Origin of the sequence: Devosia beringensis (assembly GCF_014926585.1) — a bacterium.
Taxonomy (GTDB): Bacteria; Pseudomonadota; Alphaproteobacteria; order Rhizobiales; family Devosiaceae; genus Devosia; species Devosia beringensis.
The window spans coordinates 1201962-1429873 of sequence record NZ_CP045422.1; the positions used below are offsets into that span (position 1 = coordinate 1201962).

The following is a 227912-nucleotide window of genomic DNA, read 5'->3' on the forward strand; positions in this document are numbered from 1 at the left end:
GCCGACGCCTTAGCCACCGCCGAGATACTGGTCGACACGATGCTCGATGAGTTCGCGCAGAATTGGCAGGCGCAGACGCTGGTCAAGTTTGACCAGCCCGATGGCGCACCGTCCTATTGCGGCATGCGCATTCCTGCCGATGGCCGTATCGATTGGACCTGGCCGGCCAAGCGCGTGCATGACTTCATCCGGGCGCAGACCAAACCCTATCCTGGCGCTTTCACGACCCTGCCCGATGGCCGCAAGCTGACGATCTGGTCAGCTCATATAGAGCCGCGGCAGTTCTGGGGAACGGCCGGCGCGGTTGTTGAAGTGTCCTCCGGCAAAGTTGTGATAGCCTGCGGGTCGGGGGCCATGGTGCTGGACGAGTGCCAAGTCGAAGGCGAAGTGTCCATATCGGCCGATACCCTTCTCAGGTCGATGAAAGTGCGATTGCTCTGACATGCAGGAAAAGAACGTCGTCACGGTAATCGACTACGGCGCCGGCAATACGGGCTCGGTTGTCAACATGATCAAAAAGGTCGGCGGCACCCCGGCCCTTGCTCGCACACCGACCGAAGTCGCCGAGGCCGGAAAGTTGATACTGCCCGGTGTGGGCAGTTTCGACAATGCGATGCGCCGACTGAGCGAACTGGATTTGATCGCACCGATCAAGCACCACGCCGCCAGTGGGGCACCGCTCTTGGGAATTTGCCTGGGCATGCAACTGCTGGCTGATAGCAGTGAGGAAGGCCTGCTGCCCGGACTGGGCATGATCGCCGGTACGGTTCGCCACTTCAACTTCGACCGTCACAATGCCGACCTCAAAATCCCGCATATGGGCTGGAATCGGATTTCTCGTGCCGCGGAACACCCGTTGACCCGCGGTCTTGAGGACGGCGTACGCTTCTACTTCGTTCATTCTTACTATTTCGACCCGCAGGACCCGGCGGAAATACTCCTAGAGGCGCGTTATGGTATAGACTTTGCGGCCGGCGTGCATCGCGACAACGTCATGGGTGTTCAATTTCATCCCGAGAAAAGCCATCGCTTTGGCATGCAATTGCTGAAGAACTATATCGAGCTTTGAGCATGCTGGACCCCCGCCTTATACCGTGCCTCTTGATGAGCAACGGCGCATTGGTCAAGACCGTGCGGTTCAAGGACTTCACCTATGTGGGGGACCCGGGCAACGCGGTCCGCATCTTCAATCAGAAAGAAGTCGACGAGCTCATCCTGCTCGATATTCACGCGACGACCAGGAATGCTGGTATAGACTTCGAGACGATCGAGAAGTTGGTCACCGAGTGTTTCATGCCCATCTGTTATGGCGGGGGGATAAGGTCCATCGAGGACATGCGCCGGCTCTTCGCGATCGGCATCGAGAAGATTTCCCTCGGCGCAGCAGCGTTCGAAGTTCCAGGACTGGTTCGACAGGCAGCGGCCGAATTCGGCACGCAGGCCATCGTGGTGACGCTGGACGTCAAGAAATCCATGCTCGGGCGCTACTCGGTCAAGATCCGGAATGGAGACAAAGACACCGGCTATTCGGCAGTTGACGCTGCGAGATTTTTCGTAGACGAGGGCGCTGGTGAGTTACTGCTCTACTCGGTGGACCGAGACGGAACCTGGTCCGGCTTCGATCTCAAGCTCCTGGGAGATGTGACCAACACGGTCAATGTGCCCGTGATTGCCACGGGCGGCGCCGGGTCGCTCGATGATGTCAGCGCTGCAGTAAAGCAAGGTGGCGCGTCTGCAGTGGCTATCGGCAGCATGGCGGTTTTTCAAGGCAAGGACCTGGGCGTCCTGATCAAGTTTCCGTCCCGCAAGGATCAGGAAGCCGCATTCGCATAAGGATTTGAAGATGCAAGTCTGCTCCCGCTGCATTTACGACGAGACTGTGCCGAATATCGCTTTCGACCCCAATGATGGAGTCTGTAGCTATTGTCGCCAGATCGAGGGAATGGAACTTGAATACCCGACAGGTGAGAAAGGCCAGGCGCGACTCGACCAAATGATCGAGGAAATTCGCGCCTCGGGCAGGGGAAAAAAGTATGACGCTGTGATCGGCGTCAGCGGCGGCTGCGACTCTTCCTATCTTGTCCACGAGATGAAGGAAAAATATGGCCTGCGTCTGCTTGCCGCTCATTTCGACAATACATGGAATTCAACGATTGCCACAGAGAACATTCACAATGTTCTTGAAAAGCTCAATGTGGACCTCTTCACAATCGTGGTGGACAACAAGGAATATGACGATCTCTACCGATCTTTCTTCGAGGCCGGTGTCAAAGATCTCGAGACTCCGACCGATATAGGGCTGGCCACCACCCTCTATCGCGCCGCCGAGAAGTTCGGCATCAAATACATGATCGAGGGCCACTCTTTCCGCACCGAGGGCATCGCACCACTCGGCTGGATTTATATGGACGGGAAATACATCCAGTCCGTGCACAACCAGTTCGGCAAGGTCCCGATGAAGACTTTCCCCAACCTGTGGTTGAGCGATCAGCTTCGATGGATGCTGACAAGTCGGATCAAGAAGGTTCGGCCGCTGTACTACATGGACTATGACAAGGAAGCAGCCAAGAAGCTGCTGGCCGAGAAATATGGCTGGCAGTGGTATGGCGGCCATCACCTGGAAAATCGGTTCACCGCATTCTATCACAGTTACTTCCTGCCGACGCGCTGGGACATCGACTTCCGGATTGCCGGCTATTCGGCCTACTGCCGCAACGGCTGGATGACGCGCGAGGAAGCGTTGGACCTGATGCAGCAGCCGCCCCATATCGAGGATGACCTCGTCGACTTTACCGTCAAGCGCCTAGGCTACTCGAAATCCGATTTCGAGCGTGTGATGAACCTACCGAAAAAATCCTATAAGGATTACGTCACCTACAAGAAGACCTTTGAGCGGATGCGTCCGTTCTTCTGGGCAATGTATAAGGCGGACCTGATCCCCAAGAGCTTCTACATGAAGTACACCGCCAAGACGTGACCCAACCGGTGTTCAACAATCCGATTTTGCAATATGGCAGCCTGGCGGCCTGGCCCTACTGGCTCGCCGAGGGGCTGACGGCGATCGGCCAGCCGTCGGTCAATGTCATTCCCGAGGACACCGACGTCTTCGACCTCGACCGCCGATTGCCGCATCATGTTGCGCTGGCAAAGAAGACCGATTCCCGCTTGTCGCGATTTGCCAGCCGTGCCGGATTCCTGGCTCGCGTGCCGGACCGTTATTCGCTGGTGCACTATCATGGCAGTCACTTGCTGCGCGGCAGCATGCACCATCTGCTCGAAGGCCCGTATCTCGCAGCCCGCAAGATACCTATGCTCGTCAGCTTTGGCGGCGGCGACGCCCGCATAGTTAGCATGGCGCGGCGCAACAACCCCTATTTTTATCGGGAAGAAGATCCGGCCCGGGACGAGTCGATCCGGCGATATCTCAAATCTATCTCGCGCTACATCCGCTATGCAGCCACTGACTGCGAAATGGCTGAGTATGTGGCGCCATATTTCGACAAGGTTTTCACCTTCCGCCAGCCGGTGGACATGGGGCGTTTCTCCTATGTGGCCCCTGACGCGCCACGCCGTCCCGTCTTGTTGCATGTTCCCACCGAGCCTCATGTGAAAGGAACCGAGCAGATTGTAGCGGCCATAGAGGCGCTGCGGTCCGAAGGGCTGGATTTCGACTTCCGCATGGTCCGCCAGCTGACGCAGAAGGAATTTTATGCGGAGCTGGCCAGTTGCGACGTCTATATTGACGAGCTGCGCTGCGGCTCACATGGAGTGACCGCCGTCGAAGCTATGGCTTGCGGCAAGTGCACCGTAACCTACATTCGCCCCGACCTGGTGGACAGATATCCGGCCGACCTGCCCCTGGTGAACGCCAACCCAGACACGATTACCGCCGTGCTGCGCGACCTCATCGGGGATGCGGATCGTCGCCGGGATATCGCCGCGAGGAGCCGAGCCTACGCGCTGCGATATCATGATGCCCGCGTGGTGGCCCAAGACATGCTGGCCGCCTACGAAGAGATTGGCCTTGCAGTAGGCGGACAATGACAAGCATACGGCAAAAGGCATTGGCCGCCTCGGAATCTCTGGCGCCTCTGTTGGTGCACCTGCCTGACCGTTTCCGGGTGGGCCGTGGCTATGCCGCAGCAGTGCGGCAAGTTCGCCGTTTTGAGACGTACGAACAGGAGCGGGCTCGCAGCGAGACATTCGTCAGACTTCAGGGCATGGTCGCCTTTGCCTATAACAACGTGCCCTTCTATCGACAATTTTACGGCGATCAGGGCTTTCATCCCACACAGTTGGCAAGCCTTGAGGATTGGGACGCCGTCCCCGTCGTCCGCAAGGAGGATTTCCAGACAGTCCCCGTCGAACAGCGATGTGTACCGGGGGCAGGCAGCGTACTCTCCAATACCGGCGGCACATCGGGGCGTCCTCTGGTCTTCCAACTACCGAAGGATGCTCCCTCGGTAGAATGGGCCCATATGCATGAGTTGTGGAAGGCCCGTGGCTATCGCACGTCAGCGATGAAGTTGCGTATTGGCGGCACGCATTATGACCGGGCAGAGCCTTTCCGCTATCATCCTAGGCACAATGAACTCATCGTCAACGCAAATTGCCCTCTGTCCGAGGTCGTGGCTGCGCTGCTAGCGCTGATCGAACGCTACTGTGTCCGATGGGTGCACGGCTATCCCAGCCTAGTCGCCGAATTCGCGCATTCGCTGGCCGCCTCCTCGGACGGCGAAGCCGCTCGGTTTCGCAGCCGACTGCACGGTGTGCTGCTGGGCTCGGAATTCCCGGCCCGGGTCTATCGTGAGCCAATCGGACAGATCCTCAGCACCAATATACTGAGCTGGTACGGGCACAGCGAAATGGCGCTGCTGGCCGGCGAGACGGCGGCAGGCATTTACCAGTCCATGCCCACTTATGGCTATGCGGAAGCGGTCCCTGTTGGGTCGGGTCCTAGCCACCGCCTTGTCTCAACGTCACTGCACAATCGCGTCCATCCATTCATTCGATACGACACCGGCGATCTTGTTGAACCGGTGGCCCGCGTTGGAGCATCCTTAGCCTTCCGTATCGCCCAGGGACGGATCGGAGATTTCGTCGTGGACCGCTCGGGTGCCCGACACGCCCTCACAGCTATTATTTTCGGGCGGCACCACGGATCCTTCGACGACGTGCAGCACCTTCAGGTCCGACAGACCGTGCCGGGCCATATGACGCTGCTCGTGGTACCAACCCCCGGCAAGCAGGATCAGGCTGCGCTCGCGGCAGGCTTCGACTTTTCTGGCCTTGACCTCGACTGGAGCCTCGAACTGGTAAATGCACCGATCCGCTCGTCCGGCGGCAAGATCAAGCTGAAGATCGATGGCTAGTCGAACGGCAAAGGAGCCGGCACCGCCCCAGTCAGGCAGGCTCGGCCAACTGAGGGCTTTGATCCCGCGCGGGCTCCCGCACGTGATGGTAGCCAACGTTGCCCAGCAGGGCCTGGCCTTTGCCGGCGTGATCCTGGTCGCCCGTCTGCTGCCACCCGATGAATTCGCCCTGATACGCATTTCCATTGCCTATGCGGCCATTGCGACAATTCTTGGGGTTGGCGGCTTGACGGCGCCGATCCTTCGCTACTGCGCCGACATATCGGCGTCTCCCGAGCAGCGAAGGGCATGGCTGGGCGTCGCGCTACGCTGGCTGGGCGCCATCTCTGCCAGCGTATCCATTCTGGCTTTACTGATCATCTTTCTGTCGGGCCGCAGCGGCAACGAGGGGATGATCCTGTCGGCTTATGCGCTGCAGGTCCCTGCCCTAGCCGCCACCAGCCTGTGCCTGGTTTACCTGCAGGCCGAGCAGCGCTTCCGCTTCCTGGCCTACTCCCAGATCCTCATCCGCTGCCTGTCCCTGGTGCTGACCGTGCTGGGCCTCTGGTTTTTTGGAGTGGCAGGCTTTCTCGTCGCCACGATCGCATCCGTGGCCGCTGGAACCATTCCTCTGCTCCTGGCCTCTCGACCCAGTCGCGATCCTGTTGCACTTCCCGCAGACTTCGCCACCTTGGCGCGGTACAGCCTGGCCGGGATGCTCGTCACCACTGTTGGCCAGTATGCAGACCTTATGCTGCTGGACTGGGCGTCAACCGACCTACACCTTGTGGCCGTCTATTCCCTGGGCACAATCTTCTTTTTCGCCATCAGCGGCCTGGCTGGCTCAGTGCAAAGCGTGGCGACACCGCATTTTACCGGGCTGATGCAGGACCGCACCAAATTCGTCGCGGAATTGCGCCGTTGGACCATTGGCCTGATCGTGGCCGGCGCCCTGGCTGCCATCGGGGTCTGCACTCTGGCTTGGGGCCTCGAACGGTGGCTGCTAGGCCCGCGCTATGCCGGGCTTGGCTTGATGGTGGGCGTATTGATGCTGCGATTCTGGATTTGGTGCAGCTATGCGATCGCTGGCGCTGCCATGCTGGGTATCGGCGCGATCCGCCAGGGCACCTGGATTGCCGTGGTGACGACCACCACCGCCTTTCTGGTTGGTCTTCCCATGGTACTGTGGATCGGCATATGGGGAGCCGCGCTCACGCAGATCGTCGTTGCACTGGTTTCGGCGGTTCTGGTGTGGCAGGTGGTTCGTAGCGAGGTTGCACGGCTTCCGGTAGCTTCTGGACAGACAGGGCTCTCCGCCAATGCCGCTTCTTGACCTGCAGCGTCGCGTAGGCCGAAGGGTAAAACGCATTATTGTCCAGGCCGGACAGCAGGCCATGGCCCGGCTGCGCCCGACCTTTGTCCGATCGGGACAGGCGAGAAGCGCCAGCGGACGCTTCGGCTTCGCCAATGCAGCATTCATGGACCAGGTTTGGCGAAAGACGCCTTGGCACCGAACGCTTGTGGTCGAACTTGCCAGGGAGGCCGTTGCCCACCGGTTTGATCTGCTGGGGTCGGGCCGGGTAACCCTCTCTTACGACATGACATGCAAAGGGCTGGCCGGCATTCGGTTCGCCCGTCCGGCGGCACCGGCCATCGATGAAGCCGGTCATTGGCTGGCCGGGCGGATCAATTCAAGCAACCTCGCGGAAGCGCAGCGCATCTGGCGCTTGATCGATCCGGCCTACGTGCCAATCGATTGGCAGCTGGATTTCAAATCCGGCTATCGCTGGAGCGAATCCACTTGGCACGGCGCCATCCGCTTTGGCCATCATCTCGGGGCGGATGTAAAAGTGCCTTGGGAACTCGCGCGGCTGCAGCACCTTCCGATGTTAGCGCTTGCTGCTTGCGATGCCGACAGCGACGCCCCAGAATTCACGCGAGAAGTACGCAATCAACTGCTGGACTTCATCGCGACCAATCCTCCAGGCTTCGGGGTCAACTGGGCCTGCGCCATGGATGTGGGGATCAGAGTGGCCAATATGGTGGTTGCCCATGATTTGCTGCTGGCTGCCGGCGCGAACCTTGATGTCGATTTCGAGACAATCTTCGATGCCAGTGTGCTTGCCCATGCGCGACACATCGCCGGCAACCTCGAATGGTCGCCGCTCTATCGGGGTAATCACTACCTTGCCGACCTCGCCGGCCTGCTCTTTGCTGCAACCGACCTTCCGCAAAGCCAGGAGACCGATGGCTGGTTGGCCTTTGCGACCCGAGAATTGCTCGGCGAGGTCGGCTATCAGTTCCATGCGGATGGAAGTAACTTCGAGGCCAGCACCTGCTATCACCGCCTATCTGCTGAGATTGTGCTCTGGGCGTGCGCCTTGCTGGACAACCTGACTGAAACCCGGTTGGAGGCTCTTGCTCGACCCCATAGCTGGAACGGGACGGTGCCGCCGCGCCGTCCTCTGCCGCCCTTGCCCATGCACAACGTGCCATCCTCGTGCAAGCCGACGCCGATTTCGCCGCAGATGCGTCAACAGCTCGCCGCCATGGCGCGTTTTACTCGTTGCGTCACACGCCCGGACGGGCTCGCCGTGCAGTTCGGCGACAATGACAGCGGCCGGTTCCTGATTCTGGGATCGCAGGAACAGCGGGCTTGGCGAGACGGCGTCAATCCGGCTACGTCTCTTGACCACCGAGGCCTCTGCGAGGGTACAGACAGTTTTTTGGGCAAGCCCTCAGCCGATGCCGCGTCCAGTATCCTGGCGACGTTTGCCGGACGAACAGGGGACGCCCCTGCAATGGATTACGATCCCCAGCCCTGTGGCAATCGGGGCGACGATGTCCGCTGGGACGAGCTGACCGCCCTCGGTCAGTCGGCTCCGCCTGGCAGCATCTGGCGCTGCGAGATCCCGGGCGGCCCAGGCTTGCGCGGCCAGCTCGAATATCAAGGCTTTGATGGAATGGGCTGCTATGTGCTGCGCAGCACCCGCCTGTTCGTGGCCATTCGCTGTGGGGAGATCGGTGTTGGCGGCTTGGGCCCGCATGCCCACTGCGATCAGTTGGCCATTGAAGTGATGGTGGATGGCCGATCGCTGATCCGTGACCCTGGCAGCTATATCTACACCGCCCTGCCCGACATGCGGAACCGCTACCGGTCGGTGAAGTCGCATCATGCGCCCCGCCATGGCGACGCGGAGCCGGCCAACCTGACGCTCGGCATCTTCGACCTGCGCGGCGCTTCCGCAGGCGAATGCCTTTATTTCGGGGCAAGAGGCTTTGTGGGGCGCCACCGCGGCTATGGTTTCGACGTCTACCGACGCGTCGAGGTGGAGGATGATCGGATCATCGTCATCGACTTCAGTCCCGATGGCCACACAATTTCCGATCCAACCGCCGACCCCATTGATTTCTCCCCGGGCTACGGGCAGATCGAGCGCATGAGCCCGTCATGAAGATATTGATCATCACGCATTCTTTCCCGCCAGACCTCACACCGCGGGCCTTCCGGTTAGCCGCCATTGCCGAGGAACTTGCGGCCCAAGGGCACGACGTGCATGTCCTTTGTGCAACGGGAGCCGACGCGCCCTATGCCGGCAGGGCAAGGATTCACCGGGTGGCCGACCCGATCCTGGGACGGCGCAACCAGCGGCCCTCATCTCCCGCCGCTGACCGGGCACCCCTGGCAGTAAAGAGGAGCATGGTACGCCGCTTCAAATCCATGCTCGTCCAGGCCTGGCGCAAGGTCTACTGGCCCGACTATGCCTGCGGCTGGATCATTCCTGCTAGCGCGGCGGCAGACAGACTGCAGGCGGAGCATGGTTTTGACTGGGTGATCTCCACCTCGCACCCGTTCTCCGGGCATGTCGTGTGGTTGCGCGCTGGCGCTAGGGCAACCGGCACCGGCTGGCTGGTGGATATTGGCGACCCCTATTCGCAGATGGACGAGCCGGCGCCCTATAACCGCCTGCTCTATCAAGGTCTCGGTCGATGGACCGAAGGTCGCGTCCTGCGGCGTGCCGACAGGATCACCGTAACAACGGAAGCGACGCGGCGACTCTATGAAGGAGGGTTCCCGGTCACGCGTGGAAAGCTGGCAGTCATCGGCCCCCTGTTGTCCCTGCCGCCCAGCCCTGTCCGCACGCGCCCGCGTGGTGGCGCCATCAGGATCGTCTTTGTCGGCACGCTCTATCGCACCATACGCAATCCCGCCTACTTCCTGGACCGCTACCAAGCCCTGCGGGCAGCGCGCCCCGACAAGACCTATGAAATGCACTTCTACGGAGCGGTGAACGATTGCCACGACATCCTGCAGCGGCACCTGGTGGCAGCGCCCGGCTCTATCGTGGTGCATGGCCTGGTTGAACGCGAGGAAGTGACGCGTGCCATGGCCGAAGCCGATGCCGTGCTGAATATCGGCAACCATTCCACGTCGCAGCTGGGCAGCAAGGTCATTGAATATATGGCTGTGGGGCGGCCGATCATCAATGTCGTGACCCTGCCGGACGATACGTCCCTCACCGCGCTTGAGGATCATCCGGCCACCTTGCTGCTGTCGGGATCAGACGGTAAACCTGTAGGCGATGACATTGCCCGCCTGGCTGCGTTCCTGGACAATCCTCCACCGATACCGCAGGCCTACACGGCATCAGTTATCGCGCGGCACTCGCCACAAACCATCACCAGAGAATATTCCGCGCTATTGGGCAGGACAGCCGAGGCACGCTGACAGCCGGAAGCTGTTGACGGGGCAATTCAAGCCAAGACAACAAGCGCGCCAATTGCTACTGGTCCTGCCTACGGCCTCTCCGGGCGGATGGGGCACCCGTCATTTGCCGCAACGAGGATCAATGACCGTGACCACTCCAGACCCGACACTGGACCGCTACCTCAATGGTGATTATGCGGAAAAAAACCCTGACTGGGATTCGGGGGACTCGCCCTGGAAAGCAGGCAAGATAGCGCAGATTTTGCGGGATCACTCCATCCGGCCGCAACGCATCGCCGAAGTTGGCTGCGGCTCGGGAGCCGTGCTGGTGGCCTTGCGTAGCGCTTTCCCCGAGGCTGCTATGGAAGGCTATGATATCGCGCCAGACGCCCAGCGTTTCTGGCCCGAGAGCCGCAAGGCTGGCATTGCCTTCACCCTGGGCGACTATCTCGAACTGGATACGCCGGTGCCGGATGCACTGCTGATCGTCGACGTTCTGGAGCATCTCGGCAATCCCTGGGAGTTTCTCGCCCGCCTCAAAAGCCGCGCGAAACTGATCGTTTGCCATATTCCGCTGGACCTATCCGCCTCGAGTGTGCTGCGGGAGAAGCCGCTTCTGCTGGTGCGTGACAAGGTGGGCCACCTCCATTATTTCACCAAGACCCTAGCAGTGTCACTGCTGGAAGAGTCGGGCTACGAGGTCATCGAAGCGCGCTACACCAACGCCTCGCTCGATGCGCCGCAACTCTCGCTCAAGACGCGCCTTGCCGGCCTGCTTCGACGTGTGGTCTATGCCCTCAACAAGGACCTGGGTGTCCGTCTGCTCGGCGGCGAAACACTCATGGTCCTGGCTCGCCCGCGGAGCGGCGATTGAGCCTGTTCATCCAGGCGTCGAATATTCACGTCGGCGGAGGCAAGACCTTGTTGCTCCCGCTGTTGCAGGCCCTGCAGGGGCCTGCGACGGTCTATATTGACGAACGCCTGTCCGACCTGCCGCCGCTCCATCCCGATGTGGCGATCTTCCGGGTCAAGCCAACCATTTTAGGCCGGTGGCTTGGCGAGCGGGACCTCGCCCGGCGAGCCTCGGCCGGAGATGTCCTGTTGTGCTTCGGCAATCTGCCACCGCTCTTTCCCAGCAAGGCTGCGGTCCGAGTCTACTTGCACAACCGGTACCTCGCCGAAAACCTGTCCACCAGCGGCCTGCCGCTCCGAGTGCGCCTACGCATTGCCGTGGAGCGGATGTTACTCCGTTTGGGCCTGCGTGATGCCGAACTGGTAGTGCAGACACAGACAATGGCCACTGCAGCGCAAGCCAAGTTTGGTCGCACACCACGCGTCATCGGCTTTGCCCCGGCGCTGCCGGCGCCCGCATTTGATGGCAATGCCATCCGAAAGTTCGACTTCGTCTACGTCGCCTCTGGCGAAGCGCACAAGAACCACCGCCGCCTGGTCGAGGCTTGGACCTATCTCGCCAAGATGGATATCCGCCCCTCGCTCTGCCTGACATTGACGGAGCAGCGCGACGGCGCGCTCTGGCGCTGGGTCAAGGACGAGGCGGAGGACCAGGGCCTCGACATTCACCTGCGGGCTGTTTCGAACCCCGGTGAAGTTGCGCGCCTCTTGGCCGAGAGCGGTACTCTGATCTATCCGTCGCTGTTCGAGGCTTTTGGCATTCCCATGCTCGAAGCGCAGACTGCGGGTCTTGCGGTCCTCGCACCCGAACGTGACTATGTGCGAGACCTGCTGGCGCCGCAGCAGACTTTCGACCCTCTCTCGGCGCGGTCGATCGCCCGGGCGGCGATGCGCCATCTCGGTCAGACCCAATCTTCCGCGCCGGTTCTCGATCCAGCCACCTTCCTCGACCTGATAAAGAAGGCACCGTGAGTGCGGATACTCGTTTCCACCCAGTATTATTGGCCTGAGGCCTTCGTCATCAACGACTTGACGAAGCTGCTGACCGACCGGGGGCATGTGGTCACGGTGCTGACCGGCAAGCCCAACTACCCGCAAGGTAACATCTACTCTGGATACCGGGCCTGGGGCGTTACCCGGGAGCAGCACCAGGGGGTAGAGGTGGTCCGTGTACCTCTTGTTGCGCGCGGGCAGCAATCGCGGCTGCGCCTGGCACTCAACTACCTGTCGTTCCTGGCCGCTGCCGCCACGCTGGGGCCATGGGCATTGCGCAAGCACACATTCGATATCATCCTGGTCTATGGGGTCTCGCCCCTGTTGCAGGCTCTGCCTGCGGTGCTGTTGGCCAAAATGCACAAAGTGCCTCTGGTCGTCTGGGTGCAGGATCTTTGGCCGGAGAGCCTTTCTGCCACTGGCTATATGCGCAATCGCTGGGCCCTGAAGCTGATTTCGTCCGTGGTCCGGATCATCTACCGCGCATCGGACAGAGTTCTTGTGCCTTCTGAGGCCTTCCGAACGCCCGTGGAACACTATGCGTCGCCAGACAGGATTTTCTACTATCCCAATGCGTATGTCGACCAACCGGTCGGCGAGGCAAGCTTTGGCGCCCAAACACTGGCCCAGCGGCTGGAGCGGGTTTTCTCTGTCGTCTTCGCCGGCAATCTGGGTTCCGCCCAAGCGCTGGATACGGTGATCAATGCCGCTGCAACGTTGGCGCATCGCAAGGATATTGCTTTCTTCCTTGTCGGCAGCGGCAGTGAGGCGGAGCGTGTCCGCGGCGAGATCGAGCGCTTGGGGCTCCTGAATATTGTCCTGTGCGGCCGCTTTGCGCCCGAGGACATGGGCGCCATCCTGCCCGCAGCCGGGTGCCTGTTGGTGACGCTTAAGGCCGAGCCGATCTTTTCCTATACGATCCCCAGCAAGGTCCAGGCCTATCTAGCGGCCGGCCGGCCGATAATCGCGGCACTAGACGGGGAAGGTGCGCGCATCATCGAGCAGGCGGGTGCAGGCCTGACCGTGGCGGCCGAAAACGCACCTGCGCTGGCCCGTGCCATCGAAAAAATGGCCGACACCCCCGAAGTTGTTCGCAATGCCATGGGCAAGAGCGGCCGCTCATACTATGAGCAACACTTCACCGCGGACGAACTGGCAGACGCGCTGGTCGCCCATCTGGGAGCGGCACGGCAACAAGCGAGGCAATAACCATGAAAGTACTCGTCCTGGGGGCCTCTGGCATGCTGGGCAATGCGATGATCCGTGTGCTGCTTCAGCACCCGAATTTGGAAGTGTACGGGACCCTGCGGTCCGAAAGTGCACGGCGCTTCTTTGGGCCTGAATTGCAGTCTCGGCTATTGACCGGAGTGGACGTACAGGATCACGATGGACTGGTTCGCCTGCTTACCCAGACGAGGCCGAACGTTGTCGTCAACTGCGTTGGTCTCGTCAAACAGCTGGCCGAGGCAGATGATCCGTTGCTGGCACTGCCGATCAACGCCATGTTGCCGCACCGTCTGGCGCGGCTCTGCGCCCTTTCGAATGCGCGCCTCGTCCATGTCAGCACCGACTGCGTCTTCACGGGGCGCCAAGGGCTCTATACGGAAACAGATGAGCCAGATGCACAGGATCTCTATGGGCGCTCCAAACTGCTCGGCGAAGTGGCCGCTCCCAATGCGATTACCCTGCGCACCTCCATCATCGGGCATGAGCTCAGCAGCCGACACGGCCTGGTGGAGTGGTTCCTCGCCCAAGAGGGATCCGCGCGTGGTTTCACCCGCGCGATTTTCTCCGGCCTGCCGACCTGCGAGCTTGCGCGCGTGACGCGGGACTTCGTGCTGACACGCCCTGAACTGTCAGGCGTCTACCACGTCGCCTCGGCGCCGATCGCCAAATACGACTTGTTGAAACTCATCAACGAGCAATATGGCACATCGATCGTCCTCGAACCCGACGACAAGCTGGTCATCGACCGTTCCCTGGTGGCCGCGCGCTTCAACGCGGCGACAGGCTACCACCCCCCGGACTGGCCCCTCCTGGTGGCCTCGATGAATTCGTTCAGATAAGGAATACAACATGTTTTCCAACGGCGTCCTGATGATTACAGGCGGCACGGGCTCGTTCGGCAACGCTGTTCTCAAGCGTTTCCTCGACACCGATGTTCGCGAAATCCGCATCTTCAGCCGTGACGAGAAGAAACAAGAAGACATGCGGATCGCCATGAACAACAGCAAGTTGCGTTTCCATATTGGCGATGTCCGCGATGTCGACAGCGTACGCCAAGCGATGCGTGGTGTGGATTTCGTCTTTCACGCGGCGGCCCTCAAACAGGTGCCGTCCTGCGAGTTCTACCCCATGGAAGCCGTGCGTACGAACGTGCTGGGGGCCGAGAATGTCCTCAACGCGGCAGTCGACGCCGGGGTCAAACGGCTGGTGGTGCTCAGCACCGATAAGGCCGTCTATCCGATCAATGCCATGGGCATATCGAAAGCCATGATGGAAAAGCTCATGGTGGCGAAATCGCGCATGCTTGCGAGCAGCGATACGGTGGTCTGCGCCACGCGCTACGGAAATGTCATGGCGTCCCGCGGCTCGGTTATTCCCCTGTTCATCGATCAGATCCGCAGCGGTAAGCCACTGACGCTCACCGATCCCAATATGACGCGCTTCCTCATGTCGCTCGACGACTCCGTCGATCTGGTGGTCCACGCCTTCCAGAACTCCGAACAGGGCGACATCTTTGTGCAGAAGGCGCCGGCCTCCACTCTGGGCGATCTGGCCGAGGCGCTACTGACCCTGTTCAATAGTCGCAACGAAGTCAAAATCATCGGTACCCGGCACGGTGAGAAGCTCTATGAATCACTTCTGTCCCGCGAGGAAATGTCGCGAGCCGAGGACATGGGACGCTATTATCGGGTGCCGGCGGACGGCCGTGACCTTAACTACAACAAGTATTTTGTCGAGGGCGAGGAGAAAGTTTCCGCCTTCGAGGACTATACCTCGCATAACACAACTCGGCTTGACGTCGATGGTGTCACGAGCCTGCTCGCCAAACTCGACTATGTACGGGAACTGCTCAGTGCGTAAGGTCATGACCATTGTCGGGACGCGGCCCGAACTAATCAAGATGTCCCGCGTCATCGCCGCTCTCGACGAGCATACCGACCACGTCCTGGTCCATAGCGGCCAAAATTACGACTACGAGCTTAACCAGATTTTCTTCGACGATCTCGGCATTCGAAAGCCCGACCACTTCCTCGACGCGGCCGGCGGTAACGCGGCGTCGACCATCGCTCGTGTCATCGAGCGCTCCGACGAGTTGATGGGCCGGGTCGAGCCGGAAGCCGTGATGCTTTATGGCGACACCAATTCCTGCCTCTCCGTCATTTCCGCCAAACGACGCAAGATCCCGGTATTTCACATGGAGGCTGGCAATCGCTGTTTCGACCAGCGTGTCCCTGAGGAGCTTAATCGTAAGGTTCTCGATCATCTCAGCGACATCAATATGGTGCTGACGGAACATGCACGACGCTACCTGATCGCCGAGGGCCTGCGACCGGAGACGATCATCAAGACGGGCTCGCACATGGACGAAGTTCTAACCTTCTATCGCGGGCGCATCGACGCGTCCGACGCCTTGGCGAGGCTCGATCTCGAGCAGAAACGCTATTTCGTCGTCAGCATGCATCGGGAAGAAAATGTCGACGACCCTGCGCGACTGAGCCAGATATTGGACACGCTCAACGGGCTGGCGCAAGGCTACCAGATGCCCGTGATCGTTTCGGTTCATCCGCGCACGCGCAACCGTATCGAGGCCATAGGCAACCTCGCATTGGACGAGCGCATTCGCTTCCTCAAGCCGTTCGGCTTCACCGACTATATCCAGCTGCAGCGCAACGCATTCTGCACGATCTCCGACAGCGGCACGATAACCGAGGAAAGCGCTTTGCTCGGTTTTCCAGCAGTCACCATCAGGCCAGCCCATGAACGGCCCGAAGGCATGGACGCCGGTGTACTGATCATGAGTGGGGCCAGTAGAGATCGCGTCATTGAAGCCGTTCGGGTGGTTACCAGCGGCTCTGCCGGACCGGTGCGCCCTGTTGACGATTACATGAACCCCGCAGTGTCCCAACAAGTGTTGCGGGTCGTTCTGAGCTATATCGACTATGTGAATCGAACGGTCTGGTCAAAGTCTCCCTAAGTCCAGCCGGCGATTTACCTTATGGCTTCGAACAGGACCTTGCGGGCCTCGGTCTCGTCCTCGCTCTGCAGGGTGGCCAGCAGACGGGGCATCAGGCGATCCAGATCAGAATGGTCGCTCTGAGCAGCTCGCAGAATCTTTGGGTGCCGCGTCTGCAGCACGTTGGTCCCGTCGTAAAATAGTTCCTCGTAGAGCTTCTCCCCCGGCCGCTTGCCGGTTACCACGATTTCGATATCGCCATCCGGATTGGCCGCATCCTTGAGCTTGAAGCCTGCCAGGCGGATCATGTTCTCCGCCAAATCCTTGATCAGGACCGGCATCCCCATCTCCAAGAGAAAAACGTCGGCGCCTTCGGAAAGTTGACCTGCCTGGACGATGAGCTCCGCTGCTTCATGGATCGACATGAAGTACCGCGTCATGGTCGGATCTGTCAGGGTCAACGGGCCACGATGGGCGATCTGCTCTTTGAACAAAGGGACCACCGAACCATTCGATCCCAGCACATTGCCGAAGCGCACCGCGGAAAACCGCTGTGCGGATTGCCGCTCGGTCGCCATTGCCGACATCTGGTGAACGATCAGCTCAGCCCAGCGCTTGGTCGCACCCATGACGTTGGTCGGCCGGACTGCCTTGTCCGACGAGATCAGGACGAAGTTCTCGACGCCCTGTTCCAGCGCGACGCTCGCGACGTTCTGCGTGCCGAGCACATTGTTGCGGATCCCCTCGAGCGAATTGGCCTCCACCAGCGGCACGTGCTTGTACGCGGCGGCGTGAAACACCACCTGCACCGAGAACTTCTCCATCGCCCGCTCCAACGATCGCCGGTCGGTGATTGAACCAAGGATGGAAGCCACCGACAGTCCGCTTACGCCAGCGAGTTCGCGGTCGATATTGTAAAGCGCAAACTCATTGCTTTCGAACAGCACGAGCCGCTGCGGATGCCATTTGGAGATAAGCCGGCACAACTCCGAGCCGATGGAACCACCGGCACCCGTAACCATTATCGAACGTCCTTCGATCATGCTCCGCACGAGGTCCAGGTCGGGCGGCACGGAAGAGCGCCCGAGCAGTTCGTCGATCTCGATCTCGCGAATTTGGCTGACCAGATACTTGCCGCTGACCAGCTCGGAAATCGGCGGCAGTGTCCGCAGCTTCACGCCATGGCCTGCAACCATGGCAATGATCTCCTTTTTGCGCTCGGGACTCAAAGTGGGGATGGAGAGAATGACCTCTTCGACGCCATACTGGTCAACCAACCACTCGAAGTGGGTCGGCGAAAACACGCGCACTCCTGCCACGTCCCGCCCGTGCAAGCCTGGATTATCGTCGATGAAGCCAACAATTCTCTCGCCGGGATGCCGACGGAGTGCATCGACCAGTTGGGCGCCCGATTGGCCGGCGCCGTAGACCAGCAATTGTCGATTCTTCGCCAAGACGGGCCCTGCTGACCACAACAGTTTCTTGACCACAAGACGGCTGCTACCGATGATCAGCGTGGCAATGGCCCAGTACAGGATCGGCACCGAACGCGGGATGGTCATGTAGCCGGTCATGGCCGAGAGGAACATCAGAAACAGCCAGGACAGGACGGCCAGCGTCGTCGCCTGAAGAATAGTCCAGAGCGCACGCTCTGGCAGGTAGCGGATGACGGCCCGGTAGAGGCCCAGGCGCACGAAGATGGGCACCGCGACCAATGGCGCCAGAGCGATGACGAAGAACTGCGACCCTCTGTCTGGCGGCGCCCAGGCGCCGAAACGCAGCGAGAAGCTGGCCCATAAGGCGAATGACAAAGCCACCACGTCGAAGGTGATGATGATCACGCGCTTCCAGATGCGAGGGAGATTTCCGATCCGGTTGACCAGAGTTGTACCCATAGAGAGATGACGTCTTGGCATTGTGCCTGCCTCCGGCGGCGCAAGGTTTGGGGATCGGTGCTCCCAAAATGCGAATATCTCAGCAACTCCCCAGCCTCCTAATCAATTACGCCAACCATGCCAATGGTGTCGCCCTATTCTCCCACCAACAATCGCTCCGGAGGCGCCCCGAGCAGGCTTTGGCACTAGCATTGCACCGCTATCTCTGATTGATCTGTCCGCGCCCGCCCGAGCTGCAGGAGGATCGGCATGAAGATCGTCATAACTGGAGCCTCCGGCTTCGTCGGTTCCATGCTGGTTCCGCTACTGGCCGCCGGAGGGACGGAACTGGTCCTTGCCGGGCGGTCACCGGAGCGGCTGAAAAGCTCATATCCTGGCCATATCTGCGTTTCTTACGAGAGTCTGCCGGCCCATTGCTACAATGCCGACCTTTTGATCAATTTGGCAGTGATGAATTCTGACCAGGCAGGAGAGTTCGCCGATTTCGAGGCCGTCAACGTCCAGTTTGCGCTTCAACTGGCGCGCCTGGCCGCCACCGCCGGGATACGCCGGTTCGTCAACGTCTCCTCATTGCACGCCATCGACCCCGGTCACCAGCACTCCTATGCTGCAACAAAGCGACTGGCGGCGGAGCACCTCAAGGCAATCGACGACGTCGAGGTTTTGAACCTCTACCTGCCCGCCATCTATGGAGATCGCTGGGCGGGCCGCTGGCAGTTCATCAACAGTCTGCCTGCATTTGTCAGGCCGGCGATCAGTGACGTGCTCAGAGGCCTCAAGCCGACCCTGAATGTCGATCGCTTGGCCGCTTTCCTGCGCTTGGCGGCCGATGGCGGGGTCGAAGCCAAAGACGTCATCCTGACCGACGGTCAGGCCCGTAACAACTTCTATAGTATTTCCAAGAGAACAATTGATATCGCGGTCTTTCTTGGCATCGCGGTGTTATTTTGGTGGTTGCTGCTCATCATTTGGATCATGGTCAAGGCACAATCTCCCGGCCCCGGCATTTTCAGACAGGAGCGTATCGGCCGTGATGGACGCCCTTTTGTCTGCTACAAGTTCCGAACTATGGAGGTCGGAACCCGGCAAGCGGCCACCCACGAGGTTTCTGGCAGTTCGGTGACCCGTCTCGGCCATAGCCTGCGCCGGTACAAACTGGATGAATTGCCGCAGATTCTCAATCTTGCAAAAGGCGACATGAGTCTGGTCGGGCCACGCCCATGCCTGCCGGTACAGGCGGAACTCATAAAGGCACGCCGGTCGAACGGCGTCCTCCAGATTACCCCCGGGATCACCGGCCTGTCTCAAGTCCAGGGTATCGACATGAGCCACCCCGCTCGGCTCGCCCAGGAAGACCGCAAATATCTTGATCTGCGGTGTCTGCCTTTGGATCTGAAGATCGCTGTACGGACTATTTTCGGCAGTGGGCGCGGTGATCGCGTCATTCCATAGACAAAGCTCCGCTCGTTGTGCTCTGGCAAGGGCCATCCAGATAGCGGTCTCAATTGGCCGTACGGGCGTCGATAAGGCTCCAAAGCCGATTTTTACTGTCGCACCGTCGACTAGTTGGAGATTCAGCTCCTGAGGCGGGCCACTACGAGTGACAGCCGGAAAGCCCACCGTAGTTCTTTAAAGCTTCAGCTATATCAGTAGTCTCTGAAGTTCGCATGCTTTGGCACCCGTTGGTGCACAGGTGTGAAAGAAACAAATCGAGTCGCCCTTGAGTCAAAACGAGTCAACCTGAGTCGGTTTGCGCAGTCCCAGTCGACTTAACCTGCATTATCATTTCTCTGGTTCCATGGCGTTCCTCCCTCGAACCTCAAGATGGCTATGTACGACGTAGTTAACCATGCCGAGGATCTCAGCGTGACTTTTCGCGAACACCTGTCACGCTGATTGTAGGATTCCACCCGGATTCTTTGGTTGCCCATCAAGGCGGCCGCCAGCGTTGCGTCAACAACGCCAGCGACCTGACCAGGCAGCCACCATCCTGCACTCACAGGAGAAGCCGCCATGGCTGATCACTTCTATTGCCGCGATCAGATTCGCCGCAACATTTTCCTCGACAGTTCTGACCCGCTTGGGATCATCGGATGTTTTGGCGTCGCCGCCTCGTGCGACGCCTGCCTGGTAGTGCGCGCGCTTTAGCGCCCTGCCCCGCCCGATTGCCACCGGACTTTGACCTCGCGCTGACAGCGCGAGCCTGAGCCCCTGCGCGATTGATCCTTTGTCCGAGCTTGCCGCTGCACCTGACCGTGCCACGGACCCGCTCGCCCTCAGAAATTCGAGATCATGAAAAACTGGAAAATGACGTCCGGTCCCGGCCCGGAGCCCGACGCGGACGACGAAGAAGACCTGCGTAAACTTATGAACAGCGACTTCGTGTTCGAAGCCGAGGCTCGCACGAACCTCGGTAAGCCGCGCTTGCTGGCGCTCAAGGGCTATGACCGTCCATTCGTCCGTATTGCCCCGCAGATGTCCATGGATGAGCACAATGCCCGCCGTGGTGCCGACGACCGGCGCGACCGCCATGCCGTGCGGCGGCTGATCGAGGGCCTTGGCGAAATCAAAGACCTCAAGGGTCCCGCCACATCCGACGCCGTGGACGCGTTTGCGGCCAAGGTGTTTGCCGAGGCACCCAATTTCGGCCGGGCCATTGAGGCCATTCGGCAGTCAGCCCAGGTGCATATTCGCCGCGGGGCGCGCTGGCTGCAGATCCGGCCCCTGGTGATTGAAAGCGGGCCGGGCAGCGGCAAGACCAGGCTTGTTCACCTTCTGGCTGAGGCCAGCAGTCTGCCACTGGTCTACCTGGACTGCGCCACGATGACCACCCTGACCCCGATCCTGTCTCAGGACGGCAGCTGGAGCAATTCGCGGCAGAGCGACATCATGCAGGCGCTGGCGAATTCTGCCTCGGCCAATGTCATCGTGGTCCTCGACGAGCTCGACAAGCTGCGCGACATGAGCCGCAACGGCTCGCCCAAGCCCAGCGAGGCTCTTGTGGGCCTGCTCGAGAAGCGCAGCGCCGCGGCGCATATGGACAACTATCTCCAGCTCGCCGTGGACCTGAGTTTCATCAACTGGATCATCTTGGTGAACGATGCGACGCGGCTGTCCCAGCCGTTTCTCGACCGCTGCCAGATCATTCGGATGGCGCCGCCGACGCCCCAGGAAATCGCTGACATCGCCGCCCGAGAAATCGAGCGCCGCGGGCTCGAACCGGAGCTCGTCACCACCATCGCCAAAGCCGTGCGCTCGGGCAAAATCACCAGCCTGCGCACCCTCCACAAGCTGCTCGACTCGGCCAACGCCGCGTCCTCGCGCTCCACCCTCAACTGATTTCTTCAATAATTGCAAAAACCAAAAAAGGACGCTTCTCTCATGACTGACAACACCAATATCCCGGCCCGTACCTTGCTCGCCGCTGATGGCCAGACTGACGGCAATGGCGATTATCGCGCCATTGCCATGGTCATCGACACCAGTTTCCCTGCCGGCGAGCAGCTGCGCACCACGCAGAGCGTGCTCGATCCGCTGACGCCGGTGGGACTGGCCGAACTGCGCGCCGAGGTGCACGCTGCTAAGGCAGCCGGAACCCCGCGCTTTCTCTGCGCCGTGTGCCAGCGCCCGGTCCATCTGGCTCAGCGCCCGGCCGGCCCCGGCGTCACTCGCAATGGCCTAGCGGCCTTCTTCCGCCATGTTGCCGATACGGATGCACCGCCCTGCCCCTGCCGCACCGTGCCGGGTGTGCACAATGTCGGGGCTGTCCAGTTTGCTGGTTTGCAGGAAGGTCTTGATCACCATACCCTCAAACACGCTCTGGCCGACTGCCTGTGCCACGACCCGCGCTTTTCCGATGTGCAGGTGGAAAAGCGGCTCAGCGCCGATGGCAGCTGGCGCGTCCCCGACGTCTGCGCGCTCTTCGAGGGCAAGCAGATCGCCTTCGATCTGCAGCTCGCCACCCTGCCGATTTCCACCATCCGGGAGCGGGAGAACCACTATGCCGCTATGGGCGTGCACCACGTCTGGCTGACCGGCGCCGCCGACCTGTCGCGCTTGTCCCACCAGGGTTTCTGCGATCTGCACCTCAACATGGCGGGGCGGATTTTCGCCATCGACGACACCTCGATCGGGCGCTCCCTCCGGGATGGGCAGTTCCAGTTGCAGGAGCTCAGCATCCTGCCCCGCCTGGTCAAAGATCGGCCGATCCACAACATCTGGGAGACGGCGCCGGTCGGGACCGGCGTCATCATGATGGCCCCCAATCTGCGCAAGGCAGAGGGGGAGCGCCGCTATCGCCGCGAACTCGCGGCCCAGGTCAGTGCCAGCTTGGGCGCCGAGCGCCAGGCCATCTGCAGGGCCGCGGCAATGAATCAGGGTCTGGCGCCCGTGGGACTGCAGTGGACGCGCCTGGCGCGCTTCATCTGTGGGCCCGGTATCGACGGCTCCATCACCAGCGATGTCGGCAAGGTGCTGGCTTTCCTGGCGCAGGTGGAGGTCTTCGTCACCCACCAGTCCGGCTCGCGTCCCAGCATCGAACGCGAGCTGCAGCGCCGACTCGGCACGCTGCTGGCCGGCCGCCATGCTCTGCACTGGGCGCCGCTGGTGCTGATGGTGTTCAGCACCCTGCCCTCGATCAAGGCGGCGGTGGATCCCACCACCATGGCCCGTCTCAACACCCTCCTCACCAGCACGGGGAAGGTGCGCCCCTTGCTCCGCATGCACGCCGGGATGATTGCGGCACTTTATCCCTGGCTCGGACGTCGGCTGCTGATGAAAGCCCCAAGGTTCGGCCCGAAGATGCGCCTGCCGGCAAGCCGCGCTTAGTCGCAAGAAAGCGAGGCATGGATGGGCCATCCGAGGCCCATCCATGCCGGCGTCCACTTACTCCACTCGCAAGAGCTCGGGGTAAGTGCTCCGCCAAGTGGCCGCCCAACGGCGGCCAATCTCAGGGACTGTAAGAAAGAGAGAAGAAAGGAAGACAGGGGGCTGCTGTAGGTGTTGGGGACAGCCCTTCATTCAGATCCAGACAACCGAGCCCGAGGTTGACGCAGAAGCAGGCCGCCTAACATCACATCCCCCAGTGCCACCGGCACTGGGGCAACGCCGCAGGCGTCCGCGGCCTGCTTCTGGGTCAAGGCCACCGCCAGGCTCCCTTCTCCAATGCGCGCGCAGCGCAGCGATCGCAGTTCTGGCTTCACCGACCCAGCACTAGCGGGTCGGTGTCAAAGTCAGCGGCATTTGAGAGGGGATGCGGTGGCCGGACTGAGTGGCGGCAGATACAGATTTGTCACTCAACGCTTTGACCTTGAGTACCTGTCGCTTCATGTGAGTGTTCACGCAGAAAGCATAACTGCGGGATGCATGACCGTGCTTTGACATGCCGCCAACGCCCAGTTCACCGCTGAACAAACAGAGGAGTCTCTCTGTTGCTTGGTACGGGGAAATTATCTCTGCAGAAGCGCTAGCCCGAAATCGGATACTGCGTTAGTCAGCTCTAATCGTTGGCGCCCAAACCATGCGGCGCGCACTTCTTTAGAATTGAGAGGCTCATGCCTCGCCGTCTGAACTGGAGAGCAGATGCTGATCACCGCCGTGACCGGTTTTTACGATATTGGACGGGCCCGCTATGACAATCGGTCCGCCGACAAGTATGTAAGCTGGCTGAATCAGACGCTGCAGACGCGGCTGCCCTTCCTGGTTTTCCTTGACCCGGCCTTTGACGCCAGCGGTGTCGTGCTCAAGCCGGAGGATCGCATCGTCCGGGTGGCGAGAGATGATCTGACCATGTTCCGCCATGGCGAACGGATCAGGGAGATCGTCTCCACCAGCCAGACGGTCAATCGACGCGACATTTCCTTCCACGTCGCGGAGTACGGCATGATCGTCATGTCCAAGCTCGAGATGATGAAGCGCGCTGCCAGTGAAACCGATGCCGACTACCTGATCTGGATCGATGCCGGGCACTGCCGGATGATCCCGGACCTGGGCGATGGCACGATCAAGCTGACGGCGGCCGATCTCGATGGCATCAAGTTCGGCCTCTATACCACCTATCACCTGAGCCAGCGCATGCGCATCGGCAAGTTCCCGCGCCGCATGGTGGGGACCACCCTGGCCATGATGAGCGCGGCCGATTTCATCGTCGCCCGCGACTTTGCTGAAGAACTCTCCGACCGAATGGATTTCATGGTCGAGCAGGAATGGCTGCCGGCAGGCAAGTGGGACAATGAGCAGATGGCCATCGGCACCCTGCTATTCCGTGGCGGCCTGCCCGGCGCACGTGTGCTGCGCACCCATGTCGGGGGCGGCTCTAATGCCGTCAGCTGGCTGTTTGGCGCGCCGCTCGACGGCCGCAAGACGCCGCTCTATGTGCGCTGGCGGCTGCTGCTGGACGAATTCCGCACCCGCTTGGCGCCGCCGGAAGACTGCTATCTGCCGGGCGACTTTCCCGAGGCGGCCTTTCAGGCCTGGCGGCAGAGCCGGCGGTAAATTGAGTGACCGGGCTGACGTGGTTGGCCATAGCACCTCTAGTTCGGCTAGCCATCATCCCGACGGACTAACACTTTGAAAACTTCGGGTTTTTGGCCGCGCGCTTTCTCTTAGAGCTCTTTTGGACGGCTGGTGGCTCGGAGGCGAAAGCATTTACTGAGACGAATTACGAGCTCTCCAATCCGAGTTTTCGCGCCAGTTGAATCATCTCCTTGGACTTGTCATGTCCCAGCTTGATCAGGATGGCATTTCCAGTTAGCTCCCCCTCGTATCGAATCGTGTCAAACTCCCGATTTGTCAAAAAACGAGAGTAGTGCTGAAGATCGAGTTCGCTTCGTATGCATCGCTCAGGGAAATATGCTCTCATGAATACGAGGGTAGCCGACGCGATGCGGGTCAAAGTGAGGTAATAGCCGGGCAGCAGCGGCGTAACGGTCTGTTCAAAGCGATTGTCGCCCTCAAAACGCATTCGCAATGTCAACAATGCGACCAGCACTTCCGCCCAGGCGCTGGGATCCTTGCAGTACTCAACTAGATAGTCCTTATCCACGATGGCAACGTTTGCGCCGACTGGACCGGGTGGACACTTCCAGATGCGGGCATCAACGGGCTTTCGAAACTGAACAATGTAGCCTTTTTGGACCTCCCGCTGCAGGCTACCCAGCAGCTCGATACGGGAGATGTTTTCCCAATACAAACGAGAGTGAAAATCGACCTCCGATGGACGGGCGTCCATTCCCGGCCATATATATCGAATGCCGAAATTGTCCGGCGTAATTTTCAAAACCTGGGTCCACCAGTGCTCTGAACCGATACGAGTCATGGCATAGCGCAAAAACTGCTCGCGGGTGAACGTCGGTGGAACTTGCTTCCGCGATACTTGTTTCGCAGTCGGTGTCGGCAGTTCGAGCAGCTTGGCCAGACGCTCGGCGGTCCTGATGTCAATTCTTGCCACCTGGTGGCGGGAAAGCTCACCCAAAGCGGCAGCTGCTTCAAAGTCAGGAAAATAGAAGTGATGAATTGGGAACACTCGATAGGCGTCCGGGAGCTTGAAATATGCCAGAGCAACAAGATCGGCTGGCGACACCTGACTCTTGGTAACGCCGAGGAACTGCATTTGGTCGGCGCGGGCGACCGGCTTCATTGTTTTGAGCGCCTCGCTTATGGGCCTCTGCGCCGAAGCCTGTTCACCGTCATGGAGGTTGCAGCGCAGCAGTCCAGCAGCGACGCTATACCAGAATTGCCTCTCAAGATCCTGCGCCTCGTCGCTTTTCTTGGCAGCAAGTACGTCCTCTTTGATTATTTTTTCAAAGGCGTCGGGCTTCATGAACAGCGCCCGGCAGGCTGAAAGAACCCCAGTTCTATGCAGTTCCATAAGCGGGAGGAAGCGCTCCTTTAAAAGCCTAATCTGACGCTCTTCCATTGTCGGGGCAGAGCTCTGCTCGATAGGCGGCCTTGGGCGCTTTTTCTTGCGCTTTTCCGAGGGCTTTTTCGCCTTGAGCCGGCCAGCCTGCGGCCACCATTCAACCGAAATCAATGCCGCTGCATCCCGGACCACGCCATCGACAGTTTTGGTAAGTGCTACGTCCGGCTCTGCCATATAGCGGCCGAGGTACTGCAGGGCCTGCGCCATCCCGAACGATATGCTATCTCGCACGCGATTTTGCAGATCCGAGTTCTTGCGCTTTATGGACAATTCAAACTGCCGCTCCACGTAGCACATCATGATGATCGGCTTGCCGAGCTTCAGCGCCTGCAGCTGTTCAGGCGTCAAATATTGATAAAATTCTTCGTCATATGGCGTTTCGGGAGCTGCCTTTCCATGCAAGTCGATGATCGCCAATCGGCACCGCTCTAGCTCCTGCATATCGACGTCGCCAGTTGGCAAAATAAGCCCAGGGGCGCCGCCATTCAGTACCTCGATCCAGGCGAGGTTGATCCCAACCTTGAGTTGATGCCTCAAAAGGTCGTCGCGACTTGCCTCGACATAGGCGTCGTCATTGCGGTGGCGGTACAGACGATGCTCATGTTCAGTCATACTTAGGCTTTCTGGATGTGATTGTCAGGGCGAGTTGAGCGGACAAACGCGATGGCTCACCCGGTGAAATAGGATGCTGAGCCGTTTCCACCGACTGATGCCGGGTAGCCGGTGGCTGTTGCACGAGGAGGGCAGCTTGCGACGGTTCAGCAATTGCTGGGCGCGGTTTTTGCTTGGCCCGAATTCGAGAGACGGCACCACGAAGCTGATCAGCGGAAATTGCAGTGCCGTCCTTTTGTGTCCAGGAAGGCAGGCCGAGGGCTATCTGACGCCAGGTCAGTCCCCACGTCCGGAGCGCCTCTATCTGCGGCAATCCAAGCCTCAGGCGCCGCTCTAGAGGCAGGCGCACGTCCGCTGATACATCCGCAGTCCCATTGAGACGCTTTAGGATTTTCTGAATTTTTGCAGGCGTCGTCATGGTGGCCTTCCGCAGCAATACGATGTCGGAGGATGTCCGCTTGTCTTTGGACACATTCCCTCTAAAATAAACCAGATATCTAGATGAACCACGATCCTGGGTTAATGAGGTGTGAATGTTTTTCTTTTTTATGAACCCCGCAGAGATGCCCGTTTTCAGCGCTGGTTTGAGGAAACTGGAACGATCGCTGGATCTGCTCAGATCTGTCGACCCAGGAATGCCGATTGGAGCGGCGGCCGCTCTCATTCGCATTGGGCGCCAAATGCCCCAATTGGCCACAGGGCAGGAAACTCTGAAGAGTATTGGCGCCCAGATGGAGGTCCCTTATTCAAGCTTTTTGCGCCATACGGATCTCCTGTCCGAAGGCGCGCCTGGCACCAAGGCACTGCGGCTAATTGAAAAAGGGATCCATCCAGAAGACCGGCGCGCGCGCCAGGTGCGTCTCACGCCCGATGGATTGAATCTTCTGCTCAATTTGGACAGCATTTGTAGCGAGCAGTGATGCGCTCATTGAGGATTTGGCGGCTTGTAGAGCCAGCGAAACGACACCACACCCGACGCAGCCGCCAGAAAGCAGAGGACGATCCTTATCCCGAGCCGGGGCGCAAATGCGAAAATTTCGCCAATTCCTGCAATGCAGCGAGCCGGCTCACGCGCCTCGAAACATACCGAGGTCTTTAGCACGAAATCCAAGTCGAGGATCAACCAAACGGCCGGTGATTGCCCGATCGAGGGAAACCCCTGCACCTTTATCGGCACAAGAACAAATGACAAAACTGCGGCTTGCAACAGACAGACGGTGGCGACAGTCCACAGCAGCCGCCTCATAACATGCCGCCAGCTGCTGCCACCATCAAACACACGACGGCGATGGTGACACTAATGCAGAATGCGGTAGCGGCCGCGCCCAAGGGGCGCAGCCTTTCGATGCATTTGCCGATTCTGACCTCAAGTTCGGTGCGCCGTATGGTTTCCAGAAAAGGCGTTAGCTGGTGGTCCAGCATGCCAATTGCGCGAATGTCGTCGCGCGTGATCTTCTTCTTTTTCGGCAATTCGGTTGCGAGAGCATGTGCTTTCTCGGCGCGCGCATCGTTGCCGTCGTGAATTGCCTGCAGGATTTCTTTGCCACTCAGCCTAGGCTTCATGGTCGCCTCCCACAAAAAGGTCGTCGAGCTGCTGGAACATGGATCCCAGGAAAAACGCGACGTCACCACGACAAATTTTGGCATCGGCGCGCGGCAGACCGGTGACAGCAGTAATTTCCGACGGCGTCATCTGGACGACCTTGGAGAACGACAGCCGATGCGGCTCAAAGCGGGCATAGCTGTCTCCAGCAATCTTGGGCATGACGATGTAGGACGCCGACGGCGCGGCCGCCATTAGCCGCTCGAACGCCTGCCGGGCTGAACTCGCAGGATGCAACTGGTCGATAGCATTGAAACGCTGATTCTCGACCAGCACCACGTGACCCATTGGAAGCGCACGCTGAGCCGCCCGCACGGCGTCGACCGCCTTCTCGATGGCCTCCTGCTCGGCCGTGAACACAACGAAAATTACCGGCTGATACCCAAATTCTTCGAGATCGGCGGAGAACTCACATTGCTGCGCCCAGAAGGCAAAATTCAAATCCTCGTTGGCGCCGATGTCTACCAGAACGGGCTGGCTGGCCTTGCCACCTGCCTCCGCCTTATCCGTAATGACAGCAAACCGGGAGAGCTGCTCGGCGGGATTGGCGCGCATCAGTTCGGGGGTGGACGCGACGCTGGTGATCTCGAAGCTATTGAGTTCCGAAAGCCTAGCCTGAGCATCGACCTGAACAACGAGAGGGTGCAGCATTTTGAAGAGCCACCACTCGATGAGAATTTGAGCCAGCGTCGACTTTCCGACCCCGCCTTTGCCGTTCATGACGGCGGCGAAGATTTCGTAGATTGCGATTTTGCGAGAAGTAATTGGCCACATTTTTGCGTCCCCTGTTCACACGATGCGAGCAGCATGACCCAAATCGAAATCCTTGAAGGTGAAATTGCTCCGTTTCATCAACGTGTTGTAATGCAAGGGTTTGTTGCGCTTTTTTCTTGGTCGCGCACATTTTGAGCCAGCCAAGAGTGTCGCCATTTTACCTGTAAAACGACGCGGGTCGCCCCGACTGAGCAATTTCACCTTCAGCGGAACTGGGTAGCGATAACTGGGAGGCCTCCTCAATGAGCGGAGGCCTTAAATGGTCGTCACATTCAACAAATCTGCACCAGGATCCTACTACCGTCAGGCCCTTGCCTACTACTCAAACGGAGCTGCAAGCTTCTGGTTCGCACCCAACAGTCGCTTGGGTGTTACCGATGGCGAACCCGTCGACTTCACCGCCTTTGAGCATCTTTACGGTGGGGCAGATGCCAATGGTCTACCCCTCAGCCGCAACACTGGCGGTCACATTGTCGATCGCGTCCCCGCGTTCGACATGACCCTTTCGATCTTCAAAACGCTGAGCATGATACTGGCTCTTGCACCCCCGGAGCTCAAAGAGCCAATCTTGCAGGCTATCAGGGAGGCTGCCGTCGAAACCCTCGAAGTCGGCCAGGATCTGGCGGGCTATCGTCGCCGCGGCAGGGGCGGCATGCAGCTTGAGAAAGTGTCTCTCACGGCCGCTGTCTTTCTTCATCCCGACAGTCGTCCCGCGCCCCATAGTGATGGCCACGTGTTCAGCGACATGAACTCGCATTTCCATGCGGTGTTCTTCAATACCGGCGTCAGTGATGATGGCACGGCTGGCTCATTGCACTCGATGTTGCTGCGCAGCGCCAAAATGCCGATGGGCGCCACCCTTCATGCGGCTCTCGCGTACCAGTTCATGAAGCTCGGTTTTTCCATCGAGGTGACCGGTCCAAACGGCATGTTTGAGGTCACGGGCATCAGTCCAGAACTGATCGAGTATTTCTCCGCGCGTCGCAACGAGATCAAGAATGAACTCGAAGTCGCTGGAACAACGAGCACCGCGTCTCCGGCCCTTGCGGCAAAGACCGCCGCACGCACGCGCTCGACCAAACTCGATCAGACACAGGACGAGCGTCTGGAGATCTGGCGAGCAGCCTGTATTCGCCAGGATTTTGATCCGAACGATATCGTTCCGGCGGCTTTGGCCGTTGGTCAGGAGCCCGACGAACTTGCCGGTGAAACCCTCTATCGCCAGCGTCTCGAAGCCTTGGCGCAGGAATTGGTCGAGAATGAAGCTGTGTTCAACCGCTTCGAACTGGTGCGGGCCAGCATGGCCGCTCTGGTCGGAACCGGACTGCCTGTAAACCGCGCCCGTACCGCAGAAGCTGAGCTCGCAGAGTTCGGGGTCTTGCAGATTGGGGCAGACTCCCTCGGCTTGCCCCTGTACTCGACCAGAGAGATGATCCGCACTGAAATGGCGGTCGTCTCCCTGGCCCAGGACTTGGCCGCAGCTTCCGGCTTCGGCTTGGACGCGGCAACCGTAAATGCTGCCTGTGGCGCCAAAGGCTTGTCTGCAGAGCAGGCCGATGCGGCACTTGCCGCGACCGCAACTGGACGCCTCTGCGTCATCGAAGGCGGCCCGGGGACCGGCAAATCCACGACGCTGACGGTGCCGGTCCGGTGTTACCAGGATGCCGGCTACAACGTCATTGCGGCTGCGACGGCCTGGAAGATCGCCAAGGGTTTGGGTGCCGATCTTGGCGTGGAGGCCAGGGCAACCGCCGCATGGCTGGCTGCACTGAAGCGCGGCGAGAAGGTATTCGATGCAAAGACCGTGCTGGTGGTCGACGAAACCGGGCTGCAGTCGGCAGCCGATACCGAAGCCCTGCTGGCAGCAGCCAAGGCGGCCGGCGCCAAGGTCATTTTGGTCGGCGACCGCCAGCAGCTCAAGCCCATTGGTGCTGGCTCCGGACTGGACCTGGTGGCGCGCGCCGTCGACACGCACAGGATCGACACCATTGTGCGACAGCGCAGCGAATGGGGCCGCCAGACGGTTCGCGACTTTGGTGCTGGCCGCGCCGACGCGGCGTTGACGGCATTGGACGAACACGACGACCTTCGCTTCACCGACAATACAAAAACGGCTGTGCAAGACATCGTCGAACACTGGCGCAGCCGTGTCGATGCCGGGGTCGAGCCGCTGATACTGGCGCGCTCCAACGCCCAGATCCGCCAGATTGCCCTGTCCATTCGTGACGACTGCCGCAATGCCGGGGAACTGGGCGACGATCTGGTCAGCTTCACCGGCTATGCCAATGACAGGGTCTTTGCCATGTCGTTGGGGCTGGGGGACCGCATTCGGTTCACCGTCAAGAACTCTGGCCTTGAAGTGGTGAACGGCAGCACGGCCCTTGTCACCGCTATCCTGCCCGCCCCCGAGCCGATGAACACAGTGATTACCGCGCTCATCGGCAATCGGGAAATCCGCTTCAAGCTGGCCGATCTTGCCAACGAAAAGGGCCAGGTGGGTCTGAGCTGGTCCTATGCCAGCACCATCTTTTCTGCGCAGGGCTTAACGGTCGAGGAAACCCTGGTGCTCGCCGACGCCGGCTTTGACCGCAGTGCGGCCTATGTCGCGTGCAGCCGGGCGCGCGAACGCACCACGCTGTTTGTCGACCGCAGTTCGCTCGAAGGCCTCGAACAGTTCGAGCGGGGCCTACCGGAAACGCTGCGCGTACGACTGAAAGCGGCTCTGGCGGGCCGTTGGGCGCGCAATCCCAAAAAGACGTCGACGCTGGACTTTATCTCGCCGGACGACTGGCAGGCTCTGAAACGGCCCGCAGAACCTGCCCCCCTGACTTATGAACCTGTGCGTCTGGATAGTTTCAAGTCTTCCCATGACCTTATCGAGACGGCGCCCGGTGCTCCGCGCACTCGTTCAGCTGACGTGGACTTCGATCATGAATAGGCAGACCTGCCTGAAACGGACCGCGCTGCGCGCCACCTCTCATGGAAGGAGCAGCGATGAGGTCGACGTGATGTGTGATCTCATCCCTAACCAAGACATTTCAGAAGCAGAACTCTCAGCGATTGAGCTGCTTGTTACTTGGGATTGGCTTGAGCGGCTGCTTCGAACCTGTGGAGGCAGCAACCCAGACGTTTGAATTTTCGCCTAGTTGCGCGACGGTGCTGGCTGAACCAGTAAGTGCGAGTAAGAACGATGGACCTCTTGACGCTTGGAAGCGCCATCCAAGCAGAATTGACCGCGGCAAAACCGATGCGCGTTGCCGCTTATCTGCGTGTCAGCACTGTGCGCCAGGCAGAAGGGGACGTGTCGTTGCCCAGCCAGCAGCATCAGATCGAACTCTTCTGCCAAAGCCGTGGCTGGGAAATGGCAACCATATTTGTGGACGCTGGTGCATCAGGTACCAACCCGGCTCGCGCAGAACTCAACCGCATGCTGGATCTGGCTTGCAGTGCTGAGCGGCCGTTCGACGCGATTGTCGTCCACTCTTATAGCCGTCTCTACCGCGACCTGATCGGTATGGAGATTGCAGCGAAGCGCCTACAAAAAGCGGGTGTCGATCTGATTTCAGCTACACAGCCTTCTGGCACCGACCCCACCCAGCAGTTGGTTCGGCAGTTCTTGGCCTTGTTTGACCAGCACACCTCGGTTGAGAACGCCAAAAATGTTACGCGCGCCATGCGCGAAAATGCGCAGCAGGGATTTTGGAACGGGTCGAGGCCTCCCTTGGGCTATAAGGCGGTGGCAGCAGAACTGCGGGGCACGAAGATCAAGAAAGTGTTGGCTGTCGACGAGGTCGAGGCGGACACGGTCCGGCTGATCTTTGATCTTTACCTTAACGGCGATCCCGCCAGCGGCACTCCGCCCCTTGGTGTCACGGCAACAGCGGCCTGGCTGAACAAGCGGGGCTACCAAACTCGCAAGGGATGCCACTTCGGAGTCGGCCCGCTCCACAAGCTGTTGACCAACCCGGTCTATGTCGGCCGCGGCCGTTATTTGATCCGTAACTCTACCCAAGGTCCACAGACTTCCAAAGGCGAACTCATCGAGTTCAAGGTTCCAGCCATCATCGAGCAAAGCCAGTTCGACGCGGTCCAGCAAAGATTAGTGGATAATAATCCTAAGGTAACGCCACCGCGTGTAGTCACAGGCCCGGTACTGCTAACCGGGCTTGCCACTTGTGAACATTGTGGGGGCGGCATGACCATGAGCACGGGCACCTCCAAGAACGGCAAGATTTATGCCTATTATGCCTGCGCGAACCGGACCCAAAAAGGGATCAGCGTGTGTAAAGGCAACCGTATAGCGATGCCCCACCTCGACTGCATGATCCTCGACGCCGTCGAAGATCAAATCCTGCCGCCCGAGCGCGTCAAAGCTATGCTCGAGAAGTTGATTGCTCGGAGGACCGAATTCGCCAGCAGCGTCGACGCTCGTCTGACCACTCTGCGGACTGAGCGCGAAAGGCTCGATACCGCCATCAGCAACCTGTACCGGCTCGCCGAAACAGGTGACCTTGGTATCGATGAAGGCCTGTCTGCCCGAATTCAGGAACTGCGGTCCCAAAAAGCCAAGGTCGAGCGTACGATCATACGAGCCGAAGCGCAGGCCGCTCCGGTTGCCCAGCTCCACCCCGAAAAGGTGGAAGCTTTCTCGCGGGCCCTAAAGGACAAGCTGCGCAACGGCGAGCCCATCCTGCGCCGCAATTATTTGCGCAGTGTCGTTGGCAGGGTCATTGTTGGGGACAAGCGCGTTATGATCGTAGGCAGTACGCACAGCCTACACCGCTCGATCGCTGAGGGGACATTTTCAGCGAATGGTGTTCGCAGTTTTATACAAGAATGGCGCGCCCTAAGAGATTCGAACTCCTGACCCCCAGATTCGTAGTCTGGTGTAATTCATTGTAAAATATGGAACTTTTTGCAAACCCAGGTCATTTAGGGGTATTGTAGATCAATGACTTAAGACGCCTTTGCAAACCGTCTCGGGCGCGAAATCTCGCGAGTTGGCGTTCATCGCGGCATCGACGTAGCCCTCGAACCCCTCAGCTACGATGAGCTTATCCTCAAGTTATAAGATCCGACCTATATCAAGGTGGATTGCGTATCGAAAAACAACCATACAGCGGCGGTCGAGAATCTATGATCAGCGTCGAAAAACAGCTCGGATGATAAAATAACGTCCAAAATTACGCTTCGCCTATCTTAGATTGAAGCGCGGCACCAACCAGAACAGCAATGCTGCCGCCAACCTCGTTGGCATACATCGCCGAAGACGCGCGGTCGATATCATTGAGTGGGGTAATTCGAACACTCGCCCCCCTGCTCCCATAGCAGGCTGCGAAGAACGAAATTCTAGTTAACCGAGCTTTTGTTTACAGAAATGGCACGCCCAGGATGTTTGGCTGCTTCGTAGCCATCTTATCAGTCAGTCTAGCGGCGCCAAATCCCATAGGTCTGTCAGGTGATCGAACAGGGGTCGCGCGCTGAGGGTCGAGACCGTAGCATCGACGGCTTGTTCTATCGAAGCCCTATGTGCCTGGGGAAGCTTGCTGAGCAAGTCGTCACTTCGAAATCGATCACAACTTTTCTTCGCCGCTTCCAACAATATGTAGTCGAGTGATCGGCTTCCTGATACCGGCCAGAATCTTGCAAGGAGGGTTTCGTCCAATTGCCTTGAAGCTGTGTTGAATCTGAGATCGTCCAGTTTCGCGTAAAAAGCCTTCATGCGATTGAGAGTATCGCCGCTGTTCGGAACTCCGAGCCCATCGGCAGCCAAGGCATCGTAGACGGTCCAACCAGATGAACGCAAAAACCAAAGTAACTTAGTTGCACCGGACGCAAACGTCACGTTAGTGACTTGCTCCGCCTTCCAACTTTCAATCAATTTTGACAGCTCCGCTGATATTGAAGTCAGCGATATTGTGGCGTCGAGAGACGGTGCCAGCCGGTTCAAATCGTCTGCTATTCTTTGAGCTCGTGAGTCTGAATCGTCATTGCTTGCGCACTTGGGTATTGCTCTTACCACAGAGTATCTAGAGGAAATTCTTCTTACGGATCTAGCGTTTAATTGGCCCATATCAGAATGGATTCTCGACTTTTCAGGCCCGTCAAAGAACCACCACCAGCCATATGCAGCGATCGTTGCCGATTTTATAATGTTTCGCATGCCCACCCCCATCAACTATCTCAGCTTCGCCACTGTAAATGGCAAAACGCCTGCACATACAGAGATCGCGATGGCAACTGTATTGCCTATCTGACCTCAATATTTTGATTGGATTTGGAGCGCCCTCACCTTGCCAACTGGGGTTATCCGGACTTGATCGCAATAATTTGGCGTGTTTCATATGAATACAAAGGGACAAGGGGAACAAGTAGGTCATGGCTGAGGAGGACGAGTTATTTCCATTCGAAATGTTGGTTCAGGCCACCCCTATCTCGTTGCAGGCGAGCGCAAATTCGAAACAGCAGTGGATGGAGCATCTAAAACAGATTGCTCTCGCCCGCCGTGAGGAAACATATGAACTCGGATTTCTAGATCACAGAGCGCTGGCGGTCACAATTCTCTACTTCACCGCGGCCCCCATGGAGGGGGACATCGACAACATAATCAAGCCCATTCTAGATAGTCTGATACCCGTTGTGTATCTGGACGACAAAGTCATCGAGCGCATCGTCGCACAGAAGCTTGAGCCTGATGTGGATTGGCAGCTGACTTCGCCAACTGACCAACTGGCTGCAGCGCTAGATCTAACCCCACCAGTGGTCTACATTCGGGTGGACGACGACTTTGGCTGGAGGACGCTCCAATGAACTCTTCAACGGAAGACGATCCTCACGAGACCGAACGTCAATTCCTTGAAACTCTGCGATCACAATATGAGTCTAGCGGCTTCATATTCACACCTAATCCTCGGGGTGAGGATCTGCCGGAATTTCTTGGTTCGTATCGCCCTGATGCAGTTGCACGAAAATCTGGGATGAACTTGGCGATTGAGGTTAAAGGGGTTCAGGGCGCTAACACTGAGCGAAAAATTCAGGAGATAAGGCGGCTATTCTCTGAGCACTCAGACTGGCAGCTGAAAGTTGTCTATATGGGCAGGAGGCCCCTACAGAATGTTCAGGTTCCCAAAGCTCAGCCAGAAAAGATCCGATCAAGAAAGCTAGAGCTAGAGACTTTAGTAGCCCAGGGCCATGCTCGCGAGGCGTTTGTTATGGCTTGGCCTCTTCTTGAGGCACTCGCCCACGCTTTTGCGCCAAGCACAACTTCAAAGCCTCTGACCCCCGGCACCGCTGTGCAGTCCTTGGCCATGAACGCACTTATTGGACACGATGTAGAAATACGTCTGAGGGAATTAATAAATACGCGAAACCTCATTATCCACGGTGATTTAGGGGTAGAAGTCTCCGCGGCTGATGTCGAACTTATCCTGTCCGCCGTGGATCAGGCTCTTGCCACGGTCGTTGGTTGAACGAAGAGCCTACGTGGGTTTCCGTGAGCTTGGTGGTTTAGATTGATTTACGCGGACGGGGAATGACCCTATATGGCGAGCAAATTCGCTTAACGTTTCAGTAGGCCGTGACAGCTTTTTTCCACTCGGAAAACGCTGTTTAGTAGGATTTCGCTTCTCAACATGCCCAGAAAGCCTTGGGTTGTTCCAACCTCACGATCATGGCTCTAATAACTTGTAATACATAGAGTCCCGCACGCTCCCCCTACCTTGAGACTCTCTCACCCAGGTGCCTCAAGGCAGTCTCGACCAACTTGTTAAGCTCAGCGAAAGCCATCGTCGTCCCTGATGTGCCAGTCCCTCTTCGCAATTGGCGCGGCACTCGGCGGCCTACGAGACGGAATTGCTCTATGAGATCGGCGCGAGTGTCCGCCCGCTTAGTGCTGCGAACGGTGTCTCGTCCAGCCAACCCGAGAAATCCACCAACCAAAAACTTCTTTGCTCTGAGTAGCTCGATGGCGTCAGATATCGCCTTCAACCTCCCTGGTGGGCGAGCCTCGAAAGTGGCTAGTTTGAAGTTGAAGAATTTCCGCTGAAGCCGGGCGAAGTCCATCTCCGGCAGGTCTCCGAGTGTGTTCACACCTACTTTTCTCAGAGCTTCCTCCTTAAACGTCACTTCAATCCGAGTGCGCCAGTCAACCTCGGGCAGGGCGACAAAGGTTCCCGCACCGATATTTTGCTTGTCCTTGACCTTGTCCATAACGCTCCACTGGACGGAAGACTCCTCAGCGCCCACGTAATAGGTGGCGTCCACAGGAGGCTGCCTGTCGTGTTCTGAGGTCAACATGTTCTTCTCGAACGAGTTGGTAGTCTTGCGATCGCCAAAAACAAAACTCGAATTGCCTTTGCCACGTGCCCAGGCATATCGGGGTCGACCCCTGCTCTCTTCAAAAATATTGATTTCCGGCAGGTGGTGTCGAACCAGAACGCCGAACATTAAGTCACGTGCCGCCTGATCCGGGGTTACGGGCCTAAAGTCCACGCTGATCTCAAGCTCGCTGATCGCCGGCTCAGCTTCGAGCCCAAACACAGCGCGCAACGCAGATACGACGAGTCTTAGCTCCTCGATTACGGGCTCCTGGAGACGAACTGTGAACGTTTGCGACACGGTGCGTGAGGGGACTGACTCTACAAAGCAGTTGCCGCCCAAGGCCTTGTCGACTTCAAATTTCACCCACTTCCATTGTGTGGGCTTTGTAAGATCGATCCTCAGCTCAATCAGGTCGATGACCGCTCGGCACGAGTAACAGGACAGATCGATCTTTGGACGCAGAACCACCCGTCCATTGAAGCGAGCTTGCGCCATTCCGGTCGGAGCGGAGACGTAATGCAGAACGGTGACCGGACGGGCCTTATCCACGGCAGTGAGGGCTACTTCTAGGCGCACTGTGTGACCTTGCTGCAGAATCAAGTGCGCACCATAGAGGTGCTGGGTCGATTCGAAAGCATGATGCACGAGCATAGCTTTCGGGCTGACCAGCCGACGATTTCCTGCCGCTCATTCCCGTGCGCGTGTTCGCTATAAACTAATCAAGCACAGACACTTAACTCGATTGATAGGAATGACATGCCGGCCAACAAACCATACGCAGGCACCCGCCTGACGATTTTTCTGCAGAAACGCATTCTCGAGCTCCGCTCAATCAGGACGCAGGCCGAGATCGCTAACGAGACCGGCTTCATCAATACGAACATGCTGTCGCTGATCAAGACTGGCAGCAATCGTCTGCCTATCGATCGCGTCCCCGCCCTCGCCAAGGCGCTCAAGACAGACCCGCGGCGGCTCCTGCAGCTGGCCCTTGAGCAGTGGGTGGGGGGCACCGCAGCCAGGACGTTCGATGAGATCTTCGGCACGATCGTCACGCTGAACGAGATCGCCTGGTTGAATGAGATACGCGACGCCGCCGGGAACACCGACCCGACACTGACCACCCGCGCCCGTTCGTCCGTTCGCGCCATCTTTGGGAAATAGGCGATGCACGCTGATAAGCTGACACGCTCCACTCACCGGCCGGGTGATCGGCTCACCGAACGGCTCTGGTTCAAGGCGCTCGGGTCAGGCGGTCGGCTGCCGATGCCCACGGTTGAACGCATCCATGCGCTCAAGTGCCTTGTAGCCAGCTGGGAGGTCGCTGATGGGCGTGATGTATCAGGCACTGACTAGGCTCAGGGCCCTGGCGACCGAGATCGTGGGTCTCTCTGTTCCTCGACGTCCAAGATTGGCGATCTTCATCGATGGCGACAGTGTGGCGCCGAAGGAAGCAAAGAAGGTTTTGGACGATCTCTCAAGCCAGGGACGGCTCTGTGTTCTGCGTGCCTATGGCAACTACACCGGACGAGCGGCCGAGGGCTGGACCAGACTGATCCGCCATCGTGGGATTGTCGCGCGGCACATGCCATCGATAGTGCCTGGCAAGAATGCCGCGGACATCGCCCTCGCCATCGACGCTGTGGAACTGCTGCTCACCCGCAATATCGACACCTACGTGCTTGTCGTGAGCGACGCCGACTTTACCCCGCTTGTGCGGCGCCTGGGTGAGAGCGGCAAAGACGTCATCGTCTATGGCAACAGGTCGACGCCAGAAGCCCTCAGGAGGGCGTGCGCAGCCTTTCATGACATTGCGTCACTCGCGCCGCCAGCAGCTCCTAAAGCGCCCTCAGCACCCCTCTGGAGTCTTTCACCGATCGACGCAGAAGACATTGTCCTGGCAGCGCTGTCTGATCTGGCGCCGGGCGACGACCCAGTCAGCATGCAAGCGCTAGGTGACCAGATAGCACTGCGCCAGCCGGGGTTCGACAGTAGGACCTATAGGCGGCGGACCCTGAGTGCGCTCTTAGGTGATTTATCGTCTGTCACATTGGTGCATCAGAATGGAAATCGATATGCAAGCCGCCTACGTCTAGGGGATTAGGACGGGCTGACTTTCTAAAGAGGGAGCCGCCGGTCCATACAGACATAGGGAACAGCGAAGTCCTAGATGGGCAGCGGGTGGGTGATGGGGATCTACTGGGTGTCCACCGTCACCGGCACGCCTATCCTCCTCTGCCGCTGACCGACGGGACGTCTGAAGGAAGGCATTTCAAGCGACTTATGAAGGCATCCAATGTAACATTGGGGCCAAAAAATGTAACATTACGAATGATTTATGTAACATTAGCGGCCAAGACGGAGAACTAACGGTCCAAAATGTAACGTTAGCGATCCAATATAAGGCCAATATGACCTCATAAACCGTCAAAATCGGCCCTAATGTTACCTGTTGTTGTCGCTACGTTGACAGATTGCCCCAATTTTCGCTTTTTTCTGGAAATGACAACTTATTCCGCATACCAAATCGGCGAAGAAATCAGCGTTCGGCCGTCGTTTTTCATCCAAAGAATCATGCCGTGAGCCAAATACCTAAATAGCTATTTGCGTCTTTAGCTCACTCATTCGCTGTGCGACCTGGTAGCGCTGGTCGGCTTGGGGAAATAGCTATTTTGCTGACGACCAATTTCTCGCACCATTGCGGTGAAGCCGTTCGAGTTAGCTAACTAACTGTCCGGCCTGGCAGCGCATCAGTGATAACCGAGTCAGGTATCCTGAGGTCACGCTTCTATCCGAGCCGACTGTGGACGACAGCAGCAATTGCAGTTCTAGGCAGTGCGGGGCGTGGATGATGCCGGCAGACCTCCGCACTCACATGGGAGCCAGCGAGATTTTCTTCACACGGCTCAGCTGGCACTGGACACCCATCGATGCCAAGGCTGCCTCGATGGAGCGTCACGTCGACAAGGCGTCTTCGGTCCTCTAGTGAAAAGCCCATATGGGTATCGACCAATGTGGGGCTGCTACCTCGCCACTAAGCGCATGGCTTAGTTCAGACCGAGAGGAATACTCAGGCAACGGGGAACAGGTCACGACCGATGGATATTCAGCAGCCGGCCAACCACGTGCCACCATCCCAGCAACGTCTTATAGAACTCAAACCACGCTAAAAACTACGGAGCACAACATCAACCTCTTCACCATGATCGTTATCGTGTCCTCAAGCCAACTTACTGGCGGCTCATCATCCCTCAGCGACATCGGCTTTCTTACTATGGAGCGATGCTTGCTCGCCAAACACCAGCTTATGATCAATACCCAGCCGGTGAGTGATGAGGTTGCCGCCGGCATACAGCGTGAAGCTGAGAGGCTTCATTACCGCTACCAGCGCCTGCCGGGCGTGATTAATGCCATCTGCGTCAAAAATTGAGGTCCACGATATGAGTGCGACTGCGATCCTAATTATCATCGCAACCTCGGCGCACGGCATTGCCATCGAGCATGTGCCAATGCGGAACATGGACTACTGTGTGGTAGCGCGCTCGTCGGTGATGGGCATGTCCGAGATTACAGATCCCGAGCGCCTGGCCGAGACTTATGAGCTGGCGCTTGAGATGGGCGTCGTTCTGAACCTGGCCCACGCCGACATCACCGCCACCTGCGAATACAATTAGGATCACGCCACCACCCAGCAGGCTCAATAGCGCCAAGCCTCAACAGCCGGCTTGCGACCATGGAAAAGCCTTGAGCCGTTCGATCTCGGGTCCGACGGATGAACTAAGCCCTCGCCGTCCAATCCGTCCGCGTCATGATCCGTTGATCAAGCCCGAGCAGGGCTGACGATGCGGGTGGTGTCGCCTTAGGCACCCATTGTGTGATCAAACTGAACTGCGACGGTGCGTCCTACAAGAACCCACAATACCGGCGCCACATTGCATCGCGCAGATGCCGCGACTCCAAAGCTCCGCACAGTGCATTATGTAACCATCGTGTTGAAACCAATCCGAGATCACCAACCCAAGCGCGTTAAAGAGGGACTGGGCGCATGGTCGAGCGATAACAAGAGGTCGGGCTAGATCTCGCCATATCCGGTCTAATGACGCCCCCCGATTTTTGCTCTAAACCATTCATCGACAGAGAATTTCTCGGAGGGCTTATGGCGCGGGTTTGGTTAGTTCGTCTCGGCAAGTTTGGCGAGCAGGAGAATGACGCACTGACTAGCGGTGTGCTGGCCACGGGTTGGATAATGCCCAACTTCCCCGCCGATCATGCCAAAGAGAATATCGGTCCTGCTGTCGAAGAAGCCTATCCGGAGCAAAAAGCCGGCACTCTACAAAATTGGGCAGTCCAGCTGAACCAGCTCGCTAATGTCGTCAGTGAAGGCGATTTGACCATCACGCCGCTAAAAACGACAGGCCAAATTGCGATAGGCCAGATCATCGGCAAATTTGCTATCGATAGCGAAGGCAGGCCGACCAGGCGCGTGAAATGGTTGCGCACCGATCTACCAAGGGACGCGATCAAACAGGACCTACTTTTCAGTCTTGGTGCCTCGCAAACCATCTGCGAAATTTCCCGCAATGAAGCCGCAGAGCGTTTTGCCGCACTCGTGGCAACGGGCCGAGACCCAGGTCCCCGAAGCGGCCCTGGTCCAATTGATGTGAGCAATTCGGCATCAATGGACACGGCAGAGAGCGAACCGGACTTTGCGATCAGTGCTCGCGACCAGATTGAACGACACATCGCCGCAAACTTTGCAGGTCACGCGTTTACTGAGTTGATCGCCGCTATACTGCGCGCCCAAGGCTACCAAACACGTGTAAGCCCTCCCGGTGCAGATCGAGGAGTGGACATTGTCGCGGGACAGGGTGCACTTGGCTTTGACGGACCACGGCTTGTCGTGCAGGTAAAGTCAGGTGGTGTTGTGGCTGATCAACCCACCTTGCAGGGTCTTTTGGGCACCATCCAGGACACCCATGCTGAGCACGGTCTTTTGGTGAGCTGGTCCGGTTTTACAGGGGCTGTGAAACAGCGAACAAACGATCTGTATTTCAGGGTGCGCCTCTGGGGAAGAGACGAGATCATGGAAGCGCTTTTTTCGGTCTATGACCGCTTGCCTGAGACTTTGCGAGCCGAGCTGCCGCTCAAGCGGATTTGGAGCTTGGTCTCAGAGGACTGACCGTCCAGGTTAAAAATCGCAGCGCTTCTTGGTTAAGCATCATGGCAGGTTTGTAGTGGCTCTATCGCAGGTCCAGATCATTCAGTCGTTGGCCGAGGCGCTCTCCTGGTTCGAGAAAGAACTGAGCTGGGGTGTGGCGCCGGCCGAGCTCAATCATCTGACCGGCCGTATCGGCGAACTTTATGCGGCGATGATCACCCGCGGGCAGATGGCCCTGGAGACAAACCAGCGCGGCTACGACGTCATCAGTGCGGAGAACGAACGCATCTCCGTCAAGACGATCACGTCGAGCTCGCATGTCTCATTCAATGCCAAAACATTTGAGCTCGTTGATCGTGTCATGGTGTTGCGGGTGAACATAGACGACGACAACGGTGTCTCAGTCGAAACGCTTCTAGACAACAGTGCGGCTGAGGCAATGGCACTTTGTCGCGACTTGGGCGATCGGCTGTCTTTCGGTATTCAAACGCGCTCAAGGCCCATCAAGCCGCTAGAAGACCTCATAGTATCGGCCGAAGCTCAGTTCGAAAATCTTCTGGTCAGACAATATGAGAACGGGACGATCACCGTGCTGATCGAAGGTCACACCCAGGCAGTAGCAAAACCATTCCTTCGCAAGATTGCGGCCTCCGTCGGTGTCGATCTGCTCAATGGCAATTCCCAGCCCAAAAACACACGTCAGCTTGGGGCCGACATCATCAAGACGATCAATGCGATGACATCCTAATCAAGAATATGCCGCCACAAGCTGCCAAGGCAAGGACGGAGGCCCATTCCTGTATAAGCCATCCATTTCACTGCAGGGGTTGCTGGACAACCTGTCACGCATAAACCTATCGTCCCGCACATTGATTTGGTGATTTTAATCAAACGTGCCCGGCACCAGCGTCTCAAGAACGTAGGCGAGCGCCGGTAAAGCTGAATTCGACTTGGGGGACTTCATGGATCAGGCGCTCGCAGCGATCCTCGACCACTACCGGCAATCAGCGAAAACCGAGCGTGAAAAGGGCACCTATTTCGAGCGGCTGTGCGTCGCCTATCTGAAGAATGATCCGCTCCAGACGGCACAATATGACGAGGTGTGGCCCTTTTCAGACTGGGCCCAAGCGCATGGTATTGATCGTCGCGACACTGGCATCGACCTGGTGGCGCGCATGCGTGACAGCGGCGGCTTCTGTGCCATTCAATGCAAATTCTACGACGAGGATAAGCGCATCTCGAAGAGCGAGATCGACTCCTTCTTCACAGCATCCGGCAAGGCGCCATTTGCCCGCCGTCTGATCATCGACACCACTGACGCTGAGTGGAGCGAGCACGCCGAGGCGGCACTACGTGATCAGCAGATTGAGACCATGCGCATTGGTTTGAGCGATCTCTCGGCCAGCGCGATCGACTGGAGTGTCTATCAGCGCGATGAGCGTGTGGTGCTGGCTCCAAAGAAGGTGCCATTCCCCTATCAGGCCGAAGCCCTAGATGAAGTGGAAGCGGGCCTGGAAACCGCCGATCGTGGCAAGCTGCTTATGGCGTGCGGCACTGGCAAGACCTTCACAGCTCTCAAGATTGCCGAACGGATGGCCGGCAAAGGTAAGCGCGTTCTGTTCCTGGTGCCGTCCTTGGCTCTGATGTCACAGACCGTGCGCGAGTGGACGATTGATACGCAAACGCCGCTACGCGCCTTCGCAGTGTGTTCCGATAGCCAGGTTGGCAAGCGTCGGGCTAGCGAGGATGTCGCTGATCTCGAAATTCATGACTTGGCCTTCCCGGCGACCACCGATCCACGCAAGCTGGCTCAGAAGTTCGACCACGAGACGCCCGATGAGATGACGGTGGTCTTCTCCACCTATCAATCCATCCAGGTCATCTCGGATGCGCAGCAGCGGCACGGCCTTCCCGACTTTGACCTAATCATTTGTGATGAAGCCCATCGCACGACCGGTGCGACGTTCGCTGAGGGCGAAGAGTCCAACTTCGTCAAGGTGCACCGCCAGGAGTTCATCCGCGGCAACAAGCGTCTCTATATGACCGCGACGCCACGCATCTACGGCGATGGTGTGAAGACCAAAGCGGCTGAGGCTTCCGTCGAGATTTGCTCAATGGATGATGAGGAGCTGTATGGTGCGGTGCTGTTCCAGCGCGGGTTCTCCTGGGCGGTCCAGAACGGCCTGCTGACCGACTACAAGGTCATTGTGCTTGCGGTGGACGAGCAGATGGTAAGCACCAGTGTGCAGCGTCGGCTGATGGATGCGGACAGCTCTTTGCTGCTCGATGACGCGACCAAGATCATCGGGTGTTACAAGGCCCTGACAAAGATCGACCTGAAGCCAGACGTGCTTTCGGATCCGCACCCGATGCGGCGCGCCATCGCCTTCTGCAAGGACATCAAGAGTTCGAAGTTGATCACAGGCGAGTTCGCCAGGGTGGTCAATGAGTATCTCGGTAACGTGGAGCTAGCCGATGGTGAGATAGCCCTCGACTGCGAACTGAACCATGTTGACGGCACCTTCAATGCGAAGAGCCGGACAATGCTGCTCAACTGGCTCAAGGACGAGACTGAGGATAACACCTGCCGTATCCTGTCGAACGCACGGTGCCTGTCTGAAGGCGTCGACGTGCCAGCGCTCGATGCCATCATGTTCCTGCATCCCCGCAAGTCGCAGATCGACGTCGTGCAGTCCGTCGGCCGCGTGATGCGGCGGGCTGCAGGCAAGAAGATGGGCTACGTCATCTTGCCTGTCGGCATTCCGGCGGGGATGTCGCCCGAGGAAGCTCTCAACAATAATGAGAAGTATAAGGTCGTCTGGCAGATCCTCAACGCGCTGCGCGCCCACGATGATCGGTTTGACGCGACCATCAACAAGATGGAATTGGGCGCTGATGTCAGCGCTCATATCGAAATCATCGCAGTGACCAATGACATGCCTCAACAGGCGGCCAAGGCTGAGGCGGCCGGAATTGGCAGCGCTGGTCGCAATGGCGACGAGGACTATGTTGACGGTCCGCTGATCGCCCGAGACGTTGCCACTCAGACGGCGTTTGTTTTCGACGAGTTCGCTACGGCCATTATGGCGAAGATCGTCAAGAAGTGTGGGCGCGGGACCTATTGGGAAGACTGGGCCGGCGACATCGCCAAGATCGCCCAGACACATATCACGCGGATCAAGGCCCTGGTCGCACAACCGGACACAAAAGAGCGCGCTGCATTCGAGAGTTTCGTGGCCGAGCTCCGGGATGACCTGAACGACAGCATCACCGAGGACGAAGCCATCGAAATGCTGGCGCAGCACCTCATCACCAAACCGGTGTTCGAAGCCCTGTTTGAGGGGCACAGCTTCACTTCCGAGAACCCCGTCTCGAAGGCCATGCAGTCGGTGCTCAATGTGCTTGAAAAGCAGAACATCGAGAAGGAGTCCCAGAGCCTCCAGAAATTCTATGACAGCGTTCGGTTCCGCGCCTCCGGCATCGATAATGCAGAAGGCAAGCAGAGGATTGTCGTCGAGCTCTATGATAAGTTCTTTAGTAAAGCTTTCCCACGCTTGAGAGAAAAGCTCGGAATTGTCTACACACCGGTCGAGGTAGTAGACTTCATCATTCACTCGGTGAACGAAGTGCTGCAATCGGAGTTTGGCACAACAATCGGCTCGAAGGGTGTGCACATCATTGACCCATTCACTGGCACGGGAACCTTCATAACCCGTCTGCTTCAATCCGGTTTGATCAAGCCTGAAGAACTCGAGCACAAGTTTCGGCACGAGATCCACGCTAACGAGATTGTGCTGCTTGCGTATTACATAGCGGCGATCAATATCGAGGCAGTGTTCCACGACTTGAGTGAACGGGATGACTATGTGCCGTTTGAGGGTATTTGCCTGACGGATACCTTTCAAATGTATGAGGGCGAGGATCTGGTAGCCCAGCTGATGCCGGACAATTCTGACCGCCGAAAACGGCAAAAGGAGTTGGATCTGCGGGTTATTATCGGAAATCCACCTTACTCCGCCGGACAAACAAGCGCGAACGACGACGCGGCAAATGTCATCTATCCAACATTGGACGCACGCATTCGCGACACCTACGCAGCGCACACTTCGATGACAAACAAGCGCGCTATTTATGACAGCTACATTCGGGCCATCCGTTGGGGAAGCGACCGGCTTAAGAGTAGCGGCGGTGTCATGGCCTATGTCTCGAACGCAGGCTGGGTAGATGGGGCCGCGCTTGACGGACTCCGCAAATGTCTTCGGGAAGAATTTAGCTCACTTCATGTTTTCCATCTTCGAGGGAACGCACGCACCTCTGGCGAGCAGCGCCGTAGAGAAAAAGGAAACGTCTTCGGAGAGGGCACTCGCACGCCCATTGCCATCAGCATATTCACGAAAAATCCTAGTGCTGAGAAACATGGTGAGATTTTCTTTCATGATATTGGGGACTATCTCGACCAGAAACAGAAACTCGCCATAATAAAGGATTTCGGGAGTATTGGCGGCATAACTCGTTCAAACGCCTGGTCGCGGGTCGAGCCAGACGAGCATCACGATTGGATAGATCAACGAACCAAAGGTTTTGCAGAATACAACAGCATCACTGCGAAGGGCGGGGATGCCAATGGTGTTTTTGAAACGCATTCCGCAGGTTTGAAAACCAACCGAGATGTCTGGGTTTACGATTTCTCGAGATCAGCCCTGGAACGGCGTGTTCGGTCTTCGATCGATTTCTTCAACAGCGAGATTGATCGAGCTGGCGGGGAGAAGGGATACAAACCGGATCCAAACCCGACCAGATTCAAGTGGTGCCAAGCTACTCTTAAAAATTTTGAAAGAGGCGTGAAGCTCCAGTATCACCCCGAAGCGGTCCAAGAAGCAATGTATCGGCCATTCCAAAGGATGTGGGTCTACAAGCATCGATCCCTGAACTGGAGCAGTTATCTAATGCCTCGGTTCTTTCCCGAATCCGATACGAAGAACGTCGCGATTTGCCTCTCAGGGCCAGGTGGTAGAGGTCAGTTTTCAGCGCTTATAGTTAATGCTGTGCCGAGCATTCATTTTGCTGATGTAGATGGCGCGCAGTGCTTCCCTTTGGCGCTTTTCACGGGGAAAGGTGATGATGTCGGCGCTGAATTATTTAGCAGCGCCAATGAATTTCACACGCACAGCGGCATAACTGACCAAGGTCTCCGCAACTTTAAAAACGCATACATGGGAGAGAAAATATCCAAAGAAGATATTTTCTACTATGTATATGGTTTACTTCATTCTGAGGCGTATCGGACCAGCTTCGCGGACAATCTCTCAAAGGAATTGCCGCGTATCCCGAACGTGAAGAAAGCTGAAGACTTTTGGGCTTTCAGCGGTGCCGGGCGAGCGCTCGCTGACCTGCATGTGAATTTTGAGACCGTGGATCCCTACCCAACGACTATCAAACAGGGTGATCTGCGTCTCGCAAATATCCCTGACCCCAAAAAGTTCTACCGCGTCGAGAAGATGAAGTTCGGAGGAACGCGCCCTAGTCTCGACAAGTCTACCGTGGTCTACAACGCCAACATCACCATGACGGGCATCCCGTTGGAGGCTTATGACTATGTCGTCAATGGCAAGCCGGCACTGGAATGGGTGATGGAGCGACAAGCCGTAGTGAAAGACACATATAATCCAACAACCAAGAAGGGCAGTGATATTGTCAACGATGCCAACTGCTACGCCATCGAGACTGTCGGCAACCCTGCCTACCCACTGGAGCTGTTCCAACGTGTGATCACGGTCAGCCTCGAAACTATGAAGATTGTCCGATCACTGCCCGCCTTGGACATCGACTGATGCCTGATCTATTGGATTGTTGTTTTGGCTAGCCGCCCTTTTCTGACAATAGGCATCGAGGATCTTGAAAAGGCATTTGACGCCCAGCGCGATGATCCTGCGTTCCTCAAGACGCTGGTCGCCGAACTAAAGAACCGCAAAACACAACGCGCCGCCCAACTCCGCGACCGTGCAGTGCAAGCGCTGGGTGTGTCGCCCAAGGGCAAACCCGCGCAACCTGCTGCAACGCCTGCGCGCCCTAAACAGACACCACCAGCGGCTCAGGTGCCCGAGCCTGCTCTGCCGCGCCAAATTCCGCCTACACCCGCGCCTGGCAATACAGGAAGCGCGCCCGCACTTTCACGCCCGCCTTCAGTGCAATTGGGCCGACCTCCGACTTCACCTGCGCGGGCTTCGGCCGATGTCGCTGGCCTCTCGCAGCCAGAGCGGGTCATGCTCACGTGGACAGCACTTGAGGTGCTGTCGCCACAGAGCTTTCGACGGCCCGAGGACTTAGCTAGTGGGGATCGTCAACGGGTTGCTCGGTTCAATGAGCGTGGACTGCCATGGGAAAACGGCGGTGAAAAATCAAAGCCGAGCTATCGGCTTTATTATCAGGTGGTGCTCGGTTCCATCGATATGGAGAAGGCTATCGGCCAACTGCTTTCGGTTTACACCGACAAGCGTGCTGAGCGGCCACCAAGCTCCGGTGAGAGCATTCTCGCGACCATTCTCGTCGACAGGGAAGGGCGCCCAGTCGAGGAAGATGCTGTAGCGCTCTCAAGCTTTGCTTGGGGCGTGCCCGTGGCGCTGAACGGCGATCTGAAGGCGCTCGGGGATTGGCCGGCCGCAGAGCGGACGTTGCTTGAAGCATTGGACAAGCGTGTTCGACGGACAGATGACTCCGGTAAGCCGGAACCCTTGACCTTAGGTGACATTTCTAGCGCACACGACTGGCTAGTAGGGCAGTTGGGTCTGCCGCTGGACATGGTCAGCCCGCCATCATTCTGCGTGCGGACATACCAATGGTTCAAGCTCGACGATACGCCCGAGACGTTGCTGCTCAATTCGTTCTTCCTGTCCGACTTGGACCGGGCGCGCCAACTGTTCCAATCGGGAAGAGCCACATCAAATCTCAAGCGCTACATCGGACAGACAGTCCCCGACACACGTCGCGACCTGCTGCACGATCAAGACGCTATTGCCGACGCGCTAGACCCTGCAAAGATGCCATTGGGACGGTGGCCGGCGGCCGGACGCTACCCTCTTGTGGCGCTGCAGCAAGCCGCGGTGAACCTGACGGCACATCACTTGAAGGAAGACGGCATTCTCGCCGTGAATGGCCCTCCAGGGACTGGCAAGACCACCCTGTTGCGAGATGTAGTCGCTCATGTCGTCACCGAGCGTGCACGCGTGATGGCGACTTACACTGACCCGGAAATGGCGTTCACCAACTCAAAACTAAGGGTCAAGAAAGGTCAGGCTTTTCTCTGGATGTATGAGCTCGATGCGAAGCTGCGCGGGTTCGAAGTCGTTGTTGCCTCGTCGAACAACAAAGCCGTTGAGAATGTCAGCGCCGAGCTGCCTGGTCTGGCGGCAGTAGCGGACGACGCTTTCCCCAATGGCTATTTCAAGACGGTATCTGATGCACTGCTTGAGCGGGATAGCTGGGGCATAGTTGCCGCAGTTCTTGGCAATGCTGGTAACCGCTTCAAGTTCAGTCAGCGCTTCTGGTGGGACCAGGACTACGGCATGTCCAACTACCTAAAGCATGCGACGGGAACGCCAACGGTCATTGTTGAGGAAACTGATGACGGTGAGAAGACCAAGCGGCCACCCATAGTCGTAACCAGGGAAGACCCGCCGGCCGACAAAGACGAGGCGCTGAAGCGCTGGCGAAAGGCACGCAAGCGATTTCAGGAGGCCGAGGCGGCCGCAAGAAAAGTGCTTGATGGCGCTTCACGTCTAGCCGCGCTGCCCAATCAGATCGCCGAAACCGATGCACTGATAGCGCAATTGGTCCCGGCGCTTAGTGCTACCAACGACCGTGTCAATCAGCTCGCATTGGGGAGGCCGAACGCAGAGGTCGAACTTCAAAATGCCAGGGCGGAGTATCTCAATAACCATGATGCACAAGCCCGTTTGAAAGAAGCGAGACCCTCGTTCCTGAGTGGGCTTTTCAATCGTGAGGGCCTCAGGCGCTGGCACGCGAAATACGTTGAGGTTGCAAGGATCACACAACAAGCACGGGACACTTTGGAAAGCCGCGAAAAGTTCCGCGACCAAATTGTCGCTGACCACGATCACGAGGTGGCTAGCTTGGCGGCAATGGTCTCCCGGCTTCAAACGCAAACGGCACAGCGCGAAGAGTTCGTCAGGCGTGCGGAGGCGCTGGAGACTGCCCTTGGCGGGACTGCGATTGACCAGTCCCACTTCCTGCGTGGCCATAAGGAGCGGCAGTTGGCTGCTCCGTGGCTGGCCGGCCAGGCAGCGTTAAAACGGGACGACCTATTTGAAGCGGCGATCAATCTTCATCGCGCTTTTGTAGACGCAGCCGCACGTCCCCTACGACACAACCTCAATTTGCTGATGGATAGCTTCGGCACAAGGTCGTTCGGCAGCGAGGAAAAAGACCGCCTAATCCCGCACCTTTGGTCGAGCCTGTTTTTGGTAGTGCCTGTAGTCTCGACCACGTTCGCCTCGGTCGCTCGAATGTTCTCCAATATCGGCGCCGAGGACATCGGCTGGCTGCTCATAGATGAAGCTGGCCAGGCGCTCCCACAGGCAGCAGTTGGCGCTATCATGCGTTCACGACGAGCTGTTGTGGTAGGCGATCCGCTTCAGATCGAGCCAGTCGTAGTGCTGCCCGACACTCTCACCGACGCGGTCTGCAAAGAGTTCAAAGTGGACGAAACTGTCTACAATGCCCCCGCGGCGTCAGCGCAAACACTTGCTGACGCCGCCACTCCCTATTTCGCGTCGTTCGAAACACGGATCGGGTCGAGAGATGTCGGCGTGCCATTGCTCGTGCATCGGCGCTGCGCCGATCCGATGTTCGGCATTTCCAATGCCATCGCCTATGAGAATCTAATGGTGCAGGCGAAGGCGACGAAACAATCGCCAATTGTCGACGCGCTAGGCCCGTCGCGTTGGATTAATGTGGAAGGATCGGGCCAGGACAAGTGGTGTGCCGCTGAGGGCGACGAGGTCATTAGCCTGCTACGAATGATACGCGAAAGTGGGGCTAGCCCTGACCTATACATCGTCACGCCATTCGTTGTGGTTCAGGATCGCATGCGCGACCTAGTCAGAACCAGTGGTGTCTTGACTGGGTGGGTCGATGACGTGGCTCGTTGGCCCTACGACCGCATCGGAACGGTGCACACGGTTCAAGGGCGGGAGGCCGAGGCTGTGATCTTCCTACTGGGCGCTCCGATGCCTCAGCAGAAGGGCGCGCGGAACTGGGCAGGTGCAAGGCCCAACATTCTGAACGTGGCCGTCTCACGGGCCCAAGAGGCGCTCTATGTTGTCGGCAATAGAGCCCTATGGGGACAGGCCGGTGTCTTCTCGGAACTGGATAGAATGTTATAGAAGCGGGCCCGCAGTTGCTGGTCAGAGTGACTGCAGCGCTTTCGTCTCAGTAAAAGTGCGCCAGTTGAGGCGCTTGCACAAGCTCAAATCTGACCAGTTCCGGCTCGAGTTGAAGTGCTGGCCTTCCGGCGTAAGTAGCACCATCGTCGTCTGCTTGCCCGTGTAGCCGCCCATTTGGTTCTTGGCATTTCCATTGACGCAGATCAGGTGGAATACCGACCCATCTCGCCGAGTTTTGGTCATCACCGTTGAAATGGTGACGTCCCTTACCGAATAGGGATCATAGAGATATTCTCGCATTGCTTGCAGCACGCCGGCTATCTCCGCGCTGTTAGCAGGTCGCTGACCAGCAACCATTTCGTCATGGCTCTGCGCCATCGCGCTGCCCGTCATAGCCATGGCGCAGACCAGCGCTAAAAGAGTTCTTGTCATCTAATCCCCCGATGATTGTGTCTGCCTTTTCCACGAGAACACAGCAAGGGAAAGGTGCGGCTCCATGTGTTTCCAAACGTATCATTTGGATGCCACTTCCCCACATCGTTCGCATCCCTGCTTGCAACTTTAACGCGTTAGTGTTATATGTTAAATCATCAGGAGGCGATGAGATGCGCAAGACGCCAGCGGAATACCAACGAGAATACCGAGAGCGGAAAAAGGCGGCCCGTAAAGCTGCACCCGATCTGGCTATGGAATTTATCAGGACGCCGTTCAGCGAAACCACGCCGAGTGATAGCGACGATCCGTTTGAATTCGTGGAATACTTCGTTCCGTTCGGCCTTCAATTCCCCGAAGGCTTCTTTGATGAAAATGCGCAATACGACGTCGACGACCTTGTTGGCACAGACGTCAGCCTAAGCAGCGAATCGTTGCTGGAGCGTATGGAGGGGTTGGCTGGTGTCTTCCTCACGGCGGCAGATGAGCTCTATCGCAAGATCAACGATTTCAAGTTGGCCGAAATCGACGCGAGAATTGCTGAGGTAGAGCAGTCAGAGCTGTCGGACCCAGCCGCGAAAGCTAAGGCGTTGCGAGACATTGTGACCTTGCAGGACATCAGATCGCAGCTCTCGGGAAAAACCTTCCGACGCTCATTTGCTGAGATCAACGTCAAGGGCAGCGCGTCCGACTGAAATTATCGCCGGGAAGGGGCTCTGTTTGGCGACACCAGCCCCATCCCAGGCGAAATAGAGCGGCCAAGGCGTTCTTAAAACCAACCCCGGCACCCCTTTGTGACTATGGAGAAAATCACGTGACCACAAATATCATGACATGCTCGGCACCGGCAACAGAAGTGACAGCTAACGAGCGCTTCCTGAACTTCATGGCAGGAGGTGAAGCTAGTTACCTTTTGGATAACGTTGCCTGCAGTGTTGAACTGTTTGGCACCGTTGACGACGTGGTGGAGACTATTAGCGACGCTGGATCAGCGCTTGATGCATATGAGGAGCAGCTGTTCTTTCTTGAGGAAGCGCTCGAGGCGGCAACGAGCGTATTGGAGCGGTATATCGATTGCAGTGGCTTTCGGGCTGATATGCGTGTCGCTGCACGGATGGTGATCGACGGCGCCCCTAACGGCTGGAATGACGTTCTTACCAGTGCCCATAATTGCCACCGGTCCGACAGGGTAGTGCCCAACGAAACCCGCAAAATTCTGCGCAAGCTCGGGGTTAAGGGCATGACCTACAGGTGGGTAAATTACCACATGCAGGGGGTATATCGCGCGCACATGATCGACAAGAGGAGCGCCAGTCGCGGTCCGCTTATCTCAGAGGGCATGATTAGTGGTGAGACGTTCGAGGTGCGTGGTGACACCCACCCAGTGCTCCATGTCTACCGTAAGGTAGATGGACAGTATATCGAGAAATCCCGCCATCTGGACGGGATGGATGCAATGAGCCTCGCCGTGCAGCTGTTCGCCGATCTGTCGGTGGCAGCATGACCGTTGTCTCAGTCCTGAATTACTTGCCAAACCTGCCCGAACGCCAGGTGGTCATGGTTATGACCATGTTGGAAAGTGCGGTCTCCAACAACAAGCCGATTAATACCGGCGATCTTGCCATCCGTATTGTCGGAGAAGCGCGACAGTTGGCCACCGTCGATATGGAGTCACATGCGGAAAACGACCTCGAACGCCTCCGTATCTTCATTACCTCGGCGGTCTGCTCGGAACTGGAAAAGGCAGGGATGATGGCGCCTGGTGAATTCTACAAATATGGGTCGGAGGACTGGGCTGCAAGCTTCGCCATTGACGTCCGGGATGAAGTCGCTCGCGGGCCGGAATTTTGGCGTGACGATCTTGGCCGTGCCAGGGACGGCGTGACGTGAGCCCTTAGATCTCCTCCAAAAATGAGTAGAGTCCGTCCATTAAAGGAGACGGACAATGAAGGCTTCGCGGTTCAGCGAGGAACAGATTATCGGCATGATCAAGGAGCAGGAGGCCGGGATGCCGACTGCCGATGTGTGCCGCAAGCATGGCGTGAGCAGCGCGACGTTTTACAAGTACAAGGCCAAGTTCGGCGGCATGGACGTCAGCGAGGCACGGCGGCTCAAGGTCCTGGAAGACGAGAACGCCCGGCTCAAGAAGCTGTTGGCCGAGGCGATGCTGGACAACGCCATGCTCAAGGATCTCAGCACAAAAAAATGGTAACGCCCGCCGTCAGGCGAGAAGCCGTGGCTTACCTCTGCGAGGCCTTCGCGGTGAGCCAGCGTCGGGCGTGTTCGGTGATCGGGGTTGATCGAACATCGGTGCGTCATGTGAGCACGCGATCCGATGATCAGGCCGTTCGGGCACGGCTGCGCGAACTGGCGGCCGTGCGCCGCCGGTTCGGCTATCGCCGGCTGCATGTGCTGTTGGATCGGGAGGGGATCATGCTCAACCACAAGAAGCTGCGTCGGATCTATGCCGAGGAACGGCTGCAGGTTCGCCGTCGCGGCGGCCGCAAAAGAGCCTTGGGTACACGGGCGCCCATGGTCCTGCCGTCAGGTCCGAACCAGCGTTGGTCCCTCGATTTTGTCAGCGATGCGCTGACCGATGGTCGACGCTTCCGCATCCTGTGCATTGTCGATGACTATACCAGGGAATGCCTCTGCCTGATCGCCGATACATCGCTGTCCGGGCTTCGGGTGGCGCGAGAACTGGATCTGCTCATGGTCCAGCGTGGCCGACCGCACACTGTGGTCAGTGACAACGGGACGGAACTGACCAGTATGGCAATCCTGCGCTGGAGCCAGGATCGGCGGATTGAATGGCACTACACCGCGCCCGGCAAGCCGACACAGAACGCGTTCGTGGAGAGCTTCAACGGCCGGCTGCGTGACGAACTGCTCAACGAGACCCTGTTCACCTCATTGGCACACGCCAGGTTCAACCTGGCGGCCTGGAAGGAGGACTACAACACAGTCAGACCACATGGCAGCCTTGGCAATCTGCCGCCGGCCATCTACGCAAAACTCAACGCTCCCGGCATGCAATGGGACGGAGCGCTTGAGCAACTGGGGAGCACCGCGCTCCCTCCCATTGCACCACCGAGCCCGAAAGGCTCAAACGACGAAAGGACTCTGCTCTCGGCTGGATGAAGTCGGGGGCTCACGTCAGGCGAACGCAGCTCATAAGACGGTGACCAAAGCCACATTCCCTCGGCCTTATAGGTCGGGGGCGTGGTGCTTCAGTGTGACTCTGTGTGAATAACGCGCAGGCTTTGTGGCGAGATAAGTGACGCGCGCTTGCCCTTACAGCCCATCCAAAGCGAGAAGCCTTGGCTTATCAGGGCTGCCGCTTCATCCAGCGTAGCCGCATAAACCGCATGCGCCTCGTGGTGCTTGCGATTGCCGAACGAGGGATCGCCTAGCCCCTAGCCGTTGGTGGTCACTTCGGGCACTTCACCGCTACCCTTGCGTGGAGACGTCCGTTCAATCCTCAAAACCCGGTTGATCTAATTATCTCCCACTGCCCCCAGAGCGAGCACGTCGAACTATAACTCAAGGTAATATTGGCTAGAGGCAATGCCGAAAAGCGCCAGATCTGACCTGCGTAATTCCACGCTTCGTTTCGCTATAAGCAAGATACGTGAGCCGAACAAATATTGGCTAAGCATCTCAATAATTAGACTCTTCGAAATTTCGGCCGATCATCAACTGACCCTGCAGGACACGTGTCTGAATGGACGCGAGCGCGATAATTTAGCAATTATGAAAGAGATCGTATCATGGCGCTGACCGCCGCCCTTATTCATGCCCTCGCGCCTAACGACCGCAGGGTGCTGAGCCGTGCCGAAGCCGCGAGTTATGTTGGCGTCAGTCCTGGCCACTTTTCTAAGCTTGTGGAGGCTAGCACCATGCCCAACTCCCTGCCCACATACGGACGGACCCGTAGGTGGGATAGGAACGCCATAGACCAGGCGCTCGACAGAGCAAGCGGCACCACCACCTCGACCAAAGATGCGCTAACCGCATATGACGCTTGGAGTAGTGCCCGTGGTCAGGGCTAATCTCAAGGGCGTGAACACCGTTCGAAAACTGCTTAATGACGGCACAGTCAGGATCCATTTCTATCACCGTGCCACTGGCAGCCCTCTTCGCGGCGCCCCCGGATCCGCAGAATTCCTACACGACTACGCCATGGCAGAGCAGAGCCGGGTCACGAAGCTCAAAGGGACGCTTGTCGGCCTCATTCGCGACTACACACTTTCGCCGGAGTTCGCGAAGCGGGCGGAAAGCACACAGAAGGAATACCGGCGTATGCTGACCAAGGTGGAGGTCCGGTTCGGCACCATGCCACTGGAAGTGCTCGAAGACCCACGAGTCCGCAGCGACTTTCTCAAATGGCGCGCAGATGTAGCGAGTAGCTCCGGAGAACGTGAGGCCGATAACCGGCTGAGCGTGGTTTCGGCTATGCTCTCGTGGGGCATCGACAATGGCCAGGTGTTCAGCAACCACGTGCTGGGGTTCAAGCGCCTTCACAAGGTCGATCGTTCCGAGAAGCTTTGGCTTCCAGAACACATTGAAGCCTTCATGAAAGTCGCTCCCCTCGAGATGCAACGTGCACTGATCCTGGCACTTCATACCGGTCAGCGGCAGGGCGACCTGCTAAAGCTGGTCTGGACCAATTACCATGAGGGCAAGATCAGCTTGCGGCAGAACAAGGGCGCGCAGCGTGTCATTGTGCCCTGCACCCAGGCTCTGGCGCGCATGCTGGACGGCATGGAGCGATCCGCCTTGGTCATTCTCAACACCAAGACCGGACGACCGTGGAAGGCCCGCTACTTCAAGGGGCAGTGGGAAGAGGCCAGCAAGGCCGCTGGCATCACCGACCTGCACTTCCACGACCTTCGCGGCACGGCCGTGACAATGCTCGCCGAGGCCGGCTGCAGCGTCCCGGAGATTGCCTCGATTACCGGCCACAGCTTGAAGTCGGTTCACGGCATTATCGAGCGCTATCTGGCCCGCACGGCGACGCTCGCCACAGCAGCAATGGATAAGTTCCAGAACGCAAGCAGCACGAATTTTGCAAACCAGTTGCAAACCACCGACCGCGGCGGCAGCAACAATATTGCTAAGTCTTTGAAGTGAATGGCGCGCCCTAAGAGATTCGAACTCCTGACCCCCAGATTCGTAGTCTGGTGCTCTATCCAGCTGAGCTAAGGGCGCGCACGGCCGTCTCTTTTTGAAACGGCAATTTCAGGAAGCGGCGAGTACGCCTGTCTGCCTGAAGCGGCGCAACCCATACAGGGGCGTTTCTGGCTTGGCAAGCGTCGATGAAGGTTTTTCTACACGCCCTGGTTTTTCACCAGCAGGGTGTTGGGCAGCGCCAGATCAAAGCGGGTACCGACGGGCTGATCGACGAAGCTGAGCTGGCCGCCATGGGCGTCGGCGATCTCGCGGGCAATGGCCAGGCCCAGGCCGGTGCCACCGGCACGGGCCGAGCCCTCGAAGGCGACAAACAGGTTATCGCGGGCGCGCGGCGGCAGGCCGGGGCCGTTATCGGCAACCGACAGGGTAATGCCCTGGGGACCGGTGAGGAGCGAAACCGACACCGTCGGCGCCTCGACCTTGCCGGCGGCCGCCTCGAGGGCCTCGCGGGCGTTCTTGAGCAGGTTGAGCAGGACGCGGCCGAGCTGGCCCGCATCGACCCGGAGCGTGAGACTGTCGGGGATGGCATTGGTGAAGGTGATGGCAGGATGACCGGAGAGGCGCGCGTCAAAGGCCGCCTCCTCGACCAGCGGCCTGATGGCGGTGGGCGCCAGCACCGGCGGCACCGAGGTCTCGCGGCCATAGTCGAGCACGGACTGGGCAAAGCCGATGGCGCGGTCGAGCGTGGTGACAAGGCGCGGCGCCAGGCGCTGCACCTTGGGATCGTCGAGCGTGGCCACCTGATCGGACAGCAATTGCGCCGAGGTCAGGGTATTGCGCAGGTCATGATTGATCTTGGCAACGGCCAGGCCCAGATCGGCCAGGTGGCGGCGCTGGCGCAGCAGGGTGAAAATGTCGGTTTCCATGGCCGCCAGCTCGCGCTCGGCAATGCCGATCTCGTCGCGCCGGGCCGAGGGGGTGATGATCAGGCTGCCATTTTCGGGGGCCTGGCGGAAGGCCAGCATGTTTTCGGTCAGGCGCCGGACCGGATGGATGAAAAGGTAGCTGGCCAGCAGATAGAGCGCCAGGGCGGTCAGAATCGCCAGGGCCAGCGAGATGCCGACGACCTGGCCGGAATAGTCGAGCAGTTCCTGGCGCAGCGGCCGCTCGGGCAGGAGGATTTCCACCATGGTCTGGTCGAGATCGCCAGGCCCGATAATGCGCAGGGTGCGGCCGGGGCCGGCCAAAAGGGTATCGACGGCCCCCATGATCAGGGTGGGCAGGTCGCGCTGGCGCATGTCGGCGGTGACCACGATATCGGGCGTCACCGGATCGGCCAGCTCGATGAGCTGACTCTGGCCCTCGCGGCGATAGACGATGGCATAGGCCCCCGCCGAGGTCAGCAGCCGGTCGGTCAGGCTGCGCGGCAGGGCCATGACATCGGGCACGGCGTCGAGCACGCGGGCGCCCACGACGCCGACGCGCAGGCGGTCATCGAGCCAGTTGGCGCGGAAATTGGCCAGCGAGGGCAGATAGACGACGATTTCGACCAGAAGTATCACCGCGCTGATGGTGGCGATGAGCTTGATCGAGAGGCCGGCAAAGCGGCTGGGCAAGGCGCTGCGGAGAGGTGTCATTGCGCGCACTATAAGCCAACGCGAGCACGGCGTAAGCCCCTGCGGCACGCATCTCAGGGCAGCAGGCGGCGCAGGACGGCCCACCGTCGGGCCCAGGCCGAGGGGGGATGGAGGGCCCGGTATTGCCGGCCGAGATCGACCAGCAATGCCGCGAGGCTAGCCGGGGGCAGCAGCAGATCGGCCAGGTCCGCCGCGCCGAGGTCGCGATCGATGGCCAAAGCCAGCATGGCGGCCAGCTCGGCGGCGCCATCGCCCAGTATGGTGGTGCCCAGAACTGTGCCATTGGCCGCCACCAGCAGGCTGGCGCCGCCGATCAGCCTGCCCGTCGCGCGGGCGGCGTCTGTTTCGCTGGCGCTGGCGCGCAGCAGCAGCTGGCCGGGACGGACCGGCAGCAGCGCCCCTGCCCCGCCGAGCTGGGCCAGAGCCGGCCTGGTATTGGCCAGGCGCGGCAGGCGCTGCAGGTCAATGCGCCCGGGCGCCGCGCCGCTGGCGCGGGCCAAAACATGGGCGGCCTGACGCAAGGCATGGGGCGCGTCGAACACGCCAGCGGCGCCGCCAATGGCGGTGATGCGGGCAGAAGAGGTCTGGCCTTCGGGCGTCACCTGCAGATGATCGGGACGCTGGCGATCACGCCGGAGCCGGAGCGCGGCGAGCACGGCCGGATCGAGATCGGGCACGCGGCCGGCGGCGACCAGGATATGGGAGACGTCGAGGGTGGCGAGGCTGCCATCGGCATGGGCCAGAGCAATGCCGGTGCCCTGGCTGCGCGGCAGCACGGCGGTGACCTGGGCCCCCTCAAGAATGTCGACACCCTCCTCGCGCAGCGCGCGCAGCAGCACGGCCACGGGCTCGGGATCAAAGCCGGGCAGCACGGGGCCCTGCGGCACCAGGGTCACCATGGCGCCGAGCCGGGCATAGGCCTGGGCCAGTTCAAAGGCCGCCGCATCGCCGCCGATGACCAGCAGGTGGCTGAGCTTGCGCAGATTGTCCAGGATGGTGTCGGGGGTAAAGAATGGCACCTGGTCGAGCCCGGGCAGATCGGGCAGGCGCGGCGTGCTGCCGGTGGCCAGCACGAACTGGCCGGCGCGAATGAGACTATCGCCCAGCCGCAGCGTGCGCGAATCGGCAAATTCGGCCGGGCCGGTCAGCATGGTAATGCCCTGGGCGACCAGATGGGCGGGGGCCGCGGCTGGTGCGGCGGCCTCGGCCAGCGCGGCGGCCCGCTCGCCGATGGCGCGGAAACCGGGCTTGGGCGCGGCTTTGGCGAGGCCCAAAGCGGCGGCGGAGGCTGCGGCCTGGGCGTGGTTGGCACTGGCCAGAAAGGCCGCGCGCTGCACGGCGGCGCTGGTGGTCTGGCCGGCAAGCTCGGTGGGCCGCTGCACCAGGATGACATTGAGGCCACGGGCCCGCGCGTCAATGGCCAGCATCCGCCCGAGCGCGCCGGCCCCGATAATGCACAGATCGGCTTTGAGGATTTCGGCCATGTCCGCCAGGCATAAAGTGCTAGAGGCTGGACTTATGGGGCGCGCCGCACGAGAAAACAACGGGGCATAGGGCGTCAGGAAGTCTCGTCTGGCGCGTTGACTTGGGGTCGAGTTTTCCCTATAGACGCCACCAACCCGCACCGTGGGCGCCCAGCGCTTGATGTGTGTCCGATATTCTTGCTCAAGAGCAGCAATCCAGAGGAACCGCGTCCGCGCGGTTTGATGTCATGAAGCGTACTTATCAGCCGTCGCAGCTCGTGCGTGCCCGCCGTCACGGTTTCCGTGCCCGCATGGCCACCAAGGACGGCCGTGCCATCATCAACAAGCGCCGTCGTGACGGTCGCAAGAAGCTCACGGCCTAAGGCCATCTGGCCGGATGACGGCCATGGCGCCCAAGCCTGATGCCCTGCGTCGGCTGACCAAGCGCTCCCAGTTTCAAAGGGCTGCCCGGGGCAATCGCGCCGGGCGCTCTGCGTTTGGGCTGCAGGCGATTGCCGCACCCCAGCCGGAAGCAGGCATCGGCTTTACCGTCACCAAGAAGACGGGCAATTCTCCCGAACGCAACCGAATTAAACGTCGCCTGCGCGCCGCTGTGACAGCATGTGCGCGTGACTTTGTGCCCGCCCACGATTATGTGCTGGTGGGACGGCGCGAAGCGCTGAGCGAACCCTTTGCCAAGCTGGTTGCCGATCTGGGCGCCTTGATCGTGCGCGTGCACGCACCCAGATCGAATGAACAGCGCACCTCTTCCGGCCGCGGCCCACGGAAACCAAAACAATGACCGATAATCGCAATGTGATCCTGGCCATCGTGCTCAGCATGATCGTGCTGTTCGGCTGGCAGTTCTTCATTGCCGGTCCGCAGCTCGAGCGGGCCCAGCAGCAGGCCCAGATTGCCGCCGAGCAGGCCCAGAGCGAGGCCACGCCGGCCGCAACGGCCGTTGCCGCGGGCACGCCAGGAACCGTAGCCGCCGACGGCACCGTGTTCTACGCCGACCGCGCCGAGGCCATTGGCGCCAGCGAGCGCGTCACCATCGACACCCCCGACCTGCACGGCTCGATCAACCTGACCGGCGCGCGTCTCGACGACCTCGAGCTCAAGCAGTATCAGGAGACGGTTGATCCGGACTCCCCGATCATCACCCTGCTGACCCCCGCGGGCGTGCCGAATGCCTATTTCGCCGAGCAGGGCTTCGTGCCGGCCGCCGGCACCACTGTGGCCGTGCCGGACAGCAAGAGCGTCTGGACAGTCGAGGGCGGCGCCAGCACGCTGACCGCCACGACCCCGGTAACGCTGCGCTGGGACAATGGCGCGGGCCTGGTGTTCCGCCGGACCTTTGCGGTCGATGAATTCTACCTGTTCACCGTCACCCAGTCGGTGACCAATAATGGCAGCGGCGATGTCGCGCTGTTCCCCTATGCCCGCGTCGCCCGCCACGGCACGCCCAAGGTGGCCAACTTCTTCATCCAGCATGAAGGCCCGCATGGCGTGCTGGGCTCGAACAACATGGTGTCCAAGAAGTACACCGACATGCAGAAGGACCAGCAGGTCCGCTTCGACAATACCAGCGGCTGGCTGGGTTTCTCGGACAAGTACTGGGCCACGGCCGTGCTGCCCAAGCCGGCAACGGCGATCAATGCGCTGTTCTCGTGGAAGAATACCGGCAGCTATGACGACTACCAGACCAGCTTTGTGGAAACCACGCCGCTGGTGGTGGCCGCCGGCGCAACGGCGACCCATGAGAGCTACCTGTTTGCCGGCGCCAAGGAAGAATCGGTCATCAACAGCTATCAGCAGTCCTATGGCTTTGACCGGATCGACCTGCTGATCGACTGGGGCTGGTTCGGCTTTTTGACCAAGCCGATGTATTACCTGCTGACCTTCCTCAATGGCATTATCGGCAATTTCGGCGTCGCCGTGCTGGCCGTGACCGTCATCGTCAAGGCGCTGTTCTTCCCGCTGGCCAGCCGCTCCTATGCCTCGATGGCCGCCATGCGCCGCGTGCAGCCTGAAATGAAAGCCATCCAGGAACGCTTCAAGGAAGACCGCCCGGCCCAGCAGCAGGCGATGATGGAGCTGTACAAGACCGAAAAGATCAATCCGCTCAGCGGTTGCTGGCCGGTGCTGATCCAGATTCCGGTTTTCTTTGCGCTCTATACCGTCATCTTCATCAGCCTCGACATGCGCCATGCGCCGTTCTTCGGCTGGATCCAGGATCTGGCGGCGCCAGATCCCACCAATATCTTCACCCTGTTCGGCCTGATCCCCTGGGAGCCGACGACGTTGCCGCTGATCGGCAGCTTCCTGCACCTGGGCGTGTGGCCGGTGATCATGGGCATCACCATGTGGGTCCAGATGAAGCTGAACCCGCCGCCACCAGATCCGACCCAGGCGATGATCTTCAACTGGATGCCGGTGATCTTCACCTTCATGCTGGGCACCTTCCCGGCGGGTCTGGTGATCTACTGGGCCTGGAACAATACGCTGTCGGTAACGCAGCAGTGGTTCATCATGAAGCGCCATGGCGTGGAAGTGAACCTGATCGGCAACATCCTGGACGCCTTCAAGCGCAAGCCCAAGGCGGACGCGACACCCAAAGCCTGATCGCCATCACCGATCAGTCATGCTACATGCCCGCCGGGACCCTCCGGCGGGCACCTTGTTTTTGAAGGCCAAGCACGATGACCACTATCGATTACGCCCCCGACATGATCGAACGCGGCCGCCTGCTGTTCGCCCGGCCGTTCCTGTTCGTCAAAGGCTGCGTCAGCATTGCCGACCTGCCCGAGATGGACCGGGTGGAAATCTCCTTTGCGGGGCGCTCCAATGTGGGCAAGTCCAGCCTGATCAATGCGCTGGTCGGCATGTCGGGTCTGGCCCGCACCTCCAATACGCCGGGCCGCACGCAGGAGCTCAATATCTTCGAGAGCCAGAGCGAGAACCTGCGCATCGTTGACATGCCCGGCTATGGCTATGCCCGTGCGCCGGAAGACAAGGTGCGGCAGTGGACCAAGCTGATCCACCGCTATCTGGTCGGCCGCGCCACGCTGCGCCGCGTCTATGTGCTGGTGGATGGCCGCCACGGCCCCAAGGACACCGACCTGACGGTGATGAACGAGCTCGACCATGCCGCCGTGAGCTATCAGGTGGTGCTGACCAAGGCCGACAAGCCCAGCAAGGAAGAGCTCGACAAGGTCATCATCGCCACCAAGGCGGCGATCGCCAAGCGGCCGGCCGCGCATCCCCATGTGATCCTGACCTCATCGGTCAAGGGCGACGGCCTGCGCGAGCTGCGCACCGAAATCGCGATGCTGCTCGAGAGCTAGGCTGCCCGAGAACTGCCCGGCCGGATACTGGCGTCGGCGAGGGTGAAGACGTCGACAATGCGGTCGAGTTCGGCGGCCTGGGCCTCGGTCTGCTCGATGGCCGCATTGGTCTCTTCCACCAGCGCCGCATTGTGCTGGGTGATCTCATCCATCTGCCGCACCGCAACGGCCACTTCCTCGATGGCCAAAGCCTGGCTCTGGCTGGCGTCGGCAATCTCCCCGATCAGCGTGGCGCTCTGGGTCACCGAGCCGTTGAGCGCAACGATGCGCTGGGCAATGTCCATGACCAGCTGCGTGCCGCCGGCCACCTCGCCGGCAGAGACATCGATAAGCTGCTTGATCTCGGCCGAGGCACTGGCAGCGGACTGGGCCAGGCGGCGGACTTCCACCGCCACCACGGCAAAGCCCTTGCCGGCATCGCCGGCCCGGGCGGCTTCCACCGACGCATTGAGCGCCAGCAGATTGGTCTGGAAGGCGATATCGTCGATCAGCCCGATAATGCTGGAGATCCTGGCCGAGGAGGTGGTGATGGCCGACATGGCGGCGGTGGCCGATTCCATGGCCTTGCCGCTTTCCACCGCGATGGCCGAGGCCGCCGAGACGGCCTGGTTGGCCTCGCGGGCGCGGCTGGCATTGGCGCCGACAGTGCGCGACAGCTGCTCGATGGTGGCCGAGGTTTCTTCCACCGTCGCCGCCTGGCGGGTGGTGCGATCGGACAGGTCATTGGCGCCGGCCAGGATCTCGCCGGTGGCGGTCTTGAGGGCGCGCGAGGTCACGCGCAGATCGGTCACCACGCTGGAGAGCTTTTCGGCCACGGCATTGGTATTGTCGCGCAGCTCGGCAAAGGCACCGGTAAAGGCGCCAGTGACGCGCGCCGTGAGGTCCGCCCGGGCCAGGGCTGACAGCACCAGGCCGGTGCCGGTGAGGCCTTTGTCGACGGCCTCGAGCAGCGCATTGACCTCGGTGGCCAGTTGGCCGAGCTCGGCCTGCTCATAGGCGACATCGACGCGCCGGCCGAGATCACCTGCCATGACGGCGCGCAGCGTCGCCTGCAGGTCATCGGTCAGCCGGTCGGCCGCCCGCCGGCGCAGGCTGGCTTCGGTCTCGCGCTGGCGTTCGCTCTGCTGCAGCGCCGCCTGTTCCACCAGCGCGGCGCGGAAGGCCTCCAGCGCATCAAACATGACGGTGAGTTCGTCGCTGACCTTCTGGGGCGGAATGGCCAGATCGGTGTGGCCGGCGGCCAGTTCGCCGGTCAGGGCCACCAGGGTCCGGAGCCGGCTCGACACCACGCGCTGGAACAGCACGAAGACCGCCAGACAGCCCGAGGCTGCGGCTGCCCCAGCCAGGACCAGCGGCACGATGACGGCCATATTGTCTTGCGCCAGCAGCTGCATGATCGCCATGCCGCCAAACACGGCCACCAGGGCCCCGAAACCGAGAAAGGCGGCAACCAGTTTCTGGGTGATGGACAGTTTATCGAGATTGAACACGCGAGATTCCTGGCGCTATGGGCAGACCAGCGCACGATCGCATCAAATCGGTGGGGCGCCGTTGACCTAGATCAAGGCACAGCGCCAAGTTTGCGGCATGGCCGCCGACCGAGCCATGCTCAGCGTTCCTTGAAGAAGCGCCCAATATAGCCCGCAACGTCAGCGCTGTGCGAGGGCATGGCCACCGAGGAAACGGCCGAATCGACCAGTTCGTCGGGCGCCTTGCCGCGGCGCAGCTCGGCCAGCGCCACGGTGTAGTCATCGGCAAATTCTGGATGCGGCTGCAGGCTCAGCGCGGCGCCATTGCGATAGGCCAGTCCGGCATTGGGCGTGAAGTCGGAGGCCAGGATGACCTCGGCCTCGCGCGGCGGGACAAGCACCTGATCCTGATGCGAACAGGCGACCGCCAGCGCCGAGGGCGCCTGCGGCATGAAGCCGGGCCGGGCCGTGACCTCATAGGTGTGGCGGCCGAGGCCCCAGCCTTTGGGCGACTTGCGCACGTCCCCGCCCAGCGCATCGGCCATGATCTGGTGGCCAAAGCAGATGCCGAGCAGCGGGGTGCGCTGCTGATAACCCTTGCGGATGAAATCGCGCAGCGGCTCGAGCCAGGGCAGATCGTCATAGACACCCGCGGCCGAGCCGGTGATCACCACGCCTTCAAGGCGTGCCAAGTCTGGAAACGGCTCGCCCTCGGCGACGTTGATCGTCTCGTAGCTGAAGCCCTGCCCGGTCTGGTCGAACATGGCTTCGAACATCTTGCGATAGGGCACGAAGCGGCTGCGCAGCGGCAGCGGCACTTCGCCGGTCTGGAGAATGGTGAGTTTCATAAGGAGCCATCTGATCGCGGATAGATCCTTAAACGCCTTTGACCGGGCCAAGGCAATGCCTGCCCGGTCAAAGCGGTAGGGACTATTTCGCGTCGGTGCCAGACGTCTTGTCAGGACGGGTCTTGTCCCCTTCGGGATGCTTGACCTTGGCCTCGCCTGGCGACTGGCCGAATTCGGTGCCGCCCAGGTGACCGCCACCGCTGGTCTTGTCCACCTTGGCGAGATCGTCGGCGATCTGTTCGTCTATGCTTTTGCTCATCGGATATCTCCTTTTGCCGAAGGACCAACCGGTGAGAAAGGCAAATGTTCCGTCAGGCGGCGATGAAGTTCAGCGATACGCCATTGATGCAGTAGCGCAGGCCGGTGGGCTCGGGGCCGTCGTCAAAGACATGGCCCTGATGGCCGCCGCAATTGGAGCAGTGCACCTCGGTGCGGGTCATGAACAGGCTATTGTCCTCGGTGGTGCCCACGGCGCCATCGATGAAGGTATAAAAGCTCGGCCAGCCGGTGCCGCTGTCATATTTGGTTTCGGAGGCGAACAGGGGCTGGGCGCAGCCGGCGCAGACAAAGGTGCCGGCGCGGTGCTCGTCATTGAGCGGGGAGGTGAACGGACGTTCGGTGCCCTCGTGGCGCAGCACGTCATAGGCGGCGGGCTCGAGCCTGGCCTGCCACTCGGCGTCGGTCAGCTTGAAGGGGAAATCGCCCTCGGCCGCCTGGGTTGTCCCCATGGGGCGCAGGCCGACAATGGCGGCGAAGGCAGCGATGGCCGAGCCACCCAGAAGCAGATTGCGGCGATCGATAGCCATGGTCGTTCTCCTTGAGCAGATTGCCCCGCGCCCGGAACCGCAGGAGGGAATGCGGGCGGCGGCGCGGGGCTTGGTTGACGGCCAGTATAGGGTCCCGGGCAGGGGCATGGCACGTCAAGTTGTGGTGAGAGGCGGCAAACCCGTCGCCTCTCTCAGGGGGCCATTCGCAATGGCCGCCCTTTTGGTTACATGGCCGACTTTGGCGTCAGCACGGCGTCGATCACGTGGATCACGCCATTGGACTGGATCACGTCGGCAATGGTGACATTGGCAACGGTGCCATTCTCGTCGGTCACGGTGACCTTGCCGTCAGCAGCCTTGAGGGTCAGCTTGCAGCCGCCGACGGTGTCGACAACATGCTCGCCGCCATCGGCTTCAACCATGCCGACGATGTCGGTGGAGAGGGCCTTGGCCGGAATGACGTGGCAGGCCAGGATGGTGGCCAGCATGTCCTTGTTTTCGGGCAGCAGCAGCGTGTCGACGGTGCCGGCTGGCAGGGCGTCAAAAGCGGCATTGACGGGGGCCAGAACGGTGAACGGACCTTCGCCCGACAGCGTCTCGACCAGGCCGGCGGCCTGAACGGCGGCAACCAGGGTGGTGTGGTCGGCAGAGTTCACGGCGTTTTCGACGATATTCTTGTCAGCGAACATGGCAGCGCCGCCAACCATTGGATTGTCCTGGGCCATCGCGCCGCCGATCGAGGCAGCGGAGATCATGGCAGCGACAGTGAGTGCACGGAGAGAGAAGTTCATGGGGTCGTTCCTTCCTGTATCTTGTTCCCGTTGTTCGGCTGGGACATGTGAAGGAACGGGGGCTTTTCAGCTTAAGTTTCAGATTGTTTCAACGCCGCGAAAAATAGTGCGAAGATTTTTGCGCGGCGCGAAAATTGTTATTTTACAGCAGCTTACGAAAACTGCCGCCGCCCGTTTCGGGGCGCCGGCAGTGTTTTGGCCAGACATTTTATATTTGCCATTGCGGTGATCCGGAACGGCTAGATCTTCGTAACGGCGCCCTTGGCGACGATGGGGCCATGCGGGTTGCCATCGGGCGAGCCGCCCTTTTCCTCAAGTGTGATGGCGAGCACCGAGCCTTCGCCCCAGCCTTCCATGACCTCGGGGGCAATGGAGACGGCGCTGCGTTCATTGACGGGGATGACGCCCATGGAGATCGGATTGTTGCCGCCCTGGATGGCCCAGAGTTCGAAATCCTTGTCGGGGACGGTTTCGCCCGACAGAGCGGTAAGCCGGACATTGCCGCTGCCATCATAAAGCGCGACGAACTTGACCGGGCTGCCCTCTTCCTCGAGTGCGGCCACCAGCTGGGTAGTGAGGCTGGACACATCGCCGGCGGGCTGCAGCAGGTTGAAGCCGACCGCGGCCACGGCGACAGCCAGGGCCCCGGCGGCAATGCCGCGCCAGACCAGCAGGCTGTCCCAGAAGCTTGCCATCGGCCGTGACCGGACCACATCGCCAAAGGCGCGGGCCTCGATGGCGGCATAGATATGGCCGGGCACCGGGGTTTCTTCATATTCCTGATTGAGCGCGGCAAAGCGCGAGACCCAGAAGTCCCGTTCAGCCCGCAGGTTCTGGTCATTCTCGATCAGGCGGCCGATACGCTCATGTTCGCTGGTGGACAGCAGGCCCAGGACATACTCGGCCACCAAGGCGTTGCGGCCCTCAAAGTCTTCGCCGAAATCATCACTGGTACTCATGCGCTCAGGCAATCTTTCAGTTTGATGAGGCTCCGGCGTAGCCAGGTCCGCATCGTGTTCAAGGGCACGGTGTAGCGCGTCGCCAGTTCCTCGTAGCTATAGCCATCGAGATAGGCACCGCGCACCGCGTCGGCACGTTCGGGATCGAGCGTGCCCAGACAAGTCTCGATCTGGCGGCGTTCCTGACTGTCCTGGGTCGCCCGCTCCGGAGAGGGGCCGGCGTCAGGAATTTCAAGGGCCACATCGATATCGTCGGACGGTGGACGACGGGCCCTCAGAATGTCGAGTGAATGATTGCGTGCGACGGCAACCAGCCAGCTTATGGGACTGGTGGTACCGGCGACGTAACGGTCGGCGCGCTGCCAGACCTTCACGAAAACTTCCTGGAGAGCCTCTTCAGCCTCCGAACGGTCTTTCAAGATACGCAGGGTAACGCCAAAGAGTTTCGCGCTGGTGCGTTCGTAGAGAACACGGAAAGCGGCGCGATCCCGCAGGGCGCAGCGGGCAATCAGGTCGGCGATGTCCTGGGACGGTGTGTCAATCATGGGCATAGGTGTACCCTGCCTCCCCCGTTATGCCTATCCCCGCCCATGCCGGGTCACGAGATCAGGCGTACGGTAACGCACAGACAGGGCAAACGGATCAGTGCCAAAAGCGCAGAAGCGGCTTTTCCTTTGCGCCTTGATGCTCTATTCCCGGTGCGGACATTTTCACGCCGTTTGACCAACCGATTGGGTCTGCCTATGTCCGATAAAGCCGCCGAGACCGACCGGTTCAGCCATGATGCCGGCATTCTCGCCCAGGCCCTGCCCTATATGCAGCGCTATGAGGGCAAGACCGTCGTCGTCAAATACGGCGGCCATGCCATGGGCGACGCCAAGCTCGGCCAGGCCTTTGCCCGCGACATCGCTTTGCTCAAGCAGTCCAAGGTCAATCCGATCGTGGTGCATGGCGGTGGGCCGCAGATCGCGCTGATGCTGAAGAATCTGGGCATCGAGTCCAAGTTCGAGGGCGGGCTGCGTGTCACCGACAAGCGGACCATGGAAGTGGTCGAGATGGTGCTGGCCGGCTCGATCAACAAGGAAATCGTGGCGCTGATCAATGCCGAAGGCGAATGGGCCATCGGCCTCTGCGGCAAGGACGGCAATATGGTCTTTGCCAAGCGGGCGGAAAAGACCGTCAAGGATCCCGGCTCCAATATCGAGCGGGTGCTGGACCTGGGCTTTGTCGGCGAGCCGGTGGAAGTCGACCGCACGCTGCTGGACCTGCTGGCCCGCTCCGAGCTGATTCCGGTGATTGCGCCGGTGGCGCCGGGCCGCGACGGCAATACCTACAATATCAATGCCGATACCTTTGCCGGCGCCATTGCCGGCTCGCTGGGCGCCAAGCGCCTGCTGTTTCTGACCGACGTGCCCGGCGTGCTCGACAAGTCCGGCACGCTGATCCCCGAGCTCAGCGTGCGCGAGGCCAAGGAGCTGATTGCCGACGGCACGATTTCGGGTGGCATGATCCCCAAGGTGGAAACCTGCTTTGCCGCGCTCGAAGACGGCGTGGAAGGCGTGGTGATCCTCAATGGCAAGCAGCCGCATGTGGTGCTCGTCGAGCTGTTCACCGAATTTGGTGCCGGCACGCTGATCGTCCGCTAGGCTTGCCTGCAAACGCAAACGAAAAGGCCGCCATTGCTGGCGGCCTTTTGCTTGGGCGAAACGGCGCGGCTAGTGCTCGAGCACAACGGCCGGGGCAGCCGGGCGCTGGCCGTGGGCGTTGGCGTGGCCGGGATTGCGCCGGAAGAACGGCGACAGCAGCAGCACGACAGCAAAGCTGCCCATGACATAGTAGAGCGCGGTGGCGGCGGCGTCGGCGAAGGCGGCGTGCGGCATGGTGCCGGTGGCCAGGTTGGTGCCCAGCCGGCCGAAGAACAGCTCGCCGATAATGGCGACGCCCAGGGCACCACCGACCTGCTGGAAGGCCTGCAGCGAGCCCGAACCGGCGCCGGCATCGCGCGGCGGCACGTTGGACAGCACCAGCTGGAACAGCGAGGAGAAGCCGAGCCCGAGGCCGATACCGGCGATCAGCAGCGGCGGCAGCAGGGCCCAGTGGTCGATGCTGTCACTGACGCTGGCAATATAGAAGTGCAGCCAGGAAATGCCCAGCACCAGCAGGCCACCCGAGGTGGCGAGGCGGGCCCGCAGGTAGTGGCTGCCAAAGCGGCCGGCAATGGCCGATGCCAGCAGCACGCCCACCGAGAAGGGCGTATTGGCCAGGCCCGATTCGAGCGGGGTGAAGGCAAAGCCACCCTGCAGCAGCAGCGAGATCACCATGAACATGCCGGGAATGCCGGAGGCAAAGACGGTGGTCACAAAGGCGCCGAACATGAACTGGCGATTGGTGATCAGGTCGAAATTGAGCAGCTGCGAGCGGCCGGCGGCGGCACGGCCGCGGGTCCAGAACACGAAGGCTACCAAGAGGCCAAAGCCGGCGATGATCATGGCAAAAGCCCAGAGCGGCCAGCCATAGGCCCGACCCTCGATGATGGGGAAGACCACCGCGAGGATGCCCAAGCCGAACAGCACGATGCCGACATAGTCATTGCGCAGGCTGGCATGGCCCGGCAGGCGCGGAATGAGGAACCAGCCGGCGACGATAGTGGCGATGCCGATGGGGATATTGACCAGGAAGATGGGCTGCCAGTCCATGCCGAACAGGTTGGCCGAGACCAGGATGCCGCCCAGGATCGGGCCGCAGACGGCGGCGAGGCCGGCCGAGAGGCCGAACAGCGAGAAGGCCTGGCCGCGTTCATGCGGCGGGAAGGTCACGGTGGCAATGGCCAGTACCTGCGGCGTCATCATGGCGCCGGCCAGGCCCTGGATGATGCGGGCGACGATCAGGAATTCGATATTGGGCGCGAGGCCACAGAGGGCCGAAGCGGCGGTGAAGCCGGCAACGCCCCAGAGGAAGAGGGTGGTCCGGCCCAGGATATCGCCCAGCCGGCCAAAGGGCAGCAGGCCCAGGGCGAAGGCCAGGATATAGGCGGCGACGACCCATTCGATCTGGTTGTCGGTGGCGTTGAGGCCATCGCGCATCGAGGGCAAAGCCACATTGACGATGGTGACGTCAATCAGGTTCATGAAATTGGCGATGAGCAGGACGAAGAGCGCCAGCCAGCGGCGCGGATCGGGCGCGGCCGGGGCGCCGGCAGGGGGAGCGGGGTGGGCGGACATCAGAGACTTCCTTGGGATGAAGAGGGATAGGGGGCAAAGGCGCGTTCAAGCTCGGCAAGCATCTGCTCGAGCCGGGGCGAGCCGGGATTGGGACGGCGCCAGCAATCGGAGAGGGCGCCGGCAATGATCAGGGCAGCCGCTTCGGCATCGGTATCGGCCCGAAAGGAGCCGTCGGCGATGCCGAGGCGGAAAATGTCGACAAACTGATTGCGCCAGAACTCGTAAATCGGGGTCATGATTCCGGCGATGACGGGATCACGCCGCGAGCGCGCGACAAGTTCTGTCAGCACGATCACCAGATCGGGCATGTCGCGCATGGTTTCGCGAAAATCGTTGAATTCGAGATGCAGCTTTTGCAGCGCGGTCTTGCCGTCGCGCGGATGGCGCAGCGCCTGGTCCCGAAAATCGTAGCGGATACTCTCGGCCACCAAGGCCACCAACGCCTCCTTGGAGGGGACGTGATAGTGCAGCGTGGCGATGTTGATACCGACACGGGCGGCAATGTCGCGGGTACGCAGGCCCTCAAGGCCCTTTTCCAGGATGATGGCGCGGGCAGCCGCCGCAATGGCCAGGCGCCGGTCATCGCCGCTTTCGCGTTTGCTGTGGGGTTGGTCTGTGGTCATGCGCGCCTCTTTGCCGGCGCTCTATAGACTCGCCACAATCATCAATCAATCATTTGATTGAGAAGCAGCCATGCAAATTTCACGATTGACCGGCGGCCGAATAATCGCCCCACCACGCCGCACCGACCCCGTACCATGATCAAACAATGGGCATCGGCTGCGCGACGCGAAAAAATACTCAAAACGACGGATTCTTCGCCAAGTTCATATCGAGTCAGCCTCTACACGACCAGTTTAGTATAGATTAACGTCGGCTTTACCAATCTGGAGGGAATGGCATGGGCTCGGAGTTCTTTATTTTCGCGGTTGTCGGCTTCCTGGCGCAGATCGTCGACGGCGCGCTGGGCATGGCCTATGGGGTGGTCAGTTCCACCATGCTGCTGGCCTTTGGCGTTTCGCCTGCCTATGCCTCGGCCAGCGCGCATGCGGCCGAAGTCTTCACCACGGCGGCCTCGGCCACCAGCCATGTCAGCCACAAGAATGTGGACTGGAAGCTGTTCTGGCGGCTGGCGCCCGCCGGCATATTGGGCGGCGTGCTGGGCGCCTATGTGCTGACCTCGATCGACGGGGACGTCTTGCGCCCCTATGTGACGGCCTATCTCACCGTGATGGGTGGCTATATTCTTTATCGTGCCTTCCGGCAGCGGAAGTCGCAGCTGGAGCCGACAGCGGCGGCCATCGTGCCGCTGGGCATTGTGGGCGGCTTTGTCGATGCCGCCGGCGGCGGCGGCTGGGGTCCGGTGGTCACCTCGACCCTGGTCGGGTCAGGCTCGGCGCCGCGCTATGTGGTGGGCACCGTCAATACGGTGGAGTTCTTCCTCACCGTCGCCATCTCGGCCGCCTTCCTGGTCAGCATGCTGACCGGCCACTGGGCCGATGCCGACGGGCTGCTCGACCATGCCATGGCCGTGGCCGGGCTGATCGTGGGCGGGCTGCTCGCCGCCCCCTTTGCCGGCTATATCGTGCGCAAGATGCCGGCGCGGACGCTGATGATCATCGTGGGGTGCCTGGTGATCATCCTGGCCGGCTACCAGACCTGGCAATTGCTGCGGTAGTTGAACAGGCGGGCGGGTGTTGACAAATCCGTCGCTACGGCGTGTGTCGCGGGCACAATTGGAGTGCCCGCCATGCAGGACTATGTCCGCCGCATCCTGACCTCGTCGGTCTATGAAGTCGCCGAGGAAACCCCGCTCGACAGCATGCCGATGCTGTCGGCAAGGCTGGGCGCCGATGTGCTGCTCAAGCGCGAAGACATGCAGCCGGTATTTTCCTTCAAGATCCGCGGCGCGCATAACCGCATCGCCCAGCTTACCCCCGAGGAACGGGCGCGCGGGGTGATCTGCGCGTCAGCGGGCAACCATGCCCAGGGCGTGGCGCTGTCGGCGCACCGGCTGGGCATCCGCGCCATTGTGGTGATGCCGACCACCACCCCGGCGATCAAGATCAATGCAGTCCGCAAGCGCGGCGGCGAGGTGGTGCTGTTCGGCGACGGGTTCGATGCCGCACGCGGCCATGCCGCCAATCTGGCGGAAAAGCACGGCTATGTGGTGGTCCATCCGTTCGACGATCCCGACGTGATCGCCGGACAGGGCACGATCGGCATGGAACTGCTGCGCCAGCATCCGGGGCCGATCGGCGCGATCTATGTGCCGATCGGCGGCGGCGGCCTCGCCGCCGGCATTGCCGCCTTCGTCAAGTTCCTGCGCCCCGAGATCCGCATCATCGGCGTCGAGCCGGAAGAGGCGGCCAGCATGCAGGCGGCCATTGCCGCCGGCCATCCGGTGGCGCTCGACCAGGTGGGTCTGTTTGCCGATGGCGTGGCCGTGCGGCAGGTGGGTGAGGAGACCTTCCGCATCTGCCGCGAACTGCTCGACGACATCGTCACGGTCACCGCCGACGAGATCTGTGCGGCGATCAAGGACATTTTCGACGATCACCGCGCCATTGCCGAACCGGCCGGCGCCCTGGCCCTGGCCGGGCTACGCCGGCAGGTGGAACGGGGCGATGCGCCGGCGGGCGCGCTGATCGCCATCAATTCGGGGGCCAATGTCAATTTTGACCGGCTGCGCTATGTGGCCGAGCGGGCCGAGATCGGCGAGCGTGCCGAGGCGCTGCTGGCTGTGGAAATTCCCGAGCGTCCCGGCAGCTACCGCGCCTTCATGCGCCTGCTCGGTCCCCGCTCGATCACAGAGTTCAACTACCGCTTCAATCACGGCAGCACGGCCACGATCTTTGTCGGGGTCAAGCTGACCGGCGGCGACGCCGAAAAGCACGAGATCATCGCGCTGCTGGCCGGCCATGGTCTTGGGGTCACCGACATGACCGACAATGAGGTGGCCAAGCTGCATGTCCGCTACATGGTGGGCGGCAGGGTCAACGACCTCCAGGACGAGGTGGTCTACCGCTTCCAGTTTCCCGAACGGCCGGGCGCGCTGCTGAAATTTCTTGAAGGGCTCAATGACGCGTGGAATATTTCGCTCTTCCACTACCGCAACCATGGGGCCGACTATGGTCGCGTGCTGGTGGGGGTGCAGGTGCCGGAACATACCCGCGCCGACTTCATTGTGCATATCGATGCGGTCGGCTTTCCCTATTGGGAAGAGACCGACAATCCGGCCTATCGGCAGTTCCTGTGACGGTTGATCGCCGTCTTCGGGATGAAATACAGCGACACTAGCCTGCCGCTCCCGGTGCACGTCGTCCCAATTGCGACCCGTTTCTATTGCAATTGCGGGGACGAGACGCCACCTGCCTGAAACCGCCAAGCGCCTGCCCATCTCGCCTGCCCGACACAATCAAACCAAAAAACAGCCGGAGACGACCATGAGGACCACCAAGACAATCACCTTGCTGCTGCTGAGCGGCGTCGCCAGCGTAGCGCTGATCGGCCAAGCCAGTGCGCTTGAAGCCCAAGCCTTCGTCGATCGCTTTGCCACCGTCTATGGCAGCCTTGGCTATGACATCGAATTCGGCACTGCAACGCTCGATGGTGATACCATCACCGTCGAGGGCGCCACCGTGAGCCTGAAGGGCCCGGAGGCCCCGACCGAGCCCATGACCTTTGACACCGAGCTCACCTTTTCGGGCGTCACCGAGGGCGCAGACGGCAGCTATATGGTCGAGTCGCTGACCATTCCCGATATCGATACCGAATTTGCCGCCGAGCCGACGGGCAATCTCAGCCTTGCCGATATCGAGCTCAGCGACCTCTATCTGCCCGGCGGCGACACCGTGCCGGCGGTTGCCACGCTGCAGCTGATCGGCGCGATCAGCACGGGCCCGCTGTCTGTCCTGCGCGACGGCGTCGAGTTCTTTTCCTATGAGAGCTTTGAGGCTGCCTCCACCTTCAACCCGGCGCAGGGCCCCGACCTGGTTGACCTGTCGTCGTCGATGACGATCAGCGGCATTGTCGCCGATCTGTCGAGCGTGGGCGAAGAAGACCCCGCATCCGGCGCCGTCATCGAGGCCCTGGGCCTCACCAATATCGCCGGCGACATCACCCAGGAAATGACCTGGTCGATGGCCGACGGCCATATGAACATCACCGAATTCCTGTTCGACTTCGCCGATCAGGGCGCCCTAAACCTGACCGCCGACGTGACGGGCCTGACGCCCGACGTGCTCGAGCAGTTCAACACCATGCAGGCCGGGATGGCCGGTGGCGAGATGACTGAGGAAATGGCGCAGGCCCAGATGATGCAGGGCATGGCGATCATGCAGGGCGTGTCGATCGTGGGCGCCACCGTGCGCTATGACGATGCGGGCCTCGTGGGGACGCTGCTCGACTATTACGCCGCAGAGTCGGGCGCTGACCGCGCCAGCTTCGTGGAAGGCCTCAAGTCGGCGCTGCCGGCCATGGTCGCCCAGTCCGGCATTCCGGCCCTGACCGATGTCGTGGTGCCGCCGGTCAGCGCCTTCCTCGACAATCCGGAAAGCCTCGAAATCAAGGTTGCGCCGCCCTCGCCAACCTCGGCGCTGGTGCTGATGGCAGCCGCCGCCAATCCGGCCGGGCTGATCACGGCGCTGGGCCTCGTCATCGAAGCCAATATGCAGGCTGAATAAGCCAATCGGGAGCGGCGTTAGCGCCGCTCCCGCAATCGTTTGACGCAAAATTCAACAATCTCTGGCATAGTCGAGCCATGAACTCCCTGACCCCGACCATTCGCAGCCTCGATCACGTCACCGACTGGGTGTTCGATCTCGACAACACGCTCTATCCGCGCAGCTGCAACCTGTTCGCGCAGATCGACATCAAGATCACCCATTATGTGATGGCGCTGACGCAGCTCGAATTCGACGCGGCGCGCGCCCTGCAGAAGGGCTATTACCGCGATTTCGGCACCACGCTGAACGGGCTAATGCACCAGCACAAGGTCGACCCCGACCATTTCCTCGATACCGTGCATGCCATCGATTATGCGCCGGTCGACGCGCATCCCGACCTGGTGGCGGCAATCGAGGCCCTGCCCGGCCGCAAGTTCATTCTGACCAATGGCGATACCGGCCATGCCCGCGCCGTGCTGGCCAGGCTGGGCGCGGCGCACCTGTTCGAGCATGTGCACGACATCCGCGCCATGGACTACCAGCCCAAGCCGCTCAAGCAGGCCTATGACGGCTTCTTTGCCCTGCATGGCATCGACCCCACCAAAGCGGTAATGTTCGACGACCTGGAAAAGAACCTGATGGTGCCCCACGATGTCGGCATGGCCACGGTGCAGGTCGTGGCCGGGCCAGACTTCATCCATGAGCAGGTGGAAGCCTGGGAACTGGGCCGCGCTGCCGGCCCGCATGTGCATCACATCACGGACGATCTGGCGACCTTCCTGCGCGAGCGACCCTGACTACATATTGTTGATATGCAGCAGGTTGCCGTCCGGGTCCTTGAACCAGGCGGCCTTAAAGTCGCCGGCGACGTGGATATCCCCGTCCCGCTCCATCATGTCATAATGCTCGAAGACGACGCCCTTTGCCTGCAGATCGGCGATGATGGGGTCGAACTGGTTGCCCAAGCCCCAGACCACGGCATTGGCCTGGTTGGTCCCGGCAAATTCGGACACGTAGATCATCAGCCTTGTGGCGCCGGTGCGGTAGACGAGCACATTGCCATCGTCCGAGCGCAGGTCGAGCCCCAGAATGTGGCCATAGAAATGGTGGGCCCGATCAAGCGTGGCGACGGCGAGGATGGCGGATGAATCGATATCCTTGAGCATGGTGGCGCTCCGGCGGGTGGAACAAGGCGTCAGCCTAGACCGAGGGAACCAGAGCGTCCAGCCGCGGCTTTACAGGTCGGCGGCCCGGGCGTAAGACCGGAACATCCATCGGCAATTACCGATGAAGGGAAGGCGGCCCGGCGCCGCGCAACAGCAGGAAATTCTCATGGAATATCGTCGCCTCGGCAAATCGGGCCTCAAGGTCAGTGAAGTCTCCCTCGGTAGCTGGGTCACCTTTTCCAAACAGGTCGACCATAGCGAAGCCATGGCACTGATGAGCCTGGCCTATGACGAGGGCGTCAATTTCTTCGACAATGCCGAAGGCTACGAAGCCGGCGAGTCGGAAACCCTGATGGGTGCGGCGCTCAAGGAACTGGCCTGGAGCCGCGACAGCTATGCGGTTTCGTCCAAGGTCTTCTGGGGCGGCAGCAAGCCGACGCAGAAGGGCCTCAGTCGCAAGCATGTCACCGAGGCCTGCCACGCGGCGCTCAAGCGCCTGCAGGTGGATTATCTCGACCTCTATTTCTGCCACCGCCCCGATATCGAGTCGCCCATCGAAGAGACCGTCTGGGCGATGCATAACCTCGTCACCCAGGGCAAGATCCTCTATTGGGGCACCTCGGAGTGGAATGCCCAGCAGCTGACCGAGGCCTGGGCCGTGGCCCGCGACCTCAAGATCACCGCGCCGGTGATGGAGCAGCCGCAATATAACCTGTTCACCCGCGACAAGGTCGAGCACGACTATCTGCCGCTCTATGACCTGATGGGCCTGGGCACCACGATCTGGTCGCCGCTGGCCTCGGGCGCGCTGACCGGCAAGTACAATGACGGCATTCCCGAGGACAGCCGCTTCAACCTGCCCGGCTATGAGTGGCTGAAGAAGGCCTGGACCAGCCCCGAGGGTCAGGCCAAGCTGGAAAAGGTCAAGCAGCTGGCCGGGCTGGCCAAGGAGATCGGCCTGCCGATCCACCATCTGGCGCTGCTGTGGTGCCTGCACAATCCGCGCGTCTCGACGGTGATCCTGGGCGCATCCAAGAAGAGCCAGCTGGCCGACAACCTGTCGGCGCTGGACTCCAAGGCCAAGCTGACGCCGGACGTGATCGAGAAGATCGAAGCCATCATGGGCAACAAGCCCAAGCCCTTCGAGACCTACTAGTCCATTGCTTCCCCTCACCCGGCACGGGTGAGGGGAAGTCACTCAAATTGCACGCCTATCTATTCCCCGGCCCGCCGGACCGGGCTATTGTCACGCCATGACCGACCTTCCCGGGCGCCGCCCGCCGCCCATCCCCGAATCCACCCCCAGTTTCCGCGAGCGCATCGACAATCTGCGCCATCTCGGGCGGCTGCTGGCGCAGATCTGGCGCACCAGCAAGGTTCTCACCGCCGCCAGCATCGGCCTGCGGCTGGTGGCCTCGCTGCAGCCCATCGCCATGCTCTATATCGGCAAGCTGCTGATCGATGCGGTGGTGGCGCTGACCGGCGCTCCGGCCCCGGGGCCAGGTTTTGCCGACTGGTGGGAAAGCGGGCTACTGACGCCGGTGGCCGTGCTGCTGGCGGTCGAACTGGGCCTGGTGCTGGTATCGGACCTGCTGAGCCGGATTACCGGACTGGTCGACGCGGTCCTCTCCGAGCTGCATTCCAACACGGTCAGCGTCGAGCTGATGGCGCATGCGGCGCGGCTCGATCTCGTGCATTTCGAGTCGGCCGAATACCAGGACAAGCTGGAACGCGCCCGTCGGCAGGCGGCAGGGCGCAATGCCCTGCTCAGCCAGATGTTCGGGCAGGCGCAGGACATCATCACCGTGGCGACGCTGGCGGCGGGCCTCTTTGTCTATGCGCCCTGGCTGATCCTGCTGCTGCCGATCAGCTTTGCGCCGGCCGTCTGGGGCGAGGCGCGGTTCAATACCCTGGCCTATATGCTCAGCCGCTGGCGCACGCCGGAGCGGCGCGAGCTCGAATACATCCGCCATGTCGGCGCCAGCGCCGAAACGGCCAAGGAGATCAAGCTGTTCGGGCTGGGCGGCTTCCTGATCGAGCGGTTCAAGACGCTGGCGCAGGGGATTTTCCTCGACAATCGCCGCATCGCCATGCAGCGCGCCTTCTGGGGCGCGCTGTTCTCGGCGATCTCGACGCTGACCTATTACGGCGCTTATGGCTTTATCGTCTGGCGCACCATCATTGGCGATTTCTCCATCGGCGACCTGGCCTTTCTCTCCGGCTCGTTCCTGCGGCTCAACGGGCTGTTCCAGAAACTGCTGCTCGGCTTTACCCAGATTGCCGGGCAATCGATGTATCTGGACGATCTGTTCTCCTTCTTCGAGATCGAGCCGAGTATCGTCTCGCCGGCCGTGCCCAAGCCCTTCCCCGATCCGATCCAAACCGGCATCGTCTTTGAGGATGTCGGCTTCCGCTATCCCGATACCGAGACCTGGGCGCTGCGCCATCTCAGTTTCACCCTGAGGGCCGGCGAGACGCTGGCTTTGGTGGGCGAGAATGGCGCGGGCAAGACCACGATCGTCAAGCTGCTGACCCGGCTCTACGACCCCGACGAGGGGCGCATCACCGTAGACGGCATCGACCTCAAGGACTTTGCCGTGGGTGATATCCACGCCCATATCGGGGTGATTTTCCAGGATTTCATCCGCTACAGCCTCAGCGCGCGCGACAATATCGGGGTGGGTCGGATCGAAGCGCAGCAGGACATGGCGCGCATTGAGGATGCCGCCGAGCGGAGCCTGGCCAATGCGGTGATCGCCAAGCTGCCGCTTGGCTATGACCAGCAGCTGGGGCGCCTGTTCAAGAAGGGCCGCGATCTCAGCGGCGGGGAATGGCAGAAGGTGGCCATTGCCCGGGCCTATATGCGCGATGCCGGGCTGATCATTCTGGACGAACCCACCGCGGCGCTCGACGCCAAGGCCGAGGCGGAAGTGTTTTCCCGCTTCAAGAGCCTGGCCGCCGGCAAGACCGCGGTGATCATTTCGCATCGTTTTTCCACGGTGCGCATGGCCGACCGCATCCTGGTGATGGAGAACGGAGCGATCCTCGAAGCCGGCACCCACGCAGAACTGCTGGCGCTGGCGGGGCGCTATGCCGAACTGTTCGACCTGCAGGCGGCAGGCTATCGCTAGCGCGGGTTGACCAGGACCCTGCCCCGTATCTCGCCGGCCAGGATCTGCTCGGCCGCCTGCGGCAGGTCCTCGAGCCCGATCTCGCGCACCATGGCGCCATAGGCGGCCAGGTCCAGGGTCTGGGCGAGGCGCTGCCAGGCGGCGATACGGGCCGGGAACGGCTGCAAAACGCTGTCGATGCCTAGCAGGCTGACGCCGCGCAGGATGAAGGGCAGCACATTGGTCTGCAGCTCGATGCCGCCGGCATTGCCGATACTGGCGACGGCGCCGCCATAGCGGATCTGCTTGAGCAGCTTGCCCAACACTTGGCCGCCGACATTGTCGATGGCCGCCGCCCAGCGCGCGGATTCCAGCGGCTTGTCGGGCTCGGCAAGAAAGGCATGGCGATCGACAAGGCTGGTGGCCCCGAGCGCGGTCAGCGCCTCGGCATGCTGCGGCCGCCCCGATAGCGCGGCAACCTCATAGCCAAGCTTGGCCAGCAGGGCCGTGGCGATGGAGCCGACACCGCCTGCGGCACCAGTGACCAGCACCGGGCCGGCATCGGGCGCCAGGCCCGCCGCCTCGAGCCGGCTGATCGCCAGCATGGCGGTAAGGCCTGCCGTCCCCACCACCATGGCGTCACGGGTGGAAAGCCCGTGCGGCAGCGGCACCAGCCAGTCGGCGCTGACACGGGCGCGTTCGGCAAAGCCGCCCCATTGCGTCTCCCCGACCCGCCAGCCGGTCAGCACCACGGCGTCGCCGGCCGCGTAGCGATCATCGGCACTGTCGCGCACCGTACCGGCAAAATCGATGCCGGCGACGTGCGGATAGGCCCGGACCAGCCCGCCGCCGCCGGTCAGGCAGAGGCCATCCTTGAAGTTGAGGCCGGCCCAGTCGATGTCGACCGTTACATTGCCTGCGGGCAGGCGGCTGTCGTCGATTTCGGTCACGGCCGAGCTGACCTTGCCGGCGGCGTCCCGATCGGTGAGCAATGCGCGAAAAGTCATGGCGGCCTCCATCCCTGTTGTTGGCGGGCAGTCTGCCCTGTTGGGGGGCATTTTCCAATCCGCCGCGGTCAGATCGGGCCGCAGGATGGTGCGCGTTAACGCCGCTCATCGGCTGAACTTGCTTATTTGCGCATTCTCGCCTATATAAGCGTCATACGTTTTTGCGCATCAAAGCTGCCGACTATCGGCTTTCCTGATTTTTGCGAGCGTGTTGTACCGATCGGCATGGTGCCGGGCGGTCGCGATGTATTGGCTGCATAACAAGCGCCAGCGTCGCGTTTTTCGAGCATGGCCAGCCTGAGGGCGGCCCAACAAGCAAGACGGGTCACGGCGAATGCCGGACCGAATGAGAGACAATGATACAGTTTGATTTCCAGGCGCCTGCCGCGCTTTTTCTTGGCAGCGACTGGCACGTGGCGGAGGCCCAAGGGTCCCGCAGATTTCGTACCGCAGCCCAGGCCCTCCGCTTCGCGATAGAAGAGGCGGCCCCGGTCAGTCTCAAAGGCGCAAGCCTTGAACTGGACGGCCAGCGCCACAGCAACGACCAGATGATCTGGCTCTACCGGAGCCCCGATTATCCGCTGCCGCGCAAGAAGCTGCACAAGCCAAGCCGGGCCCGTTCGCGGGCTGTCGCCATCAAGGAGCCGACATGACGTTCAACTACAATGCCGCCGCCGAGCTGTTCCCGAGCCGTCGCGTTGCCAAGTCGCAGCAGACCCAGTATCGCCGGTTCGCCAAGGCTGCCGAAGCCATCCGCTTCTGCATGGAAGAACTGCCCGAAGCCGGCCTGGGCGGCACGATCCTAGAAGTTCGCGGCGGGCGTTTTGACGGCATGGCCATCAAGGCGCTCTACGAAGCCGAAGACTATCCGCTGCCGCGCCAGGAAGTCGCGGCCTAGCCACAGCTGCCCGCTTCGCACGGTCCAGGCATTGAAAATTCAACAGGCGGGCGCCCGAAAGGACGCCCGCCTGTTGCTTGTCGGCGGTTACGCCGCCTGTACGATCTCGACCAGCTCGACGTCGAATACCAGATCCTTGCCGGCCAGCGGATGGTTGGCATCGACCTTGATGGTAGCGTCATCCACCGCCACGACGCGGATCGGCAGCAGGCTGCCATCGGTGGTCCTGGCCTGTAGCTTGGTGCCGACGGCGACGTCGAGACCGGCGGGGACCTTGTCGCGATCGACGGTCTGGATGGCCTCGGCGCGATGGGGGCCATAGGCCTGGTCGCAGGGAATGGTGACGGTCGACTTGGCGCCCTGCGCCATGCCGATCAGGTGGGCTTCGAGCCCGGGAATGACCTGGCCTTCGCCCAACTTGACCTCCAGGGGCTGACGCCCGGCCGAACTGTCAAAACTGGTGCCATCGGTGAGACGCCCGTCGTAATTGATGCGGACGATGTCGCCGGTTCTTGCTTCGATATTGGCTTCGGTCATGGCTGTTTTCCTTCAAAAATGCGGGCCCAACAGGGCCCTTACTGGATCAGCCGCGCGCCCGATTACGCACGACGCATGACCTAATATAGGGCAAGGGCGGTCGATTTAAACCTTTTGGTGCCCGAAACTGGCGTTTGCGGGATCACAAGATAGCCGCGCGGGCCCGTCGCGCGGGGCCGCGTCGGCCTCCGCAGCAGAAAATACTGGGGGCTAAACCACCGCCAGAGCCGGCAGCCCAATTATTAGGCTTGCACTGGTGGCGCTGCAAAAATAGGCTGGAGGTCTTGGGGAAAATGACTGAACACACCGTCGCCGTCCAGAGCTGGGGGCGACGCTTGAAGGATGCCGGAATGAACAAATTCTTCGCTGTAACCGCCGCGGTCTCTGCCGTGGCGCTGCTCTCAGTGGCCCCCACCATGGCCCAGGGCAAGACACTGACAATCTCGTGGTGGGGCTTTAACGGGGAAAAGCTCGAGTCGATCATCCTGGCGCCATTCCGCGCGCAGTGCGGCTGCGAGATCGTGTTTGAAACCGGCAATAATGGCGAGCGCCTCAACAAGATCCAGATCCGCAATGGCGGCGGCGTCGACGTTGCCTATTTCTCCGACAGCTATAGCCAGCTGGGCATCGAAGCCGGCCTGTTCCAGAAGATCGACCCGGCCAAGCTGCCCAACCTGGCCGGCGCCTATGACCTGGCCAAGGATCCACAGGGCGGCTACGGCCCGGCCTATTCGATCGGCCGCGTCGGCATTGTCTATGACTCGAGCAAGGTCAGCACCCCGATCACCTCGTGGAACGATTTGTGGCGCGAAGACCTGGCCGCCTCGCTGACGCTGCCTGGCATTACCACGACGGCGGGTCCGATGGTGGTGCTCAAGGCTGGCGATCATGCCGAGGTCGATGCCTTCGAGGACGCCGATGCGGCCTTTGCCAGCGTCGCCGCGCTCAAGCCCAATGTGGTCAAGAACTACAATACCGGCTCGGAGATGATCAACCTGTTCTCGACCGGGGAAGTCAGCGCCGCCGTGGCGCAGGACTTCACCCTCGCCCAGATCCAGGCCGCCGTTCCCACCGCCGTGTGGGCCGAGCTCGGCGAAGGCGCCATTGCTACCCTCAACACGGTCAATATCCCGACCGGTGCGGCCGAGCCCGAGTTGGCCTATGAGTTCATCAACTTCATCCTGAGCCCCGAAATCCAGCAGCAACTGGCCGAGCAGGGCGTCGATGCGCCGGTGAACACCTCGGTGACGCTGACGCCGGAACAGGCCGCCCTGTGGACCTATGGCGCCGACGTGATTGCCGGGCTGCAGCGGGTCGACTATGTCAAGCTCAACGCGGCCAAGACCGGCTGGATCGAACGCTGGAATGAAGTGTTCGGCATGTAATTGCTTGGCGGGCTCGCGAGCCCGCTGATATGAACCGCGCGAAGCGATCCGCCAGCCCGTGTCATCCCGGCTCCGAGCCGGGGTGACACCGACCAGGCGGATGCACCGCAGCGCATAAGGCCAAATCCATGAAACGCTATGCAGGCTGGACACTGGCCCTTCCCGCGACCCTGCTGGTCGTGGTGTTCCTGGTGATCCCGGTGCTGGCTACCATCTGGACCACCTTCACCACGCCGGCTGGTCCCTTTGCCACCTATACCGCCTTTTTCGGCAGCGGCTTCCGCCGCACGGTGCTGATGCGCACCATCCAGATTTCGCTGGCGACCACGGCCATTGCCGTGGTGATCGGCTTCCTCACGGCCTATGTGGTGTCTCGGTCGCCGGGGTGGCTCAAATCCATCCTGATTGTCGCGGCAGTATTTCCGCTGCTGACCGGGGTGGTGGTGCGCTCGTTTGCCTGGCTGATCATCCTGGGCAAGAACGGCATCCTCAACTCCACCCTGCTCAATCTGGGCCTGATCGGCGAGCCGATGGCCATGCTCTACACGCCCGGCGCGGTGATCGTGGCCATGGTCTATCTCTTCGTGCCGCTGATGATCCTGACCCTGGTGGGCGTGCTCGAATCCATTCCCGACGACCTGATCCAGGCCTCGGCCTCGCTGGGCGCCAAACCGGTGGCCACCTTCATGCAGGTCACCCTGCCGCTGGCCGTGCCGGGCCTGATCGTGGGCGCCGTGCTGGTGTTTACCGGCAGCTTTACCTCCTATGCCACGCCGCAATTGCTGGGCGGCGAACAGGTCATGATGATGGGCACGCTGATGTATCAGCAGGCCATGGTCACCTTTGACTGGGTCGCGGCCTCCACCATTGCTGCCGTCATGGTGGTGATCACCATCGCCATCGTGCTGGTGATGACCCGGCTGGCGCGCCGCCTCAACCCGATGGCTGTCTGATGACCCGGTCCATTCATCCCCTGCTGATCGCCGGCACCGTGCTGGTCTTCATTTTCCTCGTCGGGCCGCTGGTCATCGTGGTTGGCTCCGCCCTGAGCGATACCAGCTACCTTACCTTCCCCCCGCAGGGCCTGTCGCTGCGCTGGTTCGAGAACATCTTTGCCATCGATGCCTTCCGCCGCACGATTCTCACCAGTCTGCAGACCGCAGTTCTGGCAACGGTGATCGCGCTGATCCTGGGCATTCCGGCCGCCTATGCGCTCAACCGCCACCGCATACAGCTACCGGGCTGGCTTTCGACGCTGTTCGTGCTGCCCGTGCTGGTGCCCGAGCTGGTGCTGGGCTTTTCACTGCTCAAGAACGTTGCCGTGCAGCTCGAGGCGCCGATCTATCTGGCGCTGCTGTTCGGCCATGCCCTGCTGGTGCTGCCCTATGTGGTGCGGGTGATCAGCGCTTCGCTGGCCTCCTTCGACTTTTCCATCGAAGAAGCCGCGATCAGCCTGGGCTCGCCGCCGCTCAAGACCTTCTTCACCATCCTGCTGCCCAATGTGCGCTCGGGCGTCATCGCCGCCTTCATCCTGGCCTTCATCACCTCGATCAATGACGTCTCGATCTCGATCTTTCTGACCGGGCCGGGCCTGTCCACCCTGCCCATCCAGCTGCTGGCCCATATGGAGCAGTTCTTTGATCCCACGGTTGCCTCGGTATCGGTGCTGCTGATGGGGCTGACCGTTGCCGTGATGGCCATTGTCGAGCGTACGCTCGGCCTCACCTTCCTAGCCAAGTAGACATCATGACCCAGGCCCTTTCCCTCCAGTCGATCTCCGCCCATTACGGCACTACCCAGGTGCTGGAGAACCTCTCGCTCGACGTCGCCGAGGGCGAGCTGGTCTCGCTGCTGGGCGCCAGCGGCTGCGGCAAGACCACGACGCTGCGGCTGATCGCCGGCTTTCTGCAGCCGACATCGGGCCGCATCACCCTGGGCGGACGCGACCTGACCGAATTGCCGCCGCATCAGCGCGACATCGGCCTGGTGTTCCAGAACTATGCCTTGTTCCCGCACCTGTCAGTGGCCGACAATGTCGGCTTCGGCCTCAAGCAGCGCGGCATTGCCGGGGCCGCGCGGGCCAAGCGGGTCGACGCCATGCTCGAGCGCGTCGGCATGGCGCATCTGGCGGCGCGACTGCCGGGTGCCCTGTCGGGTGGACAGAAACAGCGCGTGGCTTTGGCACGGGCGCTGGTGATCGAGCCGCCGCTGCTGATGTTTGATGAGCCGCTAAGCAATCTCGACGCCAAGCTGCGCGTCGACATGCGGGTGGAAATCCGCAAGCTGCAGCGCGCCAACGGCACGACCTCGGTCTATGTCACGCATGACCAGGAAGAGGCCTTCTCGATCTCGGACCGCGTCGCCATCATGCATGCCGGGCGCATCATGCAGCTCGATACGCCCGAGCGGCTCTATCAGCGGCCGGCCAATGCCTTTGTCGCGCGCTTTGTCGGCTTCGAGAACCTGATTGCCATGCGCGTGACAGCCCGCGACGGCGCCAAGATCACCGCCGAGGCCGATGGTGGGGTCAGGCTGACGCTGTCGCTGGAACAGTTCGGGCAGATCCCGGACAGCTTCGTTCTGGCCTGCCGGGCTGACGGGCTGATGGTCACCGATGACAAGGCGATGGAAGGCATTCCGGCCACGCTGGGCCTGCGCACCTATCTGGGCCGCGCCTATCAGTATCAGTGCGAGACCCCCGCCGGCCCCCTGCTGGCCAATGGGGCGCTGACACGGCCACTGGAGCCGGGTGCCACGGCCAAGCTGGTGCCTGTGCCCGAGCAGTGCACCATCCTGGCGCCGGAATAGAAGGCCGCCAGGCATGACCATCATCCTCACCAATGCCTGGGTGCTGACGCTCGACGCTGATTTCACCGAGCACAATCCGGGCTGGGTGCAGATCGATGGCACGACCATTACCGCGCTCGGTGCCGGCGCGCCGCCAGCCATCGCCGGGGCCGAGATCGTGGACTGTGGTGGCGACATCGTCATGCCGGGCATGGTCAATACCCATTGCCATATGGGCATGTCGGTGTTTCGCGGCCTGGCCGAAGATGTCGATGACCGGCTCTACCGTTATATCCTGCCGCTGGAGCGCAAGTTCGTCACGCCCGACATGGTGCGGATCGGTTCGGCGCTGTCGGCGCTGGAGATGATCGAGGGCGGCGTCACCACTGTCGCCGACATGTATTACTTTGAAACCGAGGTCGGCGCCGTGGTGGCCGAGGCCGGGTTGCGGGCCATCATCGGGCAGACCCTGGCCGACTTCAACGCGCCCGACCATGCCGATTTCGACACCGGCTTTGCCCTGGTGGAAGAGCTGGTCGATAGCTTTGCCGGCCACGCCCTTATCACCCCGTCGATTGCGCCGCATGCACCCTATTCGACGGGACCTGCCGTCATGGCGCGGATTGCGCAGTGGTCGGATGAGCATCCCGACGTGCGCGTGCAGATCCATCTGGCGGAAAGCCAGCTTGAGGTGGACTGGGCGCTGAAAGAGTACCAGAGCTCGAGCGTCGCCGTGGTGCAGCGGTCCGGCCTGCTGCGACCCGGCCTGATCGCCGCCCATTGCCTGCATCTGAGCGATGCCGATATCGGCCTGATGGTGGCGGCCGGCGTGGGCGTCGCCACCAATCCACGCTCTAATGGCAAGGCGGGGCGCGGCATTGCTCGCGTCGAGGCGATGCGCGCGGCCGGCCTGCCGGTGGGGATTGGCAGCGACGGGCCGATGAGCGGCAATACGCTCGATCTCTTTGCCCAGTTCGCGCCGGTCTCGATGTTCGCCAAGCTGCTGGCCGGTTCGCGCAAACCGCTGCCGGCGCGCGACGTGATCGCCATGGCCACCATCGAGGGGGCCCGCGTGCTGGGGCTCGATAGCCTGACCGGCTCGCTGGAAGCGGGCAAGCAGGCGGACATGATCCGCGTCGGCATCGGCGCCACGCGCTTGCAACCGATCTACGATCCCTATTCAATGCTGGTCTTTGCTGCCGGCCCGACCGACGTGACCGATGTCATGGTGGCGGGACGCTGGTTGAAGCGGGCCGGCGCCGTGACGACGCTCGAGCCCAAAAAAATCCTGCGCGACGCGATGCAGATCGCCAGCGCCTTCAAGGCGGAAATGATCCGCATCGACGGAGAGCAAAGTTGAGCGCACCGGACACACGACAGGCGCCGACAGGCGCATGACCAGACGCGTCATCATCGATACCGATCCGGGCCTCGACGACGCCGTGGCCATTCTGTTCGCGCTCAACTGCCCGCAGTTCGAGGTCATCGGCCTGACCACGGTGGCCGGCAATATCGGGCTGGAGCGGACAACGACCAATGCCGGAGGCCTGCTGGCGGCGGTGGGTCGCAGCGATATTCCCGTATTCTCTGGCGCCGCCGTGGCCATGGCGCGCGACAATATTGACGCCATCGTCATTCACGGCGATGATGGCTTGCGCGGCGTGACCCTGCCGCCGCCCATGGTGGCGGCGCGGGCCGGCGCCGTCGACTGGCTGGCCGAGACGCTGATGGCCGCGCCGAGCGGGTCGATCGACATTCTGGCGCTCGGACCGCTCACCAATATTGCGCATCTGATCAGCCACCATCCGGCCGCTGCCGGGCGCATCGGGCACCTGGTGGCCATGGGCGGCACGATTTTCGAGCCCGGCAATGCCGGGCCGGGTTCTGAATTCAACTTCGCTTCGGACCCCGAGGCAGTGGCCACGGTGCTGCATTCGGACATCCGCACCACCATCGTGCCGCTCGATGTCACCCGCCGCGTGCGGGCCGACCGGGACTATGTCGAAGCGCTGCGCGGCGGCCCTGCCGGCACGATCGCCGCCGATCTGCTTACAGGCTATCTGCAGGATGACCGCCAGAGCCGGCCGCTGCATGATCCCTGCGTCATGCTGCTGGCGGCGGAGCCGGCCCTGTTCGCCCTCGAGGTTCACCGCCTTACCGTCAACCTGGGCGACGATGCCGATGCCGGTGCGCTGACCGAGAGCGCCAATGGCTCGCCCGTCGTGGTGGCCATGCGGGTCGATGTTGCCGGCGCGCTGGCGCTGCTGGCCAGCGCCTTTGGCTAGACCAGTTCCTGTTCCACCAGGGTGGTCCAGTAGCGGGCGCCGGTCAGGATGGCGTCGTCGTTGAAGTCGTAACGCGAATTGTGATGCAGGGCGCCGTCGACGGCAGGTCCATTGCCAAGCCAGACATAGCAGCCGGGCACCCTGGCGCCGAATTCGGCAAAGTCATCGCCAGCCGTCGAGGGCGGGAAATCGGTCACCACCGGACGACCCGTGACCCGCGCGGCGGCTGACAATGCCGTGGCGGTGACGCTCGCATCATTGATCACCGGCGCGATGCGGCGGGTGAAGCTGTAGCTGGCGGTGATGCCGAAGCTCGTGGCAATGCCGTGGGCCAGCTGGCCGATTTCCGTCTCGAGCTGGTCGCGCACACCGGCGGCATAGGCGCGGGCCGTGCCGCCGATGCGGACATCGTCGGGAATGACATTGAGGGCGCGAAAATCGCCGCCACCGATGGCACAGGCGCTGACCACGGCTGGCTGCAGTGGATCGACACGGCGCGCGACAATGGTGTGCAGGGCGGTGAGGAAATGGGCCGCCGCCGTCATGGCGTCGCGCCCGAGATGGGGCTTGGCGCCATGCGTGCCGATGCCGTGGAAGGTCACTTCCCAGCTATCCGACGACGCCAGCTGCGGGCCGGCGACCACCGCCATCTCGTCGGGAGCCAGGCCCGGCATATTGTGCAGGCCATAGACGGCATCAATCGGGAAGCGCTCGAGGAAGCCGTCAGCCAGCATGGCGCGGGCGCCGCCTCGGCCCTCTTCGGCGGGCTGGAAGATGAAGTGCACCGTGCCGGAGAAATTGCGGCTGCGCGCCAGATGGCGGGCGGCGGCGAGCAGCATGACGGTGTGGCCGTCATGGCCGCAGGCATGCATGGTATTGGGCGTGGTCGAGCCATAGGGCAGATCGCCCAGTTCGGGCATGGCCAGCGCATCCATATCGGCGCGCAGGGCAATGGCGCGCGTGCCCGTGCCGACCTGCAGCGTGCCGACGACGCCGGTCTGGCCCAGGCCGCGATGCACGGCGATGCCGGCATCCTCCAACCACTGGGCGACAATGGCGCTGGTGCGGACCTCTTCAAAGCCCAGCTCGGGATGGCGATGCAGGTCCTGGCGCAGGGCAGTCATCGCGGCAAGCTCGAAGGGATCATTGTCGCCGAGGGTCATCGCTTGCTAAGCTCTTGATAAATCAACATGGTCGTAGCATCCACCATTTGCCGCGCGCCAGCAAGGATACCCCTCGTGACGCTTGCCCCGCACCATTTCTGGCAGACCCTAGACGCGCCGGGAACCCATGAAGCAGATGCAACGGCAGGTTGGGTGGACGGCTTTCCCGCCGCCCTGCCCGACGGGCGGCAGCTGCTGCTGCCCATCCGCGTGCTGCCGGGGGATGGCCATTCGGCCGTGGCCTCGCTGATCATCAACCAGGCCAGCTTTGCCGTCGAGGATGCGCTGTCGGCTGTCATGGCGGCGATGCTGGACGCGGTCGGGGTCGATGTCGTGATCGGGGTGCCGACGCTGGGCCTGCCGCTAGCCAACAATGTCGCGCGGCGCCTGGGCCATACGCGCATGGTGGCGCTGGGGACGTCGCGCAAGTTCTGGTACAGCGACGACTATTCGGCGCCGATGACCTCGATCACCAGTCCCGATCAGCAGAAGACGATCTTTCTCGACCCGCGCAGCCTGCCGCTGCTCGAAGGCAAGCGCGTCGGCGTGGTGGATGATGTCATCAGTTCGGGCACCTCCATGGCGGCCGTGCTGACATTGCTGGAGCGAGCTGGCGTAACGCCGGTGGCGGTGGCCGCGGCCATGCTGCAGGGCACGCGCTGGCACGAGCCGCTCGCCGCCTGGCGCAGCCGCATCATGGCGCCGCTGGCTTCGCCGCGGCTGGCGCTGAGCGAGACCGGACGCTGGCTGCCGAGCGACTAGGCCCGATCAGCCCGCTGGCGGCACGAAGGCGATGGAGGCGGCGTAGAGCGCGATCAGCCGATCAATTTTGGCGTCCTCGATCAGGGTGACCATGGGCGTGCCGAGGCGCCCCGAGGGATCGATGATGGTCATGCCGCGGGCCAGGCCCGGTGCCAGGGCGACATCGACCGAGGCGCGGATGGAGCGGGTGATGATGTCCGGCTCGATCACCGCTGCGGCGGCCAGGGGATCGACGAAGCGGAAATTGTCGCCGCCGCCATAGCCGGCAATGGTCTGGCGAGCATGGCGGGCCAGCGCCAGCGAAAACGCCTTTTCCGGGCCGTCGGGCACGGCGTCAAACAGCGCGTCGACCTCGGCGCCGGTCATGTTGTGGGTGACGCAGGGTTCCCAGGGCGCCACCAGGATGTCGATATCGGCGCCAAAGACGATGGCAGCGGCTTCGGGATCGGCATAGATGTTGAACTCGGCGGCGGGCGTCGTATTGCCGCGACCATAGATGGTGCCGCCCATGATGGTGAGCTGGCCAATGCCATTGATGATGGTGGGATCGAGCCGCAAGGCCAGCGCCAGATTGGTCAGCGGGCCGATCATCAGCAGATCGATCTTGTGGCCGCTGGCGCCGGCGGCGCGGAAGCTGTCGATCAGGAAGCCCACCGCATTGCTGCCGGCCGGGGCCGCCGTCTGCAGCGGCCGCGGCGCGCCACCCAAGCCATCCTCGCCGTGGATATAGCGGGCGTCGATCACCGCCTGGGTCAGCGGGCGGCCGGCGCCGGCATGCACCGGCACATCGGCTTTGGCGACAGCCAGGGTGGCCAGGATATTGCGGGTGGCAGCGTCCAGCCCGACATTGCCGAACACGGTGGTGATGGCGATCGGCGCACGGCCATTGGCGATCAGCATCAGCAGCGCCTGGGCGTCATCAACGCCGCCATCAGTGTCCAGGATCAGCGCATTGGGCTTATGGGGCAATTGGGGACCACTTTCTGCTGCGGGCGACGGGCGGCTAGCGATGTCCATCCGCTTGCCAAGGCCTTGTCAAACCATGTCGCGGCGTTCATGCCTAGCGCCAAAGCGGCTGTCAACGCCGCACCAGCAGGGCGGGCGCACCAGCGCGGCCGGACGCTGCGCTCCAAGGACCAGACTGATGCCCCTGCCCGATGACCTGCTGATCCACGCCACCGATGAAGTCCGCATCCGGCAGAACCTGGCGCTGGTAGCGCTGGGCAAGCGCCCGGCGGACCGGGCGGTGCGGGTGGGGCGACTGCTCGATGTCTATGGCCGCAACTGGCATGAGGATCAGGAGATCGTCATCGCCGGCCGCCGCATTGCCTGGGTGGGACCGGCCGACGCCTATCCCGGCGACGTGGCAGAGCGCGTCGATGCCCGTCACCTCAGCGCCGTGCCCGGCTTTGGCGAGGTGCACAAGCATGTCGAATCCAGCCACCTGACGCCCGAATACGAGGCCGCCCTGGTGCTGCCGCATGGCAATACCTGGACTTGCGAGGCCAGCCACGAATTTTCCAATGTCGATGGGCCGCATAACCTCGAATTCTGGCTGACGGCGCGGCTGGCCGGCTCGCCGATGAAGATCTTCCCGCTGCCCGGCTCGGCCGTGCCACCCACGGCCTATGAATGGGGCGGCGGGCATTTCGGCTATGACGAGCAGCAGAGTTTTCTCAAGCAACACCTGATGGTGGCCGGGCTCGACGAGGTGATGGACTGGCCGGCGGTATGGAACCCGGAAAACCCCTCCTATGAGCGGCTCTGGGGCATGATCCGCGCCACCTTCGAGCAGCGTGGCGTGGTGGAGGGCCATGCCGCGGGCATGCGTGGCATCAATGACATCAACGCCTTCGCCGCCGCGGGCATGGCCTCGGACCATGAGGCCTGGACCACAGAAGAGGTGCAGGACAAGCTGCGGCGGGGCCTCTTCATCGAGCTGCGGCCGCATTCACTGCCCGAGATGATCAAGGGGCTATTGGCGGCAGGCCAGGCGGACTGGTCCAACTTTGCCCTCTGCACCGATGACCGCTCCTGCTCCGATACGCTGCGGATCGGGGCCACCGACCATAATGTGCGGCTGGCCATAGAAGCAGGCCTCGCGCCCGAAATCGCCATCCAGATGGTGACGATCAATCCGGCCCGCCACATGCGGCTCACGCCCTGGGTTGGGGCCATCGCGCCCGGACGTTTCGCCGATCTGGTGCTGCTCGACGATGTCGCGACGCTCTCGATTGCCCAGGTCTGGGCCGATGGCGAGCAGGTTTCGTCAGGCAAGGATTTTCTGAAACCGATCCCGGAAATTGCGTGGCCGGAATGGGCCACCAAGACCGTCAATATCGAGCGCGAGATGGTGGCGGCGGATTTCGCGATTGCCGCCGAGCCCGGGCGCGAAAGCATGCAGGCGGCGGTGCTGCGCCCGTTCCACTGGGACGACAATTTCATCACCCTGGAACTGCCCGTCGCGAACGGCGCGGTGCAGCGCGACAGCAGCCGCAACGTGACCAAGTTCGCCATTGTCGACCGCTTTTCGGGCGAGGGTAAAACCTCCAAAATGTTCTGGCTGGGCACCGGCCCGAGCACGCCCGACGTGGCGCTGGCCTGCTCGATGGGACACGACAAGCACAATATCTGGGTGGTCGGCTCCTCCGACGCCGCCATGGCGATCGCGGTCAATGCGCTGCGCGAAAGCCAGGGTGGCTGGGCGCTGGTGCGCGACAGTCAGCTGGTCGCCACGGTGCGCTACGAGGTGGGCGGGCTGATGACGCAAAGGCCGCCGGAAGAACTCGACGCCGAGATGCAGGAGCTCTACCGGCAGGGGGAAAGGATCGACTGGATGTATGAGCCGACCTTTTCGCCGCGCTGGTGGCCCGGCTTTCCGGAACGGCTGGCCTTTGCCACGCTGACCTGCGCGCCCTGGCGCTGGGTGCTGGTGGCGCCCTCACCCCTGGCGACGGCGGGCTTTGTCAATGTCGCCACGGGAGAGACTCACCCCATCGTCTGGTGAGCCGGCGCCTGCCGCCGGCGCAGACCACCCGCCAGGGCATCAAGTGAGAGGCGGCCGCCGCCAAAGGCCATCAGGCCCAGGGCCATGGCCGCCCAGGGCAGATGGAAATTGATCAGCCCATCGGGGATGGTCAATTGGATGACCAGCGTCATCAGCAGAATGCCGAGGGCGGCAAAGCGCGTCCCCAGGCCCAGTATCAGCAGCACGGGCAGCACCAGTTCCCCGATGCCGGCGAGGAAGGCGGCGGTCAACGGGAAAGGATAGGCCAGCGCCTGCCCGAAGATATGCAGTTTGAACTCCTGTACGAACAGGTAGCGCGCGCCGCTGGAGAGGCTGAACCAGCCATCCCATTTGGTCAGCCCCGAGCGCCAGAAAGGGAGGGCCAGCGCCAGCCGCAGCGCCAAGAGGCCAATGGAGGGCGGGATGGACGCGATCAGGCGATCGAGGTCCTGATAGGGCTGAACCAGTCTATGCAGCATGCGCGCTTCCTGTGGCTTGAATTGGTTGGGCGAAGGCGCCGAGATTGCACAGCCCCACCAGCGCACGGCCGACATCGAACGCATCCGACAAGCCGGTGGCAGCGGTGGCGGCCGCGCCGAGCGCGGCGCCCTCGAACAGGTGGTGCAGGAACAGGGCATCGGCTTGCGGGATGACGGTCACCATCACGTCCAGCGCGGGCCGGCTGATCAGTACCGCCTCGGCACCAGGGCGCACCGTGACGCCCTCGGCCTGGTGCGCCGACCAGATCGAGCCCACCGGGAAGGCGGAATGGATCAGGCCGGCCGCCGGATGGGATGCGAGGCGGAGCTCTGGCACCGTGGCCTGGTCAATCGTGGCCAGGGCAGTGATCGACATCGGCACCATGTCGGCAGCGTTGTAGGCAATGGACCAGGCTTCTTCGAGCCTGGCCATGTCGGCTAGGTAGGGCACGGCGCGGGCGGGGTCAAAGCTCTCGATAAAGGCGGCAAAGTCGGCGCCATAATGCTGCATGATCGGCGAGCGTGGTTTGTGGTCGGCGACGTAGAGCCGCGCCATGGCGGTGAAGAAGTCAGCGCCGACAAGGCGTTCGCAGACCGGATACTTCGCTGCCAGCACGCCAACCAGGCCGACATGGACATTGTTGCGATAGACGGCAAAGCGTTTGGCGTCACTGTCGCCGCGATGGGACACAATGCCGGGCGGCACGGGCAGCGCCGGATCGACCAGGGCGGCAGCAAAAGCGGCCTGGGCGACGAGCGGCGCGATCATGCCACGCGCTCGCGCGGCTGGTGCCGCTGCGCCGCTTCTGCCAGCGCGGCATCGACAATGCCGGCCTCCTCGGCCAGCACGGCAAATTCAGGCACGTCATTGTCCCATTCGACCAGGGTCGGCAGCGGACCGGTACGCGCCAGGGTATGCGTATAGAGCGCAAAGACGTCGGGACTGACGCGGGAGGCATGCGCATCGATCAGCAGCCGGTCCCCGGCGGCATCGGTGGTCTCGTCATAGCCGGCCAGATGGATTTCGCCGACCTGATGCAGCGGGAAGCGGTCGATATAGGCGAAGGGATCGAGCCGATGGTTGACGGCCGAGACCATGACATTGTTGACGTCGAGCAGCAGGCCGCAGCCGGAGCGCTCGGCAATGGCGGCGAGGAAATCGACCTCGTCGATGCTGCTCTCGGCAAACAGGACATAGGTGGAGGGGTTTTCCAGCAGCATGCGGCAGCCCAGCGCCTGTTGCACCTGGTCGACATGGGCGACGACATTGTCCAGCGTTGCGGGCGTATAGGGCAGCGGCAGCAGGTCATTGAGCCTGCTCTCCTCATGGCTCGACCAGGCGAGGTGCTCGGAAAAAGACTGGGGCCGGTAGCGCTCGATCAGCGCGCGCAGGCGGCGCAGATGGTCGCGATCCAGCGGGCCGGCGCCACCGATGGAAAGGCCCACGCCGTGCAGCGACAGCGGATAGTGCGCGACGATGTCGGCGAGGTAGCGGTGCGGCGGACCGCCATCGCCCATATAGTTTTCGGCATGCACTTCGAAAAAGCCGATAGGTGGCCGGGTGGCCAGGATCTCGGCATAATGCTGGGGCTTGAGCCCGAGGCCGGCGCGCGGCGGCAGGTTGGCTGGCTGCATGATGATCACCCTTGAACAAAGGCCGGAGATCCGGGCAGCCGGACCTCCGGGGCAATGGTGGCCGGATCAGGCCTTGGGCAGATCGCGATCGAGCTCTTCGAGCGAGCCCATGCGGTCGCCTTCGAAGGACATGGTCAGGCAGGTGCCGGCTGGCACGGCCTTCCAGGCATTGCCCTGATAGTCGATCACCGAGGTACCGGCGCAGGTGGTGCCGGGACCGGCAGCACAGTCATTCTGGCCGGCCAGGGCGACGCCATAGCATTTTTCGGTGGCATCCTGAGCGGTCGCGGTCTGGACCGAAACGGCGGAGAGGGCAGCGAGCAGAGAGGCGGCGAGAACGAGTGAATTGCTGGGCTTCATGGTGTGTTCCTTCCTTGCGGCGAAGCCCTGACTGGCTTCGTGCAGGTTAGTTCGCGCCACCGCGCCGGCCGTTACCGGCCTTCAGATCACGAGTTCGTGTTCGAACTTGAAGCGAGGGGAGATCGCTCCCCGGACTAGAGGGCCGCCATGGTCGAAAAGGTCCCGATCGGGCAGGCGCCGTTTGGATCGAGCGGGGCAGTGCGTGGGTCGTTCTGGTTGAAGACATAGCGCTGCTCGCAGACATCCCAGGTCGGCGGCTGGCCGGCCAGGTCAAAGGCATCGGTGCCGATCTTGAGGTTGCGCCAGAAGGCGTTATGCGGGCTGGCGGCATGACGCATGAGGTTTTCCTCGGTCATGCGGAAGGGCAGCAGCTGCAGCTGGAAGGCGCTATTGCCGCCCCGGAAGGTCTCGCGGGCCAGGGCATAGATTTCCTTGATGCCGTCATCGGTCATGGCGTAGCAGCCGACCGACAGGCAATCGCCATGGATCATCAGATAGGTGCCGGTGCGCTCGAGCGCCTGGTCGAACTTGTTGGGAAAGCCGGTATTGAAGGACAGGTGATAGGAGGACTTGGGGTTGAGCAGCGCCGGGGTGACATCATAGAACCCTTCCGGCGACTGGTAATCGCCCTGCTTGACCTTGGGCCCGAGCGTGCCCGACCATTTGCAGATCGGGTAGGTCTTGAGCAGGGCATAGCGGCCCGAAGTGGTGCGCTTCCACACTTCGAGCTCGGAGCTTTCCTTGTAGACCCGGATCATCATCGGTTCAGCAGGAGAAGAGCCAATTGCCGCCAGGCGCTCGAGCAGCGGCTTGGGCAGCGGCACATTGCCGCGATTGTCACCGGCGAACTGGCAGCCGGCCAGGACCGTGACGGCCAGCAGCAGGACAAAAGTGCGAAGAACGTTGGTGAGCATGGGCTATCCCGTCAGGTTTTGCCGCAAGATGGGACCGAGCGGTTACCGGAAGGTGAACTTTACGAATCTGTGACCGCACGGGTCTGGCCTTGCGGCAGGACGCTGCGGGCCACATATTGGGGCATGGTGCAAAAAGACCCGGCGACGCGACAAACCTCTGGATTGCCCGACAAGGGCAAGGTCAGCGGCAATATTGCCGCCTTCGTGCAGAAAGTCGGCACCATGGCCCGGCCGAACGCGGCCCAGGACGGGCGGCTGCTGTTCGCGCTGGACGCGACGATGAGCCGCCAGCCGACCTGGGACCTGGCCTGTTCGCTGCAGGCGGAGATGTTTGCCGCCATTCCCAAGCCCAGTGCGCTGCAGGTGCAACTGCTGTATTTCCGCGGCTTCGGCGAATGCCGGGCCAGCAAATGGGTGCTCGACGGCGACGCTCTGGCCAGGCTGATGAGCGGCATCGATTGCCGGGGCGGCCATACCCAGATTGCCAAGGTCTTCGCCCATGCCCGCGCCGAGCACAAGCGGCGGCGGATCAATGCGGTGATCTATGTGGGCGACGCCATGGAGGAAAATGTGGACGACCTGGCCGAAAAAGCCGGACAGCTGGGCCTCTTGGGCCTGCCGCTGTTCATCTTCCAGGAGGGTCGCGACGCCCAGGTGGAAGCCGCCTTCCGCGACTTTGCCCGGCTGAGCAAGGGGGCCTATGCCCGCTTTGATGCCAGTGCGCCGCAGGAGCTGGCGGCGCTGCTCAAGGCAGTGGCCGCCTATGCCAGCGGCGGGCGGGATCTGCTGAAACTCCAAGCCAGCGGCCAGGCAAGGGCGCTGCTGGCGCAATTGCCGTCATGACCTATTTCTTTGTCGGCGGGCTGGCGCTGCTGGCGGTTCTTGCCGCCGTCAATTATGCGCGCGGGCTGGACCAACGCGTGCTGTGGCGGGGTCTGCGCTACCTCGTCGGGGGACTGGGCGCACTGGCCGCCATCGGCCTGCTGCTGGCGCGGCGGATCGACATTGCCCTGTTTGTTGGCGCGGCTGCCATAGCGGTGCTGCGCACCGGGCGGCTGGGGCCGATCTCGTTTGACGGGCCGGCCATGGGTGCGAGCAATATCTCCAAGGTGCAGAGCTACAGCTTTGCCATGGAGCTCGACCACGATACCGGCGCGGTCTCGGGCCGGGTGCTCAATGGTCCGTTCGCCGGGATGGACCTGCTCGATCTGGGCGAGAACGAGACCCGGGCGCTGCTGGCCGAAGTCGGCGGCGATGCCGACAGCCTCAGCCTGCTCGAAAGCTGGCTCGATGCCAATCGGGCCGGCTGGCGCGAATATTTTGCCGAACAGGATGAAGGTGGCGGCGCTACCGCCCCGAGCGGCGGCGATCCGATTGCCGAGGCATATGAGGTATTGGGCCTCAAACCCGATGCCAGCGAGGATGATATCCGCACCGCCCATCGCGAGCTGATGAAGGCCGTGCATCCCGATCACGGCGGCTCGAGCTATCTGGCGGTCAAGATCAACCAGGCGCGCGACCTGCTGCTCAAACAGCGGCAATAGAGCGCGTCGGACGGACCTGTCACCAAGGAGCTGTCTTGCCTCAGATCGATCAGTCCGCGCTGCCACCGCATGTCGAACCGCATCGCAAGCCGCTGTCGCTGTTGCAGTCGCTGCGGGCGGCGCGCCAGAACGTGCTCGAGATCATCCCGGCCATCGCCTATCGGCAGCCCATGGTGTCGGGCCGCATGGGCGCGCGCTGGCACATGGTGCAGGACCCGGCCGCACTGCGGCGCATCTTTCTGGACAATGCGGCGAACTATCCCAAATCCGAAGTGATGCTGCGCATGTTGCGCCCGGCGATCGGCAATAGCCTGTTCAACGCCGAAGGCGCCGACTGGCGCTGGCAGCGGCGGGCCGTGGCGCCGGTCTTTGCCCAGCGCAATGTCACCGCTTTGGCGCCGGTGATGACGGCCACGGCCGAGCGGGCGGCACAGCGGCTAGGCGCGGCCGGACCCCAGGCCGAAATGGTCGGGGAAATGCTCACCGCCACGTTCGATGTCATCTGCGAAGTGGCGCTGTCGGGCCGCGAGCATTTCGATGCCGGGGTCTATGGCGCCGCCATCATCCGCTATTTCGAAACGGCTGGAAAAGCCTCGCTGCTGGACTTCCTGCGCGTGCCGAGCTGGTTTCCCCGGCCCGGCGAAGTGCTGGGCATGGGCGCCGTGCGCACCATGCACGACATGGTGGAAAAGGCCATTGCGGCGCGCCGCAAACAGGCGACGGGCACGGCGGATGACCTGCTCGATTTCATGCTCAAGGCGCAGGATCCGGAAACCGGGCGGACCATGTCGCCGCAGGACGTGCTGCACAATATGCAGTTCTTCATCGTGGCCGGGCACGAAACCACGGCGCTGGCGCTGAGCTGGGCGCTGCAGCTGCTGGCCCTGTCCCCCGCCATCCAGGAGCGGGCCCATGAAGAGGCCCGCGCCGCACTGGGCGAGCAGCCGGCCGGGCTCGAGCATCTCGAGGCCATGCCGCTGGGCCGTCGCATCCTCGAGGAGTCCATGCGGCTTTATCCGCCGGTGGGCATGCTGGCGCGCGAGGTGCGCGCCAGCGACGAGTTGGGCGGCCGACAGATCGCCGCCCATGACGTGATCTTCCTGCCGCTTTATGCGCTGCATCGACACGAGCTGCTGTGGGACGACCCCAACAGCTTCAACCCGGACCGCTTCCTGCCCGAGGCGGCCAAGGCCCGCGACCGCTATGCCTATCTGCCCTTCGGTGCCGGTCCGCGCGTCTGCGTCGGCGCCAACTTTGCCATGATGCAGGCCCAGATTATCCTGGCGACCCTGCTGGCGCGGTTCCGCTTCGCGCCGGGTCCCGATCCCCTGCCCCGGCCGACCATGCTGATGACGGTACGCCCCGATACCGGGATCAAGCTGCGCGTAACGCCGCGATAATAGCGGCGATAATCAGCCCGGCTTGACCGGATTGAGGCGGCGCCAGGCCTGGTACTCGTCATTGGCATCGGGATGGAGCGGGTAATAGCGCTGCAGCGGCGCGCCCTCCATCAGCTTGATGCGGGAAAACTCTTCCCACTCGGCATGCTTTTGCCCGTCCGCGATCACCTGCTCGGCCATCGATACCGGCACCACCACCGCGCCGTCGTCATCGGCCACGATAATGTCGCCGGGCACCACGGTCACGCCGCCGCAGGCGATGGTCACGTTGACCGCATAGGGGTAGATGTCGGTCTGCACATGGTAGTTGGGCGACCAGCCCTTGAGCCAGAGCGCCAGGTCGAGCTTTTCCACATTGGGCCGATCGCGCATCACCCCGTCGATGATGATGCCGGCGCCGCCGCGCCCCTTGAAATAGGTGCTCATCATGTCGCCGAAAATGCCCGAGCGCATGTCGCCGCGCGCATCCACCACCACCACATCGCCCTCCTGCACGTGATAGAGCACGTGGCGGTGCAGCTGGGTTTCAGGGTCGGCATATTCGCCTTCGCTGAACAGGTCCGGCCGCTGCGGCAGGCATTGCAGGGTCAGCGCCGGTCCGCAGATGCACTTGCCATGGGTCTGGGGCAGGATGCCGGTCATATGCGGGTTCTTGAAGCCCATATGCCCCAGCGTCCCGGCGATGGTCGCTGCGCCCAATCCCCTGAGCCCCTCGATCAGGTGCTTTGCCGGCCGCGTGATCTCGGCGCCCTTGGTCATCGTCTGTCCCCCACTCACATCGCTAAAATTACCAGTTCGTGACCGAACCGTCGGTGCGCCGCAGATGCGGCGCCTCCCAGAATTGGAAACTCTGCTTGGCCAGCAGGTCCTCGTTGACCTCGACGCCCAGGCCCGGCGCGTCGCTGACCGGATAGACCGCGCCCTGCAGCTTCGGCTGTACCGGGAAAAACGCGTCATTGTCGAAGCCGAGGCCCCGCTCGGGTGCCCGGGTTTCGAGCCAGGCGAAGTTGGGCACGGCAGCGGCAAAGTGAATGGTGGCGGCGGTGCAGACGGGACCGAGCGGATTGTGCGGCATCAGGTCGACATAATGCGCCTCGCTCCAGCCGGCGACCTTCATCGCCTCGGTCAGGCCACCGACATTGCACACGTCCAGCCGATTGAACTGGTGAATGCCGCGCTCGATAAAAGGCAGGAACTGCCACTTGCTGGAAAATTCCTCGCCGATGGCGAAGGGAATATCGGTCATGCTGCGCAGCGATTCATAGGCCTCCGGCGTCTCGTCGCGGATCGGCTCTTCGAGGAAATCGAGCACGCCCTTGTCGAGCTTGTTGCAGAAGCTGGCCGCCTCGGCGACCGAGAGACGGTGATGATAGTCGATGCCCAGCACCACTTCGCTGCCCAGTTCCTCACGCGCTTTGTTGAGAATGCGCGCGGTGGCGGCGATGGACTGGCGCGGCTCGAAGATGTCGGGGCTGTCCTGGCCGATGGGGAAGAAGCGGATGGCGTCAAAGCCCATTTCCTTGAGTTCATGCGCCCGCTCGATGGCGCCCTCGCCGGCGCTGTCGCCGGTCGAGGCAAAGGCGGGGACCGCATGGCGCTGCTTGCCCCCGAGCAGGTCATAGACCGGCACGCCCAGCGCCTTGCCCTTGATGTCGTGCAGCGCGATGTCGATGGCCGAAATCGCCGCCTGCAGCACGCGGCCGCCCTCGAAATACTGGCTGCGGTAGAGTTCCTGCCAGATGCAACCGATCTGCATGGCGTCCCGGCCGATGAGGAATTCGCGATAATGCTCGATGGCGCCGGCCACCGCTTTTTCTCGCCCGGTCAAACCACTCTCGCCCCAGCCGAAAATGCCCTGATCGGTCTCGATCTTGACCAGGAACTGGTTTCTGATGCCCACCCGGACCGGGTAGGGCTTGATGGCAGTGATCTTGAGCTTGAGGGGCATGAATAGTCTCAGGGGTTAGTCGGCGTGCAGGGCCATTTCGGTCTGGCCGTCGAACAGATGAATGCGGTCCTGGTCGAATTCGAGCCAGACCATTTCATCGGGTTCGACCTGGGCGGTCGGTGGCAGGCTTATATTGACGATGGCGCCAGACAGGAAGGCCTGGACGAAAGTGATGTCCCCGGTCGGCTCGACGGTATAGACGCGGGCCGGCACGGCGCCTGCCACGGCTGACTTGTGCAGTCTGATGGTGGAGTGCCGCGCCCCCAGCACCACCTTGTTCGAGCTGGCCGCAGCGACCTTGCGGGCATTGGCGTCCGACAGCGGCAGCAGCCAGCCCTCGGCGCTGCTGAGCGCCGTCTGTCCATTGGCTGTGGTTGCTTCGAGCGGCACCAGGCTCATGGCCGGGCTGCCGATGAAGCTGGCCACGAACATGTTGACCGGATTGGCAAAGACCTGGGCCGGCGTATCATATTGCTGCAGCAGGCCGGCATTCATCACCGCCATCTTGTCGGCCATGGTAACGGCCTCGAGCTGGTCATGCGTGACATAGATGATAGTGGCATGCAGATCCTGGTGGAAGCGCTTGAGCTCGCTGCGCATCTGCACGCGCAGCTTGGCGTCGAGGTTGGACAAGGGCTCGTCCATCAGGAACACCGCCGGATCGCGCACCAAGGCACGACCGAGCGCCACGCGCTGCTGCTGCCCGCCGGACAGTTCGCGCGGCTTGCGCTCGAGCAGATGGGTGATGTCGAGCACCTTGGCGGCTTCGCGGACCTTGCGGTCAATCTCCTCTTTGGGCAGCTTGCGCATCTGCAGGGGGAAGGCCAGGTTCTGGAACACCGATTTCTGCGGATAGAGTGCGTAGTTCTGGAACACCATGGCGATGTCCCGGTCCTTGGGATCGAGATCGTTGACCACCCGATCGCCGATGACGATGTCGCCCGAGGTGATCGGGATCAGGCCCGCGACGAGGTTCAGCGTCGTGGTCTTGCCGCAACCGGAGGGGCCGACCAGGGCGACGAATTCACCGTCATTGACCGTCAGCGACACATCCCTGGCGGCATAGACCGAGCCATAGGTCTTGACGAGATCTTTGAGAACGACCTGGGCCATGAATGCAACCTTCTAGTGTTTGACGGCGCCTTCGGTGAGGGCCCGCACGAAATACTTCTGCAGCAACAGGAACAGCACGACCACGGGCACGCTCATGATGAAGCTTGCCGCCATCAGGCCGGGGAAATCGGTGGTATTTTCCGAAAAGAACCGCTGGATGCCGACCGGCAAGGTGAGCTGCTCGTTCTTGGTGAGGAAGGTGGCGGCATAGATGTATTCGTTCCAGGCGCCGATGAAGGAGTAGATCGCGGTGGCGATGATGCCGGGCACCGAGAGCGGCATGACGATGTAGACGAAGGCCTGGAACCGGGTGGCGCCATCGATGCGGGCCGCCTGTTCCAGCTGGACCGGGATATTGTCGTAAAAGCCCTTGAGCAGCCAGATGGCCAGCGGCAGGCCGAAGGTGAGATAGGTCAGGATCAGCGATCCATGCGTATTCACCAGACCCAGCCAGCGCATCAGGATGAACAGCGGCACGAGGAAGATGACAGCCGGAAACATGTTGCGCAGCAGCACGGCAAAGAACAGGAACTTGCGGCCCGGAAAGCGGAATCGCGAGAAGGCATAGGCTGCCGGAACGGCGACGGCGACCGCCAGGATCGTGGTGACGGTTGAGACGAAGAGGCTGTTCCAGAAGAAGCGCAGGAAATCCTGGCCCACGCTGTTCTGCGGGTCGAGCAGCTTTTGATAGCTGGCCAGGGTTGGCTCGGATGGCCACCATTGCGGCGGGAACTGCATCGCGGCAAAGCCCGACTTGATCGAGGTCAGCAGCATCCAGACCATCGGCAGCGCCGTATAGAGCAGCATGAAGAAGAGGAAGATGCGCCCGGCCCAGCGCCAGCCGTCTATGGCCTTACGACCGCGCGGCGTCCGGCTTTCCGAGATCGCGGTCATGCGCCGTCCTCTTTCTTCTCATTGGCGCTCAGGGCCCGCACGTAAAAGTAGCCCAACGACATCACTATGATGAACAGCAGCACCGAATAGGCCGCGGCGACGCCCCAGCGCTGCCGCCCGAAGGCCAGTTCGTAGATGTGGGTGATCCAGATGTGGGAGGCGTTGGATGGCCCGCCGCCCGTGGTGATCCAGGGCACGATGAAGGAATTGAAGTTGGCCACGGCCAGCAGCAGGATGGTGACGGTGGAGACGCCGCCCAGATAGGGGAAGGTCACATGCCAGAAGCGCTGCCAGGCGGAGGCGCCATCGACGCGGGCGGCGCGTAGCAATTGCTCGGGCACGGTCTGCAGGCCCGCCATGATCATGATCATGGCAAAGGGAAACTCGCGCCAGATGTTGACCACGATCAGCGAGGGCAGCACCGTATGCACATTGTCGATGAAGTTGGGTTGCCGGTCGACCAGGCCCATCTGCATCATCACGGCCCCGATGATGCCGAAATCAGAATGATACATCCACTTCCAGATGTAGGAGGCCGCGACCGCGCTGATGACCCAGGGAATGATCAGGATGGCGCGCAGCACGGCGCGCCCGGCAAAGTCGCGGTGCAGTGCCAGCGCGCAGGCATAGCCGAGCACGAAGGCGATCAGCGTCGAAGACACCGTCCAGATCAGCGTATTGGCGGTCACCTTCCAGAAGACGTCGCTGGACAGGATGGCGGTGTAATTCTCGGTGCCGACAAAGATCTTGTCGCGCAGCTGCAGGCCTGGTGGTGTTTTGAAGAACGACAGGTCGATCGTGTAGTAGACCGGATAGGCGATGACGATGAGCATCACCACGATGGCGGGCAGCACGTAGAGATAATCGGCGCGGGCGGTCCACATCTGCTGAAGCAGACTGGGCCGGGTCGGCAGGGCCCGCTGGGGAGAGCCATGGCCGGCAGTAATGGTCATCGTGCGGCTCCTTGGGACTGACTGCTGGCGGGAAAGGTGACCGGCAGCGCGGGGGCGCCGCCGGTCGTGGTCGCGGGGAGGGCTAGAGTCCGCCGCCCTCGGTGACCTCCCGGACCTTCTGGGCGGCATCTTCGGCCGCTTCATCCACCGTCATGGCCCCTGTCAGCACGTTCTGCAGCATGTCGGGGATGATGATGTTCATGATCTCGGGCGTTTCCGGCAGGGTCGGGAACGGCACGCCATAGGGCAGCATCGAGGTCGTGACATCGAGGAACTTGATGGAGTCGAGACGCTCCTTCATCCACTTGGTCTTGAAGCCGTTCAGGTTGCCGGGATTGGAGCCGGCATAGGCCATTTTCAGCGACCATTCCGGACTGGTCCAGAAGCAGACCATGGCCTTGGCCGCCGCCTCGTCCACTTCACCGCCCTCGACATATTCGGGGTTGAGAATGTGGATATTGGAGCCGCCGAACACCACCGCCCGCTTGCCGTCCGGTCCGGTCGGGATCAGGCCGTAGCGCATGTTGTCGATGACGGTCTGGGCCTTTTCCGCGTCGGTGCCGGTGGCCTTGGCCTGCAGGTCGAGCATCACGTTGTAGTCGGATGGATGGGAGATCATCATGGCCAGCTGCCCGGCCAGGAAGAGCGGCTGGTTATCCGCCTGCTGGTTGGTCAGCGCCGAGACCGGGACCGACTGGTCGCGGACATACATATCATAGGAGGCCTGCAAGGCCTGCTTGCTGGCATCGCTGTCGAGGCGGATCTCGCCATAGTTCGGATTGGGATCGGCTTCGTCGAACACGCCGCCGCCATAGCCCCAGAGCTGGGGCATGAAGCGATAGGGGGTGTTGCCGGCATTCTTGCGGGCCACGAGGCCATAGCCGGAGACGCCCAGATTGTCGTGGATCTGCTTGGAATAGGTGACGACATCATCCCAGGTGGCCGGCGGCACTTCGGGATCGAGCCCTGCCCGTTCGAAGATGTCGGCATTCCAGATCAGCGCCATTGTCTCGTTATTGGTCGGGATGCCATAGGCCTTGCCTTCCCACATCACCGACTTCATGGCGCCGGGCCAGAAGTCCTCGGTCTTCCAGCCGACGTCTTCGGGGCTCAGCTCCTGCAGATAGCCCTTGGAGGCAAACTCGACGCCGCCCAGGATCTGCAGGCGCACCACCATCGGCCCGGCATTGCCCAACAGGGCCGTGCGGAACTTGTCGAGCAGATCGTTATAGGTAAGCGCCTGCTCCTCAAGCACGATATTGGGATAGGTAGTACGGAAGGCCTCGAAGAAATCCTTGTAATACTGGCGCAGCAGATCAGGATCGCCCTCGAACACGCCCTGGTACCAGAAGGTCAGCTTGCCCTGGTAGTCGAGCGGCGTGACCGCGCCGCAGGCCTCGGCGGTATCGAATTCCTCGGTGCCGGCAATCGAGCGCACATATTCCGGCGACCACTGGCTGATATCGACGCTCTGACCGAGCACGGTGGTGCTCAGCATCGACACGGCAAGCGCAGACACTACTGCGCCATGCGCAAGCGCACGGCCCAATCGGTAGTTGCTCATAAAATCCTCCTGTCGGCCTGCCAGCATCCCTCCGCGGCAGGTCCCTTTGTGGCGGCGTGCATCGGGCTTTGCCTCTTATGCACATCTCGCCAAGTCCATAGGTATGCAGAAGCCATATTGCGTGTCAACTGAATTGGATCGTACATTGTTTGCCGACAACTATGTATGATATCGGTGAGGCAGGTTGTTGCTTCGGGAGCGGGATTTGGCGAGCACGAGTGAATTCAAGATTTCGCCGCCGGCGGGCCTCGAGGAAATCGACGTCTCCAGCCAGCGCGCCGTCTCGCTCTACGAGGCCATTCGCGAGGACATCCTGTCGGGGCGGCTGCAGCCCAATGAGCGCCTGGTGGTTGCCGATCTGGCCGAACGGCTGGGCACCTCCACCAATCCGGTGCGCGAGGCGCTGCAGATGCTGCGCGGCGAGGGCTATGTCATGTTCTCGCCCAATCGCGGCGCCCGCGTGCGGCCGATCGACCATGACTTCGTGCGCAATATCTACGAGATCAGCGCGCTGATCGAGCCGGCCCTGACGCAGTGGTTTGTCGGCATGGCCACCGATGCCGACATTGCCGAGCTCGAGCGCATCCAGGGCCTCATCGAGGAAAATAACTTCGTCGATGCGGTGCTGCATAGTGGCCTCGACGTGCAGTTTCACACCGTCGTCTACCAGCGCCACTACAACCGCCACGCCGCCGAAATCTGGTGGAAGCACCGCCAGGTGCTGCGGGCGGTGACGCAGCGCTTCGCCTATACGCTGGCCCGGCGCAGCCAGGTCATCCGCGAGCACCGCGAGCTCATCGCGCTGGTCAAGGCCGGCGAGGCCGACAAGGCCGCCGCCTGCGTGGCCCGCCATGTCGAAAGCTCGGGCCGGCATATCCTCGAGCAGATGCGCGCCCATCATGCGGCACAGGCAGGATAGGCCGCCGCAAACACGAATTTGCCGCTAGCGGAACTCACTGAAAGGCAACAGAAATGAAGATTACCGGCGTCAAGCCATGGCTGATCAAATCGAGCGCCTCCTATTGGGGCGAGTTCCTCTTCGTGGAGGTCACCACGGATGCGGGCGTTACCGGCTGGGGGGAAATCACCAGCACGACCTATGTGGCCAACCGGGCGCTCTGCGTCATGCTCCGCCAGATCAGCACCATCATCGAAGGCGATGATCCGGCCCATATCGAGCGGATCTGGCACAAGATCTTCCGCAACTTCACCTATATGGGCAGCCGCGGCGCCGCTGTGGAATGCGTCAGCGCCATCGACATCGCGCTGTGGGACATTCGCGGCAAGGTGCTGGGCCAGCCGATCTATGAACTACTCGGCGGGCCGGTGCGTGACGATATCCTGCTCTACACCCATCCCGACCAGCGCAAGTTCACCAGCGATGCCGCCGTGGTGCAGGAGATCGAGGACATCATTGCCTCGGGCCACACGGCGCTCAAGTTCGACCCGTTTCCGCAGCAGGGCCCCAAGGGGCGCGACGGCGTCGCCCGCGAACAGTCCGAGGGCTATCTCGATGGCTCGATGAACCGCAAGGACGAGCGCGCGGCGGCCGAGCTGACCGCCCTGATCCGCCAAACGGCGGGTCCCGACATCGACATCCTGATCGATGCACATGGCCGGTTCGACGTCCCCACCGCCATCAGGCTCTGCCGCACGCTCGAAGAGGCCGGCGACATCGACTGGTTCGAGGAACCCGTGCCGCCCGAGAGTCTGAATGCGCTTAAGCAGGTGCGCGACAAGGTCAGCGCGGCGATCTCCTGGGGCGAACGCGGCCATACCAAATGGGATTTCGTGCCGGTGCTGGAAGGCCAGCTGGCCGATTTCATCATGCCCGACGTCACCTGGACCGGCGGCATTACCGAGCTCAAGAAGATTTCGGCCTTGTGCGAGGCCTATTACATCCCGGTCTCGCCGCATGACGCGGCGGGGCCGATCAATGTGGTGGCCGGCGCGCAGGTGATGATGACGGTACCCAACTTCTACCGGCTGGAAACCTCGGAATGGAACCTGAGCAAATACGACCATCTGATCGACAAGCCGCTCGACAATTCCCATGGCAGTCTCAAGCTCAACAAGGCGCCGGGCCTGGGCATCGAGATGAACCGGGATTATCTGGCGGACAACCTGATCGAGATTGACTGAGACGACAGCAGGCCAAAGCCCGGGGGGACCGCATGGATGCCAATGGAGCTGCAGAAGCCATCGAGAGCAATGTGCGCACGGCGTCGCGACCGAGCGATCTGCGCATCACCGATATCCGCGTTGCCGAGATCGTCGGGGCGCCGTTCACCTCGGCGCTGATCAAGGTTTTTACCAATCAGGGCCTGGTCGGTCTGGGCGAGGTGCGCGATGGCGCCAGCGCCAGCTATGCCCTGATGCTCAAGAGCCGGCTGCTGGGCGAAAATCCCTGCGACATCGACCGCCTGTTCCGCCGCATCAAGCAGTTCGGCGGCCATGGCAGGCAGGGCGGCGGCGTGTCGGGCCTCGAAATCGCGCTGTGGGACCTGGCTGGCAAGGCCTATGGCGTGCCCATCTACCAGATGCTGGGCGGCAAGTTCCGCGACAAGGTGCGCATCTATTGCGACACCGATGCGGAAAAGCCGAGCGGTACCGAGACCGGCAAGCGCCTCAAGGCGCGCATGGATATGGGTTTCACCTTTCTCAAGATGGATCTCGGCCTGATGCAGATCGCCGACATTCCCGGCGCCGTGGTCGCGCCGGCCGGTTCGCTGGAGGGCTATCGCGTGCATCCCGGCCGCGGTTCGATCAAATCCATGGAAGACCGCCGCGCCCGCAACGCCGTCTATGACATGCACAATGTGCGGCACCCGTTTACGGGCCTTCATTTCAGCGACAAGGGCCTCGACCTGCTCGAGCAGTATATTGCCGAGGTGCGCGACGTCATCGGCTACGAGATACCCCTGGCCATCGACCATGTCGGCCATATCTCGCTGCAGAACGGCATCCGCCTCGCCCGGCGCATCGAGAAATATGTGCCGGCCTGGCTCGAGGACGTCATCCCCTGGCAATATACCGAGCAGTACCGTCAGCTGCAGGACGCCACCACGGTGCCGATCTGCACAGGCGAGGACATCTATCTCAAGGAAGGTTTCGAGCCGCTGCTGCGCAGTAGCGGTGTCTCGGTCATACATCCGGACCTGCTGACCTCGGGCGGGATACTTGAAACCAAGAAGATCGGCGACATGGCGCAGGACCATGGCGTGGCCATGGCCATCCACATGGCCGAAAGCCCGATCGCGGCGATGGCCGCCGCCCATGTGGCGGTGGCCACGGAGAATTTCATGGCGCTCGAATATCACAGCGCCGATGTGGACTGGTGGGACGACATCGTCACCGGCCTGCCCAGGCCGCTGGTGCAGGACGGTTTCATCACCGTGCCTGACAAGCCGGGCCTCGGGATCGACGATATTGTCGACGACGTCATCGCTCAGCACCTGCAGCCCGGCGTCACCGGCATCTGGCAGCCGACCGAAAGCTGGGACGACGACTATTCCTGGGACCGCACCTGGAGCTGACGGGCGCGGGAACAGGACGACAATCAACCGAACATTTAGGAAGCATGATGATCTACGAAATGCGCGTCTATGACTGCCTGCCCGGCCGCCTGCCGGCGCTACTGGCACGCTTTAACGACCACACCCTGGCGCTGTGGGACAGGCACGGCATCAGGCAGGCCGGGTTCTTCACCACCGTCATCGGCGAAAACAATAATCGGCTGACCTATTTCCTGGCCTGGCAATCCCTGGCCGAACGCGAGAGCAAGTGGAAGGCCTTCATCACCGATCCGGCCTGGCTCAAGGCCCGCGACGAGTCCGAAGCCGACGGTCAGATCCTCGCCAATGTCAGCAGCCAGATCCTGGCGCCGACCGCCTTCTCGTCAGTGCAATAGGAGGGGCATCATGAAGATCACCGACCTGCGCTGCGCCGTCATTGGCCGCCATCCCATCGTGCGGATCGTCACCGATGAGGGTCTGTACGGGCTGGGCGAGGTGGAGTTCACCAAGAGCTATCTCAAACCCTTCGTGCTGCATTTCCGCGAGGCGCTGATCGGCCAGGACCCCATCGATGTCGAGCGCTGCATGCTCAAGATCCGCCAGCGCGGCAGCTTCAAGCCATATGGCGCCGCCGTCTCGGCCATCGAGCATGCGCTGTGGGACATTGCCGGCAAGGCGGCCAACGTTCCCGCCTACAAGCTGCTGGGCGGCAAGGTGCGCGACCAGGTGCGGGTCTATAACGGCTCCATCCGGCGCAAGCGCAGCGGCGACCGGCCGGAGGACTATGCCGCCGACGTCAAATGGATGATGGAGCAGCCCCAGAACTTCTTCATGGTCAAGCAGGGCATCAGCTTTCACTCCAACATGAAGGATGCCATTCCCGACTTTCACTATGGCCTGCGGCAGGACAATGCCGGCTATCACGGCGCCATGGATCAGGGGCAGATCTCCGAGCGCGGCTTCAACCACATGCTCGATTGCGTGGCGGCTATGAAGGAAGTGCTGGGCGACAAGGTCAGCCTGGCGCTCGATTGCGGGCCGGGCTGGTTCCTCAACGACGCCATCCGCTTTGCCCGCGCCGTCGAGAAATATGACCTGATGTGGCTCGAGGACATGCTGACCGGCGACTATGTGCCCTGGGTCAATCCGCAGGCCTATCGCGAGCTGACCACCTCGACCTCGACGCCGATCCATACCGGCGAGCAGATCTATCTGCGGCACAATTTCAAGGAGCTCATCGAAAGCCAGGCCGTGCGCGTCATCGGGCCGGACCCGGCCGATGTCGGCGGCATTGCCGAGCTCAAATGGATCACCGAGCACGCCTATATGCACTCGATCATGATGGCCCCGCATGGCACAGCCAATGGCCTGCTGGGCCTGGGCGCGCTGATCAATGTCTGCGCCACCCTGCCGGCCAACTTCATCGCCTTTGAATATCCCAGCGCGTCGGATCCTTGGTGGCACGATATTGTCACTGGCCTGCCCGAGACCATCGTGACCAATTCGATGATCGACCTGCTGCCCGGCCCCGGCCTGGGACTCGACATCGATGCAGAGGGCGCCCGAAAATACCTGCGGGAAGAGGATGCGGGCTTTTTCGACGCCTAAGCCTTCAGCCGCATGCTGCCGTTCATGAAATAGCGATCGAACAGCGGACTGGTTGCGGCGCCGATGGCGCGGGCATTGCCGCCGACCATGCCGGCTTCGACCTGCGGCGCGATCAGGCCGCGCATGTCCTGGTGGCTGAGATAGCGCCGCGTGCGCTCGACCAGAGAGTGCTTGACCGAATTGGGGAAGGCGCCGTCGATGATGATGGCCTCGAAATCGATGACGGCGCAGACCGAGAGGCTGGCCTTGGCCAACTCCTGGGCGGTCTGGCCGATCCAGGGATCCACGAACCGCGCCATCTTGCTCCAGTCCTGCGGCTGATCCCAAAGCGCCTGCGGATCGAGGCCGAATTCGGCCAGGCGGGCCTCGAGCAGGTGGATGGATGCGGTGTCGATCAACTGCTGGCTTTCGCCATGCGGGCCGACGCTGCGCAGCGACCCCAGCGCCCCGGCATTGCCCTGGTGGCCCTGATAGACCGAGTGATTGAGCACCACGCCGCCACCGATAAAGGCACCAACGAAGAAATAGGCATAGTCGCGAAATTCCTTGCCGCGACCATAGATATGCTCGGCCTGGCAACCGGCGGTGGCGTCGTTGACGATGCTGACGGGCAGGTCGGTGAAATCGGCCAGCGCGCCGACGAAATCGACATCCTGCCAGGAGGAGAACTCCGCCGCGGGGGCGCCGACCAGCTCATTCCACTTCCACAGTTCGAAGGGCAGGCCGATGCCGATGCCGCAGATGCGGGACTGTTCGGCTGGCGTGCAGCGGCTGAGGATGTCTGTAATGCCGGTCCGCAGAAAGTCGAGGATCGCCTCTGGCATGGGATACTTGTAGGTGAGCTGCATTTCATGGCGGACGGTGCCGCGGAAGTCGGCCAGCAAGAGCACGGCGCTGCGTCGGCCGACCTTGCAGCCAAAGGACAGCACGCCGCCTTCGGCCAGGCCCATCGGCACGGATGGCTTGCCGACCTTGCCCTTTACCGGCGTGCCGCGGCTGAGCAGTCCCTCCGCCTCCATCTCGCGCAGAATGATGGAAACGGTCTGCGGCGACAGGTTGGCCATGCGCGCAAGATCGCTGCCGGCGGTCGGGCCGTTGCGCTGCAGCAGGGTCAGCAGCAGGCGCTCGTTGTAGTCGCGCACGCCACTCTGGTTGACGCCGGTACTGAGGCTTCGAATGATTGCAGGTCTCATGGCGCCGCACCTTAGAGACTGCCGATGCGGGCGGAAAGATGCCCAACCGCGAATAAATAAATAAAGTAGATTTATATATTGACGGGGCAGATGGAACTGGCCACGATAAGCGCGTCATCGAACGACAGACGGACCTGGGAGGAGCCCGATCCGCTGCGGACAAGGGAGAGAATCTTGAACAAGCTGCTTTTGAGCACAGCACTGTGCCTTGCTGTCATGTCGGCACCGACCATCGCGCAGGACGCGGTTTCGGCCTGCCTGATCACAAAGACCGATACCAATCCATTCTTCGTGAAAATGCGTGAAGGCGCCGAGGCCAAGGCCGCGGAACTGGGCATCACGCTCAAGTCCTATGCCGGCAAGATTGACGGCGATCACGAAACCCAGGTCGCGGCCATCGAGACCTGCATTGCCGACGGCGCCAAGGGCATTCTGATCACCGCCTCGGACACCTCGGCCATTGCCCAATCGGTGAAGCAGGCGCGCGATGCCGGCCTGCTGGTGATTGCGCTTGATACCCCGCTCACCCCGGCCGATGCGGCCGACGCGACCTTTGCCACCGACAATTTCCTTGCCGGTGAACTGATCGGCAAGTGGGCCGCCGGCAAGCTTGGCGCCGAAGCCGCCAATGCCAAGATCGCCATGCTCGACCTGGCCATCAGTCAGCCGACCGTCGACGTGCTGCGCGACCAGGGCTTCCTGCAGGGCTTCGGCATCGAGCTGGGTGATCCGGACAAGTGGGGCGACGAGACCGATCCGCGCATCGTCGGCCATGACGTGACCGCCGGCAATGAGGAAGGCGGCCGCAAGGCCATGGAAAACCTCCTCGCCAAGGATCCCTCGATCAACGTCGTCTACACCATCAACGAGCCGGCCGCGGCCGGCGCCTATGAAGCGCTCAAGTCGATCGGTCGCGAAGCCGACGTGCTGATCGTCTCGGTCGACGGCGGTTGCCCAGGCGTCGCTAACGTCAAGGACGGCGTCATCGGCGCCACCTCGCAGCAGTACCCGCTGCAGATGGCGGCCCTGGGCGTCGAGGCCATCAAGGCCTGGGCTGACACAGGCGCAAAGCCGGCCCCCACCGAAGGCAAGGCCTTCTTCGACACCGGCGTGGCGCTGGTGACCGACACGGCTGTGGATGGCGTTGAGTCCATTGACAGCGTCAAGGGCGCCGAGCTCTGCTGGGGCTGAACCGGCCTGACTGACACGACAAGACGAGGGGCGGGCCACCGGTTCGCCCCTCATCCAATCAATCTGGGGAGGAGAACCCATGAGCGAGCATGAAGTGGACGCGACCATTGTCGCGCGCGATGCTGTCGCCGTATTCGACCATCAACCGCGCGGATTGCTGTCCCGGGTGCAGCATGCCCTGCACAGCACCCCCGCTCTGGTGCCGCTGATCGTGCTGGTGCTGTCGATCGCCCTGTTCGGCAGCCTGCTGGGATCGAAGTTCTTCTCGTCCTTCGCGCTGACGCTGATCCTGCAGCAGGTGGCCATTGTCGGCATTGTCGGGGCGGCGCAGTCGCTGGTGATCCTGACCGCGGGCATCGACCTGTCGGTGGGCGCCATCATGGTGCTGAGCTCGGTCATCATGGGCCAGTTCACCTTCCGCTATGGCCTGCCGCCGGCAGTCGCCATCGGCATCGGGCTGATGGTGGGCACCTTTGTCGGCTTCATCAATGGTTGGCTCATCGCGCGCATCAAGCTGCCGCCCTTCATCGTGACGCTGGGCGTCTGGCAGATCGCGCTGGCCTCCAACTTCCTCTATTCGGGCAATGAGACCATCCGCGCCCAGGAAATCGAAACCCAGGCGCCGCTGCTGCAGTTCTTCGGGCGATCGATCAGTATCGGCGGCGCGGTCTTTACCTATGGCGTGATCTTCTTCGTGCTGCTGGTGCTGCTGCTGGCCTATGTGCTGCGCCATACCGCCTGGGGACGCCACGTCTATGCCGTGGGCGACGATCCGGATGCGGCGGAGCTGTCGGGCGTCAATACCAAGCGCATCCTGATCTCGGTCTACATGCTGTCGGGGCTGATCTGCGCCTTTGCCGGCTGGGCCCTGATCGGCCGCATCGGCTCGGTTTCGCCGACCTCGGGCCAGTCGGCCAATATCGAAAGCATCACGGCCGTGGTGATCGGGGGCATCTCGCTGTTCGGCGGCCGCGGCTCGATCCTGGGCATGCTGTTCGGCGCGCTGATCGTGGGCGTCTTCTCGCTCGGCCTGCGCCTGCTCGGCGCGGATGCGCAATGGACCTACCTGCTGATCGGCGCGCTCATCATCGCCGCAGTGGCCGTGGACCAGTGGATCAGGAAGGTATCAGTCTGATGGAACCCATTCTCAAGGCGCGCAACCTGTCCAAGCGCTATGGCCGCGTCACCGCGCTCGACAATTGCGACTTCGACCTGATGAAGGGAGAAATCCTCGCGGTCATCGGCGATAACGGCGCCGGCAAGTCTTCGCTGATCAAGGCCATGTCGGGCGCCATTGCGCCCGATAGCGGCGAGATCTTCCTCGATGGGCAACTGGTGAATTTCAGCTCGCCCATTGCCGCGCGGCATGCAGGGGTTGAAACGGTGTACCAGACCCTGGCCATGTCACCGGCCCTGTCTATCGCCGACAACATGTTCATGGGGCGCGAACTGCGCAAGCCGGGTATTGCGGGGAGCCTGTTCCGCCAGCTCGACCGGCCCAGAATGGAGCGCATTGCGCGCGAGAAACTCAGCGACCTGGGCCTGAGCACGATCCAGAACATCAACCAGACGGTGGAAACACTGTCGGGTGGCCAGCGCCAGGGCGTGGCCGTGGCGCGGGCGGCGGCCTTTGGCAGCAAGGTGATCATCCTCGACGAACCAACGGCGGCGCTCGGGGTCAAGGAATCGCGGCGCGTGCTGGACCTGATCCAGGACGTGCGCGCGCGCGGCATCTCCATCGTCCTGATCAGCCACAACATGCCGCATGTCTTCGAGGTCGCCGATCGCGTGCATGTGCACCGGCTCGGACGACGCCTCTGCGTGATCGATCCCAAGGACTATACCATGTCCGATGCCGTGGCCTTCATGACCGGCGCCAAGGAGGCACCAGTTCTGACGGCAGCCTAGATCTGAGGGGCGATTGCGGCGCCGATCGCCCCGGTTAGCTGCCGGCTGCAGGAGCCGGCCGCTGGCCCTGTTCGTCAAAGACATGACAGGCCTCGGGGGCGAAGCCCAGCTGGATCGGCGACCCCTTCACCAGGTGGCTCTGGCCGGGCAGTGCGGCGGTGACCTCGGTGCCATCGGTCAGCGCAACGCGAACGACGGTTTCATTGCCCAGTGACTCAACGAGTTGGACCGTGCCGCGCAGCGGGCCCTGCGGATCGACCAGCAGGCCGTGGGGCCGGAGGCCGATGGTGATCGCCTGCCCGACCGACAGCCCGGTCGCGGGAACGCCCAGGACCATGCTGGCATCCCGCGTCGTCACCTGGGCCAAGTCGGCAGTGATCGCCTGCACGGTCCCGGTGATAAAGTTCATCTTGGGCGAGCCGATGAAGCCGGCGACGAAGAGGTTGGCGGGGTTGTTGTAGAGATCGAGCGGGGAGCCGACCTGCTGCAGCACGCCGCCATTGAGCACCACGATCTTGTCGGCCAGCGTCATCGCCTCGACCTGATCATGGGTGACGTAAATCATCGTTGCGCCCAGCTCGTGATGCAGGCGGGCCAGTTCCATGCGCATGTCGACGCGCAGGGCAGCGTCGAGGTTGGATAGCGGCTCGTCGAACAGGAAGACATCGGGCTCGCGCACGATGGCCCGACCGATTGCAACGCGCTGGCGCTGGCCGCCCGAGAGCTGGGCAGGCTTGCGATCAAGCAGATGCTCCATCTGCAGCACCTTGGCCACGTCGCGGATCTTGCGGTCGCGCACGTCCTTGGGGGTACCGGCCAGCTTTAGGCCAAAACCGACATTGTCGTAGACGCTCATATGCGGATAGAGCGCATAGGACTGGAACACCATGGCGACGCCGCGATCGCGCGGCTCGACGTCATTGACGACGCGATCGCCAATGGTGACCTCGCCGCTCGAAATGTCCTCGAGGCCGGCAATCATGCGCAGCAGGGTGGACTTGCCGCAACCCGAGGGGCCGACAAAGACGACAAATTCGCCATGGGCGATATCGAGGTCGATGCCCTTGATGACCTCGACTTCGCCATAGTGCTTGTGAACCGAGCGCAGGGTGAGTTGTGACATGAAATGTCTCCGGATTAGCCCTTCACCGCGCCCTGCATCAGGGCGGCGACGAATTGGCGCTGGAACAGCAGGAAGATCACCACGGTGGGTGTCAGAATGAGCAGCGAGCCGGCGCAGAGCAGCGGGATATCGGTGCCCCACTGGCCCTGGAACGCGCCGAGCGCGCCAGCCATGGTGCGCTGCATGGGGTCCTGCACCAGCACGACGGGCAGCAGGAACTGGTTCCAGGTCCACAGGAACAGCAGGATGGCCAGCGACATGATCGCCGGGCGCGCCAGCGGCACCTGCACCAGCAGGAATTCCTTCCAGCGGGTGGCGCCATCGAGCTGGGCAGCTTCGCTGAGGTCATTGGGCACGTTGAGGAAATGCGCGCGCATCCAGTAGACGCCAAAGGGCATGTAGAGACCGATCAGGGGCAGGATGATGGCAAAGCGCGTATTGAGCAGGCCCATGGCCCGCACTTCGTAATAGAGCGGGGTGATCACGGCCTCAAAGGGCAGCGTCAGGCCGAAGACGAAGACCAGATAGAGCCACTTGTAGCGATCGGTGGTGAGCTTGGCCAAGCCGTAGCCGGCCATCGTGGCGATCAGCACCGAGAGCGGCACCACGCCGAGCACGATCAGCGAACTGGAGATCAGCAGCTGATCCATCCGGGCCACTTCGAAGGCTTTGACGAAGTTGCCCCACTGCGGATCAGCCGGCCATTGCAGGCCGTTGGGATAGGTGCCAGACGGCGCCAGCGCCGCCGAGAGCATGCTCAGAAACGGCAGCACGGTGACCAGCATCAGGACGACGATCAGCAGGCGCGCCAGGAGCGTCTTGGACGAGAGCATCTTCATTTCTTGTCTCGCGTGAGCCACTGCACCGGAGCGATCGACACCAGGACCAGCACCATCAGCACAATGGCCAGCGCGGAGGCCAGCCCGACCTGGCGGTGGGCAAAAGCCAGGCGATAGATTTCGAGCCCCGGCACCGTGGTGGTAATGCCCGGCCCGCCCTGGGTGGCGATATAGACGATGTCGAAACTGGCCAGCGCCGCGATGATGGTCAGGGTCACGCAGACGCCGATTTCCTGGCGCAGGCCCGGCAGGGTGACATAGCGGAATTCGTGCCAGGGACGGGCGCCGTCAAGCCGGGCCGCCTCGTAAAGGCTGGGGTCGATCTTGGCGATGCCGGTCACCAGCAGCATGATGCAGAGGCCCAGCAGCACCCACGCTCCGATGACGCCCACCGCCGGCAAAGCCCAGACGAAATCGCCGAGCCAGCCGCGGGTCCAGCTCGAGAGGCCAATGGCCTTGAGCCCCTGGTTGACGACGCCGGTGGAGGCAAACATCCAGCTCCAGGCAATGCCGGCCGCGACCAGCGGAATGACCTGGGGCAGGAAGAAAATGGTGCGCGTGACCGTGCCGAAGGTGCCGGCCATCTGGCCGCGGATGGCCGAGGCAATGGCCAGGCCCAGCCCCACCGGGATCAGGGTGAAATAGGCCACCAGCTGGAAGGCGTTGCCGATGATCTGCAGCAGATCGGCGTCGGTCAGCACGGTGATATAGTTGGTCATGCCGTGGAACGTCGCCTTGCCGATGCCGTCCCAGCGCAGAAAGGAATAGTAAAAGCTCATGCCCAGCGGCACCAGGACGAAGGTGGCATAGGCCAGGAAAGCGGGGGCAATGAACAGCCAGGCGGTCAGCTTGCTGTTGCGGCTCCCCCGGTTACGGGGAAGCCGCTGAATCTGCCGCGTCGCGGCCGGAACGGTAGTTTGGGGTTCGGTCATGGTTCATTCCGGTCGAAGCGCGGTGGGCGTATGCTAGCGCGACAGCTGGCTTTCGTATTCCTGCTGCACGGCTTCGAGCAAGCCTTCGGGGGTTTGCTGACCACCCACCATCTTCTGCAGCTCCGGCGTCCAGCCGGCAGAGAAGATGGCGCCAGTGGCATTGGCGATGAAATCCATGGCGCCATTGTCCTGGGCCAGCATATTGCCAGCGGCCAGCGAAGACTCGGTCACCGAGCCGGGCTCGACGGCGGGAATGGCCAGATCGGCCGGACCGCCTGGATTGGAGCCACCCACGGCAACGTTGATCTTGCGGGCTTCCTCGTTGCGGGCCACCCAATCGAGGAAGAAGGCGGCGCAGTCAGCATTGGCCGCCTTGGCACTGATGCCGAAGGTCAGCGGCGAGGACATGGTGGCGTGGCGGCCACCGGCCTCCTCCGTGGGCATGATGAAAAAGCCGAACTGGCCGGCAGCATTCTTGTCGAGATTGCCGGATTCCCAGTCGCCGTTGAACATGAACAGACCTTCGCCGCCGATGAAGCGGCTCATCATCTGGAAGTACTCGATGGCATTGGCGTCGGTGGGGAAGTAGCCTTCCTTGATCCAGCTTTCGAGGTGCTGGGCAGCCTCGAGGTTTTCCGGCGTATTGATGGTGGCGCCGTCCTTCTGGAAAATCCAGTCGTTGATCGGCTCGGGCGCGCCATAGGCGCCCATCAGGTTCTGCAGCGGGAAGGCAAAGCCGCCGGTGCCCTTGTTCCACTGCATGATGGGCAGGATGCCGGCTTCCTTGGCCTTGGCCAGCAGCGCATCGAGCTCGGCCACCGTCTTGGGGGCTTCGGTCATGCCGATCTGCTCGGCGAGCGCCTTGTTGTAGAAGACGCCGGTCATGGAATAGTTCAGGCCCATGGCATAGAGCGAGCCGGTGCCGCGCGGGCGCCCGCCTGGCTCGACACGCAGCTGCACCAACTGGCCGGCGGGGAACTGATCCCAGCCCAGTTCGGCATAATAGGTGTCCAGATTGAGCAGCAGATCGTTGGCCACAAGGTCGGTCAGCGACGGCAGCCGGAGCAGGTCGGGCGCATTGTCCTCGGAGAGGATACGCGGCGAGTTCTCCATCATATTGGCGAACTGGTCTTCCCGGATCTCAAACGTGACATTGGGGAACTGCCGGGTGAATTCTGTCGACAGCTCCGTAGGCAGCGGGAAGCCGGTTTCAAAATAGGCATTGAGGGCGACCGGATCGGTGCCGCAGCTGGGGGCGGCGATGGCGGCACCGGCCGTGGCGGCAACCGACAGGGTCAGGGCGATGCGAAGCGCGTGGCGCGAATGGGATTTCAAGATTACCTCCTCCGGGGCGGGGTGTGCAGTGGATCTTTCCGTCTGCTAAATGGATTTAGCACATGGACGCTGGTGGCTGTCAATATGGCCTTGAGTCAACAAGCCCGCTACAGCAAGGGCCGCAGGGCGTCGAGGATGCGGGTGGCCCGCAGGTCTTCGGGTCCCATCATCCAATTGGCGACATAGCCGAAGCCGACGCGACGGACCGGATCGGCAAAGCCGACCTGACCGCCGGCACCGTCGTGGCCGAAGCAGCCATCCGACAGATAGCGCCGCGCCTCGGAATCAAGCTGAAAGCCGCAGCCCCAGCGCGAATAAGGCGGCTCTCCGCCGAACACGGAAACCCCGCTGCTGCGGGTGCGGGTTGCCGCGGCAATGACCTCGGGCTCGAGCAGGCGGACACCGCGGGTGGGCGCTACCGTCGCCGACCAGATGGTGGCCAGGGCTTCGGCACTGGCCAGGCCGCCGGCGCCGGGGATTTCGGCGGCGCGAGTGCGCTGCTTGTTGAAGCCGCCATCGGCGGTGACCAGATCGGCCGGCAGGGCATGGCCCAGCGTCATGGCCTTGTAGGGCCAGTTGGGGCCAGGCTTGGCGGCCTCGTCGGCCCAGAGCGCCGAGAGCGGCGGGCTGACCTGCAGATGCGCGGCGCGATCGGCCAGGGCCTCAGGCAGGCCGATCCAGGCGTCAACGCCCAGTGGCTTGGTGATCAGCTCTTCAAAATATTGGCCCACCGACAGGCCAGTGACCCGGCGGACGATCTCGCCTGCCACCCAGCCATGAGTCAGCGCATGATAGGCGTAGCCGCTGCCTGGTTCCCAAAGCGGCTCCTGGGCAGCCAGCAGGCTGACCATGCGGTCCCAGTCGACAATATCGTCTTCGCTCAGGTCCGCGCGCGGCGCGCTCAGGCCCGCCTGATGGGCCAGCGCCTGCCCTACCGTCACCGTCGATTTGCCGGCAGCGGCAAATTCGGGCCAGTAGCGGCTGACCGGCGCGTCATAGTCGAGCCGCCCCTCCTGCACCAGGCGCGCCGCCAGGATGGAGACCAGTCCCTTGGTGCAGGAAAAGATCACCGATGGCGTATCGGCAGCCCAGGCGCGTCCAGTGCGCTGGTCGGCAGTGCCGGCCCATAGATTGACCACGCTCTGGCCGTCGACGACGACATGCAGCGCGGCGCCCATAGCGGGCCGTCCCTCGAAGCCGGCCTCGAACGCCACAGCCACCGCCTCGAAACCGGGCTCGGCCGAGCCCATCAGCTGAACGCTCACGCGCGCTCCTCCACGGCAAGATAGCCATCCTGATCGACATGGACCGCGAGCGGGTCGCTGATCCCGCCAACAAAGGCGCCATCGGCGCTGATATTGTTGAAGGCCAGCAGCCAGGGCGCGCCCGCGCGATCGATGGCGATGCGACCGGCATAAAGGCGTTCATCGACCAGCAGCCGGGCCTGGTGGAAATCCACCTGCCCGGGCATGTCGCCGACGGGCAGGCTCCAGACGCCACCCACCTGCCCCAGGCGCGGACCGACCAACTTGGCGGTATCGCAGCAGAAGACGAGATGGTTGCGGCCACCAACCCTGACCACCTGAAACACTTCAAGATGGGCAAAGCCGGCGCCAGGCTGGCTCAGCGGCTCGCGGACGGTCCAGGTCTTCAGGTCGGGTGAGGTGGCGTGCGCCATGACCCCGCGATCGGGCTCGGTACCGGTCTTGCTGCGCGCGGTGATCAGCATGTGCCAAAGCTGGTCGTCCTGCCGCCAGAAGATCCAGGGATCGCGCCAGGCTTCTTCCGGCCAGGTCGAGGTGCCGAGCGTTTCATACCAGCGCGGATCGGCCGCGCAGAGGGGCCCCGCCTGCTTGGTCCAGACAAACAGGTCCGGCGAGGTGGCGACCCCGACGGTCTCGATATTGGCATTGCTGTCGGCCGACAGAAAACGTGAGCCGGTATAGAACATTTTCCACTGGCCATCGGGGGCGTGGACGATGCTGCCGGTCCAGGTGGCACTGCCATCGAAGCTGCCCGGTTCGCCCGCCTCCATGGCGCGGCCATGGTCGGTCCACTCACGCAGATCGCTGGACGTGGCGTGGCCAATGCGGGCATTGCGATGGCGCAGATCGGGATTGCCCAGGGATTTGGGCGCATGCAGATAGAACAGGTGATACCGGGCGCCGTCATCGGCCAGCCAGAAATCCCAAACCCAGTGATCGCTCAGGTTGAAACCCATCAATATCCCCTGCTAAAACCATTTAGCGAATGCAACGGCTTTGCTCTGTTGTCAAGTTGCGGCGGTGTGACTATCCAAGATCAAGCAGGCGCGCCGCGTCCGAAAGCGAGGGAAACCGGCATTGCGAAAAAAACGCGTTACCTTGGCGGACGTCGCCCGACTGGCGGGCCTGTCCACATCCGCCGCCTCCATGATCATGACGGGCCGGCCGGATACGCGGCTGTCCGCCGATGCCCATGCCAAGGTCCATGCCGCCGCCGCCAGCCTGGGCTATCGCCCCAATGTCGCCGCCCGGGCCCTGCGCACGGACAAGTCGCGTTCGATCGCGCTGATTTCAGACTATGTTGCCACCACGCGTTTTGCCAGCGGCCTGATCCGCGGCGCGCTGGCGGCGGCCGAAGATGCCAAGCATGTGATGATGGTGCTGGAAACCGGCGGCGAGCCGGCGCGCGAGATCGAGGCGGTCGAGGCCGCCCTCGACCGGCAGGTGGACGGGCTGATCTTTGCCGCCATGCGCGCCCGCGAGGTTTTCGTGCCCGATATCTCGGTCAATGTCCCGATCGTCATGCTGAACGGCACCAGCGCCCGCTTTCCTGTCGCAGTGCTGCCCGACGAGTATGAGGGCGGCCGCACCGCGGTCCGGCTGCTGCTGGGCACCGGGATCGTCGACGGCATCGTGCTGCTGGGTCACAACAGCAATGAGGAGCAGGGGCTGTTTCGCTCGGAAGCGATTTCGCGGCGCATTGCCGGCGTCCGGGATGCCATGAGTGCGGCAGGGCTGGCCTTCGATGCCGAGCTCAGCTGCTGGAACTGGGAGCCCGCGCCGGGCTATGATCTCATCGCGGCACTGCTGAAAAAGCACCGCCCCAAGGCGATCCTCTGCCTCAATGATCGGCTGGCCTTCGGCGCCTATCAGGCACTGGGCGAGGCAGGGCTGAGCATTCCCGGTGACGTGTCGCTGGTGTCCTTCGACAATGACGAACTGGCGTCCTATCTGCGGCCGGGGCTGACCACGATCGCCCTGCCGCATGAGGCCATGGGACGGCGGGCCGTGGAAATGCTGCTCGATCGCCAGACCAGCGGGGAAGCCTTGATCCCCATGCCCGCGGTTATCCGCGGGTCGCTGCGCGAGCCCCAGGGCGGGGTGAGGCAGCGTTAATAGTCTCAACCCTATAGTGCGGCAGCTTCGGAAGGAGGCATGCCATGTCGCAGAACGTCGTCGCGCTGTCGGAAGTTCTCGGCGCGCTCAGTTATGCGCTGGACATCACCGAAGGTCAGCCGGTCGGGCACAGCCTGCGCTGCTGCTGGATCGGCATGCATATCGGCAAGCGCATCGGGCTGGATGACGAGGCCCTGTCCGACCTCTATTACACCTTGCTGCTCAAGGACATCGGCTGCAGTTCGAACGCCGCCCGCATCTGCCAGCTCTATCTGGCGGACGATCTCAGCTTCAAGCATGCCTACAAGGCGGTCGACACCAAGCTGCCCGAGATATTGCGCTTTCTGCTGGCCAATACGGCCAAGAAGTCAGGCTTTGTCGAGCGGCTGCAGACACTGGTCAACATTGCCCGCAATGGCGGGGAAATCTCGCGCGAGCTGATCGAGACGCGCTGCCAGCGCGGCGCCGAGATCGCGCGCAGCATGCGCTTTTCCCAGGCCGTCGCAGACGGCATCCTCGACCTCGATGAACATTGGGACGGCACCGGCCAGCCGCTGAACCGCGCCGGCGACGACATTTCGCTCTTTGCCCGCATCGCGCTGCTGGCCCAGGTCAGCGACGTGTTTTTCATGCGCACCGGTGTGGCCGGTGTCATGCGCGAGGTCACCGAGCGCAGCGGGCGCTGGTTTGACCCAACGCTGGTCGACGTTCTCGTTGAATTCGCCGATGACGCGCAATTCTGGTCGACGCTGCGGGCCAACGATCTCGACCAGCGGGTCGCCCGGCTTGAACCCCTCGCCATGGTTCGCCGGGTTGATGACGATTATCTCGACGATATTGCCGTCGGATTTGCCCAGGTGGTCGATGCCAAGAGCCCCTTTACCGCGGGCCACAGCGATCGGGTCGCCCTGTTCGCCGATCTCATTGCCGAAGAGCTCGGCTATGCGCCCGAGCGGCGGCGCTGGCTCAAGCGTGCGGCCCTGCTGCATGACATCGGCAAGCTGGGCGTCTCCAACACCATTCTCGACAAGAACGGCAAGCCGGACGAGGAGGAATGGGCTGAGATCCGCCGCCATCCCGAGTTGGGGCGACAGATCCTGTCCAAGATATCGGCCTTCAGCGACATGGCCAGTATTGCCGGCGACCACCATGAGCGTCTCGACGGCCAGGGCTATCCCAATGGCCTGGCGGAGGCCGCGATCGATCTCGACACAAGGATCATCACCGCCGCCGACATCTTCGACGCCTTGACTGCGGACCGGCCCTACCGGAAGGCCATGCCCGTGCACACTGCCTTTGACATCATGCAGCGCGATCTGGACAAGGCGATCGACCCCAAGGTCTTCGCCGCCCTGCAGCGCGGTTTTGTCCACCTTGAACACATTGCCGACCCGACCGATGAGAAGGCCGCCTGAGGCTTCCGGCCGTCAGCTCCAGGTGACGGCGTTTTCGTGGCGTTGAATGGTATGCTTGAGCACATCGAAGACGGCAATCACGTGCTGGACGAAGCGCTCGGCCGCCGGTGCGCGCGGCCCATCAAGCCGGCGGAGAATGCCCAGCGAGCGGTCTGGCTGGGGAATGGCGAAGGGGAGCGTGGTGACCCGGTTGTCCTGGCGCAGCGCGAAAACCACGGAGAACGGCAGCACCGCCAGCGCATCTGAATCAGCCAGGAAATTGACCACACTCATCAGCGAGCCGCCGGCATAGCGGATATTGAGCTCGGAAATGCCGATGCTGAGCAGGATCATCTGCAGGTCGGTCATCAGCGGCGAGCCGGGCAGCGGCGCGATCCAGGGGTAACCGGCCAGATCGTTCGCCTGGGCCTGGGGGAGGCGCAGCAGGGGGTGACCCGTCCGGCAGGCCACGACATTGCGGCCGGGCAGGATTTCGATGAATTCGTAGGCCGGGCCCGGATGGGCCGAACCAATGGGAACGATGCCGATATCGATCAGCCTGGCGTCCAGCGCCGATACCAGGTCGGGCAGATTGCCATAGCTCTGCTGCACGGTGATCTCGGGCTCTTCCCGGTGGAACTGGGCGATCATCTGGCTGATCAGCGCATCCATGAAGAAGGGCACGCCGCCGACCCGCACCAGGCCACTGCTGCCCTTGAGATGGCCCCGGACGGCATCGGTGGCCCGGCGCGAGGCGGTGACGATGGCCCTTCCATGCACCGCCAGTTGCGCGCCCAGGGGCGTGGCCTGCAGCGGCCGGCGTCCCTTAACGAAGAGCGGCGCCCCCACCCGCGCCTCCAGCATGGAGAGCGAGCGGCTGACCGCCGACTGGGTCATGCCGAGCATGGCCGCGCCCTCCGACACCCCTCCCGCGTCAAGAACCGCTGCCAGTTGCATCAAGTGGCGTTCATTCAGCTTCATAGCAAAATGCTATACTGAACCCCGCAGTAATCATCAATGCCGGCCCGGCGTCATGCCAGATTGATGGCGAGGCGGGGAGGCCTCGAGACGCCGGCGAGCGGCAAGGATGTCCCAGGGATGTCCATTGCGACGCCCCAGCCCTGCCGTCCCTCGCCAAGTCTTAGACTTCAACCTTGTGCGCCGTCCCCGCGGCGGGGCGCAAGCAATGCCAGGAAGGAGCTCAAAATGAGTGGCATCAACGGCTACCATCATCTGACACTGTCCACTGACGGTGCGCAGGAAGATTTCGATTTCTATACCAAGACGCTCGGGCTGCATTCGGTGAAGCGCACCGTGCTGTTTGATGGCGTGCTGCCGGTCTACCACCTCTACTATGGCTCGCCGGCAGGCGACGCCTCCACCATCATCACCACGTTTCCCTTTCGCAAGCCGGGCGTCTATGGCCGGCGCGGCACCAATCAATCGCGCGCCATCCTGCAGGCCATTCCCAAGGGTGCTGCCGACTTCTGGGTCGATCGGCTCAATGGACGCGGCATCGAGGCGACAAAGGTCACCCGTTTCGGCACCGAACGCGTGATCTTTGCCCATCCCTGCGGTATCCCGCATGAACTGGTGGAAAGCGACAGTGACAGCCGCGAGCCCATTACCAATGCGGGCCAGGGCATCGGCAGGGACCACGGCATCAAGGGCATCTATGGCAGCGTCGTCGCCACCACCGACAAGTCGGCCATGGATGACTTCCTGACCATTGCGCTGCCCCTTACCCTGGAATCGCGCACCGATGACGGCGACGTCTATCGGGTGCCCGATGCCAGTGGCGTCATCCAGCGCGTCGAGGTGATCACCGACCGCGACAGTCCGCAGGGCACCTGGACGCTCTCGGGCGGGACCATTCATCACCTGGCGCTCAATACCGGCGATGAAGAAAGCCAGCTCAAGCTGCGCGCCCATATTGAAGGGCTCGGCTTTACCGATATCTCCGAGCAGAAGGACCGCAACTACTTCAAGTCCTGCTATGTGCGCTCGCCTGGCGGCGCCCTGTTCGAACTGGCCTGGACCACGCCCCAGGGCTGGACCTCCGACGAACCCCCGGGCCAGATCGGCAAGACCCTGGTGTTTCCACCCTGGTTCAAGGATCGCGAGGCCGAGCTGCGCGAGGGCCTCGAACAGGCGGATTTCGTCTGATGGCACAAACGGCTGGCCTGCGGCGGGGCGCGACCGGCGCCGGGGTCCGGGCGCTCTGCGTCCTGGTCCACGGCCGCGGCCAGTCCCCCGAGGACATGGAAAGTCACATCCTGGCGCGTCTGGATGCGCCAGACGTGGCCGTCGCCCTGCCCCGCGCCCCGGCAGGCGCCTGGTACGAGGCCCGCGCGGTCGATCCGCTGACCGGTGAAACGCGCCAGCAGCTCGGTGCCGCGCTCGACCTGTTGCACGGGGAGATCGCGGCGCTGCGAGAAGACTTTCCCGGGCGGCCGCTGCTGCTGGCGGGGTTTTCGCAGGGCGCGTGCCTCTCCATCGAATATGTCAGTCGCGGCGAGGCGGTTCCCGATGCCCTGGTTGCCCTGACCGGCTGCCGTGTGGGGACGTCGTCCTGCGGCCGGCCCGACGCGGCGCCGCGCGATCTGCCCGCCTACCTTACCGGCAGCGATGCCGATCCCTGGATTCCACTGGCGGCGATGTCGGCTGCAGCGCTTGCTCTGGGGAGCCGCGGCCTGCGCCTGCGGACTGACATTTTTCCGGGTCGCCCGCATGAGGCCACCGATGCCGAGATCGCCATGCTGGCCAGCATGCTGGCCGATCTGGGGGCGGGACGACGCCCGGCCATGGAGGCCGGGCGATGAGTGTGCATGCCAGTTCAGTCACGCCAGACGGTGTTCTGCTCATGCTGCTGGATGAACTGGGACAGGTTACGGAATTCGGTGTCGATGAAGCGGCGGAACCGGCGCACGGTCGGGCCGGCGGTTTCCCCGTCGCGCGTGAGGATGCCCAGCATGCGCTCGGGGTGACCGATGCGGATGGAGAGAGCCGCCAGGACGCGCTGTCGCCGCGCCATGAACACCACCGAATAGGGCAGCACGGTCAGGGCGTCCGAATTGGACAGGATGGCCGTCATCGAGGCGAGCGTACCGCCGGAAAAGGAAATGCGCGTGTCGTTGACGCCGATATCGCGCAGGATATGCCGCATGTCCTCGTAAAGCGGGCTCGATGCCGGCGGCGCAATCCATGGATAGGGGGCAATGTCGGCCAGTCGCAACGAGCCCTTGTGCAGCAGCGGATGCTGGCTGCCGCAGGCGATGACATTGCGGCCCGGCAGCACCGGCACGAACTGGAACCCGTCGGCCAAAGCCGCCGGGTTCATCGGGCAGATCGCGACGTCGAGCGCGCCGGCGCTGAGCCGGTCGAGCAGGTCCGGCACGTAGCCATAGGACTGCTCGATGCGCACCTGCGGATGGTTCTGCTGAAACTGTGCGATCAGGGCGGAAATCACCCCATCCATGAAGACCGGCGTGCCGCCGATCCGCACCATGCCGCGATGGCCGGTATGGAAAGTGGCAACGATCGCCGACGCCGTATTGCCCGCCGCCAGGATACGGCGCCCTTCGCCGGCCAGGCTGAGACACAGTTCGGTCGGCACGAGCGGGCGACGGTTCTTCTCGAACAGCGGCGCGCCGATCCGGGCTTCCAGCATGGCAATGGTGCGCGAGACGCTCGGTTGCGCCCGGCCAATGGCCTGAGCGCCTTCGGTCAGGCCGCCGCCGTCGACAATGGCAGCGAGAATTTCGAGGTGGCGGGGATCGAGCTTCATAACATCATGTTATGTTACGCTCCGGCATTCCGATCAAGACGGTATAAAGTCTATGCGATGGTGTCATCAATCGAGCAGCCGAATGGTTGCCGAGGGGAGGATTGATGTCGCATTTCAGGTCAAGCTTCGCCGCGCAGTTCGCCCCGGTCCGGGTGCGCTTCGGCGTCGGTATGCGCCGGCAGGTCAGCGAGGAAGTGGCGCGGCTTGGCTGCAAGCGGGCGCTAGTGCTGTCCACGCCCGCCCAGGCCGATGCCGCCATGGAGATGGCGCAGGAGATCGGCGACCTGGCCGTTGGCGTCTTTACCCGCGCCACCATGCATACCCCGGTGTCCGTGACTGAAGAGGCCGTGGCCCATGCGAGGGCGGTCAATGCCGACTGCCTGGTGGCCGTTGGCGGCGGCTCGACCACGGGGCTCGGCAAGGCCATCGCGCTGCGCACCGATCTGCCGCAGATTGTCGTGCCCACCACCTATGCCGGCTCGGAGGCCACCAATATTCTGGGGCAGACCGAGAAGGGCGAAAAGACCACGCTGACCGATGTCCGGGTGCAGCCCGAGGTGATCCTCTACGATCCCGAACTGGTGCGCAGCCTGCCGGCCGGCCTCACCGTCACCAGCGCGCTCAATGCGATGGCCCATGCGGCCGAGGGCCTCTATGCCCGCGACCGCAACCCCATCTCGACGCTGCTGGCCATTGAAGGGCTCGAGGCCTTCGCCGAATCCCTCGACCGGGTGGTCGCAGATCCGGGTGACCTCGAAGCGCGCGGCCGCACGCTTTACGGCGCCTGGCTCTGCGGCACCGTGCTGGGTCAGGTCGGCATGGCCCTACATCACAAGCTTTGTCACACGCTGGGTGGCTCGTTCGACCTGCCCCATGCGGAGACGCATGCCGTCATCCTGCCCCATGCGATCGCCTTCAACGCGCGCGCCGCAGCACAGGAGCTCGAACCGGTGGCGCGCATCTTCGGCGATCCGTCCCCCGGCAAGGCGCTCTATGCCTTTGCCAAGAGACTGGGCGCCCCCATGGCGCTGCGCGATCTCGGGATGAAGGAACAAGACCTCGACAAGGCGGCAGAGATCGCCACGGCCAGGCCTTACTGGAATCCACAAGCCGTAACGAAAGACGACATCGCTACCCTGCTGGCGGCCGCCTGGAGGGGCGATCCGCCGGCTTTCTGACACCAGCCGCAAGGCTCATGATTTCTGGGAGGAAACCAATCATGATTACCCGCCGCACTCTGCTCAAGGGCACCGCCGCTACCGGCCTGATCGCCGCGACCGGCAGCTTTCCCATGCCTGCCATCGCCCAGGGCGCCAAGATCAAGCTCGGCTATGTGAGCCCTCAGTCGGGACCGCTGGCCGCCTTTGCCGAGGCCGACAATTTTATCCTGTCTAACTTTGCCAAGAGCGAAGTGGCCTCGCAGTTCGAAATCATCGTCAAGGACAGCCAGTCCAATCCGAACCGCGCCGCCGAAGTCGCCCAGGAACTGATCATCGACGATGAAATCGACATGATGCTGGTAGCCTCGACCCCCGAGACCACCAATCCGGTCACGACGACGGCGGAAGCCGAAGGCGTGCCGACGATCTCCACCATGGCGCCCTGGCAACCCTGGTTCATCGGCCAGCAGGGCAATCCAGGCGACCCGGAAAGCTGGCGCCCGTTCAACTATGCCTACCACTTCTTCTGGGGGCTCGAGGACGTCATCTCCGTCTTCACCAATATGTGGGGCCAGCTCGAGACCAACAAGATCGTGGGTGGCCTCTTCCCCAATGATGCCGATGGCAATGCCTGGGGCGATCCCAATACCGGCTTCCCGCCGGCTTTGGCCGCAAAGGGGTTCCAGATGTTTGATCCCGGCCGCTACCAGAACCTGACCGATGACTTCTCGGCCCAGATCAACGCCTTCCGCCAGGCCAATGCCGAGATCATCACCGGCGTGCCGATCCCGCCCGATTTCACCACCTTCTGGACCCAGGCCCGCCAGCAGGGCTTTGCCCCCAAGGCGGCGTCGATCGGCAAGGCCATCCTGTTCCCGCAGGCCGTCGAGGTGCTGGGCGATACCGGGCATAACCTCTCCTCGGAAGTCTGGTGGTCACCCAGCCATCCGTTCTCGTCCTCGCTCAACGGCATGAGTTCGGCCCAGCTGGCCGAGGCCTATACCGCCGAGACCGGCAAGCAGTGGACCCAGCCGATCGGCTTCGTCCATGCGCTGCTCGAAATGGCAACCGATGTCATGGGCCGCGTCAGCGATGCCGGGGATGTTGATGCCGTGGTCGAGGCCATTGCCGCGACCAATCTGCAGACCATTGTCGGACCCGTCGCGTTCAACGGCGCCGGCGTGCCGCCTTTCGCGGCAGCCAATGTGTGCAAGACCCCGCTTGTCGGCGGCCAGTGGCGCATGCGCGAGGGCGGCGGCTACGATCTGGTGATCGTGGACAATACCGGCTTCGACACCATTCCCACCGGCGGCACCATGGAAGCCATTTCCTGACCGCAATTCCTGCCGGGCGCTGCGGCGCCCGGCTCCAGGGAAGAGTCCATGTCCATGATCGCCCTTGACAATGTCTGCAAGAGTTTTGGCGCCCTCAAGGTGGCCGACGCCATCTCCCTGGAGGTGCGCGAGGGCGAAGCCCTGGGCATTATCGGGCCCAATGGCGCGGGGAAATCAACGCTGTTCAACCTCATTACCGGCAATATCGCCGCCGATAGCGGCCGCATTCACTTCCGGGGCGCGGACGTCACCCACGCCTCAGCCATGCAGCGGTGCCTGGGCGGGATTGGCCGTTCCTTCCAGATCCCCCAGCCCTTCGGCAAGATGACGGTGTTCGAAAACCTGCTGGTTGCGGGGGCCTTCGGCCAGGGCCGCAGCGAGCGCAGCGTCCAGGATCAATGCGCCGACATCCTCGAGCGCACCGGCCTCATCGCCCGCGCCAATAGCGTCGCCGACAGCCTGTCGCTGCTCGAACGCAAGCGGCTCGAACTGGCGCGCGCGCTCGCCACCGATCCAAAACTGCTGCTGCTCGACGAAATTGCCGGCGGGCTGACCGAAGGGGAATGCGGACAACTCGTCGCGACCATCAAGGATATCCACGCCCGCGGCACCACCATCATCTGGATCGAGCACGTCCTGCATGCGCTGAACTCGGTGGTGGAGCGGCTGCTGGTGCTCGATTTCGGCAAGGTGATCGGTATCGGCGAGCCGTCCGCCATCATGGCGAGCCCGCAGGTGCGCGAAATCTATCTGGGGATCGAAGTCTGATGTCCCTGCTGTCCACCCATGGCCTCACCGCCCATTACGGCCAGTTCCAGGCGCTGTTCGGCGTCGATATCACGCTGGAGCCAGGCGAATGCGTCGCGATCATCGGCGCCAATGGCGCGGGCAAGACGACGCTGCTGCGGGCCCTCTCGGGCATCCTGAGGAGCGATGCCGACGCCATCCGATTCAACAACGAGGCCGTCGGCGACCGCCCGGCCGATGAAATCCTGCGCCGCGGCATTGCCATGGTGCCCGAGGGGCGCAAGCTCTTCCCCTCGCTCAGCGTCGAAGAAAACCTGCTGATCGGCGCCCATGCCCGCAAGGTCCCCGGCCCCTGGTCGCTCGAGGCCATCTATGCGCTGTTTCCCATCCTGGCAGAGCGGCGCAACAGTCCGGGCACCGCCCTGTCCGGCGGCCAGCAACAGATGGTGGCCATCGGCCGGGCGCTGATGAGCAATCCCGCTGTGCTCCTCTGCGACGAGATCTCGCTCGGGCTCGCCCCAGTGGTCATTCGCGACATCTACAATGCCCTGCCGCAGATCCGCTCCGGCGGCGCGGCCCTGATCATCGTCGAGCAGGATATCGGCCAGGCGCTCAAGGTGGCCGACCGGGTCTATTGCATGATGGAGGGGCGCGTCACCCTCTCGGGCGCTGCCAGCGACCTCAGCCGCGAGGCCATCCACAATGCCTATTTCGGAGCGGCCGCATGAACTGGCTCGACACCATCGTGCAGGGCATTCTGCTGGGCGGGCTCTATGCGCTCTTTGCCACGGGCCTGAGCCTCGTCTTCGGCATCATGCGGCTGGTCAACCTGGCGCATGGCGACCTGATCGTACTGGGCGCTTACCTCATCCTGCTCATCGTCTCCCTGCTCGGCATTTCGCCCTTTCTGGCCGCGCTCATCGCCCTGCCGCTGATGTTCGGGCTTGGCTTTGTGCTGCAAAAGGTCGTGCTCAACCGGGTGCTGGGCGAAGACATCCTGCCGCCGCTGCTGGTGACCTTTGGCATTTCCGTCGTGGTGCAGAATGCGCTGCTGCAGGGCGCCTCGGCTGATACAAGGCGCCTGCCGACCGGCGATATCGGCGTCGCCTCGGTCAATCTGGGGCCGGTTACCGTCGGCGTGCTGCCGGTCCTCACCTTTGCCTCGGCGGTGCTGGTCATCGTCATTCTCAACCAGGTGTTCTACCGCACCGCGCTCGGCCGCGCCTTCCGCGCCACCTCCGACGATCCCGTCACGGCCAGCCTGATGGGCATCAAGCCCAAAACGGTCTTTGCCCAGGCGACCGGCATCGCCATGATGATCGTCACCATTGCCGCGCTTTATCTCGGCATGCGCGCCAATTTTGATCCGGCGGTCGGGCCGGCACGGCTGGTCTATGCCTTCGAGGCCGTGATCATCGGCGGCCTGGGGTCGCTCTGGGGCACGCTGGCCGGGGGCATCATCATCGGTGTTGCGCAGACGCTGGGCGCCGCCATCAATCCGGAATGGCAGATCCTGTCGGGCCACGTGGCCTTCCTCCTCGTCCTGCTGTTCAAACCGCGCGGTCTCTTCCCGCGCGCCGTCGATTGAGGCCCGGCCATGAGCGATAATCCCATGCCGCGCAGCTACCGTGTCGAAACCCGCACCCGAACGTCCGTGGTTGCCGGCCTCGTCGCCATAGCGCTGGTTGCCGGGCTCTTCGTCCTGCCGGCCTTTGCCTCGCGCAGCCTGATCCAGGACCTGTTCTTTATTCTGACCATGCTGACGCTGGCGCAGTTCTGGAACCTGCTCGCCGGTTATGGCGGCCTTGTCTCCGTGGGTCAGCAGGCCTTTGTCGGCATGGGCGCCTATGCCCTGTTTGCTGCCGTCATCCTTTGGGGTCTCGATCCCGTGCCGGCGATCCTGCTGGGCGGGCTGGCAGCTTTGGTGCTAGCCGTGCCCTTCGGCTTTTTCGCCTTTCGCCTGCAAGGCGCCTATTTTGCCATCGGCACCTGGGTGTTGGCCGAGGTGGTGCGGCTGGTCGTGGCGCAATGGCGCGCCGTTGGCGGCGGCACCGGCACCTCGCTGCCGCGCGAGGCCACCGAAGCCATCATGTTCACCGACCAGATCGCCCAACTGCTCGATGTCCGGGCGTCGGCGGCGCGCGATATCCTCGCCTATTGGCTGGCCCTCGTGCTCGCCATCCTGGCCATTGGCGGCATCTACTGGCTGCTGCGCTCCAAGCGCGGGCTGGCGCTGGCCGCCATGCGCGACAATCCGCAGGCGGCGCGCTCGGTCGGCGTCGATGCACAGCGGATCAAATGGGTGGTTTTCCTTGGCGCCGCGCTGGGCACCGGGCTCACCGGCGCGCTCATCTACATGCAGAAGGCGCGCATCTCGCCCGACGCGGCCTTTTCGCTCAATGACTGGACCGCCTATGTCATCTTCATTGTCGTCATCGGCGGCATCGGCACCATCGAAGGACCTATCGTCGGGGTCCTGATCTTCTTCGCCCTGCAGACCCTGCTGGCGCAATATGGCGCCTGGTACCTGATCGTCCTGGGCCTCATCGGCATCGGCGTCATGCTGCTGGCCCCGCGCGGCATCTGGGGCAGCTTTTCGGACCGCACCGGCATCCAGCTTTTTCCCATTCGGCGGCGCCTGGTCGGCGGTCCGCTTTCATCCAAACCGACCTCGAGGGAGGAATAATCATGGCGGACATTACCACGGACGTGCTGGTCATCGGCACCGGCCCAGCCGGCTCGGCCACGGCAGCTTTGCTGTCGACCTATGGCGTCGACAACATGGTCATCAACCGTTACCGCTGGCTGGCGACGACCCCGCGCGCCCACATCACCAACCAGCGCACCATGGAAGTGCTGCGCGACCTGGGCCGGGATGTCGAAGCGGAAGCCTATCTCTTTGCCACCGAGCAGGAGCTGATGGGCGAGAACATCTTCTGCGAGAGCCTGGCCGGCGAAGAGATCGGCCGCATGAAAAGCTGGGGCAACCATCCCCTGTCGCGCGCCGAACACGAACTGTCTTCGCCCACCAAGATGAACGACCTGCCGCAGACCTATATGGAGCCACTGCTGTTCAAGACAGCCTGCGCGCGCGGCACGCAGTCGCGCATGTCGATGGAATATCTTCGCCACGAACAGGACGCCGAGGGGGTGACCACCACCTGCCTTGACCGGTTGAGCGGCAAGGAAATCACCATCCGCTCGAAATACCTGGTCGGGGCGGACGGCGGCAATTCCAAGGTTGCCGAACAGGAACAACTGCCGTTCGAAGGCCAGATGGGCGTCGGCGGATCGATGAATATCCTCTTCCGTGCCGACCTCTCGCGCTACGTCGCCCACCGGCCATCGGTGCTCTATTGGGTGATGCAGCCGGGCGCCGATGTCGGCGGTATCGGCATGGGCCTGGTGCGCATGGTGCGGCCTTGGAACGAGTGGCTGATCGTCTGGGGCTATGACATCAACCAGCCCGCCCCGGTCGTCGATGCCGCCTTTGCCACCGACGTCGCCCGCCAGCTGGTCGGCGATCCGGCGCTGGACATCGAGCTGCTGTCGGCCAGCGTCTGGACCGTCAACAACATGTACGCCACCCATATGCAGAAGGACCGCGTCTTCATCATGGGCGACGCCGCCCATCGCCATCCGCCCTCCAACGGGCTGGGGTCGAACACCTCGATCCAGGATGCTTTCAACCTCTCCTGGAAACTGGCTTCAGTGCTCAAGGGCATTGCCGGCCCCGGTCTGCTTGACACCTATTCGGCCGAGCGTGCCCCGATCGCCAAGCAGATCGTCACCCGCGCCAACCAGTCCATCGGCGAATTCGGCCCGATCTTTGAGGCGCTGGGCATGACCGGGGGCACCGATATCGAGCGGATCAAGGCGTCCATGGATGCCCGCTGCGACGCCACGCCCGCCGCCGAGCGGCAGCGCGAGTCGCTGCGCCAGGCCATTGCCTTCAAGAAATACGAGTTCGATGCGCATGGCGTGGAAATGAACCAGCGCTACAAGTCGGCCGGCATTGTCACCGATGGCCAGATGGAGCCCAGCTTCGATCTCGACGCGGAGCTGCATTACCAGCCCACCACCTGGCCGGGCGCAAGGGTGCCGCATGCCTGGCTCTTCGACAGCAAGGGCGCCAAGCACTCGACCCTCGACATTACCGGCAAGGGCCGCTTCACCCTGCTCACCGGCATTGCCGGGGAAGCCTGGGCGCAGGCGGCCGAAAAGGTCGCCGGCTCGCTCAACATTACCCTGGTCACCCATGTCATCGGGCCGCGCCGCGCGCTGGCCGATCTTGAAGGATCATGGGCCCGCGCCCGCGAGGTCACCGATGGCGGCTGCGTCCTGGTGCGGCCCGATCACCACGTCGCCTGGCGCGCCGAGGAAATGGTGGCCGACCCCGTCGCCGAGCTGACCCGCGTCCTGTCCGCGGTCCTCGACCGCAACGCTGTCCAGTAGGAGACCAGCCATGACCGAAACCTACGAGACCGAAACCTACGAATTCTTCTCCGAGGCGCGCAGTGAAGCCGTGGTCAATGCCCGCATGGGCGCCGACGTCTCGACGCGTCTAGCCCAAGTGATGGCGTCTCTCGTCAAGCACCTGCACGCCTTTGCCAAGGATGTGGAACTGACCCAGGAAGAATGGGGGCTAGCCGTGGACTTCCTGACCCGCACGGGACAGATGAGCGATGGCAACCGGCAGGAATTCATCCTGCTCAGCGACGTGCTGGGCCTGTCCATGCTGGTCGACGCCATCAACCACCGCCGCCCATCGGGAGCCACCGAAAACACTGTGCTCGGCCCCTTTCACGTCGCCGGCGCCCCGCACTATCCCATGGGCAGCAATATTTCCCTCGATGGCAAGGGCGAGAGCTGCCTGTTCATCGGCCAGGTGCGCGACACCGACGGCAGCCCGATCGCGGGCGTCCAGATCGACGTCTGGTGCGACAATGCCGACGGCTATTACGACGTGCAGCAGCCCGGCATCCAGCCGCAATGGAACAATCGCGGCATCTTCGTCACCGGTCCGGATGGCCATTATGAGTTCCGGGGCATCCGCCCGGTTGCCTATCCCATTCCCGATGACGGCCCGGTGGGCCAGATGCTGGCGGCGCTGCACCGCCACCCCAACCGCCCCGCGCATATGCATTTCCTGGTCTCGGCGCCGGGCTTTGAAACCATCGTCACCCATACCTTTGTCGCGGGCGACCAATGGCTGAACTCGGACGCCGTCTTCGGGGTCAAGACCTCGCTGATCGCCAGCATCGAAACAGGCACTGACACCGCCTGGCGCTCCCATTTCGACTTCGTCATGACCCGCAAGACGGCCTGAACGCGCCCGTTCGGGGCGTGCGCTTGGCCCCGTGCTGCACGACACGATCCATATCGGCCTGCCAGCCGAAGGCGCGCACCTGTTCGACGTGGCCGGCCGAGCTCTGCGCCAGGCGAGGGCGATCCGCTGACCGGTCGCGGCGTCGAAGATGTGCGCCTGGGTCGGATCGGCCTGCGGCCCGATCAGTCCTTGGGCAGGGGGTCGTCGTTGAGCAGCACACGCTGGGCATCCCCCTCCAGGTCGTCATATTGTCCGCTGCGCAGGGCCCAGAAAAACGCCAGCAGCGCCAAGGCGCCCAGGCATAGGGCGCAGGGAATCAGGATAAGCAGGCCACTCATGGGGCTACCTCGATCTGTGTAGTCCGCTCGGAAGGGCCGGCGCCCAGGCGCAGACGAAGGGCGTTGAGAACCACGATGATGGACGAGCTCGACATGGCGATGGCCGCGACCAGCGGGGTGACCTGGCCGGCAATGGCCAGGGGCAGGACGATGGCATTATAGGCCACCGCCAGGCCCAGATTTTGCCGCACGAGGCGATCTGCTCGCCGGGCGATCGAGAGCACGAAGGCAACGCCGCTCAACCGGTCATTGGTCAGCACGAAATCGGCGGCTGCACGGCCGATATCAGCGGCGCTGGCCGGCGCGATGGAGACATCTGCTGCGCGCAGCGCCGGGGCGTCATTGATGCCATCGCCAACCATCAGCACAGCGCCATGCGCCTGACGCAGCGCGGCGATGGCCGCCTGCTTCTGCTCGGGCGCCAGGGCTGCAGACCATGACGCCGCCCCGACGGTGGCGGCAATGCCGCGCACGGCGCTGACGCGATCCCCCGACAGGATGTGGACGCCCACCCCAAGCGCGCTCAAGGCCGCCACGGTGGACGCCGCATCGGCCCGCAGCGTGTCCTCGAAGGCGAAGACGCATACCGGTCGTCCGCCGCGCGCCAGCCAGACATGGCTGGACGCATCTGGCCCAGTGTCGCTGGCCCCGCAGAAGGCGGCATTGCCGAGCCGCCAGCGCGTGTCATCGATCTGGGCGGCGACGCCCTGCCCGGCAAATTCGGTCACTGCTAGCGGCTGCGTGCCGTCGGTCCCGGCGGTTTCAGCAATGGCGCGCGACAGCGGGTGATTGCTGTGCGCCGCCAGTCGGCCGGCCATGGCGAGCAGTGCCGGATCGGGCGGGGTCTGCTCCACCAGCCGTGGCTGCCCCCGGGTCAAGGTGCCGGTCTTGTCAAAGGCGGCCACGCGGACGGCGGCCATGCGTTCGAGCGCCGAGCCGTCGCGCATGACGATGCCATTGGCAAACAGCCGGCCGGCGGCCACCACATGCACGATCGGCACGGCCAGGGCCAGCGCACAGGGGCAGGTGATGATCAGCACTGCCACGGCATTGAGCAGCGCCGTATGCCAGCCTGCCCCGAGCAACAACCAGAGGGCAAAGGTGGCGGCCGCCGTCAGGTGCACAACCGGGGCATAGAGCTGTGCCGCGCGGTCGGCAATGCGGCGATAGCGGGTGCGGGTATCCTCGGCGGCCGCGATATAGGCGGCCATGCGCGCCAGAAAGGAGTCGCTGGAGGGGCGATCGGCGCGGATCTCGATGCTGCCCAGCAGGTTGATGGCGCCCGCCGGCAGCGCCACGCCGGGCTGGGCGGACAGCGGTATGGACTCGCCGTTGACCATGGCCATGTCGATCTGGCCGCTGCCCGACACCACCGTCGCATCCACCGGCACGCGGTCGCCGGCGCGCAGCATGAACCGCATGCCCGGGACGATCTCGGCCAGGCGCAGAAATGCCAGCGTGCCGTCGGGGAGTATCCGATAGGCGCCGCGCGGCGACAGCTGGGCGAGATTGTCGACGGCGCTACGGGCCTGCTTGCGTATGAGATGATCGAGCGTCCGCCCGGCCAGCAGGAAGAACAGCAGCATGGTCGAGGCATCAAAATAGGCATGCTCGCCGCCGACGATGGTTTCGAACAGGCTGAGCGCCGTAGTCAGCGTTACGCCGATGCTGATGGGCACATCCATATTGGTGCGTCCGACGCGCAGCTCTGCCCAGGCGGAGCGGATAAACGGGCGACTGGCATAGGCGATCGCCGGCAGCGCCAGCAGGGCGGACAGCCAGTGAAACAGTGCGCGCGTGGACTCATCGGCGCCCGCCCAGACCGAAACGGAGAACAGCATGATATTGCCTGCTGCAAAGCCGGATACGGCCATGGCGCGCATCAGTTCGGCCAACGCGGCATCATGGCGGGGGTCGACGTCCGCATCGACCGGGAAATTGCGATAGCCGCTCCGGGTGATGCGGTCGGGGAGCGCGGCGAGGTCGGCGGCTGCATCATAGCGGATCAGTACCCGGCGCTGCGACAGGTTCACCCGCGCGGCCACGACACCGGGCGCCTGGCGTAGCGCGGTCTCGATACTGTCGATGCAGGCGGCACAATAGGCGTCCGGAACGGCAAAGCAGATTTCGTTCAGCCCGTCGGCGCCGTGCGCGACGAAGGCGCCCAGATCGCCTTCGGCCTCATCCAGGATGAGGGCAGCGTCGCTCACCTGGCCATGACCCGGTGTTCGTAGCTGATGGTCCCCAGCGGCGTGGAGTCGGTGCTGACGGTGACATCCCAGACACCGGCCGGCAGATCGATGGCGGCGACGTACTGGTTGTCCTGCAGATGCAGGGCAATGGTGGTGTCGTCATGCCCGCCCACGGGCCGGCGCAGGAAGGCGCTGACGCCGGTCAGGGCCAGAGGAGCGCCGTCGCCATCGAGGGCGGCGAAGCGGACCAGGCCATCGGCGTAGCTGACCTGCAAGGTCCAGCCGGCCGCCACCTGGCGGGCAATGGTGTCCTGCACCGTCTGGAAGTTCTGGCTGGCCACATAGCTATTGGTGACCACCAGGCCGGTCCAGGTCCGGGCCGAGGAAATTGCCATGGTCAGGTTGGCGGCAATGACCACGGCGAAAAAGGCAATGCTGATCAGCAGCATGTGGCGGCCGGTAAAGGGCTTGGACGTGGTGGAGGCCATGGCTCAATCCTGTGGGGTTTCAAAGCGCACCGCGGCGCTGACGCGATTGCTGCCATCGGCATTGGCAATGCTCATGGTGAAGTCGGTCTGGCCGATCTGTTCACCGTCCGGAGCCCGCACATAGACGCGCAGCGGCAGCACCAGATCGGGTTCGACCGCCAGCTGCAGCTGCGTGGTCGGCGCTTCGGCTGCTCCCGGCACGGTCAGCGTCGCCCCCGGCAGTCCGGCAATGGAAAACACCATGTCCTGCGGCTGGGTGGTCATGTTGAGAATCTTGACGTCATAGCCGTTCTGGATCGATCCGTCCGACAGCAGCACGAATAAGGGGTTGCGGTCGTGCAGCACGCTGATGCCGATGGGCGCCCGCAGCGAGAGCACCGTCAGCATGGCGAGGCCAATGCCGGCCCAGACCAGGAAATAGATCAGCGTGCGCGGGCGCAGGATCGAGCGCCAGTTGGTGTGTCTGACCTTGTCGACCAGGCCACCGGTGGCCGGATCGCGCACGCGCGCCGGCTCGATCTGCCCCAGCGGCGCCGCCAGGTTCATATTGGCATTGTAGTCGGCCAGGGTGGCATAGGAGATGAGGCCGCGCTCGCGCCCCAGCTTGTCCATGACATTGTCGCAGGCGTCGATGCACAGGGCGCAGGTGATGCATTCCAGCTGCTGGCCATCGCGAATGTCGATGCCCATCGGGCACACCACGACGCAGGCATTGCAGTCCACGCAGTCGCCCTGCGGCACGCCGGCCACCAGGGCCTTCTTGGCATGGCGGCCACGCGGCTCGCCGCGCCAGTCGTTATAGGTGACGGTCAGGGAGTGCTCGTCCAGCATGGCCGCCTGGATGCGGGGCCAGGGGCACATATAGGTGCAGACCTGCTCGCGCATCAGCCCGCCGAAGGTATAGGTCGTGGCCATCAATAGCGCGATGGTGATGTATGCCACCATGGGCGCCTGCAGGTGCACGACATCGTTGAGGAGCGTGGGAGCGTCGGCAAAGTAGAAGATCCAGGCGCCACCGGTGGCAATGCCGATCAGCAGCCACAGCGCGTGCTTGCTGACCCGCTTGACCAGCTTGGCCGGCCCCCAGGGCGCGGCATCGAGCTTCATGCGGGCATTGCGGTCGCCCTCGATGGCCCGCTCGACCACGAGGAACAGGTCGACCCACACCGTCTGCGGGCAGGCATAGCCACACCAGGCGCGGCCTACGGTGGAGGTGATCAGGAACAGCCCGACCCCGGCCATGACCAGCAGGCCGGCAACGTAATAGAATTCCTGCGGCCATATCTCGATGAAGAAGAAGTAGAAGCGCCGGTTGGCCAGATCGAGCAGCACGGCCTGATCGGGGGCATAGGGGCCACGATCCCAGCGGATCCAGGGGGTGACGTAATAGATGGCCAGGGTAATGGCCATGACCAGCCATTTAAAGCGGCGGAAGCCGCCCTCGGCCCGCTTGGGGAAGATCTTGCGCCGCGCCGCATAGAGCGGCTGCCGGCTCTTGGCCGAGTTGACGGCCTCGACATCATGCTGGTCCAGGGTGCCGAGCGAGCCGGCGTCAGGTGCGGTCATGGGATGGGTGCCTTCCTCGACACCTTTTGGCACGTCCACCGGTCCCGACATTGATCTGCGTCAACCAAGACGCAGAGCGTCCCGGTGCGCATGGCAAAGGGGCGCCAAAGCGCCCCCTCTTTTTGTGTCCCGACAGGGATGAATGGGGTGTCGGCCGGTTAGCTGCCGCCGCCCAGGCCATGCACATAGACGGCCAGTTCCTTGATGGTCACATCGTCGAGCTTTTCCGACCATGACGGCATGGCGCCCTGGCGGGGCTTGACGATCTGCGCCTCGATACTGGCGAGCGAGCCGTCATAGAGCCAGATGGCGTCGGTCAGATCGGGTCCGCCCAGTTCGGCAATGCCCTTGGCATTCTCGCCATGGCACGCCGCGCAGTTTTCCGCGAAGGTTGCCGCGCCCTCGGTTGTGCTGACGCCGCCTTCGAGGCCCGACAGGCTGGCGACGAACAGTGCCACCGATTTGATCGCCTCGCGGTCGAGCAGTTCATCGGCACCAAAGCTGGGCATCAGATTGTGGCGGGTGTCCGGATCGGTCGGCGACCGCACGCCATGGGCGATGGTGGTGTAGATCTCGTCGATCGTGCCGCCCCAGATCCAGGAATCGTCGTTCAGGTTGGGATAACCCGGCCCACCTGCCGCGCCGGTGCCGTGGCATTGGGAGCAATTGACCTTGAACGCCGAGGCACCTGCCGCCGTGACAAAGCGGGCCAGTTCGGGGTCCGCATTGATGTCGGCGACCGCCGTGTCGGCAATCCGCGCCAGCATTGCCTGATTGCCGGTCTGCACGGAGTCCATGGTCGCGGCGAATTCGGCGCGGCTCGAATAGCCCAACAGGCCGGGGGTCGCCGACGAACCGATCGGCCAGGCCGGATAGGCCACCGAATAGACCAGGGCAAAGGCAATGCAGGCATAGAAGGTCCAGAGCCACCAGCGCGGCAGCGGATTGTTGAGCTCCTTGATGCCGTCCCATTCGTGGCCGGTGGTGCTGATGCCGCTGAACTCGTCGACATGGTTGTCGGGCTTGCCCGCTTCGGGCTTTTTCGGGGTGCTCATTTGGGGTCAACTCTCTCGTCGGAATCCCGCAACGGAATCTGGGCGGCGTCGATCGCTTGCTGTTTGGCGCCCGGGCGGAACACGAAGACCAGCACGCCCAGGAACAGGACGAGCAGGTAGAGCAATCCCCAGGAGTCGGCGAAGTGGCGTAGGCTGTTGTAATCCATCTCGGGGCCCCTAGCGGAAGTTGGCCTGGGTGTCGTAGCTGTCGAAATCGACAAGCGTCCCCAGCATCTGCAGATAGGCGATCAGCGCATCCATCTCGGTGATGCGCATCGGCGACCCGTCAAAATCCCCCATCACGGCCTTGGGGTAGCGTTCGGCGATGGCGGCGCTGTCGGAATCCGGCGTTGCCTGCGCCACCAGGTCGGCGGCGGCATTGTCGATCATTTCCTCGGTATAGGGCACGCCCACGCGGGCATTGGCCTGCAGCATGCCGCCGATGGTGTCGTAGTCCAGGGTTGCCTTGGCCAGGAAGGCGTAGCTCGGCATGATGGATTCGGGCACAACCGAGCGCGGGTCGGTCAGGTGCTGCACCTGCCACTCATTGGAGTAGCGGCCGCCCACGCGGGCCAGGTCGGGGCCGGTGCGCTTGGAACCCCACTGGAACGGATGGTCATACATGGACTCCGCGGCCAGCGAGTAATTGCCATAGCGTTCGACCTCGTCACGGAACGGCCGGATCATCTGGCTGTGGCAGACATAGCAGCCTTCGCGGATATAGATGTCGCGTCCGGCCAGCTCGAGGGGGGCGTAGGGGCGCATCCCCTCGACCTTTTCGATCGTGTTCTGGAAGAAGAACAGGGGCGTGACTTCAACCAGGCCGCCGATGCAGACCACCACCAGTGACCCCACCAGCAGGAACGAGGCGTTGCGTTCAATAACGCCATGCTTGTCGAGAATTGACATGGAATACTCCTACTGGGCCGGTTGCAGCTGGGCGGGGACGGGCATGGGTTTTTCGGTCCGGACCTTGCCGGCGATCGTCATGCCGATATTGACGGCCATCACGATGCCGCCGGCCAGATAGAGCAGCCCGCCGGCAGCCCGCATCACGTAGTAGGGATGCAGCGCCGCGACGCTTTCGGCGAAGGAGTAGACCAGGAAGCCCTGGCTGTCGTATTCGCGCCACATCAGGCCCTGCATGACGCCCGACACCCACATCACCGCCGCATAGACAACGATGCCCAGTGTGGCGAGCCAGAAGTGCCAGTTGACCATGCGCAGCGAGTACAGGCGCTCACGGTTCCACAGGCGCGGCACCATGAAGTAGATGGCGCCGAACGAGATCATGCCGACCCAGCCCAGGGCACCGGAATGCACATGGCCGATGGTCCAGTCGGTATAGTGGCTGAGGGCGTTGACCGACTTGATGGACATGACCGGCCCTTCGAAGGTCGACATGCCATAGAAGGCGACGGCCAGCACCATCATGCGGATGATGGGATCGGTGCGCATCTTGTCCCAGGCGCCACGCAGCGTCATCAGGCCGTTGATCATGCCGCCCCAGCTGGGCATCCACAGCATGATGGAAAACACCATGCCCAGGGTCTGCGCCCAGTCAGGCAGCGCGGTGTAATAGAGGTGATGCGGGCCGGCCCAGATATAGAGAAAGATCAGCGCCCAGAAGTGGATGATCGACAGCCGGTAGGAATAGACCGGCCGCTCGGCCTGCTTGGGCAGGAAGTAATACATCATGCCCAGGAAACCCGCCGTCAGGAAGAAACCCACGGCATTGTGGCCATACCACCATTGCGTCATGGCATCCTGGACGCCGGAAAACAGCGAATAGCTGCGCGCGCCGAAGGGAGACACCGGCACGGCCAGGTTGTTGACCACATGCAGCAGGGCGACCGTGACGATGAAGGCCAGGTAGAACCAGTTGGCCACATAGATATGGGGCTCCCGGCGTTTGAGCAGGGTGCCCATGAACAAGATGAGATAGGCCACCCAGACGATTGTCAGCCAGATGTCGACATACCATTCGGGCTCGGCATATTCCCGGCTCTGGGTAATGCCCAGCAGATAGCCCGTGGCCGCCATGGCGATGAACAGCTGATAGCCCCAGAACACGAACCAGGCGAGATCGCCGCCGAACAGGCGTGCGCGCGTCGTGCGCTGCACCACGTAAAAGCTGGTCGTCATCAAAGCAGTGCCGCCAAAGGCGAAGATCACGGCGGATGTATGCAGGGGGCGGATGCGGCCGAAATTCAGCCAGGGGCCGAAATTGAGTTCGGGATAGGCCAGCTGCAGCGCCGCCACGAGGCCGACGGTAAAGCCGATGACGCCCCAGAACACGGTGAGGATCGAGCCGATGCGAATGGGGCCATCCATATAGCCCGACAGGTCTTCGGCGCCTGCCACGGGCTGTGGCAGCCGGATGGCGATGATTGTCCCCAGGCCCAGAATGAAGGTCAGAATGCCCATATGGATGCGAAATGCATCATCGACAGCCAGGCCTGAGAAAACGATGGCCCCCAAGGTGCCCGCTCCCAGCCCAATTGCCCAACCCGAATATCTCACAGGTGCCCCCAGTGTTGCGACGGTGACAAGATTTGCCACGCTCCCGCCCTTGGTAGTGACAAGCTCGATCTGCAACATTGATCCAGATCAATGCCTTCGCCACCCTTCCTCCTAAATCTGTGGCTGTGGTGGGCACTGTGCCGAAAGCCAGGGGGCGGCGGCCATGTGCGTCGAGGACAGAGCAGCGCAATCGGCGCTCAGCACCATGCCGACAGACAGGGTGACTGGCTGATGATGCTTAGTGCCATCATCTGGGGCCTGACCCTAGGCCTCGCCTCAAGCCTGCATTGCGCGGGCATGTGCGGCCCGATCGGCTGCTCGCTCATGCTGCTGGGCCCCACGCCGGACAATCGCGCCGCCCTGGTCCTTCGGCTGGCGCTGCTGCAGGCCGGCCGCATTGCCGCCTATGGCCTGGGCGGACTGGCCTTCGGCCTCTTCGGGGTTGGTCTCTACGGCACGATCAACTTTTCCGGTGCCCATGCCGTGCTGCAATGGGTCGCGGCGCTGGTCATCATCTGGACCGGGCTGGCCACCGCCGGCCTCGTGCCGAGCCTGGCGCTGGCTGACCGGATGCTGGCGCCGCTGGCCGGCACCGTCGGCCGCTGGCGCGGGTCGCCCCTGCTGAACATGCCCGAGATGGCGCTGGTCGCCGGCTTTGTCTGGGGCGCCACGCCCTGCGTGATGGTCTATGCCGCGCTGTTCAATTCAGTGCTGACCGGCGATCCGGGCCTGGGCGGGCTGTTGATGGTGTCATTTGGGGTCGGCACCATCCCCGCCGTGGTCGCTACAACCCTGGCCCTTTATGGATCCAGCCGGCGCCGGCGGCCGGGTCGTCGCCTCGCCGGCGCGGCGCTGGTGATCGGCGGCATTGCCGGCCTCTTGCTGACCGCCCCCGGCAGCCCGCTCTGCATCACCGGCGCCTGAGACGGCACTGCCAGATCCCGAAATGCACGCGGCCCCGACCTTGGCAGGCTGCGACGATTGGCCTGCCTATTCCTTGGGCTCCATGGCGTCGCGCAGGCCGTCGCCGAGGAAGTTGACGGCGAGGACCGTGCACAGGATGAGCAGGCCTGGCGGGATGGCCAGCCAGGGCGCGACGCTCAGCCAGGAACTGGCGCTGTTGAGCAGGTTGCCCCAGGTGGGCACCGGCGGCTGGATGCCGAAGCCGAGAAAGCTCAGTGCCGATTCCAGCATGATGGCGCTGCCGACCGCGAGCGTGGCGGAGACGGTGATCGGACCGATGGCATTGGGCAGGATATGGCGGAACATCAGGCGAGCGCCCCCTGCCCCCAATGCCCGCGCGGCCTCGACGAATTCGCGCTCGCGCAAGGCGAGGAACTGGCTGCGCACCAGGCGCGCCGTGCCCATCCAGATCAGCATGCCGACAATGGCCACCAATAGCGGCGGGCTGGGGCGGAACAGGCCCGACAGCAGCAGGACCAGCGGCAGCGTCGGGATCGACAGCATGACGTCGGTCAGCCGCATCAGGATGGCATCGGTCCAGCCGCCATAAAAGCCCGATACGGCGCCGACCAGCGTCCCGGCCAGGGTGGCGATAATCGCGCCGGCCAGGCCGACGGCCAGCGAGACCCGGCCGCCATAGATCAAACGTGTCAGGGCGTCGCGTCCCAGCTCGTCGGTGCCCAGCCAGTGCTGCGCATTCATCGGGCCGGGGGAGCCGATCAGGTTGAAATCCTGGCCGTCATAGCTATAGGGCGAAAACATCGGGCCCAGGATGATGACCAGGGCCAGCAGCAGCAGGAAGGCGAGACCCGCCACCGCCGGCCGGTGCTTGAGGAAGCGCTTGAGCACGCGGCGGCCATAGCTTTGCGGCGGCTGGAGCTTGGCCAGCGGCATGGTGGTGTCAGCCATAGCGGATCCTTGGGTCGAGCGAGGCATAGGCCAGGTCGGCAATGATATTGGCGAGGACGATGCCGAGCGAGCCCATCATCATCAGGCCCATCAGCATGGGATAGTCGCGGCCATCCATGCTTTCCATGAACAGCCGGCCGATACCGGGCCAGGCGAAGACGGTTTCGGTGATCACCGCGCCGGAAATGACGGTGGCAAAATCGACGGCGATGACGGTAACGGCCGGGATCATGGCATTGCGCAAGGCATGCATGAACACCACGCCGCGCTCGGAGCGACCCTTGGCATAGGCGGTGCGGATATAGTCCTGGTTGAGCACGTCGATCATGCCGGAGCGGATGAAGCGGCTCCAGCTGGCGACGGTAGCCAGCGACAGCACGGCGGCCGGCATGACGATATGGCTCAGCCGGTCAAAAAAATCGCCGCCGCCGATGGACTTGTAGCCGGCCGAGGGCAGCCAGCCGAGCTGTACGGAAAACAGCAGCTGCAGCAGCAGCGCCAGCCAGAAGACGGGAATGGAAATGCCGGCAAAGGAGGCCAGCGTCAGGGCGCTGTCCAGCTTGGAGCCGCGGCGCGCGGCGCTGACAATGCCCAGGGGAATGGCGATAGCCAGCGACAGGATCAAGGCGAGACCGCCCAGTTCCAAAGTCGGGCCAAGGCGCAGCACGATCTCGGCCAGCACCGGCCTGCCGGTGCGGATGGAATAGCCCCAGTCGCCGAGCAGCATGGATTTGAGCCAGAGGAAATACTGCACCGGCACGGGCTGATCGAGGCCATAGGCCGCCGCGATCTGGGCCAGGGCTTCCTTACTGACGGCGGGGTTCTCGGTATACATGTCGAGGGGGCCACCCGGCGCCAGGTGGATGATGGCAAACAGGATGACCGAAATGCCCAGCAGCAGGGGAATGGCGCTCAACAGACGGCGCAGGACGTAACCGAAACTCATGCCGCCTCCGCGTGGGCATAAAAGAAGATGCCCCCGGCCGAGACGCGGCCGAGGGCAGGCGTGTGAACCAGACTATTCCATGTACCAGGCTGCGGTATCGACGAAATTGGTCATGTTGGTCGGGTTGGGCACGAAATCCTTGAGCTTGGTCGTCTTGGCGATCAGGGCCACATTGTTGACCAGCGAGATGGTCGGCAGGTCCTCGGCCAGGATGGCCTGGAACTTGGATGCGGCGATCTTGCGCTCAGCCGGATCCAGCGTGCTCTCGAATGCGGCCATGGCCGCGTCGAGCTCGGGGTTGGAATAGGACTGGCCGTTATTGGCGCCGCCGGTGCCCCAGAAGTCGTGATAGACGGGGTTGGCCGAGGTGATCCAGCGACCATAAATCAGGTCGTAGCCACCGCCATAGCGGGCTTCACGATAGGCGACGCCGGTCTGGTTGTTGGCCGTGGCTTCGATACCGATGGCCTTGAGCTGGGCGATGATCACCTGCTGGGCGAGTTCGTCATCGGCGCGACCGGCCTGCACCATGAAGGCATAGGAGAGGCGCTCGCCATCCTTTTCGCGGATGCCGTCACCGCCGGCGACATAGCCGGCTTCGTCGAGCAGCGCATTGGCCGCAGCGACGTCATAGGCCAGCACGGGCGTGGTATCGTCGTAGAAGTCGAATACCGGCACCACGGGCGACTTGATCGCCTTGGGGAAGCCGCCCTGGGCCTTGATGATGACTTCGCGGTCGATGCCCATGGCAATGGCCTTGCGCACATTGAGGTCCGCCAGCGAGGGCCGCTTGAAGTTGAAGTCGAGATGCTGCCAGCTCAGCTGCGGCCCCTGGATGATCTCGATGCCCTCGATGCCCTGAACCTGGCTGGCCTGGCTGTAGGGGGTGGAGACGACCATGGTCACTTCGCCCGACTTGAGCTGGGTGATCAGGGTATTGGTATCGGGGATCATCTTGAAGATGATGGAGTCGAGGTAGGGCAGCTTGTCGCCGTTCTCGGCAGTCTTCCAGTAATTGTCGTTGCGCACGGTCTCGACATACTGGCCGCGCACGAATTCGTTGACCTTGAACGGGCCGGTGCCGACGGGGGTTTCGTTATAGGTCGAGGTATTGAGATCGGTGCCTTCGAGCAGGTGCTTGGGCATGATGCCGAAGGTGAACAAGGTCGCGGCAAAGGTCGGCAGGATGGTGCTGTAATTGACCACGACGGTGTAGTCGTCGGGGATGTCGATGCTCTCGACTTCGGCAGAGCCATCCTTGGACTCGGCGATGAAGGCGGGGTCCTTGACGGCTTCCCAGGTGTATTTCACGTCGGCCGCGGTGAAGGGCTCGCCGTCATGCCACTTGACGCCTTCGCGCAGCTTATAGGTGATCTGCATGGTCTTGCCGTCTTCGGCGACGACGATGCCGCCATTCTCGATGCTGGGCACTTCGGTGGCCAGCACGGGCACGTATTTGGCATCCTTGTCGGGGGCAATCAGGCCCTCGATCACGGCTGCCTGCGCATCGCCCAGGAAGCCGGTCGAATAGGGGTTCATAGTGTCGATCTCATAGGTGAGACCGACGATCAGCGTGCCGCCCGGGGCCTGGGCCCAAGCGGGGAAGGCGCGCATGGTGGTCAACGCGGCGGTACCGGCAAGCATGCCCTGAAGCGCTGCGCGGCGGGTCAGTTTGAATGTCATTGTCACGTCCTTCTGCCAGATGCCCCTGCGGGCGGTTGCCTCGGGCCGGTGGTGCCGGCCGTTCGTTCAGTAGCCGAGTGTCCGGTCGACGAGATGCGGCAGCTTTTCGCCGCGCTCGAAGCGCCGGATATTTTCCGCCATCTCCGCCACGGCGGTATGCGCATGGGTGGGCGCCGCGACATGGGGAGAGAGCAAAACCTTGGGATGGCTCCATAGCGGATCGTCGCTGGGCAGCGGCTCGGTGCGGAACACATCGAGCGCTGCCCCGCTGAGCTGGCCGCTGTCGAGCGCCTTGATGAGATCGGCGTCCACCACGTGGCCGCCACGGGCGCCATTGATGAAGAAGGCGCCGGGCGCCAGCGCCCCGAGCAGCGCGGCATCAACCACATTGGCGGTTTCACTGGTCAGCGGCAGCAGGTTGACCAGGATATCGGCGCCGCTGGCGGCCTGCTGCAGATTGGGTCGACCGGCAAAGCTGGTCGCGCCGTCGACCGCGCGGCCGGAACGGCTCCAGACGCGGGTCTGGAAGCCGAAGCGGACGAAGTGGCTGGCGACCTGCGCCCCCAGCGCGCCGGCGCCGAGCACGGTCACCACGCGTTCACGCGCCAGCTTTTCGGCCTGTGGTGCCCATTCGCGCTTGGCCTGCAGCTGGGCGTAAAGTCCCAGATTGCGGTGCCAGGACAGGGCATGGGCCAGCACCCAGTCCGACATGCCATCGGCCAGGCCATCATCGACGAGCCGCACGATGGGCAGGTGGTCCGGCACTTCGCCGCTGGCCAGCAGGTGTTCGATACCGGCATTGAGGCTGAGCACCAGTTCGAGCCCGGGCACGGAAGCGATCACGCCCGGCGTCGGCCGGCCCACGACGATATAGGGCACCGGCGCATCGCCCGGCTGGGGCTGCTGGGTGAACACCTCGTGACTCGGCAGTTCCTTGCGGAACAGCTCTGCCATGCCTTCTGGATTGCCGCGTGCGGCGATAAATATACGTTTCATGACAGCCAGCATGGTGTGTCGGCGCGGCGTCGTGCAATGCCCGAAAAAATCCGCTTTGCCCGGCACTCAACTCATGTGAAGGGCAAATTCGACAATTGCCTAAAAAATGCCCGCAACTGCTGATTTTCTCAGCAATTGCGGGCCTGATGGACGGCTACAGATAGGTTTTCGCAGGCCGGAAGTAGTTGCTGATCTATTCGCTCAAGTTAAGCTCCGCTGCACGGATGCAGGCCACCTGATGGCGATTTCCGACCGTTTCGAGCGGCGGGATCACCTCGGCGCAGGCCGCGATGGCGAAGGGGCAACGGGTGCGGAAGACGCAGCCCGAGGGCGGGTTGATCGGGCTGGGCAGATCGCCCTTGAGCGTGATGCGCTGCCGGCGCGCCCGCGGATCGGGCACCGGCGCCGCGTCGAGCAAAGCGCGGGTATAGGGATGGCGCGGATTGGCATAGAGATCGGCTGCTGTCGCGGTCTCCATGATCTTGCCCAGATACATTACCACGACGCGGTCGCAGAGAAATTCGATGACCGAGAGATCATGGCCGATGAACAGCAGCGACAGACCCAGTTCCTGCCGCAGATCCTGCAGCAGGTTGATGATCTGGGCCTGGATCGACACGTCGAGCGCGGAAACCGGTTCGTCGGCAACGACGAATTGCGGATTGACGGCCAGCGCGCGAGCGATACCGATGCGCTGTCTTTGCCCCCCGGAAAACTCATGCGGGAAGCGCGCAGCGGCCGAGCGCGGCAGCCCGACCTTTTCCAGCAGGTCGCCGACACGATCGGCGCGGTCCGCACGGTTGCCGATATGGTGCAGCAGCAGGGCCTCGCCGACGATCTGGCCGACGCTCATGCGCGGGTTGAGGCTGGCATAGGGGTCCTGGAAGATGATTTGCATCTGGCTGCGCAGCGCCTTGAGCTGCGGCGCGGCCAGGCCGACAAGTTCGGTGCCGTCAAACTGCACCGAGCCATGGGTTGGCTGGACCAGCCGCAGCACGGCGCGACCCAGCGTGGTCTTGCCAGAGCCGGACTCCCCGACCAGGCCCAGCACTTCGCCACGGCCTACCTCGAAGGAGACGCCATCGACGGCCTTGATGGTGACACCCGGCTTGAACAGCGTCTTGCCGATCGGGAAATGCACCTTGAGGTCGGTGACATTGAGGAGCGGCTCAGCCATCGAGTTCACTCCAGCGGATGCAGCGGGTGCCATGGCCCGCGCCGATATCGATCATGGGCGGCACGGCGGCGCGGCAGGCGTCGATGGCCCAGGCGCAGCGCGGGTTGAAGTCGCAACCTGCTGGCGGGTGGCGCGGATCCACCACGCTGCCCGGAATGGCCTGCAGCCTTGCCACAGTCCCGGCGGCGCGGGCCGCGCGATCGACCTTGGGCATGCTGGCGAGCAGGCCGCGCGTATAGGGGTGGCTGGGGCGGTCGAACAGGTCTTCAACCGTCGCCGTCTCGACGATGCGGCCGCCATACATCACGGCGACCTTGTCGGCGATCTCGGCGACAACGCCCAGATTATGGGTGATGAACAATATCCCCATGCCGATTTCGCGCTGCAGCTTGCGCATCAGCTCAAGGATCTGCAGTTGCACGGTGACGTCGAGCGCGGTGGTCGGCTCGTCGGCGATCAGCAGCGCCGGATTGCAGGCCAGCGCCATGGCGATCATGACGCGCTGGCGCATGCCGCCGCTCATCTGGTGCGGATAGATCTCGGCGCGACGCGCCGGCTCGGGGATTTCCACCAGAGCCAGCATGTCCACCGCGCGCTGCCAGGCCTGCTTGTGCGACAAGCCCTGATGCAGCAGCGCCACTTCGGCGATCTGCGCCCCGACCTTCTGGGTCGGGTTGAGGCTAGTCATCGGCTCCTGGAAGATCATGGCAATTTCATTGCCGCGCACCTTGCGCATGGCCGTTTCGGGCTCATGCACCAGATCGCGCACCTGGCCGTCGCGGCCGCGGAATAGCACCGCCCCGCCGGTTATGCCGCCAATGGCCTTGGGGATCAGCCGCATGACCGAAAGGCTGGTGACCGATTTGCCTGAGCCGCTCTCGCCCACCACGGCGACGGTCTGGCCGGCCTCGACGGTGAGGTCCACACCCTTTACGGCACGGACCACACCGCTTTCGGTGCGGAACTCGGTGACCAGATCGCGGATGTCGAGCAGCGGCGCGGAAAGGGCCGCCATCAGGTCAACTGCCCCGCGCGCGCCATCTCATCGCCGATCCAGGCCAGCGACACGTGGCCATAGCTGAGCAGGGCATCGTGGAAGCTGCGCGTATCGCCCTTCCAGCGTTGACGCAGCGCCTTGATGCCCTCGACGCCGAGCCAATACATCAGCCGCGAGCCCGGCAGCATGGAATTGCGCACCACTTCGCCCTCGACGCGCGCCGGGGCAAAACCGGCCTCGCGATAGAAATCCATCGCCTGCTCCAAGCTCCAGTCGCCCAGATGCAGTTTGATATCCACCAGTACGCTGGCCGCATTGCGCCGCTCATATTGCTTGAGCAGCAGGATCTCGGCCGGGGTGTAGAACCCGGGCGCTTCCATCAGCAGATCCTCGACATAGCAGGCCCAGCCTTCGATCAGCGTGCCGGCGCCCAAAAAGGCCAGGCCCAGGGCGCAGTCGGTGCCGGCCAGCCGGGCCAGCCGCGACTGGGCCGCCCGGGCGCGGGTATTCTGCGTGTGGTGGCCGATGCTGCCGTGATGCACCGAATGGATGGTCTTGACCGTGGCGGTATTGTTGGCGCGCAGAAAGGCGGCGTCATCGTCGCCGGGCGGCGTGACCCAGTAGACGCTGCCGGCCCCGGCATTGAGCGCCGGCGGCGAGCGGTAGAACAGGAAGTAGAGCGGCTGGCTGATCTTGCGAAAGCAGGGGGCCATCCAGCGATAGTCCAGGTCATATTCCTGTGCCGGGGTGACCAGCGCTGCGCCCTGGGCCACCGCCTGCACATCCCAGTCGAGATAGGAGTCGAAGGCGGCTTCCGGATCGGCGGGGTGGGTGTCGGCAAGCTCGGCGATGATCTGGGTCCAGCTCTTGTCCGGATCGATCGCCTCGGCCATCGCCACCAGCTCGTCGCCCATGCGGGCATAGGCGGCCTCGGCCTGGGCCACCGCTTCGCGCGGGCTCATGGGCAGGCCATGGATCTGGGCCATCAATTGCGTCAGATAGGCCTCGCCACAGGCCGGATCCGCATCGGGCAGATCGTCGAGCGCGGCGGCAAAGGTGTCAAAGGCATTGGCCGCCCGGCGGGCAGGCCCGGCCCAGTCATCGACGAATTCCTCATGCAGGCCGATATCGGTGCGCAGGAAGCCGGCCATGGCCACAGCTTCCTTCTGCGCGCGCGTCGCCCAGCCCTTGGGCACAGCCACGTCGTTCAGACGCGCGACGGCGTCGCCCAAAAACGCTGCCATGCCATCGAGCCGCGCGATCAGCCCGTCATGCCGCACCGGCATGGATTGCGGCAGCAGCAGCGAAATGATCGAAAACGCCGCCTCGCCCGAATACCAGGCGGGGTTGTGCAGGCGCGGCCGCGTCTGCGCTGCCGTCTTCTGCATGCCCAGTTCGGCCAGCATCAGGCGGCGATCGAGCCGATCACCCAAGCTGGCCGGCTCGTCGCTATCGACCAGCCGCGCCTGCAGCCGGGAAATGCCGGCCAGCTCTTGCGCCAGCGTATCGGCGCCGGCCGGTGGCAGCATGGCGTCAAACTGCTTGGAACCCATGAAGGTGGCGTCGACCGGATGGAAGCGCCAGTAGTGACTCAGAAATTCCTCAACAATTCCAGAATCATAGACCGTCATGCGCGGATGCCCGGCAGGTCGACCCAGCGCCGTTCGAAATGCGCCTGGATGATCGCATCGACGATTTCCTGGCTCTTGGCGCCGTCGTAGAAGGTGCATTCCTGCGGCCGGTCCTCGAGGATTTCGTCAACGAAATGGCGCACCAGGTTGCGGTAATAGAGCTCGGGCCAGGGGGTGTTGAGCGTGGTGCCGGGTGGCAGGGCATCGGCCCCGACCTCATAGGGAATGAACTCGACGGCCTCGGCCTTGGCGATCTTGAGCGTTTCCGCCGTGCCGAATTCCGAGATCAGCCGTGCGACCGCAGCTCCCTTGGAGCCATAGACGCGGATTTCGACGCCGGGATAATTGCCGACCGCGACATAGGACGTCTGCAGGAGCCCCTGCGCGCCGCTCTGATACTCGACCAGGGCCACGGCCCCGTCTTCGACCTTGATCTTTTGCAGGCCGACTTCGCCGCGCACGATGCGCTCGGGGATGAAGTTCTTCATGGTCGAGGCAACCGAGCCGAAGTCACCGCCCAGCCAGCGCATCAGGTCGATCAGGTGGCTGCCATAGCCAACAATGGAGGCGGGGATCAGGCTGTTGCGATCGACGCCCGGCGTGATCTGGCGCAAGGGCTCCTGCGGATCGAGCCACTGGCTGTTCTGCTCGAAGCCATGGATATGGAACACCTCGCCCAGCGTGCCGTCATCGATCCATTTCTTGATCTGGCGAATGGCCGGCGAATAGCGGAAGGTGAAGCCCAGCTTGGTGCGCACGCCCATGGCATCGGCCCGGGCGGCGGCATCGAAGGCCGGCGCGGCTTCAGTATGGAGCGGCTTTTCGCTCAGCACATGCTTGCCCGCCGCGATGGCCAGCAGGCTCAGCGGCAGGTGGGTATGGGTGGGCGTGCAGACATCGACCATCTGCACGTCGGGGTCGGCGATCAGCTTTTCGGGGTCGGTATAGACCTTTTTGACCCCGTATTTCTCGCCCATGGCCTTGGCGCGGTCGGGATCGAGGTCGCAGATCGCCATCAGCTCGACGCGTTCATGGGCCTTGTAGCCGGGGAGATGGGCCTTGTCGGCCCAGGTATGGGCGCCGATCAGGCCGACGCCGAGTTTGCTCTGGGTGGTCGAAGCACTCATGGCAGGGTCTTTCCGATTTCGGCGGCATAGGCTGCCAGTTCATCAAAATTGTGGAAGCCGAGCGCGCGCTTGCCGTCCTCGATCTCGTAGATCATGGAGACCATCTTCTCGTTGAGCCGCGTATCGGCCCCCGCCTGCTTGCCGAATTCGATCAGCTTGCCGGCAAAGGCGCGCGTCTCGGAGGCCCGCTTGCGGTAGACGATGTCCCACCAGATGCCGGAGCCCTTCTTCTTGAAGTTGTGGGTCGGCTTGTTGTCCTGGTCCTTCTTGAGCAGCCAGATGGCGTGGTCGATATTGGCCAGCAGTTTCTTGGTGTCGTCGGCCGTCTTGACGCGATAATTGGCCGGATCGAAAAAGTCGAAAGCCTGGATGTCGATGCCATTGGCGTCGGCGATCTCGAGGGCTTCCTTGACCACGGCGCCGGCGGTGCGCGCATATTTCTCTACGCCCAGCGTGTCGCGGATCTTGGCATCGGCCAGAGCCGAGAACACCACCTGGGCGGAATAGACTTCCTTGGCCCAGATCTGGCCCCAGATGCGATCGGAATACTGCACTTCGGTCAGCGCCGAGAGGGCGTCGCCGATCTCCTTGAGCCGCGGCGTCATCTCGCCGCTGAGTTCGCCGAGCTGGATCGGGCCTTCATGCACGAATTCGATATAGCCCGGATCGACCAGGGCGCCGCCATAATTGGGGATCGAGCCCATGATGATGCGGTCGCCCGGCAGGCCGGCTTCGTTGAGGGTCTTGACCATATCGGGCTCGTTGAAGCCGTTCTGATAGGACACGACGACGCTGTCTGCCGTCAGCAGCGGAATGATCTGCTTGAGCGCTTCGATTGTGTGCTGGCTCTTGGTGGCGATCAGCACGACGCCGAGATCACCCGCAAGCTGGTCCGGCATTGCTGCCTTGACCTTGACATTGAGGTCGCCGCGCACGCCATCGATGGTCATGCCGTTTGCGTTGAGCGCGTCGACATGTTCGGCCCAGCGATCGACCAGGGTCACGTCATGGCCGGCCTTGGTCATATAGGCGCCGGCCAGGCCGCCAATGGCGCCCGACCCGATGATGGTGAACTTCATGCGGGGGCCTTCTCACTGACGGTTTGCGGAAACATTTCAAGGCTCTGCGGGCTGTTGGCATTGCTGTAGAGCGCATCGAGGAAGCTGGGCCACTGGTCCTTGGTGACGCGCTCGCGCACGCGGCGGACGCTTTCATTGCCGGCCCAGTAGGAGGAGATGAACGGCCCGCGGAAGGGATGGGCGGCCATGCGCAGGCGACCCTGCACCCAGGCCTCCTGGCCCATGGCGGTGTCGCGCAGATAATTGGCCACGTCTTCGCGCGGCACGCCCTCGACCATCAGCATCCAGGCCGCGCTGGTCTGGGCCGCCGAGCGCACCCGGCGCAGTTCGACATGGATCTGATCGTCATCGTCCTCGATGAAATCGATCAGATGGGCGCCCTGGTCGCCAATGCCCTCCTGCACGCAGCCGGTAATGGCGTCCGTGGTGATCAACAGGGCATCGGCCGGCGCGCGGCCGTCATCGACTGCCTGCTTGGTGGAGAGCAATTGTGTGGAGTGGCCGGGATAGACCTCGTGGCAGACCAGATGCTTGAGCGCGGCGCGGGTAAAGCTCAGATCATAATTGAGATCCATCTTGCCCTGCTCGAAGGAGCAGCGGGCGGTGTAGAACATGCCGCGCACCGGATTGAGCACCATGTCGTAGTCGCCGGTATCAAAGATCAGCTTGTCGGTGCGCGCCTTGGCATCGGCCATCAGCTCGCGGAACACCGTTTCGATTCTCTCGGTCGGCACGGCACGCGCCTCTTCCCAGGCGGTGACGCGTTCGCCCAGCGAGCCATTGACGAAGCCGGACTTGGCCAGCAGCGCATCGACCCGGGCCCGGGCATCCTCGATCAGCGCCGCATCTTCGCGGCCGGCCGGGGCACCGACGAGGTCGGTGACCTTCTCCTCAAAGGAGGGGCTGGCGCCGCTGAGCATCTTGACGGCGACGCGCAGCGATTTGAGCATGCCTTCAAGGAATACCCGGCGTGGCCCGGCTGGCAGCGCGTCGGTCGCGGTCGCGAGGCGGGCCAGATCGGCCTTGATCGCTTCGGCATCGGCATAGCGGGCTGGTTCGACCATGCCAGCGCCCAGAAAAATGGGCACGAGGCCCTCGCCGCCGAGCAGGCTGCCCTCGGCCGGCTGGCGGCGCGCCATGGCGTCAATGCCCAGGGTGACGGCAGTCAGTTGCTTGCCGATTTCAAACGAATTCATAACAGCCTCGACAATGGCAACGGGGAAGGGATCAGTGCTCGAACAGGCCGTCCGGGGTCTTGAAGGATTTGAACTCCATCGCGTTGCCGGCCGGATCCTTGAGGAAAAAGGTGCCCTGCTCGCCCGGCTCGCCGGCAAAGCGGATCTTGGGCTCCATGACAAACGGCCACTTGGCGGCCCGCAGCCGCTCGATCAGGGCGTTCCAGGTGTCCCAGGGCAGCACGGCGCCGAAGTGGTGCAGCGGCACCATGTCATTGCCAACCTTGGAGGTGGCGGTCGACTTGGGGTCAGTGTTGAGATGGGCGGAAATCTGATGACCGAAGAAATCGAAATCGATCCAGTTTTCGGCCTCGCGACCCACCTTGCAGCCGATGACTTCACCGTAAAAATGACGGGCCGCTTCCTTGTCGTCGATTGCGAATGCCATATGGAACGGGATCATGCGGGGGGCCCTTTTGCGAAGCCAACGGGAAACGGACCGCGACGGGGCGCGGTTGCTGGCCAAAAAGCTATCCTCTTGGCGAACGCTCGCAAGCCGCATAAAGATTGCGCTTCCATGACTTGAAAGAATGCTCGTATGCGCGGACGCCTGCTTCCATCGCTCAACGCCATCCGCACTTTCGAGGCCGTGGCGCGCTATAACAGCTTTACCCGGGCCGCCGAGGAGCTGAACGTGACGCAGAGCGCGGCCAGCCGGCTGGTGCGCAGCCTTGAAGAATACCTGCAGGTGCCGCTGTTTACCCGGCAGAGCCGGCGTATCGAGCTGACCGACCAGGGGCGCTTCTACAATGCCCTGGTGCGCGAATCGCTCGATCTGATCGAGGCGGGAACGGTTGAGTTGATCTCATCCAAGGAGGGCAAGGGCACGCTGTCGATCGGCATGCTGCCCACCTTTGGCACGCGCTGGCTGCTGCCCCGCCTGCCCTCTTTCCAGCAAGCGCATCCGGAAATCGCGCTCAACATCATTTCGAGCGATGGCGAGCTCGATTTCACCAAGGAGCGCATCGATGTCGCCATCCGCTTCGGCCATGGCAACTGGCCGGACGCCATTGTCGATCCGCTGATGGGCGAGGAGATCATCGTGGTCTGCTGCCCCAGCCTGATGGAAGGCGAGCATCCGATCACCGATTATGACTCGCTGCGCTATCACCGGCTGATCCGCCATTCGACGCGACCCAATAGCTGGGAGCACTGGTTCCGCTCCGTCGGCGCCCATCGCGAGGACCAGCAATGGGGCCCCTCGCTGGAGCATTTCTTCATGATCATCCAGGCGGCCATTGCCGGCCTGGGCGTGGCGCTTCTGCCCAGTTTCCTCGTCGAGGACGACATCAGGGCGGGTAATCTGGTGACCCCGTTCAACGACCGCATTGCCGGGCCCGGCGCCTATTATCTGGTGACCTCCGCCGCCAAGAGCGAACTGCCGCGGGTCAAGATCTTCCGCAGCTGGCTGCTGAGCCAGCTGGCCTAGACGTCACCCCACCTCGAAGCCAGGCGGCGGGGCATGCTGTCGGGATTGGCGGCGCCCTCGGGGATGACTTGCGGGACGTCGCAATGCGCGACGATCTGGCGGGCCGTGGCCGGCGCCTATTGGGCGCAGTCCGTCTGCGCCCCTGCCTGCTGACGCTGCTCGAGGCAGGCGCATTGCGCCGCATAGACCGCGGCTTCCTCTTCCGTCAGCTTGTTGCCATTCAGCAGCAGTTCAAGCTGGGCGTGGCAGAGCACGGCGTCGGGCGCGGCGCCGCTGGCGGCGGGGCCCGGTGACGGCCCGTCTGCACGGCATCGAAACGGCAGGAAAGTGCTGGCGGCACCGGCATTCATCATGGCGATGGTCAGGGCATTGGCGATCTCAAGCTCCTGGCTCGACTGGGCGCAAACGCCGGGCGGCGCGGTGCAGGCGCTGGCGATGAAGTTCTCGTTCTGCGCGATGAAGTCGTAGTTGAGATTGTCGGTGCCGAAAAAGTCGAGCGCCTTGTCCCAGCTCTGCCGGTAGATCTCGCACTTTTCGACCTGCCAGGCGCTCGGTTCCTGGCTCTGCGCCAGGCTGGCGGCCGGGAAGAAGCTGATGCAGGCCAGCAGGAGGGCGGCGATGATGCTGCGCATGTGCTCGATACTCGTCACGGGTTGGAAGGGTTGCGGCGATGAACCGCCCGCATTCGGCAAAGGCGCGGGCCCCTCGGCTACTCCGTATCGGGCGCCGTCCAGCCGGCCGCTTCATCGATCCAGGTCTGCTCGGTCTGCTTGTCGAAAATGCACAGCATGGTGCCGCTGGCGCCGTTCATATGGGGCTGCGAATAGATGCCGCTGACCAGGGCAGCGACCTTGTTGAGGCTGTCATCAAAGCCCACCAGCGCCGAGACCTTTGGGTCATCAAGCCCGCTGGCCGCGGCACAGGCCTCGGTCACCGTGCTGTTGAAGGCCGCCCAGGCATCATCGGAGGAGGCCTGGGCCGCGGTGGTTGCCACGAGGAGGCAAAGACTGGTCACGAACAAACGCATGGAAATTCCTTCAGCTGAAAAGCGGGCTGCCACGGTCTTGCCGGCGCCCCGGCCCGGCTTTAGCGCAGGAATGGGGCAAGAGATCGGCGCGGGAGCGGCGCGGGAGCGGCGCGTCAGCGCTGGGTCAGAACACCAGGTGCAGGACAAAGCGATAGGCGATGGAGCCCTGCCACCACATCGGGAAGTTGGTGCCCCATTTGTTGTTGTAGAGGTTAATGCGCACACCCTGCGAGAGATCGGGTGGCTCCGGCTGGAACGGCATGAAGGGAGCGCCGGCTGGCGCCATGAGCGCCGCGTCGAGCAGGTCCATGGTGACCCGCGCCTGCGGCGTGGCAAACCGCAGGGTGGTGCCGGCCTGCAACTGGCCACCGCCGTGGCGGACGATATCGCCCGGCGCGTGCCAGAGCCCCAGCTTCTCGATGGCCCAGTATTGGGCATGATCGGGTGTCAACTGCAGGAAGCCGGCTTCCGGCATCCGGTTGGCCGGCTTGTCATGCAGGACCAGGGTGATTTCGACCGTGCTGGCGTCGATACCGCGCAGGATTAGTTCATGGGCGGGCGGCGCCCCCAGCAACTGGTGCGCCTGCTCCGGCATGGTGCCGAAAGCGGCGGTCTCGTCCCTGCCGACGCCGTTGGCCGCTGGCGCAAACACCGCTGATTGCGCCGTTTTGGCATCCGCCAGGCCGGGCTTGTCGTGGTCGAGAATGGCCCATTCGATGCGGTGCTGCAGATAGGAATCGAGATGGGTCTGCAGTGTGGCCCAATCATAGCTTTCATGCCGATAGCCCAAGAGACTGCCGTCGTGACCCAGCAGCGTCCGGCCGTCCGGGGCGGTCAGGCTCGCGATGTCGCCGGTGTCGGCGTTGATCGCGGCAGACCAGCCATTACTGCTGATTGTTGCACCGGCAGTGCCCTCGGCGCGGGCCGGTACGGCCGTCTCGGCCAGCACCGCCGCTGCGGCCGCCCTGTCGTCCGGGTCGAGTTCCTCGACTGCCGCATCGAGATAGGCGCGCTGTTCCGCCCAGCTCGCTTCGGCATAGGCGAAGCGATAATCGGTGGCGCGGACGCGCTCGAAATCGTCGCGATCCCAGGCCGTGTCGTCGCGCAGATAGGTCTTGATGTCGACGCCCCAGGTATGCTCGGCGACCATGGTCAGGCCCCGGCCAAAGGCGCGGCGTTGCGGCGTCAGGTCGGGCACGAAGCGGTCATAGAGTCGCGACAGGGCGCGGAATCGGGCCAGCTTGTGCGGATCGCTGGCGGCGCCATGGATCCAGCTGTCGCCGATCTCGCGGTCCACGACGGGAAAGCTTTCCCGGCGGGCCCACATCGCAGCGCCAAAGGCATCCAAGGTCGAGGCCCGGATGGTGGCGTCGGGATGTTCATGGGCCAGATGGCGCCGCGCCTCGATGGTCTGGCCGACGCTTTGCGGGCCGATATTGTCATTGGTATGGGCAAAGCTGAGCCCGATATCGCCGCCGGCGGGAAAGTCGGTGGCGCCATAGGAGCCCTGATATATGACGACGATCTCCTCCCCGCCGGGCGCCTGCCAGCGAAAGACCGGCGGCACGTCGGGCACCGGGCTGGCCGTGTTCACGCCCAGGTGGAGGAATTTGAGCCCGGCCTCGGCCATGAGCGGCACCATGCCCAGGCTGTGGCCGGGGACATCCGTCATCTTGGCGGCGATGGTCTGCCGCCCGAAGCGCTGGTCAAGCTCCTGGGCGTAGGACAGGCCAGCGCGAAACAGCGCCGGCGTCATGAGCTCGGTATGGGTAGTGAACGGCAGGCCGTGCCAGACGATGAGGCCGCGTTCGATGGCGCGCTCCAGCCGCCTGACCCCGGCGCTGTCGGCCGCATTGAGATGGTCCCAGATCAGCCAGGCGCCGGTAGTCCAGACAAAGGCCGGCTCGTCGGGATTCTCGTTGAAGAAGTGCTCGCCTGTGGCGATGGCCTGGGGAATGAACTGGTCATGATATTGCCGCCGCACGCGGGCGGCGTGGTCGGTGAAGCCTATATCGAGATGGGTCTTGAAGACGAGGTGGATGGTCTTGTCGGTCATGGGATGATCACAGGCAGCCAGGGGCCGGTCGGAGTTCGGGGTTACCGGGTGCCGCCATCATAAGCGATGCGGAAGCAGGTATTGCTGGTGGCGCTGTCGGGACTGAGGGCCATGCGGGCAGCGATGCGATAGCGGTAGCAATAGCTGACATGGCACAGGAAGGAACCGCCCTTGAGCACCTTGTCGGCATGGGCTAGCGCCTGTTCATTGCGGGCTTTCGCCGTCCGGGCATTGGAGCGGATGCGATAGGGGTCGCGCGTCCATTCCCAGACATTGCCGGCCATGTTGTAAAAGCCCAGGGCATTGGGCGCGAAACTGCGGGCCGGCGCGGTGCGCAGGAAGCCGTCGGTCTCCAGGTTGTGCTGGGGGAACTGGCCCTGCCAGATATTGCAGAAAATGGCCGCATCGGTGGGTTCGGCATCGCCCCAGGGGAAACGCTGGCGCTGGCTGCCGCCGCGCGCGGCATGCTCCCATTCGGCCTCGCTGGGCAGGCGACCGCCGACCCAGTCGGAAAAGGCATTTGCATCGGCCCAGGACACCTGCACGACGGGGTGATCCAGGCGATCGGCAATGGCGGAACCCGGGCCCTCGGGCTGGTTCCAGCAGGCGCCTTCGACCCGGTGCCACCACGGCAGGGCCGAACCCGCCAGCTGCGCGCTGCGCAGGCGGTCGGGTGTGTTGAAGAAGACCGCTGACCAGCCAAAGCGCTCGGCCTCGGTGACATAGCCGGTGGCAGCGACGAATTGGGCAAAGCGCGCATTGGTCACGGTGGTGGCTTCGAGCGCAAAATCGGCCAGTGTGACGGCGCGCTCGGGGCCCTCCCCGTCCAGCGGCAGCACAGGCGCATTGGTGCCGACATGGCTCTTGCCACCGCGCAGGGCGATGGCGTCCTGCGGTGCGCCGCGCACGCCGCCGCTGCTCTGTTCTGCCGGCGCGGTTGGGGCCGCCTGCCGGCTGGGGGCGCAGCAATTGCAGGTCATGGATGGCCCCTTTCTCTTGGGCGTGTCAGCGGTTTTGGTGTGCGGTCAGTGGATCGGCTTGCCGGCCGCGTCAAAACGGTAGAGACGATCGGGCTGTGGCGACACCCGGAGCATGGCGCCGCTCCTGCTGGCCGATGCGCCATCCATGCGCACCACGATCGGCTCGGCCTCGCCCATATCCAGATAGACATAGGAATCGGCGCCGAGATTTTCGGTGTGGATGACCTTGCCTTCCCAGATGCCGTCGGGGGTCACCGTCAGGTGCTCGCCGCGAATGCCCAGCGTCGTGCAGCCGTGTGCCTCTGCCCGCTCCGCGGTCAGGAAATTCATCTTGGGCGAGCCGATGAAGCCGGCGACAAAAAGGCTCGCGGGCGTTTCATAGAGCTCCATGGGCGTGCCGACCTGTTCGACAAGGCCATCGCGCAGCACGCAGATGCGGTCGGCCAGCGTCATGGCCTCGACCTGGTCATGGGTCACATAGACCATGGTGACGGCGTCCATCTCCTCGTGCAGCCGGGCAATCTCGATGCGGGTGGCGACGCGCAGCGCGGCATCGAGATTGGACAGTGGCTCGTCAAACAGGAAGACCTTGGGATCGCGGGTAATGGCCCGGCCGATGGCGACGCGCTGGCGCTGGCCACCGGAGAGTTGCTTGGGCAGGCGGTCGAGATAGGGCCGCAGCTGCAGCATGTCGGCCGCCTTTTCCACGCGCCGCCTGATGTCCTGCTTGTCGTGTCCCCGTTCCAGCGTCAGGCCGAAGGCCATGTTGTCGAACACGCTCATATGCGGATAAAGCGCATAGGACTGGAACACCATGGCGATGCCCCGTTTGGCGGGCGCCAGGGCATTGACGCGTCTGCCGTCAAAGATCATGTCGCCGGAGGTAATATCCTCCAGCCCCGAGATCAGGCGCAGCAGCGTGGACTTGCCGCAACCGGAGGGGCCGACAAAGACCATGAACTCGCCCTTTTTGATCTCGAGGTCGATGCCCTTGATGACCTCGACGGCGCCAAAGGACTTTCGCAGATTTTTCAGTTCGATCGACGCCATGTGTGTCTCCTCAGGATAGGGCCGCCAGGCCAAGACGATCGAACAGCTCCACCGGCGCGCCATAGTGGGCGAGCGTGTCGCGCATCAGGCAACGCATGCGATGGGCCTGCTCGGGCGCGCTGACCACAAGATTGTCGGTCTGGCCGGGATCGACGGCCCGGTTGAACAGCAGCGGCTCGCTGTCGAGCGGGCGCCGGTCGGCCGGGCTGTCGACGGTGAAGGGGATCTTCCATTGCGGCAGGTCGACACCGGGCATGAAGTAACCCTGCTCAACCGGCTTGTCGGGGGCGACAATGGTGGTCGGCACCATGGAGGAATAGGCATAGACCGGCTTGCTGCGGTCGGGTGGCTGGATCAGCGTCCAGCTGCCATCGGTACAGCAGAGGCCATTGCCGAAGATGCCATACAGCACGGCGTCGCGCCCCTTGCTGTCGGGACTGGCCATCAACGGCAGCACCGAGCCCGAATGCGTGCCGGGGGGCAGCGCGATGCCGGCGGCGTCCAGCACGGTGCCGAAGATATCGAGCGTGCTGGTCAGTTCGGTTACCGCGCGGCCATCGGCCTTGTGGCGCGGGTCCCAGACCAGCAGCGGAATATTGGCATGGCTGTCGAAATGCGGGAACTGCTTGCCGAAGCCATGCCGTTCGCCCAGATCATGGCCGTGATCGGTGGTGACGATGACCATGGTGTCGTCCCAGAGCGCCAGGTCATCGAGGGTCTGCATGAAGGTGCCGAACCAGTGGTCGGTCATGGTGATCTTGCCGCCATACTGGGAGCGGATATAGGCGAGTTCCTCCTTGGAGCTGCCCGACAGGAATTCGTCCTGGCGCGCCGCATCCTGATAGGGCGGCCAGAGCGTATACTTGTCGCGATCGCCGCCCTTGCCATACATCGAGGCATAGGGTTCGGGCACGTCGAAGGGCTCGTGCACGTCAAAGCACTCGACCTGCAGGAAGAAGGGATTGTCCTGCTTGGGCGCCTTGAGCCAGTCGCAGGCGCCGTTCATCACCTTGGCCGAAAAGTAGTCGGTCTCGTCCCTGAACTGGGCGATGTTGGAATAGTAGCGATGGCCATAACCGGGGCGCCACTTTTCAATATTGTGTACCCACTGGGGCAGGTCGGCCTGCGGCAGCAGCGGCTTCCAGAAGTCGAGCTCATGGCCGCGCACCAGTTCGGCGCTCTGGAAACCCTGGATATAGCCGTTCGCGGACTCTTCCCAGTAATGGTAGTGATCGGTCACCATGGCGGTCGAGTAGCCGGTCTGTTCGAGCAGCTTGGGCAGGCGCAGATCAAACGGCTCCAGCGGCCCCCAGGGGCGCCATTGCAGGTTCATCGTGCCGGAGAAAATTTCCCTTCGGGCGGGCATGCAGGGCAGGCTGCCGGTGAAGTGATTGTCGAAGCGCCAGGCGCCGCGATCAACGAAGGCCTGCAGGTTGGGGGTCGCAAATTCCGTGCCGCCATAGGGCGAGAGGGCATTGCGGTTGACGCTGTCGATGAGCACGAGAATGATGTTCATGAATAAGATGCCAGTGCGAATATCAGGGTCAAGACGGCAGGGCGTTGGCCCCGCCATCACTAGGTTTTGACGGCACCCGCCGAGAGATCGGAAACCAGCTTGCGCTGCAGGAACATGAAGATAATGAGCGTGGGCAGGGTCGAAATGACCGAGGCCGCCATCACCAGGTTCCACTGCGTCGTGTACTCGCCGAAAAAACCGGCCAGACCGACCGGGACGGTCTTGTTCTCATCCGAGGTCATCAGCGTCAGCGCGAACAGGAACTCGTCCCAGGCCGACACGAAGGCATAGACGGAGACGGTCACGATACCCGGCCAGGCCACCGGCAGGATCACCCGGAAGATGATCTGCAGCGTGGTGGCGCCGTCAATGCGGGCGGCATCATCGAGGTCGCGCGGGATCGTGTCGAGATAGCCGAGCAGCATGTAGATGCAGAAGGGCAGGTTGACCGCGATATAGGAGATGATCAGCGCCAGCGGATTGTTGATCATGCCGAGCGAGAAGAAGGTCGCATAGAGCGGCGTGATCAGGATGACGAAGGGAAACAGCTGTGTCGCGATCACCATGATGAGCAGGGTCTGGCGGCCGACAAACCGCCGGTTGCGCGAAAAGCCATAGGCCGTGATCATGGCGATGGTGACAGCGACCACCGTGGCGATGGTGCAGACTACGAGGCTGTTGCGCAGATAGGTCGGGAAAGGCGAATCCTCGAGCAGGATGGCGTAGTTCTCGAGCGTGAAGGTGGTGACCAGCTGGAAGGTGCGGGTGAAGATGTCGGCTTCCGGGCGGAAGGAAATCAGCACCACCCAGATGAAGGGAAAGGCGAGGATCAGCAGCAGCCCGACGCCGAGCACGACGGTGACCAGATCGCGGATGGGATGGCTGTTGACGGAGTCCCTGGACATGGTGCGCCTCACTTTTCCCGAAAGATCACGAAGAAATAGACGAGGGCGAAGGCGAACATGATCAGGCTCATGACGACACCAACGGCGGCGCCGGCCCCCATGCGATAGTCGACGAAGGAGGTCGTATACATCTGCGTGGCCAGCACCTGGGTATAGTCGCCAGGCCCGCCACGGGTCGCCAGCCAGACATAGACGAAGTTGTTGAAGGTCCAGATCGTGGTCAGCAGCGTGATCACCGCCAGCACGGGCTTGAGAAGCGGCAGGACGATGCGGGTCTGGATCTGGAACTCATTGGCGCCATCGATGCGGGCGGCCTCGCGCAATTCGCTCGGGATAGACTGTAGCGCCGCCAGGATGGTGATCACGACGAAGGGCAGTTCGCGCCAGATGAGCATGGTTTCGATGGCGCCCCAGACAGTGGAGGTGCGGGCGAGGAAGGGAATGCCTTGGTCGATCAGGCCAAGGCCCATCAGTGCCTGGTTGACCACGCCATAGCGTGCATCGAGCAGCCATTTCCAGGCGGCGACGGCCACCACGGGCGGCGTCACCCAGGGCACCAGGATCAGCGAGCGGACGAGCCAGCCCAGTTTCCAGCGCGAGAACACGGTGGCATTGAGCAGCAGGGCCAGACCGAGCCCCAGCGCCAGGCGCAGCACGACCGTGATGATGGTCAGCCAGAGCGTGGTGTTGATCAGCGACTGGCCGGTCGAGGGATCGGTCAGGACCTCGGCAAAGTTGGCAAAGCCGACCCATTTGCCTTCGCGCCCCAGGTCGAACAGGCTCAGTTCCTGGAAGGCCAGGGCGATATTGTAAACGGCCGGGCCGGCAAAGAAGAAGGCCAGGATGAGCATGGCCGGCAGCACCAGCAGATAGGGCTCCAGCTTCTTGCCCAGGATCTGCGCCGGCTCTTCAGCCGGCGCGCTGGTGGGAAGGACGGTCATGGAAGCACGGTTCCTCTATTGGCTCAGGACTTGCCGCGCTCGAGCAGGGCTGCCAACTCGTCCAGCACGATCTGGCTGGCCTCTTCGGGCGAACGCTGGCCCGAAAAGACGGCGCCGAATTCGCGATTGATGAGACCCGTCATGCTCGAGACGGCGATAGGCGAGGATATGTAGCGCTCGAAGGTCCGGGCCTGCGGCAGCATGTCGACATAGCCCTGCTCGTTCTCGGGGAAGTCGAGGGCATCGAGCACCGATTCCTGCGCCGGATACTGGTTGTAGGTCTTGAAGGTTTCCGGGCTCAGCAGGTAGCGCATAAAGGCCCAGGCCTGCTCGGGATGCTTGCTATTGGGATTGATGCCCAGGGCGCGGCCGCCAAGATGGGAAATGCGCATCTCGCTGCCCGCCGGGATCATGCCGGTCTCGAGCGGCAGTTCGGACTGCCCCTGCGCCGCCCGGAAGGTCTGCGGCGGGAAGAAGGTAATGGCGCAGTCGCCCCGGCCAAGCCCGCCGATCAGTTCCGGATCGCCCCAGCTGTTGACGGTGATGAGGCTTTCCGGCGCCGTGCCGGCGGTAAAGAAGCCGTTGAAATAGGTCATGGCGGCAGCGATGTCCTCGGCGCTGGCGACAATCTCCCAGGTGCCGGGGGCGGTCTCGTCAATCAGGGTCGAGCCATTGGACCACAGGTAGTAGTTGACCAGGGTCCACATGCCGCTATCGGGCGCGCTGCCGGCCGGGAAGCACAGGCCGTACTGGCCATCGCCATTGCTCAGCGCCTGCGCGGCCGTCGCCAGTTCGTCCCAGGTATCGGGCAGCGTCACCCCTGCAGCCTCGAGCAGGTCGGGACGATAGGCCATGGCGAAGGTGTCGGCCGACCAGGGCATGCCATAGATCTTGCCGTCGAGGGTTGCCAGTTCGAGGGCGAGGAAATCGTCGGTGCCGGCGCCAGGCGCCTCAGCCTCGATCAGCGGACCCAGATCGAGCAGCAGGTTGGATTTCGCCAGGTCGCGGGTCCAGACAAAGGCCATGTGCTGGATGTCGGGCCCAGCGCCGGCGGGAATTTCGCGCGCCAGCTGGGCCAGCGTGTCGCCGCCCGCCATGGTTTCCATGCGCACCTGGATATCGGGGTGGGACGTGTTCCAGGCATCGATCGCGGCCTGCAGGCCAGCGGTTTCCGTCGGCGGATCGAACTGGCGGAAAATCAGGTTGACATGGTCCTGCGCCAGGACGGGCGCCGTCAAGGCGACAAGACCGGTCGCCATCAGCGCCGCGTGGCGCCAAAGTGCATGCTTCATTTCATTCCTCCTCATAGGCCCGGAAGCCCAAACAGAACTGCTGTGGCCGTTTGCGGCCGTTTATTGTTCGAGACCTGTCTGCGATATGCGCAATTCAGCACTTGGGGCATTCGTTCTGGACAGCCACCGCATGACTAAAGCGCCGTGCGTCAGCGCAGAACCACCGCAGCTCAGCACTCTGACGGGCATTCAGACACCGGGCCGGACTGGACGTCAAATGCAAAGGTATTATACGTTATGCGTGTTTTGCATGGGAGATTGGCGTGCGGGAACTGAGGCAATTTGTGGAAGTGGCCAGTCGACGATCGATCTCCGCCGCGGCCAAGCATCTCAATATCTCGCAGCCGGCGCTGTCGCGCGCCATCCAGAAGCTGGAGGACAGCTATGGGGCGCCGCTCTTTGTGCGCAATGGCGCCGGCGTGGCTCTCAGCCCCTATGGGTCAGCCCTCTATAGCCGGGCCGTGCGCATCCTGCCGGCGCTGGACGAAGCCCGCGAGGAGATCGAGCAGCTGCAGGGCCGCGCCAAGGCGGCCATCCGCATTGCCGCCGGCGATCTATGGGGCCTCGCCATCCTGCCCGATGTGGTGCGGGACTTTGCCATGACGCATCCGCAGGTGGTGGTACAGGTCGAAATTGCCGATGAGGGGACGCGGCTGGAAGGCCTGCGCAACGGCGTCTACGACCTGGTATTCGGGACCTTTTCGGCCCGCTATGGTCCCGTCGTGCAGGTAGAATTCCAGCCACTGGTGCGCCAGGCCACCTTCATCTATTGCGACCAGGACCATCCCCTGCGGCAGCGCGAACTGGTGGGCATCGAGGAACTGCTCGCCCGCCGCTGGATCAGCCCGGGCTATGAGGACGATGCCGGACCGGGCAGCCTGGGCCGCCTGTCGCGCGATTTTGCCGTGCGCGTCGACACAATGATGAATGCGCTGCTCTTGCTGCGCCACTCGCCGTTTCTGATGTCCGCCTCGAGCGGCTTCCAGATGCTGTTCCGCAGCTTCGGCATCGAGGCGCTCGATATCGAGGATCCCGGGCAGGCAGACGATTCCGGCGTGATCTACCCCGCCCGCTCGCTCGACCGCCCGGCGGTTCGCGACTTCCTGCAACTGGCCCGGCAAACCGTGACAAAACTGCCCCTGCCCACGATTGACTAGGATATCGGCGGATCGAAGGTGCGGCCCGTAGTTCAGGACATTGCGCGAGATTGGTGCACCCGGGGAAAGATCAGGCCCCATCGACACCAGGATCTGGGTCACTTCCGGCTTTGGAGCTCCTGAACGAATTCGGCCTCGGCAAAGCCCGAGGCACCTTGCACAACGATAGCGGCAGAACCCATTCCCGAGTGCGCTGGCGGCCTCCATTGCCCGAACTCCATCGATAGGTAGCTCTGCGGTTTCTGTGCGGCTGATCTCCTTATGGCCACCCCACTTCGTTTCCCAGAAGGACAGCTAAGGGAGTCGCGCCGCTCCGTTTTCCTGCCCTGGAAAAGCCACGATCTGATCGTTCGAAAAAACCTTCAATACCAGCAGTTTAATTGGCGCATGAGTTGCCGGTAAGTTGCCGGCAACTTACAATGAGTTGCAGTTTTCGGAAAGTACGGAAGTTCGTTTCCGTTTCCGCTTTAGTAAGCGAAAGACTTGGACCCTTGCCGAGAATTTTCCGAATGTCCTGCGAACGATGGGGAACACCATGTCTGCAGTGCACTATGCGATCCTGCGTGTCGAGCGCGTGAAGTCTAATGCTGATCTCGACGGCGCCACTCGGCATGGCCGGCGTGCCGATAGCAGCACCCATTTTGACCCTGAACGGTCAGCGTTCAATATGCATTGGGCTGCGGGACGGGTAACGGGCCCAGTCGATTGGGCCGAGGCCGTCCAGGCCACTTTCGACCGTTTCGGCGTAACCCCACGAAAGAACGCGCCACTGGCAGCGGACTTTCTTGTGGCAGCATCACCGGAGTACTTCAGCCCGCTCGACGACACCGGACATTTTAACATGGAGCGGGTGATCCCGTGGGCAGAAGCGGTGCTTGCCGCATTCCACGAGCGCTATCCCCGCATGGTGGCGGCGGCAAGGTTAGATCTTGATGAAGGTAGTCCGCACATGTCCATCTGCGTGGTTCCCATCTATACGAAGGTCACCAAACGCACGTCGAAGCACGCGGTTTCCTATCGGAAGGTATTCGGCGGCGAAACCATCAGTGCGGCACGGGACAACATGATTGGCCTGCAGGATTGGTTTGCCGAAAAGATGGCACCCCTTGGGTTGACCCGTGGTGTTCCGAAGCGTGTCACTGGCCGGAGCCACGAGAGCCATCAGGAATATGCTCGTCGCCACCGTGCATCCGACGAAGCCATGGAGAGGGCCAAAGCTGATGCTGAACTTTATGCCGCCCAGTTACAGGAGCGGGTTGCCGAGTTCGACATCCGGCTGGCCGCATTGCACGCTCAGGAGGCACTTCTAAAGACGAATCTACGCAAAGCTACACAGGTGCTCCTGGACGCGACCAAATCGCATGAGTGGATCAAGGCGGCGGTTTCGACTCTGGAGGCGTACGATCCACATGCTCCGGTGGTCGCGATCCTCCATGACAAGCAGGAGGTGTTCGATAAGCACCTGCAGCGTATTTCAAGGCTTAGCGCCGATCTGGATAATATCGAACCGCCCGCAAGCTCCACTGAACACCCCTAACTCCCTCTGCGGAAATCATGCCTCGCCTTTCTGAAATTGACGTGCACATCCTAGCTGCAGCGATTGGCGCGGCCGAACCCTGGCCTAACCCTGGCCTATTGATACGGGCGGACTTCGACGACGGTCCTACCTATTCCATTTCGCCGGCCGGACGAGCTAAGCTGGGTCAATGAGGCCAGCGAGGACAACCGTTCCATTTAGAAGAGCGCTCACGATCGAGGAGTTGATCGGCGGCCAGGTACTCCACGTCCAACTCGATCATTCCGCCGAAGTGGAGCTGGCAGAGGTGCAGCTAGAAATCCATGTCCAGATTACCGATATTGAGAATCTGACTAACCGCCCAGCCATACTTAAAGCTCGGTGACGCCGGATTACCGGAGCTGAACGACGTCCTCGATGCGCTGTGTAAGCATCTGGTTGACCTCAAAATACCCGTCCCACGCTTCCCGGCCTTGCGCGCGTTCCGCAGCCGCGAAGATGTCAAAGCCGTTTGCACGATCGAGGTTGTCTAGATGTTTAGTCCCGGACTTTGCTGGAGCGAATTTCGGGTGAAGCGTTCTGGCTAGGCCTCCCTGGTCTTGCAGATGAACTCGTAGGATGTGAGGCCCTTGAGTGTCCTGAGCCGACGAGCAAAATTATAGGCCGCGACGAAGCCGGTGAGGTGTCGTGGCAGCTGGTCGTGGCTCTCGTGGAGAAAGCGTTCGACATTGGCGTCCTTGATGGTGCGGTTCATTCGCTCGACCTGGCCGTTGGTCCAAGGGTGCTTGACCTTGGTGGTCCGGTGCTCGATGTCGTTCCTGGCGCAGGTCAGTTCGAAATCGTGTGCGCGGAAAAGTTTGTTCGCCATGCGTCATGACCCTGCCAGTGCCCCCATCGTGGTGATGCTCCGCAGCCTCAAGATGCATGGCATGGCGCAGGCTGTGAGCGAGCTGCTCGAACAGGGTCCACCTGCCTTCGATACCGCCGTGCCGACCTTGTCCCAGCTGCTCAACGCCGAGCTCGCAGAGTGGGAGTTCCGGTCCGCCGTAGCTAACGCAGGTTTCTCGATACGGCGCGCTTCCATTTGTTGCAGGATCTTGTCCCGCATGGCATCGCTTAGGCCGGTGCCGACCCCGCTGCGATTGACGAACTCACTCAGGAGAACCAGGCGGCGATCATCAACTCCGGCTTGGTGCCCACGGCAGGCGCGACCTATCTGGCGCACTTCGTTGGCTCCGGTGATGCGAGCAAGGTGCTGTTGGCTAACCCCGAAGAGTTGGCTGCGAACATTGTGCAGAAGTGTTCGGTCAACGCCAATCCCACGATGTTCAAGTCCGGCCTGACTGTCGCCAATCTGCAGGACTGGGCCAACCAGAAGATGGGCGGCGGCTCACCCATCCAGTCGGGCGGGATGACCGCGCAGCATAATAACGATCAGGATATCCAGCTGTGTGTCGACGCGCTGAACGCCGAAGCGACCGCCCGCCGCGAAAAAAGGTGAAGCAGCTATCGCCAAGGAACTGTCGGCAGCGCGGGCTATTGCCACGCGCGACGGCACTGTGCTCACAGAAGCCGAGACCGCCGCCATCCGTGAAGCGGCCTGGACGATGTTCTACTCGATGCACGCCGACGAAGCGCTGCGGGCCCAGCAGGAAGTCGCCTGCGAATCCCTGGCCCAAATTGTCGGACTTGATCAGCAGCGCAAGACGCTATTGGAAGTGATCAACATAGCCCAGGCAGCTGGCGACAATTCCAAGGTCGCCGAGCTGCCCACCCACCTCACCGGGATCAATGGGCAACCCGACATGCTCATCCCCAAGGCGCTCGAATTCGCTCGCGCGCTGGGCGACGAGAAATGGTGGTCACGATGCAAAAGGTGCAGTTGAACACGGCGATGGCTGGTCAGCAGTTCAGCTTGTTTGGCCTCAGCCCCAACCAGACAAAGGGCCTGATTGGCAGCATGACCGTGCAGATGTTTGAGACCGTCTACTGGCATCGCGGCCAACACTTTCAGAAACGCGCTGCGAATTCCGAGGTCAAAATCTGCCTCAATTTTGCCTGATTTCAGGCATGCGAATTTATATAGCGCTGTCAGCAAGTTAGCGATGTGGTAAGTTCCCGGTAACTTACCGGCAACTTATGGCGACATGCAGAATCCAGAAAATGCGGAAGTGGGTTTCCTACATTTTTCAGGCCAACGGTCCTGGCGGTATAAATCGACGCTAAACGCCATAACACCTTCTCCTGTGCGGAGACTGTGCGGCGTTGGTAGCGAAAACTCGCCAAGTCATAGATTTTGTTGGTGCACCCGGAGAGATTCGAACCCCCGGCCTCTGCCTTCGGAGGGCAGCGCTCTATCCAGCTGAGCTACGGGTGCATCCGTGAAGCGGGGGATGGGCCCCCGGCTGAACGGGCGCAAACTAGCCAAAGCCGGTGATCCGCGCAACGGGGTTGGCAGGTTTTGTTTCGCCGGGCGGAAAAACCCGGATCTGGCGCTCACGGCAGGCCGGCCATTGGCAGCCGTTCCCGCCGCTTGTTTCTCTTGCAACGCGCGGTATCAGCCCCCCGCTCCTGTCCCGCCTCTTGCCGCGTCTTGCCGCCTGTCGGCCCCGGGCCAAAAGGCCATGGCGCCGGCTTTGCCATCAAGCTGCCCCGATTTGGCCCTATCGCGCCAACAGAGAAAATAGCGTAAGGCTGGGCCATGACAACGCACACCACACGATATCGGGCTCCGCTGGGGCTCGGCGCGAGCCTGGTGCTGGCCCTGCTGGTTACGGGCTGCTCGATGGCCGGCATCAAGCCGGCTCCCGGCGGAGCCAGCGCGGCGCTGGCCGCCTTTGCCGCGCCCAGCACGCCGGCAGGCCATGTGCCCAAGGCCAGTGAAGTGCCCGCGGCCGCCTCGGCCCTGGGCTATGCCGAGGGCTCGATGGACAATCTGATTGCCCACTATTCAACCCAATATGCCGTGCCCGAGGATCTGGTGCGGCGGGTGATCGTGCGCGAGAGCAATTACAATGCCGGGGCGCGCAACGGGCCCTATTACGGGCTGATGCAGATCAGCCACGCCACCGCCAGCGGCATGGGCTATCGCGGTTCGCCGTCAGGCCTGCTCGATGCGGAAACCAATCTGCGCTATGCGGTGCGCTACCTGGCCGGCGCCTATGTCACGGCCGGCGGCAATTACGATCGCTCGGTGCGCTTTTATGCCAGCGGCTATTATTACGACGCCAAGCGCGCCGGCGTGCTGGACAAGGCCGGCCTGCGCTAGCTGGCGGCCGGCGCCTGTTCGTTGAGCAGGAGCATCAGGTGGTTGGCGAGGTCGGCCTGCTGATAGGGCTTGTTGAGGCGGGGCAGGTCGATCTGTTCGCCGCTGGGCAGCTCGGAATAGCCGGTGGCCAGCACCACGGCGAGCCCTGGCCGCAGCTGGCGCGCCTGGGTCGCCAGCTCCACCCCGTTCATGCCCGGCATGGCATAGTCGGTGATCAGCAGGTCGATGGGCCGGTCGCTGGCGAGAATTTTCAGCGCCTCGGCGCCGGAATAGGCCTCGATGGCCGTATGGCCGAGCTGTTCGAGCATGTCGACAGCGTTCATGTTGATCAGCGCATCGTCATCGACCACCAGAATTGTGGCGGCCCTGCTGGCGGGACTGTTCATCGGCAAACCCTCTGGCGGCACTACAAGTATTGGGCAGCGCTTAGCGCGCAATAACGGCCCAATTACGATATCATGCACGGCGCAGGCCGTCCTCACGACAACCATTGCCCCCACAACGCGGCAGCTTGTGCCCGGGTTCCCGCCAGCGAGGTCTTTTGGCCAGCGGCAAACTGGCCTAAAGTCGGCGTCCATCATCCGCTTGGAATCGCCCCTCATGCATCTGCTGCTCGTCGACGGCTCGGCCTATATCTTCCGCGCCTTCCATGCCCTGCCCCAGCTCAACCGCAAGTCGGACGGGCTGCCCGTGGGCTGCGTGCAGGGCTTCTGCAACATGCTCTACAAGCTCACCGAAGATCTCAAGGGCGACGACGCGCCCACCCATATGGCGGTGATCTTCGATCATTCCGGCAAGACCTTCCGCGACGATTTCTATCCCGACTACAAGGCACAACGCCCACCGGCACCGGTGGAGCTGGTGCCGCAGTTCCCGCTGACCCGCGCCGCCACCCGCGCCTTTTCCATTCCTTCCATCGAAATGGAGGGCTGGGAGGCCGATGATATCATCGCCACCTATGCAGTGATGGCGCGCAAGGCCGGCGGCAAGGCCACCATTGTCTCCTCCGACAAGGACATGATGCAGCTGATCGAGCCCGATGGCAGTATCCGCATGCTCGACACCATTCCGCGCCCCGGCCAGCCGCCTCTGCGCTGGATCGGTATGGATGAGGTCTTCACCAAGTTCGGCGTCACGCCGGACAAGGTCATCGAGGTGCAGGCGCTGTGCGGCGACAGCGTCGACAATGTGCCCGGCGTGCCCGGCATCGGCGTCAAGACGGCGGCCGAGCTGATCAATCAGTATGGCTCGGTGGAAAACCTCCTCGCCCATGCCGACGAGATCAAGCAGAACGCCCGCCGCGAAAAGCTCAAGGCCAATGCCGAGCTGGCGCTGGTCTCCAAGCGCCTCGTGACGCTGAGCCAGGACGTGCCGGTCGAGCTCGATCTCGGCGCCCTGCTGCGCCAGCCCATGGAGCCGGGCAACCTCTTCCCCTTTCTCAAGGCGATGGAGTTCGCCACCATCACCAAGCGCCTGGCCGGCCTGCTCGATGCCAATCCCGATGATTTCCCGGCCGATCCGGCCCATGCCGCCAAGACGGCGCCGGGCGCGGTGGGCTTTGACAATGCCGCCCGCGCAGAAAGCCGCGCCGCCCGGCACGAGGCCTCGGGCCGGTCCAATGCCGCCCCGGTGGCCCATGCCGCGGCCGAGCATGCCCGCATCCGCGCCATTGCCTTCAGACACGAGGATTACGAGATCATCCGCGATGCCACCGCTTTGCAGCGCTGGATCGACGCCATCGAGATGACCGGCTTTGTCGCCACCGATACCGAGACCACCGGGCTCGACAACCAGACGGCGGACCTCGTCGGTCTCAGTTTTTCCATCGCCCCGGGCACAGGCGCCTATCTACCGCTCGGCCACATTGAGGGCGCGGCCGATATCTTTGGCGGCGGCGGCCCCTCCGAGGGCCAGATGGATATCCGGCTGGCGCTGGATATGCTCAAGCCGCTCTTTGCCGATCCGTCGATCCTGAAAATCTTCCACAATGGCAAATATGACCTCGGGATGCTGGCGCGCTATGACGTGCCGGTCAGGTCCATCGATGACACGCTGCTGCTGAGCTATGCGCTGGACGGGCCGCAGTTCAACACCATGGGCGAGCTGGGCGAGCACTGGCTGGGCTTTGCCGGCCAGTCGATCCGCGAGCTGCTCGGCTCGGGCAAGAGCCAGCGCACTTTTGCCCAGGTGCCGATTGCCGAGGCGGCTCGCTATGCCGCCGAGGATGCCGACATGACCATGCGGCTCTGGCAGGTGCTGAAACCCCGCCTCGTCGCGGAAAACATGACGGCGCTCTACGAAACCATCGAGCGGCCTTTGGCGCCAGTCCTCGCCCGGATGGAGGCGCGCGGCGTCAATGTGGACCGCTCCATCCTCAGCCGACTCTCGGGTGAGTTCGCCCAGCGCGCCGCCGGGTTTGAGGCCGAGGCCTATGAGCTGGCCGGGCAGAGTTTCAACCTCGGCTCGCCCAAGCAGCTGGGCGAAATCCTCTTTGACAAGATGGGGCTCGAGGGCGGCACCAAGACCAAGACCGGCGCCTGGGCCACCGGCGCCGATGTGCTCGAAGACCTGGCGCTCAAGGGCGTGCCGCTGGCGCGCACCATTGTCGACTGGCGCCAGCTCAACAAGCTGCGCAGCACCTATACCGATGCCCTGCCCGTCTATATCAATGCCCGCACCGGGCGCGTCCACACCACCTATTCCCAGCATTCGGTGCTGACCGGGCGCCTCAGCTCGAATGATCCGAACCTGCAGAACATTCCCGTCCGCACCGAAGATGGGCGCAAGATCCGTTCGGCCTTTGTTGCCGCGCCCGGAAAAATCCTGGTCTCAGCCGATTACAGCCAGATTGAGCTGCGCGTGCTGGCCCATATCGCCGATATCCAGGCGCTCAAGGACGCCTTCGAGGAGGGCCTCGACATCCACGCCATGACGGCATCAGAAATGTTCGGCGTGCCGGTCGAAGGCATGCCCAGCGATGTGCGCCGCCGCGCCAAGGCGATCAATTTCGGCATCATCTATGGCATTTCCGCCTTTGGCCTCGCCAATCAGCTGGGCATCGGCCGCGGCGAGGCGGGCGACTATATCAAGACCTATTTCGAGCGCTTCCCCGGCATTGCCGACTACATGGCCGAGCAGCGTCGCAAGGTGAAGGAAGACGGCCATGTGACGACCCTGTTCGGTCGCCGCATCAACTTCCCCAATGCCAAGTCGCACAATCCAAGCGAACGCGCCTTTGTCGAGCGCGCCTCCATCAACGCCCCCATCCAAGGCTCAGCCGCCGACATCATCCGCCGCGCCATGATCCGCATGGAGCCGGAACTGAAAAAGGCCGGCATCGAGGCCGACATGCTCTTGCAGGTCCATGACGAACTGATCTTCGAAGTGCCGCTGGGGACGGAGAATGACGCGATTCCCGTGATCAAGCGGGTGATGGAAGGCGCCGCCGAACCCGCCGTGCGCCTGACCGTGCCGATCCAGGTCGATGCGCATGCGGCGGGGAACTGGGACGAGGCGCACTAAGGAGGGGGACGCGTTCGGCGAGATCGCTCCAGTGAAGCGATTTCAGGGTGCTAGGCCATGAGAGCTAAGCTCGAATGGCCCAGACGTGTCGCATACGCGATCTGCACCTCCCCATCGACGGGGGAGGTTGGGAGGGGGTGTCGTTTAGCCCAGATATCTAGGCTAAACCTGCCCCGCCATTGATCTTCTCAGATAGGAGAGTGTCGTCTGATGCAATGGGGACGCCACAATGCCGATTGAAGAAATCCCCCTCGCCGGTGGCGGCCGCACCGCTGTTTCCCGCATTGGCGACGTCGTCCACCGGCAAACCGGCTCCTGGGCCAAATCCGTCCATGCCCTGCTGCACCATCTCGAGGCCGAGGGCTTTGCCGGCGCGCCACGCGTTATCGGCAGCGGCTTTGACGCAGAGGGACGCGAGACCCTGAGCTTTATCGAGGGCACCTCGCCCCATCCCGGTCCCTGGCCCGAAGAGGCGCTGTTCAGTCTCGGCCGCATGCTGGCCGATTTCCACCGCGCCAGCGCCAGCTTCGCGCCACCCACAGACGCCACCTGGCGCCCTTGGTTCGGCCGCGATCTCGGAGATGGTCCCCGCATCATCGGCCATGGCGATCTCGGCGATTGGAACATCATCGCCCGCGACGACCAGCCGGTGGGTTTCATCGATTGGGAACAGGCCGGTCCCGTCGATCCCCTGGTCGAGCTAGCTCAGCTTTGCTGGCTTAACGCGCATCTGTTCGACGATGACTTGATGGAGCGCCTGTCTCTCCCATCCCTCGCCACCCGCGCGCGATACCTCCGCATCATCGTGGACGGCTATGGCCTCTCCGCACAGGAACGCGCAAGGCTAGTCCCTACCATGATCGACCTAGCCATCGCCGATGCGGCCAATGAAGCAAAACAGGCCGTGCTTACGCCCGACAGCACCGGCCCTGTCGACGCACTATGGGCGATGGCCTGGTGGGCGAGGAGCGCGGCCTGGATGGGGCGGAACAGGGCGGAGTTGGAGGCGGCGGCGGGCTAGACTAGATAGCTTTCGATGACTGACCTCAAAGGCCTGCGCAGCCTGGTTGGGGTCAAAGACATCAAATCCCAGCACGCGAAGAAACGGCATGACGATGGCATTTTTCGTCGCCTCTGCAGTCTGTGCGACTGCCTGCGCGCCAATGGCCCACTTCGCCAAATCGGCGACATCTTCCTTGAATGACCATGGAGCCCCCTACTAATATTTGAAGCGCAGGGTCTCTTAAAACAGATGTAAACGATCCACTAACGTCTGTTTTGCGCTTAGGAGGGTCCTGCGCCCGCAGTTTGCCCATCACTCACCCTTGTGGGGAGGGAAGCGAGGCAGGGCTTGGCCTGCCAAGTCCGTCGTCGAGCAGGCTGGGGTTTGCCTCCGCGGGTACCACGCCTGTGACACCCCACCCTTGATCTCTCCCCCTAGGGCGGAGTGAGACGACTGCGGTATCGTGGTCTCATCTTCCTCAATTCCCAAAGATTGCGCTCGATCAACACCCGCCCTCTTCTCCAGCGCTAATCTCCTCCCACACCACCGGGAGACCACGACATGCGCAGCTATACGCTTTCCGCCCACCGCGATGACGCCCAGGGCAGCGTGGCCGGGGTGCGCGAGGCGCTGGTGGTGCTCGACACCTCGCTGGCCGGGCGAGCAGATGCGCTCAATCCGGTGGAGCTGCTGCTGGCAAGTCTCGCCGCCTGCATGATCAAGGGGATGGAGCGCTCGGCGCCGCTGCTCAAATTCGAGTTTAGTGGGGTGACGGTGAACATGGTCGCTGAGCGGCAGGAGGCGCCACCGCGGATCAGCGCCATCACCTATGTGCTCACTGTCGTTACCAGCGAGAGTGACCATCGGCTCGAGCTGCTGCACACCAATGTGCGCAAATATGGCACCATTTCCAACACGCTGGCGCAGAGCGTGGCCCTGCTGGGTACGGTGGTGCGCGGCTGAGGACCGCAATCGCGCTAGCGCATGGCCGCGGCGGCCAGATGCAGCCGTTCGGCGCTGACCGCGGTCCAGCGCGCCACGGCGCCCTGCGCCTGCGCCTGGCTGCGGACATAGGCCTCGATGCGGGCCTGGCCGATCTCATCGAGCAGGTGGCGGCAGGGTTTCCACATTACCCAGTTGGGATTGACGGCCCGCATATGCAGCCGGTCATTGACGATGTCGAAATGGATATTGGCCGAGCGCGCCAGATCGAGGAATTCGGCGACAAGCTCGTCGGGCATGGTCTGGCTTGAGATGGCGTTGGGGATGGACATGGCATTGCCTCGCATTTGAGACAAATCCAATGCATCGGCCGGATGGTTCGATCCCTGGCGGTGCCGGCATGGTTAAGGCGGGGTTAACCGGCGTGCCAAAGCGGGACAGCCGGCGCCGCGCGCGCGGAGCGGGCCGGTGGCGGGAACGCGATGGCGCTTTTGCCCGTTGCCTTGCCAACAAGGAGTGCCCCCATGCCTGACAACAAGTTCGAAACCCTGGCCCGCGGCGGCTATATGGCGCGCGGCGTGGTCTATGGGATGCTGGGCGGGCTGGCTTTGGCCTCGGCGCTCTGGGGCGGCAGCGATGCCGAGGGCTCATCGGACGCCCTGTCGAGCCTGCTCGGCCTGCCCTTCGGGCGGATATTGCTGGGGCTGGTCGCCGTGGGGCTGTTCGGCTATGTGGCGTGGAAGCTGGCGCAGGGTCTGCTCAATGCCGACAATCGACCCGACAATATCAAGGGTTTTGGCCCGCGGGTCGGCCAGCTGATCAGCGCCGGCGGCAATCTTTTCCTCGCCCTCAGTGCCGCGCGGCTGGCGCTGCGCATGGGCGGCGGCGGGGAGGGTGGCAGCGGCGAGGAGGAAGCTTCGGCCTGGCTGCTGCAGCAGCCCTTCGGCGTGTGGCTACTCGGCCTTGTCGGTCTGGGAGTGATCGCCGCGGGGGTCACGCAGATCTGGTATGGCGCCAGCCATGGCTACCGCAAGCGGCTGTCGCTGCCGGGCGGCCATGCCGGCTGGATGGACAAGATCTGCATCTTTGGCCTGGGCGCGCGGGGGCTGGTCTTTGCCATTGTCGGCGGCTTTCTGGTCTATGCCGCCTTTTCCGTCTCGCCCGAACAGGCCGGCGGCACCGCCGAGGCGCTCGACTATGTGCACGCCCTGCCCTTCGGCCGCTGGCTTTACGGCACTATCGCCCTCGGTCTGGTCGCCTTTGGCGCCTATTCCGTCATCCAGGGGCTTTATCGCCATGTCGACGCCCCCGACATGGGCGACGTCCGCGCCGCCGCCCGGATCTAGTTGCGGGTACGCAGCCCATCGATGGCCATGGCCAGCACGCGCAGGCGCTGATCGGCATCGCTGAAGGTGACGCCGGCGACGCCCGAGATCAGCCGCATGATGTCCTGGCAGCTGGCATCGGCCCGGAGCTGGCCGGCGGCAATGGCGCGGTCAAACAGAGGCTGAGCGGCGTCATAGAAGGCGCGGCGGCACGATTGCAGCGCCGGCGATTCGTTGTTGATGGCGCTGATCAGTACGCTCTTGGTGGCGGCGTAATCGATATAGCGCCACAGCCAGGATTCGAACGCCTCCCAGGGCGGCAATCCCGCCACGGCGTCTGCGGCGCGCACTAGTTCATCAATGCCATCGAGATAGACCGCCTCGATCAGCGCCTCGCGGGTCGGGAAATTGCGGTAGAGCGTGCCGATGCCAACCCCGGCGCGCCGGGCGATTTCCTCGAGCGCGGCGCTTGTGCCCTGTTCGGTGAACGTGGCCCGGGCAGAAGTCAGCAGGGCATCAAAATTGCGCCGCGCGTCGGCCCGGCCGGGGCGTCTGATCAGGCTGTCGGTGCTGTCCACCACTGCGGACATGAGCGATCTCCAAAAAATGCACTTGCAAGCGGAGGGTGCCTCCGCTATTAAACGGAGGTCATCTCCGCATAACGCTTGCTCCCATTATATCGGAGCCTGCCTCCGCATAGTCAAGCGTTCAGCACAAGGCATTTTCCCATGACCTCTCCCTTGCGCAGCCCCTCGGCTGCTGTCTTTCCCGTCCTTGCCATCAATATTGGCGCCTTTGCCCTGCTGCAGTCGCTGCTGGTGCCGGTCTGCCCACCATCCAGCGCGATCTGGGCACCACGCCCTCGGTCGTCACCTGGACGCTGACCGCCTGGCTGCTCACCGCCGCCGTCGCCACCCCCATCCTGGGCAAGGTGGGCGACATGATCGGCAAGCGCCGCACCATCATGATTTCGCTGTTCGCCGCCGCTTTGGGCAGCCTGATCGCCACTTTCGCCCCCAATATCGAGCTGGTGATTGCCGGCCGCGTCGTGCAGGGCCTCGCCGCCGGCATTTTCCCGCTCACCTATGGCATTATCCGCGACGAATTCCCCGCCGCCAAACTGCCTGGCATGATCGGGGCGGTCTCCGCCATCATCGCCATCGGCAGTGGCCTGGGCACGGTGCTGGCCGGGCCGATCGACGCGCTGTTCGGCTGGCGCGCTTTGTTCTGGATCCCCATGCTGGTCTTCCTGGGCGGCGCGGCCGCCACCCGGCTGGTGGTGCCGGAATCGGAAGTGCGCAATGGCGGCACCATCAACTGGCTGGCCGCCACGCTGATGGCCGGCTGGCTGGTGGCGCTGCTGCTGCCGCTCAGCTTTGGCACGCAGTGGGGCTGGACCTCGCTCACCGTGATCGGCCTTGGCCTCGCCGCCATTGTGCTGTTTGCCAGTTGGGTCATGGTGGAGACGCGCTCCAGCAATCCCCTGATCGACATGAAGCTGATGCGCCTGACCCCGATCTGGACCAATAACCTCGCCTCGCTGCTGTTCGGCGCCGCGATGTTCGGCGTCTTCGCCTTCCTGCCGCAGCTGGCGCAGATGCCCGCCACGGCCGGGTTCGGCTTTGGCGCCAGCGTGACGCAGTCCGGCTTCCTGATCCTGCCCATGACCCTGGCCATGGCGGCCGCCGGTTTCCTCAGCGGCCGCGTTTCGGCAATGATCGGCGCCAAATACCAGCTGGTTGGATCAGCGGCGGCCGTGGCGCTGGCCAGCGTCGCCCTGGCGCTGCTGCATGACAGCCAGATCGAAATCATGCTGGCGGGTGGCCTGTTCGGCATCGGCCTGGGGTTTGGCGTAGCGGCCACGGCCAGCCTCATCGTGCTGACGGCCCCAGCCGGCCAGATCGGCGTGGCCAGCGGCATGAATTCGAACCTGCGCACCATCGGTGGCTCGATCGGCGCGGCGCTGATGAGCGCCCTGGTGACGGGCAATCTGCAGGCCAATGGCCTGCCTGCCGAAGCCGGCTTCACCGAGGGCTTTCTCGCCATGGGCGGCCTGGCCGCCATTGCCATCCTGGTGGCGCTGCTGGTGCCCGACCATCGCCCGGCAGCGGCGCCGGTAGCCGTTGCAGGCCTTGCCAGCGCCAAAGCCTAGCGCGTCGCGAGGGCGGCACTGGCCAAAAGCCGGCGCTGCCCTTGCAAGCGGGGGCCCGGATCGCCATTTCAGGCAAAGTGGCGCGCGTCGCGCTGCGGCAGACCGGAGCGTCAACATGGCCAGCCAGACTGCGGGATATTCCCGTACCCATATCATCCTGCACTGGGTCATCGCCGCTCTGGTGCTGTTCCAGCTCTTTGTGCATACCGGCATGGAAAATGCCTGGATCGTGAGCCAGGGCGGGGTGGCCGAGGGCGCCAATCCGCTGCCCCATATCCTGGCCGGCATCGCCATCCTGGTCTTGGCGATCTGGCGCGTGGTGATCCGGCTGCGCCATGGCGCGCCCGCCCATCCGGCCGGACAGCCGGCGCTGCTGACGGTCCTCGCCAATGGCGTGCATCTGGTGTTTTACGCGCTGCTATTCATCCTGCCGCTGAGCGGTCTGGCCGCCTGGTTCGGCCATGTCGAGCCCGCCGCCATCGCCCATGTCTATATCCAGCTGGCCTTCCTGCCGCTGATCGGCCTGCATGTGGCCGGCGCGCTGGTGCAGCAGTTCTGGTTCCGCACCGGCGTGCTGCGCCGCATGGCGGTGCCGGACCGGGCGCTCTAGCGAAAGCCAGGGTCTAAGGCTGGCGCACGGTCGCCAGCCGCCCTTGCCCGCCGGGCGGTATAGAAAGGCTCACCACCAGCGTGGCGTCTGCCGCCAGTTCGGGGGCGCGTTCGGCCCATTCGACCAGCACGATGGCGTCCGGATTGTCGCGCAGGCCGAGCTCGTCGATCTCGCGCGGATCGCCCAGCCGGTAGAGATCGGCATGCAGCAGCGGGCCCTTGGCCGTGTCATAGGGCTGCACCAGAGCAAAGGTCGGCGAGGGCACTTCGAGCGCCGGATCGCCGGCCAGGCTGCGGATGATGGCCCGGGCCAGAGCCGTCTTGCCGGCGCCGAGATCACCTTCGAGCAACACCAGATCGCCCGGCTGCAGTTCGGCCGCCAGCGTGGCGCCAAGCGCGGCAGTGGCGTCGTCATCGGGCAGGAAGATGCCCGGCATTATTCGGCGACGGCGGACATCGAGCTGTCGCGCGGCAGGTTGACGGTGATGCGCGAGCCGCGCGGCTCGCGGCGTTCGGCGCTGATGGTGCCGCCATGCAGGTTGACGAAGGTCTTGACGATGGCCAGGCCGAGGCCCGCGCCGCGCTGGCGCCCGCCGGTGGCGCCGGTATTGTCGAGCCGGGTCAGGATGGCCGATTTCATCTCGTCGGTCAGGCCCGGGCCCTCATCCTCGATGACAAACAGCATGCGATCGCCGCGCGGGGCGATAGTCAGCTTGATCTCGCCGCCGGGCGGGGAGAAGCGGGCTGCATTAGAAAGCAGGTTGTAGAGCACCTGCACGATACGCGTGCCGTCGGCGATGAAGGGCGGCAGGTCGGGGTCGATCTCGACCACCAGGTTGATGGGCTTTTCGCCCGAGATTTCGGGGAAACTGGCCGAGAGGCCAGCCCGGGCATTGTCGACCAGCTTGTGCACGTCGAGCCGTTCGGGGCGCAGTTCGGCAATGCCGGCATCGACCGAGGCCAGGTCGAGGATATTGTCGATCAGCACGCCCAGCGTCACCGAGGAGGCGCGGATATAGTCGACATAGGCGGTCTGGCGCTGGTTCAGCGGGCCGGCATCGGTGGCCAGCATTTCGGCAAAGCCGATAATATTGGTCAGCGGCGAACGCAGCTCATAGGAGACGTTTTCCACGAAGGCGTCCTTGAGCACGTCGGCTGCGACCAGGGCGTCATTGCGCTCCTTGAGCACGCGCGAATAGGAGGCGCTTTCGGTGACGTCGAGAAAGGTCATCATGGTCTGCCCGTCGGGCAGGCGGGTAATGGCATAGTCGAGCAGGCGGCCATCGGAGCGGTTGATGCGCCCGGTCTGGTCGGAGCGGGTGGGGTTGAGGTCGATGATGCCACGCTTGAGATCGCGCCAGATGCTGGCGCCATCCTCGGGAATGGCCTTGCCGCTGGCCTCGGCGATCTGGTCGATATGGGGGTTCTTGCCCAGCTCGTTCATGGGCAGTTTCCACAGCGCCGACAGCCGCGGATTGGACAGGGTCAGCCGCCCATTGGTGCCGAACACTGCCACGGCTTCGGAGAGCGAATTGATGGTTTCGCGCTGCACATTGGAGAAGGCCTTGTTGGTCGATTCCAGCTTGAGGCGCTCTGTAATGTCGTCAAAGACATAGATCACGCCGCCGGTGGAGCCGGCGGGGGCCGAGATTACCTTGATGGTGCGGCCATCGGGCAGGTGCCAGGGCTCGTCCTCGAAGGGCTCGGTGCGGCTATAGGCCTGCAGGTGGGCGTCGCGCCAGGTGTGGTAATTGACCTGGGCGGGCAGCATGCCTTCGGTGCGCAGCTTGTCGAGAATGGCGCGCTCGTCCAGCCCCAGGGTGAGGAAACCGTGGCTGAGGTTCCACAGGTTCACATAGGCCTGATTGAACTGGATCAGCTCGCGCCTTGCATTGAAAATGGCAATCGGGGTGGCCAGCGTATCGATGATGCCGCTGATATGGGCCAGGGCATCGGCGCCGGCATTGGCCGCATGGTCGTCGGTCGGGCGCAGCAGGCCGGCGCGGCCACCGGTGACGGGAAATTCCACCAGTTCATAGGCGCCCTGGCGTTCCCAGGCCAGGGCCAGCGGGGTCGGCTGATCGGTGGCATCGCAGGCGCGCAGATGTTCGCGCAGCTTGGTCGGTTCGAGCAGTTCGGGCGGCGCCGTCTCGGTGCCGGATTTACCCAAGGCATGGGCCAGGTCGAGATAGGCCTGGTTGGCATAGACCAGCCGGTCCTGGGCGTCGCGGGCAAAGGCCGGTTTGGTCAGGGTGGCCAGAATGGCGCGGACGCTGGCGAGGTCGCTGGTGACGGCCGCTGCGGCCAGCTGGGGCTCGGCACCGGGCTGCAGGTAGGCGGGGCGCAGGCGCATGGCCGTGCCGCCGCCCAGCACCCAGCCATTGGCGCGGATCAGCCTTCCGTCGAGGGCGGTGAGGCTGACGGTGAAGGCATGGCCATAGACGCGCAGGTCTTCGAGCAGGCGGGCCAGCCGGTCGGCATCGGCGCCGATCAGCCAGCTCTGGAAATTGAGCACGCTTTCGGGCTGCCGGCCGACGGGCAGCACGGATGCGGCCTGGCCCAGCAGCTTGGGGGCGTTTTCGTCGGTCCACAGCACGGTGACTTCGCGCGTGCCGGACAGCAGGGCTTCATATTCATCGACCAAAGCGCGCAGGCCGGCGATCTGTTCGGCGGCCTTGCGGCGGGCCGCCTTGCCGTCGACCAGGGTGGTGCGGATGACAGCCATGGCGACCAGGGCGAAGGCCCCGGCGCCGGCGGCGATAGCGAGAGGGGCTGCACCGGCGAAGCTTGCCGCCTGGGTGCCCTGCGCCAAAGCGGGAACCGCCGTGAGCAAGGTAAGAGGGGCTGTCGCGAGTAGTGCGAATCCCCAATGCTTCCGGAAGTGATCCGGCGCCATGCGCTGCCCTCTAGGTCAAATTGATTTTTTGCCAGTCCGGCGCCGCAAAGAGCCGGTACGCGTCACTACAACGGAAGGACGTAAGCGGCCGACATCTGGGCTCGTCACTTCCGGATCAGCTGTGTGTCCCCCACCAGCCGAATCACCTTGACCATACCGGCACGGCGAATCGCCTAAAAGAGTCTTAATGCCCAAGCTTGTTACGCAAACTCTGGTATCGGGGCTTGACCGGAGAACGAAACAGCAACTTCGAGCCGTCACTGGAAAATCACTCCGGTGGAGCGATTTGAGACGAGAAGGCCATGAGGGCTATCCCCGTATGGCAGGAAGAATATACCAAAACAGATGTGCCCGCGACCGAAGCCGCGGGCACTGAAAGTACGGCGGGCGGCGCCTAGTAGCGGTATTCGCCCGACTTGAACGGGCCGGTCTGGCTGACGCCGATATAGTCGGCCTGTTCCTTGGTCAGCACGGTGAGCTTGGCGCCCAACTTGGCCAGGTGCAGCTCGGCGACCTTTTCGTCGAGATGCTTGGGCAGGACATGCACCTTCTTTTCGAGGTTCTGGCCATTGGTCCAGAGCTCGATCTGCGCCAGGGTCTGGTTGGCAAAGGAGGCGCTCATGACAAAGCTCGGGTGACCGGTGGCATTGCCCAGGTTCACCAGGCGGCCTTCCGACAGCAGGATCAGACGGCTGCCATCGGGCTTTTCGATCAGGTCGACCTGTGGCTTGACGTTGGTCCACTTGAAGTTGCGCAGGCCGAGCACGTCGATCTCGTTGTCGAAATGGCCGATATTGCAGACAATGGCCATGTCCTTGAGCTTGCGCATGTCATCGACCATCAGCACATCGCGGTTGCCGGTGGCGGTGACGACGATGTCGGCGCGATGGGCAGCTTCGGCCAGGGTAACGACCTCAAAGCCTTCCATGGCGGCCTGCAGCGCGCAGATCGGGTCGACTTCGGTGACCAGCACGCGGGCGCCGGCGCCGCGCAGCGATTCCGCCGAGCCCTTACCCACGTCGCCAAAGCCGCAGACGATGGCGACCTTGCCGGCCAGCATGACATCGGTGCCGCGGCGGATGGCGTCGACCAGCGATTCACGGGTGCCGTACTTGTTGTCGAACTTGGACTTGGTGACCGAGTCATTGACGTTGATGGCGGGGAAGGGCAGCTCGCCTTTGGCGTGCAGCTGATAGAGGCGCATCACGCCTGTCGTGGTCTCTTCGGAGACGCCGCGGATGGCATCGCGGATTTTGGTGAAGAAGCCGGGCGACTTGGCCAGGCGGCGCTTGATGGTGGCAAAGAAGATTTCTTCTTCCTCATTGGTGGGCTTTTCGAGGAAGGACGGGTCCACCTCGGCCTTGGCACCATTGAGGATATACATGGTGGCGTCGCCGCCATCGTCGAGGATCATGTTGGGCGTCGAACCCGGCCAGTCCATCATGCGGTCGGTGAAGTCCCAGTATTCTTCCAGCGTCTCGCCCTTATGGGCAAAGACCGGAATGCCGGCGGCGGCGATGGCCGCGGCAGCGTGATCCTGGGTCGAGAAAATGTTGCAGCTGACCCAGCGCACTTCGGCGCCGAGCGCGACCAGGGTCTCGATCAGCACGGCGGTCTGGATGGTCATGTGCAGGCTGCCGGCAATGCGAGCGCCCTTGAGCGGCTGGCTTGCAGCATACTCAGCACGAATAGACATCAGGCCGGGCATTTCAATTTCGGCGATATCGAGTTCCTTGCGGCCAAAGGCGGCAAGGGACATATCCTTGACCGAATAGTCGGTCGATGGGCTGGTCATGGGTAGACTCCGGGGCGTTTAGCGTTGCCCTTGCTATACGCAAGGCGGGCCGCCGGATCAACCAGAGACATAAAGATAAGTTTATATCCCCTTTCAGTCCAGGGTTCGATAGACCGGTCGGCGGCGACGAAACGGCAGGGTGCAGAAGCGCCAAAACGCTGACAGCACCAGATAGCCCAGGATGAAACCGCCGCCGGCATAGAGAATGCCCTCGGCGGTCACTGGCACGGCGGGCTGGTAGTTTTCCAGCGTGCGCCGGCCGATATCGCTGTCGAGATAGGCCGGTAGCGACTGCAGGCGGGTCACCGGATCGGCATTGGCAATGCGGTCCAGCGTGGCGCTGAGCTGCTCATAGCGCACAAAGGTGGCGGCCATGGCCGTGCCGCGGTCTGCCAGGAAGCTGTCATTGGAAACGCCATAGCGCTGCAGCGCCTGCGTCCGATCGAGGCCGCCGACACTGGCACTGCGGTCAAAATCCTCGGTGATGACCCGCAATTCATCGACTGCGCCGCCGAGGCGCTGGGTATATTGCTGGGCATATTCGGGAAACTGGCTGAGCATGACGGCCAGCGCCGCGCCGCCGATTCCGGCAATCATCCGCCGCATGCATCGCTCTCCGTCCTGCCGGGGCACGGGCCGTGCCCGGTTCGGGGGTCAACGCCGGGCCGGAGGCGCCGTTCCACAGGCCCTAACCCGCCATGCCCTCGACGTCCTCGTCAAAGCCGTTATTGACCAGTTCGACAATGGCCTCGAGCGCCTCGCGCGCCTGCTTGCCGCTGGCCTGGACGAGAATGGTGCTGCCGGGGCCGGCGCCGAGCATCATCAGGCCCATGATGGAATTACCGTTGACCGAGGTGCCGTCCTTGATGACGCTGACGGCGGCGTCGAAGCATTCGGCGGTGCGCACGAAACGGGCCGAGGCCCGCGCATGCAGGCCCTTGCGATTGACGATGGTCAGTTGCTGCGCGACGGCGCGGCTGGCATCCATGCGTTCATGCTCCCCACAGCGCCGGGTTCAGCGGCATGGCGATCATGCTCAATCCGCGCCCAGAATGGAATTGGCTACGGTAATGTATTTTCGGCCGGCCTCCTGGGCCAGCTTGACGGCATCCTTGATGGTCATGTCATTGCGCACCCGGCCCAGCTTGACCAGCATGGGCAGGTTGACGCCGGCGATCACTTCGACGTCGCGGTTCTGCATGACGGAAATGGCGAGATTGGAGGGCGTGCCGCCAAACATGTCGGTGAGGATGATGACCCCCTGCCCGTCATCGGCGGCATCGACGGCGGCAAGAATGTCGTTGCGGCGGTCTTCCATATTGTCGTCCGGACCAATGGCGATGGTCGCGCAATGCTCCTGTGGACCCACCACATGCTCGAGCGCCGACTTGAATTCATGGGCGAGCGCACCGTGCGTCACCAGAACCAGACCAATCATGCAAAATCCCCAGCGTGCCGAACTGCGCCCGCGATGCGGCGCCGACAGCTATCCAGTATAATTTGCCCCATGCCCAAACCTGACGCTGCACGGTTCGGACAGACTGCCGACCCGGCAGCTGGCCGAGTGCGGGCCAGTCTTGTCCGGTCAGGGGCGCGATTCAAGTGGTATTTTGTCACGGCGTGTCGAGCGCAGACAGGGCCTCGATCACCAGCAGCATCTGGTGGCCAAGGCTGATGACGGCGCTGGAGGGCACCGGTGCCCGCGGCACGGCGACACCCAAGATATCGGTGCTGAGTGCCTCTTCTTCAAGCATGCGCACCAGGTCGGGCACGATGTCGATGACCAGGCGCAGCGGCACCAGGCTCTGATGCGGCCGGCGGATGATGCCGCGACCGCGCAGTTCGATCAATCCGGCCAGATTGTCCGGCGCCTGCATGACGACCTGCTCGCGGGTCTTGACCAGGTCAACCCGGTCGTCCGAAACGAGAAAGGCCGGCAGGCCGAGCAGCGTCCAGCGGTCGAGCAGCGTCAGCGCCAGCACCGATTTGCCCGCCCCCGAAGGCCCCCGCAGCAAGACACCGGACGACCCCAGCAGCAGACCCGTGCCGTGCACGTTTTTTGGTTCATTCATGCGGGCAATCTATTTGCGTGCGCGCGGTAACACAACCGCGAAGACCGCGCCGGAGCGATCTGTACGGTTGGCAGCCTTGATGGTGCCCTTGTGGGCATCCACGATCTGCTTGCTGATCGACAGGCCAAGGCCCGAATGATCGCCGAAGCTCTCGGTATCGGGGCGATCGGTATAGAAGCGCTGGAAGATCTTGTTGAAGTCGCCGGTAATGCCGCGGCCCTCGTCGGTCACGGTGATGCGGATATCGTCGGCATCGACGCTGAGCCCCACGCGCACCACGCCGCCCTCGGGCGAGAACGAGACGGCATTGTCGATCAGGTTGGCAAAGACCTGCGCCAGCCGGCTTTCATGGCCATTGGTGATGGCCGCGCCCTTGCCGCTGCGCTTGTCCATGACCACGGTGACGCCGCGACCGAGGGCCATGTCCTTCTGGATCGAGACGATGGCTTCGGCGAGCTTTTCGACATCGACGCGTTCGGCGGTTTCGCGGGCCAGTTCGGCGTCGAGCCGGCTGGCGCTGGAGATGTCAGTGATCAGCCGGTCGAGGCGCTTGACGTCGTGCTGGATGATGGCATTGAGCCGCTCGCGGTCTTCCGGGCGCTTGGCCAGGGGCAGGGTCTCGACGGCGCTGCGCAGTGAGGTCAGCGGGTTCTTGAGCTCGTGGGCGACGTCGGCAGCGAAACGCTCGATGGCCTCGATGCGGTTGTAGAGCCCGTCGGTCATGCGGCGGAAGGCGTCGCTGAGATGGCCGATCTCGTCTGGCCGATCGGTGAAATCGGGGATTTCGGCGCGGGCATTGCCGGCGGTCTGCACCCGCTCGGCGGCTTCCGACAGGCGGCGCATCGGCCCGGCAATGGTGCCGGCCAGGGCAAAGGACAGCACGATCTGCACGGCCGCGGCAATCAGGGCGATGCGCAGGATGCTCCAGCGCTCCTGGGCAACGATGGAATCGATGTCGCCCGGCGCCGTCGAGAGCAGGATGGCGCCGACCACGGCGCGCACGCGCTGCACCGGCACGGCGACCGAAACCACGAGCTGGTTCTGGCCGTCGACGCGGACGAAATCTGCGGCCGCGCCCTGCAAAGCCGAGGCGACCTCGGGATAGCGGGCGCCCTCGTCGACGCCATATTCCTGGTATTTGGGGAAATTGTCGCCCGGTACCCAGTTGAGCACGGCATTCCACCAGTCCCAGAGGAAGAACTCATCTGCCTGCTTGGTCTCGATGATCTGCCGCATGACCTCGCCGCGGGCATAGATATTGTCGCTGTCCAGGATCATCAGCCCGCCCTGGTCGTAGATGCGGGCGCGGGTCCGGGTGGGGGTGATGAGGTTGCGCAGCAGCGGCGCGACCCGCTCGGGATTGATGGGGAATTCGAGCGTCGGATCGTAGTAGGAGAGCGAGGAGACCGAGCCGTCGCCCTGCAATTGCAGCAGGCGGTCGGGATTGATCGAGATGACGTCGCTATCCACCGTCGCCGAAGCGGCCACGGCGGCGGCGATGATCTCGCCCTGCACGCGCAGCGACTGTACGCGGGCATCGATGAGCCCGGCACGCCACTGGTTGAGATAGAGAATGCCCACCACCAGCACCAAGAGGCCCGCCATGTTGAGCACGATGATGCGGCGCGTCAGGCTGGCAAAGATGGTCAGGTCGAGAAAGCGGCTGATGGCCCCGGCCAGCTTGTAGAAGGGGGCCACCAGCAGGCGCCAGCGGCGACCGGCGCGCGGCGTCTCGGCCGGCGACGGGGCATCCTCGCCCGCGCCCGCCGCGCGCCATTCGGCGGCAGCGTCGGGCTGGTGCGGGCGATCGGAGTCCAGAATAGCCACAGTGGTGCCTATTGCTCCTTGAAGCGGTAGCCGACGCCATAGAGCGTCTCGATCATTTCGAAGTCGTCATCGGTCGCCTTGAACTTCTTACGCAGGCGCTTGATGTGGCTGTCGATGGTGCGGTCATCGACATAAACCTGGTCGTCATAGGCCGCATCCATCAGCGCATTGCGCGACTTGACGACGCCGGGCCGCAGGGCCAGCGACTGCAGGATGAGGAATTCGGTGACTGTCAGGGTCACGCGCTGGCCGTTCCAGGTGCAGGTATGGCGCTCTTCGTCCATGACCAGGGCGCCGCGCTCGATCAGCGCCTTGCCGCCACCGGCCTCGAGCGCGGTGCCGGCGGGTGCCGACGGATCGCGCGGCGCCGAGCGGCGCAGGATGGCCTTGACGCGTTCGACCAGCAGGCGCTGGCTGAACGGCTTGGTGATGAAATCGTCGGCGCCCATCTTGAGGCCAAACAGCTCGTCGATCTCTTCGTCCTTGGAGGTGAGGAAGATCACCGGGATGTCGGACTTCTGACGCAGGCGGCGCAGCAGTTCCATGCCATCCATGCGCGGCATCTTGATATCGAGAATGGCCAGATCCGGCCGGTCGGTGGTCAGACCCTCCAGACCCGAGGCACCGTCGGTATAGGTGGCGACCTGATAGCCTTCGGCCTCCAGTGCCAGGGACACTGAAGTGAGAATATTGCGGTCGTCATCGACGAGAGCGATCTTGGGCATGAACTGCCTTTCTTGTTTGGACGCTGGCAAACGTGACGGTCAGAGCGACCGTTATAGCTGCTTGCAGGCGACAATTACGCATTAATTAAGGCGCGGCCAAGGAGCGTACAACCTTAGACTTGCTGCACAGGCCCCGCGAGAGTGCGATGCAACTTCCGTCTTACGACCGATTTCCCGATGGTGGGCGGTCCGGTTGCGCCGCTATTTTACCGGCCAAGGCGGACGGCAATAGGCTGGGCCGCGACGGAGTTGGTCATGTTCGATCATGAAAGCCTGAGAAGCACAGTGGCGGCACGCGCCGGCTCGATGTCCCACAATGCCATCGCACCGGTACTGGTTGCACGGGCCATGCAGGGCGAGGAAGGCGTGCTCACCGCCGATGGCGCGGTTTCGGTGCGCACCGGCGCCTTTACCGGCCGCTCACCCAAGGACAAGTTTATCGTGCGCGACGCCCTGACCAGCGCCAGCGTGTGGTGGGACAATGCGGGCGCCATGAGCCCGGACCATTTCGACCTGCTGCTGGCGGACGTGGTAGCGGCCATGGGGGGCCTGAGCCTCTTCCGCCAGGACCTGCTGGCCGGGGCCGATCCGCGCCACCAATATGGCGTGACCGTGCTGACGCCCAGCGCCTGGCACGCTCTGTTCATCCGCAACCTGTTGATCCGGCCCGGCGAGATGGTGCCGACCGGCAGCAATCCCACGCCCGTCACCATCGTGCATGCCCCGGCATTCCAGGCCGACCCGGCCCGCCATGGCAGCCGCAGCGCCACGGTGATCGCGCTCGACATGAGCCGGAACCTCGTCATCATTGCCGGCACCTCCTATGCCGGCGAAATCAAGAAGAGCGTCTTCTCCCTGTTCAACTTCCACGCGCCACGCCAGGGCGTGCTGCCCATGCACTGCTCGGCCAATCTCGGGCAGGACGGCGAGGCGGCCCTGTTCTTTGGCCTGTCGGGCACGGGCAAGACCACGCTTTCCAATGATCCGGCGCGCCCGCTGATCGGCGATGACGAGCATGGCTGGAGCGAAGATGGCGTCTTCAACCTCGAAGGCGGGTGCTATGCCAAGACCATCAAGCTGAGCGCCACGGCCGAGCCGGAGATCTTTGCCGCCACCAGGCGCTTCGGCACGGTGCTGGAAAATGTCGTGCTCGACGAAGCCCATGTGCCCGATTTCGACGATGTCTCGCTGACGGAAAATACCCGCGCGGCCTATCCCATCCATGTGCTGCCGGCCATTGCCAAGGGCAGCATGGGCGGCACGCCGCGCACCGTCGTCTTCCTCACCGCCGACGCCTTTGGCGTGCTGCCGCCGATTGCCCGGCTGACGCCGGAACAGGCGGTCTACCATTTCCTCTCGGGTTATACCGCCAAGGTCGCCGGCACCGAGCGCGGCGTGACCGAGCCGCAGGCGACCTTTTCGGCCTGCTTCGGCGCGCCCTTCATGCCGCTGCACCCCACGGTCTATGGCGACATGCTGGCCGAAAAACTCTCCAGCAGCGGCGCCTCTGCCTGGCTGATCAATACCGGCTGGACCGGCGGCGGCCATGGCGTGGGCAAGCGCATCGATATCGCCTCGACCCGACGCCTGCTCAGCGCAGCGCTCAACGGCGAGCTGGACGATGTGGAGATGCGGACCGACGAACTGTTTGGCTTTGAGGTCCCGGTCACCGTGCCCGGCATTGCAGCCAAGCTGCTCACGCCGCGCCTCACCTGGGCCGATGCCGACGCCTATGACCGCCAGGCGATGCACCTGGCCGGGCTATTCCGCGCCAATTTCGAGAAGTTCGGCGAGGCCGCCAATGCAGCGCCGGGGCCGCGACTGGCCCAGGCTGCGGAATAGGCGAGGGTTGCCGTCCGGCGCACCGGCTTTCCTCCCCCGTTCACGGGGGAGGGGGACCGCCAATAGGCGGTGGAGGGGGGAGCCACACCCACCACGTCAATGGATATTGCACGATCGAACCACGGTTTCGCGCCTGTGGCTCCCCTCTCCACCACGCTCCGCGTGGTCCTCTCTCCCGTGAACGGGAGAGGAAGCCGCACCCTCGCATCTCTCCGAGCCGTCAGAGTCGCCGAGATGGCATGGGGCGCGGTGTGACCCACCTCTACCAATCTGCCGGACGACCGGCACCGGGCGCATCTCGCCCCCTGTCGCAGCCGCAGGCCCACGGGCCGTGCGGAGCTTTGTCATGTCATGATGTTCGGAGAGAGCGCCTAGTTGGGCGAGTAGAAGATGTGCGAGCCGATCTGGGCGACGGCATTATAGGTATTGGCCCAGTTCGGCCGGACATTGGTGGTGTGGTAGAAGAGGGCCGAGCGCGGCACGGCGCCCACCGCTTCGCCGGTGGCGAATTCGGCATAGACCGTCTCGGCCAGCGCCGCCGAACGGTTCCAGGCGCTGCGTTCGCCGGGTGCATCGGTGCGGCCGTCACAGGCAAAGGTGAACTGGCAGCGATGGAAGCCCTTTTCGGCGTTCTGGTAGATGACACCACACAGGGTCGAGGGGAATTTGCTGGAGCGGGCGCGGTTGACGATGACATTGGCCACGGCCAGCTGGCCAGCAGCGCTTTCGCCGCGCGCTTCGTGATAGATGGCCTGGGCCAGGCAGTTGCGCTCGGCATCGGCCAGTTCGAGGCGCTTGCTCATCGGCTGGTAGCCGGTCTCGATATAGGCGGCCAGCGACGCGGTATTGAGCGCGGGCTGCGGGGTCACCGGGGCGGCGGCGAAGCTGGCCAGGGCTGAGACGGCGCTATTGTCGGTGAGGGTGCCGCGGGCGATGTAGCCCATCAGCACATCTTCATTGAGCGGGCGGGGCGCGGCAATGCCGAGCACGTCGACGGCCTGCAGTACCTGCTGCCGGGCGACGTAATTGGCCAGCAGAGCGGGCGTGAGTGGCTGTGCGCCCGGCGCCAGTGGCACCAGGGTCGGCCCGATGGCGGGCTGGGCGCGCAGCACGACAAGGTCGGCGGGGACGGGAAGAGGGGAAACGGCAGCCAGTTTAAGCGATTCTGCCTGGGCAGGGACGAGGGTCACGAACAGCACGAGCGCCACGGCGCAGAGGGCAAGTACATGCGAGAGAGCACGTACAGCTTTGAGCTGCCAGGTTTTCGTCATGCCCCGTCCTTACCCCTGGGCGCATCCGGTCATATCCGGTGCACCTTCGTCCGGACCCGCTGACGGGCCCTTGGTCACTTCCCGCGCACCCTAGCCAAGCTTGGCCGTGGTGGGAAGTCAGAATTTACGACTGATTAACTATAGCCGTTAGCTTCTTAAGTTAGGGTTAATCTACCCGCCGGCAGATGAAAACCCTTGAAAGACAAGGCCTTGCTGCGTGGTGAAGGGGGTGTGGGCAGGATAGCTAAAAGTTTACGGAGCCCCGGCACGATTCGTGGGGAGCCCAAGAGGTTAACAATTGCCGATATGGAAAATCCCCGGCCGAGGCCAGGGCTTGGAAGGCGACAGCCGATCGGCGCCCGGTTCAGCGGTGGCGGAAAGCGGCCTGGCGGACGTGGTTGAGGCTCTCCATGACCGCAATGCCCAGGGCGCGAATCTCCTCGCTGGGATGGACCAGGTCGGGCACCATAACGGTCTGCATGCCGGCGGCATGGGCGGCGCGCACGCCGGCATGGCTGTCCTCGAGCGCCAGGCAATGCACCGGTTCGATGCCCAGGCGTTTTGCCGCGGTCAGATAGGGTTCGGGATGCGGCTTGGGATTGGTGACGTCATCGCGGGTGACGATGGTGTCGAACAGCTCGAGCAGCCCGGCCGCCCCCAGATGGGTATGGGCATGGGGCTGGCGCGAGGAGGTCGCCACCGCCGTGGGAATGCCGCGCTCGCGCAGCTCGAGCACCAGTTCACGGGCGCCGGGCTTGACCGGCACGCCGGCATGGCTGCGCTCGCCCATGATCACGCGGCACCGCTGGTCGAACAGGGTATAGGGGAAGGTCACGCCATAGGCTTCCACCAGCAACTGGTTGGTGCGCTCATGGCTGCCGCCGACCATGGAGAGGTGGACATCGTCGGTCATGGGGAAGCCGAGCTCGTCGCAGACCTCAAAGACGATGGTGCGGAACACGGCCTCGGTATCGAGCAGCGTGCCGTCCATATCAAAGATCACCGCCTGGAACGGGGTGAGGTGCAGCAGTTCGGTCTGGAGTGTCATCATGGCTGGATATAGGGCGATTTGCGGCGCGATGCTAGGCGCCTGCGGGAAAGGCAGGGTTGCGCGCTGGCGAATAGGAGCGGCTGTGATAGCCTTGGCCCATGTCTGATTTCAAGCCCGCCCGCCATCACGAGACGCTGGGCGATGCGTTCTATGACCGCGTCGCTCCCGCCGATTTCCCGCAAACCCTGCTGCGCCACCGCGACCAGCGCTGGGCCCGCCGCATCGGGCTTAATGGCCTGAGCGACGACCAGTGGCTTGAGCATTTCGGGCGCTTTGCGCCCCTGCCCGGCTCGCTGCCGGCGCCGCTGGCGCTGCGCTATCACGGCCACCAGTTCCGCAGCTACAATCCCGATCTGGGCGATGGCCGCGGCTTCCTGTTCGCCCAGGGCTTTGACCGCGAGGACGGTCGTCTCCTCGATCTGGGCACCAAGGGCACGGGCACCACGCCCTGGTCCCGCGGCGGCGATGGCAGGCTGACGCTCAAGGGCGGCGTGCGGGAAATCCTTGCCAGCGAAATGCTCGAGGCCATGGGCGTCTATACGTCCAAGAGCCTGTCGCTGGTGGAAACCGGGGAGGCGCTGCAGCGCGGCGACGAGCCCTCGCCCACCCGCGCGGCGGCCCTGGTGCGGCTCAGCCATAGCCATATCCGCATCGGCAGCTTCCAGCGCCTGGCTTATCTCGAGGACACGGCCGGGCTGCAGCAATTGCTCGATTATGCCATTGCCACCTATTATCCCGAGCTGGCGGATGCCGCCGACCGGCCCGCGGCGTTTCTGGGCGCGGTGGTGGCCAATGTCGCCCGGCTCGGGGCGCAATACACTGCCGCCGGTTTCGTCCATGGCGTGCTCAATACCGACAATATCAACATAACCGGGGAGAGCTTCGACTATGGGCCGTGGCGCTTCATCCCGACCTACGACCCCGATTTCACCGCCGCCTATTTCGACGAGACCGGGCTCTACAGCTTTGGCCGGCAGCCCGATGCGCTGGCCTGGAACCTGACGCGGCTGGCCGAATGCCTGGTGCCGCTCTCGAGCATCGAGGCGCTGGAGCCGGCGCTCAATACCGTGTGGCCTATCTTCCGGGCCGAACTGCCCCGGCAGATGCTGCGGCGGCTGGGGCTGGTGCCGCGCGACACCGAGGTCGACGGCGCCTTCGTCACGGACCTTTTTGAATTCCTCAGCGCCTCGCAGGCGCCCTATGAGCAGTTCCTGTTCGACTGGCGCGGCGGCAGCCTGAGCGCCGAGCGCGCCGCCCGCAGTCCATCGGCGGCGCTTTACGCCAGCGATGCCTTCCGGCCGGTGGCCGACGCCCTTGAAGCCTATCAGCCCAGCGCCGACGTCAATCTGGGTCACCCCTATTTCGCGCGGCGACAGCCGCGCAGCATGGTGATTGACGAGGTCGAGGCGATCTGGGCACCGATTGCCGAGCGTGACGACTGGACGGCACTGGCCGAAACGCTGGCCGAGATCGCCGAAATGCGCCAGGCCTATGGCATAAAATGAGGAGAACGCGATGACACTCTATGCGCTGGACGGCATGGCCCCGGAAATCGACCCCGATGTCGGCTGGATTGCCCCGACCGCCGTGCTGGTCGGCAGGGTGATCGTGCATGCCGAGGCGGGCATCTGGTTCGGCGTGGTGGCGCGGGGCGACAATGAAGCCATCACGATCGGCGCGCGCAGCAATGTGCAGGAAAATACGGTGCTGCATACCGATATGGGCTTTCCGCTGACCATCGGCGTGGGTTGCACCATCGGCCACAAGGCCATGCTGCATGGCTGCAGCATTGGCGACAACACCTTGATCGGCATGGGCGCTACGGTGCTCAATGGCGCGCGCATCGGCAAGAACTGCCTGATTGGCGCCGGTGCCTTGATCACCGAGGGCAAGGAAATTCCCGACGGCTCGCTGGTGGTGGGTGCGCCGGGCAAGGTGATCCGCGACCTCGACGGGGCCGCCATCGAGCGGCTGCGCAAATCGGCCGATGGCTATGTGCGCAATGCCAGGCGCTTTGCCGCTGGCCTCGTGGACGTCACCGCGCGTCCCCATGATTTCGAGCCGGCCTGAATGACCAGCGATAGCGGCGAACGCCATCGGCAGATCCTGGAACTGGCGCGGCAGCAGCATGGCGTCAGCGTCGAGGCGCTGGCGCGCCATTTTGCCGTCTCGGTGCAGACCATCCGCAAGGATCTCAACCAGTTGTGCGAGCAGCGGCAGCTGACCCGCGTGCATGGCGGGGCGCGGCTGCCCTCGGGGGTGGAGAACCTGGAATATGAGGCGCGCCGCCGCATCGCCGCCGAGGCCAAGCAGGCCATCGGCGAGGCGGCGGCCAGGCTCATTCCCAATGATGCGTCGCTGTTCATCAATATCGGCACCACGACCGAGGCGGTGAGCCAGGCGCTGCTCGACCATGCCGGGCTCATGGTGGTGACCAACAACATTAATGTCGCCAACCGCATGCGGGTCTATCCGCGCTTTGAGGTGGTTATTGCCGGCGGTGTGGTGCGCCCCTCCGATGGCGGCGTGGTGGGGGAAGCGGCGGCCGGCTTCTTCTCGCAGTTCAAGGTGGACTATGCGGTGATCGGCGCCTCGGCGCTCGATGAAGAGGGCGCGCTGCTCGACTTCGACTATCGCGAGGTCAAGGTCGCTCAGGCCATTATCGCCAATGCGCGCCATGTGATCCTGGTCGCCGACCAGGGCAAGTTCAGCCGCACCGCGCCGGTGCGGATCGCCCGTATCGACCAGATCGGCAGCTTCGTCACCGACCATTGCCCGTCGGATGCCTTTCGCCGGCTGTGCAAGGCGGCCGGCGTGGCGCTGATCGAAACCGGCCCCCATTAACCGCGCCTTAACCTAACAGAACAAATTCCGCGGCGGATGGTATTAATCCTAAATCTGCGAGCCTCACAGTGAACGGAGATCAGCACCGTTTTAGAACTGGGCAGCCGTGGCCAAGGATCAATCAACGTTACGGGACCATCATGGCTGGCTGCGGCAGACCATGCTGCCGGCGCTGCTGGCGCTGATCGTCCTGCTGATCGGCGGGGTCTATCTGGACCTGCAGAATACAACCCTGGCCCGGGAGCGGGCCCAGGCCAGGGTGCTGGCGGAACTGGCGCTGATCCGGGCCAAGGTCGAGGGCAATATCACCGCCAATATCCAGCTGGTGCGCGGGCTGGTGTCGACCATTTCCACCGAACAGACGACCATGACTCCGGAGCGGTTCGCCGCCCTGGCAAGCCGGCTGTTCGAGGAACAGAGCCAGTTGCGCTCGGTCGCGCTGGCGCCTGATCTGGTCGTTACCACGACCTATCCGCTTGCCGGCAATGAAGGGGCCATCGGCCTCAATTATCTGACCAACCCGGCGCAACGGGGCGCCGCCCTGCTGGCGCGCGATACCGGCCGGCTGGTCCTGGCGGGGCCGGTCGACCTGGTACAGGGCGGGCGGGGCTTTATCGGCCGCTTCCCGGTCTTTACCGACAGCCCGGACGGCCGCCAGTTCTGGGGACTGGTCTCGGCCGTCGTCGACATGGACGCGCTCTATGCCGACAGCGACCTGACCAATCCGGCGCTGGGCGTCGACGTGTCGCTGGCCGTCGCGGGCGGGATGACGCCCTTCTTCGGACGTGATCTCAGCGACGAGGAGCCGGTCACGGCCGAGGTCTCGCTGCCGCATGGCACCTGGATCATCGCGGCCGTGCCCAAGGGCGGCTGGGCCGCCGCCACCGGCGACAACTGGCTGTTCCGCCTGGCGATTGCGGCCGCCGGTATCCTGATCCTGGTGCCGATCGTCATCACCGGCTGTCTGATGGGTGAACGCAACCGGCACTTCCGTGCCGTCAAGCGGCGCGAGGCCGATCTGACGCGAGTGACCCGGCGGCTCGACCTGGCGCTGGGCATTTCCCGGATCGGCGTCTGGGAAATGGATGCGGTGACCAAGGACCTGGTATGGGACGACCGCATGAACCAGCTCTATGGGCTGGCCACCGATGGCGGCCCGCGCAGCTATCTGGACTGGCGGCAGGCGCTGCATGCCGATGACCTGGCGCAAGCCGAGGACGACTTTGCGCGGGGCATCGCCACGGGACGCTATGAGTCCACCTTCCGCAGCGTGCATGGCGACGGCACGGTGCGCCATCTGCGCTCGATCGGCGCGGTCTATAGCGATCCGGACTGCAACCCGCGTATCCTGGGCATCAACTGGGACGTGACGACCGATGTCGAACTCAATCTCGAGCTCAAGCAGGCCACGGCGACGACGCAGGCGCGCAATGCCGAGCTCGAGACGGCGCGGGTGCGCATCGAACACAATGCCCTGCATGACAGCCTGACCGGCCTGCCCAATCGGCGCTATCTCGACGAAATCCTGCAGGGCCTGGCCGGACGGGGCTTTGGCGCCGACCAGTCCATCGCCCTGCTGCATATCGATCTCGACCGCTTCAAGCAGATCAATGACACGCTCGGGCACGCGGCCGGCGACGCCATGCTGATCCATGCCAGCGCGGTGCTGCGCGCCAAATGCCGGGACGGCGATTTCGTCGCCCGCATCGGGGGCGACGAATTCGTGGTGCTCACCACCGCCAATGACAGCCAGGAGGATCTGGCGGCGCTGGCCGCCCGCATCGTTCGTCGCATGCGCCAGCCGGTCCCCTATGAGGGGCATGAATGCCGGTTCGGCGTCAGCATCGGCATTGCGCGGGGCTGCGTCAGCACGCTTGAGGGCCGGCAATTGCTGATCAATGCCGATATCGCGCTCTACCGGGCCAAGGCACGCGGTCGCAACTGCTACGAATTCTTCTCCGAAGCGCTGCAGGCCGAAGTGATCAATACCAAGCGGGTGGCCGACGAGATCCTGAGCGGGCTCGAGCGCGACGAATTCGTCGCCTATTACCAGCCGCAGTTTGACGCGCAGACGCATGACCTGGTGGGCGTGGAGGCCCTGGCCCGCTGGCGGCATCCGACCGAGGGCATCAAGACCCCGGACAGCTTCATCCCGGTCGCCGAAGAACTCAATGTCATGGCGACCATCGACCGGCTGATCCTGGAACAGGCGCTGGCGGACCTGGCCCGCTGGGATGGCATGGGCCTTGGGGTGCCGCGCGCCTCGGTCAATGTGTCGCTGCGCCGCCTGCATGACGAAGAGCTGATCACCAGCCTGCGCAAACTGGATATCGCGCCGGGTCGCGTCTCGTTTGAACTGGTGGAGTCGATCTATCTGGACGACGGGGACGACATCGTCAGCTGGAACATCGAGCAGATCAAGGAGCTCGGCATCGATGTCGAGATCGATGACTTCGGCACCGGCTATGCCTCGATCGTGTCGCTGCAGAAGCTGCACCCGACCCGGCTCAAGATCGACCGCCAGCTGATCATGCCCATCCTGACCGACCCGGCGCAGCGGCGCCTGCTCACCTCGATCATCGATATCGGCAAGGCCATGGGCATCGAGGTGGTGGCCGAGGGCGTCGAGACCATGGAACATGCCGCGATCCTGCGCGATCTGGGCTGTGACATCCTGCAAGGCTACGCCTTCGCCCGGCCGCTCAATCCTGCCGATCTGGAAGTCTTCCTGAGCGCACAATCCTGGCGCAAGGCGTCCTGACCCCTTCTCAAAGCACCCCTCATGGTCCATTGATCGGGCCAGACAGGCGGCAGGCAGGAGAACCGGCATGAGTGACGAACAGGGGCGCTTTGCCATCGGGGTGATCGGCGCTGGCATGGGGGCCAAACCGCATGGCCTGGCGCTGCAATCGCTGGCCGACAGCATCGCCGTGCTGGGCGTCTATCGCCGCAACCGGGCCGAGCTCGAGAGCTTCTGCACCACCTATGGTTTCCCTGCCGCCGAGAGCTACGAGGCCCTTCTGGCCGATCCGCGGCTCGACGCCGTGCTGGTGCTGACGCCGCCCAATGCGCGCGAGGAGATCGTCGCCGCCGCGGCCCGGGCCGGCAAGCATGTGCTGCTGGAAAAGCCAGTTGAACGCAGCGTGGCCGCCGCCGAGCGCATCGTCGGGCTGTGCGACGCCGCCAATGTCACGCTGGGCGTCATCTTCCAGCACCGCTTCCGCCGCGCCTCGCGCTTCCTGGCCGAAGCCATTGCCGACGGGCGCTATGGCCGGCTCGAGACCGTGCATCTGGTGGTGCCATGGTGGCGGCCGCAACAGGGCTATTACGACCAGCCCGGCCGCGGCACGCTGGCCCAGGATGGCGGCGGGGTGCTGATCACCCAGGCCATTCACTCGCTCGACCTGATGCTCAGCCTCTGCGGACCCGTCGAGGCGGTGACCGCCATGGCCCGGACGACCCGGCTGCACCAGATGGAGACCGAGGACTTCGTGACGGCCGGGCTCGACTTCGCCAATGGCGCGGTCGGGGCGATGATGGCGACCACCGCCAATTTCCCCGGCGGGCCGGAAAGCCTGACGCTGAACTTCGCCGATGCCGCAGCCACGCTGACCGCCGGCAACCTGACGGTGCGCCTGCGCAATGGCGACATCATCACCGAGGGCGAGGCCAGCGAGGGCGGCGGCGGTGCCGACCCGATGGCATTCCCCTTCGACTGGCATGCCGCCCAGATCGCCGAGTTCGCCGACGCCGTCCGCCATGGCCGGCAGCCGGTCTCGACCGGCCATAGCGCGCTGCATGTGCACCGCCTGATCGAGGCGCTGCTGGCCTCCTCGCGCGACGGCAAGCGCGTCAGCGTCTAGCTCAGGTGGCGCTGCCGGTCGGTTCTGGCGGTTGCTCGGCCGGCGGCGCCTCGGACACGGTGCCGCCGCCTCGCGCCGGCCAGCGTTCGCCCACCGTGTCGGCGACGAAGGCACCGCGTTCGCCGAGCGGCTGGGCCGCCCCGGTGGTGGAATCCTCGGCGGTCTGGTGCTCGATCTCGGAATTGAGCGAGCCGCCCAGAATGATGATGGTGACCGACAGCCAGATCCAGGTCAGCATGCCGACCACGGCGCCGAGCGAGCCATAGGTGGCGCTGTAGTTGGAAAAATTGGCGGCGTACCAGGAAAACAGCACCGAGGCGGCCATGATGCCCAAAGCGGCAAAGGCACTGCCCGGCGTCACCCAGCGCCAGCGCGCCTCCTGCCGGCTCGGGCCCCAGCGATAGAGCGCCGACACCGCCAGCAGCAGGAAGGCCAGCAGCACGGCATAGGCGCCCAGCTGCACGATCCAGTCATAGCGCGACAGCCAGAGCAGGCTGAGCACCACCGGCAGCACCAGCACGACGCTGAGCATGACGATGGTGAGCACCAGGCCACCGAGCAGGAAGATCAGCGCCAGCAGGTTGACGGCAAAGAAGTTGCGCTTTTCCTGCTCGCCATAGACCACATTCATGGCCTCAAACAGTGCCTTGATGCCCGCGCCGGCGCCCCAGAGGGCAATGGCGAGCGACACCAGCAGGGTGATCCCCAGCGAGCGTTCGTCCTCGGTGGTCAGCCGCACCAATTGCTCGCGCACGATATCGAGGCCACCATCGGGCACGATGCCGACGAGCAGGTTGAGCTGCTCGACCACGCCGGCGGGATTGTTGAGCAGGCCATAGAGCGAGACGAAGAGACTGAGCGAGGGGGCCAGCGCCAGCAGCAGGAAGAAGCTGACGCCGGCGGCCGTCAGCAGAATGCGGTTCTCGTTGAAGCCGACATAGAGGCGATAGACGATGTCCTTCCAGCCCCGCCAGGGGATGGCGGACGGCGTAAAGGCGTGGCGCCCGCGATCGGACTGCAGGGCGCGCTGGGATTGGTTGTCATCGGTCATGGGAGCGCAACGCATGAAGCCGCCGGGCGGCTCCATGCGCGGGCTGACTTCATGCCGAAAGCGCGGCCTTGGCCTCGACGCGGCGACGAATGGAGGCCACGTCCGACTTGGGCGTCGCCGCAAACAGCGTCTTGGTATAGTCGTGCTGGGGATTGTCGAAGACGGCCTGGCGGCTGCCATGCTCGACGACGTCGCCATAATACATCACCATCACCTCGTCAGCGATGTAGCGCACGACGCTGAGATCATGGCTGATGAAGACATAGGTCAGGCCAAACTCGTCCTGCAGGTCCTTGAGCAGGTTGAGGATCTGCGCCTGGACCGACAGGTCGAGCGCCGAGACCGGTTCGTCGAGCACGAGAAAGCTCGGATTGAGCATCAGCGCCCGGGCGATGGCGATGCGCTGGCGCTGGCCGCCCGAGAACATATGCGGGTAGCGGTTGAAGTGCTCGGGGGCGAGGCCGACCTTGGTCAGCATGGCCATGGCCTTGTCGCGTCGCTCGGCGGCCGACATCTTGGTATTGAGCAGCAGCGGCTCGGCCAGCACATCGCCGATCTTCTGGCGCGGATTGAGCGAGCCGTAGGGGTTCTGGAAGACGATCTGCACCTTCTGGCGCATTTCGCGACTGACATGCCTGGTGTCGACCGGGACGCCATCGATCACGATATCGCCAGCGGTGGCTGGATCGATCAGCGTGATCATGCGGGCCAGCGTGGACTTGCCGCAGCCGCTTTCGCCGACCACGGCCAGCGTCTTGCCCTTGGCCAGGGTGAAGTTCACGCCCTTGACGGCATGCACCACCTTGGCCGGGCGCAGGAAGCCGCCGGAAGAGACATAGTCGCGCGTGAGGTTGCGGACTTCGAGGACGGGCGTGGCCATCAGTGTACTCCCGGCGCCGGTTCGAAGACGAAGTCGGAAACGGTGGGCAGGCGATCGCCCACGGCGTTTTCCGGCAGCGCCGACAGCAGGGCCCGCGTGTAGTTGGATTGAGGGGCTTCGAACAGGGAGAGCACGTCGGCCTCCTCCATCTTGCGGCCCTTGTACTGGACGATGACGCGATCGGCCGTCTCGGCCACCACGCCCATGTCATGGGTGATCATGATCAGGCCCATGCCATGCTCGGCCTGCAGCCGCACCAGCAGATCAAGGATCTGCTTCTGGATGGTCACGTCGAGCGCGGTGGTCGGCTCGTCGGCGATCAGCAGCTTGGGATTGCAGGAAATCGCCATGGCGATCATGACGCGCTGGCACTGGCCACCGCTCAGCTGGTGGGGGAAGGCGCCGAGGCGATCGGCACCATCGTTGATGCCGACCAGCCTGAGCAGTTCCACGGCCCGGTCGCGGGCGGCCCGGCCGTGCAGGCCCAGATGCATGCCCAGCACTTCCTCGATCTGGAAGCCGATGGTGAAGCAGGGGTTCAGGCTCGCCACGGGCTCCTGGAAGATCATGGCAATATCCTTGCCGATGATCCTGCGCTTGTCGGCAGCGCTCATGGTGAGCAGGTCGAGGCCTTCAAATTCCATCTTGTCGGCGGTGACGGTGGCGGTCGAGGGCAGCAGCCCCATCACCGCCAGCATGGCCACGGACTTGCCGGAACCGGATTCCCCGACAATGGCCAGCACTTCGCGGGCGTCGACGGAGATATCGATGCCATCGACAGCCTTGAACAGGCCGATGGAGGTATCGAAGGAGACAGTCAGATTGCGGATTTCAAGCAGGGCCATGGCTCAGCTCCTCTTGAGTTTGGGATCGAGTGCGTCCCGCATGCCGTCGCCGATCAGGTTGATGGCGAGCACGGTGATCAGGATGGCCAGACCCGGAAAGGTCACCACCCAGGGGGCGCGCAGGATGAATTCGCGGGCCGTCGCCAGCATGGTGCCCCATTCGGGGGTGGGTGGCTGGGCGCCCATGCCGAGAAAGCCGAGCGCAGCGGCATCGAGAATGGCATTGGAAAAGCTCAGCGTCGCCTGGACGATCAGCGGGCCCAGGCAGTTGGGCAGGATGGTGATCAGCATCAGCCGGAAGTGGCTGGCGCCGGACAGTTTGGCGGCCGTCACATATTCACGGCTCTTTTCGGCCATGACGGCGGCGCGCACCAGTCTGGCAAAGTGCGGCTGCAGGACAATGGCGATGGCCACCATGGCGTTGAACAGGCCTGGCCCCAGAATGGCGACCAGCACGAGCGCCAGCAGCAGCGAGGGGAAGGCCAGGATGATGTCCATGACGCGCATGATCATGGCGTCGACCCAGCCGCCGAAATAGCCGGCCAGCACGCCCAGGATGACGCCGACAGAGGCGGCGCCGACCACCACGAAAAGGCCGATGAACAGGGAATAGCGGGCGCCATGGATCAACCGGCTGAGCATGTCGCGGCCGACCGGGTCGGTGCCGAGCAGGAAGCGCGGATCCCCCAGCGCGTCCCAGATGGGCGGCGTCAGGATGGCGTCACGGTATTGCTGGTCGGGCGAGTGCGGCGCGATCAGGGGCGCGAAGATGGCGACCAGGACGAGCAGCGCAAATACCACCAGCCCGATGACCGCACCGCGGTTGACGGCAAAATAATGCCAGAATTCGCGAAAACCGGCGCCGAAATTTTCTTTGACGGGCGCGGGGGTGACTTGGGTCTGGCTCATTTATTTCACCCTGATGCGCGGATTGATGACGGCATAGAGCACATCGACGAGCAGGTTGACGGCCATGACGATGAGCGCAATGAGCAACAGGCCCGACTGCACCACGACATAGTCGCGCTTGGAGATTGAATCGATCATCCACTTGCCGATGCCCGGCCAGGAGAAGATGGTTTCGGTGAGGATGGCGCCGCCGAGCAGCAGGCCGACCTGCAGGCCGATGGTGGTGATCACCGGGATCAGCGCATTGCGCAAGGCGTGAACGTTGACCACGCGCTGTGGCGACAGGCCCTTGGCCCGCGCGGTGCGGACATAATCCTCGCCCAGCACTTCGAGCATGGCCGACCGGGTCTGGCGGGCGATAACGGCCAGTGGGATGGTGCCCAGCACGACCGCCGGGAGGATCAGGTGGCGCAGCGCCGAGACGAAGGCGGGCCAGTTGCCATAGAGCAGGGTATCGACCAGCATGAAGCCGGTAATGGGCCGCAGGAAGAAGGTCAGCGAGATGCGCCCCGAGACCGGCGTCCAGCCCAGATAGCCGGAAAAGAAGATGATCAGCAGCAGGCCCCACCAGAAGATGGGCATCGAATAGCCGGTGAGCGCCACGCCCATGGTGACCTGATCGAACCAGGAGCCGCGCTTGACCGCCGCGAAGATGCCGGCGGGAATGCCGACGACGATGGCAAAGATCATGGCCACGAGGGCCAGTTCGATGGTGGCGGGGAACAGCGTCATGAACTCGGTCAGCACCGGGCGCTTGGTGGCCAGCGAGATGCCGAAATTGCCCTGCAGCACGGAGCCCAGGTAATTGAGATATTGCTGCCAGATCGGCAGGTTGTAGCCGAACTGCTCGCGCAGGATTTCGTAGCGCTCAGGCGTGACGCCGTGTTGTCCGGCCATGGCCAGGATCGGGTCGCCCGGCAGCACGCGGACAAAAAAGAAGGCGCAGAGGGAAATGCCGATGACGGTCGGCACGATCAGCGCAATTCTGCGCAGAATGTAATTCAACATGAGCGGGTCTTACCCTTGAGCAATGGACCACCGATGGGGTCAGAATGCTCGCGTTTCCTGAGGTGGCTCGGCCCTTTGGCGGGCGCCATTTGCTGGCGCCTCATGGCCTTGCTCGAAATAGTGGAGCCTCGTTCCGAGCGATACGGATCGAGGCTCCTGTTTGCAGACTATCGCAAAGCCTTACTCGGCGATGTCGACGCCCTTGAAGCTATGGTTGCCCAGAGGGCTCATGGCATAGCCGGTGACGGTCTTCTTCATGGGCATGAACACGCGCGAATGAGCGAGGGTCATGGCGGGCTCTTCAGCTTTGAAGATTTCCTGGGCCTTGGTGTAGAGCTCGGTGCGCTTGGCCTGATCCGGGGTGGTCTTGGCTTCCTGGATCAGGGCTTCGAAGTCCTCGTTGCACCAGTTGGAGTAGTTGGACACGCCGATGGCCGAGCACGAGAACAGGGTGGCGAAGAAGTTGTCCGGATCACCATTGTCGCCGGTCCAGCCGATCTGGAACGGACCCTTGCGGTCGGGCTGCTTGCCGCGCTCGCGGTATTCAGTCCATTCGTAGGTGACGATATTGGCGGTGACGCCGACAGCGGCCCAGTCAGCCTGGATCAGTTCGGCAACGCGCTGGGCGTTGGGATTGTATGGACGCGAGACGGGCATGGCCCACAGGTCGGTGGTCAGCTCGGTCACGCCGGCTTCGGCCAGCAGGGCCTTGGCAGCTTCCGGATCATACTTGTCGGCTTCCGTGGTGTCGTCATAGGACCACATGGTCGGCGGGATCAGGTTCTTGGCGTCCTGGCCGGCACCCTGGTACACGGCCTCGATGATCGCAGCCTTGTCGATCGCCATGGTCAGGGCCTTGCGGACCTTGACGTTGTCGAACGGGGCTTCGGTCACGTTGTAGGACATGTAGCCGATATTGAGGCCTTCCTGTTCCATGACGGTCAGGTTGGGATCGGCCTGGAGCGTGGCGATATCGGCAGGCGCCGGATAGGGCATGATATCGCATTCGCCGGCCAGCAGGCGCTGGGCACGGACCGACTGGTCGGTGGTGATGGCGAAAACCAGGTCATCGATGGGCTGCTTGCCATCCCAGTAGTCGGGGAAGGCGGCATAACGGATGACGGTATCGAGCTGGTAGTCGACGAACTGGAACGGACCATTGCCGATCGGCTGGGTCGAGAACGCCGCCATATTGCCTTCAGCTTCGAGCTTGTCGGCATATTCCTTGGAGACGATCGAGGCGAAATCCATCGCCAGGTTGGCCAGCATCGGTGCGTTTGGTTCGTTCAGCACGAACTTGACCGTCAGGTCGTCAACGGCAACGATTTCCTTGAGGTACTTGGGCATGTCCATGCCCTGGAAGTAGTCCCAGGTCATGCCTTCGAGATAGGCGTACCAGGCGTTGTCTTCCTTCCACTGACGCTCGAACGTGAAGATCACGTCAGAAGCATTGAGGTCGCGGGTGGGGGTAAAATAGTCTGTGGTCTGGAACTTGGTGCCCGGACGCAGCTTGAAGGTGATCTCGAGGCCATCGGCCGAGACTTCCCAGCTTTCGGCCAGGGCGGGGGTCACTTCGGTACCGCCGGGAGCAAATTCGACCAGACGGCTATAGATCGTGTGCGAGCTCGCGTCGAAGTCATTGCCGCCAGTCAGCGGACCGGGATCGAAATGGGCAGGGGAAGCTTCCGAGCAATAGACCAGCTGTTTGGCCTGGGCGGCGCCGGCAGCGAGCGCCATAATGGCCGTCGCTGTGAGCAGCGTCTTCATCAATTTCATGATTGTTGTCTCCCGAACAGTTTTATGCACCCGGCTTGCCAACCGGGGCTTGGGCGTCAACAAAGCTTAGAATCCAAGGGAGCGCAATGGGGGAGTTTGACCAATTGGTCAATCTGATGACGCCTGGAAGACAAATCCACAACAATGGACGGTTAGCTGCCGATCCGTTCGGCCGCCCCGCTTGGCGCTTGACCACCCGCCGAGCCTGATGATCCATAGCCCCATGACAAAGACCATTGCCACAATGACCCTGGTGGTCGCCGACTATGATGCCGCGATCACTTTTTATCGTGACCGGCTGGGCTTTGCCGTGCTGGCCGATACCGACATGGGCGGCGGCAAACGCTGGGTCGTGATCGGGCCGGCCGACGGCGCCGGCGCCCGGCTGCTGCTGGCCAAAGCCGATGGCCCCGTGCAGGACAAGGCCGTGGGCAACCAGACCGGCGGCCGGGTGATGGGCTTTATCGAAACCGACGACTTTGCCCGCAGCCATGCCGACATGGTCGCGCAGGGCGTCACCTTCCTCGAAGCGCCGCGGCATGAGCCCTATGGCTGGGTGGCCGTGTTTGCAGACCTCTATGGAAACAAATGGGATCTCATCGAACCCGAAAACTGAGCGCGGTGCTGCTGCTCGGCCTGCTGGCCGGAACGAGCCTGGCCGCGCAGGAGGCCGGCTGGCACTATTCGCCCCTGCCCGGGGAAGGCGATCGCGCCACGCTGGGCTGCGCCCTCGGCTCGACGACAACCACTTTCGCCTGCATCGCCGTGCGCTGCGAGGATGATTTTTCCACCGGCATCTATATCCATACCAGCCGGACGCAGGGCGATGCGGTTGTATGGGCCATCACCGTGGACAAGCAGACCCGCAGCTTCGTCGCCCTGCCCAGCCAGCCCTATGGCTCAAGGCTGAGCGGCGACACCGCCTGGGTGCTGGACAATCTGCGCAACGGTGCCGTAGCCTATCTCGAGCCGGCCGACGGCACGCCCGTGCCGGCCAATCACATTGCGCTCGACGGCTCGCTCTACGCCATCAATCATGCCCTCGCCTGGTGCGCCCCGCGCGTACCGGCAAACGAACCGATGACGGCGCCGGACGTTGAGACCAGACAATAGCGAATGGAGACGCAGCATGGACCGCCGACCGCTCGGACGCAGTGAACTTGTCATCGAACCGCTGGTGCTGGGGGGCAATGTCTTCGGCTGGACCGTGGATGAGGCCGAAGGCTTCAAGATACTCGACGCCTATGTCGATGCCGGCTTTACCGCCATCGATACGGCCGAAGGCTATCCCAACTGGGTGCCCGGCAATCCGCCCGGCATGAGCGAGACGATCATCGGCAAGTGGATGAAGGCGCGCGGCAATCGCGAGGCGCTGCATATCTTCACCAAGGTCAATTCGGCCAACAAGCCGGGCGGGCTCAGCGCCCAGGCCATCCATGACGGCGTCGAAGCCTCGCTGGCGCGGCTGCAGACCGACTATATCGACCTCTATTTCAGCCACTGGCCGGATCCGGAGACCAGCCATGAAGAAACGCTCGGCGCCTATGATCCGCTGGTCCGCTCGGGCCGGGTGCGGGTGCTCGGCGCCTCCAACTATAGCGCGCAGATGGTCCGCGACGCCCAGCAGACTGCCATCGTCAAGACGCTACCGCGCTATGATGTGCTGCAGCCACGCTTCAATCTCTATGACCGCGCCGAATTCGCGGCCCTGGCCGATGTGGTGGCCGAACAGGAGCTCGGCACGGTGGTCTATTACAGCCTCGCCGCCGGCTTTCTGACCGGCAAGTATCGCAGCAAGGCCGATCTCGGCAAATCGCCGCGCGGCGGCGGGGCGGAGAAATATCTCGACGCCAAGGGTCTGGCCATCCTGGCCGCGCTCGACACCGTCGCGGCGGCCCATGACGCCACCCCGGCCGAAGTGTCGCTAGCCTGGTTGGTGGCCCAGAAGGGCGTCAGCGCCCCGATCGCCTCGGCTACATCGGTCGAACAGGTGCAGAGCCTCGCCAAAGGCGTGCGGCTCAAGCTGGCCGATGACGAGCTCAAACTGCTGACCGACGCTGGTCAGTAAGCCCTAAAGCCACCCCTCCTCTGCGGGAGGGGTGGCGTCAGCCTACCACTCGAAATCGGGCCCGTTCACGCGGGCGCCCATCAGGAAGACGTCGGCCATCAGCCGCAGCGGCGCGGCGTCGACATCGGTTTGGTGCCGGTCGAGCAGATCGGCAAAGTGGTCGTACATGGCGGCATATTCGCCATCGCCATGCTGCAGCACGACCTCATCATTGACGCGCAGCGTGCGCCCGCCGCCCTCGAGCCGGACGACATCACCCGTGCCGGTCTCGAAGCGGATGGTCCAGATCTCGCCATTCTCCTCGAGCCAGTTGAAGCCCGCCGACAAAGCCGGCTGGTGCGCCTGGCCGGACTTGAAGGTGATCTCGGCGTCGATGGGGGTCTGCCGATTGGCCGGGAAGGTCAGCTTGCTGGCCGCGACGAAGACCGGATAGGGCATGACCTTGGTGAAGATCGAGAGGGCATTGATGCCGGGATCGCAGACGCCGAAGCCGCCCGGCTCCCACACCCAGTCCTGGCCGGGATGCCATTTGCGCACGCTTTCGCGCCAATCGATGCGCGCGGCCGTGACGCCCTGCTCGGCCAGGATCGCCTTGGCCCGGTCGACGGCCGGATTATACTGGCTGTGCCAGGTCTGGTAGAGCACGCGATCGAGCCGGCCGGCATGGGCGATCAGGTCGTCGAGCTCGGAAATGGTGGTGGTGGGGGGCTTTTCCATCATCACGTCCTTGCCGGCATCGAGTGCCTCGCGGACATATTGATGGCGGATGCCGGGCGGGGTGCAGATCGACACGAGACCGATCTCGGGCATGGCGGCATAGAGCTCGGCGGGTGTCTTGAACACGGGCAGGCCGTTATGGGCCAGCCCGCGGGTCGAGACGGTCGCGGCCACCTCGAAATCCTGCGAATTCTCGATCACCGGCAGGTGCTGGTCCTGCGCTATCTTGCCCACGCCAATGACGGCGATCTTGCGTTTGGCCATGGTCTGGCTCCTGGGGAAAAAGTCGGGCGTATAGAACAGAGCCGGCCCGGCTCTGCCAAGGGGATTTGTATGATTTTTTCGGGCGCCCGGCTCAGCGCACGATTATGGCGCGGAAATCGTTGACATTGGTGCCGGTGGGGCCGGTCACCAGCAGGTCGCCAATGGCCCTGAAGGCGGTATAGGCGTCGTTATTGGCCAGAGCCGCCAGCGGATCGATGCCGGCATGGCGCAGGCGCGTGGCCGTGCCGCCATCGACAAAGGCGCCGGCATTGTCCTCGGAGCCGTCAATGCCGTCGGTATCGGCGGCCAGCGCGGAAATGCCCTCGGCGCCATCGATGGCAATGGCCAAAGCCAGCAGGAATTCGCCATTGCGCCCGCCCCGGCCCTTGCCGCGCAGCGTCACGGTGGTTTCCCCGCCGGACAGCAGCACCACCGGCTTGGCAAAGGGGCGGTTGCGGGTGAGGATTTCCTTGGCGATGGCGGCATGGACCTGGGCGACGTCGCGCGCCTCGCCCTCGATGGAATCGGACAGTATGGCCGCCTCGATCCCCTTGCTGCGCGCCAGCGTGGCGGCGGCTTCGAGCGACAGGGCAGCCGAGGCAATGGTGCGCACGGTGTTGCGCGCCAGTCTGGGATCGCCGGCCAGCGGCGCCGGATTGTCCTCGCCCGCCAGCAGCGCCTGGGCGCTGGCCGGCAGGTCGATGCGGTAGAGCGAGACATATTTGCGCGCGAGCGAGCGGGTGCCGGCAAGGGGAATGGTGGGGCCGGAGGCCACCAAAGCCGGATCGTCGCCCGGCACATCGGACACGACCAAGGTCGCGACCCGCGCCGGCGCGCAGCGCGCCGCCAGGCGCCCGCCCTTGATGGTGGAGAACTGGTTGCGGATCAGGTTCATCACCGCAATGGGCGCGCCCGAGGCGAGCAGGGCCCGGTTGATGGCCTGCTCGTCATCGAGCGTCAGACCCGGCGCGGGGGCCGGCAGCAGGCTGGAACCGCCGCCCGAGATCAGCGCCACCACGAGGTCATCGGGCCCCAGGCCCGAGACGGTTTCCATGATGCGACGGGCAGCCAGAAAGCCGGCCTCGTCGGGGACCGGATGGGCCGCCTCGACGATTTCGATGCGCTCGCAGGCCTCGGCATAGCCATAGCGGGTGACCACCAGGCCCGAGATCGGACCGGTCCAGGCCAGCTCGAAGGCCCGCGCCATCTGCGCTGATGCCTTGCCGGCGCCGATGACCACGGTGCGGCCGCGCGGGCGCGGCGGCAGGTTCTGCGCCACGGCCAAAGCCGGCTGCGCCTGGGCGACGGCAGCGTGGAACATCTGCTCGAGCAGGGTAGTGTCCATGATCTCTCTCGGCTTGCGATTCGGCGCGGGCAGGTCTAGCCAGCAGCAAGAGCATGGCCTGTGTCAAACGGCCGACACATACTATGGCTAGCGGCAGGTCAAGGAGTTCCGATGACAGAACGATTCGCAATCTACTATGCCCCGTCCGCGACCAGCGAGTTGTGGGAGCGCGCCGCCACCTGGCTGGGGCGCGATTGCAGCGATGGCGAGCTGTTCGCCGGGCCGGTGGCCGGCATCGATCGCGACCGGCTGCTCAACCTCACCCAATCGGCCAATCGCTATGGCTTCCACGCCACGCTCAAGGCGCCCATGGCGCTGGTCGAGGGCGCCAGCGAGGCCGATCTGCGCGCCGAGCTGAGCAAATTTGCCAGCGAGCATGAGCCGGTCAATCTGGGCAAACCGCGCCTGGCCGGGCTGGACGGCTTTCTGGCGCTGCTGGTGGATGACAATGACGGGCTGCAGGATCTGGCGGCCCATGTGGTGGAGCGGTTCGACCTGTTCCGCGCGCCGATGTCAGCCAAGGATCGCGCCGCACGGGCGAGCCGCAATCTGAGTGCACGTCAGCTCGAGCTGCTCGACGCCTATGGCTATCCCTATGTGTTCGACGAGTTCCGCTTCCACATGACGCTGAGCGACCGGCTCGATCCCGCCGCTTCAGCCGAGATCACCCAGGCCGCCACCACCTGGTTTGCCCCGGTGCTCGACGCGCCGCTGGTGCTGGACCGGCTGGCGCTCTATCACGAGCCGGATGCCGGCACGCCGTTCAACCGCATTGCCGATTTCAAGCTGGGCAGCACTCCATGAGCCAGGCCGTCTTCCGCAATGCCCGCATCGTGCTGGCCGACAGCGTGATCGAGGGCAGTCTGGCTATTGCCGACGGGGTGATTGCCGGTATCGCCGGTGGCGCCATGGCGCAGGGCGAGGATTTCGACGGCGACTACCTGATCCCGGGCCTTGTGGAACTGCATACCGATCACCTGGAAAACCACTACCGGCCGCGGCCGGGCGTGTTCTGGGATCCGATGGCGGCGCTGCATGCCCATGACGTGCAGATTGCCGGCTCGGGCATTACCACGGTGTTCGATGCGGTGCGCATCGGCTCGGACTTGGACCTGCCCGACATGTTCGGTCATGCCCGCGGCATGGTGGAGGCGGTGCGCGGGGCGCGCGATGCCGGCTGGCTGCGAGCCGAGCACCTGATCCACCTGCGCTGCGAACTGCCCAGCGCCGATGTGGTGGAGCATTTCGAGGCGCTCAGCGACCATCCGACGACGCGGCTGATCTCGCTGATGGACCATACGCCGGGCCAGCGGCAGTTCACCTCGATGGACGCCTACAAGCTCTTTTATGCCAAGCAGCTGGGCGTCACGAGCGAAGAAACCGAGCGCTATCTGGCCGCGGCCCTCGCCCAGCACGAGCGCTATGCCGGCCCCAATCGGCGGGCTTTGGTGGCGCGGGCGCAGGCGTCGGGCCTGGCCATGGCCAGCCATGACGATGCCACGCTGGCCCATGTCGAAGAGGGCATCGAGGACGGCGTCGCCATTGCCGAATTCCCCACGACGCTGGAGGCGGCGGCCGCCGCCCATGATGGCGGCCTCGCCATTCTGATGGGCGCGCCAAATGTGGTGCGCGGCAAGTCGCATTCTGGCAATATCTCGGCGACCGATCTGGTGCGGGCGGGACTATTGGACATTCTGAGTTCGGATTATGTGCCCTATGCCCTGCTGCAGGCGGCCTTTGTGCTGCCCGAGCGGGTGGAAGGGCTTGGCCTGTCGGCGGCTTTGGCGACGGTGACGGCCAATCCGGCCCGGGCGGCGGGCCTGCACGACCGGGGCGAGATCGCCATAGGCAAGCGCGCCGACCTGGTACGGGTGCGGGTGATCGCCGGGCTGCCCATGGTGCGCGGCGTGTGGCGACAAGGGCAGAGGGTCAGCTAATCCATGGCGCGACCCCTCGGTTCACTGGTGCTGGTGGTTGGCCCTTCGGGGGTTGGCAAGAAGACGATTATCGAGGGGGCACGAAACGCGCTAGGCAATGACCAGCGCTTTGTCTTCGTGCAGCGCGTGGTGGCGCGCGCCCCGGGGACAGATCCCGACGAGCATGACGGCATGGCGCCGGAAGACTTCGCCAAGGCCGAGCTGGGCGGGCGGTTCTGCCTGTGCTGGGATGCGCATAACCGGCGCTACGGCCTGCCGATCAGCGTCGATACCGATCTCAGTCTGGGCAAGGTGGTGGTGGCCAGCGTGGCGCGCCATGCCGTCGCCGAAGCCTGCGCCAAATATCCCGCCTGCGCGGTGGTGCTGGTCACCGCCGAGATCTCGCTGCGGGCCCAGCGGCTGATCGGGCTGGGACGGGAAGGCGGCGACCAGATCACCGCCCGGCTGGCGCGCGAGAGCCCGGCCGTACCGCGGGGAATCGATCCGATCATCATCGACAATTCGGGCCGGCTGGCGATCGGCGTCACGGCCCTGGTGATGGCTTTGGTCGGCATCGCGTCACAGGCCTGAACGCATGATGACCAGAACCAGCAGCGATGAACCAATATCGCGCTGGGACGTTGTTCCTTCTCGAACAAGCGTCAGGAGTTCTCATGACCCGCAATGGACTATATGCCGTGATCGCAATCTTGCTGATCGCGATCGTCGGCTTTGGCATCTACTCATACCAGCAGCAGCAGGCCCAGCCGGGCGTTGAGATTCGCATGGACGATCAGGGAATTTCCATCGATGGCAATGGATAGCGAACCGGGCCTGCGTCGACAGGCCATAGCGACGGCGCTGGCCGCCGAACTACAGCGTCAGGGCCAGGACGGGACGATCGATATCGACGCCCTGGCCGATGCGGTCGAGGTGGCGCTCGATCCACCCCCGCCCATGGCGGAGGGCAAGCGGCCCAGCGAGCTCAATTCGACCAATGATGACTGAAAGCGCGCCGGAACCTTGGGTTCCGGCGTTGCTGTTCGGGCTTGCCTCAGGCGGCGGTGCCGGTCTGGCGGACGGCCTGGGAGACGGCGAAATGCGCCTGCTCGACGGTGTCAAAGAGCTGGCCATCGATGGCAAAGGCGGGCAGCTTGACGGCGAGAAACCGATAGCCGCTGTCATGGGGAACCACGACACCGAGCGGCTCGCCGGCCACTTCAATGACGATGGGCTTGTGGGCCTTGGCCCGGTCTAACTTGCTTTCCTGCATGGTAGAATCTCTACTTGCGTGTCGGGACGACGAGGCGGAATGGGCAGCTGGTGCTCCATCCGGGCCGGCGACGCTTGGGGTCTATCGGATTAGTGAGACGAATGCGTGACGCGTTACATTCGTTTGCTGAGACAGAACCCTTGCCAGCGTTTTACGCTTTGCAGGTGGGTGCGTACGCGCGTGGTACCGGCATGGATGGTGAAGGTATTGGATGGGGTCATCTTCATTCCTCTCCTGCGGGTTGGCGTCGACACAACATCGGCGATTACCGATGCAATGGGCAAAACATAAGCCCGTTTGGGCGGCAAAGCTAGCACCCCGACCATCGCAGAATGCAGAAAAGCGGAAAAAACCTGCTCGACTTTGGTCGCAAAACGCAAACCGGACACATTCGGTCAGGTTTTGCCGCAATCGCGCCGGCAGCGTGCAAACGTTTCAGACGCTTGTGCTGGGGCGCACAATCTGGTGATGTCGACCCCCACAATATGCCTCGCCATGCAAGGCGAGCCGAGGGGAAACGAGAGTGTCCGAAGACGATCCAAAGCCCGACAAGGGCACGCGCGGCGTCAAGCCGTCGGGCAAGCCGACGCTCAAGACCATTGCGCAGATGACCGGCTTTGCCGTTACCACGATTTCGCGCGCCCTCAACAATGCGCCCGAGCTCAGCCAGGAAACGCGGGACCTAGTGCAAAAGGTGGCCGCCGAAGTGGGCTACCTGCCCGACCGCGCGGCCCTGCGCCTCAAGACCGGCCGCACCAATGTGATCGCTTTGGTGCTCGAGCCGGACGAGCAGATCTATGGCTTTGGCAATGCCATTGTCGGCGGGCTGACCGAGGCGCTGCGCGGCACGGCCTTTCACCTGGTCATCACGCCGCTGTTCCGCAATGTGGCGCCGATCGAGCCGATCAAGCATATCGTGCGCAACCGCATGGCCGACGGGGTGATCTTTTCCAAGTCGGAAGCCTTTGACGAGCGCATCCGCTTCCTGATCGACAGCGACTTTCCCTTTGTCAGCCATGGCCGCAGCAACTGGCCGGAGGCGCATCCCTCTGTCGATTTCGACAATGAGGCCTATGCCTATGGCGCGGTGCAACGGTTGGTGGAAAAGGGCTGCCGGCGCGTATCCATCGTGCTGCCCGACAGCGCCCTGACCTATACCGAGCACCTCAAGGCCGGGGTGGCGCGAGCCGCCGCCGATGCCGGGATCGAGCATCAGTTCGCCGCCGACGTCAATCTGGGCAGCCCCACCGATGCCATCCGCAGCTATGTGATCAAGCGCACCAAGCGCCCGGACGGTCCGGATGGCTGGGTCTGCGCCTCGGAAGTCTCGGCGCTGGCGGTAATCAGCGGCATTGCCGAAGCGGGCCTGACGGTGGGCCGCGACGTGCATGTGGTGACCAAGCAGTCCTCGCAGCTCTTCGCCCAGTTCCGGCCGGGTGCCGAGACGGTGTTCGAGGACTTTACCGGCGCCGGCAGGCTGCTCGGCTCACTGCTGCTGCGGCGCATCGGCGGGGAAACCGAGGGGCTTCAGGCGCTGCTTGAGCCGGTATTCGACTGGGACGCTCAGCCCTAGCCTTCTAGTTCCTCGCGCAGCAGTTCGAGTTCCATCCAGCGCTCTTCGGCCTTGGCCCGCTTGGCTTCGGCGGCGAGCAGGTCCTTGGACTTCTGGGCAAAGCCTTCGGGATCTTTGGTATAGAAATCGCGGCCACTCAGCGTGGCATTGATGGCGGCGATCTGGGCCTCGATGTCCTCGATCTGCTTGGGCAGGGTTTCGAGGGCGTGCTTTTCCTTGAAGCTCATCTTGCGCTTGGCCATGGGCGTGGCCGAAGCAATGGGCGCCATGGAGGTCTTGCCGGGGCGATGCGCCTTGGCGACGCTGCGCGCCTGCACGCCCTCGCCGCGCTGGATCACCATGTCGGAATAGCCGCCGGCATATTCGGTCCAGCCGCCATTGCCCTCGGCAATGATCACCGAGGTGGCGACGCGGTCGAGGAAGTCACGATCATGGCTGACCACGACGACGGTGCCGGCATATTCGGAAACCATTTCCTCGAGCAGGTCGAGGGTTTCAAGATCGAGATCGTTGGTGGGCTCGTCGAGCACCAGGAAGTTTGACGGCAGCGACAAAGCGCGGGCCAGAGCGACGCGGGCGCGCTCGCCACCGGAGAGCTTGCCGATTGGGGTATTGGCCTGTTCGGGGTTGAACAGGAAGTCCTTCATATAGCCCACGACATGCTTGGGCTGGCCGTTGATCTGGAGCGTATCGGAACCGCCGCCGGTCAACGCATCGCGCAGGCGGGTATCGGGATCGAGCTTGGCGCGACCCTGATCGAGCATGGCCAGCTCCAAGGCGGAGCCCAGCTTGATGGTGCCGGTATCGGGCTTGAGCGAGCCGGTCAGCATCTTGATCAGCGTGGTCTTGCCGGCGCCATTGGGGCCGACAATGCCGATACGGTCGCCGCGCAGCACGCGGGTCGAGAAATCGGCGACAATGGTACGCTCGCCATAGGTCTTGGAGATGTTTTCGGCTTCCACCACCAGGGCGCCGGAGGTGCGGCCCTCGGCAACCTGCATATTGACCGAGCCGGTGACCTTGCGCTGTTCGCGCCGATCGGTGCGCAGGCCGGCCAGGCGCTCCATGCGGCCGACATTGCGCTTGCGGCGGGCGGTGACGCCATAGCGCACCCAATGCTCTTCGCGCACGATCTGGCGATCGAGCTTGTGGCGGTCGCGCTCTTCTTCCTCGAGCACGGTATCGCGCCATTCCTCGAAATGGCCGAAGCCCTTGTCGAGACGGCGGGTGACGCCGCGATCCAGCCAGACGGTCGAGCGCGTCAGATCGCTGAGGAAGCGCCGATCATGGCTGATCAGCACCATGGCCGAACGCATGGAATCGAGTTCGGACTGCAGCCATTCGATGACGGGCAGATCGAGATGGTTGGTCGGCTCGTCGAGCAGCAGGATATCGGGCTTGGGGGCCAGCACGCGCGCCAGAGCAGCGCGGCGGCCTTCGCCACCCGAGAGGGTCTTGGGATCTTCGGCGCCGGTCAGGCCGAGCGAGCTCAGCAGATATTGCGCGCGATATTCATCATCGCCTGGCCCGAGGCCGCCTTCGACATAGTCGAGCGTGGTGGCATAGGCAGAGAGATCGGGCTCCTGCGGCAGGTAGCGCAGGGTGGCGCTGGGCTCGACGAAGCGCAGCCCGGAATCGTGGGCCACGTCGCCGGAAGCGATCTTGAGCAGGGTCGACTTGCCCGAGCCATTGCGGCCCACCAGCGCGATGCGCTGGCCGGGCGAGACAATCAGTTCGGCGCCCTCGAGCAGGGTCGTGCCACCGAAGGTCAGTTTGATATTTTGAAGCGAAAGAAGGGGTGCTGCAGCCATGGCGCGGGTAAAGCATAGGCGCGGCATAAAGGGAAGGCTGGTTTGCTGCCGCCCTGCCCTGCAGTCGGCAGAGACGAAAAGGCTGGCCAGGGCGTTGAGGACCCTGACCAGCCGGGGAAGACGGTAGCAGCAAGCCCCGTCAACACGGCGGCGGCTGGGGCGGTCGAGAACTCGACCACGACTGCGCCGCTGGTGATGACAGAGAACCATAATCAAACATGAGTGTCAAACTCATATTACTTTGAGCAGCTGCTCAGCTCGTCTGTCGCGGCTTTAGTGGGCCGGCTCCATCACGGCGGCCATGGTGGTGAGGCCCAGGCGGTCGCGGATCGAGCGCTTCTTGCTGGCCAGATCGGCAATGGTGTGCTGCGACAGGACCTCAAAGAACGCCCCAAGCGCCTCGCGCAGCGCGCCATTGAGATCGCATTCGCCGATCAGCGGGCAATCGGCGCCATCCTCGAAACACTCGGCCAAAGCGAAGTTTTCTTCGGTCAGGCGGATGGTATCGAGCAGGGTGATGTCTTCGGCCGGCTTGCCCAGCTTGATGCCGCCATGGCGGCCACGCACCGTGGCGAGCAGGCCATTTTCGACCAGCGGCTTGATCAGCTTGAACAGAAAGAGCTCAGAAATATTGTAGGCGCGCGCGATGTCGGCCACGCGGCTGAGCCCGGGCTCATTGACGGCACAATAGACGAGGGCTCGGATCGCATAGTTGGACTGGCGGGTCAGGCGCACTTGGGACCTTTCTGCGGGCAGCGGCGGCGGGGCGCCGCTATCCGATAGCTGAATCACAGGATCAGAATGTGGCCTCAGCTTATAATCATTCTAAGATATGTCAATAAACTTGATGGGTTGGTTCATGTTTGTTCTGTCGCGTCCGTGTCTGGACAGCGGCTTAAATTCTTCCTATGAATTTAAGACCGGAGGAGAATGAACGCCGTGACCAGAACCATTACGCGTGCCGTGCTCGTCGAGGCCGCAGCCAAAAGCACTGGATTGGGCAAGGCCGACGTCGCGACTGTGGCTGAAGCCATGTTCACCCTGATGGGCGAGGCCCTGATGGCATCGGAAAATGTCAAACTGACGGCCTTCGGCTCGCTGCAGGTGCGCGAACGCGCCGAGCGGCTGGGCCGCAATCCGCGCACCGGCACCGAACACCGCATCCTGCCGCGCAGCACGGTGGTGTTTACCCCGAGCGCCCAGTTGCGCAGCGCGCTCGACCAGAAGGTGGAAAAGCGACGGTCTGCCCCGACCGGCGATGTGCACCAGAGCGCCTGAGGCACGGCCGGTCCCGGCGCGCCGGCGCTACGCAATGGCGATGATCTCGAGCTCGCGTTCACCCAGCTCGACAAACTCGCCCACGGCCTTGCCGGCAAGGCGCTGCGCCACCGGCGCCACATAGGACATCGAGCCGGAAGCCGGATCGGCCTCGTCCTCGCCCACGATGGCATAGGTCTGCACGACCCCGTCGTCGCGGCGATAGGTCACGGTATGGCCAAAGGCAACCACATCAGTCGAGGCCGGCGGGGCCATCAGCTGGGCGGTGCGCAGCCGTTCGGCGAAGTAGCGCAGGTCGCGCAGCGGCGCGGCCCCCTGGCGGCGGCGCTCATTGACATCCTCGATGGCACTGGCGGCGTCATAGGCCGCGCGCGCGGCGTCGAACTGGGTCTGCAGCGCCGCCAACCCGGCAGCGGTGACCAGGTTGGGCGCCGCCGAAATCGGGCGATCGGGCAGCATGGTCTCGGCCGCGGTCTCGGCACTGTCTTCCTTGGTGAAGGCTACACTCACAACTGATCTCCATCCTGATGCCCCATGCCTTGCAGGGGCAGCGCAGCTTGTCCAGCCGGGACAATGAGGCCGCTGCCGCCAGCACCAACGCCTGAAGCGCCAGAGGGAGCCATCAGCGCGGAAAAAAGCCGGCGCCCGTGGCCGCCGGGACGGAAAAACGCTGGCGCCGCAACCTATTGGCGGGACGGACGTTGGTTTTACAGCGCAAATCCAGTGCATCTGCCGGTCAGGGCTTTCGAGTTTCTGCGCGGATTGCCGGTCTGGCTGCGTCTCGCCATTCGTTCACCGCCTCCGGCTGGTGAGCAAACCCAAAATCAGAAGGACCCATTCATGACCATTGCGACACAGGCAAAGGCTCGCCGTTTTCGCGCCTCGGCAACGGCCCGGCTGCTGACCGGCTGCGTGCTGGCCAGCGCGGCGCTGGCATCGTCGGGCGCGGCCCTGGCCCAGGTGACCCCGATCGAGATCACCTCGGGGGACAGCAGCCTGTTTGCCGGACGCGTGCTGACCACCGGCCTCGACAATCCCTGGGCGATGCGCTGGGGTCCGGACAACCAGATCTGGGTGACCGAGCGCACCGGCGGGGAAGTAACCCGGGTCGATCCCGTTTCGGGCGCGCAGCAGGTCGTGCTGACCATTGCCGATGTCTATAGCGGCCCCCAGCACGAGGGCCTGCTCGGCCTGGCGCTGCATCCCGAGCTCGGTCAGGGCACGGGCAATGACTATGTCTATCTCAGCTATACCATCAATACCGGCACGGCCGAGGCGCCGGTGCCCCAGGCGCAGATCGTGCGCTATAGCTGGAACGACCAGACGCTGCAGCTGGGTGAGCCAGAGATCATCATTGCAGGCCTGCCGGCCGGTGACGACCACAATGCCGGCCGCGTGGTCTTCGGACCCGATGGCGCGCTCTACTATTCCATCGGCGAGCAGGGCCACAATTTCGGCCGCAATTTCCGCAAGCCCAACCTGGCCCAGGCGCTGCCGACCCAGGATGAGGTCGCGGCGTCGGACTGGCACAGCTATGCCGGCAAGATCCTGCGACTCAATCTTGACGGCTCGATCCCAGAGGACAATCCGGAGATCGAGGGCGTCAGGAGCCATGTCTACAGCTATGGCCACCGCAATCCGCAGGGGCTGGCCTTCGGGCCGGACGGCACGCTGTACGAGACCGAACATGGCCCGGCCAGCGGCGACGAGCTCAACATCATTGCGCCGGGCGGCAATTATGGCTGGCCCGATGTGTCGGGCTTCATCGACGACCAGGCCTATCGCTATATCAACTGGAGCGAGGCGCCCGCGGATGTCGACCAGAATACCGACCCGCTGCCCGACAGCGTGCCGCAGTTCGAGGAAAGCGAGTTCACCGGCACCATGGTCGATCCGCTGGCGGCCTATTTCGTGGTCGCCGATGATTATCCGATCGGCGAGATCTGCGGCTATATCTGCGACCCCACCATCGCACCGGGCTCGGTGCTGTATTATGCCGCCGGCGAAGACGGCATTGCCGAATGGGACAATAGCGTCCTCATCCCCACGCTCAAGCATGGTACGCTTTATGTGCAGCAGCTGGGCGCAGACGGACAGAGCGCCGATGGCCTGCCGGAAGCCTGGCTGAGCACGCAGAACCGCTATCGCGACGTGCTGGTCTCGCCCGATGGCAAGACGGTGTTCATCGCCACCGATGCCTTCGGCTCGGCAGCGCAGAAGTTCGGCGACGAGCTCAGCACCTCGGTGCTGCACAATCCGGGCGCCATCCTGCGCTTTGCCTATGGCGAAGAGGGCGGCTCGATCGGCGTGGTCACGGACAACGACTTCAACCAGGCGCCCAGCGCCGCGGGCGGCGCCAATGTGCAGGAGTTCGAAGATCCCAATACCGGCAAGCCTGCGGCCGACGGCACGGCTGCCGATGACGAGGCGGCCGCCGATGCCGCCGTGACCGCGGATTCCGACCTTGCCGCCGTGCTCAATCTGGGCCTGCCCCAGTACAATGCCACCTGCGCCAGCTGTCACGGTGCCGCTGGTCAGGGCGTCTCGGCGCCCGCGCTGGCCGGCAATGCCAAGCTGGCCGATGCCGACTTCGTCGCCAATACGCTGGTGCATGGCTTTGGCTATATGCCCGCCTTCGGCAATCGGCTCAGCGACACGCAGATCGCCGAGATCGGCAGCTATATTCGCAATGCCTGGGGCAATGATTTCGGCCTGCTGACCGACAGCGCCGTCGCCGAAGCGCGCTAGGTCCCGGCAGGACGCGTGGACCTGCTGCCGGCCCGATAGTCCGATGAAAAGGCGAGCCCCCGGGCTCGCCTTTTTTCTGCGCCCTGGGTCAGCGCCGCGGCTAGCCGAGCGCCTGGGGCAGGAAGAGCACGATGGCGGGGAAGGCGATCAGGATCGCCACCAGCACCAGATCGGCGGCCAGGAAGGGCGTCACGCCCTTGAAGACGTCGGTGAGGCTGGCATATTTGCCCGCCACGTTGCGGATGACGAAGACATTCATGCCCAGCGGCGGGGTGATCATGCCGATTTCGAGCAGCTTGACGAGGAAGACGCCGAACCAGACCAGGTTGATGTCGTGTGCCTGCAGCACCGGCAGCAGGACCGGCAACGTCACCAGCATGGCGCCGAAGGGCTCCATGAACATGCCCAGGACCAGGTAGATCACCACG

At 63.0% G+C, this 227912-nt stretch carries 213 protein-coding genes, 3 tRNA genes and 2 pseudogenes (2 of these 218 cut by a window edge); 114 read left to right on the forward strand and 104 right to left on the reverse strand.

What is annotated here, in order from left to right; translation table 11 throughout:
- From GDR53_RS05850 to wecB, 15 genes are all read left to right on the forward strand, one after another.
- Nucleotides 1-441 carry the 3' end of a methionyl-tRNA formyltransferase gene (locus GDR53_RS05850; RefSeq protein WP_193337139.1) on the forward strand. It extends 477 nt beyond the left edge of the window, so the window shows 441 of its 918 coding nt (coding positions 478-918); its start codon lies off the left edge, out of view; the stop codon is at nucleotides 439-441.
- A gap of 1 nt (nucleotide 442) precedes the next feature.
- On the forward strand, nucleotides 443-1069 hold the full coding sequence (hisH, locus tag GDR53_RS05855) for an imidazole glycerol phosphate synthase subunit HisH (RefSeq protein ID WP_193337140.1): 627 nt from the start codon (nucleotides 443-445) through the stop codon (nucleotides 1067-1069).
- A 35-nt stretch (nucleotides 1070-1104) separates the two neighbouring features.
- Entirely contained in the window at nucleotides 1105-1833 is a 729-nt protein-coding gene (locus GDR53_RS05860; RefSeq protein WP_232846743.1) for an AglZ/HisF2 family acetamidino modification protein, read from the forward strand.
- Between the two features lie 10 nt (nucleotides 1834-1843).
- Nucleotides 1844-2977, forward strand: a complete 1134-nt coding sequence (locus GDR53_RS05865; RefSeq protein ID WP_193337142.1) for an N-acetyl sugar amidotransferase — start codon at nucleotides 1844-1846, stop codon at nucleotides 2975-2977.
- Between the two features lie 8 nt (nucleotides 2978-2985).
- The gene (locus tag GDR53_RS05870; RefSeq protein ID WP_193337143.1) at nucleotides 2986-4044 is read left to right on the forward strand and encodes a glycosyltransferase family protein; all 1059 of its coding nucleotides are present in this window, start codon (nucleotides 2986-2988) and stop codon (nucleotides 4042-4044) included.
- A 53-nt stretch (nucleotides 4045-4097) separates the two neighbouring features.
- Nucleotides 4098-5372, forward strand: coding sequence for a phenylacetate--CoA ligase family protein (locus GDR53_RS05875; protein ID WP_210321399.1), 1275 nt, complete (start codon nucleotides 4098-4100; stop codon nucleotides 5370-5372).
- A gap of 85 nt (nucleotides 5373-5457) precedes the next feature.
- Nucleotides 5458-6684: a lipopolysaccharide biosynthesis protein gene (locus GDR53_RS05880; RefSeq protein ID WP_193337145.1), complete on the forward strand. Its 1227-nt coding sequence runs from the start codon at nucleotides 5458-5460 to the stop codon at nucleotides 6682-6684.
- Nucleotides 6671-8806: a heparinase II/III family protein gene (locus GDR53_RS05885; RefSeq protein ID WP_210321400.1), complete on the forward strand. Its 2136-nt coding sequence runs from the start codon at nucleotides 6671-6673 to the stop codon at nucleotides 8804-8806. Before GDR53_RS05880 ends, GDR53_RS05885 begins: the two co-directional genes overlap by 14 nt.
- Nucleotides 8803-10080 carry a glycosyltransferase gene (locus GDR53_RS05890; RefSeq protein ID WP_193337147.1) on the forward strand — a complete coding sequence of 426 codons (1278 nt, stop codon included), beginning with the start codon at nucleotides 8803-8805 and terminating at the stop codon, nucleotides 10078-10080. The genes GDR53_RS05885 and GDR53_RS05890 overlap by 4 nt, the downstream gene beginning before the upstream one ends.
- Nucleotides 10081-10201: 121 nt before the next feature.
- Nucleotides 10202-10933 carry a class I SAM-dependent methyltransferase gene (locus GDR53_RS05895; RefSeq protein ID WP_193337148.1) on the forward strand — a complete coding sequence of 244 codons (732 nt, stop codon included), beginning with the start codon at nucleotides 10202-10204 and terminating at the stop codon, nucleotides 10931-10933.
- Nucleotides 10930-11943: a glycosyltransferase gene (locus tag GDR53_RS05900; protein ID WP_193337149.1), complete on the forward strand. Its 1014-nt coding sequence runs from the start codon at nucleotides 10930-10932 to the stop codon at nucleotides 11941-11943. Before GDR53_RS05895 ends, GDR53_RS05900 begins: the two co-directional genes overlap by 4 nt.
- Nucleotides 11944-13173, forward strand: a complete 1230-nt coding sequence (locus GDR53_RS05905) for a glycosyltransferase family 4 protein (protein WP_193337150.1) — start codon at nucleotides 11944-11946, stop codon at nucleotides 13171-13173. It begins immediately after the preceding gene.
- Between the two features lie 2 nt (nucleotides 13174-13175).
- Nucleotides 13176-14030, forward strand: a complete 855-nt coding sequence (locus tag GDR53_RS05910) for a dTDP-4-dehydrorhamnose reductase family protein (RefSeq protein WP_193337151.1) — start codon at nucleotides 13176-13178, stop codon at nucleotides 14028-14030.
- 10 nt (nucleotides 14031-14040) lie between these two features.
- Nucleotides 14041-15051: a polysaccharide biosynthesis protein gene (locus GDR53_RS05915; RefSeq protein ID WP_193337152.1), complete on the forward strand. Its 1011-nt coding sequence runs from the start codon at nucleotides 14041-14043 to the stop codon at nucleotides 15049-15051.
- Nucleotides 15044-16165 carry a non-hydrolyzing UDP-N-acetylglucosamine 2-epimerase gene (wecB, locus tag GDR53_RS05920; protein WP_193337153.1) on the forward strand — a complete coding sequence of 374 codons (1122 nt, stop codon included), beginning with the start codon at nucleotides 15044-15046 and terminating at the stop codon, nucleotides 16163-16165. The genes GDR53_RS05915 and wecB overlap by 8 nt, the downstream gene beginning before the upstream one ends.
- Nucleotides 16166-16179: 14 nt before the next feature.
- Here the strand turns inward: wecB and GDR53_RS05925 are convergent, their stop codons facing one another.
- Nucleotides 16180-18039, reverse strand: a complete 1860-nt coding sequence (locus GDR53_RS05925) for a polysaccharide biosynthesis protein (RefSeq protein WP_193337154.1) — start codon at nucleotides 18037-18039, stop codon at nucleotides 16180-16182.
- Between the two features lie 249 nt (nucleotides 18040-18288).
- Between GDR53_RS05925 and GDR53_RS05930 the strand changes: the two genes are divergently transcribed.
- From GDR53_RS05930 to GDR53_RS05945, 5 genes are all read left to right on the forward strand, one after another.
- Nucleotides 18289-19491, forward strand: a complete 1203-nt coding sequence (locus tag GDR53_RS05930) for a hybrid nucleoside-diphosphate sugar epimerase/sugar transferase (RefSeq protein WP_193337155.1) — start codon at nucleotides 18289-18291, stop codon at nucleotides 19489-19491.
- Between the two features lie 561 nt (nucleotides 19492-20052).
- Nucleotides 20053-20187 carry a hypothetical protein gene (locus tag GDR53_RS19860; protein ID WP_269802204.1) on the forward strand — a complete coding sequence of 45 codons (135 nt, stop codon included), beginning with the start codon at nucleotides 20053-20055 and terminating at the stop codon, nucleotides 20185-20187.
- A gap of 144 nt (nucleotides 20188-20331) precedes the next feature.
- Nucleotides 20332-21378 (forward strand): AAA family ATPase, encoded by a 1047-nt coding sequence (locus GDR53_RS05935; RefSeq protein WP_193337156.1) that lies wholly within the window; start codon nucleotides 20332-20334, stop codon nucleotides 21376-21378.
- Nucleotides 21379-21420: 42 nt separating this feature from the next.
- Nucleotides 21421-22866: a competence protein CoiA family protein gene (locus GDR53_RS05940; protein ID WP_193337157.1), complete on the forward strand. Its 1446-nt coding sequence runs from the start codon at nucleotides 21421-21423 to the stop codon at nucleotides 22864-22866.
- A 753-nt stretch (nucleotides 22867-23619) separates the two neighbouring features.
- On the forward strand, nucleotides 23620-24531 hold the full coding sequence (locus GDR53_RS05945) for a WlaTC/HtrL family glycosyltransferase (RefSeq protein ID WP_193337158.1): 912 nt from the start codon (nucleotides 23620-23622) through the stop codon (nucleotides 24529-24531).
- Nucleotides 24532-24697: 166 nt separating this feature from the next.
- Here the strand turns inward: GDR53_RS05945 and GDR53_RS05950 are convergent, their stop codons facing one another.
- Together GDR53_RS05950 and GDR53_RS05955 are read right to left on the reverse strand one after the other, a co-directional pair.
- Entirely contained in the window at nucleotides 24698-26569 is a 1872-nt protein-coding gene (locus GDR53_RS05950) for a hypothetical protein (protein WP_193337159.1), read from the reverse strand.
- Nucleotides 26562-27041: a hypothetical protein gene (locus GDR53_RS05955; RefSeq protein WP_193337160.1), complete on the reverse strand. Its 480-nt coding sequence runs from the start codon at nucleotides 27039-27041 to the stop codon at nucleotides 26562-26564. Before GDR53_RS05955 ends, GDR53_RS05950 begins: the two co-directional genes overlap by 8 nt.
- Before the next feature lie 61 nt (nucleotides 27042-27102).
- Here GDR53_RS05955 and GDR53_RS05960 point away from each other — a divergent pair, with 61 nt between their 5' ends.
- Nucleotides 27103-27489, forward strand: a complete 387-nt coding sequence (locus GDR53_RS05960) for a hypothetical protein (protein ID WP_193337161.1) — start codon at nucleotides 27103-27105, stop codon at nucleotides 27487-27489.
- A 5-nt stretch (nucleotides 27490-27494) separates the two neighbouring features.
- On the opposite strand, the gene GDR53_RS05965 is transcribed toward GDR53_RS05960, so the two are convergent.
- The 3 genes from GDR53_RS05965 to GDR53_RS05975 are packed head-to-tail and all read right to left on the reverse strand — an operon-like array spanning nucleotide 27495 to nucleotide 28946.
- Complete coding sequence (locus tag GDR53_RS05965) at nucleotides 27495-27815, reverse strand: hypothetical protein (protein ID WP_193337162.1); 321 nt, start codon at nucleotides 27813-27815, stop codon at nucleotides 27495-27497.
- Nucleotides 27812-28132 carry a hypothetical protein gene (locus GDR53_RS05970; RefSeq protein WP_193337163.1) on the reverse strand — a complete coding sequence of 107 codons (321 nt, stop codon included), beginning with the start codon at nucleotides 28130-28132 and terminating at the stop codon, nucleotides 27812-27814. Before GDR53_RS05970 ends, GDR53_RS05965 begins: the two co-directional genes overlap by 4 nt.
- Nucleotides 28122-28946 carry a P-loop NTPase family protein gene (locus GDR53_RS05975; protein WP_193337164.1) on the reverse strand — a complete coding sequence of 275 codons (825 nt, stop codon included), beginning with the start codon at nucleotides 28944-28946 and terminating at the stop codon, nucleotides 28122-28124. The genes GDR53_RS05970 and GDR53_RS05975 overlap by 11 nt, the downstream gene beginning before the upstream one ends.
- A 259-nt stretch (nucleotides 28947-29205) precedes the next feature.
- On the opposite strand from GDR53_RS05975, the gene mobF reads away from it, so the two are divergent.
- The gene (gene mobF / locus GDR53_RS05980) at nucleotides 29206-31884 is read left to right on the forward strand and encodes a MobF family relaxase (protein WP_193337165.1); all 2679 of its coding nucleotides are present in this window, start codon (nucleotides 29206-29208) and stop codon (nucleotides 31882-31884) included.
- A 252-nt stretch (nucleotides 31885-32136) separates the two neighbouring features.
- Nucleotides 32137-33813, forward strand: coding sequence for a recombinase family protein (locus tag GDR53_RS05985; RefSeq protein WP_193337166.1), 1677 nt, complete (start codon nucleotides 32137-32139; stop codon nucleotides 33811-33813).
- On the opposite strand, the gene GDR53_RS05990 is transcribed toward GDR53_RS05985, so the two are convergent.
- Nucleotides 33784-33911: transfer RNA gene (locus GDR53_RS05990), tRNA-Arg, on the reverse strand. The genes GDR53_RS05985 and GDR53_RS05990 overlap by 30 nt on opposite strands.
- Nucleotides 33912-34368: 457 nt before the next feature.
- The gene (locus tag GDR53_RS05995) at nucleotides 34369-34896 is read right to left on the reverse strand and encodes a hypothetical protein (RefSeq protein WP_193337167.1); all 528 of its coding nucleotides are present in this window, start codon (nucleotides 34894-34896) and stop codon (nucleotides 34369-34371) included.
- Between the two features lie 428 nt (nucleotides 34897-35324).
- On the opposite strand from GDR53_RS05995, the gene GDR53_RS06000 reads away from it, so the two are divergent.
- Entirely contained in the window at nucleotides 35325-35756 is a 432-nt protein-coding gene (locus GDR53_RS06000) for a RusA family crossover junction endodeoxyribonuclease (RefSeq protein ID WP_193337168.1), read from the forward strand.
- A complete protein-coding gene (locus GDR53_RS06005; RefSeq protein WP_193337169.1) occupies nucleotides 35753-36415 on the forward strand; it encodes a hypothetical protein in 663 nt (220 codons plus the stop codon). Before GDR53_RS06000 ends, GDR53_RS06005 begins: the two co-directional genes overlap by 4 nt.
- 244 nt (nucleotides 36416-36659) lie before the next feature.
- Here GDR53_RS06005 and GDR53_RS06010 read toward each other — a convergent pair whose 3' ends face one another.
- Nucleotides 36660-37916 (reverse strand): hypothetical protein, encoded by a 1257-nt coding sequence (locus tag GDR53_RS06010; protein ID WP_193337170.1) that lies wholly within the window; start codon nucleotides 37914-37916, stop codon nucleotides 36660-36662.
- Between the two features lie 105 nt (nucleotides 37917-38021).
- Here GDR53_RS06010 and GDR53_RS06015 point away from each other — a divergent pair, with 105 nt between their 5' ends.
- From GDR53_RS06015 to GDR53_RS06045, 7 genes are all read left to right on the forward strand, one after another.
- Nucleotides 38022-38426 (forward strand): helix-turn-helix domain-containing protein, encoded by a 405-nt coding sequence (locus tag GDR53_RS06015; protein ID WP_193337171.1) that lies wholly within the window; start codon nucleotides 38022-38024, stop codon nucleotides 38424-38426.
- A gap of 163 nt (nucleotides 38427-38589) precedes the next feature.
- Nucleotides 38590-39366, forward strand: coding sequence for an NYN domain-containing protein (locus GDR53_RS06020; protein ID WP_193337172.1), 777 nt, complete (start codon nucleotides 38590-38592; stop codon nucleotides 39364-39366).
- An 894-nt stretch (nucleotides 39367-40260) separates the two neighbouring features.
- On the forward strand, nucleotides 40261-40692 hold the full coding sequence (locus GDR53_RS06025; protein ID WP_193337173.1) for a hypothetical protein: 432 nt from the start codon (nucleotides 40261-40263) through the stop codon (nucleotides 40690-40692).
- A 666-nt stretch (nucleotides 40693-41358) separates the two neighbouring features.
- Nucleotides 41359-42441, forward strand: a complete 1083-nt coding sequence (locus GDR53_RS06030; protein WP_193337174.1) for a restriction endonuclease — start codon at nucleotides 41359-41361, stop codon at nucleotides 42439-42441.
- 55 nt (nucleotides 42442-42496) lie between these two features.
- Nucleotides 42497-43168 (forward strand): DUF6998 domain-containing protein, encoded by a 672-nt coding sequence (locus GDR53_RS06035; RefSeq protein ID WP_193337175.1) that lies wholly within the window; start codon nucleotides 42497-42499, stop codon nucleotides 43166-43168.
- A gap of 214 nt (nucleotides 43169-43382) precedes the next feature.
- Entirely contained in the window at nucleotides 43383-48251 is a 4869-nt protein-coding gene (locus tag GDR53_RS06040) for a DEAD/DEAH box helicase (RefSeq protein WP_193337176.1), read from the forward strand.
- Between the two features lie 24 nt (nucleotides 48252-48275).
- Nucleotides 48276-51821, forward strand: coding sequence for an AAA domain-containing protein (locus GDR53_RS06045; RefSeq protein ID WP_193337177.1), 3546 nt, complete (start codon nucleotides 48276-48278; stop codon nucleotides 51819-51821).
- A gap of 21 nt (nucleotides 51822-51842) precedes the next feature.
- Here GDR53_RS06045 and GDR53_RS06050 read toward each other — a convergent pair whose 3' ends face one another.
- Complete coding sequence (locus tag GDR53_RS06050; RefSeq protein WP_193337178.1) at nucleotides 51843-52253, reverse strand: hypothetical protein; 411 nt, start codon at nucleotides 52251-52253, stop codon at nucleotides 51843-51845.
- A 173-nt stretch (nucleotides 52254-52426) separates the two neighbouring features.
- On the opposite strand from GDR53_RS06050, the gene GDR53_RS06055 reads away from it, so the two are divergent.
- The 5 genes from GDR53_RS06055 (at nucleotide 52427) to GDR53_RS06075 (ending at nucleotide 57386) form a co-directional block, all read left to right on the forward strand.
- Nucleotides 52427-52948 carry a hypothetical protein gene (locus GDR53_RS06055; protein WP_193337179.1) on the forward strand — a complete coding sequence of 174 codons (522 nt, stop codon included), beginning with the start codon at nucleotides 52427-52429 and terminating at the stop codon, nucleotides 52946-52948.
- Between the two features lie 119 nt (nucleotides 52949-53067).
- The gene (locus GDR53_RS06060; protein ID WP_193337180.1) at nucleotides 53068-53757 is read left to right on the forward strand and encodes a hypothetical protein; all 690 of its coding nucleotides are present in this window, start codon (nucleotides 53068-53070) and stop codon (nucleotides 53755-53757) included.
- Nucleotides 53754-54143 carry a hypothetical protein gene (locus GDR53_RS06065; RefSeq protein ID WP_193337181.1) on the forward strand — a complete coding sequence of 130 codons (390 nt, stop codon included), beginning with the start codon at nucleotides 53754-53756 and terminating at the stop codon, nucleotides 54141-54143. The genes GDR53_RS06060 and GDR53_RS06065 overlap by 4 nt, the downstream gene beginning before the upstream one ends.
- A 55-nt stretch (nucleotides 54144-54198) precedes the next feature.
- Nucleotides 54199-55394, forward strand: a protein-coding gene (locus GDR53_RS06070; RefSeq protein WP_193335575.1) for an IS3 family transposase whose coding sequence is annotated in 2 segments (ribosomal slippage) — nucleotides 54199-54448 and nucleotides 54448-55394 — 1197 coding nt in all. Because the reading frame shifts where the segments join, the coding sequence is not laid out codon by codon here.
- Between the two features lie 1041 nt (nucleotides 55395-56435).
- On the forward strand, nucleotides 56436-57386 hold the full coding sequence (locus GDR53_RS06075) for a tyrosine-type recombinase/integrase (RefSeq protein ID WP_232846745.1): 951 nt from the start codon (nucleotides 56436-56438) through the stop codon (nucleotides 57384-57386).
- A gap of 1 nt (nucleotide 57387) precedes the next feature.
- Here GDR53_RS06075 and GDR53_RS06080 read toward each other — a convergent pair.
- The 3 genes from GDR53_RS06080 to GDR53_RS06090 form a co-directional block, all read right to left on the reverse strand.
- Nucleotides 57388-57464, reverse strand: a tRNA-Arg gene (locus GDR53_RS06080).
- Nucleotides 57465-57583: 119 nt separating this feature from the next.
- Nucleotides 57584-59023: a sensor histidine kinase gene (locus GDR53_RS06085; RefSeq protein ID WP_193337183.1), complete on the reverse strand. Its 1440-nt coding sequence runs from the start codon at nucleotides 59021-59023 to the stop codon at nucleotides 57584-57586.
- Nucleotides 59024-59076: 53 nt separating this feature from the next.
- Entirely contained in the window at nucleotides 59077-60507 is a 1431-nt protein-coding gene (locus GDR53_RS06090; protein WP_193337184.1) for an FAD-dependent oxidoreductase, read from the reverse strand.
- A gap of 227 nt (nucleotides 60508-60734) precedes the next feature.
- On the opposite strand from GDR53_RS06090, the gene rpmH reads away from it, so the two are divergent.
- The 4 genes from rpmH to yihA all read left to right on the forward strand — a co-directional run bounded on the left by rpmH (nucleotide 60735) and on the right by yihA (nucleotide 63833).
- Entirely contained in the window at nucleotides 60735-60869 is a 135-nt protein-coding gene (gene rpmH / locus GDR53_RS06095; protein WP_046136922.1) for a 50S ribosomal protein L34, read from the forward strand.
- A 23-nt stretch (nucleotides 60870-60892) separates the two neighbouring features.
- The gene (gene rnpA / locus GDR53_RS06100) at nucleotides 60893-61288 is read left to right on the forward strand and encodes a ribonuclease P protein component (RefSeq protein WP_193337185.1); all 396 of its coding nucleotides are present in this window, start codon (nucleotides 60893-60895) and stop codon (nucleotides 61286-61288) included.
- A complete protein-coding gene (yidC, locus tag GDR53_RS06105; protein WP_193337186.1) occupies nucleotides 61285-63111 on the forward strand; it encodes a membrane protein insertase YidC in 1827 nt (608 codons plus the stop codon). The genes rnpA and yidC overlap by 4 nt, the downstream gene beginning before the upstream one ends.
- Nucleotides 63112-63188: 77 nt before the next feature.
- Complete coding sequence (gene yihA / locus GDR53_RS06110; protein WP_193337187.1) at nucleotides 63189-63833, forward strand: ribosome biogenesis GTP-binding protein YihA/YsxC; 645 nt, start codon at nucleotides 63189-63191, stop codon at nucleotides 63831-63833.
- Here the strand turns inward: yihA and GDR53_RS19865 are convergent.
- From GDR53_RS19865 to GDR53_RS06145, 7 genes are all read right to left on the reverse strand, one after another.
- Nucleotides 63830-65323 (reverse strand): methyl-accepting chemotaxis protein, encoded by a 1494-nt coding sequence (locus GDR53_RS19865; RefSeq protein ID WP_193337188.1) that lies wholly within the window; start codon nucleotides 65321-65323, stop codon nucleotides 63830-63832. The genes yihA and GDR53_RS19865 overlap by 4 nt on opposite strands.
- Before the next feature lie 119 nt (nucleotides 65324-65442).
- Nucleotides 65443-66150, reverse strand: a complete 708-nt coding sequence (locus GDR53_RS06120) for a glutamine amidotransferase-related protein (RefSeq protein ID WP_193337189.1) — start codon at nucleotides 66148-66150, stop codon at nucleotides 65443-65445.
- Nucleotides 66151-66232: 82 nt separating this feature from the next.
- The gene (locus tag GDR53_RS06125) at nucleotides 66233-66409 is read right to left on the reverse strand and encodes a hypothetical protein (RefSeq protein ID WP_193337190.1); all 177 of its coding nucleotides are present in this window, start codon (nucleotides 66407-66409) and stop codon (nucleotides 66233-66235) included.
- Nucleotides 66410-66461: 52 nt separating this feature from the next.
- On the reverse strand, nucleotides 66462-66956 hold the full coding sequence (gene msrB, locus GDR53_RS06130) for a peptide-methionine (R)-S-oxide reductase MsrB (RefSeq protein ID WP_193337191.1): 495 nt from the start codon (nucleotides 66954-66956) through the stop codon (nucleotides 66462-66464).
- 185 nt (nucleotides 66957-67141) lie between these two features.
- Nucleotides 67142-67672, reverse strand: a complete 531-nt coding sequence (locus GDR53_RS06135; protein ID WP_232846794.1) for a fasciclin domain-containing protein — start codon at nucleotides 67670-67672, stop codon at nucleotides 67142-67144.
- 275 nt (nucleotides 67673-67947) lie between these two features.
- The gene (locus GDR53_RS06140; protein ID WP_193337193.1) at nucleotides 67948-68667 is read right to left on the reverse strand and encodes an anti-sigma factor; all 720 of its coding nucleotides are present in this window, start codon (nucleotides 68665-68667) and stop codon (nucleotides 67948-67950) included.
- The gene (locus tag GDR53_RS06145; protein ID WP_193337991.1) at nucleotides 68664-69212 is read right to left on the reverse strand and encodes a sigma-70 family RNA polymerase sigma factor; all 549 of its coding nucleotides are present in this window, start codon (nucleotides 69210-69212) and stop codon (nucleotides 68664-68666) included. Before GDR53_RS06145 ends, GDR53_RS06140 begins: the two co-directional genes overlap by 4 nt.
- Nucleotides 69213-69410: 198 nt before the next feature.
- Between GDR53_RS06145 and argB the strand changes: the two genes are divergently transcribed.
- Nucleotides 69411-70313 (forward strand): acetylglutamate kinase, encoded by a 903-nt coding sequence (gene argB / locus GDR53_RS06150; protein ID WP_193337194.1) that lies wholly within the window; start codon nucleotides 69411-69413, stop codon nucleotides 70311-70313.
- 69 nt (nucleotides 70314-70382) lie between these two features.
- On the opposite strand, the gene GDR53_RS06155 is transcribed toward argB, so the two are convergent.
- Together GDR53_RS06155 and GDR53_RS06160 are read right to left on the reverse strand one after the other, a co-directional pair.
- The gene (locus tag GDR53_RS06155; protein ID WP_193337195.1) at nucleotides 70383-71888 is read right to left on the reverse strand and encodes a DHA2 family efflux MFS transporter permease subunit; all 1506 of its coding nucleotides are present in this window, start codon (nucleotides 71886-71888) and stop codon (nucleotides 70383-70385) included.
- Nucleotides 71888-72511 (reverse strand): TetR/AcrR family transcriptional regulator, encoded by a 624-nt coding sequence (locus tag GDR53_RS06160; RefSeq protein WP_193337196.1) that lies wholly within the window; start codon nucleotides 72509-72511, stop codon nucleotides 71888-71890. The genes GDR53_RS06155 and GDR53_RS06160 overlap by 1 nt, the downstream gene beginning before the upstream one ends.
- 278 nt (nucleotides 72512-72789) lie before the next feature.
- Between GDR53_RS06160 and GDR53_RS06165 the strand changes: the two genes are divergently transcribed.
- The 4 genes from GDR53_RS06165 (at nucleotide 72790) to GDR53_RS06180 (ending at nucleotide 77352) form a co-directional block, all read left to right on the forward strand.
- Entirely contained in the window at nucleotides 72790-73566 is a 777-nt protein-coding gene (locus GDR53_RS06165) for a sulfite exporter TauE/SafE family protein (protein ID WP_193337197.1), read from the forward strand.
- Between the two features lie 72 nt (nucleotides 73567-73638).
- On the forward strand, nucleotides 73639-75147 hold the full coding sequence (gene ilvA / locus GDR53_RS06170; protein WP_193337198.1) for a threonine ammonia-lyase, biosynthetic: 1509 nt from the start codon (nucleotides 73639-73641) through the stop codon (nucleotides 75145-75147).
- Nucleotides 75148-75334: 187 nt separating this feature from the next.
- On the forward strand, nucleotides 75335-76573 hold the full coding sequence (locus tag GDR53_RS06175; RefSeq protein WP_193337199.1) for a hypothetical protein: 1239 nt from the start codon (nucleotides 75335-75337) through the stop codon (nucleotides 76571-76573).
- 77 nt (nucleotides 76574-76650) lie between these two features.
- Entirely contained in the window at nucleotides 76651-77352 is a 702-nt protein-coding gene (locus GDR53_RS06180; RefSeq protein ID WP_332872423.1) for a pyrimidine 5'-nucleotidase, read from the forward strand.
- On the opposite strand, the gene GDR53_RS06185 is transcribed toward GDR53_RS06180, so the two are convergent.
- The gene (locus tag GDR53_RS06185; RefSeq protein WP_193337200.1) at nucleotides 77353-77721 is read right to left on the reverse strand and encodes a VOC family protein; all 369 of its coding nucleotides are present in this window, start codon (nucleotides 77719-77721) and stop codon (nucleotides 77353-77355) included. It lies immediately after the preceding gene.
- A gap of 166 nt (nucleotides 77722-77887) precedes the next feature.
- Between GDR53_RS06185 and GDR53_RS06190 the strand changes: the two genes are divergently transcribed.
- On the forward strand, nucleotides 77888-78877 hold the full coding sequence (locus GDR53_RS06190; protein WP_193337201.1) for a potassium channel beta subunit family protein: 990 nt from the start codon (nucleotides 77888-77890) through the stop codon (nucleotides 78875-78877).
- Nucleotides 78878-78974: 97 nt separating this feature from the next.
- On the forward strand, nucleotides 78975-80852 hold the full coding sequence (locus GDR53_RS06195; protein WP_193337202.1) for an ABC transporter ATP-binding protein: 1878 nt from the start codon (nucleotides 78975-78977) through the stop codon (nucleotides 80850-80852).
- Here the strand turns inward: GDR53_RS06195 and GDR53_RS06200 are convergent.
- Entirely contained in the window at nucleotides 80849-81838 is a 990-nt protein-coding gene (locus tag GDR53_RS06200) for an acrylyl-CoA reductase family protein (RefSeq protein WP_193337203.1), read from the reverse strand. The genes GDR53_RS06195 and GDR53_RS06200 overlap by 4 nt on opposite strands.
- 356 nt (nucleotides 81839-82194) lie before the next feature.
- Here GDR53_RS06200 and GDR53_RS06205 point away from each other — a divergent pair, with 356 nt between their 5' ends.
- Both GDR53_RS06205 and GDR53_RS06210 read left to right on the forward strand, forming a co-directional pair.
- Nucleotides 82195-82491 (forward strand): hypothetical protein, encoded by a 297-nt coding sequence (locus GDR53_RS06205; protein ID WP_193337204.1) that lies wholly within the window; start codon nucleotides 82195-82197, stop codon nucleotides 82489-82491.
- The gene (locus tag GDR53_RS06210) at nucleotides 82488-82736 is read left to right on the forward strand and encodes a hypothetical protein (protein ID WP_193337205.1); all 249 of its coding nucleotides are present in this window, start codon (nucleotides 82488-82490) and stop codon (nucleotides 82734-82736) included. Before GDR53_RS06205 ends, GDR53_RS06210 begins: the two co-directional genes overlap by 4 nt.
- A gap of 87 nt (nucleotides 82737-82823) precedes the next feature.
- On the opposite strand, the gene GDR53_RS06215 is transcribed toward GDR53_RS06210, so the two are convergent.
- Entirely contained in the window at nucleotides 82824-83273 is a 450-nt protein-coding gene (locus GDR53_RS06215; RefSeq protein ID WP_193337206.1) for an FKBP-type peptidyl-prolyl cis-trans isomerase, read from the reverse strand.
- Nucleotides 83274-83623: 350 nt separating this feature from the next.
- Here GDR53_RS06215 and GDR53_RS06220 point away from each other — a divergent pair, with 350 nt between their 5' ends.
- The 6 genes from GDR53_RS06220 to GDR53_RS06245 all read left to right on the forward strand — a co-directional run bounded on the left by GDR53_RS06220 (nucleotide 83624) and on the right by GDR53_RS06245 (nucleotide 89730).
- Nucleotides 83624-84658 carry an ABC transporter substrate-binding protein gene (locus tag GDR53_RS06220; RefSeq protein WP_193337207.1) on the forward strand — a complete coding sequence of 345 codons (1035 nt, stop codon included), beginning with the start codon at nucleotides 83624-83626 and terminating at the stop codon, nucleotides 84656-84658.
- Nucleotides 84659-84786: 128 nt separating this feature from the next.
- Nucleotides 84787-85611: an ABC transporter permease gene (locus GDR53_RS06225; RefSeq protein WP_193337208.1), complete on the forward strand. Its 825-nt coding sequence runs from the start codon at nucleotides 84787-84789 to the stop codon at nucleotides 85609-85611.
- The gene (locus GDR53_RS06230) at nucleotides 85608-86399 is read left to right on the forward strand and encodes an ABC transporter permease (RefSeq protein ID WP_193337993.1); all 792 of its coding nucleotides are present in this window, start codon (nucleotides 85608-85610) and stop codon (nucleotides 86397-86399) included. The genes GDR53_RS06225 and GDR53_RS06230 overlap by 4 nt, the downstream gene beginning before the upstream one ends.
- A gap of 5 nt (nucleotides 86400-86404) precedes the next feature.
- The gene (locus GDR53_RS06235) at nucleotides 86405-87466 is read left to right on the forward strand and encodes an ABC transporter ATP-binding protein (RefSeq protein WP_193337209.1); all 1062 of its coding nucleotides are present in this window, start codon (nucleotides 86405-86407) and stop codon (nucleotides 87464-87466) included.
- Between the two features lie 13 nt (nucleotides 87467-87479).
- On the forward strand, nucleotides 87480-88805 hold the full coding sequence (locus GDR53_RS06240; protein WP_193337210.1) for an amidohydrolase family protein: 1326 nt from the start codon (nucleotides 87480-87482) through the stop codon (nucleotides 88803-88805).
- Between the two features lie 34 nt (nucleotides 88806-88839).
- Nucleotides 88840-89730: a nucleoside hydrolase gene (locus GDR53_RS06245; protein ID WP_193337211.1), complete on the forward strand. Its 891-nt coding sequence runs from the start codon at nucleotides 88840-88842 to the stop codon at nucleotides 89728-89730.
- Here the strand turns inward: GDR53_RS06245 and GDR53_RS06250 are convergent.
- Nucleotides 89727-90893 carry a M20 aminoacylase family protein gene (locus tag GDR53_RS06250; protein ID WP_193337212.1) on the reverse strand — a complete coding sequence of 389 codons (1167 nt, stop codon included), beginning with the start codon at nucleotides 90891-90893 and terminating at the stop codon, nucleotides 89727-89729. The genes GDR53_RS06245 and GDR53_RS06250 overlap by 4 nt on opposite strands.
- A 75-nt stretch (nucleotides 90894-90968) precedes the next feature.
- On the opposite strand from GDR53_RS06250, the gene GDR53_RS06255 reads away from it, so the two are divergent.
- Nucleotides 90969-91655 (forward strand): phosphoribosyltransferase, encoded by a 687-nt coding sequence (locus GDR53_RS06255; protein WP_193337213.1) that lies wholly within the window; start codon nucleotides 90969-90971, stop codon nucleotides 91653-91655.
- A gap of 6 nt (nucleotides 91656-91661) precedes the next feature.
- On the opposite strand, the gene GDR53_RS06260 is transcribed toward GDR53_RS06255, so the two are convergent.
- Nucleotides 91662-92624 (reverse strand): nucleoside hydrolase, encoded by a 963-nt coding sequence (locus GDR53_RS06260; RefSeq protein ID WP_210321402.1) that lies wholly within the window; start codon nucleotides 92622-92624, stop codon nucleotides 91662-91664.
- Between the two features lie 175 nt (nucleotides 92625-92799).
- Between GDR53_RS06260 and GDR53_RS06265 the strand changes: the two genes are divergently transcribed.
- A complete protein-coding gene (locus GDR53_RS06265; protein WP_193337215.1) occupies nucleotides 92800-94662 on the forward strand; it encodes an adenine deaminase in 1863 nt (620 codons plus the stop codon).
- Here GDR53_RS06265 and GDR53_RS06270 read toward each other — a convergent pair.
- From GDR53_RS06270 to GDR53_RS06290, 5 genes are all read right to left on the reverse strand, one after another.
- The gene (locus GDR53_RS06270) at nucleotides 94644-95141 is read right to left on the reverse strand and encodes a DoxX family protein (RefSeq protein ID WP_193337216.1); all 498 of its coding nucleotides are present in this window, start codon (nucleotides 95139-95141) and stop codon (nucleotides 94644-94646) included. The genes GDR53_RS06265 and GDR53_RS06270 overlap by 19 nt on opposite strands.
- Nucleotides 95131-95910, reverse strand: coding sequence for an HvfC/BufC N-terminal domain-containing protein (locus tag GDR53_RS06275; protein ID WP_193337217.1), 780 nt, complete (start codon nucleotides 95908-95910; stop codon nucleotides 95131-95133). The genes GDR53_RS06270 and GDR53_RS06275 overlap by 11 nt, the downstream gene beginning before the upstream one ends.
- Nucleotides 95907-96776 (reverse strand): MNIO family bufferin maturase, encoded by an 870-nt coding sequence (bufB, locus tag GDR53_RS06280; RefSeq protein WP_193337218.1) that lies wholly within the window; start codon nucleotides 96774-96776, stop codon nucleotides 95907-95909. The genes GDR53_RS06275 and bufB overlap by 4 nt, the downstream gene beginning before the upstream one ends.
- Nucleotides 96777-96842: 66 nt before the next feature.
- Nucleotides 96843-97136 carry a BufA1 family periplasmic bufferin-type metallophore gene (locus GDR53_RS06285; RefSeq protein WP_193337219.1) on the reverse strand — a complete coding sequence of 98 codons (294 nt, stop codon included), beginning with the start codon at nucleotides 97134-97136 and terminating at the stop codon, nucleotides 96843-96845.
- Between the two features lie 134 nt (nucleotides 97137-97270).
- Nucleotides 97271-98050 (reverse strand): L,D-transpeptidase family protein, encoded by a 780-nt coding sequence (locus GDR53_RS06290; protein WP_232846747.1) that lies wholly within the window; start codon nucleotides 98048-98050, stop codon nucleotides 97271-97273.
- A 123-nt stretch (nucleotides 98051-98173) separates the two neighbouring features.
- Here GDR53_RS06290 and GDR53_RS06295 point away from each other — a divergent pair, with 123 nt between their 5' ends.
- From GDR53_RS06295 to GDR53_RS06305, 3 genes are read left to right on the forward strand one after another with little or no spacing between them, the layout of a single operon-like run.
- Nucleotides 98174-98893 carry a VWA domain-containing protein gene (locus tag GDR53_RS06295; protein ID WP_193337220.1) on the forward strand — a complete coding sequence of 240 codons (720 nt, stop codon included), beginning with the start codon at nucleotides 98174-98176 and terminating at the stop codon, nucleotides 98891-98893.
- The gene (locus GDR53_RS06300; protein WP_193337221.1) at nucleotides 98890-99594 is read left to right on the forward strand and encodes a DnaJ domain-containing protein; all 705 of its coding nucleotides are present in this window, start codon (nucleotides 98890-98892) and stop codon (nucleotides 99592-99594) included. The genes GDR53_RS06295 and GDR53_RS06300 overlap by 4 nt, the downstream gene beginning before the upstream one ends.
- A gap of 35 nt (nucleotides 99595-99629) precedes the next feature.
- Complete coding sequence (locus tag GDR53_RS06305) at nucleotides 99630-100994, forward strand: cytochrome P450 (protein WP_210321403.1); 1365 nt, start codon at nucleotides 99630-99632, stop codon at nucleotides 100992-100994.
- Between the two features lie 12 nt (nucleotides 100995-101006).
- Here GDR53_RS06305 and GDR53_RS06310 read toward each other — a convergent pair whose 3' ends face one another.
- The 6 genes from GDR53_RS06310 to GDR53_RS06335 form a co-directional block, all read right to left on the reverse strand.
- Nucleotides 101007-101753 (reverse strand): ribonuclease activity regulator RraA, encoded by a 747-nt coding sequence (locus tag GDR53_RS06310; RefSeq protein ID WP_193337222.1) that lies wholly within the window; start codon nucleotides 101751-101753, stop codon nucleotides 101007-101009.
- 28 nt (nucleotides 101754-101781) lie between these two features.
- On the reverse strand, nucleotides 101782-102942 hold the full coding sequence (locus tag GDR53_RS06315; RefSeq protein ID WP_193337223.1) for a mandelate racemase/muconate lactonizing enzyme family protein: 1161 nt from the start codon (nucleotides 102940-102942) through the stop codon (nucleotides 101782-101784).
- Nucleotides 102943-102957: 15 nt separating this feature from the next.
- Nucleotides 102958-104055, reverse strand: a complete 1098-nt coding sequence (locus tag GDR53_RS06320; RefSeq protein WP_193337224.1) for an ABC transporter ATP-binding protein — start codon at nucleotides 104053-104055, stop codon at nucleotides 102958-102960.
- A gap of 12 nt (nucleotides 104056-104067) precedes the next feature.
- Nucleotides 104068-104949, reverse strand: a complete 882-nt coding sequence (locus GDR53_RS06325) for a carbohydrate ABC transporter permease (RefSeq protein WP_193337225.1) — start codon at nucleotides 104947-104949, stop codon at nucleotides 104068-104070.
- The gene (locus GDR53_RS06330; RefSeq protein WP_193337226.1) at nucleotides 104946-105902 is read right to left on the reverse strand and encodes a carbohydrate ABC transporter permease; all 957 of its coding nucleotides are present in this window, start codon (nucleotides 105900-105902) and stop codon (nucleotides 104946-104948) included. The genes GDR53_RS06325 and GDR53_RS06330 overlap by 4 nt, the downstream gene beginning before the upstream one ends.
- Before the next feature lie 82 nt (nucleotides 105903-105984).
- Nucleotides 105985-107466: an ABC transporter substrate-binding protein gene (locus tag GDR53_RS06335; RefSeq protein WP_193337227.1), complete on the reverse strand. Its 1482-nt coding sequence runs from the start codon at nucleotides 107464-107466 to the stop codon at nucleotides 105985-105987.
- A gap of 205 nt (nucleotides 107467-107671) precedes the next feature.
- Here GDR53_RS06335 and GDR53_RS06340 point away from each other — a divergent pair, with 205 nt between their 5' ends.
- From GDR53_RS06340 to GDR53_RS06360, 5 genes are read left to right on the forward strand one after another with little or no spacing between them, the layout of a single operon-like run.
- A complete protein-coding gene (locus tag GDR53_RS06340; RefSeq protein ID WP_193337228.1) occupies nucleotides 107672-108385 on the forward strand; it encodes a GntR family transcriptional regulator in 714 nt (237 codons plus the stop codon).
- Nucleotides 108386-108438: 53 nt separating this feature from the next.
- Nucleotides 108439-109608, forward strand: a complete 1170-nt coding sequence (locus tag GDR53_RS06345; RefSeq protein WP_193337229.1) for a mandelate racemase/muconate lactonizing enzyme family protein — start codon at nucleotides 108439-108441, stop codon at nucleotides 109606-109608.
- Between the two features lie 32 nt (nucleotides 109609-109640).
- Entirely contained in the window at nucleotides 109641-111002 is a 1362-nt protein-coding gene (locus GDR53_RS06350; RefSeq protein WP_193337230.1) for a mandelate racemase/muconate lactonizing enzyme family protein, read from the forward strand.
- Nucleotides 111003-111049: 47 nt separating this feature from the next.
- The gene (locus GDR53_RS06355) at nucleotides 111050-111376 is read left to right on the forward strand and encodes an NIPSNAP family protein (protein ID WP_193337996.1); all 327 of its coding nucleotides are present in this window, start codon (nucleotides 111050-111052) and stop codon (nucleotides 111374-111376) included.
- Nucleotides 111377-111386: 10 nt separating this feature from the next.
- On the forward strand, nucleotides 111387-112589 hold the full coding sequence (locus GDR53_RS06360) for a mandelate racemase/muconate lactonizing enzyme family protein (protein ID WP_193337231.1): 1203 nt from the start codon (nucleotides 111387-111389) through the stop codon (nucleotides 112587-112589).
- On the opposite strand, the gene GDR53_RS06365 is transcribed toward GDR53_RS06360, so the two are convergent.
- The gene (locus tag GDR53_RS06365) at nucleotides 112586-113782 is read right to left on the reverse strand and encodes an ROK family transcriptional regulator (RefSeq protein ID WP_193337232.1); all 1197 of its coding nucleotides are present in this window, start codon (nucleotides 113780-113782) and stop codon (nucleotides 112586-112588) included. The genes GDR53_RS06360 and GDR53_RS06365 overlap by 4 nt on opposite strands.
- 174 nt (nucleotides 113783-113956) lie before the next feature.
- On the opposite strand from GDR53_RS06365, the gene GDR53_RS06370 reads away from it, so the two are divergent.
- The 3 genes from GDR53_RS06370 (at nucleotide 113957) to GDR53_RS06380 (ending at nucleotide 116881) form a co-directional block, all read left to right on the forward strand.
- Complete coding sequence (locus GDR53_RS06370) at nucleotides 113957-114973, forward strand: sugar ABC transporter substrate-binding protein (protein ID WP_408639787.1); 1017 nt, start codon at nucleotides 113957-113959, stop codon at nucleotides 114971-114973.
- A gap of 79 nt (nucleotides 114974-115052) precedes the next feature.
- On the forward strand, nucleotides 115053-116108 hold the full coding sequence (locus GDR53_RS06375) for an ABC transporter permease (protein ID WP_193337234.1): 1056 nt from the start codon (nucleotides 115053-115055) through the stop codon (nucleotides 116106-116108).
- Nucleotides 116108-116881, forward strand: a complete 774-nt coding sequence (locus GDR53_RS06380) for an ATP-binding cassette domain-containing protein (protein WP_193337235.1) — start codon at nucleotides 116108-116110, stop codon at nucleotides 116879-116881. Before GDR53_RS06375 ends, GDR53_RS06380 begins: the two co-directional genes overlap by 1 nt.
- 34 nt (nucleotides 116882-116915) lie before the next feature.
- Here the strand turns inward: GDR53_RS06380 and GDR53_RS06385 are convergent, their stop codons facing one another.
- From GDR53_RS06385 to GDR53_RS06410, 6 genes are all read right to left on the reverse strand, one after another.
- On the reverse strand, nucleotides 116916-118004 hold the full coding sequence (locus GDR53_RS06385; protein WP_193337236.1) for an ABC transporter ATP-binding protein: 1089 nt from the start codon (nucleotides 118002-118004) through the stop codon (nucleotides 116916-116918).
- Between the two features lie 14 nt (nucleotides 118005-118018).
- A complete protein-coding gene (locus GDR53_RS06390) occupies nucleotides 118019-118843 on the reverse strand; it encodes a carbohydrate ABC transporter permease (RefSeq protein ID WP_193337237.1) in 825 nt (274 codons plus the stop codon).
- Nucleotides 118840-119775: a carbohydrate ABC transporter permease gene (locus GDR53_RS06395; protein WP_193337238.1), complete on the reverse strand. Its 936-nt coding sequence runs from the start codon at nucleotides 119773-119775 to the stop codon at nucleotides 118840-118842. Before GDR53_RS06395 ends, GDR53_RS06390 begins: the two co-directional genes overlap by 4 nt.
- A 33-nt stretch (nucleotides 119776-119808) precedes the next feature.
- On the reverse strand, nucleotides 119809-121110 hold the full coding sequence (locus GDR53_RS06400) for an ABC transporter substrate-binding protein (protein ID WP_210321405.1): 1302 nt from the start codon (nucleotides 121108-121110) through the stop codon (nucleotides 119809-119811).
- A 107-nt stretch (nucleotides 121111-121217) separates the two neighbouring features.
- A complete protein-coding gene (locus GDR53_RS06405) occupies nucleotides 121218-122375 on the reverse strand; it encodes a serine hydrolase domain-containing protein (protein ID WP_193337239.1) in 1158 nt (385 codons plus the stop codon).
- Nucleotides 122372-123331 carry a glycoside hydrolase family protein gene (locus GDR53_RS06410; protein ID WP_193337240.1) on the reverse strand — a complete coding sequence of 320 codons (960 nt, stop codon included), beginning with the start codon at nucleotides 123329-123331 and terminating at the stop codon, nucleotides 122372-122374. Before GDR53_RS06410 ends, GDR53_RS06405 begins: the two co-directional genes overlap by 4 nt.
- A 121-nt stretch (nucleotides 123332-123452) precedes the next feature.
- Here GDR53_RS06410 and GDR53_RS06415 point away from each other — a divergent pair, with 121 nt between their 5' ends.
- Together GDR53_RS06415 and GDR53_RS06420 are read left to right on the forward strand one after the other, a co-directional pair.
- The gene (locus GDR53_RS06415; RefSeq protein ID WP_193337241.1) at nucleotides 123453-124490 is read left to right on the forward strand and encodes a LacI family DNA-binding transcriptional regulator; all 1038 of its coding nucleotides are present in this window, start codon (nucleotides 123453-123455) and stop codon (nucleotides 124488-124490) included.
- Nucleotides 124491-124534: 44 nt separating this feature from the next.
- Nucleotides 124535-125905 (forward strand): HD-GYP domain-containing protein, encoded by a 1371-nt coding sequence (locus GDR53_RS06420; protein ID WP_193337242.1) that lies wholly within the window; start codon nucleotides 124535-124537, stop codon nucleotides 125903-125905.
- Between the two features lie 12 nt (nucleotides 125906-125917).
- Here the strand turns inward: GDR53_RS06420 and GDR53_RS06425 are convergent, their stop codons facing one another.
- Nucleotides 125918-126865, reverse strand: a complete 948-nt coding sequence (locus tag GDR53_RS06425; RefSeq protein WP_193337243.1) for a LysR family transcriptional regulator — start codon at nucleotides 126863-126865, stop codon at nucleotides 125918-125920.
- Between the two features lie 225 nt (nucleotides 126866-127090).
- On the opposite strand from GDR53_RS06425, the gene GDR53_RS06430 reads away from it, so the two are divergent.
- Nucleotides 127091-128050, forward strand: coding sequence for a VOC family protein (locus GDR53_RS06430; protein WP_193337244.1), 960 nt, complete (start codon nucleotides 127091-127093; stop codon nucleotides 128048-128050).
- Nucleotides 128050-128706, forward strand: coding sequence for an alpha/beta hydrolase (locus GDR53_RS06435; protein WP_193337245.1), 657 nt, complete (start codon nucleotides 128050-128052; stop codon nucleotides 128704-128706). Before GDR53_RS06430 ends, GDR53_RS06435 begins: the two co-directional genes overlap by 1 nt.
- A gap of 14 nt (nucleotides 128707-128720) precedes the next feature.
- Here the strand turns inward: GDR53_RS06435 and GDR53_RS06440 are convergent, their stop codons facing one another.
- Complete coding sequence (locus GDR53_RS06440; RefSeq protein ID WP_193337246.1) at nucleotides 128721-129671, reverse strand: LysR family transcriptional regulator; 951 nt, start codon at nucleotides 129669-129671, stop codon at nucleotides 128721-128723.
- 104 nt (nucleotides 129672-129775) lie between these two features.
- On the opposite strand from GDR53_RS06440, the gene GDR53_RS06445 reads away from it, so the two are divergent.
- Genes GDR53_RS06445 through GDR53_RS06480 form a run of 8 tightly spaced genes read left to right on the forward strand, consistent with a single transcriptional unit; the run spans nucleotide 129776 to nucleotide 138241 of the window.
- Nucleotides 129776-130849, forward strand: a complete 1074-nt coding sequence (locus GDR53_RS06445) for a maleylacetate reductase (RefSeq protein WP_193337247.1) — start codon at nucleotides 129776-129778, stop codon at nucleotides 130847-130849.
- Between the two features lie 41 nt (nucleotides 130850-130890).
- Entirely contained in the window at nucleotides 130891-132165 is a 1275-nt protein-coding gene (locus GDR53_RS06450; protein WP_193337248.1) for an ABC transporter substrate-binding protein, read from the forward strand.
- Between the two features lie 48 nt (nucleotides 132166-132213).
- A complete protein-coding gene (locus tag GDR53_RS06455; RefSeq protein ID WP_193337249.1) occupies nucleotides 132214-132933 on the forward strand; it encodes an ABC transporter ATP-binding protein in 720 nt (239 codons plus the stop codon).
- On the forward strand, nucleotides 132933-133640 hold the full coding sequence (locus GDR53_RS06460; protein ID WP_193337250.1) for an ABC transporter ATP-binding protein: 708 nt from the start codon (nucleotides 132933-132935) through the stop codon (nucleotides 133638-133640). Before GDR53_RS06455 ends, GDR53_RS06460 begins: the two co-directional genes overlap by 1 nt.
- Nucleotides 133637-134500 carry a branched-chain amino acid ABC transporter permease gene (locus GDR53_RS06465; protein ID WP_193337251.1) on the forward strand — a complete coding sequence of 288 codons (864 nt, stop codon included), beginning with the start codon at nucleotides 133637-133639 and terminating at the stop codon, nucleotides 134498-134500. Before GDR53_RS06460 ends, GDR53_RS06465 begins: the two co-directional genes overlap by 4 nt.
- A gap of 9 nt (nucleotides 134501-134509) precedes the next feature.
- Nucleotides 134510-135598, forward strand: coding sequence for a branched-chain amino acid ABC transporter permease (locus GDR53_RS06470; RefSeq protein WP_210321406.1), 1089 nt, complete (start codon nucleotides 134510-134512; stop codon nucleotides 135596-135598).
- 2 nt (nucleotides 135599-135600) lie between these two features.
- Nucleotides 135601-137367 (forward strand): FAD-dependent oxidoreductase, encoded by a 1767-nt coding sequence (locus GDR53_RS06475; RefSeq protein ID WP_193337252.1) that lies wholly within the window; start codon nucleotides 135601-135603, stop codon nucleotides 137365-137367.
- 10 nt (nucleotides 137368-137377) lie between these two features.
- Complete coding sequence (locus tag GDR53_RS06480) at nucleotides 137378-138241, forward strand: dioxygenase family protein (RefSeq protein ID WP_193337253.1); 864 nt, start codon at nucleotides 137378-137380, stop codon at nucleotides 138239-138241.
- 182 nt (nucleotides 138242-138423) lie between these two features.
- Here the strand turns inward: GDR53_RS06480 and ccoS are convergent, their stop codons facing one another.
- From ccoS to ccoN, 8 genes are all read right to left on the reverse strand, one after another.
- Nucleotides 138424-138579: a cbb3-type cytochrome oxidase assembly protein CcoS gene (gene ccoS, locus GDR53_RS06485; protein WP_193337254.1), complete on the reverse strand. Its 156-nt coding sequence runs from the start codon at nucleotides 138577-138579 to the stop codon at nucleotides 138424-138426.
- Entirely contained in the window at nucleotides 138576-140789 is a 2214-nt protein-coding gene (locus GDR53_RS06490; protein ID WP_232846748.1) for a heavy metal translocating P-type ATPase, read from the reverse strand. The genes ccoS and GDR53_RS06490 overlap by 4 nt, the downstream gene beginning before the upstream one ends.
- Nucleotides 140786-141259 (reverse strand): FixH family protein, encoded by a 474-nt coding sequence (locus GDR53_RS06495; RefSeq protein ID WP_193337255.1) that lies wholly within the window; start codon nucleotides 141257-141259, stop codon nucleotides 140786-140788. The genes GDR53_RS06490 and GDR53_RS06495 overlap by 4 nt, the downstream gene beginning before the upstream one ends.
- 3 nt (nucleotides 141260-141262) lie before the next feature.
- Nucleotides 141263-142825 carry a cytochrome c oxidase accessory protein CcoG gene (gene ccoG / locus GDR53_RS06500; protein ID WP_193337256.1) on the reverse strand — a complete coding sequence of 521 codons (1563 nt, stop codon included), beginning with the start codon at nucleotides 142823-142825 and terminating at the stop codon, nucleotides 141263-141265.
- 158 nt (nucleotides 142826-142983) lie between these two features.
- A complete protein-coding gene (ccoP, locus tag GDR53_RS06505) occupies nucleotides 142984-143880 on the reverse strand; it encodes a cytochrome-c oxidase, cbb3-type subunit III (protein WP_193337257.1) in 897 nt (298 codons plus the stop codon).
- The gene (locus GDR53_RS06510; protein ID WP_193337258.1) at nucleotides 143877-144047 is read right to left on the reverse strand and encodes a CcoQ/FixQ family Cbb3-type cytochrome c oxidase assembly chaperone; all 171 of its coding nucleotides are present in this window, start codon (nucleotides 144045-144047) and stop codon (nucleotides 143877-143879) included. Before GDR53_RS06510 ends, ccoP begins: the two co-directional genes overlap by 4 nt.
- A 10-nt stretch (nucleotides 144048-144057) precedes the next feature.
- The gene (gene ccoO / locus GDR53_RS06515) at nucleotides 144058-144789 is read right to left on the reverse strand and encodes a cytochrome-c oxidase, cbb3-type subunit II (protein ID WP_193337259.1); all 732 of its coding nucleotides are present in this window, start codon (nucleotides 144787-144789) and stop codon (nucleotides 144058-144060) included.
- Nucleotides 144790-144798: 9 nt separating this feature from the next.
- Entirely contained in the window at nucleotides 144799-146307 is a 1509-nt protein-coding gene (gene ccoN / locus GDR53_RS06520; RefSeq protein ID WP_232846795.1) for a cytochrome-c oxidase, cbb3-type subunit I, read from the reverse strand.
- Nucleotides 146308-146634: 327 nt separating this feature from the next.
- On the opposite strand from ccoN, the gene GDR53_RS06525 reads away from it, so the two are divergent.
- Nucleotides 146635-147327, forward strand: coding sequence for a sulfite exporter TauE/SafE family protein (locus GDR53_RS06525; protein ID WP_193337261.1), 693 nt, complete (start codon nucleotides 146635-146637; stop codon nucleotides 147325-147327).
- 66 nt (nucleotides 147328-147393) lie between these two features.
- Here the strand turns inward: GDR53_RS06525 and GDR53_RS06530 are convergent, their stop codons facing one another.
- The 11 genes from GDR53_RS06530 to GDR53_RS06580 all read right to left on the reverse strand — a co-directional run bounded on the left by GDR53_RS06530 (nucleotide 147394) and on the right by GDR53_RS06580 (nucleotide 159534).
- Nucleotides 147394-148275 (reverse strand): ABC transporter permease, encoded by an 882-nt coding sequence (locus GDR53_RS06530; protein WP_193337262.1) that lies wholly within the window; start codon nucleotides 148273-148275, stop codon nucleotides 147394-147396.
- Nucleotides 148268-149221 carry an ABC transporter permease gene (locus GDR53_RS06535; protein WP_193337263.1) on the reverse strand — a complete coding sequence of 318 codons (954 nt, stop codon included), beginning with the start codon at nucleotides 149219-149221 and terminating at the stop codon, nucleotides 148268-148270. Before GDR53_RS06535 ends, GDR53_RS06530 begins: the two co-directional genes overlap by 8 nt.
- Before the next feature lie 72 nt (nucleotides 149222-149293).
- Complete coding sequence (locus tag GDR53_RS06540) at nucleotides 149294-150904, reverse strand: peptide ABC transporter substrate-binding protein (RefSeq protein ID WP_193337264.1); 1611 nt, start codon at nucleotides 150902-150904, stop codon at nucleotides 149294-149296.
- A 66-nt stretch (nucleotides 150905-150970) separates the two neighbouring features.
- Nucleotides 150971-151900, reverse strand: a complete 930-nt coding sequence (locus tag GDR53_RS06545; protein WP_193337265.1) for a 2-hydroxyacid dehydrogenase — start codon at nucleotides 151898-151900, stop codon at nucleotides 150971-150973.
- Between the two features lie 193 nt (nucleotides 151901-152093).
- Complete coding sequence (locus GDR53_RS06550) at nucleotides 152094-153077, reverse strand: ABC transporter ATP-binding protein (protein WP_193337266.1); 984 nt, start codon at nucleotides 153075-153077, stop codon at nucleotides 152094-152096.
- Nucleotides 153070-154092 carry an ABC transporter ATP-binding protein gene (locus GDR53_RS06555; protein ID WP_193337267.1) on the reverse strand — a complete coding sequence of 341 codons (1023 nt, stop codon included), beginning with the start codon at nucleotides 154090-154092 and terminating at the stop codon, nucleotides 153070-153072. The genes GDR53_RS06550 and GDR53_RS06555 overlap by 8 nt, the downstream gene beginning before the upstream one ends.
- Nucleotides 154092-155705: a DUF885 family protein gene (locus GDR53_RS06560; RefSeq protein WP_193337268.1), complete on the reverse strand. Its 1614-nt coding sequence runs from the start codon at nucleotides 155703-155705 to the stop codon at nucleotides 154092-154094. The genes GDR53_RS06555 and GDR53_RS06560 overlap by 1 nt, the downstream gene beginning before the upstream one ends.
- Nucleotides 155702-156832 (reverse strand): Gfo/Idh/MocA family protein, encoded by a 1131-nt coding sequence (locus tag GDR53_RS06565; protein ID WP_193337269.1) that lies wholly within the window; start codon nucleotides 156830-156832, stop codon nucleotides 155702-155704. Before GDR53_RS06565 ends, GDR53_RS06560 begins: the two co-directional genes overlap by 4 nt.
- Nucleotides 156829-157911: a ketopantoate reductase family protein gene (locus tag GDR53_RS06570; protein ID WP_193337270.1), complete on the reverse strand. Its 1083-nt coding sequence runs from the start codon at nucleotides 157909-157911 to the stop codon at nucleotides 156829-156831. The genes GDR53_RS06565 and GDR53_RS06570 overlap by 4 nt, the downstream gene beginning before the upstream one ends.
- Nucleotides 157908-159107 carry a hypothetical protein gene (locus tag GDR53_RS06575; protein WP_193337271.1) on the reverse strand — a complete coding sequence of 400 codons (1200 nt, stop codon included), beginning with the start codon at nucleotides 159105-159107 and terminating at the stop codon, nucleotides 157908-157910. Before GDR53_RS06575 ends, GDR53_RS06570 begins: the two co-directional genes overlap by 4 nt.
- Nucleotides 159108-159138: 31 nt before the next feature.
- Nucleotides 159139-159534, reverse strand: coding sequence for a VOC family protein (locus GDR53_RS06580; protein WP_232846749.1), 396 nt, complete (start codon nucleotides 159532-159534; stop codon nucleotides 159139-159141).
- A gap of 150 nt (nucleotides 159535-159684) precedes the next feature.
- Between GDR53_RS06580 and gcvA the strand changes: the two genes are divergently transcribed.
- On the forward strand, nucleotides 159685-160575 hold the full coding sequence (gcvA, locus tag GDR53_RS06585) for a transcriptional regulator GcvA (RefSeq protein WP_193337273.1): 891 nt from the start codon (nucleotides 159685-159687) through the stop codon (nucleotides 160573-160575).
- 116 nt (nucleotides 160576-160691) lie between these two features.
- Here gcvA and GDR53_RS06590 read toward each other — a convergent pair whose 3' ends face one another.
- The 9 genes from GDR53_RS06590 to GDR53_RS06630 all read right to left on the reverse strand — a co-directional run bounded on the left by GDR53_RS06590 (nucleotide 160692) and on the right by GDR53_RS06630 (nucleotide 170342).
- Nucleotides 160692-161207, reverse strand: a complete 516-nt coding sequence (locus GDR53_RS06590) for a hypothetical protein (RefSeq protein ID WP_193337274.1) — start codon at nucleotides 161205-161207, stop codon at nucleotides 160692-160694.
- A gap of 77 nt (nucleotides 161208-161284) precedes the next feature.
- Entirely contained in the window at nucleotides 161285-161602 is a 318-nt protein-coding gene (locus tag GDR53_RS06595; RefSeq protein ID WP_193337275.1) for a hypothetical protein, read from the reverse strand.
- 124 nt (nucleotides 161603-161726) lie between these two features.
- Entirely contained in the window at nucleotides 161727-163658 is a 1932-nt protein-coding gene (locus GDR53_RS06600; protein WP_193337276.1) for a DUF5054 domain-containing protein, read from the reverse strand.
- Between the two features lie 41 nt (nucleotides 163659-163699).
- Complete coding sequence (locus GDR53_RS06605; protein ID WP_232846750.1) at nucleotides 163700-164566, reverse strand: formylglycine-generating enzyme family protein; 867 nt, start codon at nucleotides 164564-164566, stop codon at nucleotides 163700-163702.
- 117 nt (nucleotides 164567-164683) lie between these two features.
- The gene (locus GDR53_RS06610; RefSeq protein ID WP_193337278.1) at nucleotides 164684-165688 is read right to left on the reverse strand and encodes an ABC transporter ATP-binding protein; all 1005 of its coding nucleotides are present in this window, start codon (nucleotides 165686-165688) and stop codon (nucleotides 164684-164686) included.
- A 10-nt stretch (nucleotides 165689-165698) separates the two neighbouring features.
- The gene (locus tag GDR53_RS06615; protein ID WP_193337279.1) at nucleotides 165699-167204 is read right to left on the reverse strand and encodes a sulfatase; all 1506 of its coding nucleotides are present in this window, start codon (nucleotides 167202-167204) and stop codon (nucleotides 165699-165701) included.
- A 59-nt stretch (nucleotides 167205-167263) separates the two neighbouring features.
- Nucleotides 167264-168109, reverse strand: a complete 846-nt coding sequence (locus GDR53_RS06620; RefSeq protein WP_193337280.1) for a carbohydrate ABC transporter permease — start codon at nucleotides 168107-168109, stop codon at nucleotides 167264-167266.
- Between the two features lie 8 nt (nucleotides 168110-168117).
- The gene (locus GDR53_RS06625; protein WP_193337281.1) at nucleotides 168118-169050 is read right to left on the reverse strand and encodes a carbohydrate ABC transporter permease; all 933 of its coding nucleotides are present in this window, start codon (nucleotides 169048-169050) and stop codon (nucleotides 168118-168120) included.
- 23 nt (nucleotides 169051-169073) lie between these two features.
- Nucleotides 169074-170342 (reverse strand): ABC transporter substrate-binding protein, encoded by a 1269-nt coding sequence (locus GDR53_RS06630; RefSeq protein WP_193337282.1) that lies wholly within the window; start codon nucleotides 170340-170342, stop codon nucleotides 169074-169076.
- Nucleotides 170343-170605: 263 nt separating this feature from the next.
- On the opposite strand from GDR53_RS06630, the gene GDR53_RS06635 reads away from it, so the two are divergent.
- Both GDR53_RS06635 and GDR53_RS06640 read left to right on the forward strand, forming a co-directional pair.
- Entirely contained in the window at nucleotides 170606-171499 is an 894-nt protein-coding gene (locus GDR53_RS06635; RefSeq protein ID WP_193337283.1) for a LysR family transcriptional regulator, read from the forward strand.
- Between the two features lie 535 nt (nucleotides 171500-172034).
- Nucleotides 172035-173036 (forward strand): plasmid recombination protein, encoded by a 1002-nt coding sequence (locus GDR53_RS06640; RefSeq protein WP_193337284.1) that lies wholly within the window; start codon nucleotides 172035-172037, stop codon nucleotides 173034-173036.
- Nucleotides 173037-173598: 562 nt separating this feature from the next.
- On the opposite strand, the pseudogene GDR53_RS06645 reads toward GDR53_RS06640, so the two are convergent.
- Nucleotides 173599-173859: pseudogene (locus GDR53_RS06645) on the reverse strand (integrase core domain-containing protein); the annotation flags it as partial.
- A 22-nt stretch (nucleotides 173860-173881) separates the two neighbouring features.
- Here GDR53_RS06645 and GDR53_RS19680 point away from each other — a divergent pair.
- The 4 genes and pseudogenes from GDR53_RS19680 to GDR53_RS06660 all read left to right on the forward strand — a co-directional run.
- Nucleotides 173882-174058 (forward strand): annotated as a pseudogene (locus GDR53_RS19680) (ATP-binding protein); the annotation flags it as partial.
- A 146-nt stretch (nucleotides 174059-174204) separates the two neighbouring features.
- Nucleotides 174205-174516, forward strand: coding sequence for a hypothetical protein (locus tag GDR53_RS06650; protein WP_193337285.1), 312 nt, complete (start codon nucleotides 174205-174207; stop codon nucleotides 174514-174516).
- 58 nt (nucleotides 174517-174574) lie between these two features.
- Nucleotides 174575-174901 carry a hypothetical protein gene (locus GDR53_RS06655; protein ID WP_193337286.1) on the forward strand — a complete coding sequence of 109 codons (327 nt, stop codon included), beginning with the start codon at nucleotides 174575-174577 and terminating at the stop codon, nucleotides 174899-174901.
- The gene (locus tag GDR53_RS06660) at nucleotides 174883-175077 is read left to right on the forward strand and encodes a hypothetical protein (protein ID WP_193337287.1); all 195 of its coding nucleotides are present in this window, start codon (nucleotides 174883-174885) and stop codon (nucleotides 175075-175077) included. Before GDR53_RS06655 ends, GDR53_RS06660 begins: the two co-directional genes overlap by 19 nt.
- Before the next feature lie 238 nt (nucleotides 175078-175315).
- Here the strand turns inward: GDR53_RS06660 and GDR53_RS06665 are convergent.
- Nucleotides 175316-175392: transfer RNA gene (locus tag GDR53_RS06665), tRNA-Arg, on the reverse strand.
- A gap of 324 nt (nucleotides 175393-175716) precedes the next feature.
- Between GDR53_RS06665 and GDR53_RS06670 the strand changes: the two genes are divergently transcribed.
- The gene (locus tag GDR53_RS06670) at nucleotides 175717-176283 is read left to right on the forward strand and encodes a transglycosylase SLT domain-containing protein (RefSeq protein ID WP_193337288.1); all 567 of its coding nucleotides are present in this window, start codon (nucleotides 175717-175719) and stop codon (nucleotides 176281-176283) included.
- On the opposite strand, the gene GDR53_RS19735 is transcribed toward GDR53_RS06670, so the two are convergent.
- Nucleotides 176280-176669 (reverse strand): response regulator, encoded by a 390-nt coding sequence (locus tag GDR53_RS19735; protein WP_408639788.1) that lies wholly within the window; start codon nucleotides 176667-176669, stop codon nucleotides 176280-176282. The genes GDR53_RS06670 and GDR53_RS19735 overlap by 4 nt on opposite strands.
- A gap of 214 nt (nucleotides 176670-176883) precedes the next feature.
- On the opposite strand from GDR53_RS19735, the gene polA reads away from it, so the two are divergent.
- The 4 genes from polA (at nucleotide 176884) to GDR53_RS06695 (ending at nucleotide 181771) form a co-directional block, all read left to right on the forward strand.
- Complete coding sequence (gene polA, locus GDR53_RS06680) at nucleotides 176884-179805, forward strand: DNA polymerase I (RefSeq protein WP_193337290.1); 2922 nt, start codon at nucleotides 176884-176886, stop codon at nucleotides 179803-179805.
- A 229-nt stretch (nucleotides 179806-180034) separates the two neighbouring features.
- Entirely contained in the window at nucleotides 180035-180826 is a 792-nt protein-coding gene (locus tag GDR53_RS06685; RefSeq protein WP_193337291.1) for a phosphotransferase, read from the forward strand.
- 15 nt (nucleotides 180827-180841) lie between these two features.
- The gene (locus GDR53_RS06690; protein ID WP_193337292.1) at nucleotides 180842-181009 is read left to right on the forward strand and encodes a hypothetical protein; all 168 of its coding nucleotides are present in this window, start codon (nucleotides 180842-180844) and stop codon (nucleotides 181007-181009) included.
- Nucleotides 181010-181369: 360 nt separating this feature from the next.
- Complete coding sequence (locus GDR53_RS06695; protein ID WP_193337293.1) at nucleotides 181370-181771, forward strand: OsmC family protein; 402 nt, start codon at nucleotides 181370-181372, stop codon at nucleotides 181769-181771.
- A gap of 14 nt (nucleotides 181772-181785) precedes the next feature.
- Here GDR53_RS06695 and GDR53_RS06700 read toward each other — a convergent pair whose 3' ends face one another.
- Entirely contained in the window at nucleotides 181786-182082 is a 297-nt protein-coding gene (locus GDR53_RS06700) for a hypothetical protein (protein WP_193337294.1), read from the reverse strand.
- A gap of 192 nt (nucleotides 182083-182274) precedes the next feature.
- Here GDR53_RS06700 and GDR53_RS06705 point away from each other — a divergent pair, with 192 nt between their 5' ends.
- Nucleotides 182275-183096 (forward strand): DUF1206 domain-containing protein, encoded by an 822-nt coding sequence (locus tag GDR53_RS06705; protein WP_193337295.1) that lies wholly within the window; start codon nucleotides 182275-182277, stop codon nucleotides 183094-183096.
- On the opposite strand, the gene GDR53_RS06710 is transcribed toward GDR53_RS06705, so the two are convergent.
- Nucleotides 183093-183665: a TetR/AcrR family transcriptional regulator gene (locus GDR53_RS06710; protein ID WP_193337296.1), complete on the reverse strand. Its 573-nt coding sequence runs from the start codon at nucleotides 183663-183665 to the stop codon at nucleotides 183093-183095. The two genes, GDR53_RS06705 and GDR53_RS06710, sit on opposite strands and share 4 nt — an antisense overlap.
- A gap of 257 nt (nucleotides 183666-183922) precedes the next feature.
- On the opposite strand from GDR53_RS06710, the gene GDR53_RS06715 reads away from it, so the two are divergent.
- On the forward strand, nucleotides 183923-185227 hold the full coding sequence (locus GDR53_RS06715; RefSeq protein WP_232846796.1) for an MFS transporter: 1305 nt from the start codon (nucleotides 183923-183925) through the stop codon (nucleotides 185225-185227).
- 115 nt (nucleotides 185228-185342) lie between these two features.
- Complete coding sequence (locus tag GDR53_RS06720) at nucleotides 185343-185837, forward strand: cytochrome b (RefSeq protein WP_193337297.1); 495 nt, start codon at nucleotides 185343-185345, stop codon at nucleotides 185835-185837.
- 13 nt (nucleotides 185838-185850) lie between these two features.
- On the opposite strand, the gene tsaE is transcribed toward GDR53_RS06720, so the two are convergent.
- The 9 genes from tsaE to GDR53_RS06765 form a co-directional block, all read right to left on the reverse strand.
- Nucleotides 185851-186273 (reverse strand): tRNA (adenosine(37)-N6)-threonylcarbamoyltransferase complex ATPase subunit type 1 TsaE, encoded by a 423-nt coding sequence (gene tsaE, locus GDR53_RS06725; RefSeq protein ID WP_193337298.1) that lies wholly within the window; start codon nucleotides 186271-186273, stop codon nucleotides 185851-185853.
- A complete protein-coding gene (locus GDR53_RS06730; RefSeq protein ID WP_193337299.1) occupies nucleotides 186273-188669 on the reverse strand; it encodes a sensor histidine kinase in 2397 nt (798 codons plus the stop codon). The genes tsaE and GDR53_RS06730 overlap by 1 nt, the downstream gene beginning before the upstream one ends.
- Before the next feature lie 457 nt (nucleotides 188670-189126).
- Nucleotides 189127-190527 (reverse strand): adenosylhomocysteinase, encoded by a 1401-nt coding sequence (gene ahcY / locus GDR53_RS06735; RefSeq protein ID WP_193337300.1) that lies wholly within the window; start codon nucleotides 190525-190527, stop codon nucleotides 189127-189129.
- Between the two features lie 93 nt (nucleotides 190528-190620).
- Nucleotides 190621-191133, reverse strand: coding sequence for a DUF2937 family protein (locus GDR53_RS06740; protein WP_193337301.1), 513 nt, complete (start codon nucleotides 191131-191133; stop codon nucleotides 190621-190623).
- 82 nt (nucleotides 191134-191215) lie between these two features.
- A complete protein-coding gene (locus GDR53_RS06745) occupies nucleotides 191216-191515 on the reverse strand; it encodes an HPr family phosphocarrier protein (RefSeq protein WP_193337302.1) in 300 nt (99 codons plus the stop codon).
- Between the two features lie 48 nt (nucleotides 191516-191563).
- Nucleotides 191564-191965: a PTS sugar transporter subunit IIA gene (locus GDR53_RS06750; protein WP_193337303.1), complete on the reverse strand. Its 402-nt coding sequence runs from the start codon at nucleotides 191963-191965 to the stop codon at nucleotides 191564-191566.
- A gap of 175 nt (nucleotides 191966-192140) precedes the next feature.
- Nucleotides 192141-192599 carry an HPr kinase/phosphorylase gene (locus GDR53_RS06755; protein WP_193337304.1) on the reverse strand — a complete coding sequence of 153 codons (459 nt, stop codon included), beginning with the start codon at nucleotides 192597-192599 and terminating at the stop codon, nucleotides 192141-192143.
- 9 nt (nucleotides 192600-192608) lie between these two features.
- The gene (locus tag GDR53_RS06760; protein WP_232846751.1) at nucleotides 192609-194426 is read right to left on the reverse strand and encodes a sensor histidine kinase; all 1818 of its coding nucleotides are present in this window, start codon (nucleotides 194424-194426) and stop codon (nucleotides 192609-192611) included.
- Nucleotides 194427-194434: 8 nt separating this feature from the next.
- Entirely contained in the window at nucleotides 194435-195151 is a 717-nt protein-coding gene (locus tag GDR53_RS06765) for a response regulator transcription factor (RefSeq protein ID WP_193337305.1), read from the reverse strand.
- 255 nt (nucleotides 195152-195406) lie between these two features.
- On the opposite strand from GDR53_RS06765, the gene pckA reads away from it, so the two are divergent.
- Complete coding sequence (gene pckA, locus GDR53_RS06770; RefSeq protein ID WP_193337306.1) at nucleotides 195407-196993, forward strand: phosphoenolpyruvate carboxykinase (ATP); 1587 nt, start codon at nucleotides 195407-195409, stop codon at nucleotides 196991-196993.
- Nucleotides 196994-197364: 371 nt separating this feature from the next.
- Here pckA and GDR53_RS06775 read toward each other — a convergent pair whose 3' ends face one another.
- Both GDR53_RS06775 and GDR53_RS06780 read right to left on the reverse strand, forming a co-directional pair.
- Nucleotides 197365-198264 (reverse strand): cell wall hydrolase, encoded by a 900-nt coding sequence (locus tag GDR53_RS06775; protein ID WP_193337307.1) that lies wholly within the window; start codon nucleotides 198262-198264, stop codon nucleotides 197365-197367.
- A 364-nt stretch (nucleotides 198265-198628) separates the two neighbouring features.
- Nucleotides 198629-199312 (reverse strand): HAD family hydrolase, encoded by a 684-nt coding sequence (locus tag GDR53_RS06780; protein ID WP_193338001.1) that lies wholly within the window; start codon nucleotides 199310-199312, stop codon nucleotides 198629-198631.
- Nucleotides 199313-199413: 101 nt separating this feature from the next.
- Between GDR53_RS06780 and GDR53_RS06785 the strand changes: the two genes are divergently transcribed.
- From GDR53_RS06785 to GDR53_RS06805, 5 genes are all read left to right on the forward strand, one after another.
- The gene (locus tag GDR53_RS06785) at nucleotides 199414-200820 is read left to right on the forward strand and encodes a protein adenylyltransferase SelO (RefSeq protein WP_193337308.1); all 1407 of its coding nucleotides are present in this window, start codon (nucleotides 199414-199416) and stop codon (nucleotides 200818-200820) included.
- Between the two features lie 10 nt (nucleotides 200821-200830).
- On the forward strand, nucleotides 200831-201385 hold the full coding sequence (locus GDR53_RS06790; RefSeq protein ID WP_193337309.1) for a gamma carbonic anhydrase family protein: 555 nt from the start codon (nucleotides 200831-200833) through the stop codon (nucleotides 201383-201385).
- Nucleotides 201386-202159: a DeoR/GlpR family DNA-binding transcription regulator gene (locus GDR53_RS06795; protein ID WP_193337310.1), complete on the forward strand. Its 774-nt coding sequence runs from the start codon at nucleotides 201386-201388 to the stop codon at nucleotides 202157-202159.
- A gap of 106 nt (nucleotides 202160-202265) precedes the next feature.
- A complete protein-coding gene (locus GDR53_RS06800; protein WP_332872426.1) occupies nucleotides 202266-204920 on the forward strand; it encodes a bifunctional diguanylate cyclase/phosphodiesterase in 2655 nt (884 codons plus the stop codon).
- A 67-nt stretch (nucleotides 204921-204987) separates the two neighbouring features.
- Complete coding sequence (locus GDR53_RS06805; protein WP_193337311.1) at nucleotides 204988-206022, forward strand: Gfo/Idh/MocA family protein; 1035 nt, start codon at nucleotides 204988-204990, stop codon at nucleotides 206020-206022.
- 1 nt (nucleotide 206023) lies between these two features.
- Here the strand turns inward: GDR53_RS06805 and GDR53_RS06810 are convergent, their stop codons facing one another.
- From GDR53_RS06810 to GDR53_RS06835, 6 genes are all read right to left on the reverse strand, one after another.
- Entirely contained in the window at nucleotides 206024-207073 is a 1050-nt protein-coding gene (locus GDR53_RS06810; RefSeq protein WP_193337312.1) for a YihY/virulence factor BrkB family protein, read from the reverse strand.
- A gap of 49 nt (nucleotides 207074-207122) precedes the next feature.
- Nucleotides 207123-207953, reverse strand: coding sequence for an ABC transporter ATP-binding protein (locus GDR53_RS06815; RefSeq protein WP_193337313.1), 831 nt, complete (start codon nucleotides 207951-207953; stop codon nucleotides 207123-207125).
- A complete protein-coding gene (locus GDR53_RS06820) occupies nucleotides 207953-208798 on the reverse strand; it encodes an ABC transporter ATP-binding protein (protein WP_193337314.1) in 846 nt (281 codons plus the stop codon). The genes GDR53_RS06815 and GDR53_RS06820 overlap by 1 nt, the downstream gene beginning before the upstream one ends.
- Before the next feature lie 3 nt (nucleotides 208799-208801).
- The gene (locus GDR53_RS06825; protein ID WP_193337315.1) at nucleotides 208802-209707 is read right to left on the reverse strand and encodes an ABC transporter permease subunit; all 906 of its coding nucleotides are present in this window, start codon (nucleotides 209705-209707) and stop codon (nucleotides 208802-208804) included.
- The gene (locus GDR53_RS06830) at nucleotides 209708-210715 is read right to left on the reverse strand and encodes an ABC transporter permease subunit (RefSeq protein ID WP_193337316.1); all 1008 of its coding nucleotides are present in this window, start codon (nucleotides 210713-210715) and stop codon (nucleotides 209708-209710) included. It abuts the gene before it with no gap.
- Between the two features lie 180 nt (nucleotides 210716-210895).
- Nucleotides 210896-212491: an ABC transporter substrate-binding protein gene (locus GDR53_RS06835; protein ID WP_269802205.1), complete on the reverse strand. Its 1596-nt coding sequence runs from the start codon at nucleotides 212489-212491 to the stop codon at nucleotides 210896-210898.
- A gap of 223 nt (nucleotides 212492-212714) precedes the next feature.
- Between GDR53_RS06835 and GDR53_RS06840 the strand changes: the two genes are divergently transcribed.
- From GDR53_RS06840 to GDR53_RS06850, 3 genes are read left to right on the forward strand one after another with little or no spacing between them, the layout of a single operon-like run.
- Entirely contained in the window at nucleotides 212715-213107 is a 393-nt protein-coding gene (locus GDR53_RS06840; protein ID WP_193337318.1) for a VOC family protein, read from the forward strand.
- Complete coding sequence (locus GDR53_RS06845) at nucleotides 213080-213604, forward strand: hypothetical protein (protein WP_193337319.1); 525 nt, start codon at nucleotides 213080-213082, stop codon at nucleotides 213602-213604. The genes GDR53_RS06840 and GDR53_RS06845 overlap by 28 nt, the downstream gene beginning before the upstream one ends.
- Nucleotides 213605-213620: 16 nt before the next feature.
- The gene (locus tag GDR53_RS06850; RefSeq protein WP_193337320.1) at nucleotides 213621-214559 is read left to right on the forward strand and encodes an aldo/keto reductase; all 939 of its coding nucleotides are present in this window, start codon (nucleotides 213621-213623) and stop codon (nucleotides 214557-214559) included.
- A gap of 42 nt (nucleotides 214560-214601) precedes the next feature.
- Here GDR53_RS06850 and GDR53_RS06855 read toward each other — a convergent pair whose 3' ends face one another.
- Together GDR53_RS06855 and GDR53_RS06860 are read right to left on the reverse strand one after the other, a co-directional pair.
- Nucleotides 214602-215540 (reverse strand): Gfo/Idh/MocA family protein, encoded by a 939-nt coding sequence (locus GDR53_RS06855; RefSeq protein ID WP_193337321.1) that lies wholly within the window; start codon nucleotides 215538-215540, stop codon nucleotides 214602-214604.
- A 91-nt stretch (nucleotides 215541-215631) separates the two neighbouring features.
- Nucleotides 215632-216885, reverse strand: a complete 1254-nt coding sequence (locus GDR53_RS06860) for a glycerate kinase type-2 family protein (protein ID WP_193337322.1) — start codon at nucleotides 216883-216885, stop codon at nucleotides 215632-215634.
- Between the two features lie 111 nt (nucleotides 216886-216996).
- Between GDR53_RS06860 and GDR53_RS06865 the strand changes: the two genes are divergently transcribed.
- The 5 genes from GDR53_RS06865 to GDR53_RS06885 all read left to right on the forward strand — a co-directional run bounded on the left by GDR53_RS06865 (nucleotide 216997) and on the right by GDR53_RS06885 (nucleotide 219809).
- The gene (locus GDR53_RS06865) at nucleotides 216997-217689 is read left to right on the forward strand and encodes a DUF1045 domain-containing protein (protein WP_193337323.1); all 693 of its coding nucleotides are present in this window, start codon (nucleotides 216997-216999) and stop codon (nucleotides 217687-217689) included.
- Nucleotides 217686-218822 carry an alpha-D-ribose 1-methylphosphonate 5-triphosphate diphosphatase gene (locus tag GDR53_RS06870; protein ID WP_193337324.1) on the forward strand — a complete coding sequence of 379 codons (1137 nt, stop codon included), beginning with the start codon at nucleotides 217686-217688 and terminating at the stop codon, nucleotides 218820-218822. Before GDR53_RS06865 ends, GDR53_RS06870 begins: the two co-directional genes overlap by 4 nt.
- A 3-nt stretch (nucleotides 218823-218825) precedes the next feature.
- The gene (locus tag GDR53_RS06875; RefSeq protein WP_193337325.1) at nucleotides 218826-219392 is read left to right on the forward strand and encodes a phosphonate metabolism protein/1,5-bisphosphokinase (PRPP-forming) PhnN; all 567 of its coding nucleotides are present in this window, start codon (nucleotides 218826-218828) and stop codon (nucleotides 219390-219392) included.
- Nucleotides 219393-219475: 83 nt separating this feature from the next.
- Entirely contained in the window at nucleotides 219476-219625 is a 150-nt protein-coding gene (locus GDR53_RS06880) for a hypothetical protein (RefSeq protein ID WP_193337326.1), read from the forward strand.
- A complete protein-coding gene (locus GDR53_RS06885; RefSeq protein ID WP_193337327.1) occupies nucleotides 219612-219809 on the forward strand; it encodes a hypothetical protein in 198 nt (65 codons plus the stop codon). Before GDR53_RS06880 ends, GDR53_RS06885 begins: the two co-directional genes overlap by 14 nt.
- 46 nt (nucleotides 219810-219855) lie before the next feature.
- On the opposite strand, the gene GDR53_RS06890 is transcribed toward GDR53_RS06885, so the two are convergent.
- Nucleotides 219856-220074 carry a hypothetical protein gene (locus tag GDR53_RS06890; RefSeq protein WP_193337328.1) on the reverse strand — a complete coding sequence of 73 codons (219 nt, stop codon included), beginning with the start codon at nucleotides 220072-220074 and terminating at the stop codon, nucleotides 219856-219858.
- 523 nt (nucleotides 220075-220597) lie between these two features.
- Between GDR53_RS06890 and GDR53_RS06895 the strand changes: the two genes are divergently transcribed.
- On the forward strand, nucleotides 220598-221647 hold the full coding sequence (locus GDR53_RS06895) for a LacI family transcriptional regulator (protein WP_232846752.1): 1050 nt from the start codon (nucleotides 220598-220600) through the stop codon (nucleotides 221645-221647).
- Here the strand turns inward: GDR53_RS06895 and GDR53_RS06900 are convergent.
- Both GDR53_RS06900 and rirA read right to left on the reverse strand, forming a co-directional pair.
- A complete protein-coding gene (locus GDR53_RS06900; protein WP_193337329.1) occupies nucleotides 221644-223458 on the reverse strand; it encodes an ABC-F family ATP-binding cassette domain-containing protein in 1815 nt (604 codons plus the stop codon). The two genes, GDR53_RS06895 and GDR53_RS06900, sit on opposite strands and share 4 nt — an antisense overlap.
- A gap of 273 nt (nucleotides 223459-223731) precedes the next feature.
- Nucleotides 223732-224193, reverse strand: coding sequence for an iron-responsive transcriptional regulator RirA (gene rirA, locus GDR53_RS06905; protein ID WP_193337330.1), 462 nt, complete (start codon nucleotides 224191-224193; stop codon nucleotides 223732-223734).
- A 204-nt stretch (nucleotides 224194-224397) separates the two neighbouring features.
- Here rirA and GDR53_RS06910 point away from each other — a divergent pair, with 204 nt between their 5' ends.
- A complete protein-coding gene (locus GDR53_RS06910; RefSeq protein WP_193337331.1) occupies nucleotides 224398-224736 on the forward strand; it encodes an HU family DNA-binding protein in 339 nt (112 codons plus the stop codon).
- A gap of 27 nt (nucleotides 224737-224763) precedes the next feature.
- Here GDR53_RS06910 and greA read toward each other — a convergent pair whose 3' ends face one another.
- Entirely contained in the window at nucleotides 224764-225246 is a 483-nt protein-coding gene (gene greA, locus GDR53_RS06915) for a transcription elongation factor GreA (RefSeq protein WP_193337332.1), read from the reverse strand.
- A 330-nt stretch (nucleotides 225247-225576) separates the two neighbouring features.
- Between greA and GDR53_RS06920 the strand changes: the two genes are divergently transcribed.
- Entirely contained in the window at nucleotides 225577-227484 is a 1908-nt protein-coding gene (locus GDR53_RS06920) for a glucose/sorbosone family PQQ-dependent dehydrogenase (protein ID WP_193337333.1), read from the forward strand.
- A 100-nt stretch (nucleotides 227485-227584) separates the two neighbouring features.
- Here GDR53_RS06920 and GDR53_RS06925 read toward each other — a convergent pair whose 3' ends face one another.
- On the reverse strand, nucleotides 227585-227912 hold the end of the coding sequence (locus tag GDR53_RS06925) for a TRAP transporter large permease (protein ID WP_193337334.1). 977 nt of this gene lie beyond the right edge of the window; 328 of the gene's 1305 nt are visible here — the last part of the coding sequence; its start codon lies off the right edge, out of view — the gene reads right to left on this strand; the stop codon is at nucleotides 227585-227587.

Bases quoted from the DNA above. Each gene is read 5' to 3' on its own strand.
- hisH (WP_193337140.1), top strand. From the start codon at position 443: ATGCAGGAAAAGAACGTCGTCACGGTAATCGACTACGGCGCCGGCAAT.
- GDR53_RS05860 (WP_232846743.1), top strand. From the start codon at position 1,105: ATGAGCAACGGCGCATTGGTCAAGACCGTGCGGTTCAAGGACTTCACC.
- GDR53_RS05865 (WP_193337142.1), top strand. From the start codon at position 1,844: ATGCAAGTCTGCTCCCGCTGCATTTACGACGAGACTGTGCCGAATATC.
- GDR53_RS05880 (WP_193337145.1), top strand. From the start codon at position 5,458: ATGGTAGCCAACGTTGCCCAGCAGGGCCTGGCCTTTGCCGGCGTGATC.
- GDR53_RS05885 (WP_210321400.1), top strand. From the start codon at position 6,671: ATGCCGCTTCTTGACCTGCAGCGTCGCGTAGGCCGAAGGGTAAAACGC.
- GDR53_RS05890 (WP_193337147.1), top strand. From the start codon at position 8,803: ATGAAGATATTGATCATCACGCATTCTTTCCCGCCAGACCTCACACCG.
- GDR53_RS05895 (WP_193337148.1), top strand. From the start codon at position 10,202: ATGACCGTGACCACTCCAGACCCGACACTGGACCGCTACCTCAATGGT.
- GDR53_RS05910 (WP_193337151.1), top strand. From the start codon at position 13,176: ATGAAAGTACTCGTCCTGGGGGCCTCTGGCATGCTGGGCAATGCGATG.
- GDR53_RS05915 (WP_193337152.1), top strand. From the start codon at position 14,041: ATGTTTTCCAACGGCGTCCTGATGATTACAGGCGGCACGGGCTCGTTC.
- GDR53_RS05925 (WP_193337154.1), bottom strand. From the start codon at position 18,039: ATGGGTACAACTCTGGTCAACCGGATCGGAAATCTCCCTCGCATCTGG.
- GDR53_RS05930 (WP_193337155.1), top strand. From the start codon at position 18,289: ATGAAGATCGTCATAACTGGAGCCTCCGGCTTCGTCGGTTCCATGCTG.
- GDR53_RS19860 (WP_269802204.1), top strand. From the start codon at position 20,053: ATGGCTGATCACTTCTATTGCCGCGATCAGATTCGCCGCAACATTTTC.
- GDR53_RS05935 (WP_193337156.1), top strand. From the start codon at position 20,332: ATGAAAAACTGGAAAATGACGTCCGGTCCCGGCCCGGAGCCCGACGCG.
- GDR53_RS05940 (WP_193337157.1), top strand. From the start codon at position 21,421: ATGACTGACAACACCAATATCCCGGCCCGTACCTTGCTCGCCGCTGAT.
- GDR53_RS05945 (WP_193337158.1), top strand. From the start codon at position 23,620: ATGCTGATCACCGCCGTGACCGGTTTTTACGATATTGGACGGGCCCGC.
- GDR53_RS05950 (WP_193337159.1), bottom strand. From the start codon at position 26,569: ATGACTGAACATGAGCATCGTCTGTACCGCCACCGCAATGACGACGCC.
- GDR53_RS05960 (WP_193337161.1), top strand. From the start codon at position 27,103: ATGTTTTTCTTTTTTATGAACCCCGCAGAGATGCCCGTTTTCAGCGCT.
- GDR53_RS05965 (WP_193337162.1), bottom strand. From the start codon at position 27,815: ATGAGGCGGCTGCTGTGGACTGTCGCCACCGTCTGTCTGTTGCAAGCC.
- GDR53_RS05970 (WP_193337163.1), bottom strand. From the start codon at position 28,132: ATGAAGCCTAGGCTGAGTGGCAAAGAAATCCTGCAGGCAATTCACGAC.
- GDR53_RS05975 (WP_193337164.1), bottom strand. From the start codon at position 28,946: ATGTGGCCAATTACTTCTCGCAAAATCGCAATCTACGAAATCTTCGCC.
- mobF (WP_193337165.1), top strand. From the start codon at position 29,206: ATGGTCGTCACATTCAACAAATCTGCACCAGGATCCTACTACCGTCAG.
- GDR53_RS05985 (WP_193337166.1), top strand. From the start codon at position 32,137: ATGGACCTCTTGACGCTTGGAAGCGCCATCCAAGCAGAATTGACCGCG.
- GDR53_RS06000 (WP_193337168.1), top strand. From the start codon at position 35,325: ATGGCTGAGGAGGACGAGTTATTTCCATTCGAAATGTTGGTTCAGGCC.
- GDR53_RS06005 (WP_193337169.1), top strand. From the start codon at position 35,753: ATGAACTCTTCAACGGAAGACGATCCTCACGAGACCGAACGTCAATTC.
- GDR53_RS06010 (WP_193337170.1), bottom strand. From the start codon at position 37,916: ATGCTCGTGCATCATGCTTTCGAATCGACCCAGCACCTCTATGGTGCG.
- GDR53_RS06015 (WP_193337171.1), top strand. From the start codon at position 38,022: ATGCCGGCCAACAAACCATACGCAGGCACCCGCCTGACGATTTTTCTG.
- GDR53_RS06020 (WP_193337172.1), top strand. From the start codon at position 38,590: ATGGGCGTGATGTATCAGGCACTGACTAGGCTCAGGGCCCTGGCGACC.
- GDR53_RS06025 (WP_193337173.1), top strand. From the start codon at position 40,261: ATGGGTATCGACCAATGTGGGGCTGCTACCTCGCCACTAAGCGCATGG.
- GDR53_RS06030 (WP_193337174.1), top strand. From the start codon at position 41,359: ATGACGCCCCCCGATTTTTGCTCTAAACCATTCATCGACAGAGAATTT.
- GDR53_RS06040 (WP_193337176.1), top strand. From the start codon at position 43,383: ATGGATCAGGCGCTCGCAGCGATCCTCGACCACTACCGGCAATCAGCG.
- GDR53_RS06050 (WP_193337178.1), bottom strand. From the start codon at position 52,253: ATGACAAGAACTCTTTTAGCGCTGGTCTGCGCCATGGCTATGACGGGC.
- GDR53_RS06055 (WP_193337179.1), top strand. From the start codon at position 52,427: ATGCGCAAGACGCCAGCGGAATACCAACGAGAATACCGAGAGCGGAAA.
- GDR53_RS06065 (WP_193337181.1), top strand. From the start codon at position 53,754: ATGACCGTTGTCTCAGTCCTGAATTACTTGCCAAACCTGCCCGAACGC.
- GDR53_RS06075 (WP_232846745.1), top strand. From the start codon at position 56,436: ATGGCAGAGCAGAGCCGGGTCACGAAGCTCAAAGGGACGCTTGTCGGC.
- GDR53_RS06085 (WP_193337183.1), bottom strand. From the start codon at position 59,023: ATGACACCTCTCCGCAGCGCCTTGCCCAGCCGCTTTGCCGGCCTCTCG.
- GDR53_RS06090 (WP_193337184.1), bottom strand. From the start codon at position 60,507: ATGGCCGAAATCCTCAAAGCCGATCTGTGCATTATCGGGGCCGGCGCG.
- rpmH (WP_046136922.1), top strand. From the start codon at position 60,735: ATGAAGCGTACTTATCAGCCGTCGCAGCTCGTGCGTGCCCGCCGTCAC.
- rnpA (WP_193337185.1), top strand. From the start codon at position 60,893: ATGGCGCCCAAGCCTGATGCCCTGCGTCGGCTGACCAAGCGCTCCCAG.
- yidC (WP_193337186.1), top strand. From the start codon at position 61,285: ATGACCGATAATCGCAATGTGATCCTGGCCATCGTGCTCAGCATGATC.
- yihA (WP_193337187.1), top strand. From the start codon at position 63,189: ATGACCACTATCGATTACGCCCCCGACATGATCGAACGCGGCCGCCTG.
- GDR53_RS06120 (WP_193337189.1), bottom strand. From the start codon at position 66,150: ATGAAACTCACCATTCTCCAGACCGGCGAAGTGCCGCTGCCGCTGCGC.
- GDR53_RS06125 (WP_193337190.1), bottom strand. From the start codon at position 66,409: ATGAGCAAAAGCATAGACGAACAGATCGCCGACGATCTCGCCAAGGTG.
- msrB (WP_193337191.1), bottom strand. From the start codon at position 66,956: ATGGCTATCGATCGCCGCAATCTGCTTCTGGGTGGCTCGGCCATCGCT.
- GDR53_RS06135 (WP_232846794.1), bottom strand. From the start codon at position 67,672: ATGATCTCCGCTGCCTCGATCGGCGGCGCGATGGCCCAGGACAATCCA.
- GDR53_RS06140 (WP_193337193.1), bottom strand. From the start codon at position 68,667: ATGAGTACCAGTGATGATTTCGGCGAAGACTTTGAGGGCCGCAACGCC.
- GDR53_RS06145 (WP_193337991.1), bottom strand. From the start codon at position 69,212: ATGATTGACACACCGTCCCAGGACATCGCCGACCTGATTGCCCGCTGC.
- argB (WP_193337194.1), top strand. From the start codon at position 69,411: ATGTCCGATAAAGCCGCCGAGACCGACCGGTTCAGCCATGATGCCGGC.
- GDR53_RS06155 (WP_193337195.1), bottom strand. From the start codon at position 71,888: ATGTCCGCCCACCCCGCTCCCCCTGCCGGCGCCCCGGCCGCGCCCGAT.
- GDR53_RS06160 (WP_193337196.1), bottom strand. From the start codon at position 72,511: ATGACCACAGACCAACCCCACAGCAAACGCGAAAGCGGCGATGACCGG.
- GDR53_RS06165 (WP_193337197.1), top strand. From the start codon at position 72,790: ATGGGCTCGGAGTTCTTTATTTTCGCGGTTGTCGGCTTCCTGGCGCAG.
- ilvA (WP_193337198.1), top strand. From the start codon at position 73,639: ATGCAGGACTATGTCCGCCGCATCCTGACCTCGTCGGTCTATGAAGTC.
- GDR53_RS06175 (WP_193337199.1), top strand. From the start codon at position 75,335: ATGAGGACCACCAAGACAATCACCTTGCTGCTGCTGAGCGGCGTCGCC.
- GDR53_RS06180 (WP_332872423.1), top strand. From the start codon at position 76,651: ATGAACTCCCTGACCCCGACCATTCGCAGCCTCGATCACGTCACCGAC.
- GDR53_RS06185 (WP_193337200.1), bottom strand. From the start codon at position 77,721: ATGCTCAAGGATATCGATTCATCCGCCATCCTCGCCGTCGCCACGCTT.
- GDR53_RS06190 (WP_193337201.1), top strand. From the start codon at position 77,888: ATGGAATATCGTCGCCTCGGCAAATCGGGCCTCAAGGTCAGTGAAGTC.
- GDR53_RS06195 (WP_193337202.1), top strand. From the start codon at position 78,975: ATGACCGACCTTCCCGGGCGCCGCCCGCCGCCCATCCCCGAATCCACC.
- GDR53_RS06200 (WP_193337203.1), bottom strand. From the start codon at position 81,838: ATGACTTTTCGCGCATTGCTCACCGATCGGGACGCCGCCGGCAAGGTC.
- GDR53_RS06205 (WP_193337204.1), top strand. From the start codon at position 82,195: ATGATACAGTTTGATTTCCAGGCGCCTGCCGCGCTTTTTCTTGGCAGC.
- GDR53_RS06210 (WP_193337205.1), top strand. From the start codon at position 82,488: ATGACGTTCAACTACAATGCCGCCGCCGAGCTGTTCCCGAGCCGTCGC.
- GDR53_RS06215 (WP_193337206.1), bottom strand. From the start codon at position 83,273: ATGACCGAAGCCAATATCGAAGCAAGAACCGGCGACATCGTCCGCATC.
- GDR53_RS06220 (WP_193337207.1), top strand. From the start codon at position 83,624: ATGAACAAATTCTTCGCTGTAACCGCCGCGGTCTCTGCCGTGGCGCTG.
- GDR53_RS06225 (WP_193337208.1), top strand. From the start codon at position 84,787: ATGAAACGCTATGCAGGCTGGACACTGGCCCTTCCCGCGACCCTGCTG.
- GDR53_RS06235 (WP_193337209.1), top strand. From the start codon at position 86,405: ATGACCCAGGCCCTTTCCCTCCAGTCGATCTCCGCCCATTACGGCACT.
- GDR53_RS06240 (WP_193337210.1), top strand. From the start codon at position 87,480: ATGACCATCATCCTCACCAATGCCTGGGTGCTGACGCTCGACGCTGAT.
- GDR53_RS06245 (WP_193337211.1), top strand. From the start codon at position 88,840: ATGACCAGACGCGTCATCATCGATACCGATCCGGGCCTCGACGACGCC.
- GDR53_RS06250 (WP_193337212.1), bottom strand. From the start codon at position 90,893: ATGACCCTCGGCGACAATGATCCCTTCGAGCTTGCCGCGATGACTGCC.
- GDR53_RS06265 (WP_193337215.1), top strand. From the start codon at position 92,800: ATGCCCCTGCCCGATGACCTGCTGATCCACGCCACCGATGAAGTCCGC.
- GDR53_RS06270 (WP_193337216.1), bottom strand. From the start codon at position 95,141: ATGCTGCATAGACTGGTTCAGCCCTATCAGGACCTCGATCGCCTGATC.
- GDR53_RS06275 (WP_193337217.1), bottom strand. From the start codon at position 95,910: ATGATCGCGCCGCTCGTCGCCCAGGCCGCTTTTGCTGCCGCCCTGGTC.
- bufB (WP_193337218.1), bottom strand. From the start codon at position 96,776: ATGCAGCCAGCCAACCTGCCGCCGCGCGCCGGCCTCGGGCTCAAGCCC.
- GDR53_RS06285 (WP_193337219.1), bottom strand. From the start codon at position 97,136: ATGAAGCCCAGCAATTCACTCGTTCTCGCCGCCTCTCTGCTCGCTGCC.
- GDR53_RS06290 (WP_232846747.1), bottom strand. From the start codon at position 98,050: ATGCTCACCAACGTTCTTCGCACTTTTGTCCTGCTGCTGGCCGTCACG.
- GDR53_RS06295 (WP_193337220.1), top strand. From the start codon at position 98,174: ATGGTGCAAAAAGACCCGGCGACGCGACAAACCTCTGGATTGCCCGAC.
- GDR53_RS06300 (WP_193337221.1), top strand. From the start codon at position 98,890: ATGACCTATTTCTTTGTCGGCGGGCTGGCGCTGCTGGCGGTTCTTGCC.
- GDR53_RS06310 (WP_193337222.1), bottom strand. From the start codon at position 101,753: ATGACCAAGGGCGCCGAGATCACGCGGCCGGCAAAGCACCTGATCGAG.
- GDR53_RS06315 (WP_193337223.1), bottom strand. From the start codon at position 102,942: ATGCCCCTCAAGCTCAAGATCACTGCCATCAAGCCCTACCCGGTCCGG.
- GDR53_RS06320 (WP_193337224.1), bottom strand. From the start codon at position 104,055: ATGGCCCAGGTCGTTCTCAAAGATCTCGTCAAGACCTATGGCTCGGTC.
- GDR53_RS06325 (WP_193337225.1), bottom strand. From the start codon at position 104,949: ATGACCGCGATCTCGGAAAGCCGGACGCCGCGCGGTCGTAAGGCCATA.
- GDR53_RS06330 (WP_193337226.1), bottom strand. From the start codon at position 105,902: ATGACCATTACTGCCGGCCATGGCTCTCCCCAGCGGGCCCTGCCGACC.
- GDR53_RS06335 (WP_193337227.1), bottom strand. From the start codon at position 107,466: ATGAGCAACTACCGATTGGGCCGTGCGCTTGCGCATGGCGCAGTAGTG.
- GDR53_RS06345 (WP_193337229.1), top strand. From the start codon at position 108,439: ATGAAGATTACCGGCGTCAAGCCATGGCTGATCAAATCGAGCGCCTCC.
- GDR53_RS06350 (WP_193337230.1), top strand. From the start codon at position 109,641: ATGGATGCCAATGGAGCTGCAGAAGCCATCGAGAGCAATGTGCGCACG.
- GDR53_RS06355 (WP_193337996.1), top strand. From the start codon at position 111,050: ATGATCTACGAAATGCGCGTCTATGACTGCCTGCCCGGCCGCCTGCCG.
- GDR53_RS06360 (WP_193337231.1), top strand. From the start codon at position 111,387: ATGAAGATCACCGACCTGCGCTGCGCCGTCATTGGCCGCCATCCCATC.
- GDR53_RS06365 (WP_193337232.1), bottom strand. From the start codon at position 113,782: ATGAGACCTGCAATCATTCGAAGCCTCAGTACCGGCGTCAACCAGAGT.
- GDR53_RS06375 (WP_193337234.1), top strand. From the start codon at position 115,053: ATGAGCGAGCATGAAGTGGACGCGACCATTGTCGCGCGCGATGCTGTC.
- GDR53_RS06380 (WP_193337235.1), top strand. From the start codon at position 116,108: ATGGAACCCATTCTCAAGGCGCGCAACCTGTCCAAGCGCTATGGCCGC.
- GDR53_RS06385 (WP_193337236.1), bottom strand. From the start codon at position 118,004: ATGTCACAACTCACCCTGCGCTCGGTTCACAAGCACTATGGCGAAGTC.
- GDR53_RS06390 (WP_193337237.1), bottom strand. From the start codon at position 118,843: ATGAAGATGCTCTCGTCCAAGACGCTCCTGGCGCGCCTGCTGATCGTC.
- GDR53_RS06395 (WP_193337238.1), bottom strand. From the start codon at position 119,775: ATGACCGAACCCCAAACTACCGTTCCGGCCGCGACGCGGCAGATTCAG.
- GDR53_RS06410 (WP_193337240.1), bottom strand. From the start codon at position 123,331: ATGGGTTTCAACCTGAGCGATCACTGGGTTTGGGATTTCTGGCTGGCC.
- GDR53_RS06420 (WP_193337242.1), top strand. From the start codon at position 124,535: ATGTCGCAGAACGTCGTCGCGCTGTCGGAAGTTCTCGGCGCGCTCAGT.
- GDR53_RS06425 (WP_193337243.1), bottom strand. From the start codon at position 126,865: ATGAAGCTGAATGAACGCCACTTGATGCAACTGGCAGCGGTTCTTGAC.
- GDR53_RS06430 (WP_193337244.1), top strand. From the start codon at position 127,091: ATGAGTGGCATCAACGGCTACCATCATCTGACACTGTCCACTGACGGT.
- GDR53_RS06435 (WP_193337245.1), top strand. From the start codon at position 128,050: ATGGCACAAACGGCTGGCCTGCGGCGGGGCGCGACCGGCGCCGGGGTC.
- GDR53_RS06440 (WP_193337246.1), bottom strand. From the start codon at position 129,671: ATGAAGCTCGATCCCCGCCACCTCGAAATTCTCGCTGCCATTGTCGAC.
- GDR53_RS06445 (WP_193337247.1), top strand. From the start codon at position 129,776: ATGTCGCATTTCAGGTCAAGCTTCGCCGCGCAGTTCGCCCCGGTCCGG.
- GDR53_RS06450 (WP_193337248.1), top strand. From the start codon at position 130,891: ATGATTACCCGCCGCACTCTGCTCAAGGGCACCGCCGCTACCGGCCTG.
- GDR53_RS06455 (WP_193337249.1), top strand. From the start codon at position 132,214: ATGTCCATGATCGCCCTTGACAATGTCTGCAAGAGTTTTGGCGCCCTC.
- GDR53_RS06460 (WP_193337250.1), top strand. From the start codon at position 132,933: ATGTCCCTGCTGTCCACCCATGGCCTCACCGCCCATTACGGCCAGTTC.
- GDR53_RS06465 (WP_193337251.1), top strand. From the start codon at position 133,637: ATGAACTGGCTCGACACCATCGTGCAGGGCATTCTGCTGGGCGGGCTC.
- GDR53_RS06470 (WP_210321406.1), top strand. From the start codon at position 134,510: ATGAGCGATAATCCCATGCCGCGCAGCTACCGTGTCGAAACCCGCACC.
- GDR53_RS06475 (WP_193337252.1), top strand. From the start codon at position 135,601: ATGGCGGACATTACCACGGACGTGCTGGTCATCGGCACCGGCCCAGCC.
- GDR53_RS06480 (WP_193337253.1), top strand. From the start codon at position 137,378: ATGACCGAAACCTACGAGACCGAAACCTACGAATTCTTCTCCGAGGCG.
- ccoS (WP_193337254.1), bottom strand. From the start codon at position 138,579: ATGAGTGGCCTGCTTATCCTGATTCCCTGCGCCCTATGCCTGGGCGCC.
- GDR53_RS06495 (WP_193337255.1), bottom strand. From the start codon at position 141,259: ATGGCCTCCACCACGTCCAAGCCCTTTACCGGCCGCCACATGCTGCTG.
- ccoG (WP_193337256.1), bottom strand. From the start codon at position 142,825: ATGACCGCACCTGACGCCGGCTCGCTCGGCACCCTGGACCAGCATGAT.
- ccoP (WP_193337257.1), bottom strand. From the start codon at position 143,880: ATGAGCACCCCGAAAAAGCCCGAAGCGGGCAAGCCCGACAACCATGTC.
- GDR53_RS06510 (WP_193337258.1), bottom strand. From the start codon at position 144,047: ATGGATTACAACAGCCTACGCCACTTCGCCGACTCCTGGGGATTGCTC.
- ccoO (WP_193337259.1), bottom strand. From the start codon at position 144,789: ATGTCAATTCTCGACAAGCATGGCGTTATTGAACGCAACGCCTCGTTC.
- ccoN (WP_232846795.1), bottom strand. From the start codon at position 146,307: ATGGGCATTCTGACCTTCATTCTGGGCCTGGGGACAATCATCGCCATC.
- GDR53_RS06525 (WP_193337261.1), top strand. From the start codon at position 146,635: ATGATGCTTAGTGCCATCATCTGGGGCCTGACCCTAGGCCTCGCCTCA.
- GDR53_RS06530 (WP_193337262.1), bottom strand. From the start codon at position 148,275: ATGGCTGACACCACCATGCCGCTGGCCAAGCTCCAGCCGCCGCAAAGC.
- GDR53_RS06535 (WP_193337263.1), bottom strand. From the start codon at position 149,221: ATGAGTTTCGGTTACGTCCTGCGCCGTCTGTTGAGCGCCATTCCCCTG.
- GDR53_RS06540 (WP_193337264.1), bottom strand. From the start codon at position 150,904: ATGACATTCAAACTGACCCGCCGCGCAGCGCTTCAGGGCATGCTTGCC.
- GDR53_RS06545 (WP_193337265.1), bottom strand. From the start codon at position 151,900: ATGAAACGTATATTTATCGCCGCACGCGGCAATCCAGAAGGCATGGCA.
- GDR53_RS06550 (WP_193337266.1), bottom strand. From the start codon at position 153,077: ATGGCTGAGCCGCTCCTCAATGTCACCGACCTCAAGGTGCATTTCCCG.
- GDR53_RS06555 (WP_193337267.1), bottom strand. From the start codon at position 154,092: ATGGCGGCCCTTTCCGCGCCGCTGCTCGACATCCGCGATCTGGTCACC.
- GDR53_RS06560 (WP_193337268.1), bottom strand. From the start codon at position 155,705: ATGACGGTCTATGATTCTGGAATTGTTGAGGAATTTCTGAGTCACTAC.
- GDR53_RS06565 (WP_193337269.1), bottom strand. From the start codon at position 156,832: ATGAGTGCTTCGACCACCCAGAGCAAACTCGGCGTCGGCCTGATCGGC.
- GDR53_RS06570 (WP_193337270.1), bottom strand. From the start codon at position 157,911: ATGAAGTTCACCATCATCGGGTCGGGCGCCATTGGCGGCCTGGCCGGC.
- GDR53_RS06575 (WP_193337271.1), bottom strand. From the start codon at position 159,107: ATGAATTCGTTTGAAATCGGCAAGCAACTGACTGCCGTCACCCTGGGC.
- GDR53_RS06580 (WP_232846749.1), bottom strand. From the start codon at position 159,534: ATGGCATTCGCAATCGACGACAAGGAAGCGGCCCGTCATTTTTACGGT.
- gcvA (WP_193337273.1), top strand. From the start codon at position 159,685: ATGCGCGGACGCCTGCTTCCATCGCTCAACGCCATCCGCACTTTCGAG.
- GDR53_RS06590 (WP_193337274.1), bottom strand. From the start codon at position 161,207: ATGCGCAGCATCATCGCCGCCCTCCTGCTGGCCTGCATCAGCTTCTTC.
- GDR53_RS06595 (WP_193337275.1), bottom strand. From the start codon at position 161,602: ATGCGTTTGTTCGTGACCAGTCTTTGCCTCCTCGTGGCAACCACCGCG.
- GDR53_RS06600 (WP_193337276.1), bottom strand. From the start codon at position 163,658: ATGACCGACAAGACCATCCACCTCGTCTTCAAGACCCATCTCGATATA.
- GDR53_RS06610 (WP_193337278.1), bottom strand. From the start codon at position 165,688: ATGGCGTCGATCGAACTGAAAAATCTGCGAAAGTCCTTTGGCGCCGTC.
- GDR53_RS06615 (WP_193337279.1), bottom strand. From the start codon at position 167,204: ATGAACATCATTCTCGTGCTCATCGACAGCGTCAACCGCAATGCCCTC.
- GDR53_RS06620 (WP_193337280.1), bottom strand. From the start codon at position 168,109: ATGTCCAGGGACTCCGTCAACAGCCATCCCATCCGCGATCTGGTCACC.
- GDR53_RS06625 (WP_193337281.1), bottom strand. From the start codon at position 169,050: ATGACCGTCCTTCCCACCAGCGCGCCGGCTGAAGAGCCGGCGCAGATC.
- GDR53_RS06630 (WP_193337282.1), bottom strand. From the start codon at position 170,342: ATGAAGCATGCACTTTGGCGCCACGCGGCGCTGATGGCGACCGGTCTT.
- GDR53_RS06640 (WP_193337284.1), top strand. From the start codon at position 172,035: ATGTCTGCAGTGCACTATGCGATCCTGCGTGTCGAGCGCGTGAAGTCT.
- GDR53_RS06660 (WP_193337287.1), top strand. From the start codon at position 174,883: ATGCAAAAGGTGCAGTTGAACACGGCGATGGCTGGTCAGCAGTTCAGC.
- GDR53_RS06670 (WP_193337288.1), top strand. From the start codon at position 175,717: ATGACAACGCACACCACACGATATCGGGCTCCGCTGGGGCTCGGCGCG.
- GDR53_RS19735 (WP_408639788.1), bottom strand. From the start codon at position 176,669: ATGAACAGTCCCGCCAGCAGGGCCGCCACAATTCTGGTGGTCGATGAC.
- polA (WP_193337290.1), top strand. From the start codon at position 176,884: ATGCATCTGCTGCTCGTCGACGGCTCGGCCTATATCTTCCGCGCCTTC.
- GDR53_RS06685 (WP_193337291.1), top strand. From the start codon at position 180,035: ATGCCGATTGAAGAAATCCCCCTCGCCGGTGGCGGCCGCACCGCTGTT.
- GDR53_RS06690 (WP_193337292.1), top strand. From the start codon at position 180,842: ATGACTGACCTCAAAGGCCTGCGCAGCCTGGTTGGGGTCAAAGACATC.
- GDR53_RS06695 (WP_193337293.1), top strand. From the start codon at position 181,370: ATGCGCAGCTATACGCTTTCCGCCCACCGCGATGACGCCCAGGGCAGC.
- GDR53_RS06700 (WP_193337294.1), bottom strand. From the start codon at position 182,082: ATGTCCATCCCCAACGCCATCTCAAGCCAGACCATGCCCGACGAGCTT.
- GDR53_RS06705 (WP_193337295.1), top strand. From the start codon at position 182,275: ATGCCTGACAACAAGTTCGAAACCCTGGCCCGCGGCGGCTATATGGCG.
- GDR53_RS06710 (WP_193337296.1), bottom strand. From the start codon at position 183,665: ATGTCCGCAGTGGTGGACAGCACCGACAGCCTGATCAGACGCCCCGGC.
- GDR53_RS06720 (WP_193337297.1), top strand. From the start codon at position 185,343: ATGGCCAGCCAGACTGCGGGATATTCCCGTACCCATATCATCCTGCAC.
- tsaE (WP_193337298.1), bottom strand. From the start codon at position 186,273: ATGCCGGGCATCTTCCTGCCCGATGACGACGCCACTGCCGCGCTTGGC.
- ahcY (WP_193337300.1), bottom strand. From the start codon at position 190,527: ATGACCAGCCCATCGACCGACTATTCGGTCAAGGATATGTCCCTTGCC.
- GDR53_RS06740 (WP_193337301.1), bottom strand. From the start codon at position 191,133: ATGCGGCGGATGATTGCCGGAATCGGCGGCGCGGCGCTGGCCGTCATG.
- GDR53_RS06745 (WP_193337302.1), bottom strand. From the start codon at position 191,515: ATGGATGCCAGCCGCGCCGTCGCGCAGCAACTGACCATCGTCAATCGC.
- GDR53_RS06750 (WP_193337303.1), bottom strand. From the start codon at position 191,965: ATGATTGGTCTGGTTCTGGTGACGCACGGTGCGCTCGCCCATGAATTC.
- GDR53_RS06755 (WP_193337304.1), bottom strand. From the start codon at position 192,599: ATGAATGAACCAAAAAACGTGCACGGCACGGGTCTGCTGCTGGGGTCG.
- GDR53_RS06765 (WP_193337305.1), bottom strand. From the start codon at position 195,151: ATGCCCAAGATCGCTCTCGTCGATGACGACCGCAATATTCTCACTTCA.
- pckA (WP_193337306.1), top strand. From the start codon at position 195,407: ATGTTCGATCATGAAAGCCTGAGAAGCACAGTGGCGGCACGCGCCGGC.
- GDR53_RS06775 (WP_193337307.1), bottom strand. From the start codon at position 198,264: ATGACGAAAACCTGGCAGCTCAAAGCTGTACGTGCTCTCTCGCATGTA.
- GDR53_RS06780 (WP_193338001.1), bottom strand. From the start codon at position 199,312: ATGACACTCCAGACCGAACTGCTGCACCTCACCCCGTTCCAGGCGGTG.
- GDR53_RS06785 (WP_193337308.1), top strand. From the start codon at position 199,414: ATGTCTGATTTCAAGCCCGCCCGCCATCACGAGACGCTGGGCGATGCG.
- GDR53_RS06790 (WP_193337309.1), top strand. From the start codon at position 200,831: ATGACACTCTATGCGCTGGACGGCATGGCCCCGGAAATCGACCCCGAT.
- GDR53_RS06795 (WP_193337310.1), top strand. From the start codon at position 201,386: ATGACCAGCGATAGCGGCGAACGCCATCGGCAGATCCTGGAACTGGCG.
- GDR53_RS06805 (WP_193337311.1), top strand. From the start codon at position 204,988: ATGAGTGACGAACAGGGGCGCTTTGCCATCGGGGTGATCGGCGCTGGC.
- GDR53_RS06810 (WP_193337312.1), bottom strand. From the start codon at position 207,073: ATGACCGATGACAACCAATCCCAGCGCGCCCTGCAGTCCGATCGCGGG.
- GDR53_RS06815 (WP_193337313.1), bottom strand. From the start codon at position 207,953: ATGGCCACGCCCGTCCTCGAAGTCCGCAACCTCACGCGCGACTATGTC.
- GDR53_RS06820 (WP_193337314.1), bottom strand. From the start codon at position 208,798: ATGGCCCTGCTTGAAATCCGCAATCTGACTGTCTCCTTCGATACCTCC.
- GDR53_RS06825 (WP_193337315.1), bottom strand. From the start codon at position 209,707: ATGAGCCAGACCCAAGTCACCCCCGCGCCCGTCAAAGAAAATTTCGGC.
- GDR53_RS06830 (WP_193337316.1), bottom strand. From the start codon at position 210,715: ATGTTGAATTACATTCTGCGCAGAATTGCGCTGATCGTGCCGACCGTC.
- GDR53_RS06835 (WP_269802205.1), bottom strand. From the start codon at position 212,491: ATGAAATTGATGAAGACGCTGCTCACAGCGACGGCCATTATGGCGCTC.
- GDR53_RS06840 (WP_193337318.1), top strand. From the start codon at position 212,715: ATGACAAAGACCATTGCCACAATGACCCTGGTGGTCGCCGACTATGAT.
- GDR53_RS06845 (WP_193337319.1), top strand. From the start codon at position 213,080: ATGGGATCTCATCGAACCCGAAAACTGAGCGCGGTGCTGCTGCTCGGC.
- GDR53_RS06850 (WP_193337320.1), top strand. From the start codon at position 213,621: ATGGACCGCCGACCGCTCGGACGCAGTGAACTTGTCATCGAACCGCTG.
- GDR53_RS06855 (WP_193337321.1), bottom strand. From the start codon at position 215,540: ATGGCCAAACGCAAGATCGCCGTCATTGGCGTGGGCAAGATAGCGCAG.
- GDR53_RS06860 (WP_193337322.1), bottom strand. From the start codon at position 216,885: ATGGACACTACCCTGCTCGAGCAGATGTTCCACGCTGCCGTCGCCCAG.
- GDR53_RS06865 (WP_193337323.1), top strand. From the start codon at position 216,997: ATGACAGAACGATTCGCAATCTACTATGCCCCGTCCGCGACCAGCGAG.
- GDR53_RS06870 (WP_193337324.1), top strand. From the start codon at position 217,686: ATGAGCCAGGCCGTCTTCCGCAATGCCCGCATCGTGCTGGCCGACAGC.
- GDR53_RS06875 (WP_193337325.1), top strand. From the start codon at position 218,826: ATGGCGCGACCCCTCGGTTCACTGGTGCTGGTGGTTGGCCCTTCGGGG.
- GDR53_RS06880 (WP_193337326.1), top strand. From the start codon at position 219,476: ATGACCCGCAATGGACTATATGCCGTGATCGCAATCTTGCTGATCGCG.
- GDR53_RS06885 (WP_193337327.1), top strand. From the start codon at position 219,612: ATGGCAATGGATAGCGAACCGGGCCTGCGTCGACAGGCCATAGCGACG.
- GDR53_RS06890 (WP_193337328.1), bottom strand. From the start codon at position 220,074: ATGCAGGAAAGCAAGTTAGACCGGGCCAAGGCCCACAAGCCCATCGTC.
- GDR53_RS06900 (WP_193337329.1), bottom strand. From the start codon at position 223,458: ATGGCTGCAGCACCCCTTCTTTCGCTTCAAAATATCAAACTGACCTTC.
- GDR53_RS06920 (WP_193337333.1), top strand. From the start codon at position 225,577: ATGACCATTGCGACACAGGCAAAGGCTCGCCGTTTTCGCGCCTCGGCA.